Genomic DNA, 230,686 nt, shown 5'->3' with positions numbered 1-230,686 from the left:
GAGCCCGAAGGCCGACAAACGCGAGCAGCATCGCCAGGTGATACTTTTTTAACGCAGGGCGCTGCGGGTTAAAAAAGTATCGGTGAACGGTCAAGCCGCGGCTGGCAGGGCGCCGGTCATCCGGCGTAAGGTGCCGTCATGAGGCCAGACGAGATGCGACATGCCTGATCACCGAGCCCCCCTGTTCGAGCAGCGCCCGGCCGAGCTGGAGGTCATCCTGCCCGAGCCCGAGCACAGTTTTCGTTGGTACGAGCACGATTACCCGTACCCCCTGGCGCGCTGGAACCACCACCCCGAGTTCGAAATCCACCTGATTCGCCAGGGCAGCGGGAAGTTGTTGGCGGGCGACTACATCGGGCCTTTCGGTCCCGGCCATGTGGCGATGATCGGTCCCGGCTTGCCCCACGACTGGATGGCGGACCTGGCCCCCGACGAATACCTGGCGGGGCGCGATGTGGTCCTGCAGTTCGACGGTGCGGCGTGGCTGGCCTTGCGTCCGACCTTGCCCGAGCTGGCGCAGGTGCAGGGGCTGTTCGAGCGCGCCCGTCGCGGCCTGGCCTTCAGCGGCGACACCGCACGGCGTGCCGCGCAGTTGCTCGAAGCCATCGGCCCGGCCCGGGGGCTCAAGCGCCTGGCGCTGTTCCTCGAGTTGCTCGAAGCCCTGGGCCAGGCCCCTGACACCGACGTGCTGAGCCTGGCAAGCCCTTGCTATGCGCCGACCCTCGATGCCCGCAGCAGCGAGCGCATCCATCAGGCTTTCGAATACCTGCACGCCGAACTCACCGGTGACCTGCGCCTGTCAGAGATCGCCCGGCGGCTGAACATGAGCGAGCCCGGTTTCTCGCGCTTCTTCAAGCGCATCACCGGGCATGGTTTTGTCGACCTGATGCGCAAGCTGCGGGTCCAGCGTGCCTGCCGCTTGCTGCTGAACAGCGAATTGCCGGTGACCGAGATCTGTTTCGAGGTGGGGTACAACAACCTGTCCAATTTCAACCGGCACTTTCGCATCGAGATGAACCAGACACCCAGCGAATATCGCCGGCTGTTGGCTCAACGGGCCACGTGCGCCTGACCCACCGGCACGGCACGGGCCATCACACTGATCGCGGCCACGGCGGCAATCAGCAGCCCGGGTGATGTCGCCAGCAGCACGCCGGTGGTTCCCGCGCCGGCCGCCAGGATCTGCCCGGCGGCCAGGGGGCCCGCGACCGAACCCAGGCGCCCGATGGCAACCGCTGCACCGACGCCCGTGGCGCGCACGGCCGTGGGGTAGGCGGGCGGCGCCAGTGCGTAGAGCACCAATTGCGCGGCCATGACAAACAGCCCGGCGGCGAACCCGGCGATGGCCATCGGCACGATGCCCACCGATAACCCGACCCCGGCCAGGGCGCTGAGAAGCCCGGCGTAGACGAACAGCACCACCTTCAAACCATTGCAGCGGTCCAGCAACAGGCCGCCAATCAACGAACCCAGGGTGCCACCGATGTTGAACAGCATCTGGACCAGGCCCGCCTGGGGCTTGCTGAAGCCTTGTTCCAGCAGCAGCGACGGCAGCCAGTTGAGCAGCATGTACATGACCGTCAGCGTGAAGAAATAGCTCAGCCAGAGGGCCAGGGTGGTCCGGCCTCGACTTTCGCCGAACAGTGCCTGGCCGGTTGAAACATGCGCGTCGCCACCGACCTCCCGGGCCTGGCGAAAGGCGCTGGACTCGGGAAGCCACAGCAGCATCAACGGCACCACCAGCAGCGGTGCCAGCCCGCCGATGAAAAACGTCATCTGCCAGTGCTCGCCAAACAACATGGCGACCACCGCCGCCAGCGCGCCGCCCAGCGGAACCCCGGCGTACATCACGCTGATTGCCGTGCCGCGACGCTGCTCACCCACGGCTTCGGCGCACAGGGCAATGAGGTTGGGCAGGGCGGCACCCAGGCCCAGGCCCGTCATGAAACGCACCAGCAGCAGGCTGGAGAACTGCTCGACGTAGGCCGTGCTGAGGGAGAACACGCCGAACAGCAGGACGGCGGCGATGAGGATTTTCTTGCGGCCAATGCGGTCGGCGATCCAGCCACCGAAGAACGCCCCGGGCAGCAGGCCGATGATTCCGGCACTGAAGACCCAGCCCATCATTTTCGGGTCGAGGGTGAACGTCTGCCGCAAGCCCGCGGCGGCGGTGCCGGCCGACTGCAAGTCAAACCCCTCGATCAGCGCAACGATGAAACACAAGGCAATGGTCAGCGTCGCACGACGTGTCGGCTGGTTCATGGCAAATCCTCTTATTGTTTTTGTCCTGGGGCACTGACCGAGAGCGACCAGCGCAATTTAGATTAACAAAGCTAACTAAAAAATGAATGGATGAGAGGAAATCGGTGGAGCGGTAAAAATAAACAGTGAAATCATGAGGTTGAAAGGAATTTTTAGAGATTTTGCTGAATTGATTAATGATATTAACGTTCGATTATCGGACGGTTGAGTTGACGAAACCTTCACGGCCTTTCCATTCTGCTTGCCCAGAGCCCCGACCCGAAGACGTCGAGGGCGATCAAAAACAACAACAATAAGTGGACATAGGACATGCCGAATCTTGCGCGGGCCGCCCTGGCGGCGGCCCCTGTTTCACCCTTCGTTCAACTGCTGGCCTGCCTGGGATTGAGCCTGGGTTCCAGCGCGGCGCTGGCAGAAGGATTCATCGATGACAGCCACGGCACCCTGACCCTGCGCAATTACTACATGGACCGCGACTACAAGGACGACGGCGCCAAGACCGCGGCCCGGGAGTGGGCCCAGGCGGCGATCGTAAACATGGAGTCGGGGTTTACGCCCGGCACGGTAGGGTTCGGCCTGGATGCCCGCGGCTTGCTCGGGATCAAGCTGGATTCGTCGCCGGACCGCAGCGGCACCGAGTTATTGCCGGTGTCCAGCAGTGACAAGCGTGCCGCCGATGAATATTCGCGCCTGGCCATCACCGGCAAGTTGCGCGTTGGCCAGACGACGGTGAAGACCGGCGATGTCTCGATCTTCCTGCCGTTCGCCTTTGCCAGTCCGTCACGCCTGTTGCCGCAGACCTTTCGCGGTACGACTCTCAGTAGCAAGGACATCGACGGCCTGACCTTGAACACCGGCTACATCGACCGCATCAACCGACGCGATTCCACCGATTACCAACCCATGAGCATTGCCGCGCCCAACCGGCGCTTCAATGGCGCGGCGACGACGTCCCACATGGCCTATGTCGGCGGCGACTATCAAGTCGGCAAGGGCCTGAGCGTGCGCGCCTATCACGCCGAAGTGGCCGACCTATACCGTCAGGACACCCTGGCGCTGCTGCATGACCTGCCGTTGGGCGACGGGGTGTTGACCACCGACCTGCGCAGCTTCTTCAGCGGCGAGGACGGGGCCGCCAAGGCCGGCAAGGTCGATAACATCAATGTGTCGGCGCTGGTCGGCTATCGCCTGGGCGGGCATCGGTTGAGCCTGGGCTACATGCACGCCAGCGGCGACACGGCCACACCCTACGTGTCGGGCACCGAGTTGATGGGCTTGAGCGAGATGACCATGAGCTCGGATTTTCTCAATGCCAAGGAGCGCACCTGGCAGGCGATCCACGACTATGACTTCGCCGCCGTCGGTATGCCGGGCCTGAGGACAAGGCTGCGTTATGTCCGGGGAGACCACATCGAGCTGGCGGCCCTCGGTGCCGAGGATCGCAAGGAGCGAGAGTTCCAGATGGAGTTGGGCTACGTGATCCAGAGTGGTCCGCTGAAGAACGTCGGGCTGCTGGCGCGCAAATCGATCTACCGCAATGACTTTCCGGGCACCGCGGCGTTTCGCGATGAGAACCAGACCCGCTTTTTGGTGACCTACAACGTGCCGATCTGGTGAAGCGTCGCCAGCCCCGTGGCGAGGATGATCCTCTCGCCACAGGGCTGGGTGCGGGCCTTACTGCTGGTACACCTTCTTCAGCAACCGCAGCAATTGCTCCCGCTCATCGTCCGACAGCGCTGTCGTGGAGTCCAGGTCGCTCTGGGCGGCGATCTGCTGGAGTTCCTTGAGCAGGGTTTCCCCGCTCTTGCTCAGGAAAATCCCATAGGAACGCTTGTCCGGCTTGCAGCGCACGCGTACGGCCAGGGCCCGGCTTTCCAGTTTGTTCAGCAGCGGCACCACTTGCGGCGGTTCGATAGCCAGGGCCCTGGCCAGGTCAGCCTGCATCAGGCCGGGGTTCTGGTCGATGATCGCCAGGGCCGAGAACTGGGCGGGCCGCAGGTCGTGGACGGCCAGCCGACCGATCAGGTTCTGGAACAGTTTCAACTGGGCGCGACGCAGGGCGTAACCGATCAGGTCGTCCAGCGCAGTGTCCAGCGGCGCCTCGGCACCGGCGGCCACGGGCTCGGCGGTTTCGGCAAGCTTGGAAGACTTGGCCATCGAAATGAGCATCCTTGGGATGAGTAATTAATAAGGCTATGCATTTTGCCGAGGTTGCGACGCCCTGGCTATGGGCGAGCGCGAATTCCTGATTTGCAGCTGCCTTCGCATCGCTGAAAAAACACAGGTAAATCGATTAATAGTTAATTGACATAACTAAATTTCAGGTTTAGTTTTTGCTCATCTTCAGCCAAAGAACAAGAGAGCCCGCATCATGAGCAACTACGAAGGTCGCTGGAAAACGGTCAAGGTCGAGATCGAAGAGGGCATCGCCTGGGTCACGCTCAACCGCCCGGAAAAACGCAACGCCATGAGCCCGACCCTCAATCGCGAGATGATCGACGTGCTCGAGACCCTGGAGCAGGACCCGGCCGCCGGCGTCCTGGTGTTGACCGGGGCAGGGGATGCCTGGACCGCCGGGATGGACCTCAAGGAATATTTCCGCGAAGTGGATGCCGGGCCGGAAATCCTCCAGGAAAAAATCCGCCGCGAGGCCTCCCAATGGCAGTGGAAACTGCTGCGCATGTACGCCAAGCCGACCATCGCCATGGTCAACGGCTGGTGCTTCGGCGGCGGTTTCAGCCCGCTGGTGGCGTGCGACCTGGCGATCTGTGCCAACGAAGCGACCTTCGGGCTTTCGGAAATCAACTGGGGCATCCCGCCCGGCAACCTGGTCAGCAAGGCCATGGCCGACACCGTGGGTCATCGCCAGTCGCTGTACTACATCATGACCGGCAAGACGTTCGGCGGGCAGAAAGCCGCTGAAATGGGCCTGGTCAACGAGAGCGTGCCCCTGGCGCAACTGCGCGAAGTTACCGTGGAGCTGGCGCGCAACCTGCTGGAGAAAAACCCGGTGGTGCTGCGGGCAGCCAAGCATGGCTTCAAACGCTGCCGCGAGCTGACCTGGGAGCAGAACGAGGATTACCTGTACGCCAAGCTCGACCAGTCGCGCCTGCTGGACACCGAAGGCGGTCGCGAACAGGGCATGAAGCAGTTCCTGGACGACAAGACCATCAAGCCTGGCTTGCAAACCTATAAGCGCTGAGGCGACAGGCGATAGCGGGCCGCATCCCGCTGTTCGCCGCGTCGCCCCGGCGCTACTGTTACACCGCTGCGCTGCATTCCCGATAAAGACAATAAAGAGGAATCACCATGCTGGACGTGCCCCTGTTGATCGGCGGCCAGTCGTGCCCGGCCCGTGACGGTCGGACCTTCGAGCGCTGCAACCCGGTGACCGGTGACGTGGTCTCGCGCGTCGCCGCCGCCACCCTGGAAGATGCCGACGCCGCCGTGGCCGCGGCCCAAGCCGCGTTCCCCGCCTGGGCCGCGCTGGCGCCCAACGAGCGCCGCACGCGTTTGCTGCGCGCCGCCGAACAGTTGCAAGCCCGCAGCGGCGAGTTCATCGCCGCCGCCGGCGAAACCGGCGCCATGGCCAACTGGTACGGATTCAACGTACACCTGGCGGCCAACATGCTGCGCGAAGCGGCGTCGATGACCACCCAGATCAACGGCGAAATCATCCCTTCGGACGTGCCCGGCAGTTTTGCCATGGCCCTGCGCCAGCCCTGCGGCGTGGTGCTCGGCATTGCGCCGTGGAACGCCCCGGTGATTCTCGCCACCCGCGCCATCGCCATGCCCCTGGCCTGTGGCAACACCGTGGTGCTCAAGGCGTCCGAAATCAGCCCGGCGGTGCACCGGCTGATCGGCCAGGTCCTTCAGGACGCCGGCCTGGGCGACGGGGTGGTCAACGTGATCTGCAACGCGCCAGCCGATGCGCCGGCGATTGTCGAGCGGCTGATCGCCAATCCGGCCGTGCGCCGCGTCAATTTCACCGGATCGACCCACGTCGGGCGGATTGTCGGTGAACTGTCGGCGCGGCACCTCAAGCCGGCCTTGCTCGAACTGGGCGGCAAGGCACCGTTGCTGGTGCTGGACGACGCCGACCTGGATGCCGCGGTAGAGGCGGCCGCCTTCGGGGCGTACTTCAACCAGGGACAGATCTGCATGTCCACCGAGCGGCTGATTGTCGACGCCAGTGTCGCCGATGCCTTTGTCGAGCGCTTGAGCGCGAAGATCGCCACGTTGCGCGCCGGTGACCCGGCAAACGGTGATTCGGTGCTGGGCTCGCTGGTGGATGCCAGTGCCGGCCAGCGCATCAAGGGGCTGATCGACGATGCCTTGGGCAAGGGCGCGAAGCTGGTGGCGGGCGGGCAGTTGGACGGCAGCATCCTGCAGCCGACCTTGCTCGACAACGTCACCGCCGACATGCGCCTGTACCGCGAGGAGTCTTTCGGGCCAGTGGCCGTGCTGCTGCGCGGTGACGGCGACGAAGCCCTGCTGCGCCTGGCCAATGACTCCGAGTTCGGCTTGTCGGCGGCGATCTTCAGCCGTGATACCACCCGTGCCCTGGCCCTGGCCCAGCGTGTCGAATCGGGCATCTGCCACATCAACGGCCCGACCGTGCACGACGAAGCGCAGATGCCTTTCGGCGGGGTCAAGTCCAGTGGCTATGGCAGCTTTGGCGGCAAGGCGTCCATCGAGCATTTCACCCAGTTGCGCTGGGTGACCTTGCAGAATGGCGCCCGGCATTACCCGATCTGAAACCCGTCGCATCGTCGGCGGCCCAGCGCCGCCGCGATGCAGGCCAATAATAATGACAAGGCCGCAGCCAGACGCTGCCACGCTCCGCTCGTTTCATGCGAGCCGACCGTGCCTTGGTGGAGGAAATGTACGTGAGTTCCGAGTTCAGATCGTCCTCCCGGACCCCGGCCGGGCGTTATCGCCAGGTGTCGATCGGTCATCCCGCCGTAGAAGTCAGGGAAGAGCGCGGCATCCTGCACATGCGTTCCCTGGAACCCTTGGCGCCTTTGCCGGCGCGCTTGCTCGATCGCCTGGTGCACTGGGCCGAAGTCCGCCCGCAGCACACCTTCATCGCCGCCCGCGACGGGGGAGGTGACTGGCACCGGGTCAGCTACGCGCAGATGCTCGACAGTGTCCGCGCCATCGCCGAAAGCCTGCTGGGCTTTGGTTTGTCGGCGGAAAAACCCTTGGCGCTGCTGTCGGGCAACGACATCGAACACCTGCAAATGGCCCTGGGCGCGATGTACGCCGGGATCCCGTATTGCCCGGTGTCGCCGGCCTATTCGCTGCTGTCCCAGGACTTCGCCAAGCTGCGTCACGTCTGCGACCTGCTGCAGCCCGGGCTGGTGTTTGTCAGCGACACGGCGCCTTTCGAGCGAGCGATCAATGCCGTGCTGCCGGCCAACGTACCCTTGATCAGCGTGCGTGGCGAGCTGCCGGGCCGCGCTATGACGCGCTTCTCCAGCCTGCTGGCCCAGCCTGGCGGCGAGGCGGCGGAGCGGGCGTTCGCCGCCACGGGGCCGGACAGCATCGCCAAGTTCCTGTTCACGTCGGGCTCGACCAAGCTGCCCAAAGCCGTGATCACCACCCAGCGCATGCTCTGTGCCAACCAGCAGATGCTGCTACAGACCTTCCCGGTGTTTGGCGAGGCGCCGCCGGTGCTGGTGGACTGGTTGCCGTGGAACCACACGTTCGGTGGCAGCCACAACGTCGGCATCGTGCTCTACAACGGTGGCACGTTTTACCTGGATGACGGCAAACCCACGGCCCAGGGCTTCGCCGAGACCTTGCGCAACCTCAAGGAGATTTCGCCCACGGCCTACCTGACCGTCCCCAAGGGCTGGGAAGAATTGGTCAGCGCCCTGGAGCAGGACGGCGAACTGCGCGAGCGTTTCTTCAAGCGCATCAGCTTGTTTTTCTTTGCCGCCGCCGGCCTGTCCCAAAGCACCTGGGACCGCCTCGACAAGGTCGCCGAGGCCCATTGCGGCGAACGCATCCGCATGATGGCAGGGCTGGGCATGACCGAGGCGGCGCCGTCCTGCACCTTCACTACCGGGCCGCTGTCGATGGCCGGCTACATCGGCCTGCCGGCCCCGGGCTGCGAGGTGCGGCTGGTACCGGTGGACGGCAAGTTTGAAGGCCGGTTTCGCGGACCGCACATCATGCCGGGCTACTGGCGCTCACCGCAGCAGACCGCGGAAGTCTTCGACGAGCAAGGGTTCTATTGCTCCGGTGACGCGATCAAGCTGGCCGACCCGAGCAATCCGCAATTGGGGCTGATGTTCGACGGGCGGATCGCCGAGGACTTCAAGTTGTCGTCCGGGGTGTTCGTCAGCGTCGGGCCACTGCGCAATCGCGCCGTGCTGGAAGGCACGCCTTATGTCCTGGACCTGGTGGTCACCGCGCCTGATCGCGAATGCCTGGGCGCGTTGGTGTTTCCACGACTCCCCGAGTGCCGTCGCCTGTCGGGGCTGGGCGCCGATGCCACTGATGCCCAGGTGCTGGCCAGCTCGGCGGTGCGCCAATGGTTCACTGAATGGTTGCAGCGCCTGAATCATCAGGCCAGCGGGAATGCCAGCCGTGTGGAATGGATTGCCCTGCTCGATGAGCCGGCTTCCATCGACCGTGGTGAAATCACCGACAAGGGTTCGCTCAACCAGCGTGCGGTGTTGCAGTGGCGGGCGGAGAAAGTCGAGGCGCTGTATCGGGGCGAGGATGCGTCGATCCTGCGGGCGGGCTAGCGGGTGCAAGTTGTACCGCGAGCCCGCTCCCACAAAGTTTAGCGTCGAGTCTCAATCCCAAGCAGCCCGCCATCCTCACTGTGGGAGCGAGCTTGCTCGCGAAAGCGGCGCGTCAGTCAGCGATGAACTTGACCGTGCTACCGCCTTCGCGGGCAAGCCCGCTCCCACAAGGGGTGGCTTACCGCCGTCCCAGCAGCAAGCCCACCACCAGCCCGAACCCGGCGGAGATCGCCACGGTCTGCCACGGGTGGCCGCCGATGTAGGTTTCAGTGGCGTCGACCATCGGGCGGGTTCGCTCCCGCGCGCTGGCGAGGGAATCCAGGGCTTGTTGCAGTTTCTGGGAGATCTGGCCGCGCAGGTTCTCCGCGTCTTCGCCGACCAGTGCGGCGCTGTTCTTGAGCAACTTCTCCGACTCTTCGATCAACGCCTTCAGCTCGCTGAAGGCCTGGTCCTTGATTTGCTCCCCGTTTGCTTGCACGGTGCTTCTACGCGCCATGGTGTATCTCCTTGTAAATGATGGCAGTGAACTATGGAGTGCTGCGCGAGCTTAAAAGTTGCGACGAGGCTGCTCGCAACCGGTCATTCCCAAAAGCGGGTTAAGGCTGTTCGCCGCAAGGTGTAAGATGTCGCCTATTTACGCAACAGGTAATTCCCATGAGCTTCAATCTGGCTGACAAGCCCCTGGCCGAGCGCGCCGCCCTGGAAGACGAAAAATCCCGACTCTTTGAACTGTGGCAAAACAACCTGGGCAAGGCCAAGGGTGATGCGGCGCGGCTGTTCGGCGAGCGTTCCAAGCGCAAGGGCAAGTGGGCCGAGTGGGTGCGCGCCGAACTGGACGGCATGTCGCCGCCGGAATACGCCAACATGGTGCGCAGTGAAGTCAACCGGCTGATGGCGGCCAACAAGTAAGCCCTACGCGAAGGCGGCGACAATTGCCTCGCGAACCTTGATCACGGCCGGGTCCATCTGCAATTGGGTTCGCCAGCCGAGTTCGATGGGGTAGCGAGGCAGCGCCAGAGGGCAGGGCAGCAACGCCAGGCCGCCGAGGGCCGCGATGGCCTGGGCGGCATGGGTCGGAATGGTCGCCACGGCCTGGCTGCCCTTGAGCAGGAAAGGCAGCGCGGCGAAATGGGTGGTCGAGGCAGACACCCGTCGACTCAGGCCGAGCCCGGCCAACCCTTCATCGGTGATGCCGATAAAACCACCGGAAGACACCAACAAATGCTCGCGGGCCACGAACGCCTCCAGGCTGAGGGTCGGCGAGGCTTGCGCCAGGCTGGCCGGGTCGACCAGGCAAGCGTAGTCGCCTTCCCCCAGCACCTGGCGGCTGAGCAGCCGCTGGGCGAAACCGCCGGCCGTGATCGCCAGGTCGAGGTGACGCTCCATCAGCGCCAGGCCAACGATCTGGCTGTGGGTCTGGCGAAAAATCAGGCGCAGGCCCGGTGCACGCTGCGCCACTTCTTCTACCAGGCGCCGTCCGTAGGCGATCTCGAAGTCGTCGGACAGCCCGACGATGACCGAGCGCCCCTGATAATGGTTGGCGTGCGGGTCCACCATCGCCAGGCTCTGGCGGCATTTGTTCAAGGCTTCGCTGATCACCGGCTTCAACTGGTTGGCTCGCAACGTCGGCGCCAGGCCCCGACCGGTGCGCACGAACAGTTGATCGTCATACAGGCTGCGCAGCCTGCGCAATGCGGCGCTGATGGCCGACTGGGTCACACCCAGGCGCAGGGCGGCACGGCTGGCGCTGGACTCGTCATGCAGCGCTTCGAAAGTCTTGAGCAGATTGAGGTCGATGTCGGCGATATTCATAACGCTCATATCATTTAGCAGCGGTTGGGGCTTTATTCATGATCGGTCGACGCCGGAAAATCAGCAACACTTGTTAATGACGGAGTTGAACACCATGCCCAAATCCATTGTGGCGGCCCTGCAAATCGGTTCGTTGCCCGGCGGCAAGGGCGACACCCTGGCCCAGATCCTTTCTTATGAAGACGCCATCCGCGAGGCGGGGGCGCGCCTGGTGGTGATGCCCGAAGCCCTGCTGGGTGGCTACCCCAAGGGCGAAGGTTTCGGCACTCAACTGGGGTATCGCCTGCCGGAAGGACGCGAAGCGTTTGCCCGCTATTTCGCCAATGCCATCGACGTGCCCGGGGTCGAAACCGAAGCCCTGGCCGGATTGTCGGCACGCACGGGCGCCAGCCTGGTGCTGGGCGTGATCGAGCGCTGCGCCAGTACCTTGTACTGCACCGCGCTGTACTTCGAACCCGAGGCGGGCCTGGTGGCCCGGCATCGCAAGCTGATGCCGACGGGCACCGAACGGTTGATCTGGGGCAAGGGCGACGGCTCGACCCTGCCGGTGATCGACAGCCAGGTCGGTCGCGTGGGCGCGGCGGTGTGCTGGGAAAACATGATGCCGCTGCTGCGCACCGCGATGTATGCCAAAGGCGTGGACGTCTGGTGTGCGCCAACGGTGGATGAGCGCGAGATGTGGCAAGTGACCTTGCGCCACATTGCCCACGAGGGGCGCTGTTTCGTGGTCAGTGCCTGCCAGGTTCAGGCCTCGCCGCAAGCGTTGGGCATCGAGGTTGCGAACTGGCCTGCCGAACGCCCGTTGATCGCGGGCGGTAGCATGATCGTTGGGCCCATGGGCGATGTGCTGGCCGGGCCTTTGAAGGACTGCGCCGGGTTGCTCACCGCTGAAATCGATACCGATGAGCTGGTGCGCGCGCGGTACGACTACGACGTGGTCGGCCATTACGCCCGGCCCGACATCTTCGAACTGGTGGTGGATGAACGGGCCAAGCCGGGTGTGCGTTTCATCCAATGATTCACCAGGTGGCCGTGGAACCGCGTAAGTCGAGGGTGCCACGGTCGACGAAGCGCCGGGTGCCGAACACTCCGCCGGCGAGTTTGCCCCTGAGCACGTAAGGCAGGTTATCCAGGCTTTGGGTCTGGCTCAGGCCGAGGGTCTGGCGCAGTACGGAAAACGCCGAGATGCTCACCGGGATGCTCAGTATTGTTTCGGAAAACCGGGGGAGGGAGCCGGTCTGGTCGCTGACCCCCGAGGCCAGGGGCCGACCGTTGACTTCCAGGTCCAGCGCCACGCCGTTGTAGTCCAGGGTGGTGTCGTTGGGGTTCTGCACGCGCAGCTTCACGGCAAAACGCATTTCCAGATCCTGGCTGGGCAGCGGCTCAATGCCGACCACGTTGATCGTCAGTGGGTCGCGCTGCGGGAACAGGGCGCAGGCGCTCAGGCTGAGCAACATCAGTAGCAGGGACAGGCCGAACAATCTGCGCATGGTCAACTCTCGCAATGGACATCAGGGGGGCTGGCAGTCATCAGGCTACCGCAATTATCGGCAACCGGCGCCTGGCCATGAAAAGGCTGGCTCCTGACATTTTCTGACACCCGTCTCTGCTAATCTGCGGCAATTATTTCCCTGCGGATCGCCCATCGTGTCGCGTACTACCCGGCTGCTCACTTTGCTGCAAGTCTTGCGGGGCAAGCGTTGCCCGGTTACCGCCGCGACATTGGCTGTCGAGCTGAACGTGTCCGAGCGTACCTTGTACCGTGACATCGCTGAGCTGACGGCCCTCGGTGCGCCGATCCAGGGTGAGGCGGGCATTGGCTATGTCTTGCGCAGTGGGCTGTTCCTGCCGCCACTGATGTTCACCGCCGATGAGATCGAAGCCATCGTGCTGGGCTTGCGCTACGTGGACCAGCGTGGCGACGACGTGCTGGGCAAGGCTGCCGCCGACGCGTTGGCGAAGGTGGAGGCGGTGCTTGCCCCGGACGTTCGTGACGCCTTGCGCAATCCCACGGTGCTGCCCGGGCCGCCGGGTTATGGCTACCCGCAGAACACCGTGCAGTTGAATGTCTATCGCCAGGCCATTCGCACCCAGGCCAAGCTGCACATCGATTACGCCGACGTGAACAAGACCCCCAGCCAGCGGTTGATCTGGCCGCTGGCCCTGGGCTTTTTCAACGAGGCGCGGGTAGTGGTGGCCTGGTGCGAATTGCGAGGGGCCTACCGTACCTTCCGCACCGACCGGATTGCCTCGGCCGCCGAGCAGGGCGAGCGCTACCCCGGGCGGCGCAGCGACCTGTTGCGCGCCTGGTTCGCACTGATGCAACTGGACGAAAACGGGCGCTTCACTCCTGACAAAAACTGACACAGCAGTGTTCTAGCATGGCGCCAGATCGATAAAACAAGGAGCCCTGCCATGTCCAACCCCGTCTCTTCCCTGGCCCCGGCCATCGCCGGCTATATTGCCGCCGCCAACGCTCGTGACAGCTCGGCGGTGACGCGTTTCTTCGCCGAAAACGCCAGCGTGTTCGATGAAGGCCACCACCGCCTCGGTGCCCAGGCCATCGCCCAATGGATGGAAGACACCGCCCAGCGCTACCAGCCACGGGTGCAAGTGCTCAATGTGCAGCAACGAACCGGCAAGGTGCTGGTGCAGAACCTGATCTCCGGCACCTTTCCCGGCAGCCCGCTGGAGTTGCGCTACACCTTCCGCCTCGACGAACAGGGCAAGATCAGCCGGCTGGATATCTCGGTCTAGTGTTTCTGTCGCTCTGAAGTGAACGCTGTTGTGGCGAGGGGATTTATCCCCGATCGGTTGCGCAGCAACCGCAAAAAGACAGGGCCGCTACGCGCCCCAACGGGGATAAATCCCCTCGCCACAGGTTTTTCGATGCCTTCACATGGCATACTCCCGGTCCTTCTTCCCCCGGACCTGGGCCGCATGACTGACTCCCCCCTGAGTGCCTGGCAGCACGCCATCGAACACCACGGCTTCGTCCAGGACGAGGCTCAGGAACTGGCGATCATGGCTCTGGAACAATGCCACAAGGCATTGGGCGAGGGCCGCAAGTCGATCAAGGGCGTTTACCTGTGGGGGCCGGTGGGTCGTGGCAAGACCTGGCTGATGGACCGCTTCTACGAGAGCCTCAAGGTGCCGGCGCGCCGCCAGCACTTCCATCACTTCATGGCCTGGGTGCACCAGCGCTCCTTCCAACTGACCGGCACACCGGACCCTTTGCAGGCCTTGGCCCGGGAGCTGAGTGCCGAGGTGCGGGTGCTGTGCTTCGACGAATTGTTCGTCACCGACATCGGCGACGCCATCATCCTCGGACGGCTGTTCCAGGTGATGTTCGAACAAGGCATGGTGATCGTCAGTACGTCCAACCTGCCGCCCGAAGAACTCTATGCCAACGGCCACAACCGTGAACGCTTCCTGCCGACCATCAGCGCGATCAAGCAATACATGCAAGTGGTGCCGGTGAACGGGTGGCAGGACCACCGCCAACACCCGGGCGCGGTGCAGCAACGCTACTGGGTACGCGGCTGCGGGCAACCCGACCCGTTGGCCGCGGTCTTTGACCAGTTGGCGGGTGGGCAAACGCTCGCCAGCGGGCCGATCGAAGTCGGCCATCGCCTGCTCGAGCCCGTCCGGGCTGGCGATACGGTGCTCTGGAGCCGCTACGCCGATCTTTGTGAGCAACCGTTCTCGGCGCTGGATTTCATGGCCTTGTGTGACCGTTTCAGCGTGATTCTGCTCGGCGATGTGCCTTGCCTGAGCGCCGAACAGCGCGAAGGGCGCATTGCCCGTGGTACCGAGGACGGGGTCGAACGGGTGGAGGCCGGCGACCGTGAACTGCCGCAATTGTCCGTCCATGACGATGGCGTGCGGCGTTTCATTGCCCTGGTCGACGAGTGCTACGACCGCAAGGTGCCGCTGTACCTGTGCGCCGAAGTGCCGATGGAAGACTTGTACACCGAAGGCTATCTGCAATTCCCGTTTCGCCGCACGCTCAGTCGGCTCCAGGAAATGCAGATGCAACGTTTTGGTCAACCCGCCTGACCGGGCCCCCGCCGTCGGCCCCACGCCGTCAGCACTACCGATGTGAAATGGAAATGGTCATGGCAGAAGCCAGGGGCATTCTGCCGTTTTCGATCATTTCTGGACGATTTCAGCCACAGGCGCCTTGGGTTTGATCAGGCTGAAATCGATCAGGCCCTTGTGCTGGCTTTCATACGGGTTGCCGATCATCAGTGGTCGCGCTTTGAACTGGTCGCTGACCAGGCTCTTGCTGTGATCCAGCTCGTCGAAGCTCAGGCCCGCCAGGTCTGCCCAGGTGTGGATCAGGTGCGAGCTGCTGTAGGGCCGCGACAGGTCGCCGGCAAAGCTCCAGTCATGGCTTTCGCGCCACTTGGGCGAAGCCCAGGCCATGAACGGGATGGTGTACATCGGCGCGGTCGGCTTGGCTTCGTTGCGGCCCAGGGTGTCATGGCCCTGAGAGTCGAAGACGTCTTCACCGTGGTCCGAGAGGTACAGCAGGAAGCCGTTGGGATCGCTCTTGGCGTAGTCCTTGATGAGGCTGGAAACCACGAAGTCGTTGTACAGCACCGCGTTGTCGTAGCTGTTGTAGGTGGGCAGTTGGTCGTCACGCACACCTGCCGGCACGCCCTGGCGGTCGGTGAACTTATCGAACGTCGGCGGATAGCGGTACTGGTAGCTCATGTGGGTGCCCAGCAGATGCACCACGATCAACTTGCGCGGGGCACTGTCGGCCAGGGCCTTGTTGAAGGGCTCGATCACGTCGCCGTCGTACTGGGCGGCGTTCTGGTTGCGGTTGTTGTTGAGGTACACCTGCTCATCGGCCTGCTGTGAGAAGGTCGTGAGCATGGTGTTGCGCTTGGTCATGGTCTGCTGGTTGGTGATCCAGAAGGTCTTGTAGCCGGCCTGCTTCATCATGCTCACCAGCGAAGGCGTGCTCAGGTACAGCTCCGGGTTTTCCTCGTCGGCGAAGGTCAACACCTGCTGCAGCGCTTCGATGGTGTAGGGGCGCGGGGTGATCACGTTGTCGAACACCGCGAGCTGGTCCTTGAGCTTGTCCAGTTCCGGCGTGGTTTCGCGCGGGTAGCCATAGAGGCTCATGCGTTGACGGTTGGTCGACTCACCGATCACCAGCACCAGGGTCGCCGGCTGGTCGGCCATGGCGTCCTTGAGGTGATTCAGCGGCGCGATCTTGCTGGCGCTGTGCAACATGCCTTGCATGTTTTCCAGTTGTTCGCCGTAGCGTCGGTAGGCCACGACCATCTGCCAAGGCACGGCGGGCTCGATGCGGTCTTCGAATTTTTCCAGGCCACCGGCGAAGCTGCCGGTGCGCTGGGTCTGCTTGATCAATGGATAGCCGACCACGGCCACCACGATGGCCGCCGCCGCGACAATGGCCTGCCCACGCGGCAGGTAGACCGGGCGCAGGCGGGTCCAGAGCAGATAGCCCACGACGGTGTGGGCGAGGAACGCCGGCACCATCCACCAGGCAAAATACTGCGTCATGTATTCGCCGGCTTCCGCCACGTTCGACTCGAACATGATGAAGATGACGCTCTGGGAAAATTCCTGCTGGTAAATGAAGAAATACCCCAGGCTCGCCATGGAACAGGCCCACAGCACGATCCCGATCAGGGCCGCGAGCAGGCGGGTGCGGGCGGGGAAGAGCAGCATGGGCGCCAGCCACAGGGCACTCATCACGAATGCCTGGCGAAACCCGGTGAAGCCGGACGTGTCGCTGAGCAGAATGAGCAGTTGGGTAATGCCCGAAAAATACCAGAAGAACAGAAACAGCCAGCCAAGCCCGGCCCAGTCAAAACCTTTCGCAGTCGTTGTGCTGCGTTTGAACAAACTCATCAAGCGCTCCAGCCTGTTATCGACGCGCCTGGCGGTACCGGATTGGTGACCGCAGGCACACGCCGAGCAACCCTAAAGGTCGGCAGTATCGCGAGCCGCTTGTGAAAACTTCGTGAGTTTTTTGGTTACAAAATGCTGACTTAGGTGCGCAAGGGGACGCCTTCCTTTGAAGACGGGCCTGCTCGCGAAGGTGTTGGTTCAGCCGCCATTGAGTTTCACGCAAACGCGGTTTCCGCAGGCTGGCTCGCTCCCACGGTGGCGGGTATCGGGAAAGGGGATGAGGATCAGGCTTGTGGGAGCAGGCTCCCACAAGGTGGCTTCACAAAGCCCTGCCACACGAGGGAGGGCTGTTTTTCATGGGAAGGACACCGGGTTGCCCAATGTCCCTTCCTGATGCCGTGCCTCTGGGACGCTTACCGCGCCACAGCCTGGTTCTGGTGGGACAGCTGTGCGTGCTGCAACTGCATGCGCAACTGCGTCACTTCATCTAGCAGCAGATCACGCTCTTCCTTGAGAAGGCGCAATTCATCGCGACGAATGGTCACATAAAGGGTTTGGGGAGGACGTGCGGTAACGACTGGGCCCATTGCTCACCTCGCAAATGGCGTACATCAACTATAGAGACGTCGCCAGCATTTTGGTCGACACCTCTACTATCGGCGCCGATTCTGATTTCTTTTGCTTGTGATTGGAACTTTTTTATTTTTCATGGTCGCTGTGTCTTTGGCCGGGATTGGAGCGTTATCCCTTGTGATCGCTCAAATTACCCGGAAACTATGCAGCAATGCTCTGGACTAACCCCCAACTGTCTTTTGAGCTAAACCTTTGACTTACCTTTATTTGTAGTAGGGAGCATCAGCACATGCAACTCGGGATTATTGGACTGGGCCGCATGGGCGGCAATATTGCGCGGCGCCTGATGCTCAATGGGCACACCACCGTGGTCTACGACCGCAACGCTGCGTTCGTCGAAAATCTCAGCCAGGAAGGCGCCACTGGCGTCGCGGACCTGCCAGCGCTGGTGGCCGCCCTTGAGGCGCCAAGGGCGGTCTGGGTCATGCTGCCGGCCGGTGCGCCGACCGAAGACACCATCACCGTGCTCAGCGGCCTGCTGGAGCCGGGCGACGTGATCATCGACGGCGGTAACACGTACTACAAGGACGACATCCGCCGGGCCCACGCCCTGCTGGAGAAGGGCCTGAACTACATCGACGTCGGCACCTCCGGCGGCGTGTGGGGCCTGGAGCGCGGCTACTGCATGATGATCGGCGGTGACGCCGAAGTGGTGAAGCGCCTGGACCCGCTGTTCGACAGCCTGGCGCCGGGCATGGGCAATATCCCACGGACTCGCGACCGCAAGTCCGACGACGACCGTGCCGAACGCGGCTACATCCACGCGGGCCCCGCGGGCGCCGGGCATTTCGTCAAGATGATCCACAACGGCATCGAGTACGGCATGATGCAGGCCTTCGCCGAAGGGTTTGACATCCTCAAGACCAAATCCAGCGAAAGCCTGCCACCAGAGCAGCGTTTCGACTTGAACGTCGCCGATATCGCCGAGGTCTGGCGTCGCGGCAGCGTGGTGTCGTCCTGGTTGCTGGACCTGACCGCCGACGCCCTGGCCAGCGATCCGAAACTCGATGGCTTCTCCGGCGAGGTCGCCGACAGCGGCGAAGGGCGCTGGACCATCGAGGCCGCCATCGAGCAGGCGGTGCCGGTGCCGGTGCTCTCCAGCTCGTTGTTCGCCCGTTTCCGCTCGCGCCAGCAGAGCACCTATGGCGACAAGATGCTCTCGGCCATGCGCTTCGGCTTTGGCGGCCACGTGGAGACACCGAAAAAATGACCGCGATCGGCAGCAAATCCAAGGCAGAACCTGCACCGCCGACCACGTTGTTCCTGTTCGGCGCCCATGGCGATCTGGTCAAGCGCCTGCTGATGCCGGCGCTGTACCACTTGAGTCGTGACGGCCTGCTGGGAGATGGGCTGCGGATCGTTGGAGTTGACCATAACGCCATCAGCGATGCGGACTTCGCCAGCAAGCTGGAGGCGTTCATTCGCAGCGAAGCGGCGAGCAAAGGCGGCGACGCCGAACACGCGCTCGACCCGCAGCGCTGGGCCAGCCTGGCGCAAGGCATCAGCTACGTGCAGGGTGACTTTCTCGATGACAGCACCTATGACGCGCTGGCGGCGAAAATCGCCGCCAGCGGCACCGGCAACGCGGTCTTCTACCTGGCGACCGCGCCGCGCTTCTTCAGCGAGGTGGTCAGCCGCCTCGGTGCGGCCGGGCTGCTTCAGGAGCAGCCGGATGCGTTCCGGCGCGTGGTGATCGAAAAGCCGTTCGGCTCCGACCTGCGCACCGCTGAATCGCTGAATGCCTGCCTGCTCAAGGTCATGAGCGAAAAACAGATCTACCGGATCGACCATTACCTGGGCAAGGAAACGGTGCAGAACATTCTGGTCAGCCGTTTCTCCAACAGCCTGTTCGAGGCGTTCTGGAACAACCACTACATCGACCACGTCCAGATCACCGCGGCCGAAACCGTCGGCGTGGAAACCCGTGGCAGTTTCTATGAACGCACCGGCGCCCTGCGGGACATGGTGCCCAACCACCTGTTCCAACTGCTGGCGATGGTGGCCATGGAGCCGCCGGCGGCCTTCGGCGCGGATGCGGTGCGGGGCGAGAAGGCCAAGGTCGTGGGTGCGATCCGGCCGTGGTCGGTGGAGCAGGCCCGCGCCAACTCGGTGCGCGGCCAGTACACCGCCGGTGAACTGGGCGGTAAGGCGGTCAACGGTTATCGCGAAGAATCCAACGTGGCGGCCGACAGCACCACCGAAACCTACGTCGCCCTCAAGGTGATGATCGATAACTGGCGTTGGGTGGGCGTGCCGTTCTACCTGCGCACCGGCAAGCGCATGAGCGTGCGTGACACGGAAATCGTCATTTGCTTCAAGCCGGCGCCTTATGCGCAGTTTCGCGACACCGACGTCGACGAATTGCAACCTACGTACCTGAGAATCCAGATTCAGCCCAACGAAGGCATGTGGTTCGACCTGTTGGCCAAGCGGCCAGGCCCGGCCCTCGACATGGCAAACATAGAATTGGGCTTTGCCTACAAGGACTTCTTCGAAATGCAGCCGTCCACGGGTTACGAAACCCTGATCTACGATTGCCTGACGGGCGATCAAACGCTGTTCCAGCGTGCCGACAATATTGAAAATGGTTGGCGCGCGGTGCAGCCGTTCCTCGACGCCTGGCAGCAGGACGCGACGTTCCAGCCGTACAAGGCCGGGGAAGACGGGCCGGCCGCGGCCGATGACCTGCTGACACGCGATGGTCGCGTCTGGCACGGCCTCGGATGAGCGAGCCGTTGAAACGCCCCATCCGCTTCCTGCTCAGTGACATGGACGGCACTCTGTTGCTGCCCGACCACAGCCTCAACCAACGTACCATCGAAGCCGTGCGTTCTTTGCGCGAGGCCGGCGTGTTGTTCAGCCTCGCCACCGGTCGGCCGCCCCGGGCGATGCTGCAATACATCGAGGCCCTGGGTGTCGACCTGCCCACCGCGGCGTTCAATGGCGGCACGCTGGTGCATCCGGACGGCAGTTTCCTCGCGGTGCACTACCTGCCGCCCGAGGTAGCGCGGACCACCCTGGCGTTGTACGCCGATCAGCCTGGCATTGAGGCCTGGGTATTTGCCGACGGCGATTGGCTGGTGCGCGATGCCCACGGGCCGATGGTCCCGGTGGAAACCCGCGGCCTGGGCTATCCGCCGGTGCAGGTCGAGAGCTTCGAGCCTTACCTGGAACGCATCGACAAGATCGTCGCCACCAGCGCCAACACTGATTTGCTGGTGGAGCTGGAGGCGCGCCTGCACCCGCTGCTCAACGGCCAGGCCCAGGTGTCGCGTTCGCAGCCGATCTACCTGGACGTCACGGCGCTCAAGGCCAACAAGGGTGAAGCGTTGGCGACACTGGCCGATTTCCTCGACGTGCCGCTGGAGCAGACCGCCGCCATGGGCGATGGAGGCAACGACCCGGCGATGTTCCATCGTGCAGGCTTGTCGATTGCCATGGGGCAAGCGGAAGAAGCGATCCGGCGCCAGGCCGATGTCGTCACCGCCGCCAACACCGAAGACGGTGCGGCCTTGGCAATCGAACGCTACATCCTGCCCCGATAACCCCAAGCACGCCGGTGCGAGCCTGCTCGCGAAAAGGGTGGGTCAGTCGATGAAGAGGTTGACTGACCTACCGCCTTCGCGGGCAAGCCCGCTCCCACAGTCTTTCTTCAGTTACAGCCAGTAGGTCACTGCATACCAACCCAGCCCGCCCATTACCACGGTATAGGGCAGTGCCATCCAGACCATGCGGCCATAGGACAGGCGAATCAGCGGGGCAATTGCCGAGGTCAGCAGGAACAGGAACGCGGCCTGGCCGTTGGGGGTGGCGACGCTGGGCAGGTTGGTGCCAGTGTTGATGGCCACCGCCAGGGTTTCGAACTGTTCGCGGCTCATGTGGCCAGATATGAAGGCCTGCTTCACTTCGGTGATGTAGATGGTTGCGACGAACACGTTGTCGCTGATGGCCGATAGCAGGCCGTTGGCGATGAACAGCATGCCCGGTTGCTGGTCGGCGGGCAGGGCCAGCACCCATTGGATCAAGGGCGTGAACAGTTGCTGGTCATGAATGACCGCCACCACCGCAAAAAACACCACCAGCAGTGCAGTGAACGGCATGGCGTCCTTGAATGCATTGCCAAGGCGGTGCTCGTCGGTGATGCCGGTGAACGCAGTGATCAGCACGATCACCATCAGGCCGATCAGGCCGACTTCAGCGATGTGCAGCGCCAGTCCTACGATCAGGATCAGCGCGGCGATGCCCTGGACGATCAGCGCCGCCCTTTGGCGTGAGGTGCGCTCGCGGTTGTCCTGCTCGGCGTAGTCGGCCAGCACCGCCCGCACGTTATCCGGCAGCAATGTGCCGTAGCCGAACCGGCGCAGCTTTTCCAGCGCCACGCAGGTCACCAGCCCGGCAACCAGCACCGGCAGCGAGACCGGCGCGACCTTCACGAAAAACTCGACAAAATGCCAACCCATCTCATGGCCGATCAACAGGTTCTGCGGCTCGCCCACCAGGGTGCAGACGCCGCCCAGCGCGGTGCCGACGGCGCCATGCATCAGCAGGCTGCGCAAGAAGGCCCGGAACTGCTCGAGGTCTTCGTGGTGCAAGGTAGGCAGGGCGTGGTCTTCATCGACGCTGCTGTCCTGGCGCGGATCGTTGCCCGAGGCCACGCGGTGATACACCGAATAAAAGCCCACCGCGGCGCTGATGATCACCGCGGTGACGGTCAGGGCATCGAGAAAGGCCGACAGGAACGCCGAGAGAAAGCAGAACATCAGCGCCAGCAGCGCCTTGGAACGCACGCCCAGGAGCAGGCGTGAGAACAGGAACAGCAGCAGGTCTTTCATAAAGTAGATGCCGGCCACCATGAACATCAGTAGCAGGATGACCGGAAAGTTGTGCAGCAGTTCGTCGTACAGCGCCTTGGGCGTGGTCATGCCCAGCAGCAGAGCCTCGACCAGCAGCAGGCCACCGGGCATCAGCGGGTAGCACTTGAGGGCCATGGCGAGGGTGAAGATGAATTCCACCACCAACATCCAGCCGGCAACGATCGGACCCAGCGTCCACAGCACCACGGCGTTGAGAATCAGGAAGGTGATGATGCACGCCTTGTACCAGCGTGGGGAATGCCCCAGAAAGTTGTGCGCGAAAGCCTGAGCCATTGGACCGGACATCGGCTGCTCCTTTTAATTAGAAGCGCGCAACTTGCCGTAACACATGCGCAATATCAAGCGCAGAAGCAAATGTCCTTCAAATGCGACGGGGCTCAGGCCCAATACCGGGCCACCACCGCACGGTAGCTGCCGTTGAGTGAGTAGCCGCCCACCAGGATTCTTCCGTCGGGTTGCACCGCCAACCCGGTAGCGGTGTCCAGGCTGTAGCCCAAGCGCGTGCGAACCCAGCCGTTGCCTTCGCCGAAATCCGGGTCGAGGCTGGCGTCCGGCAAATGCCGGGCCAGTACGAAGTCGGCCTCGATACCGCCGAGGGTGGCGCCGGCGGTCAGCAGTTTTCCATCTGCCTGGACCTGGGCGGCCGTCCATTGGCTGGCGCCGCGACCGATTTCCAACAGTCGGCATTGGCCCTGGTTGCTGTGGTGATCCGGTACGCCATCGCGGCACACTTTCAAGGACAGGCTGTGCATCGGGTCGCGACTGCTGCCAAACGCCTGCAGGTCGCCGTTTGCATGTTCGACGATCTGGCTGACCATCACGCTGTGGTCCTGGGCCAGGATGGACAGGAAGCCTGCGTCGCCAAAGCCGCTGTCGAGGTTGCCGTGGGGGTCGTAGCGCGCGATCAGGCCATGCTGGGGCAGGTCGATGGCCCCGCCGACGAGGATGTGGCCATCGGCCTGGAGCGTCAGGCAGCCCAGCCAGGTGTTTTTCAGCAGGCGGCGGACCATCACAAAGCCGCGTCCGTTGAAGGTATTGTCCAGTTCGCCATCCGGTAGGAGTCGGATCAGCACGCCGACATGGTCGGACAGTTGGAAGTGATGATTGGCCAGCAGGAGTATCCGGCCATCGGCCTGCACTTGCATGTCACAGGCTTCAAGGCCGGGCACACCCGGCGGAAGCCAAGGGTCGCGCAGGCCTTGGGAAAGGTTGCCGCACAGCCGGACGATCTGTCGGCCGGCGTTGCCGAATCCAGGCACGGCGCGGCCTTGCCGATCGAACAACGCCAGGGCGGGGAGGGTGTGGTCGTTACTTTCGTAGTGCAGGCCGCAGAGCAGGATCTGTCCGTCGGGCAACTCGATCACTTTGCCTGCGGTGGCGTCGAAGCCGTTCTCGAACGAGCCGATCACGCTGCCGCCCGTCCCGAAGCCCGGATCGGTGGAGCCGTCCTGGTTGAGGCGGGCGAGCCCGAACCGGGTGCCCTGGGCGGTCTCGACCCGGGCGGCTACCAAGGCCCGACCGGCGCGGTCCAGGGTCAGCCCGGTGAGCAGGCTCGACGTACTGCCCTCGAAATGAACCCAGGCTTTGCCGTTGTCGGCAAAGCCTGGGTCAAGTTGCCCTGCGTGAGCCGCAGCCTTGGAAAACGCCAATGCGGATTGATCGGGCATGCATGCCTCTCCTTGTGCGTCGAACGCCCCGAAAGGGCGACGACGGCATGAAGGCAACATTCAAACCCTGAATGTGAAAGTGCACAACTGTCAGGTCCAGCAGATGCAGGGGCGTTTCGTGCCATAACGATGGCTTTCTGATCCAGTGCCAAGCCTGCAACCATAAATAACGCTGACTGCGAGTTATTCCGGCATGGACCAGGACTGCAACTTATAGCCTTCCTGGCTCAATTCGGCGCGGGCTTGTTTCAACAAGTTGGCCAGTTGGGCCGGGTCGGTATAGGCACTGCTTGGAATCTGGGTGCGACCGATGTGGGTATTGGTGCGGTCGATGACGGTCAGGCTGAGTTCGCCGTTACCGTCTTGTGGGGCCCAGGCCACGCACTGGAAGGGACGGAATGCGCGGTCGGCAATCAAAAGAGCTTCGTTGATACGGAGCGGGGCGTTCATGGCGTCTTCTCTTAAAAGGTGCCCAATCAAATGATGTGCCGGCGGTTGGGCGTACCGTGCGGCTGGTTACTTGTACTGATGTTCCGAACCCGGGGGCGGGTCACACAATTGTTGAATAAATTTCGATTTTCTTTCAGACCCGGCGTTGTGGCTTTTGTTTGAAAGCGTGGTGAAAGAATTAATGACGGATTCGTTAATTAGAATCGCGCTTATAACCAGTTTTGTGCCGTCTCGATAATCAATTGATACAAGGGTGTGTCAACTTCTTGCTACTGTTACATGCAGGTTTGCCAAACGACTGTTTCTAATCACATTTCCTTATTTTGGCGCCAAGGATCAGTCATGCTCGAAGCCAGTACGTCGCGTCGTCTGCTCGTGGTTGATCCCTGCGACGATTGTCATCGTCTATTGCCCGGCCTTCGGTCCATCGGCTGGGACGTGGACAGCTGTGCCCTCGAACACGCCGGCGATCGCACCTGTGATGTCGGCCTGTTGCGGTTGCAGCCGTTTCACTTGGAGCGCCCGGAAGCGGTCAAGGAATTGATCAGCCGCAGCGGCGCCGAATGGATCGCCGTGCTCAACCAGGAAGTGTTGCGCCTGCAGAACGTCGGTGACTTTGTCTGCGAATGGTTTTTTGACTTCCACACCTTGCCCTTCGACGTCTCCCGCGTGCAGGTCACCCTGGGGCGGGCGTTCGGCATGGCGCGGTTGCGTGGGCAAGGTTCGATACACATCGACCAGCCTGAACATGAATTGCTGGGTGACAGCAAACCGATCCGGGAACTGCGCAAGTTGTTGGGCAAGCTGGCGCCCACCGAGTCTCCAGTGCTGATTCGCGGCGAGAGCGGCACCGGCAAGGAGTTGGTCGCGCGCACCCTGCATTTCCAATCCCACCGACGCAACAAGCCCTTCATTGCGATCAACTGCGGGGCCATTGCGGAACACCTGATCCAGTCCGAGTTGTTCGGCCATGAGAAGGGCGCTTTCACCGGTGCGCACCAGCGCAAGATTGGGCGAATCGAGGCGGCCCATGGCGGCACCTTGTTTCTCGATGAAATTGGCGACCTGCCGCTGGAGTTGCAGGCCAACTTGCTGCGCTTCTTGCAGGAGCGGCACATCGAGCGGGTCGGTGGCAGCCAGCCCATCGCGGTGGACGTGCGGATCCTGGCGGCCACCCATGTGGACCTTGAAGCGGCCATCGGGCTCAAGCGGTTTCGCGAGGACTTGTACTATCGCTTGAACGTGTTGCAGGTGGTCATGGCACCGCTACGCGAGCGCCATGGCGACCTGGCGATGCTGGCCAGTCATTTTTCCCATTTCTATAGCCAGGAAACCGGGCGCCGGCCCCGCAGCTTCAGCGAGGATGCGTTGGTGGCGATGGGCATGCATGACTGGCCCGGCAACGTGCGGGAGTTGGCCAACCGGGTCCGGCGCGGGCTGGTGCTGGCCGAAGGGCGACAGATCGAGGCCCATGACCTCGGCCTGGCCAGCCCCCAGGGGGTGGTCGCCCCCATGGGCACCCTCGAAGACTACAAGACCCGTGCCGAGCGCCAGGCATTGAGTGACGTGCTCAATCGCCACAGCGACAACCTCAGCGTCGCGGCCAGGGTACTGGGCGTGTCCCGGCCGACGTTCTATCGGTTGCTGCACAAGCATCAGATCCGATGAATCCTCCCGGAACCTATAGGCGATAGGCAGTGGGAGCGCGCCTGCTCGCTTCCACTGGGGACACTACCTAGAAGTAATACGGAAATTTCAGGCTGAAGGTGAAGTCCGGCGCGTCGTCGGTGAGCCCGATGGACAGGTTCGGCACGATGGTCAGGTTGTCGGTGGCGGCGACGGTCATGCCGATGTTGAAGTAGCCGGCGTTGGCGTCACTGGAGACTACCGATTGCCAGTCCCCGCCGTCCTCCTTGAGCTTGCTTTTCTTCTGGATCAGGTCCGAGACCGAGAACGACATGCTCATCTTCTCGTTCAGAGCAAAGGCGATGCCGGCGCCGATCTGGAAGCTGTCGCCGATGCGCACCTTGCCCGGGGTCTTCTGGTTGACGGTGGAGCTGATGTCGTCGAACGATTCTTCAAGGTTGTGCGTATAGGACAGGCTGCCGAACAGCACCGCCGGATCGTAGGTCTTGACCAGCGAGAGGCCCGGGGTGATCGACCAGACGCCGTTGCCGGTGGGCAGGTCTTCAGGCACGAACAGGTTGGTGTTGGCCTGGGACTGGCGCAGCTTGATGCCGAACGGATCCTTGCCGGTGGGCGCCTTGACCCGCAGGGTGACCACGGCGTCGGGGCTGTTGACCGACTCGTCCATGAACTTGTAGGCGATGCCGAAGTTGACGTCACCAATAGTGGGGTCGCGGGTCACGGTTTCTTCGCTGGTTACACCGGCCGCGCCTTGATTGGCCCCACCCGACTGGTAGGTGGACTCGCGGTAGATCACCGGTACGTTGAGGTCGAACTGCCAGCGATTGTCGAAGTTGTAGCGTCCGGTGAGGTCCAGCGTCCAGGTGTCGGCCTTGATCCGGTCGAGGTTGATGTTGCCCAGGAATATCGAGTCCAGTGCCAGGAAACCATTGAGGATCAATTGCCGGGTGTCGTAGCGCGAGTAAGTCACGCCGGTCTCGAAACTGAACTTGCCGCCGCCGAAGAAGCCGCTGGCCTCGTCATAGAGGTTGGAGACGCTTTGCGCCGGTTGCGAGTCATCGGCCAGGGATTGACCGTAGCCACTGCCGCCGGCGGTCGTCGCACCGTTGCCGGCCACGCTCTGGTTGCCCTTCATGTCGGCCGGCGACTTGGCCAGGCGCTTGGGTTGTGGGGCGGCGGGCTGGTCCTCCACCTGGCGCACCCGCTGTTCGAGCACCGCCAGGGCCTTTTGCTGGACCTCGTACCGTTGCTTGAGCTCGAGAAGTTCCTGTTTCAGGGCCTCGATGTCCGCATCCGGCGCCGCGTGTAGCAAGGTTGCCGGGAACAACGTGCTCAAACACATCACAGCGCGCAACGATACGGATCGATACATGAAAATGTCGTCCCTATTTGCCCAGTGGTTGAAAGGCAGCGTAGTTCAATAACCGAGGTTACGCAGGCCACGCAATTGGGTCAGGTTGCAGTCCAGCGCTCCGGCGCTGGGGCCGTTGTTGTTCAGCACCACGTTGAGCTGGGTCATGTTGCTGACCAGGTTGCTGTTGCCCAGCAGGCGGGTGTTCTGCAACAGCCCGCCCTGGGCGACTTGTTGCAGGCTGCTGCCCTGGTTGCGACTGGCCTGGATCGCCATCTGCACGCCACTGCTGGTGGCCGTGACCGCGACGCTGCCGGCGGCGTTGCTGCCGCTGATGGTCTGGCCGCGCGTCAGCAACTGGCCCTGGGCGGGTGCCAGGGCAGGTGCCTGGCTGCTCTCCTTCACATTGATGTCGACGTTGTTGTACGCGGTGTTGCCGTCGCCGGCAGCGCGTACGCTCTGGGTCACGCCCTGGCCCGTGCCAAGGCCTGCGCCACCGGTGATGTTGCCGCTGCCCTGGTCCGGGACGCTGCCGTTGCCGGTCTGCTTGATGGTGGAGACGTAGAATTCGGGCTTGATGGTGGCGGCCTGGATCTGCATCGAACTGCTGGCGCCGATCAGGTCACCACTGGCGTTGCGCCAGGTGCTGCTCATGACGATGCCAAAGCTGATGATCCGGCCGGGCATGACATACCGGCCGCGCAGTTCGGCAAGCTCCTGATCCTTGACTTCGATGGGTTTGAATCCGGCATAGGCATGGGCCGGGACTGACGCGGCCAGGCAGGCCAGCGTCAGCCAATGTGACGTTTTCATGTACTGCTCCCGGAGCGTCCTGCTCCTTATTGTCGTTATGTTGGCGTTGGTCGGCGATTAAAAGAAGTCGCTCTGTATGAAGCCGAAATCCATCAGTTCTGCATCCCTGACCGGGTTGAACCCGTCCAGCTTGTTACGTGCCGTCAGCGGTTGCGGAGGGCTGCGCAACGCATTGGTCTTGTCGTAGCCTGGCCCGACGATGGCAAAGACGATGCCGTTCCAGCCCTTGACGAAATCTTCCTGGGCGTAGCGTTTATGGCCCAGCACCGGGTCGGCGATATAGACCCATTGCTTGTCGGCGCGCTGCAATACCACGAAGTGCTTGTAGCCGCGTATTTCCATCAGCACCACCACCGGAATGGTCACCGCTTCGAGTTTTTCGGGCGGTATCCGGTAGCCTCGGGCGCGCATCCCGATGGTTTCCACGTAGCGTTTCATGTCGAGCATGGAAAACCCCTGGGTGCGGACCAGGTTCTGGTCGGCATTGACCAGCATGCCCTTGATGACGTGTTCTTCATCGACATCCAGCCAATAGGCCTGGCGCAGTACCGTGGCCAGCGCGGCGGCACCGCAGCTGAAATCGGTTTTCTGCTCGACGATGTCGCTGAATTTGCGCTCGCGCACGCTTTGCACCGGCTTGAAGACCAACATGCCGCCAGGCAGGGCGGCCACCGGCATCTGCGCGGCCTCAGCCACGCAAGCCATGCAAAGCAGCAGGGAAAGGGCCATTGCACGCATGATCGATACGCCTGGGGAGTCGTGGAAAAAAAGCCCCGTTCGTGGACAACGCTATTGGCTCAAGGTCTTTGTGAACCCTGTGGCCAGGGAGCAAGCTCCCTCGCCACGGGCCCATTTCAAATCCCGTGAATGGCTAGCACGACCGGTTCCGGGGGCTTCATTTCATGCGCATCTACATGCAAGCCTTGCAGCCGGCGGCAATGGACAGCGAGTTGCTCTGCTGGTTACCCACGCCGGCCGACACGTTGGCGCCACCGTTACCGGAGAAGCCGTTCATGGAGTTGCTCATGGTGGCGTTGTTGATCACAGGGTTTTTCCAGCCATCGCGGGTCAACACCTGCTGGGTGTTGCTGCCGGCCAGGTCGAAGGTGCCCACGGCGCTGAACTTGAACTTGTCGTCGTCGTGGCCGCCGCCATAACCGCCGCCCTTGTTGTCCCAGCCGCCATGATTGTCGTCTTCGGCGGTGCCGCTGCCTTTTGCCTTGAACGTACCGGAGGCGCTGTAGGTGCTGGTGAGGGTGTCGGTCTTGTAGGTCCGCACGCCTTTGTTGTCCACTTCCAGGCCGGTGGAGGTCTGGTCGGCCGACGCCGAGGCTTGGGCGACGCGACCGCCGGAAACGGCGATGGCCAGGTTGTTTTTCTGTTGGTTGAAGTTGCCGGCGGTTACGTTGATGCCGATGTTGCCGGAGCCGTTGTTGCCCGCGTTGGTGAGCGAGGCATTGTTTTGGGTGGAGTTGTTCTTGACGTAGTTGTTGTTATTGACCTGGGTAGCACTGGACATGGCGACGGCCGAGCCAAAGATGAAGCTTTCGTCAGCGGTGGCCAGGGCGGCGGCATTGTCCTGCTGGTTACCGTCGCCACCTGCGACGTTGGCGCCCATGTTGCCGTTGCTGCCATTGAGCGAGTCCTTGGCGTCAGCGGTGTTGCGGGTGGCCTGGTTGGTCACCACGTTGCCGTCGCTGTTCTGCTCGTCCAGCACCGTAGCCCCAGCGCCGGCACTGATGGAGAGCATTTGATCCAGCGTCGGACCTTGTTGGCCATGGTTGCCATGGCCGTGCCCATTGCCATGTCCATTGCCGTGATTGTTATCGTTACCGCCAGCCTGCGCGGCCATGGCCATGACAGCGGCGAGAGCGAAAACCAATGGTTTGAGTGCCATTGTAGGTTTCATAGTGTTTCTCCTTGCGTGTCGTTGGTTAAGTGTCGGTACTTTCTTATGCACACTGCGCCGGGTCAGTCAGCGACCCGGATGCTCAGGGTGTTGGCCATGTGGTTCCCCACCCCGGCACTCTGGTTCACCTGAATCACCCCTCGGCTGCCGGTGAAGGCCTGGTCGCTGGTTACGACCTGGCGACTGCCGGTTGGGGCGCCAGTTGCTCCTGAGTTCGGTAGCAACGCCACGTTCTGTTGGGAAAGGGCGCTGTCATCAATGCTCTGCGGGTGGGCACTGATGCCCACTCGCATGACATTGGCCATCTGGTTGTTGGCCCCGGCGGACTGGTTGACGCCCAGCACGCCGTCGCCATGGGTGAATGCGTTGCCGCCGATACGGGCGGTGGCGTTCATGTTCGGGTTGGCCGGCGTGTCGAGACGCTGGCGTACGGTGGTGGTGGCCTGGGCGTCGGTGCCAATGGCAATGGCCCGGGTATTGGTCTGCTGGGTCTGGTCGCCGGCCGCCTGGTTGATGTTGAGGTTGCCGGTGTAGCGACTGCCGGAGTCCTGCAGATTGGCGCTGTTGACCACCGCCACGCCTGGGTCGGCAAGGGCGATGGAGGAGCCGAGCAAGGCCAGCAGGCAAAGGACGGGCTTCATCTCATTGGCCTCCCGCCAGCCGACCCAATGGGGCCAGGCCGGAGCTGAGCGAGCGGTTGATGGTGCCGGAGATCGCGCCGCCGCTGCCGCCGCCGTGACCGGCACTCATGCCGGGCATGCCGTTGGGGTTGGTCACCACGTTCAGGCCCTGCATGCCGGTGTTCGGGGTGACGGTGCCGCGGATCGACGAGCCGCTGGCGACGCTGGCGAACTCGCCATCGCTCAGCTCGGTGCTGGTGGTCACCTGATGGATTCGTTCGGATGGGTTGGCATTGACGGTGGTCGGGTAGGGGTCTTTGCCGCCATTGCGACCGATGGGAATGGGTTGCACGTCACGGCTGAGCACAATGACGCCGTTGCCTTCGGCCTGCACCGGCGGGCTGAGGGTTGCGCTGGTGGCGCAGCCGATCAACAGCAGACAGGTCAAACTTCTTTCGAAAGTCCCCACGACGGCGATTCCTTCTTCGGTGGGCTGGCCCTGGTCCAGCGTTGCGAAGTGGTGCAGAGCAGGTGTTGTGCCGTGTTTTGAAACGGCTTTGGATTCAATGGGTTGTCGTCAGCGAAGCGGCACGGCGGAGGGCAGCTGTTTCAGCGCTGAGACAATGCCCGTGTCCATCAGGCTGCGTCCCGCTGTCCCAGGGCTCTGGATCCAGCCTTTCAGCGGGGTGTTTCAGCGGCTTTACAACCCTGATGACCGTTGGATGAAGCGGCTTTGCAGGCGGGGTTGGCGTGGGGGAGGTGTTTCAGGGATGCAACACATCCGGGTGGAGCAACTGGGTTACGACGGCGAAAACCCGTTCCTGGCGTTGCGCCCAGTTGCCTTCGATCAACTGGTAGGGCTGCCCATGGCGAACCAGCCAATGCTCGATCGCCTCGAAAAAGGCCATGCGTTCGGCGAGTTCCGGCTGGCAGCGCAAGCCGTCGCCGGTCCATTCGACCTGCTCGGGGCTCAGCAGCAGGTGCAGGTCGTAATGGCGGCTCAGCAACGCCGGTTCGAGCCAGGTCGGGCAATCTCCGAACAGGGTCTGGCTCCAGAGGATGTTGCTCAGCAGGTGCGTGTCGAGGATCAGCAGCGCCGGCTGGCGGGCTCGGGCGGCGTCCTCCCAGGCCAGTTGCCCGGTGGCGATCTCGGGGATGTCGGCCAGGCAGGTGTCGCGTGGGTTCTGCTCCATGAAATGGCGGACATACTCGTCCACCCGCAGGCCGCCGAAGTGCGTCTGCAACTGCTCGGCCAGCCAGCTCTTGCCGCTGGATTCCGGGCCCGTCAGCACGACCACTTTCATGCGCGCAGCGCCGGGTCGGCACGCCATTCCCGCCAGCCTTGCACGGCCAGGAGGGTGAACAGCGCGTACAAGGCGGCGGTCAGGTACAGGCCCTTGTAGATGAACAGGGCGACGAAAATGCAGTCCAGGGCGATCCACAGCGGCCAGCATTGCACGCGTTTCTGCGCCATCCACCACTGGGCCACCAGGCTGAAACCGGTCAATGCGGCGTCGAGCCAGGGCTGCGCGGCGTCGGTCCAGTGGGCCATGGCCGCGCCCAATACCAGGCTTCCCGCCGCACCGATGCCCAGGCCTAGCCACACCGACGGCGCTTGCAGGCGCGTGACCTGACGGCCTTCATGGGCCTGCCCGGCGCGGGTCCATTGCCACCAGCCGTAGAGCTGCAGCACGGCGTAGATCACCTGCAGCAACATGTCGGAATACAACTTCACGTCGTAGAAAATCCAGCTGTACAGCAACACCATGACCAGGCCGATCGGCCAGCACCAGGGGTTCTGCTTGACGGTCAACCAGACAGCGATCACACCGAGGGCCGCGGCAAACAGTTCGAGCCCGGACATGGTGGTTCCTTGGGGAAGTGGAAGAGGGCGGCGATTGTAAACGGTATGGCGGGGGCAGCTCCAACTTCAATGCTGGAGCGTTCGCGAGCAAGCCCGCTCCCACAGGTTGATCCTTGGCGGACACAGGATTTGTGCTCACCGTAGATCCCTTGTGGGAGCGAGCTTGCTCGCGAAGACGGTCTACCGGTTAAACGCGGAACTGCGTGAGCAATCCGTTCAATTGCTCACTCAACGCCTTGAGCCGGGTGCTCGCCAGGCTCGACTGTTCGGCGGCCACGGCGGTGCTGTGGGACAGGCCGGCAGCCTGGGTGACGTTCTGGTTGATGTCTTCCACCACATGGGCCTGTTGCAAGGTCGCGCTGGCGATGGAGGCGTTCAGGCTGTTGAGGTTGCGCAGGGCCTGGCCGATCGCGTTGAGGCTGGCGCCCGCCAGGCCGGCCTGTTCGATGGTCAGTTGCGAGGCCCGGCTGCTGTCGCTGATGACCTTGACCGCGGCTTCGGAATGGTTCTGCAAGCGCTCGATCATCGCCTGGATCTCGGCCGTGGATTTCTGCGTGCGTTGCGCCAGCAGCCGCACTTCATCGGCCACCACCGCAAAACCGCGGCCCTGTTCGCCGGCGCGGGCGGCCTCGATCGCGGCGTTGAGGGCCAGCAGGTTGGTTTGCTCGGCAATCGAACGGATCACCTCCAGGACGCTGCCAATCTGGGTGCTTTCGCTGGCCAGGGTGCGGATCACCTCCACCGCCTGGTCGATGGTCTGGGACAGTCGATCGATCTGCTGCAAGCTGCCGTCGATGTTCACCTGGCCCTGCTGCGCCTGGGATTCGGCGTCGCGCATTTCGCTGGCGGCATGTTCGGCGTTCTTCGCCACGTCCTGCACGCCATAGGTGACCTGGTTGATCGCCGTGGCCACCAGTTCCATTTGCTGCGACTGCTGCTGGCTGCGTTCCTGGGCCTGTGCGGCGTCGCTGCCCAACTCGTTGGAGGATTGCCCCAGGGCACTGGCCGAGGCCTGCAACTGGCTCACCACCTGGCGCAGCTTGGCGGTAAAGGCGTTGAAGTGCCGGGCCAGTTGCGTGACTTCGTCCTGGCCGTGGGTGTCGAGGGTGCGGGTCAGGTCGCTTTCGCCGCTGGCGATGTTCGCCATGGCGTTCACCGTCTCCTGCAAGGGCCGCACGATGCTGCGCACGATCAGCGTCAACAGCACGGCCATGATCAGGGTGATCCCCAGGCCGACCAGCGACGCCTTGATCAACTGGGCGCGGAATTCCGCGGCCACGTCGTCCACGTATACCCCCGAGCCGATCACCCAGCCCCAAGGCTCGAACAGTTTGACGTAGGAAGTCTTGCCCACCGGGGCATCGGCGCCCGGCTTCGGCCAGAGGTAATCCACCATGCCCGCGCCCTTGGACTTGGCGATGGCGACCATTTCGTTGAACAGGGCAAAACCGTTCGGGTCGCGGATCGCCGAGAGGTTCTGGCCTTCGAGTTTCGGGTTGGTCGGGTGCATGACCATGACCGGCGTCAGGTCATTGATCCAGAAATAATCGGTGTCGTTGTAGCGCAGGCCGCGCACGGCGCTGAGCGCCTGTTTCTGTGCCGCTTCGCGGGTCAGCGTGCCGGCGGTTTCCAGGCCATGGTAATAGCTCAGCACGCCACTGGCGGTCTGCACCACGTGCTGGGTCTTCTGTACCTTGGCCTGGTACAGATCGTAATGGATCTGTTTGAGCATCAAGGCGCCCAACGTGAACAGCATCACGATGGCCACGACCAGGATGAGCCATAAGCGTCGGCTGATCGACACATTGCGCAAGCTATTCATACGCTGTCACTCCAGTTTTCTTATTCTTGTCAGCAACGACCGGCGGGGCTCGAGCATCCGTCGGTATCGCCTGACTTTTCTAACCCCATAACGCGGCAGCGTTATTCGGGCTTGTCTGATAGGATTTCGGCCCCGCGGCGCAAAACCTGAGCCTGAGTTGATGTTTCATTGGTTTTTTTTGAGCGGTCGCAGTTATCGTGCACCCGCTGCGGGCACCTGCCTGACACTTTAATTTTGATGAGACCCTGGCAGACAGGGCTTTTTTGGGGGATGAATGGATTTGTGGACCGCCTTTTCGGCACTGATTCTTGGCGTGGTAGAAGGCTTGACGGAGTTCCTGCCGATTTCCAGCACCGGGCACCAGATCGTGGTCGCCGACTTGCTGGTCTTTGGTGGCGAGCGCTCCATGGCGTTCAACATCATCATCCAGCTCGGCGCGATCCTGGCGGTGGTCTGGGAATTCCGGCAAAAAATCTTTGACGTCGTGCTGGGCTTGCCGACCCAGCCGAGTGCGCGTCGGTTTACCGCCAACCTGCTGATCGCCTTCTTGCCGGCGGTGGTGCTGGGCGTGTTGCTGGCCGACTGGATTCACCATTACCTGTTCAACCCGATCACGGTCGCCGCGGCGTTGGTGGTGGGCGGCCTGGTGATGCTCTGGGCCGAGAAGCGTCAGCATCGGGTGCACGCCGAAACGGTAGACGACATCACCTGGAAGGACGCCTTGAAGGTTGGCCTGGCCCAGTGCATCGCGATGATTCCCGGCACCTCCCGTTCCGGCGCCACCATCATTGGCGGGTTGCTGTTCGGCCTCTCGCGCAAGACCGCGACCGAGTTCTCGTTCTTCCTGGCAATGCCCACCATGGTCGGCGCCGCCGTCTATTCGGGCTACAAGTACCGTGAATTGTTCGTCCCGGCGGATTTTCCGGTGTTTGCCATCGGCTTCGTCACCGCGTTCATCTTCGCCATGATCGCCGTCAAGGCCTTGCTGTGTTTCATCGCCAGCCACAGCTACGCGGTGTTCGCCTGGTACCGGATTGCCTTCGGCCTGTTGATCCTGGCCACCTGGCAGTTCGGTTGGGTGGACTGGTCTGCCGCCCAGCCATGAACGATTCAGGCACCCGCAAGCGCACCGCCAATGGCGCGGTGCAGCACTGGCGGCTCAAACTGGTGGTGTTCGCGTTGCTGTGTGCCTTGCCGCTGTTCGGCTCGCTAACGCTGGCGCTGCGGGCGGAGTCGTGGGTGCCCCTGGTGGCCTATGGCGTCGTCAGCGCAGTGGCGTTCGTGCTGTATTGGCGCGACAAGCGCAAGGCTCGCGCCGATGCCTGGCGTACCCCGGAAAACGTGCTGCACGCCGTGGAACTGGCGGGCGGTTGGCCCGGTGCCCTGTTGGCCCAGCAGGTGTTCCGCCACAAGACCCGTAAGGTCTCGTTCCAGTTGGTGTTCTGGTGCATCGTGCTGTTGCACCAGGTGTTCTGGGTCGACCAGTTGTTCCTGGGCGGCCTGTTGCGGCGGTTCTGAGCGTCAGTCCATCAGCAGGCCAACCTGGACGCGCTTGGGCAATTTACTCACCACCAGTTGATGGGAGCGCCGGATCAGGCTGCGCAGTTCGTCGTCGCCCAGAGGGTAGGGCACCCCCATGATGATCCACTGGGCCCGCGCCAGGTACGGAGCGGGGTGGATGCCCGGCCGATCGCAATGGCCGAGGAACAAATCCTTGTCGACCTTGAACGCCAGAGAATCGCTGCGCAGGCCTTGCAGGGCGAACATTTTGTTGCCGGCGATGGAAAACACCCGCACGCCGCCCCATTTGTAATCTTCTCGCGCACCGGGCAAGCCCAGGCAGAACGCCGCGACATCCTCTTCGCTCAAACTCATATCATTCGTTCCCCACAAAGCTCGAAGGCTTCCACCAGATGATCGATCCACGCGCGCACTGCCGGTAGCATGCCGCGCCGATGAGGGTAGACCGCCTGGAGCCAGCCGTCCGGCGACGACCAGCCAGGCAACAGTTCGACCAGTCTGCCGTCCAGCAACTCCTGCTCGCAATACATGCTGGGCAATAAAGTGAAGCCCAGGCCGGCGAGGGTGCAGGCGCGCCGCACGATGAAATCGTCGATGCCCAGGCGCGCCTCCAGGGTCAGCTCGGCGCTTTGGCCATCGGCCTTGAGCAGGCGCATGTGCACCAGGCGATCGGCTTCCAGTGCCCCAAGCACCGGCAGCTGCTTGAGGTCCTCCGGGGTGTTGACCTGGCGTCCTTCGATCAGCGCAGGGCTGGCGACCATCAGCAGCCGCGCCTGGCGCAGTCGGCGGGTCATCAGCAGCGGGTCTTCGTCGCCGATGTCGCGCACCCGCAGCGCCACATCGATGCCCTCGCTGACCAGGTCGACCCGGCGGTTGACCAGGATCATTTCCAACTGGACCTGGGGGAATTTCGCCAGGAAGGCGCTGATCACCCCCGGCAGGATCTGGTGGGCCAGGCCGACCGGGCTCGACACCCGCAAGCGTCCACGGGGTTCGCTCGACATGCTCGCCACCGCCTCGTCGGCCATTTCAGCTTCCAGCAACATGGCCTGGCAATGGCGCAGGTAGCGTTCGCCGACCGCCGTCAGCTTTAGCTGTCGGGTGGTGCGCTGCAGCAGGCGGGCGTCGAGGCGTTCTTCCAGCTCGGCAATGCGCCGCGACAGGCGTGACTTGGGGATACCCAGGGTGCGGCCGGCGGCAGCAAAGCCGCCAGCTTCGACAACTTTGGCGAAATAGTACAAATCATTGAGGTCTTGCATGTTCGGCGCTCTATTGTCCTGCCAGTAGGACGAACTATCGCATCAATGCAGTCTTATCGACTATTGGTTTCGTCGATAGGATTGTCCTCAATTGATCGCCTGGTTGCGATCCTCACTTGGAGAGCATTCACATGAAACTGCTGCACATCGATTCGAGCATCCTGGGCGACAACTCCGCTTCCCGCCAATTGAGCCGCGAAGTGGTGCAGGCCTGGCAGGCCGCCGAGCCCGGCATTGTGGTGACCTATCGTGACCTGGCCGCCGACGCCATCAGCCATTTCTCGGCCCAGACTTTGGTTGCCGCCGGCACCAGCGCTGAACTGCGCGACGCCGCCTTGCAGCACGAAGCCGAGCTCAGTGCCACCACGCTGGCCGAATTCCAGGCCGCTGACGCGGTCGTCATCGCGGCACCGATGTACAACTTCACCATTCCGACCCAGCTCAAGGCCTGGATCGACCGCATTGCCGTGGCCGGCCAGACCTTTCGCTACACCGAAGCCGGTTTCGAAGGCCTGTGTGGTGGCAAGAAGCTGGTGATCGTTTCCACCGCGGGTGGCTTGCATGCCGGCCAGCCAAGCAGTGTGGGCCACGAGGAATACCTGAAGGTGATGTTCGGTTTCCTTGGCATCACCGACATCGATTTCGTCCGTGCCGAAGGTCTGGCCAAGGGCGATGACATGCGTAACAAGGGCATTAATGCAGCCAAGGCCCAGATCGGCGAGCAGTTCGCCGCTGCGTAAAGCTTGGGTAAAAAAGCCAAGCGTCTCGGGCAACTTCGGTAAAACTCTGTACTCTGATCGTCATGGACGGCCAGGGTGCAGAGTTTTCCTGCATCTGGCGAAGGCTTTTGGCGCAGGTTATGCACGCCAAGCTGCGAGCTACCGGGTATCTGGCCGGGTGGTGAAAGTGGAAGATGCGATGATACGTCTTGGTGCGCAATTACTGTTTTGCCTGCTCGGCAGCCTGGGTTCAGTGCAGGCCGCCCCGGCGCCGCATCCGCATTGGAGCGCCGGATTCCATGAGTTGAGCTTTCTCGATCCGCTGGACCGCCAGCCGATGCACGCCATTGCCTTCTACCCGTCTACCGCCAGGGACCAGTCCAGCCAACTGGGTGGCTACCAGATCGATGCCGCCCCGGAAGCCCAGATCGCCATTGGCCGTTTCCCACTGCTGATGCTGTCCCACGGCAATACCGGTACGCCGTTGGCCCTGCACGACTTGGCTACCTCATTGGCGCGCAAGGGCTTCGTGGTGGTGGCGGTGATTCATCCAGGGGATAACGCCCAGGACCATAGCCGGCTCGGCACTTTGAGCAACCTGTACGGGCGGCCGATCCAGATTTCCGCCGCCATTACCGCGACGCTGAACGATTCGATGCTCTCGCCGTTCGTCAATGCCGGGCAAGTGGGGGTCATCGGTTACTCGGCCGGGGGCGAGACCGCATTGATCCTGTCCGGTGCCACGCCCGACCTTAATCGCCTGCGCCGCTATTGCCAGGAGCGGCCTGACGACCGTGACGCCTGCAACACCCAGGGCGAGTTGATCGCCGACCGAGATGACCTGCAACCCGAGGCCGACCCCAGGGTTCGGGCGCTGTTGCTCATGGCGCCGTTGAGCCTGAAGTTTGGCCGGCACACCCTGGCGGACGTCCATGTGCCGGTGCTGCTCTACAGCGGTGACGGCGACAAGCTCGTGGCCTTCGACAAGAATGCCGCCGCGCTGGCGCGCAAGCTGCCTATCGCACCGGACTTCAAGACACTGGCGGGCGCTGGGCATTTCGTCTTTTTGGCGCCGTGCACCGAAGAGCAGATTGCCGCAATGCCGGCCCTGTGCACCGATGCCGATGGCGTTGACCGTAAAGACATCCACCGGACGATGATTTCCGAGGCCGGGCGCTTTTTCAGCGATGCCCTGGGCAAGCCGAGCCGAGCGGGCTTGAATACTGCCGATCAATAGCCTTTCTGTTCGGCCCGCCGACGTAGCAGCAGAGTCAGGCCGAGGCCGGTGATGGACAGCAGCGCCGCGCAGAAAAAGATCGACGAATAGCCCAGGTTCAGCGCCACCGCCCCCATCAGCGGGCCGGCAATCGCCAGCGCCAGGTCAAAGAACACCGCGTAGGCGCTCAACCCCGCGCCGCGACTGGTGTTGGGCACTTGTTTGATCGCTTCCACGCCCAGCGCCGGGTACACCAACGACAGTCCGAACCCCGCCAGCCCGGCACCCACCAGGGCGAATGCGGTGGACGGCGCCAGCCAAAGCAGCGCCAGCCCCACGGTTTCGATGCTCATGCAGGCGATGGCCGAGCTGAAGCCGCCGAAGCGGGCAATGCTGGAAATGAACAGTAACCGGGCCAGGATGAAGCAGATGCCGAAGACCGTCAGGCACCAGGCAGCGCCGGTCCAGCCGCGGCTGACATAGAACAGCGTGATGAACGTGGTGAGGGTGCCATAGCCGATCGAGGCCAGGCTCAGGCTCGCGCCGTATGGCGCAATGCGCCCGAACACCGCCCAGAAGGGCAGGCGTTCGCCGCGGATGACCGGCACAGAAGGTTTGTGGCGAATCATCAGCAGCGCCAAGCCGGCCAGCAACGACAACGCGAGCCCCAGGCTGGTGAACCCCAGCGCATCGACCATCACCACCCCCAGCGGAGCACCGATGGCGATGGCCCCGTACGAGGCGATGCCGTTCCAGGAAATCGAGCGGGCGGTATGCTCCACGCCCACCTGGCCCATGCACCAACTGATAGTGCCCACGCCAATCAGGCCCTGGGCGATGCCGAGCAGCAAGCGGGCAACAATCAGGATCACCAGGCTCACCAGCGGCAGGCTTTGCAGCAGCGTCGAGAGCAAGGTCAGCACGCCACTGAGCACAATCCCCGACAAGCCGTAGACGATCGCACGCTTGGTGCCGACGCTGTCCGACACCCGCCCGGCCATGGGCCGGCTGAGCAGGGTGGCCAGGTACTGGGAGCCGATGGTCAACCCCGCCACCACCGCGCTGAAGCCCAGCTGTTCGTGCACATACCCCGGCAACACGGCAATCGGCAGGCCGATGCAGAGGAAGGCAATGAAGGTATAGAAAACGATCGAGACGATCTGCAGGGTGATCGACAGGGAACTGGGCGAAGAAGAGGGTGTGGACATGGGGCTCGTTCGCGGGCGGCGGTAAGAGTGCTTCATCATGGCTCGGGGAACGGATAAAAGAAAGCAGGCTAACTAAATGTGCACATTGAAGGTCACCACAGATCCCTTGTGGGAGCGGGCTTGCTCGCGAAGACGGTGTGTCATTGATAAGAGTGTTGGCAGGCAGGCCGCTTTCGCGAGCAAGCCCGCTCCCACAGGGGATGTGCGGCTGAAATGAAAAAGCCCTGTCACATCGGACAGGGCTTTTCACGTGTAGCTTGCAGTTCGAGGCTGACTTAGAACATCACACCCTGGCTGCGCAGGTAGTCGTCGTAGGTGCCGCTGAAGTCGACCACGCCGTCCGCGCTCAGCTCGATGATGCGAGTGGCCAGGGACGAGACGAACTCACGGTCGTGGCTGACGAAGATCAGCGTGCCCGGGTAGTTTTCCAGCGCCAGGTTCAACGCCTCGATGGATTCCATGTCCAGGTGGTTGGTCGGTTCGTCCATCACCAGCACGTTGGGCTTTTGCAGGATCAGCTTGCCGAACAGCATGCGACCCTGTTCACCACCGGAGATGACCTTGACCGACTTGAGGATCTCGTCGTTGGAAAACAGCATGCGGCCCAGGGTGCCACGGATCATCTGCTCGCCTTGGGTCCATTGGCCCATCCAGTCGAACAGGCTGACATCGTCGGCGAAGTCATGGGCATGGTCCTGGGCGTAGTAGCCCAGTTCCGCGCTTTCGGTCCACTTCACCGAGCCGGCGTCCGGCGCCAGCTCGCCCATCAGGGTGCGCAGCAGGGTGGTCTTGCCGATGCCGTTGGGGCCGATGATCGCCACGCGCTCGCCGGCTTCGACGGTGAAGCTGAAGTTCTTGAACAGGGTCTTGCCGTCGAAGCCCTTGGACATGCGTTCGATGGTCACCGCCTGGCGGTGCAGTTTCTTGGTCTGTTCGAAGCGGATGAACGGGCTCACGCGGCTCGATGGCTTGACCTCGGCGAGCTGGATCTTGTCGATCTGCTTGGCGCGGGAGGTGGCCTGCTTGGCTTTCGAGGCGTTGGCCGAGAAGCGGCTGACGAAGGTCTGCAGCTCGGCGATCTGGGCTTTCTTCTTGGCGTTGTCCGACAGCAGCTGCTCGCGGGACTGGGTGGCCGCGATCATGTACTCGTCGTAGTTGCCCGGGAACAGGCGCAGCTCGCCGTAGTCCAGGTCGGCCATGTGGGTGCAGACGCTGTTGAGGAAGTGCCGGTCGTGGGAAATGATGATCATGGTGCTGTTACGCGCCGTGAGAATGTTTTCCAGCCAGCGAATGGTGTTGATGTCCAGGTGGTTGGTCGGTTCGTCGAGCAACAGCACTTCCGGATCGGAGAACAGCGCCTGGGCGAGCAGCACGCGCAGCTTCCAGCCCGGCGCGACTTCGGTCATCGGGCCGAAGTGTTGCTCTAATGGAATGCCCAGGCCCAGCAGCAGTTCGCCGGCACGGGATTCGGCGGTGTAGCCGTCCATTTCGGCGAACTCGGTTTCCAGCTCGGCCACGGCCATGCCGTCTTCTTCGGTCATTTCCGGCAGGGAATAGATGCGATCGCGCTCGGCCTTGACCTTCCACAGCTCTTCGTGACCCATGATCACGGTATCGATCACGGTGAATTGTTCGTAGGCGAACTGGTCCTGGCGCAGTTTACCCAGGCGCACGTTCGGCTCGAGCATGACCTGGCCGCCGGACGGCTCGAGGTCGCCACCGAGGATTTTCATGAAAGTCGACTTGCCGCAACCGTTGGCACCGATCAGGCCGTAGCGGTTGCCCGCGCCGAATTTGACAGAGACGTTTTCGAACAGCGGCTTGGCGCCGAACTGCATCGTGATGTTAGCTGTAGAGATCAAAGGTTTATCCTGCGGAACATTCAGAGTAGCTAAGGGTGCGGCAGTACCTGTTCAGTACCTGTTTGCGCCGATCGGGAGCGCACTAAAGGCGTCGCGGCGAGCGCAAGGGTCCATCCGGCATAAGAGGACAGCAGCATACGGAGCGCCTGGCCCGGTCGACGTGCGCCGAAGCCGGGGTCGCGGTATCGGCCAAAAAAGGGGGCGCTGAAGTTTGGCGGCGATTGTACTGGTCTGGCCGCATTAACGATAGGGTATTGCTCGGGCAAGACAGTTTTTCACAAATGAGGATAACTTTCAGTTACAAACTCTGGCTAGAATGCCATCTCACTCATGCCACCTCCCGTGTCGTCTGATCGAGCGGGATAAGCAGCCTGTTCACTCCAGTATTGCGACGGACTTCGTGAAACTCATTCTCGCTGCGATCTACATCCTGTCCATCGGCTACGTACACCTGCGGGGGCGCGTGCGGCACAAGTTCGGGCGGCAACTGAGCGACCATTCGTCTTTCCTCGCGCCTATCAATTGCCTGCTTTATCTGTGCTCGAAGCTGCCCAACCGGCCGTACCTGAGCCCCGCCGACTTTCCAGACCTGAGCCCGTTGCAGACCCATTGGCAAGAGATCCGCGCCGAAGGCCTGAGCCTGCTGCAGGCCGGGGAGATCAAACGTTCCAATCAGTACGATGACGTAGGCTTCAACTCGTTCTTCAAGACCGGTTGGAAGCGCTTCTACCTCAAGTGGTACGGCGACAGCCACCCGTCGGCCATGAAGCTGTGCCCGCGCACCACCGAACTGGTGCAAGGCATCGGCTCGATCAAGGCGGCGATGTTCGCCGAGCTGCCGCCGGGCTCCAAGCTGGTTCGCCACCGCGACCCGTATGCCGGCTCCTATCGGTATCACCTGGGCCTGGAAACGCCGAACGATGCCGGTTGCTACATCAATGTCGATGGCGAGTCCTACCATTGGCGCGATGGCGAGGCGGTGGTGTTCGACGAGACGTTCATCCATTACGCCGAAAACACCACGCCCCATAACCGCATCATCCTGTTCTGCGACGTGGAACGGCCGATGAGGTTTCGCTGGGCCACGGCGTTCAACCGCTGGTTCAGCCGCACCGTGATGGCCGCCGCCGGTGCCCCCAACGACGCCGGTGACAAGACCGGCGGCTTGAACCGGGCGTTTTCCAGGCTGTACAAGATCCGACTGCAAGGCAAGGCGCTGAAGAAGCGCAACCGCAAGCTGTATTACTTGCAGAAATGGGCCTTCTTCGGCGCTCTGCTGGCGATTTTCGTCTGGATCTGAAGGCGCGCCTGGCCTAGGTGATCATTGCACGGGCTTCTTCGCGCCCAATTGCTCCCACATCCTGGCGCCGATCCGTTGGCGATGGGCATAGCCTTCCCACGGATCGGCCCCCAGGCCCCGGGCCCGTTCCAGTGCGGTGTTGATGTCCCATTGCTGGGCGTTGCGCAGGCCATCCAGCTCGGCGCGGGCAATCGGCACCGAGACCGGCAACCCCGGCCGCGCCCGAACCGAGTAGGCGCTCACCGTGCTGGCGCCGCGGGCGTTGCGTAGGTAATCGACGAATACCTTGCCGACCCGATTCTTCGGGCCCAGGGTGGCGGTGATCTTTTGCGGCACCTCCCGCGCCAGGAACTGGGAGATTGCCTTGGCGAATGCCTTGGTGGTGTCCCACCCTTCGCTGCGCGCCAACGGCACGATGACGTGCATGCCCTTGCCGCCACTGGTCTTGAGGAACGCCTGCAAGCCCAGCTCATCGAGCACCGACAAGGTCAGGCGGGTGGTTTCCAGCATGGCGCTCCAGGGCAACGACGGATCGGGGTCCAGGTCCAGGACAAACAGGTCAGGCGTTTCGATCCGCTCGTGGGTGGCGGTCCAGGTGTGCAATTCCACGGTGCCCATCTGTGCGGCGCTGACCAGCGACTGGACGCTGTCGATTTCCATCAGGGCCGCGTGGCCCGGGTCCAGCGCCTGGTCCAGTTGCCTGATGTGGGGGATCTCCAGGCGATCGGCATGCTTCTGGAAGAACTGTTCCTCGCCGATCCCGTCGGGCGCGCGCAGCAACGCGACGGGCCGTTGTTTCAAGTGCGGCAGGATCCACGGGGCGATGTCGGCGTAGTACTGGGCCAGCTCGGCTTTCTGCACGCCGCTGAGGCTGTCGATGACCCGGTCCGGGTGGGTGATGCTCACACCCGCCACCTCCACCGTACGCTGCTTGCGGCCGCGTTGCGGGGGGGAGGCTTGGTGCTTGAGCGGCAACGGGTGCTCGCGGACGATCTTGCCCGCCGGCATGTCGGCCAGCAGTTCGACGAAGGCCGGGCGGTGCACCAGGCCATTGGCGGTCCACTCGGTGAATTCGACTTCACCCACCGAATCGGGTTCGACCCACTGCACACCACGCGCCTGCACGGGGCTGACCGGTTTGGCCAAGGGCGAAGTGTCGCGTTCCCGCGCGGACAAGGCCGCTTGCAGTTGCTCCCTCTGCGCCCGGGTAAACCCCGTGGCAACTCGCCCGGCATACACCAGTCCGGCACCGTCGTTGACCGCAAGCAGCAGCGCGCCGAAGCCGTCGGGCCGGTCTTGGGGGCGGGTGAAGCCGACAATCACGAAGGCCTGGCGCAATCGGCATTTGAGGTTGACCCAATCGCTGCTGCGCCGCGACACATAGGGGCTGCCCAGGCGTTTGCCGACCACCCGGTCCAGTGACAGGGCACTCGCGCTTTCGAGTATTTCGTCCTCGCTGGCGGAAAAAGCCTCGGAAAACCGCAAGCGCTTGCCGGCGTGGCCCCGCAGGACCTGCTTCAGCGCGGCGCGGCGCTCTTCCACCGGCGTTTGCCGCAGATCCTCGCCATTGAGGAAGGGCGCGTCGAACAGCACGTACACCAGGTCCACGGTGCGGCCAATATCGAGGGCGTTGCGCAGGGCGGCGAGGTCCGATTGACCGTCGTCGTCCAGCAGGATCAGGTCACCGTCCAGCCAGCTGTCCCCCAGGTTTAATTCGGCCAGGGCGTCGACGTGCAACTTGAGCCGCGCGGTCCAGTCCTCATGATTGCCGCTGAGCAGGCGAATGTTGCCGTTCTCGATGCGGGTCATCAGCCGGTAGCCATCGAATTTGACTTCATAGCGCCATTCGCCCGAGGGCGGCTGTTCCACGGGTGTTGCCAATTGTGGTAACAGCCGTTCGGGCAGCGGGTGGCGGTTGGGGCGGGTGGTTTTGTCCCGATGGGTAGCGGACACACGGGCAGATTCGCGCTTGGCCTTGGCCATGACAGGTTCCCTTGTATAGCTGGCAGCCGGGGCTTAGCCCCGGGAGGCCTTGGTGGCTTTTTTTGCGGGGGCGGACTTGCTGGTTTTCGCTGTTTTTGCAGAGGGTTTTGCCGCGGTTTTTGTCGGTTTGTCCGGCGCCTTGCCTTTGCTGCCCAGGCTGCGCTTGAGCAGTTCGGTAAGGTCGATGACGTCGGCGCTCTTGCGTTGTTCTTCGCCCGGGTCGGTCTCCACCGCTTCGAGCCGGCCCTCGTTGGCTTTCTTCTCGACCAGTTCCATGATCCTGTCCTGGAAGCTGTCGCGGTATTCTTCCGGCGTCCAGTCGGCACTCATGTCTTCCACCAGGCGCCTGGCCATGTCCAGTTCGCCCTTGACCAGATGGGGCTTGGTGACCTCGTCACCCAGTTCGAGAATGTCCAGCTCGCGCACCTCCGCCGGCCAACGCAGCATCACCAGCACCAGCGCCGACTCCAGCGGCATCAGCGCGGCCAAGTGCTGGCGTGTGTGCAGCACGACATGGGCCAGGGCCACTTTGTGGGTCTTGACCAGGGTTTCGCGCAGCAGCGCATAGACTTTGCCGCCGCGCTTGTCGGGTGCCAGGAAGTACGGCGTGTCGATGTTTTGCAGCGGGATCTTCTCGCTGTCGACAAAGGAAAAAATGTCGATGGTCTGGGTGGATTTGGGGTGCGCCGAGCGGATTTCCTCTTCGTCGAGCAGGACATACTGGCCTTTCTGGTATTGGACGCCTTTGACGATGTTCTCCTTGGTCACTTCCTTGCCCGTGACCTTGTTGACCCGTTTGTAGCCCACCGGGTCCATGCTGCGCTTGTCCAGCCAATCGAAATCGACGCCTTGGGACGAGGTCGCCGACACCAGCGCGACAGGAATGTGGACCAGTCCGAAACTGATTGCGCCTTTCCAGATTGCCCTGACCATGGTGGTGATGTCCTTGTCGATGGATGTCTCTCTGGTGACCGTCGGGCCTTTGGAAAAGTTTCCACCGTGCGCTGGCTGGCAAGCGTCGTCTGTGCGACGCAAGGGCCGTCTTAGAGATGCCTGGTTACATCTTCGCGGGGATATTTCGCTTAACAACGGCGAACCTGCGGCGTAGCGTGCTTTCGATATGGCTGAATCCAGGAGGTGTCCGAAATGAACCGGCTGATGCTCGCCCTCATGGCGCTACTCATGGCCCCGCTGGCCCAGGCCGCCGCGCCATCGCCCAGCCCGGCGTTCGTCGTCGCCCAGAACCTGCCGGGCAACAGCAACCCCTATAACAGCCCGACACGGCGGGCCAATCCCAATAGCATGCAGGGCACCCGGTCGAATGTGCCGACGATCCAGAACAACCCGACGGTGCCGGTGCCTCGGCCACCCACCCTGGACAATGGCGGGATCGGCAACGGCTACCCACGCTCCGGCCCGCCAACGGGCTCGCCACGGCCCACCATCGAATCCCCGACACCCCCCAGAGGAACCCAGGACAGCCATCGCTAGGCGTGGAGCCTGGCTGACTTATTTCCATTACAGAAGGACGTGTGCATGTTGCCTAAAACACTCCTGGCGATCTTTTGCGCCAGCGCGGTTCTCACCCTGGTCACGCCGGTTTCAGCCGCGCAGACCCAACAGTTCAAGAGCGAGGAAGGCACCCTGGAGGTGACCACGTTGACCAAGGGGCTGCAACATCCCTGGTCTGTGGCGTTCCTGCCCGGCCAGCAGGGCATGCTGGTCACCGAGCGCACGGGCAATCTGCGCGTGGTAAGCCCTGATGGCCAGCTCTCTGCGCCATTGAGCGGCGTGCCCGAGGTGTGGGCCGAGGGGCAGGGCGGCTTGCTCGACGTCGTACTGTCACCGGACTTCCTGCAGGATCGCACCGTCTACCTGTCTTATGCCGAAGCGGGAGCCGATGGCAAGGCGGGCACTGCCGTGGGCCGGGGACAACTGTCCGAAGACCGCAAGCGCCTGGAAAATTTCAATGTGATCTTCCGCCAGCAACCCAAGCTGTCGACGGGCAATCACTTCGGCTCACGGCTGGTGTTCGACCGGGACGGCTACCTGTTCATTACCTTGGGGGAGAACAATGACCGGCCTACCGCCCAGGACCTGGACAAGCTGCAGGGCAAGGTCGTACGTATCTACCCGGACGGCAAGGTCCCGGACGACAACCCTTTTGTCGGGCAGAAAAACGTCCGTCCCGAGATCTGGTCCTATGGCATGCGCAATCCCCAGGGCGCAGCCCTGAACCCCTGGAATGGCACCTTGTGGGAGAACGAACATGGGCCCAAGGGCGGCGATGAGCTGAACGTCATCGAGCGAGGCCAGAATTATGGCTGGCCGCTGGCGACCCACGGCATCAACTATTCGGGTGCCCCGATTCCCGAAGCCCAGGGCAAGACCGTCGAAGGCACCCTTGGCCCGCTGCATGTCTGGCAAGTGTCGCCAGGGCTCAGCGGCATGGCGTTCTACGACAATGACCGCTTCAAGGCCTGGCAGCGCAACGTGTTCATCGGGGCGTTGGCGTCCAAGGAGCTGATCCGCCTGGAATTCGAAGGCGACAAGGTGGTTCATGAGGAACGCCTGCTGGGTGAACTCGGCGAGCGCGTGCGCGACGTGCGCCAGGGGCCGGATGGCTACCTGTATGTGCTGACGGATGAGGCCAGCGGGGCGTTGTATAAAGTCGGTCTGAAATAGATAAGGTCGCGCCCACGAGGCTGTTGGGAGTCGGGTTGCCGTGGCCAGGCTCCCACAAGCAGACCTCATGGGTGCAAATTGCAATTGACTTGCCTTCAACGCCCGGCTAGTTTCCAGGCATGACTTTCACCGTACTGCGCAGCCAGCCAAGCATTATTACCGCCATTCCTTATTTGGCGGGTTAGCTGTCGGCTGCACCCAACCCGCCCTGGAGGCGGGTTTTTTCTTTCTGTCTCCCGGGTTCTGTCCAAACCAGGAGACCGCCATGACCGCTACCCCCGCCGAGCAAACCCTGCTGGAGCACTACGTCAAGAAGATCCTCGCCGCGCCGGTGTACGAGCTGGCAGTGCGCACGCCGCTGCAAGCGGCCCCGGCATTGTCTGAAACCTTGGGCAACCGGATCCTGCTCAAGCGCGAGGACTTGCAACCGACGTTTTCTTTCAAGATCCGCGGTGCCTACAACAAACTCGTGCAACTGACCCCGGAGCAGCGCGCCCGGGGTGTCATCACCGCCTCGGCGGGCAACCATGCCCAGGGCGTGGCACTGGCGGCCCGGGAGCTGGGGATTTCGGCCAGCATCGTGATGCCCCTCACGACCCCGGAGCTGAAAGTGCTGGGCGTGCGCAACCGCGGCGCCGAGGCGTTGTTGCACGGCGAGAGCTTTCCATTCGCCCTGGCCTATGCGCTGGAACTGGCCCGGCAGACGGGGCGCGAGTTCGTGTCGCCGTTCGATGACCCGCAAGTGATTGCCGGGCAGGGCACCGTCGCCATGGAAATCCTGCGCCAGCACCCTGGCCAACTGGATGCGATCTTTGTTCCGGTGGGCGGTGGCGGATTGATCGCCGGGATCGCTGCCTACATCAAGTACCTGCGGCCAGACGTGCGGATCATCGGGGTCGAGTCTGAGCATTCTGCGTGCCTTGCCGCCGCGTTGAGCGCAGCAGAGCGAGTCATCCTGGCCGAAGTGGGCACTTTCGCCGACGGCGTCGCCGTGGCGCAGATAGGCGTCCACAGCTTCGAGGTTTGCCGGTTCTGCGTCGATGAAGTGATCACCGTGAGTAACGACCAACTGTGCGCGGCGATCAAGGACATCTATGACGACACCCGTTCTATCACCGAGCCCTCGGGTGCGCTGGCGGTGGCGGGCATCAAGCAGTACGCCGCCCGCACCGGTCTGCGAGACCAGACCTGGGTGGCGATCAACTCGGGGGCCAACATCAATTTCGACAGCTTGCGCCATGTGGCGGAGCGCGCGGCGGTAGACGCCGTTTGAATTTTTACGCCACGTCACACTTTTTTTGAACGAGGCGACGGACGCCCACTTGCGCGAGCCAAATTGGGGCTACTCTGGCTTCGACAGGATGAATGCAATTGCAGTTTGCATGAAGAAAGCGCCGTTTCCTTGCATTCTGCACGGGCGGTGCGCCAGGCAACGTCGCTAAGTCATTGATTGATATCAATCTCTGTTTTCGGCATTGCAGGTATATTTTTTGCGAGAGTGTTCAGGAGCGAGAGTGTTCAGGAGTCCGCTGGTTGGACTCATTGAATCACAACGCCAAAAGACGAACGAACGGCTCGGCATTCGTAGTCCCAGTCCGCAGGGAAGAAACGGACGAAAATACCGCCGTCGTATACATAAGTTGGCCGCCTCAACAGGAGAGAGTCGCCATGTTTTTATCTGCCCTCGAAATGCGAAACATCATTGAAAGCAGCTTGTTGCCCAAGCGCTCCCAATGCAGCTTGTCACCCGATCTGACAATGACGGTCAAGATTTATGACGATCATGAGACCGATCGCGTGGCGTTGATCAAATCCGATATCGATGCCAAGAAGCTCACCGGTTGCCGGGCGATCAACGACCTGATTGCCGAGTTGCGTACTGAACTCGATCACGGCCACCACATGGGCAGCCATGTTCATCAGCAGCACCGAATGACCGGGCGCTAACGGCGGCCTTTTCCCGGTAAGCCTGACGCCTGGGTCCGGTCAACGTCCGAACCCGGCGTCCAGTTTTTCCAGGGCGTTGGCGTTCAGTCCGCGCTCGTGCAAGCCTGCGACAGCTTGTTGTACGAGATATCTCGGGTTTGCCCCGCTTTGTCGATGTACACCATCTGGGCAGTGACCACTTCGCAATAAGGTGTGGACGGTTCCGTCAACGACAGCACCTTCTTGATTTCCAACGGCATGCCATAGCGATAGGGCGTGGGCTGTAGGTCGTCGGCCTGGGCCAGACCGGCGAAGCCGGCCAGGCTGAGCAACGACACAGCGGCGATTAACGCACGAATATTCATGATCAGAACTCCGCAGCAGAGAGGACGACCGGGTGCCTGGGCACCGAGGTCTGCCGCGCAGGGCCTTGGGGTGAGGAGGGCGCGGTCCGGGTCAGTGTCGGATCGCGGGATTAAAAGGCGGTTAAGCGCTGCGCTTGGCTGCGGTGCACCCAGGCAACTGCCAGGCCCGAACGGGTGGCAGCCGCTGGGGGGATCAGTTCAACTGGTGCCGGTAGGGCAGGTCCGGCCCGGTCTTGCCGCAGGTCAGGGCGGCGGCACGCATGGCGAACTCGAGCATGGCGCCAATCTGTTCGCGGCTCAGGCTGTGCAGCCCTTCGATCGAATCCAGTCGCTGTTCCGTCAGCCAGGCAATCAACGCCGCCTGGAACGTGTCGCCGGCCCCGACGGTGTCTGCCATCTTCACCGGGCAGGCGGGCATCGACCAAGAGCCGTACTGACGGCTGAACACCGTGGCGCCCTGGCCGCCACGGGTCAGGAAGACCAACTGGCAACGGTGTTGCAGCCACCCTTCGATGACCGCCTGGGGATCGAGTTCGGGGTAGAGCAGGCTCAAGTCTTCGTCGCTGACCTTGATGAGGTCGGCGTACTCCACCAGCATCGCCATCCGTGAGCGCCACAGTTCGATGTCCGGTTGCGGGTTGAGTCGTACGTTGGGGTCCAGGGTGATCAGGCGCCGGCCGCTTTCGCGCAGCACCAGGGCCAGGAGCGTATCGCCCACCGGCTGGACCACCAGGGAAAACGAGCCCACGTGCAAACCACGTACTTCGGGGCCCAGCGCTGGCAGGTGCTCCAGGTGCAACTGGCGGTCGGCACAGCCTTCCCCTCGAAAGCTGTAATGGGGGGAGCCATTGGCGCCCACGGCGACCATCGCCAGGGTCGTCGGCGCATCGACCTCCCGCAGGTAATGGGTGCAGACGCCTTCATCCACCAGGACCTGGTGCAAGCGTCGACCGAGGTAGTCGGTGGACAGGCCGGTGAACAGCGCGGCCTCGATCCCCAGGCGGCGCAGCCCCACGGCCACGTTGAACGGCGAGCCACCGGTCAGGGCCTTGAAGTTCACCTGCGAGGCAGGGGTCTGCGCCTCGGTCCCGCTGAAAAAATCAAACAGTGCTTCACCACACACCAAATACATAGTTGCCCGCTCTCAAAGGGTTGCGACGTGTTGTCGGTATCGTTCATAAGCTTGTTGCGACGCCGCGACATGCGCGGCGACAGGCCGGGTTTCGCTGGCCGGGTCGAGCTTGACGCAACGCTCGCACAGCTCGGCCAGGCCATGTTGCGCGCCTGACTGGCACCAGGCAGCCTGGATGGCCGCACCGAGGGCGGCCGCTTCGCTCTGTTCGGTGCAGATGACCGTGGTGTCCATGATATCGGCGACGATCTGCCGCCACACCGGGCTCTTCGAGCCGCCGCCGATCAGCCGGATGCTCTGGGCCTGGAGCCCGTTGGCCCGCAGCAGGTCCAGGCCATAGCGCAAGCCGAAGGTGGTGCCTTCGACCACGGCGCGGCACAGGTTGGCCCGGGTCAGGTTGGTGGTGGTCAGGCCCAGCAGGCTGCCAGTGGCGTGGGGCAGGGCCGGGACCCGCTCGCCGTTGAGGAACGGCAGCATGCACACGCCCTCGGCGCCGATCGGGGCTTCGGTCACCAGGGTGTTGAAGGCGTCGATGTCCAGCGCCAAAAGCTCACGGACGGCCCCGGTGGCGTTGGTCAGGTTCATGGTGCAGATCAACGGCAGCCAGCCACCGCTGGAGGAACAGAACGTCGCCACCGACGGTTGCGGGCTGACCACTGGCTCAGCGGCATAGGCGTATACCGTGCCGGAGGAACCGAGGCTCATGGTGATCACGCCGGGCTGGATATTGCCGGTGCCGATGGCGCCCATCATGTTGTCGCCGCCACCGCTGGCCACCACGGCGTCAGGGTTGATGCCCAGGTGCGCGGCGATGGCCGGCAGGATGCGCCCGACCGGTTGGTGCGCCTCGATCAGTTCCGGCAGCGCCGATTGCAGGCGTCCGCTGGGGTCGATGTGGCTCAGCAATGATTCATCCCATTGACGGGTGCGGACATTGAAATAGCCGGTGCCCGAGGCGTCGCCATATTCGGTGCAATGGCGGCCGGTGAGCCAGTGGTTGAGAAAATCGTGGGGCAACAGGATGCGGGCGATACGGTTGAACACCTGCGGATGCTGCTCCCGGGTCCACAGCAGTTTCGACACGGTGTAGCCGGGGGCGATGACCACGCCGAGGCGCGCCAGGGAGCCGCTTTCGCCGCCCAGGTGGGCCAGCAACCGGTCGTTTTCCGGCGTGGTTTCGGTGTCGCACCAGAGCTTGGCCGGGCGCAGCACCTGGTCTTGCTCGTCGAGTAGCACCAGCCCGTGTTGCTGACCAGACACACCGATGCCGAGAATGGCCTGACCATCCACACCGGCGTTGGCCAGCGCTTGCCGGGTCGCTTGGGTGAAGGCTTCGAGCCATTCCCCGGTGTCTTGTTCACGGCAGCCGTTGGGGCCGCTGATCATGGAGTGGGCCGCCGCACCGAGGCCCAGGACCTGGCCACTGGTGGCGTCCAGAACCAGCGCCTTGGTGCCTTGGGTGCCGCAGTCGATGCCCAGGAACAGTTGTTGGTTTGCCATAGAAATCCTTGATATCAATGAACCGTCAGCACAGAACTGTTTGGACCGGGACATGGTGGAACCTGTGGCGGGGGAATTTATCCTCTCGCCACAAAAAGCCGCCGGATCCGCAGGCTTATTCCGTGTCAGCCAATACTCGCTCAAGTGTTCGCGTTACCCCGTGTTCGCGCAAGCTGTTGCAGCACCATTCGAAGGCTGCCACGAACTCCGGCGAGCGGGGGATGGCCGTGCCAAAGATTTCTTCCACCTCTAGCAATCGCTGGGTGACCAGCGCATCGTCGGCCACCAGCGCCTGGCAGAACGCTGCCCGTGGGTCTGGAATCGTATAGGCCAGGCCATTTTCGTCCACGCCCTTGAGGTACACGGCCCACGCTGCCACCACCAGGGCCGCACGACGTGTCTCGCGCCCGTCGGCAATCAGGCGATTGATCGTCGGTACGGTGAACTTGGGAAACTTCGACGAGCCGTCCGAACACACCCGCTCCAGCTGGTCGGCAATCGCCTGGTTGGAAAAGCGCTCCACCAGGGTGTCCTTGTAGTCGGCCAGGTCGATGCCCGGCACCGGCGCCAGTTGCGGCGTGACGTCCAGGTCCATGTAGGCGCGCATGTAGCGCACGAACAGCGGGTCGTTCATGGTCTCGTGGACAAAGCGATAGCCCTTGAGAAAGCCCAGGTAGGTCACCGCCAGGTGGCTGCCGTTGAGCAGCTTGATCTTCATTTCTTCATAGGGGGTGACGTCGTCGGTGAACTGCACGCCGACCTTTTCCCAGGCCGGACGACCGTTGACGAACTTGTCTTCCAATACCCATTGCACGAACGGCTCGCAGACCACCGGCCAGGCGTCGTCGATGCCGTGTTCGTCGTGCAGTTGCAGGCGGTGGGCGACGCTGGTCATGGGTGTGATGCGGTCGACCATGGCGTTGGGGAAGCTGACGTTCCGGTCGATCCACTGGCCCAGCTCGGCGTCCCGCAGCGCGGCGAAGGCCAGCAGCGCCTTGCGGGTCACGGCGCCGTTGTGGGGCAGGTTATCGCAGGACATCAGGGTAAACGCCGGGGTGCCGGCGGCGCGACGCTTGGCGAGCGCGGCGCAGAGGAAACCAAACACGGTCTTCGGCGCGTCGGGATGGGCCAGGTCGTGCTGGATCTGTGGCAGGTGGGCCATGAACTCGCCATTGCTGTCGTCGATGCAGTAGCCGCCTTCGGTGATGGTCAGCGAGACGATGCGGATCTGCGGGTCGGCGAGCTTGTCGATCAACGCCTGGGTGCCGTCCTCGGCCAGCAGCATGGCGTTGATGGCGCCGATCACCCGGACTTCGGTGTCGTCGGTGTCACCCAGCTCGTACAGGGTGAACAGGTAGTCCTGGCCGGCCAGGTCGTCCCGGGCGCGGCGATCCTCGGCCCGCAGGCCGACGCCACAGATGGCCCAGTCCAGGTCGGTGCCAGTGTTCATCAGGGCGTCGGTGTAGTACGCCTGGTGGGCCCGGTGAAAGCCGCCGACGCCGATGTGGGCGATGCCTTGGCGGACGTCGCTCAAAGAGTAGGCGGGCAGGGCGACCGCCGGGTTGAGGTTGTGCAGGTTCTGTCGGTTGAGTTTCATGGCGGTTCTCGGCAATCAGGCGGCGGCGCGCAGCGCACGGGGGACCGCTACGCCATCGGCATCGAATAGGTGGCAGTGTTCAGCGTCCAGGTGCAGGTTCAGTTGCTCGCCAAAGCGGCTGGCCAGGTCGCCGCGCACTCGCATGGTCAGGGCCTCGCCCGAGGCCGTGACGACGTGGCAGAACGTGTCGCTGCCCAGTCGCTCGCTGACGTCGGCGGTGACCGCCAGCGTGCAATCGCCCGCTTGGGCCAGGTTCAGATGTTCCGGGCGAATCCCCAGGGTGACCTCTGCGCCGACGCTCAGGCGGGCGCCGCTCAAGGGCAGGTGGATCCGGGTGCCGGCGTCCAGCAGCACTTCACAGCCCAGGCTGTCGAGCCCACTGACCTTGCCCTTGAGAAAACCCATCTTGGGCGTGCCGAGGAACCCGGCGACAAACAGGTTGGCCGGCTGGTGATACAGCTCCAGCGGCGAGCCGACCTGTTCGATGCGCCCGCCGTTGAGTACCACCACCTTGTCGGCCAGGGTCATGGCCTCGACCTGGTCGTGGGTCACGTAGATCATGGTCGCTTGCAGTTCCTTGTGCAGCCGCGCCAGCTCCAGGCGCATCTGCACCCGCAGTGCGGCGTCGAGGTTGGACAAGGGCTCGTCGAAGAGGAAAATCTTCGGGTTGCGCACGATGGCCCGGCCGATGGCCACGCGCTGGCGCTGGCCGCCGGACAGCTGCTTGGGCTTGCGTTCGAGCATTGGCCCCAGTTCGAGGATGCGCGCGGCTTCGTTGACCTTTTTCTCGACCTCGGCCTTGGGCACGCCGGCCAGGTCCAGGGCGAAGGACATGTTCTTGCGTACGCTCATGTGCGGGTACAGGGCATAGGTCTGGAAGACCATCGCCAGGTCGCGCTTGGCCGGGCTGACTTCGGTGATGTCCCGCCCGTCCAGTTCGATGGTGCCGTCGCTGACTTCCTCCAGTCCGGCAATCAGCCGCAGCAGCGTGGACTTGCCGCAGCCCGAGGGGCCGACGAACACCACGAACTCGCGGTCGTTCACTTCAAGGTCGATGCCCTTGATGATGGAAAAGCCTTCGAAGCCTTTTTGCAGATTCTTGATTTTCAGGTTGGCCATGAGGATGGGCCTCCACTTCTTATAAGGGTGTAGGGCGCGTTATTTCACGGCGCCGAAAGACAAACCGCGCACCAGCTGTTTCTGGCTGATCCAGCCGAAAATCAGGATCGGCGCGCAGGCGAGGGTCGAGACGGCGGACAATTTGGCCCAGAACAGCCCTTCGGGACTGGAGTACGAGGCGATCAGCGCCGTCAGCGGCGCGGCTTTGGACGATGTCAGGTTCAGTGACCAGAACGCCTCGTTCCAGCACAGGATCAGCGACAGCAGCACGGTGGACGCCAGGCCCCCCTTGGCGATCGGCAACAGCACGCGCACCATCTCCTGCCACAGCGTGGCCCCGTCCAGGCGGGCGGCTTCGAGGATGTCGCGGGGAATGTCCTTGAAGTAGGTGTAGATCATCCAGACCACGATTGGCAGGTTGATCAGCGTGTAGATGGCGATCAGCGCGATCCGCGTGTCCAGCAGGCCAAAGCTCTTGGCCAGCAGGTAGATGGGCATCAGCACGCCCACCGGTGGCAGCATCTTGGTGGAGAGCATCCACAGCAACGTGCCTTTGGTGCGTTGGGTTTCGTAGAAGGCCATGGAGTAGGCCGCCGGCACCGCAATCAGCAGGCACAGAGCGGTGGCGCTGAAGGAAATGACCACCGAGTTCCAGGCGAAGCTGATGTAGTTACTGCGTTCGTTGATGTGCAGGTAGTTTTCCAGCGTCGGCGTAAAGATGAACTGCGGCGGCGTGGCGAACGCATCGATTTCGGTCTTGAAGCTGGTCAGCACCATCCAGAAGATCGGAAAGAAGATCACGATGGCGATGGCCCACGCCAGCGTACCCAGCAGCAGGCTTTGCAGGCGACGCGATTGTTGAAGTGTCATGGCGGCGGCCTCAATGCTTGTCGGTGAGGTTTTTGCCAATCATCCGCACCAGGATGATGGCGGCGATGTTGGCGATGACCACGGCGATCAGGCCACCGGCCGACGCCATGCCGACGTCGAATTGCACCAGCGCCTGGTTGTAGATCAGGTAGGCGAGGTTGGTGGAGGCGTAGCCCGGGCCACCGTTGGTGGTGGTGAAGATCTCGGCGAACACCGACAGCAGGAAAATCGTCTCGATCATCAGCACCACGGCGATCGGCCGGGCCAGGTGCGGCAGGGTCAGGTGCCAGAAAATCGCGATCGGGCCGGCACCGTCCAGCCGTGCAGCTTCTTTCTGTTCCTGGTCGAGGGACTGCATGGCGGTCATCAGGATCAGGATCGCGAAGGGCAGCCATTGCCAGCTCACAATGATGATGATCGACAACAACGGGTAGTGGGCGAGCCAGTCCACCGGTTGTGCGCCGAACAGTTTCCACACGGCGGCGAGAATTCCCGAAACCGGGTGGAAAATCAGGTTCTTCCAGATCAGCGCGCCGACGGTGGGCATGATGAAGAATGGTGAGATCAGCAGCACGCGCACGATGCCGCGACCGAAAAACTCGCTGGCCTCCAGCAACGCGCTGATCAATACCCCGAGCACGATACTGATCAGCAGCACGCTGCCCACCAGCAACAGGGTATTGGTGGCGCCGGGCATGAACCCCGAGTCGGTCAGGAAGTAAGTGAAGTTCTCCAGCCCGACGAACTCGTTCTCGCCGGGATAGAGCAGGTTGTAGCGGATCATCGAGAAGTAGACGGTCATGCCCAGCGGCACGATCATCCACAGCAGCAACAGGCCCACCGATGGGCTGACCAGGAACCAGCCAGGGTTCGCCAGGCGGATCTTGCGCGCCGGCGGGGCAACCCCGATGGGCGCCTTGGTGGTTGTCGTCGAAGTATTCATGGCATTGGACCGATGTGTGCAGGCGAATGAATATCCCTGAATGTGGGGGCCGTCCCGTGTGGGAGCGAGCTTGCTCGCGATAGCGTCCTGACAGTCGATATCAAGGTGGCTGTCACACCGCCATCGCGAGCAAGCTCGCTCCCACACGGGAACTCCTACAAAACAATGAAAGCAGCGTGGTTACTTGGGATAACCGGCGCGTTTCATCTCGCGTTCGGTGGTCGATTGCGCGGCGGTCAGCGCCTGGTCCACGCTCTGCTGGCCGGTCAGCGCGCCAGAGAAGAATTTGCCCACCTGGGTGCCGATCGCCTGGAACTCAGGAATGGTCACCAACTGGATGCCGATGTAAGGCACCGGTTTGAGAGTTGGCGCTTTCGGGTCGGCGACTTTCAGCGATTCCAGCGTTACCTTGGCAAACGGCGCCGCCTTCATGTACTCGTCGCTGTAGGTCGAAGTACGAGTGCCTGGCGGAACGTTGGCGATGCCGTCGGTCTTGGCGACGAGTTGGCTGTATTGCTTGGAAGTTGCCCAGGTGGTGAAGACCTTGGCCGCGTCCTTGGCCTTGGAACTGGTGGGGATCGCCAGCGACCAGGAGTACATCCACGAGGTGCCCTTGTCGGTTTTTTCGTGGGGAGCGAAGGTGAAGCCGACGTGATCGGCGACCTTGCTCTGGGTCTTGTCGGTCACGAACGAGCCGGCGACGCTGGCGTCGACCCAGATCGCGCACTTGCCGCTGTTGAACAGCGCCAGGTTTTCGTTGAAACCGTTGCTGGACGCGCCCGGCGGGCCGGATTTCTTCATGTTGCTGACGTAGAAGTTCAGCGCATCCTTCCATTCGGGGCCATTGAATTCAGGTTGCCACTTTTCGTCGAACCAGCGCGCGCCGAAACCATTGGCCAGGGTGGTGATCAGGGCCATGTTCTCGCCCCAACCGGCTTTGCCCCGTAGGCACAGGCCGTACTGTTCCTTGGATTTGTCAGTGAGCTTTTCGGCGAATTCACCGATCTGGGTCCAGGTCGGGTGTTCGGGCATGGTCAGCCCGGCGTCCTTGAACAGGTCGGTGCGGTAATAGGTGATCGAGCTCTCGGCATAGAACGGCAGGGCGTACAGCGAGCCTTTGACGGACAAACCGTCACGCACGGAAGGGAAGACGTCGTCCAGATCGTAGGATGCCGGCAGGTCCTTCATCGGCTCCAGCCAGCCCTTGGCGCCCCAGAGTGCGGCTTCGTACATGCCGATGGTCAGCACGTCGAACTGGCCGCCCTGGGTGGCGATGTCGGTGGTCAGGCGCTGGCGCAGGACGTTTTCTTCGAGCACCACCCAATTCAACTGGATATCCGGGTGCTCGGCCTCGAAGGTCTTCGAGAGCTTCTGCATGCGGATCATGTCGCTGTTGTTGACGGTGGCAATGGTGAGGGTCTGTGCGCCGAAACTGACGCTGCTGAGGGTCATGCAGGTGGAGACAAGCAGAGCTTTTACCGAAGGTTTCATCGCGCACTCCTTTTCCGCGCCAGGGGCTGCAGAAGGACAGTTATTGTTTTTGTGTCTTCCGGATGAAGGGAAGAATGTGCGCTGATTACAGCCCGCCCTGCACGGCGTGACAAATCATCCGTCGCACTTGTGCTGATACTTTTTTGCACTGTAAAGAAAAAGCCAAGTGAGAAGGTTTACCTGTGGCGAGGGGATTTATCCCCGTTGGGTCGCGCAGCGGCCCCAGGGTGTTTGCCGTTGCGGCGTATCAGTTGGAATGAGAGAGGGCCGCTTCGCAGCCCAGCGGGGATAAATCCCCTCGCCACAGAAGGAAGGGGGCGATGCAAAAAAAGTCTCAGCCCAGGTTCTGCTCGGTCAAACGTTGCACCGCCAGGCGCCGGTAATGGGACGGGGTCATGCCCTTGAGCTGCTGGAAGCGCCGGTTGAAGTTGGAAATGTTGTTGAAGCCCGATTCAAAGCATACGTCTGTGACCGGTTTGTCGCCGTCGGCCAGTAGTTCACAGGATTTACTGATGCGCAGGCGATTGACGAATTCGATGAAACACCGGCCCGTAGCCTGCTTGAACACGCGACTGAAGTAAGTCGGCTTCATGCCCAGGTGCTCGGCGACTTCTTCCAGGGACAGTTCCCGGGCGTAGTGGGCAAAGATGTAGTCGACCGCGCGGTTGGTGCGGTCGATGCTGTGCTCGTCTGCCGGTTGCGAGGCGGTGGAGCCGGAAAGCAACTGGTAGTCGTCGGTGCCTGCCAGCAGCTCCATCAGGATGAAGAAATGCCCCAGGCGGCTCATGCCCTGGGCGTCGGCGATGCGCTGCATCAGGATCATGGCCTGGCGAATGGTGCGCTTGCAGCGGAACTCGATGCCGTACTGGGCTCGCTCCAACAGCGGCGCGACGGTCTTGAGCTCGGCAAAGACCTGGTGGCCGCTTTCGAACAGCTCGTCGGTGAAATTCACCAGCATGTCGCGCTTGGGCACCACTTCGTCCTCGGCCACCTGGCTGATCCAGTTGTGGGGCAGGTTAGGGCCGGTGAGAAACAGCGACTGCGGGTAGAAGTTGCCGATGTAGTCGCCGATGAACACCTTGCCGGAACTGGCGACGATCAGGTGCAGCTCGTATTCCTTGTGGAAATGCCAGCGCACCAGCGGGCACGGGAAACCGTGCTGGCGGTAGATGATGGACAGCCCGTTATGGTCATCCATCAACTCATAGGAAGGGTCGGTGACTCTCGCTGTTCGGGTCATGGGCCTGGCGCTTTTGTTGTTATCGCCGCTGGATAATGCCCCCTTCGTACGGCGGGTGCCAGCCCGGAGCCGATGTTGCGCCTCAGCCGTTGCGATTTTTTTCCTCGATCCACTGGGCCATGTACTGAGTGCTCTTGTGCTGGTGATGGCGCAGCATGCTGCCGGTAAAATTGTCCCGGCGTCGTTGCGCCAACTGCGCTCGGCAGGCCTCGATGCTTTCGATCAGCGCCGGGCCGTGCACCTGTTTGCGGTAGCGGTCCTGCAACAGGGCGAAGCCGGCGTCCCGGGCCTGGGTCCAGCGTGCCTGGTCGCGGTACAACTGCACCGCCGCATTGGCGATGGCCTCGGCGCTGTGGGCGATCACGCCGGGCCAGGGGTTCTCGCCCTGCATGGCCTCGGCGCCGATGGGGGTGGTGACATTCGGCGTGCCGCAGAGCATGGCGTCGATCAATTTGCCCTTGATGCCCGCGCCGAAGCGCAGGGGGGCTAGGCAGATGCGGGCGGCAGACATGACCTGCAAGGCATCTTCGGCCCAGTTCATGATGTGAAAGCCTTGCGCCGGGTTGTGCAGCGCGGCGGCCTTGGGCGGGGTGTAGGCACCGTACAAGTGCAGTTGCGCCGTCGGCAGTTGTTGGCGGATCAACGGCCAGATGGCGTTTTTCATCCACAGCACCGCATCCCAGTTCGGCGCATGGCGGAAGTTGCCGATGCTGAGAAAGTGCGCCCGGTCTTCGAACGGCACGGGCACCTCACTGGACAGGTCGAGCATCAGCGGGCACCAATGCAGCAGGCTGCGAGGCAGCTTGAAGTGTTCCACCAACAGTTCGATTTCGACCTCGGACACCATCAGGTTGAGGTCACAGCGGTACAGGGCGGCGATTTCTCGCTTGGCCAGGTCGGTGTCGGCCATCCGTTCGAACTCCTCACGCAGGGCCGGGGCGAACAGATCGCTGAAGTCCTGGGCGGTGTCGTCGACTTTCAGGCGATCCTTGAGGCGTTGATGACGGGCGTGGCGCAGGCTTTGCAGATCGGACGTCTCCAGCACGCGCACGGCAGTGGGGCAGTGCTTCTCCACCCGCCAGCCGAACTGTTCCTCCATCATGAACTGGTCGAACAGGACGATATCGGGCGCCAGTTCGCGGATGAAGGTATCGAAACTGCTGCTATTGAGTTCGATCGGCTCCTCGCGGATGCCCAGGGCGGCGAGGTCGGCGCGGTGTTCGCCAAAACCGGCGGGGCTGCTGAAGGTGATGTCCCAGCCCTGGCCGAGGAAGGTTTCCAGGATCTGCATGACGTGCCCGCTGGCAGCCGATGAGCGTGGCTCTGGCCAGACATAGCCGATAACCAGGACTTTGGTGGCGGTGGGGTGACGCATGGGCGGGCGCTTCCTTGGATCGAATCAGGCGCCGTCGGCGCGCGGGGCGCCGATAGTGACCAAGATTACGCCCGGGCTCAAGAAAGAATGCCTTGGACCTTGTCGCGCAACTGATCGATGGAAAACGGCTTGCCGATCACCGCCATGCCCTCGGGTACGTCGATGCTCTCGGCATAGCCGCTGGCAAACAGGATCGCCAGCCCGGGGCGCACCAGCCTGGCCTGCTTGGCCAGTTCCCGGCCGTCCATCACCGGCAGGCCCACGTCAGTCATCATCAGGGCGATGGGCTGGTGCTCGTTGCGCAAAAAATCCAGCGCCTGGTCACAGCCATCTGCCTCCAGCACCCGGTACTCCAGCTCTTCCAGCACATCGACGATCAGCATCCGCACAATGTCATCGTCCTCGACGACCAGAATGGTGGGTGGGGTGGCGGGAACAGGGGTGGACATATCGGCATTCTCGAAAAAAGGGACGGGTGGGGCATCAATATGATTCGCCTCATGCATCAGTAAGTGGCGAGGTGGCACAAGTTCCCGGAGTTGTACAAGAAAGGATCTATAGTACAAGAGCTGACAAGGATAGTCGCTTCTTCGCTGCAAGGCAGACTGACTGTGGGAATTGCGCCTTTGACTTGTCGGAAAATGTGGAACCAGCCGGTATTTTTCGGGCAAACTCCACGCTTTTCAACTGTCCACCAAGGCCTATTCCATGACCCTTCCGTCTTCGGTCGACGAGCAGAGTTTTCGTAAACTCCTGAGCCGCAACATCAGCCTGCCACTGGGCATCGGCGCCCTCAGCGCGGTGTTTTTCGTCGTGCTGATCACCTACCTGCTGTCGGTGATCCAGTGGGTCGGCCACACTGACCGGGTGATCAACAATGCCAACGAAGCCATCAAACTGAGCGTGGACCTGGAAACCGGCATGCGCGGTTACCTGTTGAGCGGCGACGAGCATTTCCTCGACCCCTATGAAGTGGCCAAGCCACAGATTTCAGCGGCACTCGATACATTGCTGGAATTGACAGCCGACAACCCGATCCAGACTGACCGCCTGCACCGGGTCCAGGCACTCCAGACGGAATGGGCCGGCTACGCCCAGAGCATGATCGACCTGCAACGCAGCAGCGGCGATTACCGCGGCGCAGTCAAGGCCGGGCGCGGCAAGCGCTTGACGGACGAAATCCGCAAGACCTTCGAGGACATCGTCGAGACCGAACAGCAGTTGCGCGCCGAACGCAACGAGCGGGTACGGGCCACCACCGTCTGGAGCATCGCCCTGTACCTGGTGTTCGTCGCGCTGGTCAGCGGCCTGCTGGCGTACATCGGCCGTCGGGACCTGCTGGGGCTGTCCAACAGCTACAGTGCCAGCCTGAAAGTCCAGCAACAAAGCGCCGCGCACCTGGAAAAACTCGCCTGGCTGCGCAACGGCCAGACTCAGTTGGCCGAGCAGGTCCTGGGACAACTGACGCTCAACCTGCTGGGGCGCAACATCCTGCAGTTCTTTGCCCAGTACCTGGACACGGCCGTGGCGGCGATCTACGTGCGCGAAGAAAGCGGCCTCCTGAGGCGCGTCTCGACCTATGGCATGTCCCAGGATGAAGAACAGCAGCGCCAGGTCATCGAGGCCGGTGAAGGCATCGCCGGCCAGGCGGTGCAGCAAGGACGCCTGATCCGCCTGGATGAAGTGCCCGATGACTACCTGAAGGTCAGCTCCGGCTTGGGCCAGGGGTTGCCCAACAGTGTGCTGGTGGTCCCGACCAGCGACGATGGCCGGATCAACGGCGTCATCGAGCTGGGCTTCCTGCGCCCGCTCGGCGAACGCGACATCGAGTTGCTGGAGCGAGTGGCCGGCAATGTCGGCACGTCCATCGAGGCCGCGCGTTATCGCCAGCGCTTGCAGGAAGTGCTGGCCGAAACCCAACAATTGAACGAAGAGTTGCAAGTCCAGCAGGAAGAACTCAAGACCGCCAACGAAGAACTGGAGGAGCAGTCGCGCATCCTCAAGGAATCCCAGGCGCATCTGGAGGCCCAGCAACAGGAGCTGGAGCAGACCAACGAGCAGTTGGCCGAGCAACGCGACGCCATGGACCAGAAGAACAACGAGCTGAACCAGGCCCAGGTCCAGTTGCAGGAGCGCGCCGAAGAGTTGCAACGTTCGAGCAAGTACAAGTCCGAGTTCCTTGCCAACATGTCCCACGAGCTGCGTACGCCGCTCAACAGCTCGCTGATTCTGTCCAAGCTGCTGGCGGAAAACCCGCAGCACAACCTCACCGAGGAACAGGTCAAGTTCGCCGAGTCGATCTATTCCGCCGGCAATGACCTGCTGAACCTGATCAACGACATTCTCGACATCTCCAAGGTCGAGGCCGGCAAGCTCGAAGTGCGTCCGGAAAACACCAGCGTGCCGCGCCTGGTCGAAGGGCTGCGGGAAATGTTCAAGCCCCTGGCGGCGGACAAGGGCCTGGCGTTCGAGGTGCAGTTGCTGCCGGACGCACCGCCGATGCTGTACACCGACCGCCAGCGCCTGGAGCAAGTGATCAAGAACCTGTTGTCCAACGCGGTGAAATTCACCGAGCACGGCGAAGTCTCGCTCACTGTGGCCGGTCAACCGGGCTCCGGCATTGCCTTCATCGTGCGCGATTCCGGCATCGGCATTGCGGCTGACCAGCAGCAGATCATCTTCGAGGCCTTCCGCCAGGCGGACGGCACCACCAATCGGCGCTATGGCGGCACCGGCCTGGGCTTGTCGATTTCCCGGGACCTGGCGGCCATGCTGGGCGGTTCGATTTCGGTTTCCAGCGAGCCGGGGCAGGGCAGCGTGTTTACCCTGGTGCTGCCGGAGCGCTATGTCGAGGCTGGCGAGCAACCGGTCGCGCCGCGCACATTCACCCCGACGACCACGGCACCCGTGGTGCCCAAGCCGACGCCGGCTGCGCTGATTGCCGACGTGGAGACGCCCATTGCCCAGTTCGCCGATGATCGGGACAATGCGCCGTTCGACAGCCGTTGCATCCTGGTGATCGAGGACGAGCCCAAGTTCGCCCGGATCCTGTTCGACCTCGCCCACGAACTCGGTTATCAGTGCCTGGTGGCCCACGGTGCCGACGAAGGGTTCGACCTGGCGTCACGGCTGAGCCCCGACGCGATCCTGCTGGACATGCGTCTGCCGGATCATTCCGGGTTGACGGTGTTGCAGCGCCTCAAGGAACAGGCCGGCACCCGGCACATCCCGGTGCACGTGATTTCCGTCGAGGACCGCGTCGAGGCCGCGATGCACATGGGCGCCATCGGCTATGCGGTCAAGCCGACCACGCGCGAAGAGCTCAAGGACGTGTTCGCCCGCCTGGAAGCCAAGCTCACGCAGAAGGTCAAGCGGGTCTTGCTGGTGGAAGACGACGACCTGCAACGCGACAGCATTACCCGCCTGATCGGCGACGATGACATTGAGATCACCGCCGTTGGCCTGGCCCAGCAAGCCCTGGACCTGCTGCGCGACAACGTCTATGACTGCATGATCATCGACCTCAAGTTGCCGGACATGCTTGGCAACGACCTGCTCAAGCGCATGTCCACCGAGGACATCTGTTCATTCCCGCCAGTGATCGTCTACACCGGTCGCAACCTGACCCGCGACGAAGAGGCCGAGCTGCGCAAGTATTCGCGCTCGATCATCATCAAGGGCGCCCGTTCGCCGGAGCGGCTGCTGGATGAGGTCACACTTTTTCTGCACAAAGTCGAATCCCGGTTGTCCCATGAACGGCAGCGGATGCTCCAGACCGCCCGCAGCCGTGACAAGGTATTCGAGGGCCGCAAGGTGCTGCTGGTGGACGACGATGTGCGCAACATTTTCGCCCTGACCAGCGCCCTGGAGGCCAAGGGAGCGATCGTGGTCATCGGCCGCAACGGTCTTGAGGCGATCGAGCGACTGAACGAAGTCGACGACATCGACCTGGTGTTGATGGACGTGATGATGCCGGAAATGGACGGATTCGAAGCCACCGCGCTGATCCGCAAGGACCCCCGCTGGCGCAAGTTGCCGATCATTGCCGTGACGGCCAAGGCCATGAAGGATGATCAGGAGCGCTGCCTGGCGGCGGGCTCCAACGATTACCTGGCCAAACCGATCGATCTGGATCGTCTGTTCTCGCTGATTCGCGTGTGGTTGCCGAATATGGAAAGAATTTAGTGGAACGAGACTCAGACATTGAATTGCGCTTGTTGATCGACGCGATCTACTTCAAGTACAGCTACGATTTCCGCGATTATTCCGGCGCTTCCATCAAGCGCCGGGTCCTCCACGCGCTGACCCAATTCGAATGCAAGACCATCTCGGCGTTGCAGGAGCGCGTGCTGCACGACCCGGGGGCGTTCATGCAGTTGCTGCAGCTGCTGACGATCCCTGTCAGCGAGATGTTTCGCGACCCGACGCATTTCCTGGCGATCCGCGAGGAAGTCGTGCCCCTGCTTCGGACGTACCCCTCGATCAAGATCTGGATCGCCGGGTGCAGCACGGGGGAGGAGGTCTATTCCATGGCGATCCTGCTGCGCGAGGAAGGCCTGCTGGATCGCACGCTCATCTACGCCACCGACATCAACCCGCGTTCGCTGGAAAAGGCCAAGCAGGGCATCTTTTCATTGGAAAACGTGCGCAGCTATACCCAGAATTACCAGCGGGCCGGGGGACGCTGCTCGTTTGCCGATTACTACACCGCGGCCTACGATTACGCGATGTTCGACAAGACCCTGTGCCAGAACGTGACCTTTGCCGATCACAGCCTGGCGACCGACAGTGTCTTTTCAGAAACTCAATTAATTTCTTGTCGTAACGTATTGATATATTTCAATAAAAAATTGCAAGATCGCGCATTTGGACTGTTTCACGAATCCCTGTGCCACCGTGGTTTCCTGGTCTTGGGCAGTAAGGAAACGCTGGATTTCTCGACCTACGGCAACGCATTCGAGCCGTTGGTCAAACCGGAACGGATCTATCGCAAGTTATGAACGAGACGATGGACAGACCCAAGTTTCCCATCGAGGCGATTGTCGTTGGCGCCTCCGCCGGTGGTGTCGAAGCGTTGCTCAAGGTGTTCGGACACCTGCGCAAGGGCTTCGGCTTGCCGATCCTGGTGGTGCTGCATTTGCCCGATGAGCGCGACAGCCAGTTGGCCCAGGTATTCGGCCACCGTCTCGCGGTTCCGGTCGAGGAGGCCCGGGACAAGCAGGACATCGTGCCCGGCACCCTCTATGTCGCCACGCCCGGTTATCACTTGTCGGTCGAGGCCGACCGCAGCCTGTCGTTGAGCCTCGAAGCGCCGGTGCACCATTCCCGACCATCCATTGACGTGTTGTTCGAGTCGGCCGCCGATGTCTACGGCCGGCATCTGCTGGCGGTGGTCCTGACCGGTGCCAACAGCGACGGCGCCAAAGGCCTGGCGAAGGTTCGCGAGCTGGGTGGCTACACGGTGGTGCAGGATCCCCGCGAAGCCCAGGTCGCGACCATGCCCGAAGCGGCGCTGGCCCTGCACGAGCCCGATCATATTCTTACTTTGCAAGCCATCGGCCAGTTGCTGGCCGGGCTGGAATGAACCACATGCCAAGAGATATTCAAGCCAAACTGCTGATCGTCGACGATCTGCCGGAGAATCTGTTGGCCCTGGAAGCGTTGATCAAGGGCGACGACCGCGAGGTCTTCAAGGCTCTCTCGGCGGACGGCGCGCTGTCCCTGCTGCTGCAGCATGACTTTGCCCTGGCCATCATCGACGTACAAATGCCGGACATGAACGGTTTCGAACTGGCCGAGCTGATGCGCGGCACGGAAAAGACCCGCAGCATCCCGATCATCTTCGTCAGCGCCGCCGGTCGTGAACGCAACTATGCGTTCACCGGCTACGAGAACGGTGCCGTCGACTTCCTGCACAAGCCGCTGGACACCCATGCCGTCAAAAGCAAGGTCAGTGTGTTCGTCGAGCTCTACCGCCAGCGCAAGGCCATGAAGGAGCAGGTGATCGCCCTTGAGCAGAGCCGCCGGGAGCAGGAGGCGTTGCTGCAGCAGCTGCAGGTCACCCGCGGCGAGCTGGAGCAGGCGGTGCGCATGCGTGACGATTTCATGTCCATCGTTGCCCACGAGGTTCGCACGCCCCTCAATGGGCTGATCCTGGAGACCCAACTGCGCAAGATGCACCTGGCCCGGGACAATGCCGCAGCCTTCACCCTGGACAAGGTGCGCGCCATGGTCGAGCGCGACGAGCGCCAGATCAAGAGCCTGATCCGGTTGATCGAAGACATGCTGGACGTGTCACGGATTCGCACCGGCAAGTTGTCGATCCGACCTTCGCGCATGAACCTCACGGCGCTGGTGGAAAACCTGGTGCGCAACTTCCAGCCGCAGATCGCGATTGCCGAGTGCTCGCTGATTTGCACGGCTGACCCGGCGGTGGAAGGGTTCTGGGATGAGTTCCGGATCGAGCAGGTGGTGTCGAACCTGCTGACCAATGCGCTGCGCTACGGCGGCAAGGGCCCGATCGAAGTGCGGGTCTACCAGACCCCCGAGCACGCGTGTGTCGAGGTCCAGGACCATGGCATTGGCATCAGCGAGGAAAACCAGCGGCGCATCTTCCAGCAATTCGAGCGGGTCTCTTCGAAGGCGGTCACCGCCGGCCTGGGACTGGGGCTGTTCATTTCCGAGCAGATTGTGACGGCCCATGGGGGTACCATTACGGTCAATAGTCGCCTCAATGAAGGGGCGTTGTTTCGTGTTTCCCTGCCTCTTCAGAAAGTTGTCGGACAAACGCAACCTCTGAGTGACCCCAGGGTCGTATCAGCAGCTATTGATCGAACAAAGGCTTCTCATGAGTGAAGATGCGCAAGATGTTGTACTGATCGTCGAAGACGACCCGTCGATCCTGATGGTGCTGTCGGCTTACCTGTCGGGCGAGGGATACCGCGTGCTGGAGGCCGAGGACGGTGCGCGGGCGTTCGAGATCCTGGCGAGCAAGCCGCACCTGGACATGATGATCACCGATTTCCGCCTGCCGGGCGGGATCTCCGGGGTGCAGATTGCCGAGCCGGCCGTCAAGCTGCGCCCGGAATTGAAGGTCATTTTTATCAGCGGCTACGCCCAGGAAGTACGCGACACCGACAGCCCCATCACCCGCAAGGCACCGATCCTGGAAAAACCCTTCGACCTGGACGTGTTGCAAGACATGATGCAGTCGATGCTGTCCTGAGAAACCGGGGGCAGGGCGGTTGACCGTAAGCCCATCCGGGAAGGATGGGCTGCCTTTGCGGTCTCGCAAGCGCAGCCCAGCGGGAGCAAGCTCCCTCGCCACGAGTCGCCACGAAGCCGTTAGGCTCAGCCTCCGATCATTTCCTGCACCTTTGCCGTCAACAGGTCGAATGTGAACGGCTTGGTGATCATCTGCATGCCGGGGTCGAGGAAGCCGCCCCGTACCGCTGCGTGTTCGGCGTAGCCGGTGATGAACAGCACGCGCAGGTCGGGGCGGATCTGCCGGCCGATTTCCGCAAGTTGCCGGCCGTTCATGCCGGGCAGGCCGACGTCGCTGATCAGCAGGTCGATGCGCTGGCCTGACTGCAGGATCGGCACCGCCTCATTGGCGTCTGCCGCTTCGACGAAGGCATAGCCCAGTTCGCTGAGCACGGTACTGACCAGCACCCGCACCGCGGAATCGTCCTCGACGATCAGTACGGTTTCGCCATCCTGTGCGTACGGCGGATGCTGGGCGGCGACCTGGGGTTCGTGGATTTCTTCGCCGACAAAACGCGGCAGGTACAGGGTCACGGTGGTGCCTTCGCCCACCGTGCTGTCGATGGCCACGTGACCGCGCGACTGCTTGCTGAAGCCATAGATCATCGACAGCCCGAGCCCGGTGCCCTGGCCGATCGGCTTGGTGGTGAAGAACGGATCGAACGCGCGGTTCATCACTGCTTCAGGCATGCCGCAGCCGGTGTCCTGCACACTCAGCACCACGTAGTCGCCAGGTTTGAGGTTGCTGTAGGCGTCGGTAAAGGTCGTGTCCAGGTGCTGATTGGAGGTCCGCACCACCAGGTTGCCGCCATCCGGCATTGCGTCCCGGGCGTTGAGCACGAGGTTGAGCAGGGCGCTTTCCAGTTGGTTGGGGTCCGCCTCGGCGACCCAGAGCTGGTCGTCCAGTTGCATGTCTAGGCGAATGCTCTCGTTGAGGCTACGTTGCAGCAGCTCCCCCATGGACAGCACCAGGGTGTTCATCTGCACGGCCTTGGAGTCCAGCGACTGGCGGCGTGAGAAGGCCAGCAGTCGGTGGGTCAGGCCGGCGGCGCGGTTGGCCGATGTCACCCCCAGGTCGATCAGGCTGTCCAGGTCTTCGGTGCGCCCCCGGGCCAGGCGTCGGCGCAACAGTTCCAGGCTGCCGATGATCCCGGTCAGCATGTTGTTGAAGTCGTGGGCGATGCCCCCCGTCAACTGGCCGACGGCCTCCATTTTCTGGGATTGGCGCAAGGCCTCTTCATTGTGGCGAAGCTGCGCGGTACGTTCTTCCACCTGTTGTTCGAGGGTTTCGAGGGTGGTCTGGAGCCGCTGTTCGCTGTTGCTCAGGTCGATCAGGCGGTCCCGGGCGTCATATTGCCTTCGGCGGCCGCGCAGGGCCGTGGTCACCAGGCTGACCAGGGTCACCGGATGGAACGGCCGTTCGAGGAAGGTCACGTTGCCCAGTTGCGCGCCAATGCGCGCCGCCGGGTTCTGTTCGGGGCCTCCGTGATGGGTCAGCAGGACGATGGGCAGGTCGGACCAGGCCGGTTGCTGCTCGATGTGCAGGAACAATGCCTCCAGGTCAGGCCCCATCAGGGCTTCCGAGGAAATCACCAGCAGCCCGGCGCCATGCGCCAGTTCTTCGCACAGGTGGCCCAGGTGCCGACAGATGAGGCCGCCAAAACCGGCTTCATTGAGAATCATCAGGGCGATCTGGCTGTCCCGTCCCAGCGGAGCGAGAATCAACGCCCGCTCCGACACGGGCTCGACTGACGTCACTGTGATTCATCCTTGAGCAACGGATTATCCGCTCCCATGTAGGTCGGTACCCCACGCAATACGCCCTGGAACGCTTCCAGCGGCTCGCCGATGGTCATGCCCCTGCTGCTGATGCGGTATTCGCGGATGGTCGATTCATGGGTGCCGGTGCGTTTCTTGATGATGGAAATGGCCCGGCGGACCTTGCCCAGGGCTTCGAAATAACGCAACAGAATCACCGTGTCGGCCAGGTAAGTGATGTCCACCGGGGCCTGCATGTCACCGACCAGGCCATGTTGGGCCACGGTCATGAATGTAGCGGCGCCCTTGCGGTTGAGGTAGAGCAACAGCTCGTGCATGTGCAGCACCAGGGCGTTCTCTTCCGGCATCGCGGCCTGGTAGCCGTTGATGCTGTCGATGACCACGGTCTTGATGTCGCCGGCATCGACGCAACGTCGTACCCGGTGGGAGAACTCGCCGGGAGACAGTTCGGCGGCGTCTACCTGCTCGATCAGCAGGTTGCCAGTGTCCTGAAGGGCCTGCAGATCAATGCCAAGGTTTCTCATGCGCTCGAACAACAGGCCGAGTTCTTCGTCGAAAATGAACAGCGCAGCCTTTTCCCCTCGTTGTACGGCCGCGGCGGCGAAGATCAGCGCGATCAACGACTTGCCCGTACCGGCAGGGCCCAGTATCAGCGTGCTCGAACCGGTTTCGATGCCTCCGCCCAGCAGTGCGTCCATTTCGGCGATGCCGCTGGACAACTGCAGGCGCTGGTAGGTACCCCGGTGCTCGGCGGCCACCAGGCGCGGGAACACATGCACGCCATCGCCCATGATGGTGAAGTCGTGGAACCCGCCGCGGTACTTCTGCCCACGATACTTCACGATCCGGATGCGTCGACGTTCGGCGCCGTAGGTGGGCGTCAGTTCTTCCAGGCGGATCACCCCATGGGCGACGCTGTGCACGGTCTTGTCCAGCGATTCGGTGGTGAGGTCGTCGAGCAATAGCACGGTGGCGTCGTAGCGCACGAAATAATGCTTGATGGCCAGGATCTGGCGGCGATAACGCAGCGAACTCTGCGCCAGCAAGCGGATCTCCGACAGGCTGTCGAGCACCACGCGGCTGGGTTTGACCCGCTCGACCACTTCGAAGATTTGCCGGGTCGCTTCCCCCAGTTCGAGGTCAGAGGAATACAGCAGGCTTTGCTGGTGCTCGGCGTTAAGCAGGCTTTCAGGGGGCGTCAGCTCGAAGATGTGCACGTTTTCATCGATCGTCCAGCCGTGGGACGCCGCGCCTTGGCGCAATTCACGCTCGGTTTCCGACAGCGTGATGTACAGCGAGCGCTCGCCGGCTTGGGCGCCAGCCAGCAAAAATTGCAACGCGACCGTGGTCTTGCCGGTTCCCGGTTCCCCCTCCAGCAGGAACACGTGACTGCGGGACAAGCCACCGGAAAGGATGTCGTCCAGCCCTTCGATACCGGTGGCGGCTTTGGCACTGATCAACTCGTTGGATGTAGACAAAAAATGCCCTCTCATGACTAGGGATGTGGCAGCAGGCCTCGCGGGGCCTGAAAATGAGCTGCCTGAATACTTGACCTTGGGGGGTGATGGCGGTTCCGCTTCCTTTGACAAAACGAGCGTTGCTGCACAACTTCGCAGGTAACGTCCGCACCGCCGTTGCGATGGCTAGAGCCCTTGCTGCAAGGCCGGGTCGTCCGGGTTGAGCTGTTCGAGTTTGGCCAGCAGGATCTGCACGTTCTGCAGTTGTCCGCTCTCCTTCCAGTAATTGATCAGCAATACCCGGGCCTTGCGATTGGCCGGGTGGCGCTGGACGATCTCCTGGAGCTGTTTCTGCGCGGCCTCCAGTTCCTGCTCGGCATGCAACGTGGTCGCCAGGTCATAACGGTAAGTGCTGTTGTCAGGCTCAAGCTCCACGGCTTTCGAGAGGCCGAGTACTGCGTATTCGCTTTGGCCATGATGCAACAGCCACAGGCCCAAGGCATGTTGCAGATAAGCCGAGTCCGGCTGGGTTTGCAACTGGCGAGCCAGCAGTTGTCGCGCCGCTTCGCCCTGGCCTTGCTTGTCCAGCACTTCGATCTGCATGACCAGCGCCGGCAAATTGTCCGGTTGCAGCTTTAACGCCTGTTCCAGCGCTTGCTGGGCCTTTTTCAACTCGGCGTTGTGCAGGTGCAGTCGGGCGAGCTGGTAGTGGGATTCGGCGCTTGGCGGGCCGTCTTCGAGCACCTGTTCCCAGGTGTCGATCGCCAGTTGCATGGCGCCGAAGTACAAGCCCAGCTCGTCGGGCGACAAGCCCAGGAGGGCGTTCACGGCGGCAAAGCGCACTTGCTGGTCGTTGTCATCGAGCAGGGGGCCCAGCAGCAGGCTGCGTTGGCCGGTCGGCACCAGGCCGACGATGCTGCCGATGGCGGCGCGGCGCACTGGCGGCGATTCGCTGTGCAGGTCTGCATCGGCGAGCTTCAGGGCTTGGGGGCTGGGGTAGTTCGGCAGCTCGGCGTGCAGCCAGACCCGACGCTTGGGCGAAAGGTCCGGGCGGCCCAGTTGCTGGTAAAGCATCCGCGCCGCCCCCGGTTGCCCGTTGCGCGCCTGTTCCAGGGCTTCGCTGTAACCGCGCTTGACGGCTTCGGGAATCTGGGGGGTGGTGCTACGGAGCCAGATCGCGACCAGACCGATCACGAGCAGGGCGGACAGGCTCAGAAGCCAATAGCGGCGAGACGGGGACATGCAGGTAATCCATAACCGTGAAACATGAAATGTCGCAAGCTTCGGTCAGGCCGGGCTTTGAGTCAAACCTTGTAATGGTTTCTGTAGGGAAGCCTGCTTGCGAAGGCGGCCTCTCCAATCCCCGGGCAAAAAAAGCCCCGCGTCCGAATGAGAGGCGGGGCAAGGCAATTGGTTGGTTGCGGCCAACCAAAGGAGCTCGGTTACAAAGGGGCTCAGTTGCTGGCGACGGTCTCCGGTTGCCAGCCACCACCGAGGGCCTTGTAGATCGCGACGATGCCGCGGTACAGGTCGACTTCGGCCTGGGCCTGGGTGTCTTCGGCGGCCAGGCGTTCGCGCTGGGCGTCGAGCAGCACGAGGAAGTCCACGGTGCCTTCGCGGTAGCGGATTTCGGCCAGGTCGGCGGCGGCACGGCTCGATTCACTCTGGCGGATCAGCGAGATCAGCCGTTGCTGGCGCTTGCCGTAGTCGCTGAAGGCGTTTTCCGATTCTTCCAGGGCCAGCAGCACTTGCTGCTCGTAGGTCGCCAGGGCGCCGTCAGCTTCGGCGTTGGCACCGCGCAGGCGTGCCCGCACGCTGCCCAGGTCGAAGGCTGCCCAGGTAATGCTCGGGCCCAGTGCCCAAGCGTTGGCGGCCGAGGAGCCGATCTGCGAGCCGCGCCCGGCGGTAAAGCCGAGGAAGCCGCTCAGGCTGACCCGTGGGAACAAGTCGGCCTTGGCCACCCCGATACGCGCCGTGGCGGCGGCCAACTGGCGTTCGGCACTGAGAATGTCCGGACGTCGTTGCAGCAGCTCACCCGGATCGCCGATCGGCAGTGCCTTGGCAATCGCCGGCAACTGCTTGGGACTCAGGTCCACGCTCAGCCTGTCCGGGCGCTCGCCCAGCAACGTGGCGATGCGGTTGCGCTGGCGCACCTGTTCGGCCTGCAGTTGGGGCACGCTGGCTTCCACCGAGGCCAGGCGCGCATCGGCGCGCACCACATCCAGTTGGTCGCCGACGCCGGCATCGCGCAGGCTTTCAGTGATCTTGCGCGAGTCCTGCTGGTTCTTCAGGTTCGCCAGGGCGATTTTTTCCCGCAGTTGCGCACCCCGCAGTTGACCGTAGGCGTCCACCAGCTCGGCGATCATCGTCACCTGCAATTGGTAGAGGTCAGCCTCGGCCGCCTGCTGGTCGGCGTCGGTGGCTTCCAGGTTGCGCTGGATGCGCCCGAACAGGTCCAGTTCCCAGGCCATGTCCAGGCCCAGGTCGTAGCGCTCGGTGTTGACCCGGTCGGTGGTCTGTCCGGGAATCTGGCCCTTGCCCAGGTCGCTGCTGGCGCGACTGGTGATGGTCGGCATGGCGTCATTGCTGGCGTCGTCGCGGATCGCCCGCGCGGCCCGCAGACGGGCGAAGGCCACGCGCAACTCGCGGTTGCCTTCCAGCGAACGAGTGACCAGCGCATTGAGCGTCGGGTCTTCGAACTGCTGCCACCAGACGCCTTCGAAACGGGCGCGGTCGAAGTTTTTCTGGCCGGCGGCACCGTCGGTGGCGGTGGTGATGTTCGCCGCCTCCGTGTGCGGGGCCTGGTAGTCCGGGCCCACGGCACAGGCACTGAGTGCCAGGACCAGCAAGCTCGGCACGAATGCTTTCAAACTCATTGTTGCGCCTCCAGTTTCAAGGCCCGGGCGGCCTTGCGGGCCTCGCTGCGCTCGACGAAGTTACGGATCAGTACATAGAACACTGGGGTCAGCAGCAGGCCGAAGAAGGTCACGCCGAGCATCCCCGAGAACACCGCGACACCCATGGCATGGCGCATTTCCGCACCGGCGCCGCTGGAGAACACCAGGGGCACCACGCCCATGACGAAGGCGAAGGAGGTCATCAGGATCGGCCGCAGACGCAGGCGGCACGCTTCCAGGACCGCTGCCAGCGGGTTCATGCCTTCGAGCTGTTTATCCTTGGCGAACTCGACGATCAGGATCGCGTTCTTGCAGGCAAGCCCCACCAGTACGATCAAGCCGATCTGGGTAAAGATGTTATTGTCGCCGCCGGAGACGATCACCCCGGTGATGGCCGACAGCAGGGTCATCGGTACGATCAGGATCACCGCCAGCGGCAGGCTCCAGCTTTCGTACTGCGCCGCGAGCACCAGGAACGCCAGCAGTACGCAGAGCGGGAACACGAACAGCGCGGTGTTGCCCGAGAGGATCTGCTGGTACGTCAGGTCGGTCCACTCGTAGGTCATGCCGTTGGGCAGTTCGTCCTTGAGCAGCTTCTCGATGGCTTTCTCGGCCTGGCCGGAGCTGTAGCCCGGGGCGGCGGCACCGTTGATTTCAGCGGTGATGAAGCCGTTGTAGTGCATCACGCGGTCAGGGCCCGAGGTGTCGCTGACCTTGATGAAGGTCGCCAGCGGGATCATCTCGCCACGGTTGTTGCGCACCTTGAGCTGGCCGATCTGGTCGGCTTCGAGGCGGAACTGCTGCTCGGCCTGGACGTTGACCTGGTAGGTGCGGCCGAAGCGGTTGAAGTCGTTGGCATACAGCGAACCCAGGTAGATCTGCAGGGTGTCGAAGATGTCGCTGACGGCCACGCCGTGGGTCTTGGCCTTTTCACGGTCGATGGCGGCATCGACCTGGGGCACGTTCACCGTGTAGCTGGTGAACAGACCGGCCAGTTCCGGCACGCTGCGGCTCTTGGTGATGATGTTCATGGTTTCTTTATAAAGCTCGTCGTAGCCCAGGTTGCCCCGGTCTTCGATTTGCAGGCGGAAACCACCGATCGTCCCCAGGCCTTGTACCGGTGGCGGCGGGAAGATCGCCATGTAGGCTTCCTGGATCCCGGCGAACTGGCCGTTCAAGGCCCCGGCAATGGCACCGGCCGATTGGCTCGGGTCCTTGCGCTCGTCGAAGGGCTTGAGGGTCACGAACACGATGCCGGCGTTCGGACTGTTGGTGAAGCCGTTGATCGACAGGCCAGGGAAGGCCACCGCGCTTTCCACGCCCGGTTGCTTGAGGGCCAGGTCGGACATGCGCTTGATCACGTCTTCGGTACGGTCCAGGCTCGCGGCGTCAGGCAATTGGGCAAAGGCCACCAGGTATTGCTTGTCCTGGCCGGGCACGAAGCCGGTCGGCGTGTTGGAGAAGCCGAAGAAGGTCAGCACCATCAGGCCGGCGTAGAGCAGAAGGGCGATGCCACTGCTGCGGATCACACGGGCGACGGTGCCCACGTAACCGTGGCTGGCACGCTCGAAGAAGCGGTTGAACGGTCGGAACAGCCAGCCACCGAAAAGCTTGTCCAGGAACCGCGAGAAACGGTCCTTGGGCGCGTCGTGGCCTTTGAGCAACACAGCGGCCAGGGCAGGGGACAGGGTCAGGGAGTTGATCGCCGAGATCACCGTGGAAATCGCGATGGTCAACGCAAACTGCTTATAGAACTGCCCGGTCAAGCCACTGATGAATGCCGCCGGTACGAATACCGCGCACAGCACCAGGGCAGTGGCGATGATTGGCCCGGTCACTTCGCCCATCGCCTTTTTGGTCGCTTCTACAGGGGCCAGGCCCAACTCGATGTTCCGCTCGACGTTCTCCACCACCACGATGGCGTCGTCCACCACGATACCGATGGCCAATACCAGACCGAACAGCGAGAGGGCGTTCAGCGAGAAGCCGAATAGATGCATCACGGCGAACGTACCGATCAGCGAGACCGGCACCGCCACCAACGGAATGATCGAGGCGCGCCAGGTTTGCAGGAACAGGATCACCACCAGCACTACAAGGATCAGTGCTTCGAACAGGGTGTGGACCACCGCTTCGATGGAGCCGCGAACGAAGATCGTCGGGTCATAGACGATGCTGTAGTCCATGCCGGCCGGGAAGCCCTTCTTCAGTTCGTCCATCTTGGCGCGAACGTCGTTGGAGATCTGGATGGCGTTGGAACCGGGACGTTGGAAGATCGGGATCGCCACCGCCGGCTGGTTGTCCAGCAGCGAACGCAGGGCGTATTGGCTGGAGCCCAACTCGACCCGGGCGATGTCCTTCAGGCGCGTGATCTCGCCGTTGGCGCCGGAACGAATGATGATGTTCTCGAACTCTTCCTCACTTACCAGGCGACCCTGGGTGTTGATCGAGAGCTGGAAGGCCTGGGCATTCGGCGCCGGTGGCGCACCCAGGGCACCGGCGGCCACTTGGCGGTTCTGTTCACGGATCGCGGTGACCACATCGGTGGCGGTCAGGTTGCGCGAGGCGGTCTTGTTCGGGTCCAGCCAGACTCGCAGGGAGTAGTCGCCCATGCCGAACAACTGCACATCACCCACGCCACCCAGGCGCGCCAGCTCGTCCTTGATGTTGAGCAGGGCGTAGTTGGACAGGTAGAGCATGTCGTAGCGTTTGTCCGGCGAGGTCAAGTGCACGACCATGGTCAAGTCGGGCGAGGCCTTGTCCACCGTGATGCCGATCCGGGTCACTTCTTCCGGCAGCTTGGGCTCGGTCCGGGTGACGCGGTTCTGCACCTGCACCTGGGCGTTGTCCAGGTCGGTGCCCAGGGCGAAGGTGATGGTCAGGGTGATCTTGCCGTCAGCGGTCGATTGCGAGGACATGTACAGCATGTTCTCGACACCGGTGATGGCTTGTTCCAGGGGCGCGGCCACGGTTTCGCCGATGACCTTGGGGTTGGCGCCGGGGAAGTTGGCGCGGACCACGACGGTCGGCGGCACCACTTCGGGGTATTCGCTGATCGGCAATTGGAACAGCGAGATGGCGCCGGCGATCAGGATCAGCAGCGAGAGCACCGCTGCGAAGATCGGCCGCGAAATGAAGAACTGGGAAAATTTCATCTGGATTCAGTCCCTTAACCGCGTGGGGTCGTCGCGGCCAGTTTGCCCGCCGCTCCGGACGCTGCCTTGGAAGGCGCGACTTGAGGCAGGTTGCTGGCTTCGAGCGCTTTACGTTGTTGTGCCAGGGCCGCGAGGGTGTCGTCGCTGGCCATCGGTACTGTTTCAGGCGTAACCGGTGAACCCGGACGTGCCCGTTGCAGCCCCTTGACGATGATGGTGTCGTTCTTGCTCAGGCCGTTGCGCACGATGCGCAGGCCTTCGATCTTCGGCCCCAGCTCGACGGCGCGGTAGGCCGGCTTGTTGTCGGCGTCCATCACCAGCACGAATTTCTTGCCCAGGTCGGTGCCGACGGCTTCGTCGTTGATCAGCACGGCGGAGTAGGTGCCGCTGCCCACCAGTTTCAGGCGGGCATACAGCCCTGGGGTGTACTCGCCGTCCTTGTTGTCGAACACGGCGCGACCGCGGATGGTGCCGGTCTGCGGGTTGACCTGGTTGTCGACGAAGTTCATCTGGCCCAGGTGCGGGTTGCCGTCCTCGTTGGACAGGCCCATGTAGACCGGCGTAGCCTGGCCGCGCTGGCCCTGGCGGGCGAGCTGGGTGTACTTGAGGAAGACCCGCTCGTCCGCGTCGAAGTAAGCGTAGACCTTGTCGGTGGACACCACGCTGGTGAGCGGCGTGACGTCGGCGGTCACCAGGTTGCCGGCGGTGATCTGCGCGCGGCTGACGCGTCCGCTGATGGGCGAGGTGACGCGGGTGAAGCTCAAGTTCAGCTTGGCCAGGTCCAGTTGTGCCTGGATGGCCGCGACGACGGCACGGGCTTCCTGGGCGGCGGTGGTTCGCGAGTCTGCCAGTTCGGCGGAGATGGCGTTGCTCTGGCGCAGGCGGTCGCCGCGCTGGGCTTCGTTCTCGCTACGGGTCGCCGTGGCGCGGGCCTGGGCCAGTTGGGCTTCGAGCCGACGGACCTCAGCCTGGAACGGGCGTGGGTCGATCTGGAACAGCAGGTCGCCCTTCTTGACCAGCGCACCTTCGGTGAAGGCTACGTCGTCGATCTGCCCCGAGACCCGTGGACGGATCTCGACGGTTTCCGGTGCTTCGAGGCGCCCGGTGAATTCATCCCATTCGTTGACGGGTTGTTCCAGGACCTTGGCGACGCTGACTTTGGCCGGTGGCATGGAGGCCGCCGTGTCCGGGGTCTTGCCGCAGGCGCTCATCACCAGCACCGCCAGCAGGGCGAGGGGAAAACGCAGTTTTGAAAGTGAATGTTCCATGGATAGCATCCGCCAATGTATTGAGAATGGGCGGATGATGCGTGGCGTGCGTCAAGGGAACGAATCGAATGAAATAAAGGTAACTATCATTCGGAATGATATAAGCCATCGATAACGCCTCTAGTCCGGGGCTTTCGTTAGGCTGCTATCAATAAAACTAATGATGGCTGGCTGACGAGGGGCGACCTCGCCAGCTGTCTACCTCGGCAGGTAGACGTCATGGATTCGCTTGATCGCGCCCTCCGCGCGAAGGGCGTCCACGGCTTTGCGCAGGTCGTCGACCATCTTCGGGGAACATTGCTTCGAGCAGGCCAGGTAGAGATCGGCATTGCTGCCCACCGGGCTCATGAGCAATTTGCGCTTGGACACCTTGGGCCAGATGTAGCGGCTCTCGGGCACGCCGTTGAACCAGGCATCGATGCGCCCCATCAGCAGGAGTTGAGCCGGGTTCTCGCCAATGGCCAAGGGGTAGATCTGGTCATCGCGAAAGCCCTCGGTGCGCAGGATCTCTTCTTGCGCACTGCCCAGGCCGACGCCGATCTTGTGGAAGGTGTCCCGCGCCTGGGCGAAGCTGTCGACCCGCTGTTCCAGGCTGAAGAATGCCCGCTCCATGGGCATGATCGACGCGATCCAGGTGAAGCGGTTCTCGCGGCCCGGTATGCGCGACAGCGGGGTGATCAGGTGATCGTGTTCCTCGCTCACGTGTTTCTGCGCCCTGGCCCAGGGCAGCACGTGGATTTTCACCGGATAGCCGGCCTTGGCCATGGCCGCCACGGCGACATCGCCGACGATTCCGTAGCCCCTGGGATCGTCGACGAACGTCAGCGGCGGTGCATCGAGGATGTGCAGTTCAATGACGGGAGGCTCAGCGCTCGCCGCGCGGGCAGCCAGCAGCGCCAGCAATAGGCAAACTCGGTACAGCGCTTTGCTGGGGGCATTCAAAACGCGTTGGGTCGGACTCATGGACGATACTTCAGGCATTGAAAGTGGTGCGCCAATCCAGGCGTGCGGGGCGCCGGTTACAACGTCTACAGGCCGGCTTCTTTATAGGAGGCAGAGATTCGGATACGCCACGATCGTTCCATCCGGTCACGTCCGTAGTGCCACCTTGGCCTGATTGCGTGTTTCTGAAGGTATAGATCATTTACTTGGCGCAAGCCTCGGATTTGGATGAGCAGCGGCTCGATGGATAGCCGGTACAAGATCACGTCGTAACAGCCCGCCGTCGATGAGTCTCGAACTCGCTCTCACAAGAGTTTTGGCAGATTGCATCGATTCAGGCTTCGTCTGGGGCCCACGTCGGTGTGCCTGCTCGTGGTGATGGACTTATTATCAGCTTCTCCTGACATGTCTGCTGCCGCCTGATACGTCAGCGCATCCCTCGCTTAGGTTCGGTCTGTAGGTCTTTTTAACCGTCTTTTGTGGGGCGATTCCCTTTATGCGAATCGAGGCGCGCTCACCCTATCCCATCCTGCATTTTGTCCCCTACATTGGGTCCGGTTATTCGCAGTTGCAGTAGGCAGAGCACTGTTAATGACCAGCGGTAAGAACGACCAGCGTAGACATTCGCTTTCACGCTCCCGACGGGCCAGTGGGCAACGTTTGAGGGCCACGCTAGGAGAGCACTACATCTCTTTCGCTAGTTCTTCGGAGCTGCTTAGCATCAGCCCGCAGTGTCTGACGAATTGGCTCGCTAAATGCGTATAGAGCAGTTGGCGCGTTTGCTCAGCGTGAGTGAAGAGTGGCTGGCAACGGGGGAGGGAAGGCGAGCCTTGTCACTCGATGATCATCTCTTCCTGAGCGACAGAGCTTCCCGAGACAGACAGGAGATACTCGGCTGCTCTTTGGCAGAGCCTTGGGTGCGATGAGCGGATTACCAACCTCAGTGGCATGAGTGAGACGGGATCAATGTCCAAGCGCTGTCCCGATGAACCGCGAAGCGACAAAGTCAGTTCTGTCCATTGATGATCATCTGGGCCAGCGCAATCACCGTCTGTATCGACATCACATCCTCGCCCCCATAGATGTTCAGCGATGCTATAGAAAGTCGGTAGGGAACCCTGCGGCGTGATTGAATGGAGTAATGAGTCTTCATGATTCGTTGTTTCGCCTATCACGACGGAAGGGGCTCGATATTTGATGTATAGCGAACAGAGTCAACACCATGGCCATGTCGCCAAGTATAACGGGTGTTCGTGGTCAGCTTCGGAGCTTTCGAATAGCTTGGAGCGCAGGCGCTGGAGTTATTTTTTTGCGTTTGTATCTACTGAACGAACGTCGCGAGCTGCTTGCGCTGGCTGTCGATATCGGTCGTACATGCGGGCGGTGCCCGGAATCGTTCACCCATCATCTTTCTTACGGCTTGCTGAGTAGTCATTAGGAGGAGCAGGCCAATAGCCCATTCCTCAGCATTCCGCCTGACTATCTAGGACATGCGAGTGATGGTAGTTCTGGCCACTCCTTGCGTGCCCATTTAACACTGTTCGGAATTTCATCGTTTAGACCCAAACCCTGCCGTTGGTCGAAAATCGATTAGCCTTACATGCCGTCTCATGGGAATAGAAGCAGGAAGCGAACTCAGCTTATCCTTACTAAAGATCATTACAATCAATGACTTATAAAAAAGATGTGAGTGCAACTGGCTGACCTGACCTGAAAGTCGATTTGCATTGGAAGCTCACAATTAGGAAGCACATGGATTGGGTGATGGCTTTTTGATATCTTTCAAGAAAAGCTGCCATACCAACCATAAACACATATTCGTAAATTCGGATAAGCGCTGTGCCGTGTTTGGTTATAAGGCGTGGTGCTATATATAGTTTTCGAGAATCCAATCAATCTGACGAATGGGCGTTGCGTTTTGGCGGGAGTTTGGTATGGCAGGTCGAAGGTATTTAGAATTATTTGTTATTTGGTATATAGCGAAAGTCGAGTGTGTGTGATTTTTATAGCATTTATAAGCGTTTAATGCTGCCGAAAAAAATTAGACTCTTTGGTATTGGGCACATCCTGGAACGAAAAATCTTTTCTACAGGTAGGAAGGAGTAAAGTTTTTAGGCGTTGAGCCGAGCTAATGGAATGGATTTTTAAGTGATCGCTTCCTGGATAAGCAGTAATGAATCTCATTGACTCGGTTTGCCGATGTGTACTTATTGCGGGCTGCGCATCGAGCCCTTTAGCTTTTTCTTTTGATCGTTCGTCTTCAGATCACGCCGATCTTATTGGTGTGTACCAGTCTGCATTTAAAAACGATGCACAACTGGCTGCGGCTCGCCACGCCTATCTGGCTCAGCGCGAAGCGGTACCCCAAGCTCGCTCCGGTCTGCTGCCCAATTTGACGGCTGGTGCAACCTCAGAAACAGTTCGTTTGGAGCGCGACGAACCCTCGCTCAGTCGAGAGCGCAGCGGGACCACGTTTCGAGCCAATCTCAGTCAGCCCCTTTTTCGCGTCGACCGATGGTTTCAATTGAAGGCGGCAGAGTCGAGTGTCGCTCAAGCGGAGTTGGAGCTTTCGGTTAAGGTGCAATCGTTGGCGTTGACTGCCGCTGAGGCATACTTTGAGACGTTGCGTCAGCTTGATGCTCTGGCAGCGGTCCAGGCTGAAGAAGCCGCTTTGCTCCATCAGCGCGATCAGGCGCAAGGCAGGTTGGAAGACGGAGCATCGAGCATCACTGACGTGTACGACGCTCAAGCGGCCTATGACAACGTGCAAGCGAATCGGCAAGTGGTGCAGCGAAAGGTTGACGATGCGTATGAAGCATTGGGTCGTTTGACCAACCGATCCTACAGCACCATTTCTGGAATCGGACATCAGCTCCCCGTCGAATCCCCGATCCCTAACGAGGCACAGTCCTGGGTCGACACAGCGGTTCGTCAGAACCTGCAGCTCCAAGCCAGTGAGCAAGCCGAGCAAGCTGCTGCCCAAACCCTCAAGCAGCATAAGGCTGGCCATTTACCCACGATCGATGCGGTAGCCTCTTACCGTAAGGGTGACAACGATAGTTTCGGTTACAGCAACCCTACCGACTTTGGCCGCAACGGCTATCGTGACGATGTTTCGCAGAGCAGCATCGGCATTGAGCTGAATATTCCAATCTATTCAGGCGGAATGACCCGCTCCAAAGTTAAAGAGTCAGCCGAGCGGCTTTTGGAAAGTCAGGACCAAAAGGAAGATCGACGTCGTGAGATTGTGCTGAACACTCGAAATGCGTTCAGAAGTGTCAATACTGATATCGCGCAAATTGCTTCCCGCCGCCAAGGCATTGTCTCTGCCAGAAAATCCGTCGAGGCCAATCAGGTCGGAGTTGATATCGGCTCGCGAAATATCGCGGATGTACTGACTGCGCAAAGGCAACTGTATGCAGTGGTTCGCGACTATAACAACGCACGCTATGACTACATTATCGACAACCTGAAGCTGAAGCAGGCCGCAGGGACTTTAAGTGTTGATGACCTCAAATCCTTATCTGTCTATTTGAAGCAGGATTACGTGCCGGAGCGAGATTTCCTTCCTCCGGGAGTTTGAATGGATTTTGTTTGATGCTTCCCCAGGCATCAAAGTTTTCTTAATCGTGATTTTTATCGTGCCAGAGGCTCGGGCTGTCGCCTGCGCAAGGAATCTGTAACCGCAATGATCGAAAGCGAAGCGGGCGAATCGACGCCTGAAAATGCGCCCCTATTTGACACCGGATTAGCTTCTCTTGTGATGCTCGCTCGGTTTCATCAAGTTGCGGCTTCCGCTGAGCAACTCGCTCATGAGTTCGGCAGTGTCGACCGCCCCTTTTGTCAGGCGGACATGCTGTTAGCGGCACGTAAGCTTGGTCTCAAAGCTAAGGCCGCGAGCACGACCATCGACCGACTTCATCGCACACCGTTGCCAGCCATCGCTACGGATGTGAATGGCGCATTCTTCATCATCGCGCGCCTGGACCAAGGCAAGGTGCTGATCCACAACCCAGCCGTGCAGCGGCCCGAAGTGATTACTTTTGAGGCGCTTGAGTCTCGCTGGACGGGCCAGGTGCTACTGATTCGCTCGGAGGCAAATACGTCTGGTGAATCATCTCGATTCGACTTCACCTGGTTTATTCCCGCCATCGTCAAATACAGAAAGCTGCTGGGCGAAATCATGCTGGTTTCGTTCGTGTTGCAGATATTCTCGCTGGTGACCCCGCTCTTCTTTCAAGTGGTGATGGACAAGGTGTTGGTGCACCACGGTCTGACTACCCTTGACGTCATTGCGGTGGGGTTGGCCGTGGTGATGCTGTTCGAATCGGGTCTGACGGGACTGCGCAGCTATGTATTTGCCCATACGGCCAGTCGCATTGATGTGGAGTTGGGCTCCAAGCTGTTCCGGCACTTGATCACGTTGCCGCTGGCCTATTTCCAGGCCCGGCGTGTTGGTGACTCCGTAGCGCGGGTCAGGGAGTTGGAAAACATCCGCAGCTTCCTCACCGGTAACGCGATCACCTTGGTCCTCGACGTACTGTTCTCGGTCGTGTTCCTGGCGGTGATGTTCTACTACAGCGGTTGGTTGACCCTCATCGTCCTGGCGTCGTTGCCGCTTTATATTCTGGTGTCGGTGCTGATTACACCCGTACTGCGCTCACGGTTGAACGACAGCTTCGCCAGAGGCGCTGAGAACCAGGCGTTTCTGGTCGAGACCGTTAATGGTATCGACACCCTCAAATCGATGGCCGTCGAGCCCCAGGCCATCCGTAAATGGGACAACCAACTGGCCGGTTACGTGGCGGCCGGTTTCAAAACCCAGACGCTGTCTACCATCGCTAACGAAAGCGTGTCACTGATTGGCAAATTGGTCACGGTGGCGACCCTATGGGTGGGGGCTCGTTTGGTCATCGATGGGCAGTTGTCTGTAGGTCAACTGATTGCCTTTAACATGCTGGCCGGTCGTGTAGCGCAACCGATCATGCGCCTTGCGCAGCTATGGACCAACTTCCAACAGACCGGCGTCTCCGTGCAGCGCCTGGGTGACATCCTCAATACGCGCACCGAGATGGCTCAGGCGACGCGCAGTTCGCTGCCGCCGATTCGCGGACATGTCGAGTTCGATCAGGTGCACTTCCGCTATCGCCCTGATGGGGCGGAGATCCTGCGGGGGGTAAGCCTTCGCATTGAAGCGGGACAGGTAATCGGCGTTGTCGGACGCTCAGGCTCTGGCAAGAGCACTTTGACCCGCTTGCTTCAGAGGTTGCACGTCCCGGAGCGAGGGCGGGTATTGGTGGACGGAATGGATCTTGCGCTGGCAGACGTCTCTTCGTTGCGCCGACAGATTGGTGTAGTGCTGCAGGACAACATGCTGTTCGCTCGCAGCATCCGCGAAAACATCGCGCTTGCCGATCCCGGCGTACCGCTGGAGAAGGTTATTCAGGTAGCCAAGCTCGCAGGCGCCCACGAGTTCATTCTGGAGCTTCCAGAAGGCTATGACACCGTAGTGGGTGAGCATGGTGCCTCGCTGTCCGGTGGTCAGCGGCAGCGGGTCGCTATTGCTCGCGCACTGATGGGTAACCCCAGGATCCTGATCTTTGATGAAGCTACCAGCGCACTCGACTATGAGTCGGAGCGCGTTGTGCAGCAGAACATGAAGGACATCTGCAAGGGGCGCACGGTCATCATCATTGCCCACCGGCTCTCAGCCGTGCGCGATGCCAATCGTATTGTGGTGGTAGACCGCGGCCAGATTGTGGAGCAGGGCAGTCATGCCGAACTCTTGAACCATCAGGCTGGGCATTACTCACGTTTGTATCGTTTGCAGCAAGGAGCCAGCAATGTCTAACGCTGAAACGACAGGCTTACTGCGACGGTACCGGCACGTCTTGCGCGAATCCTGGAGAGCCCGCCGAAGCATGGATGCGCCGAAGCGCCTGGCGCATGAAATACAGTTTTTGCCAGCTTCTCTTGAACTACAGGAGCGTCCGACACATCCGGCACCTCGGGTGTTCATGTGGGCGATCATGAGTTTCGCGGCATTAGCCTTGGCCTGGGCGTGTATTGGCAAGATCGATGTCGTGGCGACCGCCACCGGCAAGATCATCCCCAGTGGCAAGAGCAAGGTTATTCAATCCAGTGAAACGGCAGTGGTCAAAGCCATTCATGTCCACGATGGTCAGACTGTAAAAGCCGGTGAGTTGTTGTTGGAGCTGGACTCTACTGCCGCAGAGGCTGACGTGGGCCGCGTGCAAAGCGACCTGTTAGCCGCTCGAATCGACAGCGCTCGGGCAAGTGCCATGCTTGATGCCATTGATCAACAGCGAGCGCCCAAAACTCTGAATGGCGCGATTCCGGGCGCCGATCCCGAGCATGTGTTGGCTGCGGAGCGTTGGCTGCAAGGCCAGTACCAAGAGTACCGCAGCGGCTTGGAGACCGCTGAGGCCGAGATCGCTCAGCGCCAAGCCGACATACAGTCGGCCCGGGGCCAGGTCGCCAGTTTGCAGAAGACCCTACCTATCGTCGCGAAGCTCGCGGATGACTACCGGCATCTTTTGGAGAAGCAGTACATCGCTCGCCATGCCTACCTGGAAAAAGAACAGGCTCGGTTGGACATTGAACGGCAGTTGAGCGTGCAACAAGCCAGTTTGTTGCAGTCCTCAGCGGCGCGGCAGGAGGCTGAACGCAGAAGAGCTGGCGTGGTGGCCCAAACCCGACGGTCTATGCTGGATTTGTTACAGCAGGCAGATCAGAAGGTGGCGTCCTTGAAGCAGGATTTTGCCAAAGCTGAATATCAGGATGGGTTGACGACACTGGAGGCACCAGTGGATGGGACGGTGCAGCAGGTGAATGTACATACGGTGGGAGGGGTGGTGACGCCGGCACTGCCGCTGTTGACGATCGTACCCACCGGGCAGCCGGTTGAGGTTGAAGCTGTGTTTGAAAATAAAGATGTTGGGTTTGTGCATCCGGGGCAGGCCGTCACTGTAAAAGTCGAAACATTTACATTTACCAAATACGGAGCGGTTGGCGGTGAAGTTATAAGTATTTCTGATGACGCCGTTGAGGACGAGAAACGTGGTTTGATTTACAGCGGTAAGATACGGCTTGAGTCGGATCATTTAACGGTGAAAGGACAAAATATAAGGTTGTTGCCTGGCATGGCGGTCACCGCGGAAGTCAAAACGGATCAGCGTAGGATAATCGAGTACTTTCTAAGTCCGTTGCAAATTGCAGTTAATGAAAGTTTGCGAGAGCGATAGTGGGAGGAGCATGGTTGCTAAAAACTATGTGTTTATTCCGCAAATTAGGTTGGGGGGTGGTCGTCACGTCGTTCCAGGTGGGGTTGTTCTTATGAGTTCTAGTGATGTATGGATTAGGGGTGGGCAAAGATGCAAATAAGAAAAGATTACAAGCTGGTTGTCCTGTCGATTGTTTCAATTCTATTTCTTTTTGCCACGGTAAATATACGGGCGGAAGGGCAGCGCGTTGAACTCAGACTTGAGGGCTCTAGCAGTGTTTCGGAGAAGCTAGTCGATGTGCCGCGAGACAGTCGTTATTCAATTCGCGTGGATTATTATTATGATGCGCACAATCTGGCTAGTCGGGCAGATTTGTGGAGGGCGGTGGGGGGCTTGCATATGGAGGCGCCTGGTAAGGCCGTTGAGTCGGGAGCTCCTTTTGATGTGCAAGTTCAGCTTATAGAGGAATCATCTGGTCGCCAAGTATATAAAGCAACCAAAAAAAATCCAAAGTTATCCTCTTGGGGTGAGGGTGTTTTGCATGCTGAAGTTGCTGATTTATTTCTTAAGTCGGGACGTTATCGTTTGATTGTTCGGCGCGATGGCTCCGCGGAAAGCATAAGGCCAAATAGCGCCACAGTTACTTTTATCAAAGCGTTTTACGGTAAATAGAGGAATTTATGCCTAAGTTAATGGTCAACGTCGCTAGTCGTGGCACCCCTTTATCGGATGGAGGTGCGTCTCAAACTGGGCATCTATGGTTTGAGTTGGTTTCAGATGATGGAAGCGCTCTAAGCTTCGGTTTTGCTCCCATCGAAGACGGAAGTCCCTACGGGCCTGGCGAAGTTAAGCGTCATGACGATGAACATTACTTAGGAACTGAATATAGTCAACAGATAAATATAACTGACTATCAATATCAAACCCTGCTCGATTTTGCGCAGAGTCCAGAGGCATATAATTTCAGTCTACAGTATTCAGGGATCAATAATAGTTGCATTGATTTTGTGTGGAAAGCACTAAGTCTTGTGGATCTTAACTCTGAAGGGTACGAGGGTGCAATCTGGCCGACAAGTAATATTGAGGCATTAAGGGCGCATCTTATTATGCCGTGGACTCAAGAACTTAATAATAAGTTGATCTTGGATATGAAACGGGCATTCGGTACTGCAGAGATAACGAGAAGTCCGATCATTTTGGATCTAGATGGAGATGGTGTCGAAACACTTGGCCTATCTGCTGGCATCCATTTTGATCACGATGGTAATCAGTTTTCCGAAGCGTCAGGCTGGGTGGCTCCAGATGACGGGTTATTGGTTCTCGACAGAAACGGAAACGGTACGATTGATGCCGGCAGCGAGTTGTTTGGTAATAACTCGATGGGAGCAAAAGGAAATAAGGCTGCAAATGGTTTTCTATCATTAAGCGCGCTTGATGAAAATGGAGATGGCGTATTTGATGTGCGCGATTCCGCTTTTTCGCAAGTGCGGGTCTGGGTAGATGATAATTCTGATGGTGTCAGCCAGTCTGGTGAGCTTTATTCTCTTGAAAGTGTGGGAGTCGCCGCTATCAATACCGGGTACGAAGAACCTGGCGCTGTTGATGCTAATGGTGATGTTTCAGCGTCGGTTATAGATGCTAGTGGCAATCAACATCGTCAGGTGGGAACTTTTTTGCGCACGGACGGAAGTATTGGTATTGCGGAAGACGTCTGGTTCATAGCGGACGGTGCGGACACGATTGACCTAGCTGAAACGACTATACCTAGCGCTATCAGTATACTCCCTAATTTGGATGGATTTGGGAATGTACATAATTTGCATACCGCAATGGCGCTTGATGCTTCGGGGGAGTTGAAGTCGCTTCTTGAGCAGTTTGTCAATGCCAATGATTCAACTACGCGCCAAAACTTGGTCATTGACATCCTATATCATTGGGCCGGGGTCGAAGATATCGATCCTGAAAGCCGTGCAGCAACTCAGATCTATGGAAACGTAATCGGGGATGCGAGGAAACTTGCGGTATTAGAAGCGTTTCTGGGTGAGAATTACTTGGGGACTTGGTGTTGGGGAACTCGTGATCCCAATCCCCATGGCCCGGCGGCAGCAATCTTGCTCCAGTCTTTTGATAATCTTATGGCGGCCGTTTACGGCAAGCTAATGCTGCAAACTCATTTCTCATCAATGTTTGATGGTGTGGAAATTGAATTGACCGAAACTGGCAGCGTTTGGAATGTGTCCTCTATAATTTCTAAGCTGAAGGTGCAGTTCGACAATGATCATGAAGCTGGAGCTGTGTCTATAACTGAGTTTGGAAGGAGTCTTTCTGAGCTTGGAGATTTCGGGCGTGGTTTGATCGAACGGCTCCAGCTTGCCCCTGCGACCGAAGACGGACTTTTCGATAGCTTGTTAAAGAATATCGGAAAAGATAGTTCTTTTGGTGGGTTTGGGAACGATGTCCTCAATGGTACGGGCCTGGATGACTCTTTGTATGGATTCAGTGGCAATGATCGTATATACGGAGGTCTAGGCGATGATCTGTTGTCGGGCGGTGTGGGGGAAGATTATCTTGCCGGTGGAGATGGTGCTGATGTCTACGAATTCGGTAGGGGCGATGGAAAGGATACCATTTTTAATGCCGATCAAGACGTAAGTGGTTCTAAAATTGACAAGCTGCTATTTGGTCCAAGCATAACCGCAGCGGATATTATAGTTCGACGCAACTACTATGATCTGATTTTGGAAATAAAGGGTACGTCGGATTCAGTTACGATACAGAGTTATTTTGACGAGGATACTGTTGCTAATCATGGTTACGCGGTCGATCACGTCGTATTTGATGACGGCAGCTTTTGGACAATTGACCAAATAAAGATGGTCGTACAACGTCCAACCGACGGGAATGATGTCATTTGGGGTGATGCCTCTATCAATACCCTCAAGGGGGGCTTGGGCGATGATAGGTTATATGGTCTTGCTAATGATGACCTTCTTGATGGGGATGAGGGGAAAGATTTAGTCAACGGTGGTGATGGAAATGATGTGCTTGCAGGTGGCGAGGGTGATGATAGCCTCTACGGAAGCACTGGCAATGACGTCTTGATAGGCGGATTTGGGAACGATTTCCTAGAGGGTGGCGAAGGTTCAGATACTTATCAATTCGGCAAGGGTTGGGGGCAGGATACAATTAATAATCCTCAATTAGGCGTCGCCGAATTCGATGCCATTACATTTGCCGATGGTATTACTTCTGAGGATGTTATACTCAGCCAATCTGGCACAGACTTAGTCATTTCCTTGAGGGGCACAACAGATCGTCTGACGATAAAATATTATTTTGAACCGTCGGGTGGTCTCTCTTACCGAGTTCAGCAAGTTAACTTCGCTGATGGAACTGTGTGGACGTCAGATTTCATTAGCACCATGGCCCAGAATGGATTTGAGGGGGACGACCTTCTGCCAGGAACCGATGCTGCTGACTCGTTGGTAGGGGGATTGGGTAATGACACTTTGCACGGCCAAGGTAGTAACGATAGCTTGAGAGGGGACGACGGCAGCGACACTCTCTATGGTGGCGGCGGTGACGACATCATCCATGGTGGTAGTGGAAACGATATTCTTGATGGTGGAACTGGTAAGAATCAGCTTTTTGGTGAGGCGGGCGAAGATGTAATCCAGGTCGCCTACAACTCAACGGACAATACTTTAGCCGGAGGAACCGGTAACGATACGTTGACCGGCAGCTACTTTTCAGACACTTATTTGTTTAATTTAGGTGACGGTCAGGACACAATCTCGGAATATGATCCCGGTTATAGCGCTACGGATGTTCTTCGTTTCGGCGAAGACATACTCGCCAGCGATATCTTGATGCGTAGGACTGGTTCCGATTTGGTGTTCATGCATCGTAATGGTATCGATCAGGTAACCCTAAAAGCAGTGTTCGATCGAAATACTTCTGATAGTAGCGCTCTTGCTTCGGCCCTTATTGAGCGTATTGAGTTTGCAGATGGCACAACCTGGACATGGTCGGATATGGTTGCAGCGGGTCTGAGCCAGACGGGGACCGCGGGGGCGGACAACTTGGTTGGTTTCAATGGCAACGACATCATCCATGGAGGAAGTGGAAACGATACCTTGGATGGTGGAGCCGGTACCAACCAACTGTTCGGGGATGCCGGCGATGATGTAATCCAAGTCGCCTATAACTCGAGGGATAACACATTGGTCGGTGGGACCGGTAACGACACATTGACCGGTGGCTACTTTTCGGACACTTACGTATTCAACCTGGGTGATGGCCAGGACACTATCACGGAGTACGACGCCGGCCACTCGGCGATGGACACCCTGCGTTTTGGCAGCGGTATTCTCGCCAGCGACATTGTGATGCGTCGGACTGGTTCTGACTTAATGTTCCTGCACCGTAATGGCTCGGACCAAGTGACGGTTAAGGGGGTGTTTGACCGCAATGGTAGCGATGCGAGCGCTATCACCTCGACCCTCATTGAGCGTGTTGAGTTCGCCGACGGCACGTTCTGGACATGGTCGGACATGGTTGCGGCGGGTCTGAACCAGACGGGCACGGCGGGCGCCGATGCCTTGGTCGGTTTCAATGGCAACGACAACATTCACGCTGGCGCTGGAAACGATACCTTGGATGCCGGGACCGGTACCAACCAGCTGTTTGGAGATGCCGGAGATGATGTAATCCAGGTCGCCTATAACTCAAGGGACAACATATTGGCCGGTGGGACCGGTAACGATACGTTGACCGGAGGTTACTTCTCAGACACCTATCTGTTCAACTTGGGAGATGGGCAGGACACGATCTCGGAATACGACGCTGGTTTTAGTGGCATCGATACCTTGCGGTTCGGGGCGGGGATTCTGGCTAGCGACATTCAAGCCTACAAGTCAGGCGCTGACGTCGTTTTCATGCACAACAATGGCACCGACCAAGTCAGAATCAAAGGCTGGTTTGATGGAACGAGCTCCAGTGCGGCTGCCGTGACTCAGAGTGTACTCGAACGTGTAGAGTTCGCTGATGGAACCTCATGGTCTCTGGCTGATATCGCAACTAAGGGCTTTCGCCAAGTCGGTACAGCCGGGAACGATAGCCTATCGGGGTCGAGCGGTAACGACAGCATCAATGGTGGAGACGGTGATGACCTACTGGATGGCGGATCCGGTACGAATCAGCTATTCGGTGATGCAGGCAATGATGTTATTCAAGTCGCTTACAATTCAAGGAACAACACACTGGCCGGCGGCTCGGGTAACGATGTCTTGACTGGTGGTTATTTCTCGGACACATACGTGTTCAACCTAGGTGATGGTCAGGACACTATCAGCGAGTATGACGGCGGTAACGTAGCGACGGATACTCTACGTTTTGGCAGCGATATTGTCGCCAGCGACATTGTGATACGTCGGACTGGTGCTGACTTAATGTTTCTGCACCGTAACGGCTCGGACCAGCTAATGGTTAAGGGGGTGTTCGACCGCAATGGTAGCGATGCGAGCGCCGTCACCTCGACCCTCATTGAGCGCGTTGAATTCGCAGACGGCACATTCTGGACATGGTCGGATATGGTTGCAGCGGGTCTGAGCCAGACGGGGAACGCGGGGGCGGACAACCTGGTTGGTTTTAATGGCAACGACATCATCCATGGAGGAAGTGGAAACGATACCTTGGATGGCGGAGCCGGTACCAACCAACTGTTCGGGGATGCCGGCGATGATGTAATCCAAGTCGCCTATAACTCGAGGGATAACACCTTGGCCGGTGGGACCGGTAACGATACGTTGTCCGGTGGTTATTTCTCAGACACCTATCTGTTCAACTTGGGTGATGGCCAGGACACGATCTCCGAATACGATCCGGGTTACGGCGGCCTCGACACCTTGCGGTTTGGTTCCGGAGTCCAAGCCAGCGATATCCTCATGCGCAGAACCGGTTTCGACTTGACCTTTCTTCATCGAAACGGGACTGATCAGATAACAGTCAAAGGCTTGTTCGATGGCGTGACCTCGAATACAAGCTCTGTAAGTCAAAGCGTCATCGAACGTGTCGAGTTTGCCGATGGCACGTATTGGACTTGGTCCGACATGGTTGCAACAGGATTGAATCAAACGGGCACGGACAATGCCGACACCATGCTCGGTTGGAATGGTAACGATATTATCCACGGCGGAAGTGGAGACGACACACTAGACGCGGCAGGCGGAACTAACCAACTGTTCGGTGATGCTGGCAACGATTTGATCCAGGTTGCTACGAACTCAAGGGACAACCTCCTGGTTGGCGGCACTGGTAACGATACTCTGACGGGCGGCTACTTCTCAGACACTTATGTGTTCAACCTGGGAGACGGTCAGGACACGATCTCCGAGTACGACCCTGGTTATGGTGGCATCGATACCTTGAGGTTTGGGACAGGGATCCTGGCTAGCGACATCCAAGCTTACAAGTCAGGGGCGGACGTCGTGTTCATGCACAGCAACGGTATAGACCAGGTCAAAGTTAAAGGCTGGTTTGACGGGGCGACGTCGAGTGCTTCTGTGGTGACACAGAGCGTGCTTGAGCGTGTCGAGTTCGCCGACGGTACGTCATGGGCTCTGGCGGATATCGCAGCTAAGGGCCTGCGGCAGGTAGGCACAGCAGGAGCCGATAGCCTGTCGGGCTCCAACGGCAATGACAATATCTATGGCGGTGCTGGTAACGACGTGCTTGACGGCGGAGCCGGTACTAACCGGTTATTCGGTGAGGCTGGGAACGACGTGATTCAGGTGTCTAGCAACTCAAGAGACAATACGTTGTCGGGAGGGGCAGGGGACGACACATTGACCGGCGGATACTTCGCGGATACCTATCTGTTTAACCGCGGCGATGGCCAGGACACTGTCAATGAGTATGATCCAGGCTATGGAATGAGCGATACCTTAGCGCTTGGGACGGATCTTAGCCCTCAAGACCTTTGGTTCCGCAGGAGTGGGTCTGATTTGGAAATAAGCGTCGTTGGCGGAGACGAGAAGCTGACAGTCAGTAACTGGTATCAAGGGGGTGTTTATCACATTGAGGCCATGAAATTGTCTGACGGAAAGACGTTGCTTGATAGTCAAGTTCAGAGTCTGGTCGACACGATGGCTTCGTTTGGTGTGGCTCCAGGTGCTGAAACGACCATTACCACGGATCAGCGAGCTCAGCTTGACTCGGTACTGGCAGCAAACTGGAAGTAAGTTGCCGTAAACGTTCCTTTCACATTGAGCGGTATCTAAATAAGCTGCCCCCGCGCAGGCACGTTGGCGGGGGCAGTTTTTTTGTCCATCGCAAACGTAGCGAGCAGGGTTTCTTCGCTTATGCCAGGACGATGACCGTGGAAAGCGACTAGGGCGTCGATCACTGACGTCAGCGACTCGAAGGATGAGTATCGATTCCCTGATGGCGTCTGCCCCAATATCAGCGTCAACATACCTGCGATGATGTTGAGGTGGGCCGTTTGGGTTCGGCCTCTTAACGTTTCCTCCCGGAAGCTGGGATTCAGGGCACGTTGGGGCGATACGGAAAATCGTAGAGAACCATGAGCTATTCCATAGAGTGCAATGTCCTTATATGGAACTGCACTGTCATAGGCTAGTGAAACAATAAATGCGTTACAGCCGCTACCCCTTTACTCGACCGCTTTCCAGCATGAATTGGGCGACTGATTGAGATCGATAAAATGGCGACATCTGTTTGATCAGTCCGATCGGTAAGCCAGCCCATACGCCTTTCATATGGATATGAGGCGCTCTACCGTGAAATCTGCTGCGCAGCAGCTGACCTCAAAAAAAGTGAGAAACAAAATTTCAAATTGATGCCGTGGCTTAATCGGAAAGCTTCAGATTTTTGTAGTAAAAATCGTAGAGGAGGCCTAAAGCAGGGCGGGCTGGAGGAGCCGCGAAGGCTAGGTGTTACAGGCTCTTTCCCTGAGAGGAAGTCGTCATTGACTTCAAGTATTTGGTATTCCTTACCATATATTGCCGTAGCGCGCGAAGTGGTGTCCCAGCGGCGTCTAATGTGTTGCGTGTGTAATATTTAGTCAATTGTCTGGAAAGAATCAATTGCGAGCTACGCTTTAAATTGATGCGGCTTATTGCGAATTAATTTTTATTTGCGCCAATCTCGATCCGATCGACGGCCGCAGACTTAGTTGGGTCGCTAGGTGGCCGGGCAGACTTAACAGCAGGGTGTGCGGTCGAGCGCAGGGCAACCACTCACCGCATCCCTTATGCAACTGACGAATGGTTACCTTGTGACGGTATTCGTAAGTGGTCACAAGTTGTCATCGCTCGCTGGGATGCGTAAGCTGCTTTCTATGAACCAGTCTCCAGCACCTTCGCCCAGCACTCGCGGCCCTGCCGATCATGACATTCGCGACCAGATTGTCGCGGCGGCCAACGAGCATTTCAGTCAATACGGTTACGCCAAGACCACTGTGTCCGACTTGGCCAAGGCCATCGGCTTTTCCAAGGCGTACATCTATAAGTTCTTCGATTCTAAGCAGGCGATTGGCGAGGCCATTTGCTCCAGTTGTCTTGCGAAGATCGTCGAGGCCGTGGAGGAGGCCATCAACGAGCAAGGGCTCTCTTCGACAGAGCGCTTTCGCCGTCTGGTCAAGACCTTGATCACCACCGGAATCGACCTGTTCTTCAATGATCGCAAGCTCTACGACATTGCCGCATTCTCCGCGTCGGAGCGCTGGCCCAGCTCCCAGGTGTATGACGCACGGATCAAGCAATTCGTGGTGCAGGTGGTGCGCGAAGGGCGTGAAAGCGGTGAGTTCGAGCGCAAGACTCCCCTGGACGAAACCGTTGAAGCGATCCACCTGACCCTCCGACCTTTCGTCAATCCTCTGTTGCTGCAGTACAGCCTCGACCACGTCGAGGTTGCGCCGACGCTGACCGCGAACCTCATCCTGCGCAGCCTGATGCCCTGAACGGAGGGCTGCCGCGCGCAGCCGTCCCAAACCACACCACGTTCCTCGCTTTCGGTAGGTGCCTGACCGAGAAGTCGCTTTTTGTCTGCATGGTGACTATTGACACAATTAGTCACTTGAATAAGTATGGCTTCAACGATCCAGAGATCCCCTCGATACAGCTTCGGCATGTGTTTGCGACGCTCGTGCGGGTTCTCGTTCAGCTCCGTAGGAGAACGTCGATATGACCCGCTTCGCTGAGGTTTTGGCGCAATTTGATCCGGGCGTGCCATTTGTGGCTCCGGCCAATTGGCAGCAAGGTCGAACGATCTTCGGTGGCTTGTCGGCGGCATTGTCGTTGGAGACGGTTTTGCGCGAGCGGCCTGAAGGCTTCCCGCCGTTCAAGTCTGCGCAGGTGTCATTCATTGGGCCCGTCACGCAACCCCAGACATTCCACACAAGCGTGTTGCGCGAAGGGCGATCCGTGACTTCAGTGTCGGTCGACTGCACGTCCGGTGATGAGCTGGCGTTGCGCACGACCTTGCTGTTTGCGCAGCCACGGGCCAGCCGGATTACCCATGAGGCGTGGGGTTGCCCGCCGGTGGAAGGCCCGTCGCGATACCCCACGCTGGAGCTGGACCGCGCCATTGCGCCGGCCTGCGCCTTCAACTTCGAGATGCGTCCCGCAGGCGGCTCGTTGCCGGTGTCCGGTGCGCAAAATCCCGAGCTATTGATGTGGGTCCGTCACCTGGATGCCCAAGGGGTGGACCCGGCGGTGGCCCTGATCGCCCTCGCGGACAGTCTGCCGCCAGCCGCCATGACCTGCTTCACGGAGCCGGCCGCCATCAGCTCGGCGTCCTGGACAATCGATCTGCCGCAGCCCGCCGTGGCCGGCGAATGGTTTCTTATCGGTTCCTTCAGTCGCCAGGCCTTCGAAGGCTATTCGTTACAGGACATGGAGGTCTGGGACGAGAGCGGGCGGCGAGTGCTTTGGGCACGTCAGACCGTGGCCATTTTCACCTGATAGAAAAGCAAACCGTTACACCCCTCAGCCAGTGTTCCTAGAGTTCTAATAATGAAAAAAATCTTGCTCAAGGCCCCCTTGGGGCTCGCCGTCACCCTTGCCACTTCCCAGGTGTTTGCAAGCGGCTTCGCCCTTAACGAACAGAGCATCAGCGGGATGGGGACGGGATTCGCCGGGCGTTCTTCTTCAGCGGAAGATGCCAGCACGGTCTTCGGTAACCCGGCGGGCATGTCGCGCTTGAAGCACGAGCAGGTCAGCCTCGGCGCAGCGACGCTGTTTGCCAAGAGCGATATCAGCCAGACCCGCAGCACATTCGGCGGCCAGCAAGACGGTGACATGGTGCCAACCACCACGGTGCCGATGGGTTACTACGTCAAGCCGCTGGACGAGCACTGGGCCGTCGGCGTGGGTTTCTACGTGCCGTTTGGCTTGATCACCGATTACGGCAGCGACTTTGCCGGGCGTTACTACGCCAACAAAAGCGAAGTGACGACGCTGACCTTCCAGCCCACTGTCAGCTATGCCTTCAACGACAAGGTGTCGATCGGGTTCGGGCCGACCATCAACCGGATCAGCGGTGAGATCTCCGGAATGGTCCCCAATCCTCTGAGCCCCGGCAGCAACGATGGGAAGCTGAAAAGCAACGGCGACGACACCGCACTCGGCTTCAATGCCGGTCTCCTGGTGCAGGCCACCGACCGGACCCGCCTGGGGCTGACGTATCACTCCAAGGTCAGTTATCACCTGGACGCGAAGTCCAAGCTCACCGGCGGGATTTTCAGCGTCGTCGGGGTCAGCGGGCGTAGTTATGACGCGTCACTGGATGTGGACCTCCCTGAGTCAGTCGATCTCTCGCTCACCCACCAGCTCAATGATGACTGGACCCTTTATCTGGGCAGTACCTGGACACGCTGGAGTCGCTTCAAGGAACTGACCATCGAGAACTCAGGCTTGCCTGCACTGTTGAGCGGCGCGCTGGGCACTGTCAGCGAAGAACAGAACTGGCATGACACCTGGGCCCATGCAATCGGCGCGGCATACCGGTTGAACGACCAGTGGGTGCTGCGCGCCGGCATGTCGGTGGATCAGTCGCCGGCCAACAACACCAACCGCGGGCCGCGGATTCCAACCGGTGATCGCACCGTGCTCAGCTTCGGTGCCGGCTGGACGCCGGTGCAGGATGTGACGATCGACCTGGCGTATTCCTATCTCCAGGAAGAGAGCGTGCGGGTCAACGAAACCTCTGCGACCCGTGGCGCGTACAGTGCCAAATATCGCAACAGCGCCAGCGGTTTCGGTACTTCGATCAGCTATCGCTTCTGACGCGACATGCCGTGTGCCGGGCGCCTGCGCGGCGCCCGGCACACGGCGACCTTCATACACCCATGACATTGGCCATCAGACGCTGGTGGAGCCAGCGCGGCGTGGCCCAGGTCAACACCGTGAGCGCCTTGTTGCCGAAACCGGGTACGACACTCATGCGCCCGGCTTGCAGCGCGCGGATGCCGGCGCGAACCACCGGTTGAGGTTGCATCATCACCTTCCTCAGCACCGGCGTGAGTTTCTGGCTGGCGCTTTGGGCAAACCCGGTATCGGACATGCCCGGGCACAGTGCGGTCACGACCACGCCATCGGCCTTGAGCTCCTGGTGCAGCGCCTCGCAGAAGCGGAGTACGTAGGCCTTGGCGGCTGAATAGACCGCAAAATGCTTCACGCCTTGATAGGACAGCAAGCTGGCGACTTGCAAAATGTGGCCCCGACGGCGGATGCGCATGTCCTGCGCGAAGAGGCGAGTCATGACCGTGAGGCTGGCGATGTCCAGATTGATCATTGCCAGGGACTGGTCAACGGCGTGGTCAATGAACGGGCCCTGCAATCCATGGCCGGCGTTGTTGATGAGTACATCGACCACAATACCCTGTTGACCCAGCCGCTTGTGCAGCTCGATGATCGCCGGGACCGAAGACAGGTCGACCTGCTCGACGAGGATCTCGATGCCGAAGCGCTCGCGCAACTGGGCCGACAGCGCTTCAAGCTTGTCCAGCCTGCGGGCTACCAGAACCAGGGATTTTCCCTGGGCTGCGTATTGCCGGGCGAACTCCTCGCCGAAGCCGCTGGAAGCACCCGTGATGAGCACCCAGGAATTGTCGTTGCTTTTCATGTGGCTGGACTCCGGTGGTAAAGAAAGATTGAAAACAACATGTCAGATCATCGATTCGCCACGGGCTGCGGCTGAGGCGCTTGCCAGCCGCCACCGAGGGCCTTGAACGCCGCGACTGCCGCGCGCGCCGCCTCGGTTCGTGCCTGTGCCCGTGCATCGGATGCCTGGAGCAGCGTCTGGTCGGCGTTGAGGACGTCGATCAGGCTGGCCGCACCTTTCTGATAGGCAATAAAGGACGACTGGCGAGCCTCGCTCAGTGACGCTTCGCCTGAAATGAGGGTGGTTGCCTGGGACTCTCGGTTCACCAGGGCGGAGAGCGCGTTCTCGACATCCTCGGTGGCCCGAAGCGCGGATTGGCGGTAGGCCGCCAGTTCTTCAGCTTCCTGCCCCTTGGCCTGGTCGATCTGCGCGTTGATCCGGCCAAAGTCGAACAGCCGCCAGCGCAGACCCAGTGCGCCAGAAGCCTGGCTGGCGCCGCCGGAGAACAGGTGCCCGGCCGACACGCTGGTGGCACTGCCGAGCAACGCACTGAGGGAAAATTTCGGGTAGTACTCGGCGATGGCTTCCCCGATGCGGGCATTGGAAGCGGCGAGCCGGCGCTCGGCGACGATGAGGTCCGGCCGCCGGCGCAGCAGATCAGCCGGCGTCCCCATTTCGTTGATTTGAGGGGGCAGGGGAATGCTGCCTGTTTCGGCCAGTTGCTGGCGATGGGTGCCTGGCGGTGTGCCGAGCATGACATCCAGTGCATTCAGCGTGGCATCCAGGCCAGTCTGCAGCACAGGCACCGTGGCCTGCACTTGAGCGAGCGCGCCCTCGGTCTGGCGGATCTGATAGTGGGCGGCGAGGCCTTTGCTGTAGAGCAGTTGGACTTTCTCGAGCAAGTCCTGCTGGGTCTTGACCTGGCGGTTCGCGATGTCGAGTCGCGCTTGCAGGCCGCGCAGGGTGATGTAGATGTCAGCGGTCTGCGCGGCGACGGCAAGTCTTGTGGCGGCGACACCGGCCTCGGAGGCCTGGTAGTCGGCCAATGCGGCTTCGCGTCCGCGTCGCAGGCCACCAAAGAGATCCAGCTCCCAGCTCGCGCTCAGGTCCAGCTCATAGGCATTGCCGTACCGGTCAAAGCCAGGCGTCGAATCGAGCACCCGGCCCAACGGGGTCTCGACCGATTGATAGGCGCGTGCGGCCTGGCCGCTGATGTTTCCCGAGGGCAGCAGGGCGGCATTGGCGGCGCCAAGGCCGGCACGCGCCTGGGCAACGCGCGCCGATGCCTGGGCAAGGTCAAGGTTCTGCTCCAGCGCTTTGGCGATGAAATCACTCAGTACCGGGTCGCCAAATCCCTCCCACCAGGTGGTGAGGCTGGTGGGCGCTGCACCGCGCCTTTGTTCGACAGAGGACTGGCCCAGGAAGCGATCCGAGAGCGCAGTGTCCGGACGCTGGTAATCCGGACCGACCGCGCAGCCGGCCATCAGGCTGGCGCCTACCAACAGAGCAAGGGGGCGGAAGGGAGGCATTGAAGTATCCTTAGGATCAATATTTGTGACCATATTATAGAGTGGTCACAGGCTGTCAATGGATGAGCAACGCGCTCGAACGGATCCAAGACTCCCTGTTTACTTAGGATTACCTAGATGTGAGGTGAATTGAAAATAAAACCTGAAATGGTGACCATTGACAGAATTGGTCACGAGAGCAAGAATGAGCTCCCCGTCCTCTGCTCAATAAAGGGAACCTATGCTCCGGCTCCGACCTGTCACCCTGGCCGCTTGCGTATTGCCTCTCGTCCTCACGGCGTGTGGCGATTCATCCACTGCCACCGATCCCCGCACGCTTGCTCCTCTGGTGAGGGTGGTGCAAGTGCAGGGGGCCTCTACCAGTGCGCGTTCTTTCACCGGCGTCGTGGCCGCCCGGGTTCAGAGTGACCTGGGCTTTCGTGTTTCCGGTAAGGTGCTGGAGCGATTGGTGGATGCGGGCCAGACCGTTAAAAAGGGTCAACCTTTGATGCGCCTGGACCCGATCGACTTGGGCTTGCAGGCGCGGGCCCAGCAAGAAGCGGTCACGGCCGCACGCGCTCGGGCCAAGCAAACCGCGGATGATGAAGCGCGGTATCGTGAGTTGGTGGCCGCCGGCGCGATTTCGGCGTCGGGCTACGACCAGATCAAAGCCGCCGCCGACACCGCCAAGGCCCAGCTCAGCGCTGCCGAGGCGCAGGCCGACGTGGCCCGCAATGCTTCCGGCTACGCGGTGCTCGTCGCCGACGCCGACGGTGTGGTGATGGAAACGCTGGCCGAGCCGGGGCAGGTCGTCAGCCCTGGGCAACCGGTGGTCCGGCTGGCGCGAGCCGGGCAACGCGAAGCCGTCGTGCAGTTGCCGGAAACCCTGCGGCCCGCCGTCGGCTCGAGTGCGCAAGCGACGCTTTATGGCCGCTCCAGCGCAGCTGTCACCGCGAAACTCAGGTTGCTGTCCGATTCGGCAGACCGAGTGACCCGCACCTTCGAAGCGCGCTATGTGCTCGAAGGCGCACTGGCCAACGCACCGCTGGGTTCGACGGTGACGCTGCGCATCGCCGAAGGCGCGGCCCAGGGGCCGGTGATGCAAGTGCCGATCGCGGCGTTGTACGACCCGGGCAATGGCGTAGGCGTGTGGGCCATCGACGGTGAGTCGGCCAAAGTCACCTGGCGAGCGGTGCAGGTCCTGGGCTTGAGCGATGACGCGGCACGCGTCACCGGCCGTCTCAACGTCGGCGAACAGATCATCGGCCTGGGCGCCCATCTGTTGCGTGAGGGTGAGTCCGTCAGGCTGCTGCCACAAAACGATGTGAAGGTCGCCGGGAGCCACCAATGAGCCTCAACCTTTCGGCTCTCGCGGTGCGCGAGCGCTCCATCACGGTCTTTCTGATTTTTCTGATTGCTGTCGCCGGAACCCTGGCCTTCTTCACGCTGGGCCGCGCGGAGGATCCGCCCTTTACCGTCAAGCAACTGACCGTGATCACGGCCTGGCCGGGCGCGACGGCGCAGGAGATGCAGGACCAGGTGGCCGAGCCCCTGGAAAAACGCCTGCAGGAATTGAAATGGTACGACCGCTCGGAAACGTACACCCGTCCCGGCCTGGCGTTCACCATGGTGTCGCTGCTGGACCGCACGCCGCCTTCACAGGTGCAGGAGGAGTTTTATCAGGCGCGCAAGAAACTCGACGACGAAGCCACCAGGTTGCCGGCGGGGGTGATCGGGCCGTTGGTCAACGACGAGTATTCGGACGTGACGTTTGCGTTGTTCGCCCTCAAGGCCAAGGGCGAGCCGCAGCGCCTGCTGGCGCGTGATGCCGAGGTTCTGCGCCAGCGTCTGTTGCACGTGGCAGGGGTGAAGAAGGTCAACATTATCGGCGAGCAGGCCGAGCGTATTTTCGTTTCCTTTTCTCACGATCGGCTGGCGACCCTGGGGGTGTCTCCCCAGGATATCTTCGCCGCCCTGAACAGCCAGAACGTGCTGACCCCCGCCGGTTCCATCGAAACCCATGGGCCACAGGTCTTTTTGCGGGTGGATGGCGCCTTCGACAAGTTGGAAAAAATCCGCGACACGCCGTTGGCTATCCAAGGCCGGACCTTGAAACTCTCGGACGTGGCGACGGTGGAACGCGGTTATGAAGATCCGGCGACCTTCCTGGTGCGCAACAATGGCGAAGAAGCGCTGTTGCTGGGCGTGATCATGCGCGAAGGCTGGAACGGCCTGGACCTGGGCAAGGCGCTCGACGCCGAGACCAGCAAGATCAATGAAGGTATGCCGCTGGGCATGACGCTGACCAAGGTCACCGACCAGGCGGTCAACATCAGCTCGGCGGTCGACGAGTTCATGGTCAAGTTCTTCGTCGCCTTGCTGGTGGTGATGGTCGTGTGCTTTATCAGCATGGGTTGGCACGTCGGGATCGTGGTCGCGGCGGCTGTGCCCCTGACCCTGGCCATCGTGTTTGTGGTGATGGCGGCCACCGGCAAGAACTTCGACCGGATCACCCTGGGCTCGCTGATCCTGGCCCTAGGGTTGCTGGTGGACGACGCCATCATCGCCATCGAAATGATGGTGGTGAAAATGGAGGAGGGCTACGACCGGATCAAGGCCTCCGCGTATGCCTGGAGCCACACGGCCGCGCCAATGCTCTCCGGTACGCTGGTGACGGCGATCGGCTTCATGCCCAACGGCTTTGCCCAGTCCACTGCCGGCGAATACACCAGCAACATGTTCTGGATCGTCGGCATCGCGCTGATCGCCTCCTGGGTCGTCGCGGTGGCGTTCACTCCTTACCTGGGGGTGAAAATGTTGCCGGACATCAAAAAGGTCGAAGGCGGGCACGCAGCCATCTACGACACGCCACGCTACAACCGCTTCCGTCGCATCCTGGCGCGGGTGATCGCGCGTAAATGGCTGGTGGCCGGCACGGTCATCACCCTGTTTGCCGTGTCCATCCTGGGCATGGGCCAGGTGAAGAAACAGTTCTTCCCGACCTCGGACCGCCCCGAGGTGATGATCGAAGTGCAGATGCCCTATGGCACTTCCATCGAGCAGACCAGCGCCACCACCGCCAAGGTCGAGGCGTGGCTGCAGAAGCAGGCGGAAGCCAAGATCATCACCGCCTACGTCGGGCAGGGGGCGCCGCGTTTCTTCCTGGCGATCGCGCCGGAGCTGCCGGATCCATCGTTCGCCAAGATCGTGGTGCTGACAGACGATCAGCAAGCCCGGGAAACCCTCAAGTTCCGGCTGCGCGAAGCGGTGGCCGAAGGGCTCGCTCCAGAGGCGCGGGTCAGGGCCACGCAGATCGTCTTCGGTCCGTACTCACCGTTCCCGGTGGCGTACCGGGTGATGGGGCCTGACCCGTCGAAACTGCGGGAGATCGCCAGTCGCGTCCAGGACGTCATGCAAACCAGCCCGCTGATGAGGACCGTCAACACCGACTGGGGACCGCTGACGCCGACGCTGCACTTCAACCTGGACCAGGACCGTTTGCAGGCGGTCGGGCTGACCTCCAGCGCCGTTGCCCAGCAACTGCAATTCCTGCTGGCGGGCGTGCCGATCACGGCGGTGCGCGAGGACATCCGCTCGGTGCAGGTGGTCGGTCGGGCCGCGGGGGACATCCGCCTCGATCCGGCCAGGATCGAAGGCTTTACCCTGGTAGGGGCCACGGGCCAACGCATTCCCCTGTCCCAGGTCGGCGAGGTCGATGTACGCATGGAAGACCCGATCCTGCGACGGCGTGACCGCACGCCCACCATCACCGTGCGCGGCGACATCGCCGAAGGCTTGCAGCCGCCGGACGTGTCGAGCGCGATCATCAAGCAATTGCAGCCGATCATCGACACGCTGCCCCAGGGTTACCGGATCGAGCAGGCCGGGGCCATCGAGGAATCGGGCAAGGCCGGCAAGGCGATCGTGCCGCTGGTGCCGATCATGATTGCCCTGACGCTGCTGATCATCATCATCCAGGTGCGTTCGATCTCGGCGATGATCATGGTGTTTTTCACAGCGCCCCTGGGGTTGATTGGCGTGGTGCCGACCTTGCTGATTTTCCATCAGCCGTTCGGCATCAACGCGCTGGTCGGGCTGATCGCGCTGTCGGGCATCCTGATGCGCAACACGCTGATCCTGATCGGGCAGATCCACCACAACGCGCAGGAAGGGCTGGATCCGTTCAACGCCGTCATCGAGGCCACGGTCCAGCGTGCACGCCCGGTGTTGTTGACGGCCCTGGCGGCGATCCTGGCGTTCATTCCGCTGACGCACTCGGTCTTCTGGGGCACGTTGGCCTACACGCTGATCGGCGGTACGTTCGTCGGCACCATCATGACGCTGGTGTTCCTGCCGGCGATGTATTCCATCTGGTTCAAGATCCGTCCCGGTCATCCGGCGCAATGAAGCAGGCTGCGGCCAGTGTGCGTCAGGCTGGTGAAGGGCGGGTCGATTGAAAAACGAAGAGGTGCTTATGTTGAGTCCCACAGGTCAGAAGCGAATCGTCGTCACCGGTGTCGGCCTCGTCAGCCCATTGGGTTGTGGGGTGGAGGAGGCCTGGCGACGGTTGTTGGCCGGCCAGTCCGGCATCCGTCGGCTGGCTGACGCCATCACCGAAGGCACGGGAGTTGCCGTGGGCGGCCAAGTGCCGTCGCTGGAAGATGATGCCGTCGCCGGCTATGCCCCGGAACGAGTGATTTCGGCCAAGGATCGCAAGAAGATGGACCGCTTCATCGAGTTCGCCCTGGTGGCCGCCGATGAAGCGCTGGCGCAAGCGGGCTGGCACCCGACTAGCAGTGAGCAGCAGGAGCGCACCGCGACGATCATCGCGTCGGGTGTGGGTGGCTTCGGCGCCATTGCCGACGCCGTCCGCACCACGGATGCCCGCGGGCCGCGTCGCTTGTCACCGTTCACCGCGCCGGCGTTCCTGGCCAACATGGCCGCCGGGCACGTGTCCATCCGGCACGGTTTCAAAGGCCCGCTCGGCGCACCTGTCACGGCGTGTGCGGCCGGCGTGCAGGCAATCGGCGACGCGGCGCGGCTGATCCGCAGCGGTGAGGCGGACGTCGCCCTGTGCGGCGGCACCGAGGCGGCGATCGATCGTGTGACCCTGGGGTGCTTTGCGGCGGCCCGGGCGCTGTCCACCGGCTTCGCCGAGCATCCGCAGCAAGCGTCGCGGCCCTTTGATCGGGATCGGGATGGGTTCGTCATGGCCGAAGGGGCCGGGGTGCTGGTGATCGAATCCCTGGAGCATGCCCTGGCCCGTGGGGCCACGCCGTTGGCGGAACTGGTCGGCTATGGCACCAGCGCCGATGCCTACCACCTGACGGCCGGCCCGGAAGACGGCAACGGCGCCCGGCGCGCCATGGAACAGGCGCTGCGTCAGGCGGCTGTCAGCCCTGCGGACGTGCAGCACATCAACGCCCACGCCACGTCCACTCAAGTCGGCGACAGCGGCGAACTCGCGGCGATTAGCGCGGTGTTCGGGCGCGATCGCGGCGTGGCGATCACCTCCACCAAATCCGCGACCGGGCATTTGCTGGGCGCGGCCGGGGGGATCGAAGCGGTTTTCACGGTGCTGGCCCTGCGCGACCAGATCGTGCCGCCCACGCTGAACCTGCATCACCCCGACGAAGCGGCCGAGGGGCTGGACCTGGTCGGCCTGAGCGCGCGAAAAATGCCGATCACTCATGCGCTGTCCAACGGCTTCGGCTTTGGCGGCGTCAACGCCAGCTTGTTGCTGCGGCGCTGGGATGCTTGATGTTCCAGTGAGCTGTTAGCGTGGGAACGTTTGCCGGGGGGAAAGTGGACTTTCCCCCCCCGGCAGCCCGCATTCGCGCCCTTAAGCAATCGGCCTAAGGTAGACGCCGTTGCTCAGGTTCTGCTTGAGTTGGTTGCTCGTCTCATCGGCCAACACCTCTGGCTGATCATTGATGACGCCCTCCAGCACACGCTGGACGACATCGTGGGGCGAGGCCTTTGGCACGCCTTCGAGGCCTCGTGTCATGTCGGTGTCGACGAAGGCGACATGCACGCCGACCACCAGGGTGCCCTGGCTCGCCAGTTGCAAACGCAAGCCGTTGGTCAATGACCACACGGCGGCCTTGCTCGCCGAATACGTGACCGTGTTGGGCAGGTTGACCCAGCTCAGGGCCGAATGCATGTTGACGATCGCACCGCCACCGTTCGCGGCCAGGATCGGTGCGAAGGCCAGGCTGGTGGCCAGCGGCGCGACGGCGTTGGTCTCGAACTCCTGGCGAAGGTTCTCCAGGCTGATGTTAGCTTTCGATTGGTTGCCGTGGATGCCAGCGTTGTTGATCAGCAGCGTCAGGTCTTGCACGCTCTCGACCGCCGCGGCGATGTCTTCAGGGCGCGTGACGTCGAGTTTCAGTGGCACCACGTTCGGTTGGGCTTCGACGGTGGCGGGGTCGCGGACCGCGGCATACACCTTGGTGGCGCCTGCTGCGAGAAGGGCCTGCACGAACGCCTTGCCCAAGCCACGATTGGCGCCGGTGACCAGGGCCACACTGCCTTTGATTTGCATGTTGAATCTCCAGGTGTTGACGAAAGAGAAAGCGAGGCATCAGCCCCGCAGGGGTTGTTTGACGAGGCTGCCTCGCAGGACGAACAGGACCAGGGCAATCAGGCACGCCGTGACCTGAATGCCTCCCAGTGCCGTGACCGGCGCAAAAGGCAGGACCGAGGCCAGCCAGGTGGTCAGTGCGGCGGCGGCCATGGAGACAAAGCCCAGCAGTGCCGACGCCATTCCGGCCTCCTTGCCGAAAGGCCCCATGGCGATGGCCGTGCCCAGCGGATTGGCCAGCCCCATGCCCCAAAGAAAGGTGATCATGGACAGGGCGTAGCCACCCAGGCTTGGATTGGCCGGGCCCACCAGCAGCAAGGCCCCGCCAGCCATGGCGCAGATGATTCCCAGCAATGCGATGATCGCCGCGCCATGGCGGTGAGCCAGGCGCGGCGCTGCCATGCCCGCCGCGAACACCACGAACACCGTGGAGGCGAAGTACAGGCCGGTCTGCAGCGACGTCAGGCCCAGGCCTTTCATCAGGATGGCCGGGGCCGCGGCGAACGAGGCGAACAGGCCGCTCATCAAAAGGCTCATGGAAACGGCCGGCAGGATGAAGCGCTTGTCCAGGGCCAGGCGCCGATAGGCGAGCAGCACGCTCCTGGCCGAATGCGGTGCCCGGCGGTCAGCGGGGTGGGTTTCGCCAAGGCCGCGGACATAGAAGAGGGCGAGGGCGATGCCTGCCAGCCCCACCAGGATGAAAATGGCGCGCCAGCCGAGGGTGTCGGTCAGCACACTGCCCGCCAGCGGCGAAAACCCCGGTGCGGCAGCCGTGGCGACCATGGTCAACGACAGCGCGCGGGCGAGGGTCTCGCCCTCGAACAGGTCGCGTGCAATCGCCCTGGACAGGACCGAGGTGGCGCACACGCCCAGCGCCTGGACCACGCGCCCGGCGATCATGACCTCCAGGGTCGGCGCGAAACCTGCGATGACGGTGCCGACGACAAAGACGCACAGCCCGCCCAACACCAGCTTCTGGCGCCCGTAACGGTCGGCGAGCGGGCCGACGATCAACTGGCCGAGCGCGAACGTGATGAAGAAGCTGGAGAGGGTCAGCCCCAGCTCGCGGGTGGTCACCCCGAGTTCGTCGCCGATGGCTGGAAATGCCGGCAGAATGATGTTGGTGGAGAGCATGCCGATGGCGGCCAGGCCTGCCAGCAGCGCCACGGTCCGCCCGGTCAGGGGTTGAAGTGCCTGGGTGGAGTCGCTTACGGAAGCCGTCATCCCTTTAAGCCTGTTGATCGAAGCGGTTGTGGTGAGCGACCAGGAGACAAAAATCAGCCAACAAGGTCGTTGTTATGTATGATGATCATCATATTTAGCGGCAAGCATGATGATCATCATGTAATCCGTCAAGCACAAAAACGGAGGTTTCCATGAGGTATTCCTCGGACCAGACAGCAGAGCGCTACGAGAGCATTGTTGAAGAAGCGTCTCGGCTGTTTCGTGCCAAGGGTGTTGCCGGGGCGAGCATTGCCGAGGTGATGAAGGCGTCAGGGCTGACCCATGGTGCGTTTTATGCGCACTTCGACTCGAAGGAAGTGTTGGCGTGCGCCAGCCTCGAACGGGCGATGGATCAGTTGGCGCAAAAGCTGCGCGAGACCTTGTCGAACAGTGACGTGCCCAAGCAAGCGTTCCTGGCCATGTACCTTGCCGAGTCGCACCGGGACCACCCGGAAACCGGCTGCGCCATGCCCGCGCTGGCGATTGACGTGGCGCGTGAGCCCGGCATGCGCCGCTCCTTTACTCAGCGGGTGGCGCGCATGGTCGAGACGTTGAAGTCCGGCCTGCCATGGCGGCCTGGTCGCTCGAGGGAAGACCAGGCCACCAGCTTTGTCGCCTCGATAGTGGGGGCGATGGTGCTGGCCCGAGCGGTCGACGATCAGGCATTTTCCGCACGCATCCTGCGGGCGACCCATGAAGAACTGCTCGCCGCTGATCGGCAGGCGCAGGAGCCCACAACATCGGCGCCAGTCGAGGAAAGCAGTGATGCTTACAAGCAACCTGTCGCAACAATATCTAGCAAGCTAGATAATGTTGAGCGACAGGCGTCAGCAACCGGACTCGACGCCCATCTGTCGTTCGCCTTGTACAGCGCTTCGAATCGGATGATGCGCCTTCACAAGCCCTTGCTGGATCCCTTGGGCCTGACGTTCCCGCAGTACCTGGCGATGCTGGAGCTGTTCAATGACGCCCCCAGGACCGTGGGCGACCTCGGCGCCAGGCTCGGCATGGACACCGGAACCATCACCCCCTTGCTCAAGCGCTTGGAGACGTCGGGCAGGGTGACACGCACGCGGGACAAGGACGATGAGCGTCGAGTGCTGATTGCGCTGACCGATGCCGGCGAGGCCTTGCGCGAAGAGCTCCTGGCGGTCGGCCAGGCGATCGAGGCGGCTTGCCCGCTCAACCGGGAGGCGCGGCAGGCGCTGGCGGCGTTTGCGCGAGGGGCGGGCGAATAGCATCCCTGGCTATAGGGCCGGGCGCCGTGAAGGGCGCCCGGCCCGTGATTACATCGCCTCGGCCTCGGTCAGCCCCTGGTCTTCACCGAGGAACCCGCCACTCTGGTGCTGCCACAGCCGGGCGTAGGTGCCGTTCCTGGCGAGCAGTTCGGCATGGGTGCCTTGCTCGATGATGCGTCCGTCATCCATGACGATGAGGCGGTCCATGGCCGCGATTGTCGAGAGGCGGTGAGCGATGGCGATGACGGTCTTGCCTTCCATCATTTCATCGAGACTTTCCTGGATGGCGACTTCGACTTCCGAGTCGAGGGCGCTGGTGGCTTCGTCCAGCAACAGGATCGGCGCGTTCTTGAGCATCACCCGGGCGATGGCAATGCGTTGGCGCTGGCCACCGGAAAGCTTGATGCCACGTTCGCCCACCAAGGTGTCGTAGCCGGTGTGGCCCTGGCGGTCGCTCAGTTGTTGGATGAACCCGTCGGCCTGGGCGTTCACCGCGGCCTGGTGGATCTGTTCGTCGGTCGCGTCCGGGCGGCCATAGGCGATGTTGTCACGGATGGAGCGGTGCAGCAGGGACGTGTCCTGGGTGACCATGCCGATGGCGCTGCGCAGGCTGTCCTGGGTCACCTTGGCGATGTTTTGCTCGTCGATGCGAATCTCGCCGCTGTCCACGTCGTAGAAGCGCAGCAGCAGGTTGATCAGCGTCGACTTGCCGGCACCGGAGCGGCCCACCAGACCGATCTTCTCGCCCGGGCGGATACTCAGACTCAAGCCATCGAGCACCTGACGCTCGCCGCTGTAGTTGAAGCTCACGTTGTCGAACGTGACCGCGCCGCCAGCAGGGACCAGCACGCTGGCGTCAGGCGCGTCCTGGACCTTGGGCCCCCGGGTGAGGGTTTCCATGCCGTCCTGCACGGTGCCGATGCTTTCGAACAGAGAGGTCATCTGCCACATGATCCAATGCGACATGCCATTGATCCGCAGTGCCATGGCCGTGATCGCCGCCACCGCGCCGGTGCCGACTTCACCTTGGTGCCACAGCCACAAGGCATAGCCGCCCGCGCCGATGATCAGCGCCACCACCAGGGCCTGGTTGACGATCTCGAACTGGCTGACCAGGCGCATCTGGCGAAAGCCCGTCTGCTTGAAATCTTCCATCGCCGCCCGCGCGAAGTGCGCCTCACGCTTGGAGTGGGAGAACAGCTTCACGGTGGTGATGTTGGTGTAGGCGTCCGAGATGCGCCCGGTCATCGACGAACGTGCGTGAGCCTGTTCCTGGCCGACCTGTCCCAGGCGCGGCACGAAATACAGCATGGCGAGCCCGAACAGCACGATCCAGGCAATGAACGGCAGCATCAGTTTCAGGGCGAAACCGCCGGCCAGGGCAATGATCGCAATGAAGTACACGCCAATCCCGGGGGCGATCTCGATGACGGTGAACAACACTTCGCGCACCGCCAGCGCTGTCTGCATCACCTTGGTCGTGACCCGGCCGGAGAACTCATCGGAAAAGAACGAAAGGCTTTGCCGCAGCATCAGCCGGTGAAAGTCCCAGCGCAACCGCAGCGGCAGATTGATCGCCAGCACCTGGTGCTGGACCATGGTCCGCAACGCCACCAGCCCGATGCTGGTGACCAGTACGATGCCGATCCCCCATAGCACACGGCTCTCCTGGCCCTGTGCATCGCCGCCGGCCTGCCAGGTCGAAAGCAGGTCCACGACCTGCCCGAGAAACGAGAACAGCCAGGCTTCGTAAATCGACACGCCGGCGCTCAACAGCGCGAACACAAGGATGTAACCGCGGGCACCCCGCGTGCAGGCCCACAGGAAACGGGTCAGGCCGACCGGGGGCGGGGGCGCTTCATCAGGTGGGAAAGGGTCGAGTCTTCGTTCGAACACACGAAGCATTGTGGCCTCCGAAAGGATCAAGTCGGGGGTGATTGTCCCATGTTACGTCTGCCTTGAGGGGCGTACGGCCCGATGTTCTGTGAGCCGGGCAGGCCGCGCCCATGTCCAGCCGCTTGAACGCCCCCTGCAAGTCATCTCTGACAACAGCATCGCGAGGAAGTCAGGCGCGCTTGCACGATTATTCTCTGACAGGGATCGACAACGTAGCCCGAAGGCCGCCCTCTGGCCGGTTGAGCAGTTCGATCCGTCCGCCCAAACGCGTTGCGATGGTGGCGACGATGGTCAGGCCAAGGCCCGCGCCTTGTGGACTGCCGCGGCTGTAGAACCGCTCGAACAATCGTGCTCGATCCGCCTCGTCGATGCCCGGTCCCTGGTCGTCGACGTTCAGTTGGTAGAAGTTGTCGACCCGGGTCAGTTGTACGGTGATCACGCCGTGTTCCGGGGAGAAATTGGCGGCGTTGGTGATCAGGTTGTTGAGGGCGATGTCGACAGTGGCCGCGTCGGCCAGGACATGGAACGGTTGGTCGCTGACGTCGAAGGCCAGTTCCAGGTGCTTGCTCAACAGCCACGGGGTGAGCTGCACCAGGCTGTTGCGCACGGTCTCGCTGAGGTCGATGTGCTCCAGCACGGGTGCGCCGGCCTTGGGTTCGAGGCGGGCCATGGTCAACAACTGGCTGACCAGGCGACTGGTGCGATCGACCCCGGCGATGAGGAACGCCAGGGACTCCCGTCGCTCCTGTTCGGTGCCGGCCTCCTGCAGGTTTTGCGCGTGCACCCGGAGCACCGCCAGCGGGGTGCGCATCTCGTGGGCGGCGTCGGCGATAAAGCGCCGCTCGCGCCCGAGCACTTCCTGTATCTGCGCGAGCATGCGGTTGAGCGCCGCCTGCATGGGTTCGAGCTCGCTGGGCAGCGGCGTCAGTTGCAGGGGTTCGAGGGAGCCGCTGTGGCGTGCGCGCAGGGTCGCCGCCATGTTCGCCAGCGGCTTGAGGCCCCAGCCGATGGCGAGCCAGACCATCGCTGCGAGCAGCAGGCTACCGATCGCGTTCGGCCACAGCGTGTGACGCACGATCCGGTCGACCAGATCCGCGCGCACGTCACCCCGTTCGCCGACCCAGATGCGCAGGCCGTTCTGTGGGTCTTCGAGGATGAAGGCGCGCCAGTGACGGCTGTTCAGGTCCACCACGTCGCTGAACCCAGGCTGGGTCGGCGGCGAGCGGAAGGAGGGCGCGCTGGCGGTGTGCACCAGGACGTCGCCTGCACGGTTCCATACCTGGAAGGCGATCTTGCGCTCGTAGGGATGGCCGTCGCCGCGCAACGGCGCGTCGGCCAATGCGTCGTTGAACGCCCGGTACAGGTCGGCATGCTGCTGCGCCGCCAACGGCATGCGCATCACCCCTTGCAGCAGCCGCGCGTTTTGCGCCAACTGCGCGTCATAGACTTCCGCGATTTCGTGGTTGCTGTCGTGCAGGTTGAACGCGCTGAGTACCGCGAGCCCTGCGAGCAGCAGGCCGATGATCAAGGTGAGGGTGCGGCGGCGGATCGACGTCATCGGCGTTCTTCCACCAGGTAGCCCACGCCACGGATGGTGCGGATCAGATCGGCCGAGAATTTCTTGCGCAGGTGATGGATGTGCACCTCCAGCGTGTTGCTTTCGGCTTCTTCACTCCAGCCGTAGAGCAGTTGCATCAGTTGGTCCCGGGTGATGACCCGGCCCGGCGGTGACAGCAATTCGTGCAGGAGCTGGTATTCCTTGGGCGTCAGGGCGACGGGCTGGCCGTGGTAGCTGGCTTGCTGCGTACTGGGGTTGAGGCTGATGCCGGCGTGCTCGATCAACGCCTGGGCCCGCCCGGCACTGCGTCGCAACAAGGCCCGCAAGCGGGCCTTGAGTTCGTTGAGGTCGAAAGGTTTGACCAGGTAATCGTCCGCGCCGGCATCCAGCCCGGCGATGCGATCCTCGGTGGCGTCGCGAGCGGTGAGGATCAACACCGGCAGGTTCGAGCCGGTATTGCGCAAGCGGCGCAACACGTCGAGGCCGTCCATGCGCGGCAACCCGAGGTCGAGCACGGCCAGGTCGAAGGTTTCGCTGAGCAATGAGTGCAGGGCGCTACCGCCATCCTTGAGCCAGTCCACGGTGTAGCCCTCGCGCCCCAGTGCCTGCTGAATGCCCTCGCCGAGGGCCACGTCATCCTCTATCAGTAATAAACGCACCTGGACTCCCATCAGTCGAGTTTTTTGTCCACGTCCACCATCAGCGCGGCAATCTCTTTGCGCCGCCCGGCATCGGCGCTTTCCCGGCCCGGACGGGGCGCGGCTTGCAGGGCTTTTTGCAGCGCCGCCCTGGCTTCAGCGTAGTGCTTTTGACGGTAAAGGTGATCGCCCCAGAAGTACAGGCTGTCGATTCCATCGGGGTTCAGTTGCAGCGATTGCTTGAGCAGTTGCTCGGCCTTGTCGCTGTCGCCAAAGCCGATCGGCCAGCCTGGGACCCGGTCATACAGCGCGGCGAGGCTGGTGTAGGCTGAGCCTTGCAGGGCCTTGGGGTCCAGGCTCAGGGATTTTTCCAGGTCGGCTCTGGCGTCCTTGGCCTTGCCCAACGCTCCGAGGCCGCCCTCGGCGCCGGCCCAACTGCTGGTGACGATGCCTTTCCAGATCCAGGCCTCAGCGACCGCCGGACGTTCGGCAGTGAAGCGTGTGGCTTGCGCCACCAACTGCTCGAATGCGGCGGCGCGCTGTTTTTCCGGCATTTCGTATTGGATGTGCGCCCAGCTCTGCTGGATGCCATCGAGGCGTTGCTGATCGGCGGTGTCCATTGCCCAGGCACCTTGGCTGAGGGCGCCTAGCAACAGGCATGCGAGGATGTTTTTCATGGTTTTGGTGGCTCGTTCTCGGTTTTTTCACTGAGGCGGCGGATCAGCGGCAGTTGCTTGCGCAGGCCGCGGTCCACCAGGTTTGGCAGCAGACTGTTGAGGCGCACGAAGAAGCGCTCCGGCCAGCCCAGGTACACATCGCGGCGCTCCCCGGCGATGGCATGGGCCACCGCCGACGCCACGGCTTGTGGGTCGTCGACGCTGGCCTTGAGCGCATCGTTCAAGGCTTGCGCGGCGGCGCTGTTCATCGAGGTGCGGGTGGCGCGGGGCGCGACGTACAGGACACTGACCCGGGTATCCGCCAGTTCCCGGCGCAAGGCTTCGGAAAAACCGCGCAGGGCAAACTTGGTCGCGCAGTAGCTGGCATAACCGGGGTAGCCGATCGAGCCGTAAGTGGAGCCGACATTGACCACCATTGCGCTGTCCGCCTGCTTGAGCATGGGCAGCAGCCGTTTGGTCAGGCAGATCGGCGCACCGACGTTCACCGCCAGCATCCCCTGGATGTCACTGTCGTCGAGCTGTTCGAGCATGGCGAAGTGGTTGACCCCGGCCGCATTGATCAGCAGGTTGATGCCGCCCACGCTCTCGGCGGCAGCCAGCACCTTGCCCTGGTCGGCCGCCAACGTCAGGTCGGCGGCCACCCAACTGAGGTTCTGCGGATAGCGCTTGAGCAAGGCCAGCAGCGCGTCTTGGTGCCGCGCCACCGCCAGTACCCGCGCACCGGCCGCGCACAAGGTCTCGGTGATCGCCAGGCCGATGCCGCCGCTGGCGCCGGTCAGCACGACTCGCGCCTCATGCAGCTGCATGGTGTGCCTGCGCTTCACGGGGCAGGCCCCGGAACATGTCGGTGTAGAGTCGATAGACAACCTTCGAGGCATGCATCACCGCGGCCTGATCTTCCGGGTCTTCAAGCTTGTTCATCAGTCGGCGGTAGGTCTGCATGTGCTCGATGTCGAGCGAGCCGTGGGAGCTGAGGTAGCTGAAAGCGGTTTCCGGCAAGGCCAGGCGTTCGCGGATGCTGCCGGCGGCGTGGGTGGCCAGGGCGATGCTGGTGCCTTCGAGCACATTGACCATGCCGAACAATCCTACCGGGTTGCCTCGGGCGATGGTGTCATAGAGGAAGCTGGTCATCAGTTCGATCGACAGCGAAGGCTGGCCGTCTCGAACGGCGTCACGGTCCCCGCCACATGCGGCGATATCGTTGAGCACCCACTGTTCGTGGCCATATTCATCCTCGATGTACTCGCACACCGCCTTGCGCAGCCATTCCAGGCGTGTTGGCAGGCGCGCGCCGCACGCCATCATCAGCGGCACCGTGTGGCGCACGTGGTAGTAGGCCTGGGCCAGGAACGCGCGATAACTGTCCAGGCTGACCCGGCCTTGCAACGCATCGACGATGATCGGCAGGTTGAACAACTCGTGGCGTTCCTGTTGCGTGGCTTCTTGCAGGGTGTCGAAAAAACTCATGATGCAGGCTCCTCGGAAAGGGCGGATTCAGTCAGTTGGTTGCGATACAAAGCGACGATGGCGTCACGACGGGGACGCCCATTGGCGGTGAGCAAACCGTTGGCGGCGCTGAAGGGCTGGGGCAGGCGGGTCCAGCGGTGCACCTGGGCATAGCCGGGAAGTGCCTGGTTGGCTTCGGCGACGGCGGCGGCCAGTTGCTCGTCGCTGCAATCAGGGCGATGGGGCCAGAGCAAGGCATGGTTGAGTGGTTGGGCCTCGCCGTACACGAAGGCTTGGGCGATGTGGCGGCGCTGGGTCAGTTCGGACTCGATCCACTCTGGATTGACGTTGCGCCCGAAGCTGGTGACGAACTGATGCTTTTTGCGACCCTTGAGGTAAAGAAACCCTTCGGCGTCGAATTCACCCAGGTCGCCGCTCGGCCACCATTGTTCGGTGTGCAGCGGTTCGCCCAGGTAACCCAATAGGGTCGAGCCCTTGATCAGCACTTCACCGTCCTCGGCCAGGCGTACTTCAACATGGGGCAGGGGTTTGCCAACGCTGCCAGGCCGGTGAGCGCCGGGGCGGTTGAGGCACACCACCGAAGCGCATTCGGACAAGCCGTAGCCTTCGTAGACCGGCAGGCCGAGCCGCTGCGCGCGGTGCAGCAGGTCTTGCGCCACCCGAGCCCCGCCCACCGCGACAAAGCGCAGGTGACGCGGGTCGAACGCCTGTTGTTCGGCGGCGCTGACCAGCATCAACAGCAACTGGGGCACCAGGATCAGGCTCTGCGCCTTGCGGTCGGCGAGGTTGCTCAGCAGGCGCGGCACGTCCACGCCGCTGGCGCCCTGGATGCCCAGGGTTTTCTGGCTTGGCAGGCTCAACGTGGCTCCGGCGTAGAGGGCGGCGTAGCAGCCGAGATTCTCCAGCAGGATCGCCAGCGGCAGCAGTGCCACATGGTGCTGCGGCGCGCTGGGCAGGCTGGCCTGCTCCAGTTCCCTGGCCACCCGTAGCAGGCTGTCGGCGCTCAGGCAGACGCCTTTGGGCGTGCCGGTGGTGCCGGATGTAAAGGTCAACTTGGCGGTGCCGGCCGGCAGGCGCTGCCCACCCTCGAAGGTGCGACACCAGAATTCACCGCGCCGGGTGTAGCCAGCGGCGATTAATTCGTCCGCAAGCTCCGGCTCGGCAACGACCCGTGTCGCCTGGCTCTGCATCAAGCAATGGGCCCGCTGGGCCGGGCTGAAAAACGGCGGTAGCGTCACGCAGGCCACGCCTTCCCACAGCGCGGCCAGGTCCCACAGCATCGCCTCGATGCCATTGTCCAGCGCCAGGGCGATGACGTGCGCCTGTTCTTCGCGCAAGCGCTCCTGGCGATACAGCACCTGGGCGTACAGGGTCACGTAGTCGATCTTCTGGGTGTCGCCCCACAGCGCCACGGTGCCGTCGTTTCGTCCGGCATGGCTGCGCAAGGTTTCCTGGAAACGCTGCAGTTCAAGCGACATGGCAGGCACCTTCAATCGACGTGGGCAAACCGAGGCGAGTGAACAAGCCGATGTTGCGTAAATGAATGAACCCGGCACGGATGTTCCCCACGTGCACCCAGGGCTTGCTTTCGTAATAGCTGCCCCAGTGATGGCGCTCCTCGCCCAGGCGTTCGGGGTCGGCGGCGCACAGCGTCACCGGCTTGAGGCCCAGGCGGTGGAAGCTGTTGACCAGGCCGATGTTGCCGGTGAAAGTCACCCACTCCAGCCCACCCATGGCCAGCAGGTAGGTAATGGCGATGATGCACAGACGGGCGCTGCCGGTGTCACTGGCCGCGAGATTGCCGACCTCGACGATCACGCGACGGTCCACCGTACGGTCGGCGGCTGCGCTGACCAGCAGCTCGATCGGCGCTTGCAGGTAACGTTCGAGAAACAGCGGCTCAAGGTGCGCGCGGCGCAGGCCGGCCACCGCGCAGAGCTCGCCAGTGCCGTTGTGCACGCCCAACAACTGGGGCATGAACTGACGAATGTCGGCACCGTGGGCCTTGCGAAAACGCTGTTGGATAAACGCTTCGAATACGGCTCGCTGAGCGTCACCGTGCTCTGCACCGGACAGGCTCATCAGGGGTGTTTCAGCCTGGCCAAAGTGCAGGGGCAGGGGGATGTTCCAATCGGACTCGGGCATGGGCAGAACGCCTCCCTCAATGGATTTGAGCGAAGTATCCGTGCCGTTTCTTAACGAAGTCTGAAGGTGAAGAAGGGTTAATGACGGGTGGGGTCGTGGACGCCCAGGAAGAAGGGATGTGCTGGCCAGTCGTATCGGTGGTTTCCGATACGACCGTGAACACAGGGCTCTATTGCGCGGGCAAGAGGATCACGAAGTTCTTTTTCATGTCTTCCAGCACGGTCCATGTCCCCTTGGCGCCCGGTTCGATAATGAACGTGTCGCCAGCGGCCAGTGTGAGCGGGGCGCAACCTTCAAGCTCGATGACGCAGCGTCCACTCAGGACATGGCAGAACTCCCAAACCTTGTAGTCGATGCGCCACGCTCCGGTGCTGGCTTCCCATTCTCCGGAAATGCGACCTTGCTGTTCATCGTGATAGTACTTGGACGTCAGCGTGTGAGGGGTGCCTTCAAGGACTTCTTCAAAAAAGGGAAGGTCGCGCACCGGTTGGATATCCAGTTCGCGGAATACGGTCAGTTTCTTGTTCATGGTTTTTTCTCGAGCACGTTTTGGGTAGGGCGATACATCAAGTAGGCTTCACCGGTTACGCCCAGCATCGGGTGCGGAACGATCTGGCAGGTTTTAACAATTTGAAAACCATGCCGTTCGTAGAATCGGCGGGCACCGTGGTTTTCTGCATAATCGATCAGGCATAGCCCCTCCAGCCCAGAGTCTTCGGCGCGCTGCTGGGCGTGGCGAAGAAACTTGACGCCCAGCCCCTGGTTGCGCCAGGCCTCGTCCAGAGCCAGGCTGGATATGTACAAGGTATCGGGTATTTCCATGTCGGAATAAGGCGCGAGGACCGGGTCGGTCTCGACAGGCCCGTCAGGGGCCGCGCGCAAGGCATAGCTATGCATCATGCCGATGACACGCCCTTCGAAAGTGGCCATCAGGCAGTTCTTGTAGGAAAAGTCGCCGTGTTCCCTGGAATAGCGAGACGCACCGACACTCAGCAACGCTTCTCCCGGTGCGGCAAGCTTGCTCCATATGTAATCGGCCATGCCCTCCGATGTCAGTTGAAAGAAGCGCGCAATATCGTGCGCGTCCGAGGCTTGAGCGGGTCTGAAGTCGATAGGCATGTAGGGTGCTTCCATGGGATCGGGTGGTTAGTTTTTAAGGATTACGCCTTTAACAGGGGTGGCAGGGTAGGCGGTTTGAGCGGTTCCCATCATGCTCTGGGCGAACACCATCAGCACGGCGTGCGACGCCGCCCCATGCTCAAATACACGTGGCCGTAAAATGGATGCTTCAATCGCCAATCTTGGAGGGGGATTTGCCGACCTTGCTCGATGCCCTGACTTCCACGCAGAGATCAGGGACTTCGCCGTCAGCGTGTTTGCTGGGTTCGGTTGGTGACGCTCGATTACAGGCTGTCGGGGTCGCCGAAGAACATTTTGACTCGGCTCTAGGACGACTTCTCAGCGATTCAAATAGAGGGCTGTCTCTTTGTTACAGCCCTCCAGCGCAGAGGGTTCGTTAGAGCAGCTCAACCGAATTGGTTTGCCGATTCAACTGCGGTTTCAGGCTTCCACCTACGTGTTAACTGATAAGCAATTGCCAGCCATATGAACCACCCCGGCATGACCAACAGGGCAACGCGGGTGTCAGGTCTTAATGCCAGCAGGCAGAGAACGAAGCCCAGAAAAGCCATTGAGAACCATGCCATTGGAACGCCGCCGGGCATCTTGTAAGCAGATTTGGCATGAAGCTCGGGACGCTTTTTGCGGTAGGCAATGTAAGATGCGAGAATGGTTGACCAAGTGAAGATCACCAGGATCGCAGACACGGTGGAAACGATGGTGAATGCCGTCATGACTTCCGGAACGATGAACAGCACGAGCACACCCAGCAGCATCAATAGTGTTGTGAAGGCCAGGCTCAGCAAAGGCACGCTGTTGCCTGATAGACGCCGAAAAATACCCGGAGCGTTGTCTTGATTCGCCAACCCGAACAGCATGCGGCTCGATGAAAATACACCGCTGTTGGCCGATGAGGCCGCCGAGGTCAGGACCACGAAGTTGACGATACCGGCCGCTGCGGGGAACCCGGCGACGAGGAACAGTTCGACAAAAGGGCTTTTGACGGGGGAAACCTGTTGCCACGATGTCACGGCAATAATGCAGCTCAGCGCGAGGACGTAGAACAGGATGATCCGCAGCGGAATAGAGTTGATGGCTTTGGGCAGGGTCTTCTCCGGCGAGCGGGTTTCAGCGGCGGCGGTGCCGATCAGCTCGGTGCCGGCGAAGGAGAAGATCGCCATTTGAAATCCGGCGAAGAAGCCAAGCAATCCGTTAGGGAAAGCCGCCTGTTTGTCCACCAGGTGGCTCAGGGATGCGGTGACACCACTGGGGGAGACGAAGGAGCTGGCAATCAACACGGTGCTGACGCCGATCAGGGTCACGACGGCAATGATCTTGATGATCGCGAACCAGAACTCCACCTCACCGAACAGTCTGACCGTGAGCACATTCAACGCGAACAGTGTCGCCAGCATGCCGACGGCGGGTATCCACGCCGGCATATCCGGAAACCAGTACTGGAAGAATCCGCCGACCACGACGGCGTCGCCGATCACCGCTACGCTCCAGCTCAGCCAGTACGACCAGCCGAGAAAGAACGCTGCGCGCGGGCCGAGGTAGGCGCCGGCGAAGTCAGCAAAGGTTTTGAAGTTGAGGTTGGACAGGAGCATTTCGCCCATGGCGCGCATGACGAAAAACACGAACAGACCGATGATCATGTAGATGAGGATGATCGACGTCCCGGAGAGGGCGATAATTTTCCCGGAGCCCATGAACAGGCCGGTCCCGATGGCACCGCCCATGGCCATCAACTGGATGTGACGATTGCTGAGCGTGCGCTGCAACGCGGGCTGTTCAAGCAGCCCGGAAGGGTTCGATTTCATTGCAAAACCTCTTGATTTTATGTTTTTGAGTTTTGGCAGAAAGTGGATGTCGAGCGTTTTTGTTAGAGAAGCAGCGGCTAATCAAGACGATGCTTGGAGGGTGAATGGCCCCTCGCCAAGCGGCGAAGGGCGGTCATCACCGATCAACTGACGGTGCGTAGACGCGAGGCTTTGGCCGGTGGTGGATCCAGCAGTTGGAATAGATTTTTGATGTTGGCCGGCGTCGGGACCAGGTGGACACGCTGGCCGATTTGCTGTGCCTGAGCCAGGTCGTTGAGATAGCGCAGTGACGAAAAGTCTTCCAAGGCAAAGCCCACCGAATCAAACACTGTCACTTGCATATCGTTTTCGCGTCCGGCCACTTCGCCCTGCACAATCTGGAAAAACTCTATCACCGGGGAGTCGGCTTCCAGTTGCTGGATGTCGCCCTCAATGCGAGTTTGCGGTTCGAACTCGACGATGACCCGGGCGTTGCGCAGGATGTCGGCGTGCAGTTCGGTTTTACCAGGGCAGTCACCACCGACCGCATTGATGTGCATGCCGGGCTCGATCATCTCGGGCGTCAGAATGGTTGCGTAGGCTTTGTCGGCGGTGACTGTGGTGACGATGTCCGCGCCCTTGACCGCGTCCTTCACCGAGCTGGCCAGAATCACTTCGATGTCCGGGAACGCCGCGAGGTTGTGCTTCAGTTTGAGGGACGCTTCTTGATCGATATCGAAAATACGGATTTCGTTGACGCCCAACATTTCATGAAAGGCCAGCGCCTGAAATTCACTTTGGGCACCGTTGCCGATCAGGGCCATCGAGGTCGCACCGGGGCGAGCCAGCGATTGCGCGACCAACGCGGAGGTGGCTGCTGTGCGCACGGCGGTGGTCAGGGTGAGTTCGCTGAGCAGGGTAGGATAGCCACTCTGCACATCCGCCAAAAGTCCGAAGGCCATGACCGTCAGTAAATTCTGCTGGCCGTTGTTGGGGTGGCCGTTGACGTATTTGAACGAGTACTGCTGGCCATCGTCGGTCGGCATCAACTCGATCACGCCGTCTGTTGAGTGGTTGGCCGTGCGCGGTGATTTATCAAACTGCGCCCAGCGTGCGTAGTCGGCTTCGATGTAGCCCGCCATTTCGCGGATGGCGCGGCGGATACCGACTTGGGTGAACAAGCGTGCAGCATCATCGACATCTATAAAAAGCGTCATGTTCTTATTCTCCGATCCAGGCATTGAAAGGTTGTAGAGCGTGGGGGGCTCAGCTGCGTTTGCTCTCGAAACCGTGCAGTACGTTGACGGCATTGATGCCGATCTCATCGACCATGTAGCCGCCCTCCATCACGAACAGGGTCGGGCAGCCGACGCTCGCGATCAGTTCACCGATGCCAATGAAGTCTTCACTTTCCAGTAGGAAGTGACTGATGGGATCGTCCTTGAACGTGTCGACTCCCAAGGAAATCACCAGCACTTGCGGCGAGAACTGCTGGAGTTTTTTGCAGGCATGGAGCAGGGCGTTGCGATAGCTCTCCCAGGTGGTGTTTTTCGGCAGGGGATAGTTGACGTTGTAACCCTCGCCGGCACCTGCGCCGACTTCGTGGCCGTAACCCGAGAAATACGGGTAGGACACCGCCGGTTCGCCGTGCAGCGACACGAACATGACGTCGCTGCGCTGATAAAAAATGTTCTGCGTGCCGTTGCCGTGATGGAAGTCGACGTCCAGCACCGCGACACGTTTGGCGCCTTGGGTGATGGCCTGCTGCGCGGCAATGGCGGCGTTGTTGAGGTAGCAATAACCGCCCATGTATTCGCGTGCGGCGTGATGACCAGGTGGACGGCATAGGGCGAAGGTACTGTCGTGGCCTTCATCGAGCAGGGCCAGGCCGGTGAGGGCGATATCGGCGCTGGTTTTCACGGCTTGCCAGGTCGTTGCGGTAATGGGTGAGCCAGCGTCCATGGCATAAAAGCCAAGCTTGCCATCGATGAACGTTGGCACCTCTTCGCCGGCCAGATCGCGCACCGGCCATACCAGCGGCAAGGCATCGTGAGTGCGACCGGTTGCGCACCATTCGCTCCAGGCATTTTCCAGAAAACTGACGTAGCGCTCGCTGTGCGCGTTGACGTAGCACGAGCGATCAAAAGCGCGCGGTTCGATGATCTGACCAAGTCCAACCTGTTTGACGCGGTTGTGCACCGTGTCGGCCCGACTCGGCTGTTCGAAAGACGGTTTGAGCGCGCCGTCTTTCAATTCGGTGCCGTGGTGCAACCGGTGGGAATCACTGAAAACTGTAAACATTCTGCGCATCCGTTAATGTGAGCCAGTGCAAATATTCTGTTCCGGCATGGCTGCGCTTTCTTTGCTTTCTTTCCACGATTTGGCGGATTATTCGGAAGTTTTTACTCAGGAGTGGTTTCATGCAGAAAAAAATATCCAAACGCATCAGTCTCGATGAAACCGATCTGGCTATTCTTGAGTTGTTGCAGGAGGACGCGAACATTTCCAATGCCGAACTCAGTGAACGGCTGTCGTTGAGCCTTACTCCGTGCTGGCGGCGGCGCAAGCGAATGGAAGAGGCGGGTGTCATCAAGGGCTATCAAGCCAACCTTGATCGGCGAATGCTCGGGCTGGATATCATGGCATTCGTGCACATTCGCTTTTCCACCCATGCCGATCACGCTCCGGACGCCTTCGAGGCAGTGATTGCGCAATTGCCAGAGGTATTGGCTTGCCACAAGATCACCGGAGATGCCGACTATGTACTTCAAGTGTTGGCCGAGGATCTTGATAGCTATAGCGACTTTATCGAGCAAGTGCTGAGGCGCCAGGTCGGCATCGCGTCTATTCAGTCGAGTCTGGCTTTGCGCGAAATCAAAGCGGGTAGCCGTATGGCCATACCCAAATTGAGCAAGGATTGAAGATCGGACGTTCTGGGCTGAACAAGGCTCTAAAACCTTACCGCCACGTCCGTCGTCATAAGCATCTGCTGAAAGCGCTTCCATATGCGCGAGTTAGCTGAGACGAAGCGCAAGCTGAGCGTCAGATAAAAGCTCCACATTACGTGATCCCTGGCTTAATACACTTGCTCCCGCGAATGGCAGCTTTCGGCCCAGGCTGCGTGAAAACGCACTCAATACGTCGAGAGTTGAGAACTACGGGCGCTCCTCGCGAAGGGTATCAACCCCAAGTTGACCGCAAATAAAAGCGACACGCTGCGGCTGTGAACAACATCACTGGACAAGTGGGCACGCAAGTAAGCTAGGCTGTTCGCGCGACAGGTCATCGGTATTCGATGGCCTGAAAAATAAGGCGCTATCAATGTCGAAGCATTTGCTGTTGGGCTGGACCCTTTCCTTGTGCGTGCTTACTGCCTTGAGCGGCTCGGCCACCATGGCAGTTGCTGCCTCGCCTAACGCTACGGCGGTATCGGACACGCAATCGGTGTCCCTGGCAGGCGGCAAGCTGAACTTCGTGCTGGAAGGCGTCGAGGCCCGTATCTTGAACAGCGAGAACGGCGGCACGATGTACTTCGATCCGAAAAGCGAGCGGGCCATCATCGTTACCGAAGGTCCGGCGCCGACTGCGGGTACCACCCCGGACGCTGCGTTTCGCATTGCCGTGGATACCTTGAAGGATAAGCAGCAGGCCGCCTCACCCAACTTTCGCATGACTGGCGAGAAGACCATCCAGGTGAACGGCTTGAGGATGTACCGCCTGGACGGCACCGACGATTTCAACGGCCTGAAACTGCTGATGGCCTCGCTGATGACGATGAGCGATCAGAAGATCACCATCATCGAAGTGATGTCCAGCGAAAACGACCCGGCCGGCCATACCGCTGCGCTGGAGAACATTCTGGGCAAGTAAACCGCAGGTTTCCGGATAGTAGGCTGTCGGCTCCCGACGGTCTGTCTATCACCAGGAACCCACATGATCTCGTGCGCAAAGCTTGCCCAAATCGGTGTCGCGCTCCCCGAACCGCTCGCGCCGCGCGGCGACTCTGTACCCGACGTGGTGCACCGCGGGGTGGTCTATGTCAGTGGCCAGCTCTGCTTTTATGGAATTCACTGGAGCTCCATTTACAAGCTATCGGGATCGCCAAAAAACATCTGAATCCGCGACCGCAACCAACGCTCCCCTGGGTCGTTGTCCTGGGAGCCGCGCCAGGCCATGTGCAGTTCGAAGCTGCGCACCGGTATTGGTGGGTCTTCGGCGCGCACGCCGCCGGCGGCGGTGAGGGCGTCGGCGGTGTAGTCGGGTACGGTGGCGATGATGTCGGTGCCTGCCAGCAAGGTACTCAAGCCGTTGAACTGCGGTACGGCCAATACCACGTGGCGCTTGCGCTCGAGCTTTTCCAGTTCTTCGTCGATAAAGCCGCTGAGGTCGCCGGCGAAGGACACCAGCGCATGGGGGCGGGCGCAGAACTCGTCCAGGGTCAGGCGTCCCGGCGCGGTGTCGGCCCGCAGGACCTTGGGCATGCTGCGCCGCAAGACCTTGCGCTTGGCGTTGGCCGGCAGGTCGTCGGTGTAGCTGACGCCGATGGAGATTTCCCCAGAGGCCAGCAGGCCGGGCATCAGGATGTAGTTGACGCGGCGCACCACCAGCACGATGCCGGGGGCTTCGGCCCGCAGGCGCTTGAGCAGCATCGGCAGCAGGGCGAATTCGGCGTCGTCCGACAGGCCGATCCGAAACACCGAGGTGCTGGTGGCCGGGTCGAATTCCGCGGCGCGGCTGACCGCCGTGGAAATCGAATCCAGGGCTGGGGAGAGCAGGGCGAATATCTCCACCGCCCGGGCCGAAGGCTCCATGCTGCGGCCGGTGCGCACGAACAGGGGGTCATCGAACAGGCTGCGCAGGCGTGACAGCGCGGCGCTGATGGCCGGCTGGCCGAGGAACAATTTCTCGGCCGCACGGGTCACACTGCGCTCATGCATCAGTGTTTCGAACACGATCAACAGGTTCAAGTCGACACGCCGCAGGTCATTACGATTCATCTGGGGTCCTGGCTGATTCGGTAAGCTTGACGTGGGCGGCCATATGGCAACAATGGCCGGCATGAATCTTACGGGGAAAGGCTGGTACTCTGCACTGGCTAATTCGGGTTTCCCAGGGATAAAGCCGACAGGAACGGTTCATTTTCTTGCTGCGGAATCAATGACAGGCATGTCGACTATTAATAGCCACTGATGGTCTTGGGTACAAAGCCCGGATAGAGTTCATGGCATTAGAGGTTACTTTGACGAGGTTTGCGATGTCCCGCACGATCCGTTTTCACAAGTTTGGTGGTGCCGAGGTGCTCAAATGCGAAGAGCATGCGGCGGCTCTTCCTGCGCCAGGAGAAGTGCAGGTCCGTGTCGAAGCGATCGGCATCAGTTGGTACGACACCTTGTGGCGCCAGAACCTGGCTTCGTCCCAGGCCCGCCTGCCTTCCGGACTGGGCCATGAGATGGCCGGTGTGGTCACGGCCGTGGGCGAGGGTGTCGACGACCTGGTCGTGGGTGACAAGGTCGCCAGCTTCCCGGCCGAGAGCCCTAACGATTATCCGGTGTACGGTGAAGTCATCGTGCTGCCGCGCACCGCGCTGACCCGTTACCCTGATGTGCTCAGCCCGATCGAGGCGGCCGTGCACTACACGCCGTTGCTGATCGCCTATTTCGCTTACGTCGACCTGGCGCGGGTCAAGCCGGGGCAGTTCGCCCTGGTCACCGATGCCAGCCACTGCGCCGGCCCGTCCTTCGTGCAACTGGGCAAGGCCCTGGGCGTGCGGGTGATCGCGGCGACCAAGACGGCCGACGAGCGTGAATACCTGTTGTCCCTGGGGGCCGAGAAGGTCATCGTCACCGAGGAGCAGGACTTGCTGATGCAAATCAACAAGCTGACCGACAACCGTGGCGTCGACGTGGTCTTCGACGGCCTCGGCGGGCCGCAGATGTCGCTGCTCGGCGATGTGCTGGCACCGCGTGGCAGCCTGGTGCTGTATGGCCTGCAGGGCGGCAACCAGACGCCGTTCCCGGCGTGTGCGGCGTTCCAGAAGAACATCCAGTTCTTCGTGCATTGCATCGGCAACTTTACCGGCAAGCCGGAACTGGGCATCGTCCAGGACCAAGTGGCTTTGCAACGGGCCCTGCGCGACATCAACCAACTGACAGCAGACCGCGTGGTGGTGCCCCTCAAGACCCGGATCTTCCCATTCACCGAGTTTGTCGAAGCCCATCGCTACATGGACGAATGTCCTTGCCGCGAACGTGTTGCCCTCCAAGTCGTCGATCCTGCCTGATCGACGCCTCGCGCAAGAGTCAGTGTCCCGGCTCTTGCGCTGCCTACGGCCTGAGCGCCTGCCTTTCCTTCCTGTGCTGCCGGTCTCGTTGCCGGGTACCTGCCTGCCCAAGTGCCCTGGCTGGGGCCGTCTCTTTCTGATCTGTTTGCCCGCCCGCATCTGAACTGGTTTTTGTCCTTAATCTGTATCTTCCAATCATTGTTTAAGTCCTGATAATTGAACGCTTGTTTTCGTCTCAAGGAAGAAGTCGTGGCGTGGTATAACTTTTCCGAAGGGGGTTGCCCTTCAAATTATAATCAAGGTGCATTGAGCCTTACTTGGTGTAAGCCTATCTACCGATCGTCAATCGTGCCGGTTGTAGTGGGGCGTCGATTCAAGTTCGGCAAGTTCCTTATTTCATGTGCTCATTGTCTGTGGGACGTTGTCGGAAATCTCCTAGGACGTGCTAGGGGATCAACCACGTCCAGTGCCCATGCGGCTTTCAGGGGCGGGTTGAAGGCGGCGAGCGAATCCGCAAACGTATGTATCAAATAATGACATCAAGCAAGGCTTGAATGTACTGCTAATACTCTTTGCAGCACTAGAACAATCTATCCAGATCAATACGTCGCTCGGCCCGTGGGTGCGAAGGCGACGCCGACCGTTGAATTTCCAGGTAAATGGCTATGAGTGCAATCCATGAGCAAGCAATGACTCACGTGTATCAACAAGTATTGCAGCGACTGTTGGGTTTTTATTCCCGGGCAGAACGAACCGCGTTGCAGTTGTTGATCCAGCGTTTAATTGTCGCCGCCGGAGGCATCGATCGGATGGGTGATTATCGCGTGTTGACAGTGCAAAACGGCAGCCGGGATGGCTTCTATGTGCTGACGGCACTGCGAGCCGCACAGTTGAGCATCGCAGGCCGGCATCCAGCGACCTTCGCCTTGCGCGTGGCCACGCCTCGCCTGAGCCAGACCACCCAGGCCACCCTGGAAAACATCCATCGCTGCTACAGCGCGCTGTTCGTCTATGACGACCCTCGGGTCGAGCTGCTGATGGCCGATAATCGCGAGGTGGTGCCGTTCAATCACACGCAGCCGCTGTCGGTGGCGGGACACGAAGCCAATCGCATGGACATGCTGGTGCTGGGGCACCTGCGTGCGGTGGACAGCCCCCTGGAGGTCGGGGACGAGGGTTACCTGGCCATGGCGGAGTTCTATCGGCACATGGCGCGCTGGGAAGCGGGGGTGGATTCACTGGTCAGCAGTGATACGCCGCGCCAGCAGAAAAACTTCATGTCGGGGCTTCGGCGCGCGGCCGGCAAGATCGGCCTGGTGGCCGACAGCGGCAACGGTTTCGACAGCCTCTTTGCCCAGTTGGATACCCTTGGCAGCGAGCTCTATGGGCAGGTCTACGGTCCCGAGCACTTGGTCCCGTGGCAGCCGGAAGGTCACTTCGAGGCCTGTCGGCGGGTGGGGCACATCGGTATCGATGACTTGACCGTCGATCGTCTGGAAGGCACCAATTGGCCTTTGTTCAATGAATTCCTGCGGGTGCAGACCGAGAACCTCATTCCGTCGACGTCCGAGAACGAATACCTCAGCCCGCTGCTGTCGGCGCACTTGCATGGCTTGCAGGCCTGCTATCTGCATGGGCGCAGCTATGAAGCCGGGTATGGGGACTACGCGCAGCGCGCGGTGATGATCATGCACCGCAAGCAACTGCCGGAATACGCCTGCGAGCAGGCGCAGGCGATGTTCGGCTCGCCCCTGCAAATCCCGCAGCGCCGTGTCCAGGCCGCCCAGGAGGCGCAGAAAATCATGGGGCTCAGCGAAACGCAGTTGGTGTGCATGCTGTTTGCGCCATTCGTGGAAGAGGGGGCGGGCCTGGAGCATTTCCTGCGCTGCTGCCACCCGGGCATGCTGGTGGCGATGCCGGACCTGCACAAGGCGATGCAGGGCGCGGCCATTGCCGACCAGGTGGCACATTGGATGGTCGATGTCAGCGGTTTGCCCATGGACGTGCTCGGTACGTTGTATCGGTCGAGCGTCACGCGCTCGGAACGGCTGGAAAACCAGCCCGAACATGACCTGCAACAGGCCTTGGACGGTGCCGACGCGGCACAAGCCGAGCAGGGCGATGATGACCTGTGCGAACGCTCGGCCCGGCATTGAGGAGCGAGGCTTGATGGTTTCCTGCACCCTGCTTCCCGTCATGCCGCCGGGCGCTGCGGCACGGCCGGGCAGGGCTCGCCGCCTGGGCCTGATGCCATGAAGGGCTGCCGGGAGACAGACTTCGCCTACCAGGCGGTTTATCGGTACCTGACCACGCTGATCAACGAGATGGGGGTCGATGCCCGGGTGCGCCTGCCGTCATTGCGGCAATTGTCCGAGCGCCTGAACGTGTCGATTTCCACCATCCAGTACGCGTATTCATTGCTGGAGAAGGAGGGCCGGGTCTACTCGATCGCCAAATCCGGCTATTACGCGTTGCCGGTGCCTTGCGTCGCAAGCCTCGAGGGCGGTGACGACCTGCTGGAGCGCCTGTACGTCAATGTGCGACGGCCGGGCATGCGGGTGCTCAGTGCCGATGAGCCGGCGTCCATGCAACCGCTGGACAGTCCGCTGTTGCTGCTCGAACGCGAGTTGCTGCGCCAGTACCCGCGTTCCCCGCAAATGCCCTCGCAGCCCTGGGGTGAGCTGGAGTTACGCACGGCGCTGGCGGCCCGCTACACCTCTTCGCCGGCCCGATGCTGGAATGCCGACGACGTCTATCTGGGCGCTGACCTGCGGGGCGTCCTGGAGATCCTGATCGCTGCGCTGGCGCTCCGGGACGCCACTGTATTGATCGAATCACCCTGCGACTGGACGGTCCTGCGCCTGCTGCAGGCGGCCGGGGTCAACGTCATCGAACTGCCGCTTCAGGCCACCGGGGGGTTCGATCTTGAACAGCTCGAACACTTGCTGGTGAACGAAACGGTGTGCCTGGTGATGCTGTCTTCGATCCTGAACATGCCCAGGGGGACCCTCGTGCCTGACGAGAACCGCCGTGCCGTCGCCCGGCTGCTGGAGCGGCACGGGACCTGGGTGCTGGAGAACGACAGCTATACCGACCTGGCGTTCGAAGCCGGCACCGTGCCGTTTCGCGACTTGCTCGACCCCGATCGGCTGATCGTCTATTCCACTTTCGAGAAAACCATCGGCCCGGAAGCACCGTATGGCTACGTGCTGTCGCGCCAGCTGACCCTGCATCTGCAGCGCCATTTCCTGTTACGGGCTTTTCGCCTGTCACCCATTCGCCAGAAAGCCATCGCCCGTTTGTACAGTAATGGCAGGGTCGACCAGCACTTGCTGGTGTTGCGGCGCCTGTTGCGCGACAGCGCCGTGTCGGCAAACCAGCTGTTGCGCGAGCGGCTTGGGGACAGCCTGCATTGGCCTGAGCCCCAGGGCGGGGCGACGATCTGGTTGCAGTCGACACGGCAGGTCGACTTGCGGCGGGTGTTCCAGCGGCTGCTGGCCCAGCGCATCGTCATCGCGCCTGGCGAACTGTTCAGCCTCCAGGGGCTGTATGGACAACATCTGCGCCTGACGCATGCCCTCAATGGCACGCAGGACCTGGACGCGGCACTCTGCGCACTGGCCGATGCCCTGCGGCTCGAACCCGCGTAATGGCGGGTGATGGATCGAACCCATCGCGCCATGGTCGAACTGTCAGTAAACTGCATCCCATTTCCCGAGCCACTCTATCCAGAGGTTTTGCATGACAGTCAGTCCATTTGCGGGCAAGCCGGCACCGGCAGAGTTGTTGATCGATATCCCGCGACTGGTGACGGCCTATTACACCGGCCGCCCCGACGCATCGGTTGCCACCCAGCGCGTGGCGTTCGGCACCTCCGGCCACCGTGGCAGTTCCTTCGACCTGGGGTTCAACGAGTGGCACGTGCTGGCCATCAGTCAGGCGATCTGCCTGTACCGCGAAGCCCAGGGCATCACTGGGCCGCTGTTCATTGGCATCGATACCCACGCGCTGTCGACACCGGCAGGCGCAAGCGCGCTGGAAGTGTTCGCCGCCAACGGCGTGACCGTGATGATCGCCGAGGGCGACGAATACACCCCGACACCGGCGGTTTCCCACGCCATTCTTTGCTACAACCGTGGCCGCACCACGGGGCTGGCGGACGGTATTGTCATCACGCCGTCCCACAACCCGCCTCAAAGCGGTGGCTATAAATACAACCCCACCAACGGCGGCCCGGCCGACACCCACATCACCAAATGGATCGAGGCCAAGGCCAACGAGCTGCTGGCCAATGAGTTGGCCGGGGTCAAGCGCATCAGCTATGAACAAGCCCTGAAGGCGGACACGACCCACCGTCACGACTACGTCAACAGTTACGTGGCTGACCTGGTCAACGTCATCGATTTCGATGCCATCCGCGCGGAGGGTCTGCGCCTGGGCGTCGACCCGCTGGGTGGTGCCGGGGTGCGCTACTGGCCGGCGATTGCCGAACACTATCGCCTGGACCTGGACGTGGTGAACACCCAGGTCGACTCGACTTTCCGCTTCATGACCGTCGACTGGGACGGGCAAATCCGCATGGATCCATCCTCCAGCCACGCCATGCAAGGGTTGATCGGCTTGAAGGAACGTTTCGACGTGGCCTTCGCCTGCGACCCGGACCATGACCGCCATGGCATCGTCACGCCATCCGGTGGCCTGCTGGCTCCCAACAACTACCTGGCGGTGTCCATCGACTACCTGTTCCAGAACCGGCCGCAATGGCGCGCCGATGCGGCCGTGGGCAAGACCGTGGTCAGCAGCGGCCTGATCGATCGCGTGGCCAAGCGCCTGGGGCGGCGCCTCTATGAAGTGCCGGTGGGTTTCAAGTGGTTTGCCGATGGCCTGTTTGACGGCTCCCTGGGCTTCGGCGGTGAAGAAAGCGCCGGCGCATCGTTCCTGCGCAAGGACGGTGGCGTCTGGAGTACCGACAAGGACGGCCTGATCCCGGCGCTGCTGGCGGCCGAAATGACCGCTCGCACCGGTCGTGACCCCAGCCAGGCTTACCGCGCCCTGACCGAAGAGTTGGGCGAACCGTTCTCGGTGCGCGTCGACGCCAAGGCCAGCCCGCAGCAGAAGGCATTGTTGAGCAAATTGTCGCCGGAGCAGGTGGCGTCCACCGAACTGGCCGGCGAGAAGATCCAGAACATCCTCAGCCACGCGCCGGGCAACGACCAGGCCATCGGTGGGTTGAAGGTCATGACCGAAAACGGCTGGTTTGCGGCTCGTCCGTCGGGCACCGAGGATATCTACAAGATCTACGCCGAGAGCTTCATTGGTGAAGATCACCTCAAACAACTGGTGGCCGAAGCGCAAACCCTGGTGGACGGGGCGATCTCCGGGCAGTGAGTGGGGCGTTCATGCCTGTGGAAGATGACTTCCCCGGGCATGACGCCAATCCGCCTCCTGTGGGAGTGAGCTTGCTCGCGAAGGTGGTAGTACATCAACAGAGATGTCGACTGAAGCACCGCCTTCGCAAGCAGGCTCGTCCCTACACAAGCCTTTAAAGCTCCAGATACCTTTCACTTCATCGCCTAACCCCATGACAAATAAGATTTCTGGTGGAACCTGACGGCAAATGCAGACACCATGTCTGCCATGTTTCAGAACACCGGAGTTCCTACGCGTGTCTCAACACACTCCCGATCTTCCTCCCGATCTCTTGCCTCTTGCGCAGATGCCGTGGCTTAAACGCCTGGCGGCGCGGTTTTTTGGTCATGGCCTGACACGGCTTCGAGCCCAGCACCGCAGTTCCTGGCTGCACGGCCAGGCCGACGGGTTTCGCAGCGGCCATACCGCCGGTTTTGACTATGGCTATAAAGAAGGGCTGGAAGATGGACGCCAGGTCCTGTTGATCCGTGATTCCCGCAGCACGGAGCACCCGGCCCCGCAGGTCGATGACTCGCTGTTCGATGACTGGCGCCTGCCGTTGAACGCCGAATTGAAGAAGCGTATCAAGGCCGATGTCGCCCGGTTGCTGCCGGCCCATGGGCAACCCAGCGCCGCGCAATGGAAAATGATTTTCAGTGACACCCCCTCGACCTCGGTGGTCGCCGGGGCGGGCGCGGGCAAATCCACGACGCTGGTGCTGCGCATCCTGTTGCTGGTGCATTACCTGAGTTTCGAATTGGACTCGATGACCGTGGTGACGTTTACCCGGGAGTCGCGCAAGGACTTCATCCAGAAGCTGATCGACGTATTTGGCCTCTGGGGGCGTGCGATCAGCCTCAAGCAGGCGCGTGACCTCGTGCGCACCTTCCACTCGCGGATCTTGCCGATGGTCCGCAGCCTGCCCGGGTTCGAGCGCCTTCAAGCGTTCGAGGCCCTCAGTCACCGCGAGGTGAATGACGACGATGGGCAGGGCAACCCCTTTGATTTGCGCATCAATGATGTCCAGCGCCAGCATCTCAATGCCTGCTACCACCGGCTTTACCAACGGGACGAGCGATTTCGTGAGCTGATCAAGCCGCTGTCCCGGCATGCGCTGCAACTCAAGGAACTGGAGCGCGATCACCCGGACGTGCAAAAACGTGTGGCCGTGACCGAGTTGGCGGCCCAGCGCGATGAGGCGTTGTGTGACGCGATCGAAGACTTGTGGGTGCGCGCCGGCGCCTGGCCTATCAAAGGCGTCGAGTCGAAGCGGCAAGCCTTTGAAATCAACGGCTCGACCTTTCGCTGCCACGGCTACATCCCGTCCTTGGATGCTTGGGTCGTGCTGGGTTTCGATCCGCGGGAAGATGCTCGCCTGAGCCGTCCGGGGGCCAAGCTGAGTGTGCGCGCCGAGTGGGCGGTAAAGCGCACCTTATTTCAAGCTTTCTGTCGTAAGCCTTTGATTTGGATTGAAAGCTATGAGTCATCCAAGCGTGTTCTGGCTTCGCTGGCGGGGGATGCCAGCGCCGGTCCCGGCTTCGATTACAAGGTCAAGGGCGAACTGGCCTCGGCGCCGTTGCTGGACTGTTTTGTCGCCGCCGCAGGTTTTATCGAGAACCTTGGCCTGGATGTACCGGATGCCGTGGGGCGGATGTCGTTTGCCCAGGATGACCCTGACCGTTACTTCTTCGAGGCATTGAGCCGCTACTGGCGGGCTTTCGAGGATCACCTGCTGGACCAGTCGCCACCGATCATGACCTACAACCGGATGTTCGCGTTGTTCAGCGAGCAGACGCCGGAAAACTTCAAGCTATTGAGCGACAGCATGCTCAGGCCCCTGTCGCACTTGATGATCGACGAGTTCCAGGACGTTTCGCCGCAAATCGTCTCCTGGTTGCGCGCCAGCCTTCGCGAAGTGCGCAGCCGAGGCCCGGCGATGCACGTGGGGCGCGGCGCCCAGCGTTCTTCGTTGCTGTGCGTCGGTGATGATTGGCAATCGATTTATGGCTGGCGCGGCAGTTCGCCAAGCTTTTTCATGGCGTTCAACAAGCAGTTCCCGTCGCCGGCGACCACGCGGGTGATGCTGACCGATAACTACCGCAGTCATCAGCACATCATCGATGCCGCTGAGCACATCGTGCGAGCGGCCGCCGCGATCCCCGGGAAAAAGGCCAAGGCGAGCGGCCAGCCTCGATCGTTGAGCCCGGTCAACGTGTTGGATCGGGATGACGAAGGCCTGGCTCGGCGGCTTGAAGAACACTATCAAAAGGGCGATTCAATCTTGATGTTGTATCGAAAAAGTAGCGATAAATCATTGATTGAAAAGTATATTTCGCCAACTGTTAATGTGGATTCTAGCTTGCCGTACGAAACACGACGGCTCAGGCAAATGACCTATCACAGCGCCAAGGGGTTACAGGCTGATGCGGTGTTCCTGCTAGGCGATTGCCAGCACCTGACCCGGTCGCCCTACAAGAACCAAGTCTACCGAATGGCCGGGCTGGGCCACGACGGCGATACCGAACCCTACGACACTGCGCAAAAGGACGAGATCCTGCGCCTGGCGTATGTGGGCATCACCCGCGCGGTGCAGCACTGCTACTGGTATGTCGATGCCCCGGATGGCCAGGCGGCGAACGCCCCCAAGGCTTCGGATCGTATCGGCACGGGCAAACCGTTCTTTGCGGACCATCGGCGGGCCCGCAATGGTTGAGGCAGGCCAAGTGGGCGGTGAGGAGCAACTGCAATCGGCTCGGCCCCTGTGGGAGCGGGCTTGCTCGCGAAAGCGGTAGATCAGACAGTAAGAGGGCGGCCAAGCTGACCCCTTCGCGAGCAAGCTCGCTCCCACAGGGGGGTTAGGGGAACGCGATGGCTGTGACGCGACCCGCTCCAACTGGTGGAGCGGGTGAGTTGATCGGTCAGGAAGCAAACCTGCGCAAGCCAACCGGTGGCACGAAGGCTTCCAGCTCGGCTTCCACTGCTTCAATGATGCGCTCCACATCCGGGGCGTTCATCACGGTTGCGCAGGGGATGCCGGCGATGGCGATCATGGTCTCGCCACTGGCACGGTCAAACAATCGGGCGACCATGCTGCCGGGTGCGTCCATGCTGGCTTCAAAGCCCATTGGATGAAAGTGCCAGCGCATCAGCTGGCAGGCGTTGGGGAAGGTAACCTTGCTGAAAGATCCTTTATTCATGTGTTGCCCACCTTCTTCAATCGAGCGCTTCCTTTTGCTCATGTCAGGAAGGAAGAGCCATCTTGGCCCTACCAGTGAGAACTAAAAATAGCACCTGAAAATGAATGTCATGTGGCTTTTTTCAGTCCGTTTAGCGATTGGTTCAATTCTTTTGATCTGCATCAAGGCCTAAACGGTAGATTCTGTTTTGCCATCATGCTTCGGGCAGGCCATCCTGAACCTCGCGCAAGGGCTCTGGCGCGCGGTATTTGAAGGCGATGAGCAGGGCCAGGACGACCAGGGCCAGCGCGACGGCGAAGGTGGTGTGCAGGCCGCTTGCGATCGCCTCGGGGCTGGCATTGCCGATATCAGGCGTCGCCGACGCATGGGCGAATACCGCTCCCAGCACCGATGCCCCCGTGAAAAAGCCCAGGTTACGCGACAGGTTGAGCAGGCCGGCAATCACGCCTCGCCGGTGGGCGGCCACATTGGCCATCACGGCGGTGGTGTTGGCCGTCTGGAAGAAAGCGTAGCCGAGGGTCGTCACCACGATGGCGCCAAGGTAGCCGCCGATGCCGAGCGCCGGTGAAACCAGCGACAGCATCAGGCTGCCAAGGACCATGGTGGCCAATCCCGCCAGGCGCATGGGGCGCACACCAATGCGGTCGGTCAGGCGCCCGGCCGGGACGCCGGCCAGCGCGGCCACGCAGGGACCCACCGCCAGCACCAGGCCGACGAGTGCCGCCGGCAAGCCAAGGGCGATCGACAAGTAGAAGGGGCCGACCAGCAACGTCGCCATCATCACCGTGGCGACCACGGCACTCGTTGCCAACCCGGACACCAACAGGCGGTCCCGGAATGCGGTCAACGGGATCAGCGGCGAGACGGCCCGGGATTGGACCCACACAAACAGCCCGACGCCCAGGGCCGCAATCAGCAACAGCACCACGTTCCGCCCGCCAAAGTCGCCACGCCCGGAGGTCATGGCCAGGGCGTAGGCGCCGAGGGTGGCTGCCAGCACCAACGTGCCGTAGACATCGAAGCGCGCGCCAGTCGCCTGGGGTGGTCGCACCGGCAGCGAGCGCCAGGCCAGTACCAGGGTAAGCACGCCGAGGGGCACATTGATCAGAAATAGGGCCTGCCAGCCAAAGCCGCTGATCAGTGCTCCCCCCAGGCTCGGCCCGAGGGCGGTGCCCACCGCCGACAACGTCGCCAGCAAGCCCATGGCGCTGCCGGTCTTGCCCTGGCTGACGGTGTCACTGGCCAGGGCCAGGGTCAGCGTCATCATGATGGCGGCACCCAGGCCTTGCAGGGCCCGACCGGTGAGCAGCCAGCCGAGCGAAGACGCCGCGCCGCAGCCTGCCGAGGCGGCCGTGAACAGCGCGATGCCGATCAATAACAGTCTGCGCCGCCCCATCAGGTCCCCCAGGCGCCCGACGCTGACAATCAGCGTGGTTATCACCAGTAGGTACGCCAGCACCACCCACTGGACTTGCTGGAAGGATGCCTCGAATGCCTGGGCCAGGGTCGGCAAGCCCACCGTGGCGACACTCGCGCCCAGGGACGCCAGCAGCGTCGAAAGCGCCAAGCTGGCCAAGGCCCCGCGCGAGGCAGAGGGAAGGGGGTGGGTGGTTGTCGGCGGAACATGGGTTTTCATTGGGTCACCTGTGTCTGCGGCCTTGAACGTGGCGCTGTCAGAACGTTACGCCTGGGCATAACATGGCGGAAGACGCAGCGTTTGCACGTTATAGCTGCACCCAACGCCATCTATTTACGCTAGGGCCCCGCCATGTCCGTTCCCGACCTCAATTTGCTCGTCACCCTGGATGTGCTGCTGTCCGAAGGTAGCGTGGCCCGTGCGGCGCGAAGACTGCGGTTGAGCCCGTCGGCGATGAGTCGGGCGCTGGCCCGGTTGCGCGAAACCACGGGGGATCCGCTTCTGGTCAGGGCCGGGCGAGGGCTGGTGCCAACGCCCCGTGCCCTGGCGCTGCGCGAACAGGTCAGCCATCTGGTTCAAGAGGCCCAGGCGGTGCTGCGGCCGGTCGCGACGCCGGACTTGGGCCAGTTGAACAGAACCTTCACCTTGCGCACCCGCGAGGGCTTCGTCGAGAACTTCGCCATCGACCTGATTGCTCGCATCAACGAGCAGGCGCCCGGCGTACGCCTGCGTTTCGTGGAGAAGGCCAACCGCGACAGCACGGCGTTGCGCGAGGGTACCGTGGACCTGGAAACCGCGGTCGTCGACAAGGACACCAGCCCGGAACTGCGGACCCAGGCACTGTTTGGTGATCGCTTGATCGGGGTGGTGCGCGCCGGACACCCGCTGAGCCAGGCCGCCATCACCGCCGAGGGCTATGCGGCGTGTCGGCATATCGGGGTTTCGATGCGTTTTCTCGATCAAGGGCCCATCGACCGGATCCTGGAACCATTGGGCCTGTCGCGGGACATTGTCACCACCGTGCCAGGCTTTTCGTCGGCGTTGGGGCTGGCCCGCTCCAGCGACCTGGTTGCCAGTGTGCCGGCGCGCTACACCGCCAGCCTGCGCATGGGCATGCACAGCTTCGCGCTGCCGTTTCCGGTGCCGGAGTTCACCATTGCCATGCTGTGGCACCCGCGCATGGATGCCGACCCGGTGCATCGCTGGCTTCGGGGCTGCCTGCGAGAAGTGTGCGCGCGCAAACCCATGGCGATTTAGTAGATATTGATTAATAGCACTTCGCTGGCACTTAGTTGGCGTAAGTGCGGCCTTTAGGCAAATGGTTAGTTGTCGCTATTTAATATTTAAATAGAGTTTTGTCCGACAATCGGCATTCGAATTTTTAACTAGTGAGTACGTAACGGACGAAACCTGTTGTTTGTGGGCATGAAGGCTGGGAACAGAAATTGACCTCGAAAAAACTGCTAGACGTTTGATTTCCAATTGTGTCAGGTTTCTTACGTCCCTCATTGGGCGAGTGATAGGACGATCTCGCCAGAGATCGCCTGTCGTCTGAAAAATGTTCCATTTGCAAACAAGGAAGTGTGTTTATGTCGAAAGTCAAAAACAGCGCTATTGATTCCGCCGAACAACTGCTCTGGGCCCCGCAATCACTGGCGGCCGCCAGCAGTGCGTTCAACCAGATCAATAGTTTCAGCCACCAATACGATCGTGGCGGCAACCTGTCCGTCAACGGCAAGCCGTCCTATTCCGTCGACCAGGCGGCCACGCAGTTGCTGCGTGACGGCGCGGCTTACCAGGACCGCGATGGCAGCGGCAAGATCGAGCTGACCTACACGTTCCTGACGTCCGCTTCTTCGAGCACCATGAACAAGCATGGCATCAGCGGCTTCAGCCAGTTCAGCGCCCAGCAGAAAGCCCAGGCAGCCCTGGCGATGCAGTCCTGGGCAGACGTGGCCAACGTCACGTTCACCGAGAAGGCCAGCGGCGGCGACGGCCACATGACCTTCGGCAACTACAGCAGCGGCCAGGATGGCGCGGCGGCATTCGCCTACCTGCCGGGCACCGGTGCCGGCTACGACGGCACCTCGTGGTACCTGATCAACAGCGGCTACACCCAGAACAAGAACCCTGACCTGAACAACTACGGTCGCCAGACCCTGACCCACGAGATCGGTCACACCCTGGGCCTGGCGCACCCCGGTGACTACAACGCCGGCGAAGGCGCACCGACCTACGATGACGCCACCTATGGCCAGGACACCCGTGGCTACAGCGTCATGAGTTACTGGAGTGAGAGCAACACCAGCCAGAACTTCAGCAAGGGCGGCGTCGAAGCCTATTCCTCCGGCCCGCTGATGGATGACATTGCGGCCATCCAAAAACTCTACGGCGCCAACACCAGCATCCGCACGGGCGATACCACCTACGGTTTCAACTCCAACGCCGGCCGGGATTTCCTCAGTGCCACGTCCTCCTCGGACAAAGTCGTGTTCTCGGTCTGGGACGCGGGCGGTCGCGACACCCTGGACTTCTCCGGCTTCACCCAGAACCAGAAGATCAACCTCAACGATGCCTCGTTCTCTGACGTGGGTGGCCTGGTGGGCAACGTGTCCATCGCCAAGGGCGCGATCGTCGAGAACGCCATCGGCGGTTCGGGCAGCGATCTGCTGATCGGCAACGCGGTCGCCAACGAACTCAAGGGCGGTGCTGGCAACGACATCCTCTGGGGGGCGGGGGGAGCCGACAAGCTGTGGGGCGGCTCGGGGTCGGACACTTTCGTGTTCGCGGCCAGCAGCGACTCGCGGCCCGGTGCGGCGGACCAGATCCTCGACTTTGTCAGCGGCCTGGACAAGATCGACCTGACCGGCATCACCAAGGGCGCGGGCCTGCACTTCGTGAACGCGTTCACCGGTGCCGCGGGCGACGCCGTGCTGTCGACATCGGGTGGCAACAGCCTGCTGTCGGTGGACTTCTCCGGGCATGGCGTGGCGGACTTCTTGGTCAGCACCGTCGGCCAGGCGGCGGTCACGGATATCGTGGCGTGATGTCAGCTTGAGTGACGTGGCGAGGGGTAACGCCCCTCGCCACACAATCCAGACCTTTTGAACGCGAGAACACACCATGCCTTGCAGGCTTTCGGCAACCGCCTGGACACTCGCTACGCTGATGCTGCTTTTCGGAGACGCCACCATGGCCCGCAGCCTGTTGTTGATAGAACCCTCGCAGTTGGCCGGTCAATGGCTGGCCGTGCTGTCGGGCCCACAGGATGACGCCCAGAGCCAGGCATTGCAGGACAAACCTTCCAACACCTGCCTGGTGGAACTCAAGGCGGACCAGACCCTGGGCGGGCAAACCGAATGCCTGGGGCATTGGTTGGGAGAGGAACCGGTGCAGTGGTTTACCGAACCCGACGGTCTTTCGTTGATCGGCCAGCACAACACCCGGGTTCATCTGGGGCTGCGCCAGCAAGACCGTTATCAAGTGACGTTGAAGTCCGGTTTGGTAGTTAGGCTTGAACGTAATAAGTCGCAAGTCACGCACTAACCACAGTGGCGCTAAGAATCAGTAAGTTGATTAACGGCCAGGCGGCCTGATACAGCCAACACGCAAGGAAGATGCATGAATAAGGCAAGGAGTGCCGGGGCGGTGCCGCTGTTTAAAGCCCTGGGCGAATATAAAAGTATTTTGATCAGCGTCGGATGTTTTACCGCATTGATCAATGTGCTGATGCTTGCGCCGTCGATCTACATGCTCCAGGTCTATGACCGTGGGCTGTCCTCGCAAAACGAAACGACCTTGTTGATGTTGTCGCTGATGGTCGTCGGCTTCTTTGTGTTCATCGGGTTGCTGGAGATGGTGCGCAGTTTCGTCGTCATCCGCATCGGCAGCCAGTTGGAGCGACGTTTCAACCTCCAGGTATACAAAGCTGCGTTCGAGCGCAACCTGCGCCAGGGCGAGGGCAACGCCGGGCAGTCCCTGGGCGACCTGACCCAACTGCGCCAATTCGTCACCGGGCCGGCGCTGTTCGCGTTCTTCGATGCGCCGTGGTTTCCCGTCTACCTGCTGGTGATCTACCTGTTCAATGTCTGGCTCGGGGTGTTCGCCAGTGTCGGCACAGCGTTGTTGATCGGCCTGGCCTGCCTGAACGAGGTCATGACCCGCAAGCCGCTGGGGCAGGCCAGTGTCTATTCGCAGCAGTCCAGCCAATTGGCGACCAGCCATTTGCACAACGCCGAGACCATCCAGGCCATGGGCATGCTCGACGCGCTGCGCAGCCGCTGGTTCGCCGTGCATTCGCGGTTCCTCGGCCTGCAGAACCGGGCCAGCGACACCGGCGCGGTGATCAGTTCCGTGAGCAAGACCTTGCGCCTGTGCCTGCAATCCCTGGTCTTGGGTTTAGGCGCGCTGCTGGTGATCAAGGGCCAGATGACCGCCGGGATGATGATCGCCGGCTCGATCCTGATGGGGCGGGTGCTGAGCCCCATCGACCAGTTGATCGCCGTGTGGAAGCAGTGGAGCGGCGCCAAGTTGGCCTATCGCCGCCTCGATGCGCTGTTGCAGGCGTTTGCTCCCCGGGACGAAGGCATGGCGCTGCCGGCGCCCAAGGGCCAGGTCAGCTTTGAACAGGTCAGTGCCGGCCCGCCGGGGCAACGCAACGCGACGCTGCAACAGGTCAGTTTCAGCCTGGCGGCGGGGGAAGTGCTCGGCGTATTGGGCGCATCGGGGTCCGGCAAGTCGACCCTGGCCCGGGTGCTGGTGGGCGTCTGGCCAACCCTGGGTGGCACCGTGCGCCTCGATGGGGCCGACATCCATCGTTGGAACCGCGACCAACTGGGTCCCTACATCGGCTATCTGCCCCAGGACATCGAGCTGTTCAGCGGCAGTATTGCCGAGAACATCGCTCGCTTTCGCGAGGCCGACCCGCAGAAGGTCGTTGCCGCGGCGCAACAGGCCGGCGTTCATGAACTGATCCTGCGCATGCCCCAGGGCTACGACACGGTGCTGGGGGAAGACGGCAGCGGTCTTTCGGGCGGGCAGAAGCAACGGGTGGCGCTGGCCCGGGCGATGTATGACCGGCCGAGCCTGGTGGTGCTCGATGAGCCCAATTCCAACCTGGACACGGTGGGCGAAGCGGCATTGGCCAGTGCCATCGCGCAGATGAAAGCCCAGGGCACTAGCGTTGTGCTGGTGACGCATCGTTCCTCGGCATTGGCCCAGGCCGACAAGCTGCTGGTGCTCAACGAAGGCCGCTTGCAGGCCTTCGGCCCCAGCCAGGACGTGCTGCGGGCGTTGTCTGGCCAGGCGGAGTCGGCCCGGGACAAACCCCAGGCCGCCCCCACCGGCCTGAGCATGAGCCGCCACTACCCGACAGTCAACAAGCCGAGCGGCGCATGAGCCAGGATCGCGACATGAACCTCGAACATACCCGGATCTTCGAAAGCCCCGAGCGCGACGCGCGGTTTTTCACCCGCATCGGCTGGGCACTGGCGCTCATTGGCGCCGGCAGTTTCTTCACTTGGGCCAGCCTGGCGCCGTTGGACCAGGGCATCCCGGTCCAGGGCACCGTGGTGGTGTCTGGCAAGCGCAAGGCGGTGCAGTCGATGAGCAGCGGCGTGGTCAGCCGGATCCTGGTGCGCGAAGGCGAGGCGGTGAGGCAGGGCCAACCGCTGTTTCGCCTGGACCAGACCCAGGCCGACGCCGACGTCCAATCGCTGCAAGCCCAGTACCGCATGGCCTGGGCCAGCCTGGCACGCTGGCAGAGCGAGCGCGATAACCTGGCCCGTGTGAGCTTCCCGGCCGAGTTGAGCCACGACCCGGACCCGCGCCTGGCCCTGGTGCTCGAAGGCCAGCGGCAACTGTTCAGCAGCCGCCGCGAAGCCTTCGCCCGCGAGCAGGCGGCATTGCGCGCCAGTATCGACGGCGCCACCGCGCAACTGGCGGGCATGCGCCGGGCCCGCAGTGACCTGACGGCCCAGGCTGAATCACTGCGATTGCAATTGGGCAACCTGCAACCCTTGGCGGACAACGGCTACATCCCGCGTAACCGACTGCTGGACTATCAGCGGCAATTGTCGCAGGTGCAGCAGGAACTGGCGCAGAACAGCGGCGAAAGCGGCCGGGTGGAGCAGGGGATTGTCGAGTCGCGGCTCAAACTGCAGCAGCACGGCGAGGAATACCAGAAAGAAGTCCGTAGCCAACTGGCCGACGCCCAGCTCAAGAGCGAAACCTTGCAGCAGCAGTTGAAGTCCGCCGGGTTCGAGCTGCAACACAGTGAGATCCTCGCCACCGCCGACGGCATCGCCGTCAACCTCGGTGTGCACACCGAAGGCGCGGTGGTGCGCCAAGGCGACACCTTGCTGGAGATCGTGCCCCAAGGCACGCGCCTGGAGGTGGAAGGGCACTTGCCGGTGAACCTGGTCGACAAGGTCGGTACGCACTTGCCGGTGGACATCCTGTTCACCGCCTTCAACCAGAACCGCACGCCGAGGGTGCCGGGGGAAGTCAGCCTGGTGTCCGCCGACCAGATGATCGATGAGAAGACTGGTGCGCCTTACTACGTCCTGCGCAGCAGCGTCAGCGACCGTGCGCTGGAGAAGCTCAATGGCCTGGTGATCAAGCCCGGCATGCCGGCGGAGATGTTCGTGCGCACCGGCGAGCGCTCGCTCCTGAATTACCTGTTCAAACCGCTGCTCGACCGAGCCGGCTCTGCGTTGACCGAAGAATAAGGTGTGCTGTGGTATGAAGCGTTTTTTCCGGTTGGCCCTGTTGGCCATTTGCGCGTGCGACCACGCCTGGGCCATGGGCCCGTTTGAACTCTATGAGCAGGCCCTGCGCAACGACCCGGTCTACCTGGGGGCGATCAAGGAACGCGATGCGGGCCTGGAGAACCGCGCCATTGGTCGCGCCGGGCTGCTGCCGCACCTGGGCTACAGCTACAACAAGGGCCGCAACCAATCGAAAGTCACCTACCTCAATGACCGTGGCGCCAGCCAGCATGATGATCGCAACTACAGCAGCTATGGCTCCAGCCTGACCCTGCAACAACCCTTGCTGGACTACGAGGCTTACGCGGCTTACCGCAAGGGCGTCGCCCAGGCGCTGTTCGCCGACGAGAACTTTCGCGGCAAGAGCCAGGAATTGTTGGTGCGGGTGCTCAGTTATTACACCCAGGCGTTGTTCGCCCAGGACCAGATCGACATTGCCCTGGCGAAGAAAAAGGCCTTCGAGCAGCAGTTCCACCAGAACGAGGAGCTGTTTCGCCAGGGCGAAGGCACGCGTACGGACATCCTTGAAGCCGAATCACGCTACGAACTGGCCACGGCGGAAGAGATCGAGGCTCGCAACGAGCAGGATGCGTCCCTGCGCGAACTGGGGGCGTTGATCGGCGTGCCGGCCCTGGACATCGGCGATCTGGCACCGCTGAACGACACGTTCCAGACCTTCAGCCTGCACCCGGCGAACTTCGACAGTTGGCATGAGCTGGCGGTGAGCAACAACCCGAACCTGGCCTCCCAGCGCCAGGCCGTGGATGTCGCGCGTTTCGAGGTCGAGCGCAACCGCGCCGGGCATCTGCCGAAAGTCAGTGCCTACGCGACCATGCGCCAGAACGAATCGGAAAGCGGCAACACCTACAACCAGCGCTACGACACCAACACCATTGGCGTCGAGATCAGCGTGCCGCTGTACGCCGGCGGCGGGGTCTCGGCGTCCACCCGCCAGGCCAGCCGCAACATGGAGCAGGCCGAATACGAGTTGGACGCCAAGACCCGCGAGACGCTGATCGAATTGCGCCGCCAGTTCAGCGCCTGCGTCTCGGGGGTGAACAAACTGCGTGCCTACCAGAAAGCCCTGGGTTCGGCCGAAGCGCTGGTGGTCTCGACCCGGCAAAGCATCCTCGGCGGCGAGCGGGTCAACCTCGACGCGCTCAATGCCGAGCAACAGCTCTACACCACTCGCCGCGACCTGGCCCAGGCCCGCTACGACTACCTCATGGCCTGGACCAAATTGCATTACTACGCCGGCACGCTGGGGGCGCAGGACCTGGCGAAGGTGGATGAGGCGTTCGTCAGCCACTGACTAGGGATGGCTGTCCGGCCTTTGTGGCGAGGGAGCTTGCTCCCGCTTGAGTGCGAAGCGCTCACAAGCAGGGGCTGTTGCACAACCCAGCGGGAGCAAGCTCCCTCGCCACGGGGACCGGCGTAGGTCAGCACAGGATTTTTGCAGCCACTAAGGAAGGTTCGTTGATGAAGACTGATAACAAAAAACAACCCGCAAGAACCCGTCGCGTGTTTGTGCCCAAAGCCCTCAACCACGCCATGCTCTGTGCACTGGCAAGCCTGGGCACGGCGCAGGCGGCGCCGTATGTCGAGGCGGGCAAGGCAGGCGATCCGGACAGTTGGCGCAGCAGCGAATTCAACGCCGAATGGGGCCTGGGCGCGATCAACGCCCAGAAGGCCTATGCCGCCGGCTACACCGGCAAGGGCGTGAAACTGGGGATCTTCGACCAGCCGGTGTATGCCGCCCACCCGGAGTTCTCCGGCAGCGATAAAGTCGTGACCCTGGTCACCAGCGGCATCCGCGAGTACACCGACCCGTACATTCCGGTGAAGGCCGGTGATCCGTTTCGCTACGACGGTTCGCCCACGGTCGGTTCCGACGGCAAGCTGGGCTCCCACGGCACCCACGTCGGCGGGATCGCCGCCGGCAGCCGCGACGGTGGGCCAATGCACGGCGTGGCGTTCAACGCACAGATCATCAGCGCCGACAACGGCGACCCCGGCCCCGAGGACGGCATCATCCTGGGCAACGACGGCGCGGTGTACAAGGCCGGTTGGGACGCGCTGATCGCCAGCGGCGCACGGATCATCAACAACAGCTGGGGCATCGGCATCACCGACCGCTTCGACCAGGGCGGGCGCGACCCGGCGTTCCCGCACTTCACCGTGCAGGACGCGCAGTTGCAATTCGACCAGATCCGCCCGCTGCTGGGGACCAAGCCGGGCGGCGCCTACGAGGGCGCCATCGCGGCGGCCCGCAGCGGCATCGTGACGATTTTCGCCGCCGGCAACGACTACAACCTCAACAACCCCGACGCCATCGCCGGCCTGGCGTATTTCGTGCCGGACATCGCCCCCAACTGGCTGACCGTCGCGGCGCTGCAAGTCAACCCGGATACCGCCAGCCCCGATCCCTACACCATCAGTACCTTCTCCTCGCGCTGCGGCTACACCGCCAGTTTCTGCGTCTCGGCGCCGGGCACGCGGGTCTACAGTGCGGTGATCGGCGGTACCAGCGCCGATGACCTGACCGTGGGCTACGGCAACAAGAGCGGCACCTCCATGGCCGCCCCCCATGTGGCCGGCAGCGTCGCCGTGTTGATGGAGCGCTTCCCGTACATGACCGGTGCTCAGGTTGCCAGCGTGCTGCGCACCACGGCCACCGACATGGGCGCGCCGGGCGTCGATGCGCTGTACGGCTGGGGCATGATCAACCTGGGCAAGGCCATCGACGGTCCGTCGATGTTGGTGACCGAGGCCGACATTCCCGAAGCGTTCCGGATCGACGGGGCCTACGGCGATGGCCAGTTCGTGGTCGACCTGCCGGGCATTGGCGCGACCATAGACGCCGGCAAGCCCACGGAGCGCGTGTGCAGCGGGATCCAGTGTGGCCTGGACGTCTGGCGCAACAACATCGCCGGCCACGGCGGGCTGACCAAGGAAGGCCTCGGCACCCTGGTGCTGACCGGCGACAACCGCTACAGCGGGCCGACCCTGGTCAATGAAGGCCGACTGGCCGTCAACGGTTCACTGGCCTCGACGGTGACCGTCAATGACGGCGGCGTCCTCGGCGGCAACGGGCGCGTTGCCGGCCTGACCGCCAATCGCGGCGGCAGCGTGGCACCGGGCAACTCCATCGGCACACTGCAGGTGGCAGGAGACGTGACCTTCGAGCCGGGTTCGACCTACGCAGTGGAGGTCTCGCCGACCTCCAGCGATTTGATCGTGGCGGGCGGCAAGGCTTCCATCGACGGCGCTACGGTGTCGCTGTCATTGGAAAACAGCCCGACGCTGCTCACGGCCCGTGAGGTGAAGAGCCTGCTGGGCACGCAGTTCAACATCCTGCAGGCCGCCGGCGGTATCGACGGGCGTTTTGGCCAGGTCTTGCCCAATTACGCGTTTCTCGGCGGCGACCTGGCCTACAGCGCCAGTGGCATTCAACTGGCGGTCGAGCGCAACGCCGTGTCGTTCGCCAGCCTTGGCCTGACGCCCAACCAGCGCTCCGTAGCGACCGCCGCGGAGCAACTGGGCGCCGGCAACGGCCTTTACGAAGCCTTGTTGTTATCGCCCAGTGCCGCCGCGGCGCAGCAAGCCTTCCAGCCACTCTCTGGCGAAATCCACCCGGCCGTCGGCACGTTGCTGATCAACGACAGCCGCCACTTGCGTGAAGCCGTCGGTGATCGCTTGCGCCAGGACGCCTTGTATGACGCGAATACCCCGAGCACTGCCGACAGCAACGTCTGGGTCAAGGTGCTCGGGGCCTGGGGCAAGAGCGATGGCGGCAATGACAATGCCAGCGCCAACAGCTCCATTGGCGGGCTGCTGGTGGGGGCCGATGGGTTGATCGGCGAGCAGACTCGCCTGGGTGTCGTCACCGGCTACAGCGACAGTTCATTGAGCATGGGCGATGGCACGCACTCGTCGGCCAAGGCCGACAGCTATCACCTGGGCGCCTACCTGGGGCATGAAATCGACGCCGTGCGCCTTACCGTCGGCGGTGCCTACAGCTGGCATCGCATCGACGTCAAACGGGACGTGCAATGGGGTGATGTCAGCGGCCGGGAGAAAACCAAGCGCGACGCCCAGACCGCCCAGTTCTTCACCGAAGCCGCCTACCGCCTCGACGTGCAGCCGCTGGCCCTGGAGCCGTTTGCCAACCTGGCCTATGTGCATCTGGACAGCGACAGCTTCCATGAAAAAGGCGACAACGCCGCGCTGCGAGGTAACGACGACCGTCGCGATGCGCTGCTTTCGACCCTGGGTGTGCGAGCGAGCCGCAGCCTGGCGCTCTCGGAGAAACAGCAGCTGGAACTCTCCGGCTCCCTCGGCTGGCAGCACAACTTGAGCAATACCCGTTCGGAACAGGACCTGGCCTTCGCCGGCAGCAGCAACACCTTTGCGGTGCAGAGCGTGTCCATGGACCGCAACGCCGCCGTGATCGGTGCCCGTGCCGGGCTGGCGGTGGCCAAGGATGTGCAGGTCAACCTGGACTACAACGGCCTGCTCGGATCCCGGGACAAAAGCCATGGCATGGGGCTGACGCTGGATTGGCAGTTCTAGCCGCAAAGACACCAGTTTGCGTGGCGAGGGAGCTTGCTCCCGCTTGAGTGCGAAGCGCTCACCCTGAAGGGCCGCTACGCTGCCCGACGGGAGCAAGCTCCCTCGCCACGAAGGTCTTTGGCCATTCGTTTTTCCGCATTCCAACAACAAAAAAGAGGCAGCAGGACATGGGTATCTATGACTACAAGACCTTCGGCACCGAGGCGTCCAAAGCCCTGGTCGGCGATGCGATGGCGATCATGTTGTACTCCTACCACAACCTCGACAACGGGTTCGCCGTCGGCTACCAGCAATACGGCTTCGGCACCGGCCTGCCGGCGACCCTGGTGACCGCGCTGCTCGGTGGCACCGATTCGCAAGGGGTGATTCCCGGCGTGCCATGGAACCCCGATTCGGAAAAACTGGCCCTGGAGGCGTTGCACAAGGCCGGCTGGACGCCCATCAGCGCGTCGCAACTGGGCTACACCGGCAAGGTCGACGGGCGCGGTACGTTCTTCGGCGAAAAGGCCGGCTACACCACCGCCCAGGTAGAGATCCTGGGTAAGTACGACGCCGCCGGGCAGTTGAGCGAGATCGGCGTGTCGTTTCGCGGGACCAGCGGCCCACGGGAGAACCTGATCGGCGACTCCATTGGCGACGTGATCAATGACGTGATGGCCGCGCTGGGGCCCAAGGACTATGCCAAAAACTACGCCGGCGAAGCCTTCGGCACGCTGCTCGGCGACGTCGCCCGGTTTGCCCAGGCCCATGGCCTTGGCGGGGAAAACGTCCTGGTCAGCGGGCATAGCCTCGGCGGGTTGGCGGTCAACAGCCTGGCCGACCTGAGCACCAGCCAGTGGTCCGGGTTCTACAACAACGCCAACTACATCGCCTACGCGTCGCCGACCCAGAGCAGCACCGACAAGGTGCTGAACATCGGTTACGAAAACGACCCGGTGTTCCGGGCGCTGGACGGCTCGACGTTCAACCTGGCGTCGGTGGGCGTGCACGACGTGCAGCAGGCCTCGGCGACCAACAACATCGTCAGCTTCAATGATCACTACGCTTCGACCGCGTGGAACGTGCTGCCGTTTTCCATCCTCAACATCCCCACCTGGATCTCCCACCTGCCCACCGGTTACGCCGATGGCATGGGCCGGATCATCAGCTCGGCGTTCTACGACCTTACGCAAAAAGACTCGACCATCGTCGTCGCCAACCTGTCGGACCCGGCCCGCAGCAACACCTGGGTGCAAGACCTCAACCGCAACGCCGAGGCCCACACCGGCAGCACGTTCATCCTCGGCACCGACAAGGACGACCTGATCCAGGGCGGCCAGGGCAACGACTACCTGGAAGGCCGTGCCGGCAATGACACCTTCCGCGACGGCGGAGGCTACAACGTGATACTGGGCGGGCAGGGCCACAACAGCCTGCATCTGCAGCAGTCGGTGCACGACTTCACCTTTGCCAGCGATGGTGCCGGAACGTTGTACATGCGCGATGCCCACGGCGGGATCAGCATCACCCGCGACATCGGCACGCTGGTGAGCCAGGAACCTGGATCGTTGTGGGGCATGCTCAAGGACGAGGTCAGCCACAGCGTCACCGCCAATGGCCTGTTGGCCGGCGGCAACCTGACGGCGTACGCGTCAGCGGTCAAGAGCACCGCGGGCGATGACAGTCTCGTGGCCCACGCGACGGGCGACTGGCTGTTCGGTCACGCCGACAACGACCGGCTGCTGGGCGGCGCGGGCGACGACACGTTGGTGGGGGGCACCGGGAACGACGTCATGCAATCGGGCGGTGGACGTGACACGTTCATTTTCAACGGTGCATTCGGTCAGGATCGCATCAGCGGTTTCGACGCGGGCGACAAACTGGTGTTCATCGGTGTGCAGGGGGCCGGGGAAGGGTATGACTATCGACAGCACCTGTCCCAGGTCGGCAGCGACACGCTGCTGCAAGTGGGGGACAGCTCGGTGACCCTGGTGGGTGTCGGGGTTGGGCAGGTGGGCGGTGAGGGTATCGTGTTCGCCTGATGACCAGGCATGGACGGTGACTGAGTAACCTGCGACGAGGCGCTTGCTCACACTCAAGCGCGAGCAAGCGCCTTCGCCACGGTGTCAATCTTCCTTGCGGATCGTTGCCACGTCGTCGGCGCGCACGCGGATTTTCTTGCCGGCGATGTCTTCGAACTCGTAGAACCCATCGGAGGTACGGGTATTGGGGGTGTCCTTGGTCAGGTACTGGGTACCGTTCTGCAAGGTCACCACGGTGGGCGACGCGCAACCGGCCAATGTCAGGAAGGCCACGGCGGCCAGGGGCAGGCTCAGAAACCTGATGCTCATATCCAAACCTCTCGATCAAAAGAACCACGGCCCAGCTGATTCGACTGCGCCATCACGTAGCTAACCGCCATTGGTCCTGCTCTCTGTAGGAAAGTTCATCACTTAGCGAAGGATTTCATCTCTAAATATAGGGGACCGTTCATCTTTTGCAGTTGCCTGGGGTGTTAGTAGCTGCTATCTGTATGCATAACCAGTATTCCAGCATCCGTGGCGCTTCTTCCCGTGACAGCCAGTTCCCTCGACGATCCCTTTTATTACCTGAACAACTTTCAGCAAGTGCTGGGCTGGCTGACGCAGCGGTATGCCGACGTGCTCAGCTTCGAAGAGCAGCGCTTCGTCGACGATTTTGCCGCAATGCCCCGGGCGTCCCAAGGCTTGCTGGTGCGGATGGTCATGCGCAAGGGGGTGCGGTTTCGCCACAGCAAGCTCAACTACCCGGAAATCGGTGAGATTGGCCTGGCGGTGCAACCGTTGCTGGCCTTGGGTTGGGTCGAGGACCAGGCCGAGTTGGAGGTTGCCGAGTTGTTCGACGTGCTGCTGAAGGCAGAGATCCTGCAGTGCCTCGGGCACCTGATCGAACAACCCAAGGCGAAGAAGGCTGAATGGCTCCTGGCCGTCGCCGAGCGAGCCGACCCGCCGCAGGCGTTCCACGCCTGGTGTCCGCAGCTTGACGATCGGCTCTACAGCCTGACGATCATGCCGCTGTGTGACCGCTTGCGGCTGATGTTCTTCGGCAACCTCTACCAGGACTGGTCGGAGTTCGTCCTGGCGGACCTGGGCATCTTCACCTATGAAAGCGTCGAATTCAGCACCGAGTCCCGCGGACTGCGCAACCGCCAGGACGTCGACGCCTGTGTGTTCCTCCATGAATGCCAGCAACGCTTCGAAGCCGGCGAGCCGCTGGAAGCGATCGTCGCCCAGGTCAATGCCCTGACCTTGGACAATCCGTGGCTGGAGCGCCGGCGCGGTAAGTTGCTGTACCAGCTCGGCGAGCAGGGCGAACGCATGGGCGATTTTACCTTGGCCTTGTGTATCTACCGTGAATGTACCTACCCCGGCGCACGGTTGCGGATGATCCGGGTGCTGGAGCGCATCGGCGAATATGCCCTGGCCCTGCAACTGGGCGAGTCGGCGGCACAGGCGCCGCAAAGCGCCGCCGAAACCCAGGCCCTGCTCAGGATCGTGCCGCGGCTGCGCCGCAAGCTTGGCGGGCCGCCGGTGCCGCGCGCCCTGGCCCGTGAAGTGCAGCGGCTGGAGTTGCAACTGCCCAGGGTCGATCCGACCCTGTCGGTGGAGTATCACGTCCAGGCTCACCTGCACGATGACGCCGCCCCGGTGCATTACGTCGAGAACAGCCTGATCAACTCGCTGTTCGGCCTGCTGTGCTGGCCGGCGATTTTCGCGCCGCTGCCGGGGGCATTTTTCCACCCGTTCCAGCGTGGGCCGGTGGACCTGCTCAATGAAGACTTCCATGCCCGTCGGGCCGACTTGTTCGCGGCGTGTTTTGCCGAGCTGGACGATGGCCGCTATCGGCACACCATCCTGCGTCGTTTTGCCGAGAAGTGGGGCGTGCAGTCGCCGTTCGTGTTCTGGGGCGCATTGTCCGAGACATTGCTGGAACAGGCCCTCGACTGCTTGCCGGCCGAGCACCTCAAGCACTGGTTCAGCCGGTTGCTGCTGGACATCAAGGCCAACCGCGCCGGCATGCCGGACCTGATCCAGTTCTGGCTGCAGCACAAGACCTACCGCATGATCGAGGTCAAAGGGCCGGGCGATCGGCTGCAAGACAATCAATTGCGCTGGCTGGAGTTCTGCCATGAGCACCGCATGCCCGTCGCAGTGTGCTACGTGCAGTGGCTGCCAGAAGGTGCGGAGCAGGGCGCATGAACCCCGCGCCAAGCTACAGCATTGCGGTGCGGGCCTTGTGTGAGTTCACCGCCAAGGTGGGTGATCTCGACCTGCGCTTCACGCCGTCGCCCACGGCCCTGGAAGGCATCGCCGGCCATCGCACCGTGGCGTCGCGGCGCAGCGAGGTCTATCAGGCCGAGGTTAGCCTGGAAGGGCGCTACCAGACGCTGAACGTCAAAGGCCGCGCCGATGGCTACGATCCGGCGCGCAACTGCCTTGAAGAAGTGAAGACCTATCGCGGCGACCTGGCCAGGCAACCGGCCAACCACCGGCAGTTGCACTGGGCCCAGGCGAAGATCTACGGCTGGTTGATGTGCCAGAGGTTGCAGCTTTCGCGCATCGACGTGGCACTGGTGTACTTCGACGTCGTCAGCGAAAAGGAAACCTGCCTGACGCAAGGGTTCGAGGCCGGCGAGCTTCTGGCGTTCTTCGAAGCGCAATGTGCGCTGTTCCTGGCCTGGGCCGAGCAGGAAATGGCCCATCGGCACGCCCGCAACCTGGGGGCGCAGTCCCTGGCCTTTCCCCATGCCGGCTTTCGGCCCGGGCAACGGCACCTGGCCGAGTCGGTGTTCAAGGCCGTGAGCACCGGGCGTTGCCTGATGGCCCAGGCGCCCACCGGCATCGGCAAGACCGTCGGCACGCTGTTCCCGATGCTCAAGGCCCTGGCGCCGCAGCAGTTGGACAAGGTGTTCTTCCTCACGGCGAAAACCCCCGGGCGCAGGCTGGCGCTGGACGCTGCCCAGGTCATCACCCGAAGTGCCCCGTCAATGCCGCTGCGGGTGCTGGAGATGGTTGCCCGGGACAAGGCCTGCGAGCATCCGGACAAAGCCTGTCATGGTGAATCCTGCCCGTTGGCCCAGGGCTTCTACGACCGTCTGCCGGCGGCGCGGGTGGCCGCGAGCCAGGTGAGCCTGCTTGATCAGGCGGCGTTGCGCGAAGTCGCGCTGGCCCACGGGATCTGCCCGTACTACCTCAGCCAGGAGATGGCCCGCTGGGCCGACGTGGTGGTGGCCGACTACAACTACTATTTCGACTTCAGTGCCTTGCTTTTCGGCTTGGCCCAGGCCAATGGCTGGACGGTCGCGACCTTGGTGGACGAAGCCCACAACCTGGTCGAGCGCGGCCGGCAGATGTACAGCGCGATCCTGGATCAAGCGACCTTGGCCACGGTGCGCAAAACCGCGCCCGAGGCCCTGAAGAAGCCGCTGGAACGGGTCAATCGCCAGTGGAACGCCTTGCATGCACCACAAGTGGCGGCGTACCAGGCGTATGAACGACTGCCGGAGAAATTCCTGCAAGCCCTGGCCACCTGCACCACGGCCATTGGCGATTACCTCAACGAGCACCCCCAAGGGCTGGACGGTGACTTGCAGGCGTTCTATTTCGATGCCCTGCAGTTTGGCCGGGTGGCCGAGTCGTTCGACGAGCAGTTTCTGTTCGACATCCATAAGCGCGAGTTCGGCCGCCAGCGCAGCGGCTCGACCCTGTGCCTGCGCAACGTGGTGCCGGCCGGGTTCCTGCGGCCAAGGCTCACCGCGGCCCGCAGCAGCGTGCTGTTTTCCGCGACCTTGAGTCCGCGGCACTATTACGCCGACCTGTTGGGCACACCGGCCGAGACGGTGTGGATCGACGTTGAATCACCGTTCCAGGCCGATCAGTTGGACGTTCAGGTCGTCAGCCGGATTTCCACGCGCTTCGCCCACCGCCAGGCGTCTCTGGAGCCGATTGTCGCGTTGATGGCTCGCCAATTCAGCGCGCGTCCGGGCAATTACCTGGCGTTTTTCAGCAGTTTCGATTACCTCCAGCAAGTCGCCGGGCTGTTTGCCGAGCGGCACCCGGAGATCGTCACGTGGGCACAATCGCGCGGCATGGGTGAAGCCCCGCGGCAGGCCTTCCTCGACCGGTTCATGGAGCACAGCCAGGGCATCGGTTTCGCGGTGCTTGGCGGGGCGTTCGGCGAGGGCATCGACTTGCCCGGCTCGCGCCTGATCGGTGCATTCATCGCCACCCTGGGGCTGGCGCAGCTCAACCCGGTCAATGAGCAGATCAAGCAGCGCATGGCGGCGATCTTCGGCGATGGCTATGACTACACTTACCTGTACCCTGGCCTGCAAAAAGTCGTGCAGGCCGCCGGGCGCGTCATCCGCACCCAGCAGGACCGCGGCGTGGTGATGCTCATCGACGACCGGTTCGGCGAGGCGCGCGTGCAGCAGTTGCTGCCACGTTGGTGGTCGGTGAACCCGGAGCAATCCGGCACCCGGCGGATAGGTGCAGGAAACTGAAGCCTGCCGGCCAGCGGGAATCCTGTGTGGGAGGCAATAGTTTTTCATGGCGCGCGACTTGCCCCATACTTCGAAAAAATCCACACGGATGCCTCGGCCCACATGCTTGAGAATACCCCCCAGTCGCCGCGCATAAACCAGGAGCAGCGCTTTCGCCTGCTCATCGACGCCGTGGTCGACTACGCGATCTACATGACCGACCCCTCGGGCATCATCACCAGCTGGAACTCCGGTGCCCGGCGTTTCAAGGGGTATGAGGAAGCGGAGATCCTGGGTGAGCATTTTTCGCGTTTCTACACGGATCAGGATCGCGCCGCCGGCCTGCCGCAGCGGGCGCTGGAGACGGCCGTGCGCGAGGGGCGTTTCGAGGGTGAGGGCTGGCGAGTGCGTAAGGACGGCACGCTGTTCTGGTCCCATGTGGTCATCGACCCGATCATCGACAGCCAGAGCGGTGAACTGCTCGGGTTCGCCAAGATCACCCGCGACCTCACCGATCGCAAGATGGCCGAGGAAACCCTCAAGCAGAGCGAGCAGCAGTTCCGCCTGCTGGTGCAAAGCGTCACCGACTACGCCATCTACATGCTCGGTCCTGATGGCCAGGTCACCAACTGGAACCAGGGCGCGCAACGCATCAAGGGCTATCTGCCGGCCGAAGCCATCGGCCAGCATTTTTCGATGTTCTATACCCCCGAGGACCGCGCCGCCGGTGAACCGCAGCGGGCGCTGAGCATCGCCGCCAGCGAGGGGCGTTTCGAAAAGAAGGGCTGGCGCGTGCGCAAGGACGGTACGCGTTTCCTTGCCCACGTGGTCATCGATGCGATCCGCAGCGACACCGGGACCCTGCTGGGGTTTGCCAAGATCACCCGCGACATCACCGATGCCACCCAGGCGCAGCAGGCCCTCGAACAGGCCCGCGAGGCGCTGTTCCAGTCGCAGAAACTGCAAGCCATCGGCCAGCTTACCGGCGGCATCGCCCACGACTTCAACAACCTGCTGACGGTCATCCTCGGCAACCTGGAAATCGTGCGCAAGCGCATGCCGGACGATCCGAAACTGGCCCAACTGCTCGACAACGCGACCCAGGGCGCGTTGCGCGGCGTATCGCTGACCCAGCGGATGCTGGCGTTCGCCCGGCGGCAGAAGCTGAGTGCCGAGTCGGTCGAGTTGCCGGTGCTGGTGCAGGGCATCAGCGGCTTGCTGCAAAGCTCCATGGGCCCTTCGATCCACATCCAGACTCGCTTCACCGAGGCGCTGTCGCCGGTGCTGGCCGATGTCAACCAGTTGGAGTTGGCGATCCTCAATCTGGCGACCAATGCCCGGGACGCGATGCCCCATGGCGGTAGCATCCTGATCGCCGCCGACGAGCGCCTGGCCACCGAGGCCGGGGCGCAGGCGTCGTTGAAGCCGGGGCGCTACGTCTGCCTGTCGATTACCGATGAAGGCGAGGGCATGGATGAGGCCACGCTGGCCTCGGCCGTGGAGCCATTCTTCACCACCAAAGGGGTCGGCAAGGGCACGGGCCTGGGATTGTCCATGGTGCACGGCCTGGCCGAGCAGTTGGGTGGCCGCCTGATCCTCGAAAGCCAGAAGGGCGTGGGCACCAGCGCGCAGTTGTGGTTGCCACTGGCCGATAGCGCAGCGTCGGAGAAGGCCGTGGTCGAGGCGCAGGCAGCGCCTACCCCTCCTGAGTTGCTGGTGCTGGTGGTCGATGACGACAGCCTGGTGCTGACCAGTACCCGCCTGTTGATCGAAGACCTCGGGCACCGGGTCTTGTGCGCGCATTCAGGGTCGCAGGCGCTGGAACTGCATGAGCGCAACCCGGACATCGACCTGGTGATCACCGACATGGCCATGCCGCAGATGGACGGCGCCCAACTGGCGAAGTTACTGCGCGACCGGCAGCCGGACCTGCCCATCATCCTCGCCACCGGCTACGCCGAACGCCTGGAAGGCTTCGCCAGCCAATTGCCGCGCCTGACCAAGCCGTTCAAGCAGATCGACCTGGTGCAGGTCATCGGGCAGGCAATGAATTAGGCGGAGGCTTGGCCAGGCCCTTTTGGCAAGCGTGCACTGCCTCTGGTCCATTGCCTTGAACTTGCCCGGCGGCGCGGGTTTCCAACGAACCTCATTTGCCACCAGCGACCCTTCACGCAATGCCCAGAATATTGACCGGCCAGACGCCGGAAGAAGAATTGAGCGAACACAATGCCAAGCTGTTCGGCTCGCCCAAGGAACGACTGGATTTCTATCGGCGTGAAATCCAGTACGAAACCAGCATCCTCGCCAATCGGACCGATGCCTACCTGGCCGCCCAATCCTTCCTGGTGATTGCCTTTGCCTCGTGCATGGCCAACCTGAACCCGGAGTGGGGCAAGTTGTTCACCCTGATCGTGCCGCCGTTCCTGGCGCTGCTGGGGTTCCTGAGTTCACTCAATGCCTGGCCGGGGATTCGAGCGGCCTACGAGATCATCGACCACTGGCACTTCAAGCAGAGCGAACTGCTGCGCGCCGAGCCGGTCATGGGTTTGGTCTACGACGAGTCGCCGTTGTTCAGCGAGCGGGAATCGACCCACAAGGGGTATCGCAAGTCGCTGCTGTTTTCTGTGCGCACACCGTGGATCTTCGCCACGTTCTGGGTGCTGCTGGGGGTGTATGCGGTGCTGATCCAGGTGACGGATCCGATCGGCTGAGGGTCAGCCGGTTTTCTGCCGTTCGTACCACGCCAGGGTGGGCTGGGTACTGACCCCATGAACCAGGATGCTCAAGGCCACCACCGACAACGTGAGGTTGATGCACAGCTGCGCCGCTTGTGGCGCCAGGTCATGGTTCAAGGCGAAGAACAGGTAGAACAGGCTACCGATGCCGCGAATGCCGAACCAGCCGATCAACAGCCGTTGCGGTGCGTCCAGCAAGCGGCCCCAAGGCATGAGTAACACGCTCAACGGGCGAATGACGGCGAAGAGCAGGGCGCCGATGGCCAGGGCGCGCCAGTCCCAATGGGTGGCGAGCACCACCCCGAGCAGCGTCACCAGGAACACCTCCATCGCCCGCTCCACCAGGCTGCCGAAAGCCAGCATGTCACTCATCATCACCCCGGCAGCCACCTGGCCGTCGCCCAGGGACTGGGTATCGCCGAGCACCGCCTCGCGCGGATCGACGGCCTCATGGCCCACCACCGGTTGCACCAGGTGCTCCGCTGGCGGGGCATCTTCTTCATCGGTGGATTGCACCTCGGCCTGGCGCAGCCCGAGACCGGCGGCAAACACCGAGAGAAAGCCATAGGCATGCACGGACTCGGCGGCGACATAGGCCAGGGCAATCAGCGCCAAGGCCAGGTAATCGTTGGGTGACAGCGTGCTGTCGGCGTTCTTGATGCGCATCGACAGGGTCAGCTTGCCGATCCCGCGTCCCATCCAATAGCCGATCAGCAGGCCCGCCGGCACCGCCCACAGGACATTGCGCAAGGCCCACTCGCCGACAAAGCCGCCGTCTTCACGCAGCATCAACAGCCCAAGGATCACGAAAGGGAAGGCCGAGCCGTCGTTCAGGCCGGCTTCACCGGAGAGGCCGAAACGCACTCGGTCGTCATCCCGCGCATCGTTGACCTGCACCAGGGCCGCCAGCACCGGGTCAGTGGGCGCCAGCATCGCGCCGATCAACATCGACACACCCCAGCCAAGGCCGAACAGGTAGTGCAGGGCCAGGCACAGGCCCGCAATGGAAAGGATCATCACCGGGCCCGCCAACCCATAGGCAACGCGCCAGGTCCGGTTCTTGAGGGGCAGGCGCAGCTTGAGGCCGCTGACGAACAGCGAGAACACCACCGCGATCTCCGTGAGGTGCTCCATCCAGACGGACGAGTCGGTGATGTCCAGCTTCAGCAAACCCAACCCCGCCGGCCCGATGGCAACGCCCAGCACCAGGCACATGGCTGACGTGGTGACCGGCATCCAGCGCAGGTAGGACGACGTGAGGGCCAAGGTCAACAACACGGCACCGAGCACCGCTACCCACACTGTGAAGATCATGGTTGCTCCTTGGGTGTCGGACAGGTCAGCCGCGATGTTCATTCAAGCTGACAGAAATTGTGGCGAGGGGATTTATCCCCGTTGGGTTGCGAAGCGACCCTAAGATCTTGCAGCTCTGTATGCCCGGATGCCTTGGGGCCGCTTCGCAGCCCAGCGGGGATAAATCCCCTCGCCACAGGTTCCGTTATTCTTTCGAGGCCTGGAGCGAAGCGAGGGTTCCCACCAAAACGACACCGCCCCGTTTATCCGGCGGCCTGTTCATCGGAGGGAATTTTTCGTCGCACGCGGGGCTCTGCACCTTAAGAGACGTGCTGAATCAGCGTCCTGCCGTGAACCAATGAGGCCCTTATGACTGCGCTGACACCCCTCCAATCCCGGCCAGCCACCCTCCATCCCGTCAGGGATGCCGGGCAGGTGCGCCAATGCTATGAACGGCTGCTCCAGGGCCCCGACGATGCGGACAAACACGCCGTCGCACAGGCCTTCATCCAGTCGTGCCTCGAACAGGCCCGGGCCTTGCCCCAGGAAACCCCCGACGAGCCGCAGGCCCTGCAAGCCTGGGTCGAAGCCCACAGTGCCGGTGTAGCCCGGCAATACGCCGATTACCTGGAGCGGCGCAAAAGCGGCGGCCCGCGGGAGTACTTCAGCGGCAAGGCCCACGCGCTGTATTTCCTGCAAGCCGTGGCGCCGACCAAGTTGGTGGACGGTGCCTGGCTGTACGGCGTATTGAAACATTGGCAAGACCACCGGTTCGACGGCCTGCTGTGCACGTACCTGGAGGAGCTGGGCGACGGCCATCCGGCGCAGAACCATGTGGTGATCTACCGCAAGCTGCTCGCCGAACACGGCTTGGTCGATGCCCCGGACATCGACGATGAGCGCTACCTGCAAGGGGCTGTGCAACTGGCGCTGGGCTACGCCAGCGATGAGTACCTGCCGGAAGTGATTGGCTACAACCTGGGCTACGAGCAGTTGCCCCTGCACCTGTTGATCAGCGCCTACGAGCTGAGCGAACTGGACATCGACCCGTACTATTTCACCCTCCACGTGACCATCGACAACGCCAGCACCGGCCATGCCCAGAAGGCCGTGCAGGCATTGATGCAATTGATGCCGATGGCGGCGGATCGCGAGGCGTTCTGGCAGCGGGTGACCCTGGGGTATCGGCTCAATGACCTGGGCCAAGGCAGCCGGGCGATCATCGAATCGTTCGACCTCGACCGTGAAGTGCTGGACATGCTCGAACGCAAGCGCCCGTTCGGCCAGCACATGCATTCCGATTACTGCAAGTTCGAAGGCAAGACCGTCAACCAGTGGCTGGCGGCCCCCGGCCAATTGGAAGGCTTCCTTGAGGCGATGCAGAACAAGGGCTGGATCAAGCGCCACCAGGATCCGCAGGACAGCCGCTTCTGGATGCTGATCGAAGGCGCCGGGGCGGCGATGTTCGGTGTGTTCAGCCCCTATGAGAAGCAATTGCTGCACGACTGGATCGCCGGTGACTGGTTGCACAAGAGCGAGCGCAACCGTCCGCGCCGCAGCTTCGGCACCACCAGCGAACCGCAGACGCCAGTCGACGACCCCGATGTGCAAAGCCTGCAACAGACGCTGCGCAGCCAGTCCGCCGATGAGCAGATGCGGACCTTGATGCCCTGGCTCTCGGCACGCTGTCACAGCCATCCGGCCGGGCTGCTGGCCACGCGTCGTTTCATCGAACTCAAGTCCGCCATTCGCTAGGGAGCCCTGCATGAATCAGGAAGATCGCCTGTCCACCTCCGACCTGGCGCTGTTGCAACTGGGGCGGCGCCTGCAAGCCGACGGTTACCGCTTCATCACCCCGACGCCGTTGACCCATGAACGGGTCAACCAACGGCCCGGCAACGAGCACTCCAAGACCCTTCGGGATGTGTTCGGCTGGTCGCGGCCGTTTGCTCCCGGGCTGATCTCGGCCGATGAGCAGCGCCAATTGCAAGAAGCCGAGGTGCTGGAGGAGCGCGATGGTTTGCTGCGCAGCCGAGTGCGCTGGTCGAGCCTGGACGGCTTGTTGTTCGCCCATTCGCAATTTCCCACGCAAGCCAGCGACGCGGTGTTCTTCGGGCCGGACAGCTACCGGTTCGCCCAACTGATCCATGCCCACCTGCAACAGAGTTTCACGGCGGTGCATCGGGCCGTGGACATCGGCTGTGGCGCCGGTGTCGGCGCCATCGTGATCGCCCGGGCCCGGCGCGAGGCCCAGGTGTTGGCGCTGGACATCAACCCCCTGGCCTTGCGCCTGACAGCGGTGAATGCCGCCCTGGGCGAGGTGGCCAATGTCGAGATTGCCCGCAGCGACGTCCTCCAGGATGTCGAGGGCGATTTTGACCTGATCGTCGCCAATCCACCGTATATGGCTGACCCGTCGGAACGCGCCTATCGCCATGGCGGCGGTGTGCTGGGCGCCGGGCTGTCGCTGCGCATCGTCGAGCAGGCCTTGCCCCGGCTGACCCCCGGCGGCTCGCTGGTGCTCTACACCGGCGTGGCGATGGTCGATGGCCGTGACCCGTTCCTGGAAGCGCTGGAGCCTTGGCGCGACTCGGCGGAATTTGGCTGGACCTACAAGGAACTGGACCCGGACGTGTTTGGCGAGGAACTGCTGACGCCGGGTTACCAGGAGGTGGAAAGGATCGCCGTGGTGGCGTTGGTCGTGACCCGCATTGGCGCGGGTATCGGAGGGATTATCGATGAACAGGCGTCTGAAGTTCGGCATTGAAGAGGAGTACTTCGTCACCGACCTGCAAACCCGGTGCATGCCCACCCAGCCGCCTGCCGAGGCAGTGGCGGCATGCCGGGCCGAGCTGGGCGAGCATTTCGCCCATGAGATGTTCCTCAGTCAGGTCGAGATGGCGTCGCCCATCTTCCTCAGCCTGGACGCGGCCGCCGACTACCTGACCCAGGTGCGCAGCGGCCTGACCCAGCGCCTGGCGCCGTTCGGCCTGGGCCTGCTCAGCGCCGGCTCCCATCCGATGGTCACTCAGGGCTTGCAGCCCACGGATGAGCTGCATTTCCAGCAACTGTTCGATGATTACCAACGGGTGGCACGGCGCAGCGTGCTGTCGGGCCTGCATGTGCATGTCGAGGTGCCGGTGGACCGTGACCGGGTGCGGGTGATGAACGAGATCCTGCCGTGGTTGCCGATGTTTCTCGCGTTGAGCGCTTCCTCACCGTTCTGGAACGGCGCCTACACAGGCTTCAGCAGTTACCGCCAGGTGGCCTGCGATGAATGGCCACGCATGGGCGTGCCGGAATATTTCCAGGACGAATTGGCGTTTGCCGGGTACGTCAACCTGCTCATGCGCACCGGCTCGATTCATCAGCCCAGCGATTGCTGGTGGATCCTGCGACCGTCATCGCGCTACCCCACGCTGGAGTTGCGCATCTGCGATGCCTGCCCGCGGGTCGAGGACGTGTTGTGCCTGGTCTCGTTGTTCCGGGTGATGGTGGCCCACGCCATCGACCAGCCCCAGCCGGGCGCCGGGTACAGCCTGACGTCACACTGGACCCTCAAGGAAAACCGCTGGAGGGCCAAGCGTCACGGCATCCTCGCCGAGTTCATTGCCGAAGGGCAGGAGCAGCCCATGCTCATTGGCGAATGGCTGACCGTGGCCGAGCAGACCTTCGGTGAAACCGCCGCCGAGCTGGGCTGCCAGGAGGTATTCAAGCAGGCACGGCGCATCGTCCAGGAAGGCACCAGCGCCGACCGTCAGATCGTGCTCTACGAACAAGGCCTGTTGCTGGGCGACTCCGTGGAGCAGGCCTTGAGCCGGGTGGTCGATCAATTGGTGTCGGAGAGCGCCGGGCTGCCGGTGGCCGACCCGACGCTGCAACACGTCGCAGGTGGACCATGAGCGCCAAGACCCTTGACGACTACAACCGCATGCGAGATTTCGGCGCCACCTCGGAACCGGCGGCGAAGCGGCGTCCGCGCAAGTCAGCGAAAACCACCCACGCCTTGCAGTTCTGCATTCAGAAGCACGACGCCTCGCGACTGCATTACGACTTCCGCCTGGAACTGGATGGCGCGCTCAAGAGCTGGGCCGTGCCCAAGGGGCCGTCGCTGGACCCCAAGTCCAAGCGCCTGGCGGTTCACGTCGAAGACCACCCGCTGGACTACGCGACTTTCGAAGGCAACATTCCCGAAGGACATTACGGCGCGGGGGATGTCATCGTCTGGGACCGGGGCGTATGGATTCCCCAGGGCGATCCCCATGAAGCGTATGAGAAGGGCCGGCTCAAGTTCGAACTGCAAGGCGAAAAGCTCGCCGGCCTGTGGAACCTGGTGCGCACCCACATGCCCGGCAAGCAGGAGCAGTGGTTCCTGATCAAGCACCAGGACGACGCCGCGCGCCCCGAAACTGAATACGACGTGGTCCAGGCCGAACCGGACAGCGTGCTCAGCGAGCGCACCCTGGTGCCCAGGCGGCGGGGCAAGGCCGCCGCGGCGAAAGCGGTCAAACAACCGGAAAAAGCCGCCAAGATCAAGCCGACGAAAAAAGGCGCCAGAACCACCCTTGACGGTGCAGTGGCCGGGCCTCTGCCGGAAACCCTCAAGCCGGAACTGGCGACGCTGGTCGAAAGCGCCCCCGACGGCGAGTGGCTCTACGAAATCAAGTTCGACGGTTATCGGATCATGGCGCGGATCGACCACGGTGAAGTGCGCCTGATCACTCGCAACGGCCATGACTGGACCCACAAATTGCCCAGGCAGGCCGAGGCCCTGGCGGCGCTGGGGCTGGAGTCGGCCTGGCTCGACGGCGAGATGGTGGTCGCCAATGAGCACGGTGTGCCGGATTTCCAGGCCCTGCAGAATGCCTTCGACGCAGGCAGCAGCGGCCAGATCGCCTACTACCTGTTCGACCTGCCTTATCTCAACGGCATGGATTTGCGCAACGTCCCGGTGCAAGACCGCCGCATGGCGCTGCAAGCCGTGCTACAGGCCAATGACAGCCCCTTGCTGCGTTTTTCCGATGCGTTTGAGCAAACCCCTGAAGCGCTGCTCAACAGCGCCTGTCAGATGCAGATGGAAGGGCTGATCGGTAAGCGCATCGGCAGCGTCTATACCTCCCGTCGCAGCAGTGACTGGATCAAGCTCAAATGCAAGAATCGCCAGGAGTTCGTGGTGATCGGTTTCAGCGAGCCGAAGGGCGCCCGCAGTGCCTTCGGCGCTTTGCTGTTGGGGCTGCACGACGCCGACAGCGGCCAGTTGCGCTACGCCGGCAAGGTTGGCACCGGGTTCAACGAAGCGACCCTCAAGAGCATCCACCAGCAACTGCTGCCCCTGGAGCGTAAGAAGCCCGCTGTCATCAACCCGCCGACCGGTTACGAAGCCAAGGGCGTGCATTGGTTGGAGCCGACCTTGCTGGCGGAAGTCGCGTTCGCCGAGATGACGAAGGAAGGCTCGGTACGCCACGCGGTGTTCCATGGCTTGCGCGACGATAAACCGGCCAAGGCCATCACCCAGGAGCTAGCGAAACCCGTGAACAAGACCTCCGCCCAAAAAACTACCGCCAAGCGCCCATCCAAGGGCGACGCGAAGCCTGCCGCAGCCAAACCCAAGGCAAAAGCCAAGGACAAGGCCGGCGACACGTCGGCCTTGGACGGCAAGGTACGGATCACCCACCCCGATCGCGTCATCGATGCGACCACCGGCACCACCAAGCGGCAGTTGGCCGAGTATTACGCCAGTGTCGCCGAGTTCATATTGCCCGAACTGGCCGAGCGCCCGGTCGCATTGGTGCGCGCACCGGACGGCATTGCCGGCGAGCTGTTCTTCCAGAAGAACGCCGAGCGCCTGGCGATTCCCGGCATCACCACCCTGGACAAGGACGTCACCGGGCAGCCGGTGATGATCATCAACAATGCGCAAGCGCTGATCGGCGCGGTGCAGATGAGCACCGTGGAACTGCACACCTGGAACGCGACGACGGTGGACCTGGACAAGCCCGACCGCTTTGTCCTCGACCTCGACCCGGACCCGGCGCTGCCATGGAAGCGCATGGTGGAAGCGACGCAACTGACCCTGTCGGTGCTCGATGAGCTGGGTCTCAAAGTGTTTCTCAAGACCAGTGGTGGCAAGGGCATTCACATTGTCGTCCCGCTGACTCGAAAAGCCGGATGGGACGAGGTCAAGGATTTCAGCCACGCCATTGTCAGCCACATCGCCAAGCTGCTGCCAGACAGGTTCTCGGCCGTCTCGGGTCCGAAGAACCGGGTCGGGCGGATCTTCATCGATTACCTGCGCAACGGCCTCGGCGCCACGACGATCTGCGCCTACGCCGTGCGTACCCGCGAAGGGCTGCCGGTGTCGGTGCCGATCTACCGCGACGAGGTGGCGCAACTCAAAGGGGCGAACCTGTGGAACGTGCACAATGTCCATGAGCGACTGGCGGAGGTCGGGCATGAGCCCTGGGCCGACCTGAAGAAAACCCGCCAGAGCATCACGGCGGACATGCGCCGACGGATAGGCATGAAGAAAACGGCCAAGTAGAGGCCAGGCTTCCTGCGGGGAGGGCTTATGTGGCGAGGGAGCTTGCTCCCTCGCCACATAAGCCAGATAAGCCCCTCTGTGATCAACCCACCGGCACCCGCAGGTACTCCGGCTGCAACACGTTGAACCAGAGCAGAATCATTTCCACCAGGATGGTCACCAGCACCAGCAAGCCGACGCCCCACACACAGGCCGAGTAGAGCAGCCCTTGTTCCTTCCTGAGGTTCATGAACCGCGGCAGGCCGACGAAGAGTAGGAACGTCGAGTAGGCCGACGCGGCCAGCAACACGGCCACCGCCAGCCAACGGCTCGGATAAAGCCCGGAAATGCCGGCGAGGAAATACGGCGTGGCGGTGTAGGCGGCAAAACCAATGCACTGGTTGAGAGACGGGCGCGCCTCAAAGGTACGGGACATCCAGCGAATGAACACCCCCATCAGCGCCACGCCGGCGACGATGGTTAGGTACAGCAATACGCACAGTTGCAGGGCGCTGGCCTGGGTCAGCCGTACGGTTTCGTTTTCCGCCAGGCTCCAGCCGGTCCAGGTGATACCGATGAACAGGCAGGCTGCCGGAATCAAGGCCAGCAACAGCAAGTGCGCCAGGTAATGACGCGGGTGAGCTTGCTCTTCTTGGCGAATGTCCTTCCAGGCGAACTCAGGGTGGGTGAACAGTTTGACGAAAAGTGCAGACATGACGACCTCCTGATCGTGACAGCCTCAGCGTGAGGCCCTGGAATTTTGAGGTGCACCGCGTGCCTGAGGTTTCATTTATTTGGCCCGCGCAGGCGACCTCCGATCAGACGGAATGAATTGGTGGCCATGGGGTCAACCCATCAGCCCCCTTGGAGGATCGTGTGCCATGACAGTTGCCCGGGAGATGGTTGATTACTTGCGTGAGCACGACTTGCGCCTGACCACGGCCGAGTCCTGCACCGCTGGCCTGATCGTCACGATATTGGCTGAGATACCGGGCAGTGGGTCGCTGATCGAGAGCGGCTATGTGGTGTATTCCCCCGAGGCGAAGCAGCGACTGCTGGGCGTCAGCCCGCGGACCATCGACACCTTCAATCTCACCAGTTGTGAAGTGGCCGAGGAAATGGCCCTCGGCGCGCTGCACGATGCCGACGCCAACGTGGCCGTGGCCACCACCGGCATCCTTGGGCCGGACGACATGGACGGCATTCCGGCCGGCACCGTCTGTTTCGCCTGGGCCTTCGAAGTGCACGGCAGGCGCGCATTGTTCAGCCGCCGGGAACGCTTCTTCGGCAGTCGCAACCAGGTGCAGTTGTGTGCCGCCGAGCACGCGCTGCTACAGCTGCGGCACTTCCATCAGCGCGCCCTGGTGGGTGAATCGAGATAGGTGGACGCCATGCCCCGGCACAGCGAGCCAGAGGATTTTCACAGCCGCACGTTTCCGGTGCGCGAAGACATGGCCTATCAACTCAAAGTCTGGCGGTTCGAGCGGGTCGGTTGGTATGGACTGGTGCTGCTGGTGATCCTGACGTTGCTCGGCCTGTTTTCCCGTGGGCCGTTGAGCTCTCGCGAGGTGCGAAGCGACGATGGCGGGCTCACCGTCGAGTATGAAAGGTTCCACCGTAACGGTTCCACCAACCCGCTGACTGCTCACCTCAAGGGCGCGCCCAACGCAGTGCTCGAAGTGGAGTTGGGTGGCGATTGGCTAGAAGGCTTTGACGTCGAGGCCTTGCAGCCCCAACCCTTGCGTTCGGCGGCCGCGGGTAAAGGTATGAAGTTCTGGGTGCAGGCCGACGCCCAGGGCCAGGCTACCCTTTATCTGTCCGTCCTCAGCGATGGCCTGGGAACCTACCACAGCCGCATCGCCATCCCCGGTGGCCGCTCAGTCAGTTTCGAACAGTTCGTTTTCCCTTAGGTGACCTATGGATTCCGTGTTGCGCGCCGCCGCGATCTATGTGGCATTGCTGGTCCTGTTCAAGATTGCCGGCCGCCGCTCGCTGGCGGAAATCACCACCTTCGATTTCGTGCTGCTGATGATCATTGGCGAGGCGACGCAGCAAGCGCTGTTGGGCGACGATTTCTCGCTGACCAACTCGCTGATGGTGATCGTCACGTTGATTGCCATCGATGTCGGCTTGTCGCTGCTCAAGCTGCGCTCCAAGTGGGTATCGCAATTGATCGACGGCGGGCCGACCATAATTGTCGAGGACGGTCGGATACTGCATGGTCGCCTGCGCCATGCACGGTTGGTGGAGGAAGACATCATGGAGGCGGCGCGCGCGAGCCAGGGCATCGAGACCCTGGAGCAGATCAAGTTTGCGATTATCGAGCGCAACGGGAAGATCTCGGTGATTGCCAGGGAGTCAGCCTGAGCGCGACCCCTAGCCTGGCGAGCGAGCTGTGTGGCGAGGGAGTCCCCCTCGCCACGGGTTACCGATCAGAGCATCGGCTTGCCGCCCGTAATGCCATAGCGCGAACCGGAAATGTAGCTGGACTCATCCGAGGCCAGCAGTACATAGATCGGCGCCACTTCCACCGGTTGCCCCGGCCGGCCCAGCGGGGTTTGGGAGCCGAAGTTCTGCACCTCTTCCTCGGGCATGGTCGCCACGATCAGCGGCGTCCAGATCGGCCCCGGCGCCACGCTGTTCACCCGTATGCCCTTGGGCCCCAGCATCTGGGCCAGGCCGCCGGTGAAGTTGGCGATGGCGCCCTTGGTGGTGGCGTAGGCTAGCAGCGTCGGCTTGGGCATGTCGGAGTTGACTGAGCTGGTGTTGATGATCGACGCCCCGGCCTTCAGGTGGGGCAGGGCCGCCTGGCAGATCCTGAACATCGAAGTGATGTTGATATCGAAGGTGCGCACCCATTCCTCGTCGGGGATGTCCTCAAGGTTTTCGTGGGTCATCTGGAACGCCGCGTTGTTGACCAGGACGTCGATGCGGCCGAACCGCGCGACGGTCTCGTCGACCACGCGGCGGCATTGAGCCTTGTCTGCCAGGTCGCCGGGCAGCAGCAGGCATTGGCGGCCGGCCTTTTCGACCCAGCGCGCCGTTTCCTGGGCGTCCTCGTGTTCATCCAGGTAGGAAATCGCCACGTCGGCACCTTCCCGGGCAAACGCAATCGCCACGGCACGACCGATACCGCTGTCGGCCCCGGTGATCAGGGCTATCTTGTTCGACAGACGTCCGGAACCGCGGTAGCTCTGCTCGCCACAGTCGGGGTAAGGGTCCATTTTTCGTTGGGAGCCGGGCACAGGCTGGCTTTGTTTCGGAAAAGGTGGGGTAGGGTAGTCGACCATGATCGTTCTCCATGCGGGATGTGGTTGCAATGGAGGGTGGACGTTGGGGCCTCGGGCAGAGTTCGGTTGGATTGTCAGACGGGTCGATGAGCTGCACGGTGGATGAAATCGAAGAGGAGGTAGGCATGTTCAGTCATGTGATGATCGGCGCACGCGACTTGGCGAAAATGGTCGCCTTTTACGATGCGGTGCTCGGTACCCTGGGCCTGGTGCGCATGCCCAGTGAAAACGACACGGGCCCGCCCGGCGAGGGCTGGCAGCAACCTGGCAGGCCATGGCCGCTGGTGTTCGTGCAGGAGCCGTTCAACGGGCTGCCCGCCACCTGGGGCAATGGCATGCAGGTCAGTTTCGCCGCCGACTCACCGCAAACCGTGCGCGCCGCGTGGGAACAGGCGCTCGCCATGGGCGGCTGCGACGAAGGCGCGCCAGGCCTGCGCGCGCATTATTCGCCCGGATACTTTGGGGCGTATTGTCGGGATCCGGAAGGCAACAAGCTGTGCTTCGTGCATGCGCCGGACCTACGGGTGTGAGCGCAATTTTCAGCCCCTTGGATGGCGAGGGAGCAGCCCCTCGCCACCGCCTTCAGCCCCTAGGCTATGTACGAAATAGCTTGAAACTTGGTTATGCGGCGTTAAAAACCGGCTCGGAATGCTCATTGACAACCAGTCAACTGCGCTTCCAAGCCGGTTTTTGCCTTGCCTAACCTGCGTTTCAAACTATTTCGTACACACCCTGGCCTTGAGGCTGCGCTCCATTCGCGCAATGCCTTCCTCCAGCAGTGCCCGCGGGCAGCCGAAGTTCAGGCGCACGAACTGGCCGGCGTCATCGCCGAAATCCAGGCCGGCGCTCAGGCCGACCTTGGCGTTCTGGAGGAAGAACCCCTGCGGATCCTCCAGCCCCAGCGCCGAGCAATCCAACCAGGCGAGGTAGGTGCCCTGGGGGACCGTCATGGTGACACCGGGCAGACGCGTCTTGACCGCTTCCACCAGGTAGTCGCGGTTGGCTTGCAAGTAGGCCTTCAAGGCTTCGAGCCACGGGCCTGCTTCGCTGTAGGCCGCGCAGGTCGCTTCCAGCCCCAGGGCATTGACGCTGTCGACCATGCCGGCGCGGGCAGCGTTGACCCGCTCGCGCAACCTGGCGTCCTGGATGATGGCGAACGAGGTCTTCAACCCGGCGATGTTATAGGCCTTGCTGGCGGACATCAGGGTGATGGTGCGTGCGGCAATTTCCGGGCTGAGGGAGGCGGTCGGAATGTGCACGCGCCCGTCGAAGCACAGGTCGGCATGGATCTCGTCGGAGATGATCCAGGCACCCTGCGCCAGGCAGATATCAGCCACCGCCTGCAACTCTTCGCGCCCGAACACCTTGCCCAGCGGGTTGTGGGGGTTACTCAACAACAACGCACCGCCCCCTTGCAGGGCGTCACGCAGCGGGCCGAGGGGCGTATGGAACTCGCCATTGAGCGCATTGAAACCCAGTTCGACCTTGTTCAGTTGCCAATGCCCCGGGGCGTTGCGCAGCGGCGGGTAGTTGGGCACCTGCACCACGACATTCTGGTCGGGCGCGACCAGGGCGTGCAGGGCCATGTTGAAGCCCGGCTCGACCCCCGGCAAAAACACGATCTGCTGCGGCTCGACCCGCCAGGCGTACTTGTTCCACAGGTCGGCCACGACCGCTGCGCGAAGGTTGTCCTGGGCCACGCTGTAGCCCAGCATCGGGTGTTCGAGGCGCTTGTGCAGCGCCTCGATGACCACGGGCGGGGCAGGGAAGTCCATGTCCGCCACCCACATCGGCAGCACGTCGGCCGGGTAGCGACTCCATTTGGTGCTGCCGGTGCCGTGGCGCTCGAACACCGTGTCGAAATCGAAAGTCATGGTCGTTCCATCAGTCCGGGAATTGGGATGGGGGCCATGATAAAGCAAAGATTCGTTGAAAAAAGGGGCCTTTGTGGGTGAGGGCGGCAGGGTTTCAGCGTTGCACCATCAGGTAGAACCCGCAAATCAGTGCCACGCCGCCCGCCGGGATGGCCAGCATGGAAATCAGGTCGATCAACCTGGACTGCCGGATGACGGCGGCGAGGTCATCCCTTTGCGCCGTGGCATGGCGCCTCAAAACCGGTATGACGCAAAGCACGTTACCCAGCACGGCGACAGTACCGGCGACGACTTTCAAGGCGTAGAGGCCGTCGAGGCGGGACGGCTCGATCAGCAGCAAGCCACTGATCAGGACCACGCCGAACGCCGGTGTCTCGAAGAGGAGATCTATCCGGCGATGCAGCGCGGCCACGGTGAAGCCCTGGCTTCGGCTTTGCGCCCGACCTCGTTCGATCAGGTACTCGACCGCGACGACGCCTAGCCAGAAGGCCACGGCGAACAGGTGCAATTGCAGCAGGAGGTCGACTCTCATGATGAACACCTCGGCAGGCTCTTAATGCCAGGAAACGCTTTGTTCGAGCGGGAAGCGCAAGCGCGGGTTGTAGACCGCGCGTTCTCCCGGCATCCCGACGGCCAGCAGCATGATCGCGTTGGCATCGCGAGGGATGGGCAATACGCGCTTGAGGCGTTTCTCGTCGAAACCCTCCATCGGGCAGGTGCTGTAGCCGTGGCTCTGGAAGGCGAGCATCAGGTTCTGGGCCGCCAGCGCCGTCGATTTCACGGCCCACAGACGCATCTGCTCCTGGCTGTTGGGCGTGCGCATGACCGCCCGTCCCAGGCCCGCCAGCCTGACCCATTGGCGCTTGAAAAAACCACGCCACCCCATCCACCCCTGGTTGTATTGGAAGGGGGCGGTATTTGTATAGAACCGCTCGATGGCTTCAGGCACCGAGGGGGCGGGCCAGAACCTGAGTACATCACGGCACGCCTGGTCCCAGGTGCCGGTGCGCGCCAATACGGTGATGATCAGGGGCGCCTTGGCTGCGCTCTGGCCGAGGCACACCCGGTGCAGGCGCTGGAGGACCGCAGGGTCGCGTACGACCTGGAAGCTCCACGGCTGCAGGTTGCAGGAACTGGGCGCCAGCATCGCGAGTTCCAGGCACTGGCGAATGACGTCATCCGGCACCACCTCGGCCGTGAAGCGACGAACCGCGCGCCGGCTGTTCACCAATTCACGAAAACCTTCGGCATGGCCTGTTCGGGGCGCCGGAGCGTTCATCGGTAATCCCCCGTGCCGTTGCGATGCCGTGGCGCCGCCGATTCAAGTGAAGCGCTGAACCAATCGAGCATCTCATCCCAGGCCCGAGTGGCCGACGCGCGGAAGTAGCCCATGTGCCCGATGGCCTGCTGGGGTGAGTCGGGCGCAAGGTCGCGGGTCAGCACCGGCGCATTTCGATACCCCTTGATGAAGGCATCCCGTGACACGGGTGGCGCCCAGGGATCGTCGATCGCGTTGGCGAACACCACCGGCAGGCGTACCTCGGCGTACAGATCGGCGACGTGCGCCATGGCCGGGTCGTCGAAAAAATAATGGGGATGGGCGCACCAGCGTTTCCAATCCTTGTAGACGCCCAGCGGTAAGTCATCGCCCATGCCTAGGATGCTCCACGCCATGTAGCCCTTGCAGGCGACAATCAACGGCAGCACCCATGTCCACAGCAGGCGAACCTTGAGGGCCTCTAGCCGGGGCATCCATCCGGCCCAGCCGGCGCCGGTCCCAAAGCAATAGGCCGCGGTGATCCGATCGTGGTTGGGTAGCAGGCCCAGTGCGTGCCCGCCAAAGGAGTGGCCCACCCAAAATAGCGGGGTGTGACCGTCGTCCATGAACTCGACGGCTACGGCCAGGTCTTGGTACCCCCAGTCCAGATAAGACATCTCGAAGCCTTTGAGCGTCTTTGGGCGAGACTCACCGACGCCCCGGTAATCGATGGTCAACACGTTGAAGCCACGCGCGCTGGCGTGTTGGGCAAAGCGCCGATAGAAGCGTTGTTGCACGCCCGTCGCGCCCGCCATGATCAGGTTACCCTTCGGCGTGCCCTGGGCGCAGTAGCGGGTGGCGGCGAGACGAAAACCATCGCTTGTTGTCAGGTTCACCTGATCGATGACTGAGAAGGCCTTGGACGTTACAGGTTTGCTCATGAGGGGTGTTCCGTTCGTGCGGCGGCGATCAGCTCTTTGCGAAGAATCTTGCCGACGTTGCTCTTGGGTAATTCATCCCGGAAGACGATGCGACGGGGGCGTTTGTAGCTGGCCAGGTGCTCCTGGCAGTGGGCAAGTACGTGGGCTTCATCCAGGGTCGAATGCCGTCGTACGACGTAGGCGATCGGGACTTCGCCGGTCTTGTCATCGGCGGCCGGCACGACCGCCGACTCAATCACGCCGGGGTGAGCGTTGAGCACCCGTTCGATTTCCGAGGGGAACACTTTGAATCCCGAGCAGATGATCATCTCTTTCTTGCGGTCGATCAGGCGTAGGTAGCCATCGGGGTCGAACACTCCAATGTCTCCGGTACGGAAGAAACCGTCGTGGGTGAAGGCCGAAGCGTTCTCCTCGGGGCGCCGCCAGTACCCGGTCATGACGGCTCGGCTGCGGACGCAGATTTCTCCTTCGCCGAAAGCGACCGCCTGGTCGGCGTCATCGCGCAGGGAAATTTCAATCCCGGCAACCGGCAGTCCCACGGAGCCTGGATGTGATGTGCCGGCGGGGTTGCAGGCGATCAGGCCGGTCTCGGTCATGCCGTAGGCCTCGGTGATCGGGCAACCCGTCACCTGTCGCCAACGTTTTGCCGTGGTTTCGCTCACCGGCATGCCCGCGCCAAGGCAGAGTTTCAACGTGCTGAAATCAAGCGTCCGAAAGGCCGCGCTGTCCCCGAGCGAGTTGTACAGCGTGTTGACGCCGGGGAAGCTGCTGATCCGGTGCCGGGCCCACTCCTTGACAAGCGCCTTCGTGTCGCGCGGGTTCATCACCAGGACCGCTTTGCCCCCCTTGGCCAATGTGAACAGCAGGTTACCCAGGCCGAGGATGTGGTAGAGCGGCACCGCGAGCATCAGGGTGTAGTCGCTTCCAGCGGTGTGCTCCAGGTGCGTTCGCAGGGCGGCGTACTGTTGGGCAACGTTGAAGAGCAGGGCATCGTGGGTGATAGGCACGCCCTTGGGGTGGCCAGTGGTGCCGCCGCTGTAGATCATGAACGCCGCCTGGTCGGCTGCAGTGGGGCGCCGCTGGCCGAGGCTGGCCGGCCTCGTCGCGACCACTTTTCGCCAGGGAACTGCGCCGTCGACCTTGTCGGACTGAACCGCAAGACGTCGCCGGGCCACCCAATTGACCAGCGGACGCCGCCAGCCCAATTGGTCGCCGGGGGCAATGTGCACCGCGATGCCCGTACCGGCCTCGGCCATGGCGTGCCTCACGCTCGCGGCCATGGGGCCGAAGAAAAACACCGCCTTGATCTCCGCATCCTTGAACACTTGCGCCAGTTCCTGCGCGGTATACAAAGAGTTCACGCAAACGGGTATGAGCCCTGCGCGAATCGCGCCGAGGCAGGCGATCGGATGGGCCAGCATGTTCGGCAGCGCGACAGCCACCCGGGCACCGGGCTGCAATCGCTGATTGATGAGCCAGGTCGCGACCGATGCGCTCAGCGCTTGCAGGCGTGCATAGCTGATGTCCTGCCCCCATGCAGACAACGCCGTTGACTGCGGGTTGAGGGATGCGCGCTGATGCAGCAGCTCGTCGACAGTGGTCGCTTCGAGGTCGAGGTTCACGCTTGCATTGCCTGTTACGTTGACCAGCTTCAGCCTTGCGCAGTCGTTGTTCGAGCCGTTCATGCTTGCTCCATCCCGCAGGGACCGTTTGAAGTTATCCGGGCGCCCCGATCAGTGGCTCGGCCAGTGCTGCCGAACCCGTTGCGATCGGGACGTCCGGGCGGCGTCCGAGGGTCAGCGACCTTTGAACACCGGCTCACGTTTTTGCATCATCGCCATCACGCCTTCGCGCACGTCTTCGCTCTTGATCAGCGAGAACAGCAGGGCATTGAGGTTCGAGAGCGCGGCGGCGTCGCCTTCATCCCGAGCCTGGAAAGCCGATTGCAAGGTGGCCTTGATGGCCAAGGGGGCAGCCTTGGCGATGCGCTCGGCGTATTCGAGGGCTCGGGCCAACTCCTGGCCGGGCTCGACCACTTCGGTCAGCAGGCGCATGGCCAATGCCTGGTCGGCGTCGAAGGCTTCACCGGTCAGCATGTAGCGCATGGCGTTGGTCCAGCCGGCGGCCTGAGTGAAGCGAACGGTCGAGCCGCCGGAGGGTGGAATGCCCCGCAGCACTTCCAGGTGGGCGAAGCGTGTGTTGCTGGCGGCGATGGCAATGTCGGCGTTGAGCACCAGTTCGATGCCGGCGGTCCAGCAGGTGCCTTGGACGGCGACGACCACGGGCTTGGTCCGACGCGGTTTCGACACGCCCCAGGGGTCAATGCCTTCGTCCGGGTACTGGAAACCACCCGAGGCCAGCTTCGGCGCCAGTTCCATCAGGTCGAGGCCGGCGGTGAAGTGTTCGCCGTGGGCGAACAGCACCGCACAACGCGATTGCTCGTCGCGCTCGAACTCACCGAAGGCCAGGGCCAGGTCGGTGAGCATGGCACTGTCGAAGGCGTTGCGTTTGCCCGCCCGATCAAGGCCGATCAGGAAAAGATGGCCACGTTGCTCGCGGGTGACGCGACCCGCACCGCTGTTTACTTCGCTCATGTAGGGCTCCTGGACATTGTTCAGTTACTTAACGTACGTTTGGTTTGCAGAAACTAAACAAACATTCGGTAACCGTCAAATTGAGACGCCCAGGCTTATGTCATAGAATCAATCCCACTGATCGAGAGCAGGACTGACCGTGCGACCGTTGAAAATTCCCCGTGATGAGCTGCTCCAGCGCTGCGCAAACACGTTCAAGCGCCTTGGTTACCATGGCACGACCATGGACGCGCTGTCGTCGGCGTGCGGGTTGACCAAGGCTTCGTTCTATCACCATTACTCCAACAAGGAGTCGTTGCTGCGCGATGTGCTGGAGTGGACCCATGCCGGCCTCAAGCAAACCTTGTTCGCCATTGCCTACGATGAAAGCCGCTCGCCCCAGGAACGGTTCGTGGCGATGGGGCGCAAGGCCAGGAAGTTGTTCCAGCAGGATTCGATCGGCTGCCTGATGGGGGTGGTTGCCATCGACGCCACGTATGGCAAGACCGAACTGATGGAACCGATCCGCGCCTTCCTGGACGACTGGACCGCCGCGTTTTCCAGGCTCTTCATCGGGCGCTACGACCAGGAGCAGGCCACCGCGCTCGCCCGGCAACTGGTGGCTGATTTCGAGGGTGCGATCCTGTTGACGCGCATCTACGGCGACGCGGGCTACCTGGACGGCGTGATCGCGCGCGGTGTGCATCAGTTGGAAGCGGCCGAGATCGCCGGTTAGACCGCCAGCGCCTGCTCCAGGGTTTGCTTGAGTTCCTGCCAGATGACGTCCAGCGGTGCCGTGCTGCGGGCGGCCCGGCATAGCGCGACCGAGCCTTCGATGGCGGCGATCGTCAACAGTGCCAGGCTGTGGGCCCGCGTGGGCGTTACACCTGCGTCCGTCAAGGCCCGGACGATGATCGCCTGCCATTGAGTGAATATCCCGTGGGCTTGATCCAGCAACTGCCGCTGGACTTGCCTTTCCAGCTCACTCTCGGACTCGCCGCGCTGGTCGGACACGTAATGTTCGACCGCCACGGCCAACACCGCGCAGCCGGCTTGGAACGCTGTGTCTTCGAGGGCCTGGCGCCAGCTGTCGACAAACCGCTCCAGGCCTTCGACCGGGCCTTTGCTGCTCAGCAGTAGGGCCAGCGGCTCGCTCACTTCCCGCCCCGCATGGTCCACGGCCGCTTCGAGCAGTTGACGTTTGCCGCCGGGGAAATGGTGGGCGATGGAACCGCGTGGCGTGTTCGAGTGACGCACGATTTCCCGCATGCTGGTGGCGGTCATGCCTTTTCGCCGCAGCAGGTCCGCCGCGCCGGCGATCATCCGGTCCCGAGTCGAAATTTTCATAAAGTTATGCCAATCGTCATATTTGGGTGTAGGCTCGGCTCCGACTATGCCATTTGTCATAAGTCGCATCCATACATTCCTGCACGAGGTATTGAAGACATGACTGCGCGTCCCCGACTGCCCAACCCCATCGACTCCGTAGCGCTTGCTTCATTGAACACGCCAGATGGCTGGCTGGCCTATCCGTTGGGTGACGATGTCATCGAGGGCCAGCCGGACACCCGCATGAAACTGCTGCGAACCGTCGGCGTGAAAACCCCGCACAAGTCCGTCGCGTTCTTTACCTCGCAACCGGCGAAGTTTCACTGGCGTTTCGACAACGATGAGGCCTTCGTGCTGATTGAAGGGCGTATCGCGATCACGATGGACACCGGTGAACGCTTTGAAATGGGGGCGGGCGACGGCGTGTCGATTCCGGCCGGGCACACGGGAATCTGCGAGGTGTTCGAGTTCAGCCGCAAATTCACCGTGGTCACCAGCGGCACCGCCGACTGACGGTGCAAAGCAGTTGCACGGCTGCCCGGTGGCGAAGGGACTGGCTTGCGCCGCCGGGCATTGGACTGTTCATCAACGCAGGTTTCGGCGCTCCAGGGCGCTGAACAACAGCATGCCCACCAGCATCGCCACGCTGAACAGGATGACTTGCCAATGCCCTGTCAGCAGCAGGGCAACCGCGGGGCCGGGGCAAATGCCGGCGATGCCCCAGCCGATGCCAAACACCAGGCTGCCACCGATCAGGCGCCGGTCCAGCTCGCGCTTGGCCGGCCATTGCATAGGGTTGCCCAGTAATGAGCGTGAACGGCGGCGGGCCCAGGTCAGCGGGCCAATCGCCGCGCCTATCGCACCGGCCATCACCAGGCCCAGGGAAGGGTCCCAGGCGCCGCCCAAGTCCAGGAACGCCAGTACTTTTGCCGGGTTGGTCATGCCCGATAGCAGCAGCCCGAAGCCAAACAGTACACCCGCGATAAAAGCCGTCAACTTGACCATGTCAGGCCCCCAGCACGTGGCGCAGGATGAACACGGTGGCGAAACCGCTGAACATGAAGCAGGCCGTGGCCACCATCGAACGCGGTGACAGGCGGGAAAGGCCACACACGCCATGGCCGCTCGTGCAGCCCGAGCCGTAGCGGGTGCCGAGGCCCACCAACAGGCCGGCGACCGCAAGGCCAAGCCAGCCGCCCTGGAATTCGATTCGCGGCGCCACGGCAAACACACCCCATAACAGCGGCGCGACCAGCAAGCCCAGCAGAAACAACGCCTTCTCATCGACGCCTTCGCTGCCACGTTGCAAAAGGCTGCCGATCAGCCCGCTGATGCCGGCGATGCGACCGTTGGCGATGACAAACAGGGCGGCGGCGAGGCCGATCAATACGCCGCCGGCGAGGGAGGACCACGGAGTGAAGTTGAGCCAGTCGATTGTCATGATGGGGTCACTGTTGCAGGGTTGGCCGTCGCACCGAGCCTGGCGCGGCGAAAATCCAAGTGTCGTCCTGTGATGCAGTTCTTACAACTGCATTGAAAGGTCCGGCCCGCTGTCGCGATGGGGGCGAGCTTGTCGTTACACTGCGCCTCCCCGATTTTCAGCAAGGAAGCGATGGATGCGTTCGCTTGTCAGTGGTGTGCTTCTTTCCGCGGCCCTGGTGGCGCCGGCGATGGCTGAACCGCGCTCTTTTTCGGTCAATGACCGCGACGGCCAATATCGGGTCGACGTCCTGTTCCCGAACCCGCCCGAAGACCCCGAGCAACTGGCGCAAGCGTTCATCACCGTGCGCGACAACAACACGCAGGCAGTCTTGCAGCAGTTGCAGACGCCGGCCGGCAATGTGCCGGTCGATCGCGACGGCAAGGTGAACCCCTGGCTGCTAGGTCCCTTCAGCCTGTTGTATTTCGCCGACTTCAACTTCGACGGTCGCCAGGACCTGGCGATTCGCAACGGCACGGACCCTGAGTCGCGCTACAAGCCGATGTTCGACGTCTACCTGCAAGACCCGAACAAACCCCAATGGGTACTCAACGCCGCCCTGACGGACCTGGCGAAGCAAGCCAGCAGCGGGATGTTCTCGGTGATTGCCCTGGACCATATCCTGTTCACCCAGACCGACCACGGCTGCTGCTCGACCCGTACCACCCAGTGGCAAATGCAGGGTGACGCGTTGGTCCGGCTTCGCTCTTCCAGCGAGGATGAGGTCGAGCCGAGCGAGCTTGGCGACAGCTCCAGCATGCCCAGCGGCTATAAACGCCAGACCTACGGTGAGTTGAAGGACGGCCAGTGGCACGAGCAGACCAGCTTGAGCGGGCCGGACTACGAGGACCCGATCATGCTCAAGGGCACCGTCGGCGGCAAAGTCCCGGTGGACCTCTGGTACCAGCAACAGGGCGCGCTGATGATCGGTGAAGTGCGCTATACCAAGGGCGGCAACGGTAAACCGATCAAGCTGGCCGGCTTTATGAACAACGACGGCGATGACAGCTACGCGGTCCTCCAGGAATTTGCCGACGATGGCCGCCAGACAGGTATCTGGCGGATCACTCAGGGACAGGCCGAGCCCTACGACTTCACCGGCACCTGGATTAGTGGCGTCAAGGGCAATGACCGGCAAATGGCGGTCATGCTGCACGGCGATGCGGGCGAACCGGATGTCGAAGCGAGCGGTAAAGTCGGTTCCGCCCAGCGCAGCGGACATTACCAGATGCGTAAGGACGCCCAGGGGCACGACGCCGACCTGGACTTGAAGATCCTGCCCGAGCGGGATGCCGAGGGCAGGGAAGTCGCAGAGTTCACCGTGACCGTGAGGGACGCCGCGACGGCCCGGGAAGTCTTGCGGGAGCACCAAGTGGTGCCAATGGACGCCGACAACCTGATCATCGTGCGCGGGCCGCAGGCGTTGGGCGACGGCGGGCCTTATCACATACAGCTGTTACCCCACTTCGCGGTCATCAGCCACAACGAAGCGTTCGAGTCCCCGGAGGATCTGCCGGGGATGTACCTGAGGCGGCAGCCTTGATTTCAGGGCGGCTGAGCCATTGCCTTGGCGGGCAGGCTTGCTCCTTTAGGTTATCGGGGTGGAGCTTGCCTGCCCGAAATTCGATAGCAAATTCCCATCCACGCGCTAACATCCGCGATCATCTCCAACACCTTGGATCGCTCATCATGAAAGGATCTCTCACCATGACATTGCGTCTGCTTGCCGCCAGCCTGTTCCTGTTTTCTTCCCTGACCCACGCCGCCGAGCCGGCCAGTGTGCCCAAAGCCCTGCAAGAGCAGGTCGGACACCTGGTGGCACTGCTCCAGGACAGCTACGCCACCGGCTACCCCGAGGCGACCACGGCCCAGACCTTGAACACCGGCGAGGAAAGCCAGGTGACGCTCGCCGTGTTCACCATCGAAGGCTTCGGCGGCGGCAACAACTACAGCCAATACCTGGCCGCCTTCACGCCTGAAGAAAACGAAGAAGGCATGCTGCATTACAGCCTGCTGGACGTCATCCGCATTGGCGGTGACAGCTGGCGTTCGATCGACAAGCTCAATGCCAAGCTGGTCAGCGACCCGGCGGGCGAGCAAACCCTGATCGACATCCCCGTGATGGAAAACACCGACGACGACGCGCCGAACTTCCCCAGCAAGACCGGCGTCATCCACCTGTCCCTGGAAGGCTCGAACGCCCAGCGACTGGTCGAGGTCAAGTAACGCGTCGCGCCGCTACTGCAGCGGCACATACACATCCGTCTGCCATTGGCTCTTCGGCGTTTCGGGATAGACACTCAGGTATTCGAAGAACAGCGGCTCATTGCGCAGTTCTTCGCCACTGTTGGGAAGCCAGTCGCGATAGATCGGATAGATCGTTTCGCCGATGTGATCCGGCGACCCCGAATGGCGCACCACCACGTAGCGTCCCCCGGCAATGACGTGTTCGCGAATGCCGAATTCATTGGGCACCACGGCCTCGTGAATTTCACCGCAAATGGCGAAGCGGAACGCGTGCGCCGGGGTCGTGTCGGGGTTGCTGTAGGGAATGCCGAACGTCCGACTGGACGCCACCGGCGATTGCCCGCTCTGCCTGCGCCACTCGACGAATGTGCGCACACTCTCGTCGACGCGTTCGGAAGGGCCGCAGTGTTCAAGCGCGGCGACTCTGACTTCGGCACGTTGCACGATTTTGACTTGCATGATGATGGTCCTGGAAAAGTGAGGGATGGCGAATACCGCATTCCAGACCTGCCAGTTTGGCGCCTTGCGGAAAACGCTCGGCGACCGGCCGAATGCTCGTCTGAACGCTCTGCTGAAGGCTTCGGGACTTTCGAAGCCAGCACTGAGGGCGGCATCCAGCACCGAACAGTCTGCCTGGGCGGTGAGCCGGTGTGCCGCCTGTCGCAGCCTCATCAGTTGCACATAGCGTGAAACGGACACCCCGACGAACGCCGTGAACTGTCGATGGAAATGAAACGCCGAAAAGTTCGCCACCTGGCTCAGCGCATTCACCGATAAGTCTGCTTCGAGATTGGCCTCGATGTAGGCGAGTACCGCGTTGAAGCGTTTCAGGTACGCGTGGTGGTTCGGCATGTCAGGCACTGGAATAACCTTCCTGGAAGTACGGTCGGCAATAGCATCAACGATAGCCGGTAGAGATACCTAGCCGTGCTTGCTCAAGGCGTCGATTCCCGCTCAGCCCACCATCGCGCGTGGCGAAGGGCATTAACCGGCGGAAACTATCTCGCTCGGCGCGTTGCCGAAAAGACGTCAAGCCAGCGTCCGCCAAGGAAACCTGATGAACAACCCGAAAGTCATTCACCACGGTGCGCACGAAGGTGTGACCGGCTCGTGTCATCAGGTCTGGATGGACGAGACCTACAGTCTGCTGATCGACTGCGGCCAGTTCCAGGGAGAGGACGAGGGGCAGGGCGGGAACGATGCGCTGGGCCTGGATTTTTCCATCGAAGGCATCAAGGCCCTGATCGTCACGCACGTGCACATCGACCATGTCGGGCGGATTCCCAACCTGCTGGCGGCGGGCTTCGAGGGTCCGATCCTGTGCAGCGAGCCCTCGGCGCGGCTGTTGCCGATCGTGCTCGAGGATGCGTTTCGCCTGTCGATCAGTCGCGATCAGGAGCAACTGGAGCGCTACCTCAAGGTCGTCGAGCAACGGATCATTGCCTTGCCCTATGGCAACTGGTTCACCCTGCACGAAACCGATCAGACCCGTTGCAAGGTGCGCCTGCAACCGGCCGGGCATGTACTGGGTTCGGCGTATGTCGAATTGCAACTGGACGAGGAACCGGCGGGCAGGCGCGTGGTGTTCAGCGGTGACCTGGGAGCGCCACATTCGCCGATCCTGCCTGACCTGGTGCCACCTGAGCGCGCCGACCTGCTGATCATGGAAAGCACCTACGGTGACCGCCGCCACGAAGACCGGGCCCATCGCCGCGAGCGCCTGTTGGCCGCCATCGAGCGGGCGTTGGCGGACCAGGGCACGGTGCTGATCCCCTCATTCAGCATCGGCCGGACCCAGGACCTGCTGTATGAACTGGAAGAGATCCTTCACGAAAAAGGCCTGTCCAGCCCGGCCTGTGAGCCCCAGGCCAACGCCAGGAACGGCGCTGCAGATATCGACTGGCCGCAGATTCCGATCATTCTCGACTCACCGCTCGCCAGCCAATTCACCCGCACCTACAAGGAGCTGCAGGGCTTCTGGGATGACGACGCCCGGCAACGCCTGGAACAAGGCCGCAAGCCGCTGTCCTTCAAGCAACTGATCACGGTCGATAGCCATGATGAACACCGACGCATCGTCGAGCACCTTACCGACACCGCTCGCCCGGCGATCGTCATCGCCGGCAATGGCATGTGTTCCGGCGGGCGAATCGTCAACTACCTCAAAGCCATGTTGGGCGATCCGAGGCATAACGTGGTGTTCGTCGGCTATCAGGGCAAGGGCACGCCTGGGCGGGACATTTTGACCCACGGGCCGGAGGGCGGATTCGTGATGCTGGAGGGCGCTCGCGTCGACATCCGTGCCGGTGTCGACAGCGTCAGCGGCTACTCGGCCCATGCGGACCAGGCTGACCTGGTGGGCTTTGTCACCGGAATGAAGGCCTGGCCCGGGGAAATCCGCCTGATCCACGGCGAGGACCAGGCCAAGCAGCGCCTGGCCGAGGTGCTGCGGGCGAGGTACCGGGAGGCGGGCCAGGAGGGCCAGATCTCCATTCCCCCGTCGTGATCGGCCGGCGCTGGAGGGAGACTTGTCGCATAAATTTGAATTACACGACGTGGCTCGCCAGAATCGCGCCCCGATCCGGGCAAAAGGTGCCGGACGTTGAGGGTCAAAGGGGCGGCAGTTGAACGAACAGACATTGTCCATGCGTCTGGAACGCGTGGCGGCGCACGTGCCGTTGGGCGCGCGATTGGCCGACATCGGTTCGGATCACGCTTATCTGCCGGTGGCGTTGGTTCGCCGTGGCGCTATTACAGCCGCAGTGGCCGGTGAGGTGGCATTGACGCCGTTCGCGGCCGCCGAGCGAACCGTGCGTGAAAGCGAGTTGGAGAGCCAGGTCACGGTGCGCCTGGCCAACGGGCTGGAAGCGATCGAGCCAAGTGATGGGATCACGGCGATCAGCCTTTGCGGCATGGGCGGGGAGACAATCCGCGACATCCTCGACAGCGCAAAAGCGCGCCTGAGCGGACAAGAACGCCTGATCCTGCAACCCAACGGCGGTGAGCAGCCGTTGCGCCAGTGGTTGATGGAGAACGACTATCGGATTCTCTGCGAAGAGGTGCTGCGGGAGAACCGCTTTGACTATGAAATCATCGTTGCCGAGCGCACGGGCCCGGTGCTGTATACCGCCCAGGAGCTGTACTTCGGCCCCTTGCAGTTGCAGTCACGCAGCCCGGCCTTCCTGGCCAAGTGGCAGCGCCTGCTGCGCCAGAAGCACAAGACACTGGCCAGCTTCGCCCAGGCGCGGCAGGCCGTGCCCGAGGCGAAGGTGCAGGCCGTTGCCCGCGAGGTGAAGTGGATTACCGCGCTGCTGGCATGACCATCAAGCCGTCCTTGTCATCAGAAGATGAACTTGAACAGCGCAATGACCACGATCAGGCCGATCAGGAAAATGATGCCAACGGTGCCGCCAAGGAATTTCAACATAAGAACACTCTCATCAGATGGGCTTAATTTTCTAGACCGCCCGTGATGCCGCTCGTTTCGTTAATTTTCCTGCCGGCAGCAAGAAGGCGTCATTGCCGTCCGAGTTCTTCCCTCAGCGCGTCGATCAGGGCCAAGCAATGGATCATCGCTGGCGACGCGTCGTTGGCCCGTCGGCTCTGGATGATCGGCGAGGTCGCGTCGTCCTCCAGCAGCGTGCAGAAACCGATGTCGTCGCGGTGCAACACCTGCACCGAGGCCGGCACGAGGGTGATGCCCATGCCGGCGCCCACCAGGCCGATGGCGGTCTGCAGTTCGTTGGTCCACTGGGCAACATTGATGCTCAGGCCTCGCGCCTTGAAGAGGCCCATGACATGGTCGGCATAGCTCGGGCGTGGGTTGCCGGGGTAGAGCACGAAAAGTTCGGTGACCAGTTGATCCAGCGTCACCGGCTGACCGATCAGCGGATGCCCGGCGGGCAGGGCGACCACCAGGCGATCCTCCGTCAGCACTCGCTGGACAATCGCCGGGTCGTCGATGTGGATGCGCCCGAAGCCAATGTCGATACGCCCGGCCTTGAGCGCCTCGACCTGTTGCAGCGTGGTCATTTCCGAGAGCCCGAGTTCCAGCGCCATCGCCTCGTGGCTACGCAGGCGGCGAATCAGTTCCGGCAGCACGCCGTACAAGGTTGACGGCGCGAAACCGATCCCCAACCAACGCCTTGCGCCCTCACCGATGCGCCGGGTATTGCCGCAGACCTTCTCCAACTGTTCCAGCAGGGTGGTGGTCTGCTCGAAGAAAAAACGCCCGGCGTCGGTGAGTTTCAGTGGACGCCCACGCTCCAGCAGCATGACCCCCAATTCGTCTTCCAACTGCTGGATCTGCCGGCTCAGGGGTGGCTGGGCGATGTGCAGGCGTTCAGCGGCGCGGGTGAAATTGAGGGTTTGCCCCAGGACCTGAAAATACCGGAGGTGGCGCAGTTCCATGGGGCCTCCCATGAGTGAATGGTTAATACCTTCAAGGTATCGATTCAGACCAATTCTATATTGGCTTCCCGAAAAAAGCCGTACCAGAATCGGTTCCAGAATTTTAAGAACCTGATGGGTATCGAGATGCTGGAAACCGCCATTGAGTCGATCGAGACGATCATCGTCGATCTGCCAACCATCCGCCCGCACAAGCTGGCCATGCACACCCTGCAGCACCAGACCCTGGTGATCATCCGCGTGCGCTGCGCCGATGGCATCGAGGGCATTGGTGAATCCACCACCATCGGTGGCCTGGCGTATGGCAACGAAAGCCCCGAAAGCATCAAGACCAACCTCGACCGGCACTTCGCACCGCTGCTGCTCGGCCAGGACAGCCGTAACGTCAACGCCGCGATGCTGCGCCTGGAGCGTTGCATCCGTGGCAACACCTTTGCCAAGTCCGGCGTCGAAACCGCTTTGCTCGATGCCCAGGGCAAACGCCTCGGCCTGCCGGTCAGTGAACTGCTGGGCGGACGGGTCCGTGATTCACTGCCGGTGGCCTGGACCCTCGCCAGTGGTGATACCGACAGGGACATCGCCGAAGCGGAAAAAATGCTCGATCTGCGCCGTCACCGGATCTTCAAGCTGAAAATCGGCGCCGGTGAAGTCAACCGTGACCTGGCGCACGCCATTGCGATCAAGAAAGCGTTGGGCGAACGTGCCAGCGTGCGGGTCGACGTCAATCAGGCCTGGGACGAGGCGGTGGCGCTGCGGGCTTGCCGGGTTTTGGGCAGCAACGGCATCGACTTGATCGAACAACCGATTTCGCGCAACAACCGCGCCGGCATGGCACGCCTGAACGCCATCAGCCCGGCACCGATCATGGCCGACGAATCCATCGAAAGCGTAGAGGATGCATTCAATCTCGCCCGCGAAGGCGCGGCTTCGGTGTTCGCCCTGAAAATCGCCAAGAACGGCGGCCCGCGCGCTGTATTGCGCACCGCGGCCATTGCCGAAGCGGCCGGTATCGCGCTGTACGGCGGGACAATGCTGGAAGGCGGCCTGGGCACCCTGGCGTCGGCCCACGCGTTCGTGACCCTGGACCGACTCGCCTGGGACACCGAATTGTTCGGCCCGCTGTTGCTGACCGAAGACATTCTCAATGCCCCCCTGGTCTACCGCGATTTCGAACTGCACGTGCCGAAGGCCCCCGGCTTGGGGGTGAGCCTGGATGAAGAGCGCCTGGCGTTCTTGCGCCGTGACAAGACCGCCACCCACGTCCAAAGCGCCTGAGGAGAGCCCCATGCTGTTCCACGTAAAGATGACCGTGAACCTGCCGGTCGACATGAACCCCGAACGGGCCGCGCGGCTCAAGGCCGACGAGAAAGCCCTGGCCCAGCGCCTGCAAGCGCAGGGCACGTGGCGTCATTTGTGGCGCATCGCCGGGCTCTACGCCAACTACAGCGTGTTCGACGTCGACAGCGTTCAGCGACTGCATGACCTGCTGATGCAACTGCCGCTGTACCCGTACATGGCGATCGAAGTCACTGCGATGTGCCGCCACCCGTCCTCGATTCACGAGGATGATCGCTGAGCCCGTTGGGGCCGCCTCGCTACACTCATAATTACAAGATGAGGAACTACCGAAATGAACATCAAGATTTCCCACACGGCCGGCGTCCAGCAGTTTCTCGAGCAAGCCAGCGGCCTGTTCAACGACGAAGGGAACCCGCGCACCAAGGCTCTGGTTTACCGGATCCTGCGTGATTCGGTGAACATCATCGAAGACCTTGGCGTGACCCCGGAGGAATTCTGGAAGGCCGTCAATTACCTCAACGTCCTTGGCGCGCGCCAGGAAGCCGGGCTGCTGGTGGCCGGCCTGGGCCTTGAGCATTACCTCGACCTGCTGATGGATGCCGAAGACGAGCAGGCCGGCAAGTACGGCGGGACGCCACGTACCATCGAAGGCCCGTTGTATGTGGCCGGCGCGCCGTTGTGCCAAGGCGAGGCGCGCCTGGATGACGGCGCCGACCCGGGCGTGACCCTGTTCATGCAGGGCCGAGTCCTGAACACCGCTGGCGAGCCTTTGGCCGGCGCTGTCGTGGACGTCTGGCACGCCAACACTGGCGGCACCTACTCGTACTTCGACACCACGCAATCGGCGTTCAACCTGCGCCGGCGCATCGTCACCGACGCCGAGGGCCGCTATCGCTTTCGCAGCATCGTGCCGTCGGGTTATGGCTGCCCGCCGGACGGTCCGACCCAGCAATTGCTCGATCAATTGGGTCGCCATGGCCAGCGTCCGGCGCACATCCACTTCTTTATCTCGGCACCGGACCATCGGCACCTCACCACCCAGATCAACCTGGATGGCGACCAGTACCTGCATGACGATTTCGCTTACGCGACCCGCGACGAACTGATCGCCAGGATCACCTTCAGCGACGATCCGGCGCGCGCCAGCGCCCGGGGTGTCAGTGGCCGGTTTGCCGAGATCGATTTTGACTTTACCTTGCAGCCGTCCGCCCAGCCCGAAGAGCAGCAGCGCCACGAGCGTGTTCGCGCACTCGAAGCCTGAACCCTACGACGGTGACCTGCGGCACGGGACTTTTCCCGTGCCGTCGGCGTTTGGGCCGCAGCGCCGCTTAGGGCCTGGGCCCCATAACAAGAACGGGAGTGACCCGATGATGCACGCGCAACTCTTGAGTCAGCGCAGTACCGTGTTCGATCACGCCGACCCTCATGCAGTCTCTGGCTACATCAACCAGCATGTCGGTACCCATCGCATCGGCATGCCCCGTTCCGGGCGGCCGCTGGCCAGCCTCAACCACCGCAAGTTCGCCAGCCTCGACCTGTGTCGCATCAGCTACGGCGGCAGCGTGCGCGTCACGTCCGGGGCGCTGGAGAACGTCTATCACCTGCAAGTGTTGTTGCACGGCCATTGCCTGTGGCGCGGTCGTGGGCTGGAACACGCCTTCACGCCGGGCGAACTGTTGCTGATCAACCCCGACGAACCGGTGGACCTGACCTATTCGGCCGACTGCGAGAAATTCATCATCAAGCTGCCGGTCCAGCTGCTTGAGTCGCTTTGTGACGAGCAACGCTGGCGGTATCCGGGGCAGGGCGTGCGGTTCCTGGAGAACCGTTATCGGCTCGATGAACTGGAAGGGTTTGTCGGCCTGCTGGCCATGATCTGCCAGGAAGCCGAAGCCAGCGAGCCGGTGCCCAGGGTGCAGGAACACTACGCACAGATCATCGCCAGCAAGATGCTTGGCCTGATGAAAACCAATGTCAGCCGTACCTGCCTCGGCTCGCAGGCGGCCACGTTCGAGGGGCTCGCCGATTACATCGCCCGCCACCTCAAACAGGACATCGACAGCGAGGCGCTGGCCCGCCAGGCGCGGATGAGCCTGCGGTCGCTGTACGGGTTGTTCGAGCGCCATGCCGGCACCACACCGAAGAACTACATCCGGCAGCAACGCCTGGAGCGTATCAAGGCTTGCCTGAGCGACCCTGCGTGCAACGTTCGCAACGTCACCGAAGTGGCCCTGGACTATGGCTTCCTGCACCTTGGGCGCTTCTCCGACAGCTACCGCAAGCAATTCGGCGAACTGCCTTCCGAGACCTTGAAACGCCGCCACTGATGCGCTGGGCTTGCCCGCGAATGCGGTGGGTCAGTCGACCTCTTCATCAACTGACCCACCGCCTTCGCGAGCAAGCTCGCTCCCACAAGGGCGTCTGGGGCGGACACACATCTTGAGCCACCCAATAACGCTGTGGGAGCGGGCTTGCCCGCGAAGACGGCAACGCATCCAACTCAATTCGCCAGTCGATTCTCCCTGCGCAAAACGGATAAAGGTCTGCAACCTTCGGATAGTGCACCCCATCCCCCCGTCCTAGCATGGCCCTGCCTGAACAAAAACAATGGAGGCGGCGGCCATGTCCCTGCGACCCGAATACCTTCACTCCCTGCTTGAAGACGACAAGGAACACGGCATCTATCGCTGCAAGCGCGAGATGTTCACTGACCCTGACCCGGGTCGCGCGTTTCGAGTCGTATCGGCCTGGAAGTGCTGCGGGGCTCGTCGAGCTACATCTACGAAGGCAACTGGAAACTCACGGCGGAAAACGGCGCGGACGGCTACCACGTCAGTTCCGTGCACTGGAACTACGCGGCCACCCAGAACCAGCGCAAGCAGCGCGAGGCCGGCGATTGCAACCCGACCATGAGCGCCGGCAGTTGGGCCCGGCAAGGCGGCGGTTTCTATTCCTTCGACCGCGGCCACATGCTGCTCTGGACCCGATGGGCGAACCCCGAGGACCGGCCGCTGTACGAGCGCCGCGATGAGCTCGCCCAGGGCTTCGGCAAGGCCCGCGCCGACTGGATGATCGAGCACTCGCGCAACCTGTGCCTGTACCCCAACGTCTACCTGATGGACCAGTTCAGCTCGCAGATCCGCATCGCCCGGCCGATCTCGGTCAACCGCACGGAAATCACCATTTACTGCATCGCGCCCAAGGGCGAGAGCGACCAGGCCCGTTCGAGCCGGATCCGGCAATACGAGGATTTCTTCAACGTCAGTGGCATGGCCACGCCCGATGACCTGGAAGAGTTCCGTTCTTGCCAGACCGGCTACCAGGGCAGTGCGACCGCCTGGAACGACATGTCTCGGGGCGCCGAGCACTGGGTCGAGGGCGCCGATGAGGCCGCGAGGGAGATCGACCTGCAGCCGTTGCTCAGCGGTGTGCGCACCGAGGACGAAGGCTTGTTCGTGTTGCAGCACAAGTATTGGCAGCAAACCCTGCTCAAGGCCCTGGCGGCCGAGCAGTCGGAACGGATCGCCGTGGAGGCCGTGCAATGACCATTACCCATGACGCCGTGCGCGACTTTCTCTACCGCGAAGCCCGCTACCTCGACGACCGCCAATGGGACGCCTGGCTGGAGCTGTACGCCCCGGATGCGACGTTCTGGATGCCCGCCTGGGACGACAACGACGAGTTGACCGGAGACCCGCAGCGGGAAATCTCCCTGATCTGGTACGGCAACCGCACCGGCCTGGAAGACCGGGTCTTTCGGATCAAGACCGAGCGTTCCAGCGCCACCGTGCCGGACACCCGCACGTCCCACAACCTCAGCAACATCGAGCTGCTCGAACAACGCGACGGCCTGTGCCAGGTGCGCTTTAACTGGCACACCCTGAGCTTTCGCTACAAGACCGTCGACAGCTATTTCGGCAGCAGCTTCTACACCCTGGACATGCGCGGTGAAAACCCGCTGATCAAGGCCAAGAAAGTGGTCCTGAAGAACGATTACGTTCGCCAGGTCATCGATGTCTATCACCTGTGAGGCAGCCGTCATGACTCATTCCATTGCATTGAACTTCGAAGACGGCGTCACCCGGTTCATCGAGGCCACCGCCTGCGAAACCGTGGCCGATGCCGCTTACCGCCAGGGCATCAACATTCCCCTGGACTGCCGCGACGGCGCGTGCGGCACCTGCAAGTGCTTTGCCGAGGCCGGGCGCTATGACTTGGGCGAGGAGTACATCGACGATGCGCTCACCGCCGACGAAGCGCAGCAGGGCTTTGTGTTGACCTGCCAGATGCGCGCCCAGAGCGATTGCGTGGTGAAGGTGCCCGTATCCTCGGACGTCTGCCGCACGCAACAGGCCCACTTCGAGGCGAACATCAGTGCGGTGCGCCAGTTGTCGCAGAGCACCATCGCCTTGTCGATCAGAGGCGAGGCCCTGAGCTCGCTGGCGTTTCTGCCGGGCCAGTACGTGAACCTCGGCGTGCCCGGCAGCGACCAGACCCGCGCCTACTCGTTCAGCTCACTGCCGCGCGACGGCGAAGTCAGCTTCCTGATTCGCAACGTGCCGGGCGGCCTGATGAGCAGCTTCCTCACCGGCCAGGCCAAGGCCGGTGACACGCTGCGGCTGGCCGGGCCGCTGGGCAGTTTCTACCTGCGTGACATACGGCGGCCGCTGTTGCTGCTGGCCGGTGGCACCGGCCTGGCCCCGTTTACCGCGATGCTGGAAAAAATCGCCGAACTGGGCAGTGAGCACCCGGTCCACCTGATCTATGGCGTGAGCAACGATGTCGATCTGGTGGAGCTGGAACGGCTGCAAGCCTTCGCCGCCCGAATCCCCCGCTTCAGCTTCGCTGCCTGCGTGGCCAACCCGGCCAGCCAGCATCCGCTCAAGGGTTATGTGACCGAGCACATCGAGCCTGGGTATCTGAACGAGGGTGACGTCGACGTTTACCTGTGCGGTCCGCCGCCCATGGTCGAGGCGGTCAGCCAGTTCATGGGCGAGCAGGGCATTGCCCCGGCGAACTTCTACTACGAAAAATTTGCCGCCAGCGCGGCTTGAGGTGTTCATGAGTCGATTCAACGAAAAAGTCGCGTTGATCACCGGCGCCGCCCAGGGCATCGGGCTGCGGGTGGCGCAACGCATGGCGGCCGAAGGTGCGCGGTTGATCCTGGTGGACCGTTCTGAGCGAGTGCTGGCGTTGCAGGAGGAACTGGCATCGGCTCACCCGGTGCTTGCCTTGACGGCGGACCTGGAACAGTACGACGAGTGCCGCCGCGTGATGACCCTCGCCGTGGCGCATTTCGGCCGCCTGGACGTGCTGGTCAACAACGTCGGCGGCACGATCTGGGCCAAGCCTTTTGAACATTACGAAGCCCCGCAGATCGAGGCCGAAGTGCGCCGTTCGCTGTTCCCGACACTGTGGTGCTGCCACGCGGCGTTGCCATTGATGCTTGAGCAGGGCAGCGGCGCGATCGTCAACGTGTCCTCCATCGCCACGCGCAGCATCAATCGGGTGCCCTACGGCGCCGCGAAGGGTGGGGTCAACGCATTGACCGCGTGCCTGGCTTTCGAAACCGCCGGTCGCGGGGTGCGGGTCAACGCGACGGCACCCGGCGGCACCGAGGCACCGCCCCGGTTGATCCCGCGAAACAGCGCCGAGCAAAGCCCGCAGGAAAAAACCTGGTACCAGCAAATCGTCGACCAGACCCTGGACAGCAGCCTGATGAAACGCTACGGCACCTTGGACGAACAAGCCGCCGCGATCCTGTTCCTGGCGTCCGACGACGCGTCATACATCACCGGTGTGACCTTGCCGGTGGGTGGGGGCGACCTGGGCTGAGCCTGTGCTCACAACTGCTGCTTGAGGAACGTTGCAAACGCGCGCGCCAGTTGCGACGGTTCTTCCTGGGTGGGCAGCAGAAGGGCAATTTCATACTGGATCGGGGGCGAAAACGGCTTGAGCAGCAGGTGTTCGGTGAAGGGCCGACTGACCACCGGGTCGACGAGGCCCACCCCCAGGCCGCAGCGCACCAGTTCGCAAGCGCTGGAAAAGAACTCTGTTTCCGCCACCACGTTCCAGGCGGCGCCATAGGCTGAGAAGGCCGTGGCCAGTTGCTGATAGATGGGGTCGCCCTTGAACAGCGAAACGAACGGCACGCCGTCCAGGTCCGCCGGGGTGATCACGTCCCTATCGGCCAAGGGATGGCCCGGCGGCAGCATGCATTGGCATTCATAGCGGATGACGTCCATGTGGGCGGCGGGGTAGTCGAGGGGCAACTCGGCGACGGCCAGGTCGAACTGCTGGGTGGTCATCAGCTCACGGACCGATTGTGAGTTGCGGGTAATGAGCTTGAGTTCGAGCCCTGGCCGTTCCCTGGCGAACTCGGCCATCAACCGAGGCAACAGCGCGATCGACAGGCTGGCGTAGGCCGCAATGGCCAGATGTCCGCGCTTGCCGGTGCGAATTTCCCTGGCGATGCGCTGTGTTTTCTCCACGGCCTCCAGCGCCCGTTGCGCTTCGACGAAAAACAGCCGCGCCTCGGGCGTCGGTTGCAGGCGCCCGCCCTTGCGCACGAAAAGGGTCAGGCCGGTGTCGTGCTCCAGGTTGGCAATGGTGCTGCTGATGGCGGGCTGGGAAATGTTCAGCAACTCTGCCGCCCGGGTCATGGTGCCGTGGATCATCAACGTCCTGAAGCATTCGAGCTGACGGATTCGCATGGTTTTTCCTATAAATCCAACTTATACCGAGGCCACTTTATATTATTGGTTTGTACACGGGTCGTATGTTTTGCTTTGGGCAGGGGTCCAGTACACGGGCCAATCCATCTGTCCAGAAGGGGCAAACACATGAACGCAGTGACTTCGATCCATCCCGGTGAACACCTCCGCCTCCCGGCCCGGCACGGCGTGGCGATCCGCCTGAGCAAGGGGCAGACCCTGAAGGTGGTCAACACCCACGGCAAGCAAGTCGTGGACACCTGGGCGTTCAACCCGGATGACCTGACGGAGTCGATGTCAATGGAGCACAGCCGTCCTTTCTGGCTGAAGCTCAACCCGTGCAAGGGAGACGGCTTGTTGACCAACCAGCGCCGCATCATCCTGACGCTCATCGAAGACACCTCGCCTGGTGTCCATGACTCCCTGGTGGCCGCCTGCGATCCGACCCGCTACGTGCAACTGGGGGTGGTCGGCCATCATGCCAGTTGCAACGAGAACCTGTTCCTGGCCTTGCAGACCCTGGGCCTGACGGCGCCAGATACTCCGAGCCCGTTGAATCTGTTCATGAACGTGCCGGTTCATCGGGACGGGCGCATCGAGTTCGCGGCGCCGGTCAGCGAACCAGGGCACTACGTCTGCCTGCAAGCGGCGATGGACGCCGTGGTCGTGCTCTCGGCCTGCCCCCAGGACATCACGGCCGTCAATGGGATGCAGCCCCAGGATATTCACTACTGCGTGATCTGAGCGTCCGGTAAAGCCTGCTGGCGGCCGCGACCGGTCAGCAGGATACTGGGTCCGTGGTAAGCCACACCGATAAGAGGCTGCACAACCATGCGCAAAATACCTCCCCTGAACTCCGTTCGGGCGTTTGAAGCCGTCGCACGACACCAGAGTTTTTCAGCGGCGGCGAACGAGCTTTCCGTCACGGTCGCTGCGGTCAGCCATCAGGTCCGACAACTGGAAGACGGCTTGGGGCAAAAACTCCTGGAGCGGGGCCGGACGGTCACGCTCACCGCGGCCGGCCAGGCGATCTATCCGTTGTTGCGCGACGGCTTCGACCAGATCGCCCAGGCGTTCGCCCTGATCGACGCACCAAAGGCCGCGGATGCCATCCAGGTGTCCACCACGCGGGCGTTCGCCGAACGGTGGCTGATGCCGCGGCTGGCGGCCTTCAACGCCATTTACCCGGACATTGTGGTCTCGATTCATGCCTCGGAGAAAGTCGTGGACCTGCGCACCGAAACTGTCGACCTGGCGATTCGTTATGGCCCGCTCACCGCCAATGCCCGCGCGCCGGTGCTGTTCGAGGACCGTTACATGGCGGTGGCGGACGCCCGCATCTGTCCTGACGGACGGGCGCCCACCATTGATGATTTTCACCAGCGCGCATTGCTGGCATTCAAGTGGAAAAACCAGGCCCTCGAAGCGCCTTCCTGGTCAGCCTGGCTCGCCAGGGTCGCGCATGATCCGTCGCGGGAATTGCGCATCTCCTGGTACAGCGAGGAAACCCTGGCGCTGCACGCGGTGGAGCGCGGGCTCGGGCCGTTGTTGTGCAGCACGGTGCTGATGGACGAAGCGTTGCGCTCTGGCCGGATGCGCCGGGTCGAAGGCCCGACCTTGCCAGGTTTCACGTACCACCTGATAGAGAACAACCCGGGTGCCTCGCGCCGTAGCCTGGGCGTGTTTCGCGACTGGTTGCTCGGCGAAGCCAGGTCATTCCGGGAAAACACCTTGGATGACCTGGCCGGCCAGCCGTTGCCTACCCCCTGACTTTCGCCGCGTGAAGGGTGCTTTCCATCGCCAGGCACGCGCCGAGCAGTGCGTCATCGTGGCCTTGCGGGGCCGAGAACAATACCGAGGTCGGTAGCCCGGCGGGGTCCGTGCCAGACGGCACGGCCACCCCCGGCATATCCAGCAGGCTGCCGATCATGGTCAGCGACAGGGTTTGCAGATTGACCGCGGCGAACAGCGCGTCGTCCTGTTCCAGGGGCGCCATCGCCGGCGCGACATGCTTGACCGTCGGCATGACCAGCAGAGCACCGTCGAGCTCACGTTCGATGGCCGCCATCAACTCGTCGCGGGCCTGGCGAATCCTGGCTTCGACCCCAGGGCCGATGGCCTTGGCCGAACGCAGGCGCGCCCGGACCCGTCGGTCCATACGCGCGCCGTCCGGCCCCTCGACGATCGCCTCCAACAGCCGCCAGGCTTCTATCGCCCCCAGCCAGCCATCCCGGGCGATCAGCTCCCGGGTGCTGGCCACGGCGCGCACAGCACGGTGTTCAACCTGTGCGCCAGCGCCACGAAGACATTCCATCATGGCCAACAGGTTGTGGCGGACGGCTGGCTGCAACGCGTCATCGGCCAGCACCGCATCGTCGACCACCAGGCGCAGGCGGAAAAGCGCGCCGGGCTCGATGGCCGGGCAGGCAGCACCGCGCATGGCCGCATCCAGGGCGACGCAATCGGCGACGGTCCGGGCGAACGGCCCCAGGCTGTCCAGGGTGACGGCGAGCGGGTGGACGCCGTGCATACTGTAGCGACCGGTGCTGGCCTTGTACCCGACCACGCCATTGAACGCCGCCGGGACGCGAATCGATCCGGCGGTGTCGGTGCCTAGGGCGCAGCTGACGATGCCTCGTTGCACCGCGATGGCTGAGCCGGACGACGAACCACCGGGTACGCGGCGTTCGCCCACGGCCATGTCGCCCTTCGGCGTACCGAAATGTGGATTCAGGCCAAGGCCCGAGTAGGCGAACTCCGAGAGATTGGTTTTGCCCAGGGCGATCATCCCCCGCGCCTTGAGCGCAGCGATGACCTGGGCGTCGGCGTCCGCCATCGGCGCGTCCAGGCGAGTGATGGAGCCCGCGGTGGTCCGGGTGCCGGCGACGTCCAGCAGGTCCTTGACCGCATAGGGTATGCCGTCGAACGGGCTCAACGGGGTTCCGTCCCGCCAGCGCTCGGTCGAGGCCCGCGCCGCCTCGATGGCCCGTTGTTCAAACAGTTCAATGAACACATGAGCGCCATGGCGGGCGGCGACCAAGGCCGCCGCGACCAGTTCGTCAGGTGTCGTCAGGCCTTGCTTCAGTCGCTCGGCGGTGTGCAACAGGGTGGTCATGTCGTCTCCCTTCGTCGGGTTAAGCCGGCTGCTCAAGCCGGCGCACGCAGGTTGTGTCGTTCTCCGATCAGTTGCCCGACCAGTACCGGCACCGCATCGAAGGCGTCGGCGATGGAGGCTTCGTGGCGAGCGTCGCCGAACTCCTGGTAATCGATGGCGATGACGTGGGTTTCGTTCACGCCCAGGTAATGCGCGCAGGTCTGGATATGGGTTTCGAGGTGGTTCATGGTTTCGCGTACACCACCGGGGCCAAAGCCGAATTCCCCTCGGCAAGACAGGATGATCAGTTTCTTGCCGCTCATGATCGGTTCCAGCGGGTAGTCGCCCCGGCCCAGGTCGAAGGTGAAGGTCTTGCCGATGCGGATCACCTTGTCGAACCAGGATTTCAGCGCGGCGGGCATCCCATAGTTGTACATCGGCGTACCGATGACGATGACGTCGGCACGGTCGATTTCATCGATCAACTCATCCGAAAGGCGGATTTGCTCGCGCTTTTCAGCGGTCATCTGTGCCTCGGGCGTGAATACCGCCGCAATCCAGGCCTCGGTCACGAACGGAGGCGGGTTGTGCCCGACGTCACGGGTAATGACCCGCGCCAGTTTGTCGCGTTCAAGCCAGGTGTCGACGAACGCCTTGGACAGTTTACGGCTCAAGGAGCGATCGGAGCGTGCACTGGCATCAATATGAAGTAACGTGGTCATGAATAACTCCCTCAAATGCCGAGGCGAAATGTCTCGGCAGCGGATCCAGTGGGCCACGACGGTCGTCGGCTCGGCTATTGATATTTATTGTGCGCTTGGCCAATAAAACTCAACCCGCTAATTTTATTTAACCTGGTCATCTTCTTTTGAGCGGTTGTGGCGCGTTGAAGTGCCAATTGCACTTCTGGTTGTCGCGCGCAATTGAATAAAACTAAAGCCGCGAATATTTCTAAACGGCCTTTTAGGTTTAATCAATTACTTAAATCTTCGCACCTCGATTTAATGATTCGCAGCGATTCACGTGGTCGCCGATCAGCGAGGAAAATAATAATGTCAACGCGTCGAAACTCCGAAGTCAGTCAAGTCAATCACGATGTGCTGGGCATTGAACCCATGCCCGACAGCCATCGTACGTCCACACCCCTGGACCAGTTCTGGATCTGGGCCGGCGCCAACGTGGCACCGATCAACTGGGTGCTCGGTGCCATCGGCATCCAGTTGGGGCTTAGCCTTATGGAAACGCTCCTGGTGATTGTCATCGGCAACCTGCTGGGTGCGGCCCTGTTCGGCGGCATCTGCATCATGGGCCACCGGACCGGGGTGCCGCAGATGGTGCTGTCGCGGCTCGCCTTCGGTCGGCGCGGCGCCTACCTGCCCACCCTCATGCAAGTGCTGATGCCCATGGGGTGGGTGGCGACCAACACCTGGATCGTCCTCGACCTGTCGGTGGCGGCCTTGGAGAAAGTCGGTGTCAGTGGCGGCATGGAACTCAAGTACCTGATCGCCGTGGCGGTCATGGTCCTGCAGGTGGTCATCGCGGCCTGGGGGTTCAACGCGATCAAGTGCTTCGAGCGCTACACCATGCCGGTGATTCTGGTGATCATGATGGTGATGACCGTGCTGGCGTTCACGCACGTGGACATCCAGTGGCAAACGACCACCATCCAGGGAATCGGCAAGCTCTCGGCCATGAGCAGCCTGATGACGGCCATCGGGATCGGCTGGGGCATCTCATGGCTGGTCTACGCCTCGGACTACACCCGGTTCACCCAGACCAAACTGTCCGACGGCCAGGTGTTTCGCTCGACGTTCCTGGGCATGTTCCTGCCCACCGTCTGGCTCGCCTTCCTCGGCGCCGCGATTGCTTCGGCGGGTGGCGGTTCGGACCCGGCGCAACTGATCATCGCAGTGTTCGGCACGATGGCGCTGCCGGTGCTGCTGGTGCTGTTGCACGGCCCGGTGGCCACCAACATCGTGGTCATCTACTCGGCGGCGTTGGCGACCCTGTCGCTGGACCTGCGCATTGCGCGCTGGGCGGTGTCGCTGGTCTCGGGGGTGGTGGCACTGTTCATTCTTTATCTGTTCCTGCAATCGGGTGAGTTCGTCCATGCCTTTGAAAACCTGATGGTGTTCTTTGTGGTGTGGATCAGCCCTTGGGCGGGTATCACCCTGGTGGACTTTTTCCTGATCCGCCGCGGCCGGGTGGATCTCGATTCGTTGTACTGCCACCACTCGCAAAGTGCCTGCACCGACGTGAACTGGAAAGGCGTATTGGCCCTTGCCGTGGGTGTACTGGCGGCCTGGTTATTTCAAGTTGGCACCGTCGCGTCATTACAAGGGCCGATTGCAATGGCCTTGGGCGGAATCGATTTGTCTTGGTTGGCAGGATTAAGCGTGGGCGGCGGCAGTTATTACTTACTGCATCTTTCCCGGCGAGTGGCAACGGTTCACACCCCGGCAGTCGCTGAATAAGAAGTTGTCTGTAAAACACCTATTAACGATGAAAGAGGTCAATGCATATGTCTCATCTTGAACAAACTAACGTGCTGTCGGCATTGAGTGCCGGGGCCGAGGTCGACGCCTTCCTGGGCAACGTCGTGGAAATCGCGATCGTGACCCGGGACCACCAGCGCACCATGGATGGCTTGCTCAAGCTGGGGATTGGCCCATGGCGGGTGTACACCTTCAGCCCGGACAACACCGAGAACCAGACCTACCACGGAGAGCCGGCCGAATTCGTCCTGAAGGTCTGTTTCGCCCAGTCTGGGAACATGGTCTGGGAACTGATGGAGCCGGTGTCCGGCCCGACGATCTTCGCCGACTTCCTGGAGAAGCACGGCGAAGGCATCCAGCACGTGGCCTATGACTGCAACAACATTCCCTTCGAAGAACGCATCGCCGAGTTGCAACGCCGTGGCTTCAAGTGCGTGCAGTCGGGCTCCTGGATGGGGGTGAACCATTTTGCGTTCTTCGGCACCGAGGCCGACACCACCACCGTGTTTGAGACCTATGCGTTCCCTGGGGACTGGGATTATCCGGAACCCGAATCCTGGTACCCGGCGCGCCCGTAGGCACGACGCGGCTCCCGGCGCCCCTGGCGTCGGGACTTTTGCCTCACAACCGACGATGGGAAGACAGCCATGAACAACGTCCGGATGGACAACCTCAGTTGGGTCGAATACGAGCGCCGCGTGCAATCCGGTGCCGTGGTGTTTCTGCCGATCGGTGCGACCGAACAGCATGGACCGCACTTGCCCCTGGGCACCGACGCCTTGCTGGCCAGCGCCATCAGCGAAGACGTCGCCCGGGAAATCCACGGCATCGTCGCGCCGGCGCTGGCCTATGGGTACAAATCCCAGCCCAAGTGCGGAGGAGGGCAGCACTTTTGCGGCACCACCAGCGTGGACGGCGCGACGCTGATCGCGATGGTCCGCGATGCCGTGCGCGAGTTTCATCGCCATGGGGTCAAGCGCCTGGTCCTGGTGATTGGGCATTACGAGAACCAATGGTTCGTGACCGAGGGCATCGACCTGGCCCTGCGCGACATCGGCCCGGACGCTGGCCTGCAGGTCATGCGCCTGGAACATTGGGAGTTCTTGCAGCCCCAGACGATCGAGCGGATTTTCCCCGACGGTTTCCCCGGTATCGCCCTGGAACATGCGGCGGTCATCGAAACCTCGATGATGCTGCACTATCACCCGCAATTAGTGGCGCTTGACCGGATTCCCGCCCATGGCCCGGCCGAATTCCCGGTCTACGACCTGTACCCCACGCGCACCGAATGGGTGCCCGCCAGTGGCGTGCTCTCATCGGCGTTGGGTGCCAGTGCGCAAAAGGGCCAATGGCTGGTGGGCGATGTCATCGGCGGGATCGTGCAAGCGGTGCGGTTCGAGTTCGCCCTGGGTGAAGTCTGAAACCTGATAAGGCCACAAAGGCCCAGTTCAGTTGAGGTATCTCGCAATCAACTGAGCTGGGCTGACGTGCTATTTACCCATACACCGTCACCCGATTACGCCCAGACTCCTTGGAGGTGTACAGGGCGTGGTCCGACCAGGCGATCAGGTCCGCATGGCTGTTGGCGGGCTGGCTCAGGTCGGCGACGCCCAGGCTGATGGTGAAGCGGATGCGCTGGTCGCCATGCATCACTTCCAGGCCTTCGATGGCCTTGCGCAGGCGTTCGGCAAATACTTGGGCGCCTTCCTTGTCGGTGTCGGAGAGCACTACACCGAACTCTTCGCCGCCGTAGCGCCCGGCGGCATCGGAGTCGCGCACATGCTCGCGCAGGACCCGCGCCACCTGCTCGATCACCTTGTCGCCGGCCTGGTGCCCGTAGGTGTCGTTGACCCGCTTGAAGTGATCGATGTCAAACATCACCAGGCTCAGCTCATTGCCATAGCGCAGGTGCCGGGCGTAGGCGGCCTTGAGGTTTTCTTCCCAGTGACCGCGGTTGTACAGGCCGGTCAGCCGGTCGATGCTCGACAACTGTTGCAACTGCGCATTGGCGGCCTGCAACTGATGACGGTTGGTGGCGACGTCGGTGACGTCGTAGATCACCAGGCAGATATGGTTGATCTTGCTGTCGGGGGAGTGCAGCGGCAGCAGCGTGGTGTTCTGGTACATGAACTCTTCTTCGCCGGTGATCGGCTGGTAGTTCATGAACCGCACCAGGTACGGACGCTGCTCCCAGATGGTGAACGCCGGCGTGCCCAAGGTGGCAACGCTCTCCACCTTGCGGCTGAACCATTGGCGGTCGATTTCCGGAAACAGGCTGAAGAAGTGCTGGTTCTGGGCGTCCTTGGGCTGTATGCCGGAGCGGTTCTCCATAAAGGTGTTCCAGACTTGCACGCGGTAGTCGCGGTCGAGCACTACCACCCCGACGTCGATGCTCTGAACCACGGCCAGCAACCAGTGGAATTCGTTCAGGTCGATAGAATCGTTCATGGCTCAGTTCATCAAGTAGGCGAGTTTGTGGGTCAGGCGGGGAATGGAGTCCTCGGTGAACAGCAACAACAGGTCGAAACTGATGTCCTGGCCCTCCAGGCTGTAGCTGATTTCCACGGCCAGGGTCTTTTTCCAGCGCTTGCGGTTGACCCGGATCAGCTCGTCGATGGCCGCATGCTGGCCCAGAATCTGCGGATGGCCCTGGGAAAACCCCACGTCGACCTGCTCGGCGATGCTGCTCAGGCAGGCGCCGATCAGCACGCTGGAGAGGTCCAGCAACATTTCGAGGTCGGAATAATCGGCGCTTTCCCGCTGCATCAGGAGGGCGATGTCGGTGATTTCCGAATCGTGGAACATCAGCAGCGCTTCGCCGGCAATGCCCCCGCCGATGAAACCCTGGCAGATCGCGGTCAGTTGCTGGGAATTGCTGGCATCGGCCAGGGCCATGTGCAGTTCGCCGACTTCAAGGATGTTCACGTTCGGCACGGGCAACTGCACGAACACCCCAAGCACCTTGGCGATCAAGGCAGCGGCGCGGCCGATGGCGACATTGACGGTCTCGCGGAAAGCGTCGTGGAAACTGATCGCGGTGTTTTGTACCGCGCGTGGTTGTGGGGTTTGTCCGGGGTGTGCCAGCAATCCCAGCTTGCCGAGGGTCTGGCGCAACTCGGCTTCGTCGAACGGTTTTTTCAGGAAGGCCAGCGCGCCCAGTTCGTGCACACGGCGCACCGCTTCTTCCTGAACGTCGCCGGAGATCACAATGACCTGGGCCTTCAGTCCTTCGGCGCGCAAGGCGCTCAAGACCTGGTAACCGTCCATTTCCGGCATGGTCAGGTCCAGCAGCACCACCTGTCCCAGGCCCTGGCGTATGGCATCCATGGCCTGGCGGCCATTGGTGGCTTCGGTGATCGAAACCGGCCAGTCCGCCGGCAGCGCCCGTAATACCTGTTTACGGGCCATGTTGGAGTCATCGCATACCACTAGGGGAATCACTGACACAGAAGACGCTCGCCGAGGGTTGGATATCAGGGAAAATCCGATGGGCATCATGCCACAGGCTTATTTGTTCCGACCGCGCCGATGTTCACGAATTCAGCAAAATTCAAATGCCAGGCGCGAACACCGCGAACACAGGGCTCGCGTGGTGAGAGAGTCCGCTCCCGCCGCAGGCGCTCGGGTCGGGCAAAAAGGGGCCGCTTCGCGCCCCAGCGGGAGCAAGCTCCCTCGCCACAGAGGCCACAGAGGCTACAGAAGCTACAGAAGCTACAGAAGCTACAGAAGCTACAGAAGCTACAGAAGCTACAGAAGCCATAGAGACTACATGGCCCGGCCTTGGTCAATCCGCAACCCCGCCAGCGGCCTTCAGTACCAACAGGTGATAGACGCCGTCCTCGACCTCGATTCCATGGGTGTCATGGGTGAAGCCTGGGAAGGATCTGTCGAAGGCTTCCAGCGCCCTCAGGTAAGCCAGTAGCGGGCCATCCGCGGGGCCGGCATTTTCGCCGGGCATGAGTAGGGGAATCCCTGGTGGGTAGGGCACGATGCCGGTGGCCGCGATGCGTCCGGCGGCGTTGTCCAGCGTGACCTTCTCGATGTGGTTGCGCACCAGTTTTTCGTAGGCTTCCACCGGGCTGCACACCGCTTGCGGCAGCATGCCGAACGCCTGGGCCATGGACGCGGTGGTCTTGTGCTGTTTCATGGCGGCGAAGATGTCATCGGCCAGGTCCTTGAGGCCCATGCCGGCGTAGCGCTGCTGGTTGGCGGTCAGCAGGTCCGGCAGGCACAACTCCAGTTCGAGGTTTTCGTCATAGTCACGCTTGAAGTCGAGCAGGGCGTTGACCAGCGTGCCCCATTTGCCTTTGGTGATGCCGATGGAGAACAGGAACAGGATCGTGAAGTCGGTGGTTTTCTCCACCACGATGCCCTGGTGCTCCAGGTAAGCGGTGACAACACAGGCAGGGATGCCGAAGTCCTGCAGGTGGCCATCGTCACCCATGCCCGGGCTCAGCACCGAGACCTTGATCGGGTCGAGCATGCAGTAGCCGTCTTCGATGTCACCGAAGCCGTGCCATGTTTCGTTCGGATGCAGCACCCAACAGTCCGGCTCCGTGCGCAACATCACCGGGTCGGCGGCGTGGAAGGGCATCGGGGCGCCGTCAACCTGCACCGACGGCGGCTGCCAACAGGTGAAGAACCACTCGTCCTTGCCTTGCATCTCGTTGTGCATGCGCGAGAGGACCTGGCGGAAGGCGACGGCTTCCTCGATGGATTCACTGGTCAGGATCTGCCCGTTCGGCGCCTCCATCATGGCCGAGCTGACATCGCAGGACGCCATGATCGCGTAGTTGGGCGAGGTGGAGGCATGCATCATGAACGACTCGTTGAAGCGCCCATGCTCGATCGGGTTGCGGCCATTACGCACATGAATCATCGAAGCCTGGGACAGCGCGGCCAGCAACTTGTGGGTCGATTGGGTGGCGAACACGGTGGGCTTGGAATCATCGTGATCGTCAGGGCTGCCGTGCATGGCGAAGCGTTCGCGATACAGCGGGTTGAACCGTGCATAGCCGTACCAGGCTTCGTCGAAGTGCAGGCGATCGACGCTTTGCCCCAACAGTTCCTCGACGCGGGTGACGTTGTAGGTCAGGCCGTCGTAGGTGGAGTTGGTGATGATCGCGTGCACCGGTGTCGGGTCGATGCCGGCCTTGACCATCGGGTTATTCGCGATGGCTGCTTTCACCCCTTCGGCGCTCAGCGTCTGCGGCAGGATCGGTCCGATGATGCCGTAGCGGTTGCGGGTCGGCACCAGGTAGGTGGGCAGGGCGCCGGAGAGGGTCATCGCATGCTCGGCGGATTTGTGACAGTTGCGGTCGCACAGGGCAATCTGGTTGCGCGTGACGCTGGCCATCAGGATCACGCGGTTGGACATCGACGAGCCGTTGGTGACGTAGTAGGTGCGATGGGCACCGAATACCTTGGCCGCGTAGCGTTCACCCTGGCCAATGGGCCCGCTGTGGTCCAGCAGCGAGCCCAGCTCGCCGACGGAAATGGACAGGTCCGAGCGCAAGAGGTTTTCCCCGAAAAACTCGTAGAACGCCCGACCAGCAGTGCTTTTCAGGAAGGCCGTACCGCCGGCATGGCCAGGTGTGTGCCAGGAATATTCATAAGAGCGGGCAAATTTGACCAGCGCACCGAACATCGGTGGCAGGGCGGCCTTGCGATAGCGCTCGATGGCCGCCAGGATTCGGCCGCTGAGGAACCGGCTGGTGTCTTCCGGTAACCAGATGAAGTCGTCGGCGTGTTGCATCACCACCAGCGGGATGCTGGAGGCGGTGCTGCGATCACTGATCAGGAACACCGGCACCCGGGTGTTGCGCTCGCGCAGGTTGGCCAGCAGCTTGATGCATTCTTCGTGGCCTTCGCTGGCGTCCATTTCCCAACTGAGCAGGACGCATTGGATGGCCGGGTCGGAATTGAGGATCGACGTTGCGTCGCCGAGGGATTCGGACACCAGCACGCTGATGGCGCGTTGCTCGACGTCGCTGATCAGTTGATTCAGAGCGCGGCCAAACACCGTGCGCTTGTCGGGCGGGCTGCTGACCAGCAGAGTGAGCATCCCGAGCGTCTGGGTATTTTCCGTCATGATTGAGCCTCCAGGCTGCCTTTGTTCAAGTGGTTCACCGGTACGGGGTCACCCGTCAGGTGCTGCGCGCTGACGGTTTGCGTCGGTACGCTGTTGTTCAGCGCTTCAAGGCGAATCAGCCGGTTGTTGACGAAGCCGAACAAGGTGTAGCCGAAGATCGTCGCCACGCCGCCGAGCATCAGCGCCTGCTCGCCGGAGCTGTACAGCGCCAGGTAGCTGTAGGCGGCCGCCACCCAGGCGATGATGTTGGTGACCAGGGCCTTGCTGGCGGGCACGTTGGAGACTTTCTGCAGGGTCATCAGGGCGGCCATCGAGAGAATGTAGGGCACCAGGTTGGTGACCACTGCCAGGTTGACGAGGGTATCGAATTGCTTGCTCAGGTCCGGGCTGATGGTGAGCAGGCCCAATGCCGTCTGTGCCGCCAGCAATACCAGCATGCCGATGATTGGCGTGCCAGCCTTGTTGGCCTTGGCGAAGATCGCCAGGAAGTAGCCGGTGTCCGCCGAACTCTTGTAGACCTGGGCAATGGTGAACTGCCAACCGAGCAGCGAGCCGATGCACGCCAGCACCATCAGCCCCATCACCAGGTCGCCCACCGCCGGGCTGAACATCTTGGCGAATGCCAACCCGAACGGCGCCGTGGAGGCTGCCAGCTCGGCGTTGTCGACGATGCCAGCGATGACGTTCGTTGACACGATGTAGAGCACGGCCGCACCGAGGGTTCCGCCCAGTACGGCGATCGGTACATTCTTCTCGGGATTTTCCACCGCATCGGTGTTGGCGCAAGCGGACTCCAGCCCCAGGAACGCCCACAAGGTGATTGCCACCGAAGCACCGGCCGCTTCATACCAGCTCTTGTCGTGGGGGTTCCAACCCGCCGCGTAGACACTGCTGTCGAACCAGAACCAACCCAGGGTCGACACCAGCACCACTGGCGCAATGACACCCCACACAGTGACCGCACCGATCCGGCCGGTGATCCGCGCACCGCCGAAGTTGGCGAAGGTGGTGATCCATAACAAAGCGATGGTTGCCAGCCCCACTTGCAATGAATCGAGCTTGAGCTGGAACAGTTCCTGGATGTAGCCGACGGCGGTGATGCTGATCGCTACGTTGGCAATCAACAGCGACAGGCCGTAGGTGTAGTTGGTGATGTAGTTGCCGGCCTTGCCAAAGGTGTATTCGGCATAGCCACCCATGCCGCCGGTCTTGCGACTGAGCATTCCGCAGCGGGCGAACGCATAGGCCAGTGCCAGGGAGCCGGTGGCAGTGACCAGCCATGACAGGATGGAAATAGCGCCCACCTCGGCCAGTTTGCTCGGCAATAAAACGATGCCTGAGCCCAGCATGTTGACGGCAGTCAACATGGTCAACTGCACTACCGTCATTTTCTTCGCGGCGGTCATTCCGTGCCTCACTTCATGCGGGGGAAGGAAAACTAGCTATAGCTAAGTATTGGAAAGCTGCAAGAAAGTTCACGCTAATGCGCCGTTGATTTTTTATAATTCGACAGGCTTATATTTCCCCTGGTGGGCGCTCGCTCCACCTTTGACAGGCGGCCGATGATCTTCGGCGATTGGCGTTATAACGCGGTTCGTAATCGCGTCTATACCAAATCAATATGAAGCCCATGGCCGTTGCAAGCCTGAACAGACAGCCCGCTCAGCGAGCAAGAAGTGGCGCCTTGATCTGAAAGTTCAAGTATTGGCGGCGAATCCCACAGCGCATTCGACCTTCCAAACTCCATTGAACGTGTGACAGAGGCTGTAGTTTCTGATGTTGGCGATTAACCTCTATGCTCGTGCCAATAACAAAGTGACGAATCCCTTCAGCCAGCCACTTATCCCGGTAGCTATCTTGAAACCCCGTTAAGTTCGGCGCTTACTCACCCCAATTGTTTACGCTCGCTTCCCAGCAGTCATACGGATCAAAACACGTCATGAATTGCAGATGTGCACGCCATTGTCCACCTCGGGCCATGGGTTTGCAGTGCACAGACGACACCTCATTGCTGGTCTTGGTCCTGGGAGGGAAGGCTATCAGTTGCGCGCGCCGGCAGCCGGCGTGCCAGGCCCAGCATCAACAGCGGTACCAGAGCCATCGATAGCGCGATGGCCAACACCAGCAGATCGTGCAGGCGCTGATCGACCAGGTGCTGCTCAAGTGCCAGCTTGAACACCACGAAGGCGAACTCGCCACCTGAGGCCAGGACCACCCCAAGCCCTATCGCCCCGGCCCGATCGAGGCCACCGGCCCAGCGCCCAAGGCCCATCAGGATCGGTAGCTTCAGGCCAACCAGCAGTAGCGTCAGCCCGAGCACCACCCAAGGTTCGGCACTCAACAAGCGCAAGTCCATGGACATGCCCACGCCGACGAAAAACAAACCGAGCAACAAACCTTTGAACGGCTCGATCTGGGTCTCCATTTCGTGCCGGTACTCGGATTCGGCCATCAACATGCCGGCCAGGAAGGCCCCCAATGCCATCGATACCCCGACGTGCTCCATGATCCAGGCGGTGCCCAGCACCAGCAGCAACGCGGTGGCAGTGGAGACTTCCCGCAGTCTCGAACCCACTGCCCAGGCAAAAGCCGGTCGCAGCAGCAAGCGCCCGCCAACGATGATCACGCCGATCCCAACGATCACCGCCAGCACTGGCCTGAGCCCGGTTTCGGCGGCTGCGCCGCTGTCCAGGGTACCGAGCAAAGGCACCAAGGCAATCAGTGGGATGGCGGCAATGTCCTGGAACAACAGGATGGCTACCGCCAGGCGGCCATGGGGGCTCCCCAGTTCCTTGCGTTCGGCCAGCATCTGCAGGCCAAAGGCGGTGGAGGACAGTGCCAGGCCCAACCCGATCACCACCGACACCTGATGGCCCTGCCCAAGCAGCAGCGCCGCCCCGCCGATGGCCACGCCGCTGAGCAATACCTGCAGCAACCCGACGCCGAACAGCGCTCGGCGCATCATCCAGAGGCGTCGCGGCGACAACTCCAGGCCGATGATGAACAGCAGCATGACCACGCCGATTTCCGAGAGCCGGCTGACGTTCTGGGCATTGTTCACCAGGCCCAGTACCGAAGGTCCGATGAGTACTCCGGCCAATAGATAGCCAGGCACAGCGCCGAGCCGCAGACGCTGGGCAAGTGGCACCAGCAGGACCACCGCCAGCAGGAACATCACCGTGGCTTTGAGCAGGCTTCCGTCATGAGGCATTGGATGTTCTCCTATCAGCGGCGCCGTTCCTGTGGAGCAAACCTGCTCGCGTTGCTACGCGTTTTACCCCGGGGCAGGCAGGTTTGATCGATGACGGTCAAGCCAGTGAACGATCAGCCACGCGTACAGCGTGACGGCAATGAATAGGCTCATGCGTACGGCGAACGCGGTGTAGACATCCTTGCCCGCTGCGCTGTCCTGGACTGACTGGCCGAGCAGAATGATCATCGTCATCAGTGTGTTGAGCCAGAAACCGGGGCTTAGCCGCGTGTGGTCCAGGCCATACAACTTACGGCCCAGCAACAAGGCAACCAGCAGTGTCCACAGGAAAAACATCCAGAGGTGCACGAACAGGCTCAGGACGCACCAGAACGCGACCGCCAGCCATCCGCCCAGCAACGTCGAGCCTAGCAGCTCGCGTCCGGCCTGGCTGGCGGCAGTGCTGGAGCTTTGCTGGCCCAGGCCGACGGCCTTGAGGATGATGGGCAGGTACTTGGTGGGTTCGATCAAGGCGAGCAGGAACGTGGGGAGCACGATCAAGGTGGCCCGCAGCGCCAGTCGGCCCGTGTCGCTGGGGGATGGGCTTGTCGGCATGGGCGGCGTCGGCGCCTGGCTGGGCTCGGGAAACAGACAATGACTGAAGAACAGCGCGACGACCGCCAGGAGCAATCCCTGGACCAGCGCCGCTATGACCATGACCGAAGCGCCGAAGTCAGCGGTACCGGCAGCCGGGATCATGGTCAGGCCGATGACCAGGAACGTCATCACCAGGACATTGCCACCCGACAAGCCGTAGCGGAATGCCACGAACAGACCGAGCCCCACCAGCAGGACGCCGCACAACGGGTAATAGCGCAGGACAGGGATCAGTAACAGTCCGCAACCTGTGGTCAGTATTGCCGCCAGCATCAGCTTCAGGCAGTCCTCGGCGGACAATGGCCGGTGAGTCATTGCCAGGATCATGGCAAGAACAGGGGCAAGGAATGGAATCGGCAGGTCCAGGCCGAAACCGATCGCCAGACTCGACGCCGTGCCGCTCGCCAGTCGCAACGCTCGTTGGGCACGCACGCTTCGCTCAATAGGCATAGGACAGCCAACTCATCAACCACAGAAACACACGGCCCAGCGGGTTCAACAGGTTGTCCTCCGAGGGAAACGCCATTATCTCGGCTTGCCCACCGGCCCGCACCGCGCCCAGGGTGCGCAGGCGCTCCCGGGCGTCGGCAGAAAATTCGATCGTCACCGGGAAGCGTTGCGCGGGACGCAGCCAGTCACGGCTGTTGCGCACCGTGGGCAGGGTGCCGGGCGCGGTGCCCTGGCTCACTTCAACGCCGTAGCCGATACTGCGCACGCGCCCTTGCAATACCTCGCCGGGCAACGCATCGAGCACAATGGCGACCGGTGTACCGACGGTTATCAACCCAAGGTTGTTCTCGGTCATGTCCGCGCTGATCCAGACATCGTGGATGGCGATCAGGGTCATCACCGGCGTGCCCGCCGCCGCAAAGTGGCCGACATCTGTGCGCAGGTCGGTGACCAGGCCGGCTGAGCGCGCGCGTACCTGGCTGTTGGCCAAGTCCAGTTCAGCCTTCTGCACGGCACTGGTGGCACTGCGCAGCAAAGCGTTGGCTTCGTCGCTGCCGCCTTCCTGCTCGCGCGCCCGTTGCACCTCGGCGCGCGCGGCGGCGACCTGGCTGGTTGCCTGCTCGCGAGTCGCGCGGGAGATCTCAAGCACGCGCACGGAAATGGTTCCCGGATCGGCCCGGTACAACCCCTCCAGGCGCTGATTGTCCTGGCGTGCCTTGAGCTCGTTGGCTTGTGCTGCACGCAACGAAGCCTGCGCCGAAGCGATGCCGGCGGTGTTGGCGCCGATCTGGCGACGGGTGGCTTCCAATTCGGCGCGGGCCCGGTCGACAGCAATCCGGTACGGCAATGGGTCCACCTCGAAGAGCAGCTCACCGGCGTCGATGTCCTGGTTGTTGCGCACGTTGACCCGGGTTACCCGACCGGCGACCTCGGACGCCACCGGAATGACGAAGGCCCCGACACGCGCCTGCTGCGTATAGGGTGTAAAGCGGTCTGACAATAAATACCAGACCAGGCTCAGCACGATCAGCAGCAGTACCCACTTGATGCCTCTGTTCACCGGGTCGGCCTCGGGCACTGGAGCCGGAGCGGGGGACGGCGCTTCAGTCATGGTCGGTCACCTTGAGCGCTGCCGCGGCGGATGGCGGCGCGGCGGTCGGAGGGGTGAGCAGGTTGCCCCAGTCAGAGCGTTGCTCCATAGATTGCCGGGTCTGCGGGTCCACGAGAGGCTGGTCACTCTGCCAGCCTCCGCCCAGCGCCTTGTACAGTGCGACCAGGTTGTTTACGGCGTCGCTGCGGCTGATCAGGTAGTTGTCCTGCTGTTGCAACAGCGCGCTCTGGGCGTCCAGGACCCGCTGGAAATCCGAGTAGCCCTCGCGATACCAGGTGTTGGCCAACACCAGCGAACGTTGGGCCGCCTGCGCGGCTTGGCGCAGAATGCGCTCGCGTTCGAGCGCCTTGATCAGTCCAGTGGCGGCGTCGTCGGCTTCGCGCGCCGCCTGACGGACCTGTTCGCGATAGGCCTCGATCAGTTGTTGCAGGCGGGCGTCCTGGACGCGCACGTTATTGCGGATCCGGCCATGGTCGAACAGGTTCCAGCGCAAGCTGGGGCCGCCCACCAGGTCCAGGTTGTTGGAGGTGCCACTCAGCGAGTCGGTGGACCAGACGATGCTGCCCAGCAGCGTCAGCGATGGATAAAGCTCGGACTCGGCCACGCCAATCAAGGCCGATTGTGCGGCGACATTGAGCTCAGCGGCTCGCACATCCGGGCGTCGCAGCAACAGCTCGGCCGGCACGTCCTGCAACACGGCCCGGTCCACCAGTGGGATCAAGCCAGTGCTTTCATCCCGCAGCGACAGGGCCCCTGGCGGTTGACCGATCAGCCCTGCCAATGCGTTGCGCGTGCGAGCGGCCTGGTCTTCCAGGCTCGGAATGCTGCTGGAGGTGCCCAGGTACTGAGTCTTGGCCTGTTGCACGTCGAGTTCGGCGATCTGGCCGCTGGCGTAGAGCTTTTCCGTGATCTCAAGGTTGCGCAGTTGTTGAGCCGCGTTTTCCCGGGCCACCCGCAGTCTAGCTTCAGTAGTGCGCAAGGCGAAGTAAGTCATGGCGACCTGGGCGCGCAGCAGCACCAATGCGTCTTCATAGTTGGCCTGGGCCGCAAAGTAAGCGGCGTCCGCGGACTCGATGGCGCGGGCAAAACGGCCCCAGAAATCCAGCTCCCAGCCGATGTCGTAACCGGCGCTGTACTGCCAGAATCGACTGTCCCGAGGGTTACTGCCCCCGGACTGATACCGCTTGGCGTACAGCGTGTCGGCGCTGGCTTGTTGCAGTTGCGGATAGCGTTGGCTTTGCGCGATGCCCAACTGTGCTCGCGCTTCCATCACCCTTAGACCGGCAATCTTCAGGCTTGAGTTATGGACGTCGGATTCAGCGATCAGGCGTTCGAGCGTCGGGTCGCTGAACACCTGCCACCACTGGCGCAGGTCCGGGCTGTGCTGGCGATGGCTGGCGTGCTCGATGGCTGGGCTGTTCCAGGTCTTTGTCCAGGGTTCGCCGGGCGATTGGAAGTCCGGGCCCAGGCGGGTGCAGGCGACGAGGAACAAGACAGCCAGCCAAAGCGCGACGCCATGCAGAGAGGCGCGCATGGCCGGGCTACTGCGCGCCGGGCGGAAGCTCATCCTCGACGGCGACTTCCGGCGGCCGGGCGGCAACCCATTGCCAGAACAACTGATAGCCGACGGCAAGCACCACCGGGCCGACGAACAGGCCGATTACGCCACCGGTGACCATGCCGCCCAGGGCGCCGATCAGGATCACCGGCATCGGCACGTTGACCCCACGGCCGAGCAACAGCGGCTTGAGCACGTTGTCCACCAGACCGGCGACAAACACATACACGGCGAAGACGATGGTCGTGGTGCTCGCGCCCTCGGTGGAAAACACGAAGATGATGACTGGGAGGGTAATCAGCGTCGCCGGCAATTGCATAATGCCGATCAGCAGGACGGCGAGCGCCAGTAGACCAGCGCCGGGCACTCCCATGAACACGAAGCCCAGGCCTACCAGCAGCATCTGGATAAAGGCGATGCCAATCACCCCCAGCGCTACCGCGCGAATGGTCGAGGTGCACAGTTGGGTGATCCTGTGGGCTTTGGTCGCGCCGCAGATACGCGAGACAATCTGGATGGCGCTGGCGTGCCCACGTTCACCATAGGCCATGAAGCAACCCGCAACAATCAGCGAACCGACGAAGATGAGGAAGCCCAAGCCAAAACCGGCGACTTTACTCAACAGGGAAAGACTGAAGTGCTTGATCTGGGGAATGTAGCTCTGCACCAGAGCCGGGAGGTCGGTGGCGGCGCGCATCCACAGCTGTTGCAGTGGCTTGCCCACCAGCGGCCAGTTAGCGACGGTATCGGGCGGTAGCGGAACCTGGAGATTGTCGCCCTTGATGTCGGTCATCACGCCCTGGATCGAGGTCACCAGCGAGTTGCCCAGCAACAGGGTCGGAATCGCCAGGATACCCAATGTGATCAATACCAGCAGCGTCGCGGTGTACCCGTCGCTCAAACCCAGCCTGTCTTTCAGCTTTATTTGCACGGGATAGAGGGTGATCGCCAGGATCACCGCCCACAGCATCAAATCGAGAAAGGGGCTGAAGATCCGGTAACAGAAGAACACCATGACGGCAAGTAGGCCGGCGCGAATCAAAACATCGAGCATGCTGCGGGACCACGGGGTTTGGGAAACTGGCACAGAGGGCATCTGAGTATCCTCAGGGGGTGAGCAGCTCGAATTCACCCAGTGTAGTGGAGAATGGACAGTGCGCCGTCGTGCTGCCGACGCCAGATACGACGCCGGTGTTACCGGGCTACCGTCTTGCACATTCAAGGGGCGCCGGTGAGCCGTTCGGTAGCACACTTACTGACCACCATCACCGTACGAAATGGCTCCTACCGAAGATATTTTTCAATAAATCAGTTACTTGTCCGGTCATGCTCGAAGCTGGCATGCATCCTGCTCTTTTGAATCTATGGATAATTGGATACAAAAATGCAGAAGGTGCTGCCATGCAATTCGCTCCTACGTTTGCTGAACGCCCTCCGATGACGGCCGAGGAAGAGGCCTACAACTTCCTGCTGGAGGCTATTTGTGGCGGACGATTTCACAAGGGCGACCGGCTGATCGCCGAGGACATCGCCAGTGAGATCGGCATGAGCCGGATGCCGGTGCGCGAGGCGTTTCGCCGCCTGGACGCCCAGGGTCTGGTGACGTTGCGGCCCAATCGCGGGGCGGTGGTCAGTGGCCTGGACATCGATGAATTGCAGGAAGTCTTCGAAATGCGCAGCGCCCTCGAAGGCCTGGCGATGCGCGTCGCGGTGGGGCGCATCGGCGCCCGGCAACTGGCCGCGCTTGAACGCCTGCTGGATGAGATGGACGACTACCGCGACGAGAGCGCCGAGTGGGTCAGCCGGCATCGGGCCTTTCATGAATACCTGTGCAGCCTCAGCGGTCGCCCGCGATTGCTCAAGCAGATCAGCGCCCTCTACGCGCTGGTGGAAGCGCCTATGCGCCTGTGGTTGCAGCATGTCGACAAGCCGTTGAGCGCACGCCAGGAGCATGCGGTGATCCTCGAGGCCATACGGGCCGGCGATGCCGAGAAGGCCGAGGCAGTCATACGCACCCATATCGAAGGCACCGTCCCTGAACTGATCCGTTTCCTGCAATCGAAAAAATAGCCAGAGCAGGCACGAGCCTGCCTTGTTTTGACGCTGAGTACTGCCCGTTACCCACCGAACTGGAGTGTCTGGTCATGCATAAGCCTCGCTTGTTGATCGCTGCAATAACCTTGGGATTGTGTACTCAGTGGGCGCAGGCCGCCCCCGTCGTACCGGAGCGTTTGCTCAAGGTCGACACACTGGTCTACTGCTCCGGCATGGACTCGCCGCCGCTGGTGGCCTTCGATGAGGCGCAGAAGCCCAAGGGGCTGACGGTCGACCTGGGCCTGGAGATCGCCAAGCGCCTGGGGGACAAGAAGGTGCAATGGCGGGTCATTCCGTTCTCCGGTCTGGTCCCGGCGCTGTTGGCCAAGCAGTGCGACATGATCGTCGACCAACTGTTCGACAAGCCCGAGCGCCGGGAAGTCATCGACATCGTCAACTACATGTATTCCAGCCAGGCGGTGGTGGTGCCCAAGGGCAATCCGAAGGGCATCAAGACACTGACAGACTTGTCCACCCGCAAGGTCGCGGTGCTCAACGGTTCCACCATCAAGACCCTGCTCGACGCCGAGAATGACACGCTGGCCAAGGCCGGCAAGCCGCCGATGAAACTGGTGGTCTACAACACCGACACCGATGCGTTCCAGGCACTGCGCATCAGCCAGGTCGATGCTTACGGCACCACCGTGGAAACCGCCGGCTACTACGCCGCCATGGCCCCCGATCTGTTCGAGGAAGGCGTACCGGCCTTCAGCCGAATCCTCACCGGCATCGGCATTCGCAAGGACGATCCGCAACTCAGCGCTGCGGTGCAGCAAATCATCAACGACATGCGCAGCGACGGCAGCTACCGCCAATTGCTCAGCAACTGGCACGTCGCCAGCGATACGCTCGATTGAGGGAAGGCGTCGATGAATTTCAATTGGGATGTGTTTTGGCAGTACCTGCTACAGCCCAGTGGGGTCTACCTCACCGGCCTGTGGCTGACCTGCGTGATCAGCGTGCTGGCGATGCTGCTGGGCTGTGTGCTCGGGTTGGCCGCAGCCTTGCTACGGTTGTCGAAGAACCCATTGCTGCACATGCCCGTGCGCTTTTACGTGTGGTTGATGCGCGGCACGCCATTGCTGGTGCAGATTGTCTTCCTCTACACCGCGCTGGCGGCCGGAGGGGTGTTCCGCTTCGAGGACATTGAGCTATTCGGCCTGGTGATCCCCGGCAATATCCAGGCGGCGATCATTGCCCTGGGTCTCAACGAAGGCGCCTACATGGCCGAGATCATCCGGGCCGGCATCGGCGCGGTCGACAAGGGCCAGTATGAAGCCGGGCGCTCCCTGGGCATGACCTTCGCCAAGCTGATGCGCCGGATCATCCTGCCCCAGGCCTTTCGGTTCATCGTGCCGCCGCTGGGCAACGAGTTCAACGTCATGCTCAAGAACACCACGCTGGTCAGTGTGATCGGTGTGCAGGAGCTGCTGCTCAGCACGCAAATGGTTACGTCCGCGACGTTCCGGGTGTTCGAGTTGTACCTGGTGGTGGCGATCTATTTCCTGTTGCTGACCACCCTCTGGGGCTTTTTCCAGCGCTGGCTGGAAGCCCGTTTCGGGCAATCGGACCGACCATCGTCGCCGCCGCCGGCCGCTACCCGGATGTTCGGGCGCAGCAGCCTTAAACTGTTGAGGGAGCGTTGACCATGGCGCACAAGAGCGAAGAACTGATCATCGAGGCGCTGGACGTGCACAAGTCCTTTGGCGACTTGCAGATCCTCAAGGGCATTTCCCTACAGGTGCGCCGTGGCGAGGTGGTGGTGCTGATCGGCGCGTCCGGCTCCGGCAAGACCACGTTCATCCGCTGCATCAACTTGCTGGAGGACATCCAGGCCGGGCGCATTCGTGTCAACGGCCGGGCCATGGGTTACCGCGAGCGCGCCGATGGCAGCCTGGTGCGTGATTCGGAGCGCAACATCGCCCGCCAGCGCCGGGACATCGGCATGGTGTTCCAACGCTTCAACCTGTTCCCCCACATGACGGCCCTGGAAAACATCATCGAAGCGCCGATCCAGGTGCTTGGGACGCCGCGCGGCGCTGCTCTGGAGCAGGCCCGCAGTCTGCTGGAACGGGTTGGCCTGGCGGACAAGGCCGACCATTACCCCTCGATGCTTTCCGGCGGCCAGCAGCAGCGCGTGGCGATTGCCCGCGCCTTGGCGATGAAGCCCCAGGCGATGCTGTTCGACGAACCCACCAGCGCCCTCGATCCGGAAACCGTCGGGGAGGTCTTGCAGGTGATGAAGGAATTGGCGGAGGACGGCATGACCATGGTGGTGGTCACCCACGAAATGGGCTTCGCCCGCGAAGTGGCGGACCGCGTGGTGGTGCTGGACCAGGGCGAGCTCATCGAGCAAGGTCCGCCGGAGCAGATCTTCAGTCATCCCAGCCATCCGCGTACCCGGGCTTTTCTCAGTCGCGTGCTTTGATTCATTTCGTCGGTGAAGAGACTTTGTCATGTTGAAATTTTCGGCTCACGAGCACCCGTATCCCTCGCAACGCCAGAGTGTCTTTGCCCGTCGCGGCATGGTGGCGGCTTCCCAGCCCCTGGCCGCACAAGCGGGTATCGAGATCATGCAAAAAGGCGGCAATGCCATCGATGCCGCCATCGCCACGGCGGCGGCGCTGACGGTGGTCGAACCCACCGGCTGCGGAATCGGCGGCGACGCCTTCGCCCTGGTCTGGAGCCAGGGCCAACTGCACGGCCTCAATGGCAACGGCCACGCGCCGGCGGCCCTGAGCATCGAAGCGGTCAAGGCCGCCGGCCATGGGCAGATGCCGCTCTATGGCTGGACGCCCGTGACCGTGCCGGGATGCCCATCGGCCTGGGCCGAGCTGTCGCAGCGTTTCGGCAAATTGCCTTTTGCCGAGTTGCTACAACCGGCGATCAGCTTGGCGCGAGGCGGCTTTGCGCTGTCGCCGGTGGTTGCCCATCAATGGCAGGCGGCTCTGGACGAGTTCACGCCCCATCGCGACCCGGTGCTGCAGGCATGGTTCGAAACGTTCCTGATCGACGGCCGCGCGCCGCGGGCCGGGGAGGTGTTCTGCAACCCGGCCCAGGCCCGGACCCTTGAAGAACTCGCCGCCACCCGCTGCGAAAGCCTCTATCGCGGTGCCCTGGCCGAGCGCCTGGATGCCCATTCCCGTGCCAGCGGTGGCTACTTGCGCAGCGCGGACCTCAAGGACTATCGCGCCCAGTGGGTCGAGCCGATCCACGTCAATTATCGAGGCGTCGATGTCTGGGAAATCCCACCGAGCGGGCAGGGCCTGGTGGCCTTGATGGCGCTGAAGTTGCTCGAAGGGTTCCGTTTCGATCACCGTGACAGCCAACAGACCTGGCACCGCCAGCTCGAAGCGATGAAGTTGGCCTACAGCGATGGTTTGCACTACATCACTGACCCTGCGCACATGCGCGTGGCCGTGGCAGACTTGCTCAGCGATGACTACAGCGCCCGACGCCGCGCGCAGATCGGCGAACAGGCGCAGCCACCCGCGCCGGGCGATCCCCACGCCAGCGGCACGGTGTACCTGGCAACCGCCGATGCCGAAGGCAACATGGTCTCGTTCATCCAGAGCAACTACCACGGCTTCGGCTCCGGGGTGGTGCTGCCCGACAGTGGCATTGCCCTGCAGAATCGCGGGCAGGAATTCAGCCTCGATCCGGCGCATGCCAACTGCCTGGTCCCAGGCAAGAAAACCTTCCATACCATCATCCCCGGCTTCCTCACCCACAATGGCCAGGCCCTTGGCCCCTTTGGCGTCATGGGCGGCTACATGCAACCCCAGGGGCATGTGCAGATGGTCATGAACCTGGTGGATTTCGGCTTGAACCCGCAGGCGGCCCTGGACGCGCCACGCTGGCAATGGCTGGGCGGGATGAACGTGGGCATCGAGCACGGCGCGTCAGCGGATCTGGTCAACGCCCTGGCCCGGCGGGGTCATCAGGTGCAGGTCAGCAGCGACCTGACCCACTATGGGCGCGGCCAGATCATCCTTCGCGACCCGGTCAGTGGCGTGTTGTGTGGCGGGACCGAGCCTCGGGCGGATTCGCATATTGCGGTCTGGTGATGACGGCCGCTTCAGCGCACCCGCTCGCGGCTTTGCACCGCCAGGTCCAGCGCCTTCTGCATGTCCAGCCGCGCTGAACGGCCGACGTCCCGGTCGTTGAGCTGGTAGCGGCGCTCCGATGGCAGGATGGGGGCGGTGAGGTCTTCCGCGTCCATCCTTTCGAAGTCGTGATTGTCACCGATGGTCATGGCGCTGCGGCGCAGCAGCATGCGCAATTGCTCGGGCTGCAACTGCGGATTGATGGACAGCATCGCCGCCAGCAGGCTGGCGACCATCGGCGTGGCGTAGGAGGTGCCGCAATGCACGGCGCCTTCCTCGCCAGCGCGGGCGGTCGAGGCGTGGGCGCAGGCGGCCGCGGTGATGTCGACGCGCATGTCGATGTTCGAAGAGCTGCGCTTGACCGCGTAGCCGGGGTCGTCCACGGCCACGTCCTCGCGCTCGCTGCGTTGATGCCCGCCGACCACCAGCAGTTGTTCGGTGATGAAGGAGGAGGGCAGGCGATATTCATCGGTGCCCGAGAACGACGAGCCGTTGCCGGCGGAGTTCACCACCACCACGTCGGGGTGTTCCTTGCGCAGCCACAGGAAGAACTCTTCCAACAGTTCCTCGTAGCCGCCCATGGCAATGCCCGAGCGCAGCAGGGAATCCACGTCATCGCCCTTGACGTCCTTGGCGCCGACGCGGTGGATGCCCCAGCTCCAGTTGAGCACGCGCACGCCGTCTTCCACCAGGTTGACCGAGGCGGCGATGTTGGCGGTGATCCCGGCATCGGAGTTGCGCTCGACGATGACCTCGAAGCCCCCACTGGCCTTGTCCAGGCCGCGCAGGAAACCGCTGTTGCCGCCGTCGTTCCAGCGCGCCGCGAGGATGCCGGCGACGGTGGTGCCATGGTTGTCCGGCTTGTCTGCGTCACGCGCGTAGACGCAGGTGCGCGGCAGCGTGCACGGCCCGACGTAGTCGGCGAAATCGGCGGTGTCGAAGTCGACGTCGCGCTCGATCAGGCCGATGCGCACCGGTTGCGCCGGGATCGGCGCCTGGCGCCCGGGGATGCGGCGCTGATAGTAATTCACCGCGTCGAGGAAGCGATTGGCGGCCCATTCATCGGAGTCCGGCGAGGGCTTGCCGGGTTCCTCGGGGCGAGCCGGTGCCTGCTCGGCCTCTTCGGCGGCGGACTCCTCGACGACCACCGCATCGACACTGGTCTCGCTGCCCAAGCGCAGCACCAGGGCATCACGCTGGACCAGGTCCTTGGCCGGCAGGCGAAGCTGGTACAGGTTCAGTGGGGCGATGCGCCCGACCACCGTCGCCCCGTACTTGCGGGCCAGGCGCTCGGCTTCCTGGCGGCCATCGTGATCTTCTTCGATCAGCACGCTGACCAGGTCGACGTAGGTGGTCAAGCCATCCATATTCTTCGCCACTTCACCCGGTCCGGCGGCCAGCACATGGCTGTCGCGCAGGCTCAGCCAGGCGGCGTTGCTGTGGCGCGAACCGTCTTCCAGCCACAGCGGGCCGCTCTGGTATCCGCGGCTGGCCAAGCTTAACCGCAGGGCGTTGCCCTCACGCCGGACCACGTCCGTAGGGAGTGCCTTTGCCCCCAGATGCAGTGTCGGAACGGCTTCGCCCAGCCCTCGCACGGTCAGGCACCAATCCTGGCGCTGATCGTCCAGCAGGTCGCCGCAGCGCTTGAGGCCCTCCAGGCGCAGCGGCTCCTGTGCCGCGCTCGCGCAGTGGCTCGCCAGGACAAACAAGGCCGCGAGGGCGGCGGAACGCAGGGGCATGGGGTGATTTTCCTTGAGAAGGGGCCTGATTGCTCCGACTGCCGGATTCACCGTAACGTTCCTTGGCGCCGTCAGCGGCAGAACTTCTCGATTGCCCACGCAACATCCCTGTGGCACCGCTCGCTGAGCGCACCGGGGTGTTGATCGAACATATGCGGCACGCCGGGGTACACATGGAGTTCCACGGCTACGCCGTCGCGCGACAGCTTCAGCGCGAACGCTACGTCTTCCTCCAGGAACAGGTCCAGCGCGCCGACGCAGATGAACGTCGGTGGCAACCCCGTCAGGTCCTGCGCCAGGGCGGGAGAGAACAGCGGCACGCGTTCATCGTCCAGGGCATAGGCGCCGCGCAGGCATTGCCAGCAGAACTGGTTGGCCTCCGGCCGCCAGCTCAATTGCCTGGTGGTGGGGTTGGCGACAGGGGCGCAGGGTGAGCCTGTTCGGTGGTCGAGCATCGGGTAGACGAGCACCAGGCCGGCAATGGCGATCAGGCCGCTGTCCCGCGCGGAGATGGCCAGGGCAGCGGCCAGGCCGCCGCCGGCACTGTGGCCCATGATGAGCACTCTATTGATGTCCAGGCCCAGGGTTTCACTGTTGCGAGCCATCCAGTCGAGGGCTGTGTGTCCGTCCTGCAGAGCGGCCGGGAACGGATGCTCCGGCGCGAGCCGATAATCCACCGCCACGATCACTACCTGCTGTGCGTTGGCGAGGTCGGCCAGGTAATCGTCCGCCATCTCGGGGCAGCCCAGTACGAAGCCGCCGCCATGCAAGTAAAGAAGGCTTGCCAGCGGCTGACCTTCAGGCGCTGCGTCGGGCCGGTACAGGCGCAAGCGGACGCCTGGCGTCGCTGGCGTGTCCATTGTCCACCGGACTTCACCGCGGGCATCGTGGGGCGATTTGTAACCGCTGCCAACCCGGCGCCGGATGTCGGGCAGGGTGGCGAGCGTCCAGTCACTGGGCGTTTCTTCGAGAAACACTCGATACGCTGGGTCAAGCAATGCTGCCGCATCCATTCGTGTCTCCTGGCGGAGCAGGGGCCGTAGCCCCTGCGATTTGAGTATCTACAGCCAGCTTTTGATCTGCGCGCAGACTGCCTGGGTCGAGATGCCGTAGCGGTCGTGGAGTGTTGGAAGTGCGCCGGCATCAAGGAACGCATCGGGCAGCGCGATCTGTCTGAACGTTGGCGTGACACCGTTGCGCAGCAGCACGGTCGCCACCGCCTCGCCCAGGCCGCCGATCACCGAGTGGTTCTCGGCCGTGACCACCAGGCGCCCCGGCTTACGAGCCTCGGCGAGCAGGGTCTGCTCGTCCAGCGGCTTGATGGTCGGGACGTGAAGCACGGCGACGTCGACACCGTCGGCCTGGAGCTTCTGCGCCGCTTCCAGCGAGCGCATGGTCATCAGGCCGGTGGAAATGATCAGCACGTCCTTGCCGGTGCGCAGGGTCTTGGCCTTGCCGATCTCGAAGGTGTAGCCGTACTCGTCGAGCACCAGTGGCACGTTTCCGCGCAACAGGCGCATGTACACCGGCCCGTTGTGCGCGGCGATGGCCGGCACCGCCTGTTCGATTTCGAGCGCGTCGCAAGGGTCGATGACCATCAGGTTCGGCATGGCGCGAAAGATCGCCAGGTCATCGGTGGCCTGGTGGCTTGGCCCGTAGCCGGTGGTCAGCCCGGGCAAGCCGCAGACGATCTTGACGTTGAGGTTTTCTTCGGCGATGGCCATGCAAATGAAGTCATAGGCACGGCGTGAGGCGAACACGGCGTAGGTGGTGGCGAACGGCACGCAACCTTCGCGGGCCATGCCGGCGGCGGCGCTCATCAGCAGCTGTTCGGCCATGCCCATCTGGTAGAACCGCTCCGGATGGGCCTTGGCGAAGATGTGCAGGTCGGTGTACTTCGACAGGTCGGCCGACAGCCCGACGATGTCCGAACGCTGCTCGGCCAGTGCGGCCAGGGCATGGCCGAAGGGGGCGGAGCGGGTCGCCTGGCCTTCGGCGGCGATCGAGGCGATCATGGCCGATGTCGTCAGGCGCTTCTTGCCGTTCGCGGGGGTGTTCACACTGCTCATACGGTTCTCCCGACCTTCAGATTGTTCAATGCCAGATCCCATTCGTTTTCGTCGACACGGATGAAGTGGGTCTTTTCACGTGTTTCGAGGAAGTCCACGCCCTTGCCCATCTTGGTGTCACAGATGATCACCCGGGGTTGGGCCCCTGGATGTCGGCGGGCGGCGTCGAAAGCAGTGACCAGCGCGGCGATGTCGTTGCCATCCACCCGTTGGGTGAACCAGCCAAATGCCTGCCAGCGGTCGACGATCGGTTCGAACGCCAGCACTTCGCTGGAATGACCGTCAGCCTGCTGGTTGTTGACATCGATGATCGCGATCAGGTTGTCGAGCTTCCAGTGCGAGGCCGACATCGCGGCTTCCCAGGTCGAGCCTTCATTGAGTTCGCCGTCGGACAGCAAGTTGTAGACGAACGCGTCGGATACCTTGCGCTTGAGCCCAAGACAGGCGCCCACGGCGATGCCCAGGCCATGGCCGAGGGAGCCGCCGGTGATTTCCATGCCCGGGGTGTACGCCGCCATGCCCGACATCGGCAGGCGGCTGTCGTCCGAGCCGTAGGTTTCCAGCTCGTCGAGGGGGATCACGCCAGCCTCGATCAGGGCCGCGTACAACGCAATCGCGTAGTGCCCGATCGACAGGTAGAAACGGTCGCGCTGCTCCCATTCAGGGTTCTGCGGCTGGTAACGCAGGGCATGGAAGTAGGACACGGCCAGCAGGTCGGCCGCCCCCAGCGCCTGGCCGACATAGCCCTGGCCTTGGACCTGGCCCATGCGCAGCGCATGACGGCGGATGTTGTGGGCGCGATCAGCCAGGGCCGATAACGATGTGGACGGTGCGGTTACAGTCATGATGACGACTCCGATAACTTAACGATTGACCGAGGCGGCGGGGATGCGCAGGACCAGGCAGGCGCCGAGGCACAACACCCCGGTGATCAGGTACATGCCGATGGCGCTGGAGCCCGTTGTGGTGGTGATCCAGCCGATCAGGTACGGCGAGCAGAAACCCGCCAGGTTGGCGAAGCTGTTGATGCCGGCGATGCCGGCCGCGGCGGACACCCCGCCGAGCAGCGTGGTCGGCAGCATCCAGAACAGTGACGAGGCCGATAGCACGCCGGCTGCCGCGAGGCACAGGCTCAGGATCGAGAGCACTAGGTTGGTGCCGAGCAGGGCGGCCAGCGCCAGGCCTATGGCGCCGGCGATCATGGGGGCCACCAGGTGCCAGCGACGCTCGCGGTGCTTGTCGCCGCTGCGGCCCATCAGCAGCATGGCGACGATTGCGCACAGGTAGGGCAGGCTGGTCAGCAGGCCGATGTGCAAGGGATCGGAGACCCCGGCGTTGCGGACCAGCGTCGGTAGCCAGAAGGTGATCGCGTACTGCCCCATGACGACGCAGAAGTAGATCCCGGCGAGCAACCACAGGCGCCGATCGCGGATGAATTCCCGTGGCGAGGCATGGGTGACCTTGCAGCGGTTGTCCTCGGCGAGCTCCTGAGTGACCAGCGCTTTTTCATCATCGGTCAGCCAGGTGGCCTGATGCACCCCATCTTTCAGGTAGGACAGCACCAGCAAGCCGACGACGACGGTCGGAATGGCTTCGATGACAAACATCCATTGCCAGCCGCTCCAGCCATGGAAACCGGCGAACTGGTTCATGATCCAGCCGGACAGCGGGCCGCCGATCATGCCTGACAGCGGAATGGCGATGAACCACAGGACCGTCATCCTGGCGCGCCGATAGGACGGAAACCAATAGGTCAGGTACAGCAACAGACCCGGCGCCAGGCCTGCTTCGGCCACCCCCAGCAGAAAGCGCAAGGCATAGAACTGCCAGGCGGTCTCGACGAAGGCGAAGAGGGCGGAGATGATCCCCCAGGAGATCATGATCCGGGCGATCCAGCGGCGGGCGCCGACCTTGTGGAGAATCAGGTTGCTGGGCACTTCGCAGAGAAAATAGCCCAGGAAGAACATGCCGGCGCCCAGGCCATACACGGTTTCACTGAGGGCCAGGTCATTCATCATCTGGAGTTTGGCGAACCCCACATTGACCCGGTCCAGGTAGGCGCACAGATAGCACAGCATCAGGAACGGCATCAGGCGCCAGGCCGTCTTGCGGTAGGCAGTGGAGCGCACGGTCGAGACCGCGTCGAGCGTCAGGGTGGTGATCATGATGGTCCGATCTCTTGTTTTTATAGACCGCCGGGCGTGATCGCCGGCGTGTCATCGATCCAGAACAGCGCAGGCCGTTGCCGACCTGCTCACGTGTCATCAGTGAATCAGCATGCCGCCGTTGACATCCAGCGTAATGCCTGTGAGGTAGGAGGAGAGGTCGCTGGCGAGGAACAGCGCGGCGTTGGCCACATCCTGGGCGGCACCCAGGCGTCCCAGCGGGATACCTTCGATGATCGCGTGACGCCGCTCATCCTGCATCAGGCCACCGGTGATGTCGGTGTGGATCAGGCCGGGGGCAATCGAGTTCACCCGGATCCCGTCCGGCCCGAATTCCCGGGCCATGGCTTTGCCCAGGCCCAATACGCCGGCCTTGGCGGCGCTGTAATGAGGGCCGCCGAAAATGCCGCCCCCGCGCTGCGCCGATACCGAGGACATGCACACGATGCTGCCCGACGATCGCGCCCGCATGCCTGGAATGACTGCCTGGGACATCAACAGCGTGCCACGCAGGCTGACGTCGAGCACTTTGTCGTAGTCGCCGGGGCGAATGTCCAGTGTCTTGATGGGTTGGGTGATGCCTGCGTTGTTGACCAGCACGTCGATGCGGCCGAAATGTTCGAGAACCTGGGCGACGGCCTGCTTGACCTGGGTTTCGTCGGCGACGTTGGCAGCCAGGCCCAGATGACCTTCGCCCAGGGACGCCGCGGCGTCACGTGCGGCGGACTCATCCAGGTCCAGGATCACCACGCGCGCCCCTTGTCGGGCGAAGGTCACGGCGGTGGCCCGACCGATGCCACGTTCCGATGCGGCGCCGGTGATGATTGCGATTTTGCCTTGAAGCAGCATGAGCGGTTCCTCTGATTGTTTTTATGGTTCGATAGGTGATCGATGATTCAGAGTGTTCCGACCCAGGGCCACGAGCAATAACGCAAACTTCACTGGTAGGTGAAGAAAATTCACCTCTCGTCAAACCGCGCCGTGGATGTTTGAATGCAGGTGGCCCCTGAAACCACAATAAATATGCGCGGAGCCTCTATGCGCGATGACGATAATGCGCCAGCGAACCTGCCACCGTTGAGAGCTATTCAGGCCTTCGAGCAAACTGCTCGCTTTGGCAACCTGGCCAGGGCGGCCGAAGTGCTGGACCTGACGCCCTCGGCCATCAGTCACCAGTTGGCGAAACTGGAGGCGATGATAGGCCGCCAGCTCTTCGTTCGCGCCGCCCGTGGCGTCACGCTGACCCCGGTGGGCGAGCAGTACCTCAAAGACATCTCTGGGCTGTTGCACAGCCTGGAAGTTGCGACAGAACGGGCCTCCAGCGACATCAGCCTCGACTGCCTCAGGCTGCATTCCGCACCCAGTTTCGGCTTGCTCTGGCTGATGCCGCGCCTGGAGGCGTTTCGCCTGAGCCATCCGGATATCCAGATCAACCTGTCCTGCTCGTACGAGTCGCTGCACTTCAGCCGGGACAAGATCGACGTCGATATCCGCCATGGCCAGCCCAATTGGCCGAGCTACGAAGTTCGCACCGTGCGCAACGAGACTTTTGCGGTCCTGGCGTCTCCCGCGTTGCTCGCCCGGCACCGCATCGTCAGCGCGACGGACCTGCTGGAAAAAGACTTGATCCTTTCCGAGGCCACACTGCTCAAGTGGCCGGAGTGGTTCGCCCAGCACGGTCTGTCACGCCCGGAAAAGCCCTACGCGTTGAGCTTCGACCGGTCGTACATGACGTTGGAAGCCGCGAGCCATGGCCTGGGCTTTGCCCTGGAAAGCACGCTGCTGGCCCAGAAGTACCTGGCCAGCGGGTCACTGGTCGAGGTCGCGCCGCAGACCCTGAGCGCGCCGGTGGCGGCGCATCACCTGGTGTTTCCCAAGGCGCACTCGGGGTTTCCCAGGGTCAGGCGCTTCCTGGAGTGGATGGAGAGTGAGCTGGGGCATGGCTTTGTGTTCTGAGCGGGGGTGAGGATTCACTCGCTGTCGGATGTGTGCGTGGCCTCGATGGCGCCTTCGCGAGCAAGCTCGCTCCCACAGGACACCACTCCTCTTTGTGGGAGCGAGCTTGCTCGCGAAAGCGGCCCCTGATCCAACCCCTTTGCACCTGCCCGCCACCACAAGCCCGTCGTTGCGCGCGGCGCATCACTGTGTTGCCCGAAGCACGGATTCTCCTGATGCACGCCGATCTTTAGCCTGGATGACACTTCCTTATCTTGACGAGGTGTCATCATGCTCACGGGCAATCCAGCGGCTACGGCCCCTGCCAAAACGAGTGCTTCGCTGTCCGGCCTGATGGTCGCGTTCCTGGCATTCTGCTGCGGCGCGGTCGTGGCCAATCTTTACTATGCGCAGCCGATCGTCGAGCTGATCGCGCCGCAGATCGGCCTGTCCAGTGCCAAGGCGAGCCTGATCGTGTCGCTCACGCAGTTCGGCTACGCCCTGGGACTGTTGTTCCTGGTGCCGCTGGCCGACCTTCTGGAAAACCGGCGTCTGGTGGTGGGGCTTACACTGGCGGCGGGTGTCAGCCTGTTGTTGGCCGGGCTGTCCCAGACGCCCTCGATGTTCCTGGTTTTTTCGCTGTTGATCGGCCTGACCTCGGTGGCCGTGCAGATCCTCGTGCCATTGGCGGCGCATCTGGCGCCGGAGGCCAGCCGTGGTCGCGTGGTGGGCAACATCATGAGCGGCCTGCTGCTGGGGATCCTCCTGTCGCGGCCGCTGTCGAGCCTGCTGGTCGAAGCGTTCGGCTGGCGTGGGGTATTTTTCAGCGCGGCGGCCTTGATGGCGCTTATCGCATCGGTCACGGCCGTGGCTTTGCCACGCCGGGAACCCACTCATCGGGCCAGTTATGCGGCGTTGATCGGTTCGGTACTGGCTTTGGCGCGGCGGCATGCGGTCTTGCGTGAGCGCTCGCTGTACCAAGGGTTGTTGTTCGCCAGCTTCAGCCTGTTCTGGACCATCGCCCCCATCGAATTGATGCGCAACCACGGCTTCGACCAGACCCAGGTCGCGCTGTTTGCCTTGGTGGGCGCAGTGGGCGCGATCGCAGCGCCCATCGCCGGGCGCCTGGCCGATGCCGGCCACGGTCGCAAGGGCACGCGGGTGGCGCTGTTACTGGCACCGATTTCCTTGCTGATCGCGGCATTGCCCGGCCACGGCTATGTTGGCTTGGTGGCGTGCGCCGTGCTGCTGGATTTCGCCGTGCAACTGAGCATGGTACTGGGGCAACGCGAGGTATACGCCCTCGACCCCCACAGCCGGGCGCGGCTCAATGCGGTGTACATGACCAGCATCTTCGTGGGGGGTGCCTTGGGCTCGCTGGTCGCCAGTCCACTCTACGAGCAATTTGGCTGGACCGTCTCGGCCCTCGCGGTGGCCGTGATTCCAGCTCTGGCGCTGGTGCTGTTCTTGGCGCGCGGGGTCCACGCGGCGCCAGTGGCCCACGGCCAATAGTGTGGTGACGCACCGTGCGGCAAGACGGCGGGCCAACGGTGATGCACAATCGGCACCGTTCGTTCTTGATCGGAAGCCATTCATGGACAAGTTGCTGGCCCTGAAGATGTTTGTCGAGACCGTGCGCTGCGGCGGTTACTCCTCGGCGGCGCGCAAACTTGGCATCGCCACTTCGTCGGTCACCCGCCAGGTCGCGGGGTTGGAACAGGCGCTGGGGGCCAGCCTGCTCAACCGGACGACCCGCCACATCAGCGTCACGACTGCCGGGCAGGCCTATTTCGAAAAAGCCGTGGCGATTCTGGAAGCCATGGATGAAGCCGATGCCTTCGTCGCCGACCGGGGAAACGAGGCCAAGGGGGCGCTGCGAGTCAGCGTGCCGGTGGAATTCGGTCGTCGCATCATCGCACCGCACTTGAGCCGTTTGCTGGAGCGCCATCCAGGCCTGGAGATCAGCCTGTCGCTGAACGACCAGGTGGGCGATCTGTTGAGCGAGCAGATCGACGTGTCGGTGCGCTTGGGGTCGACGGTTGTCAGCGAAGAGATCGTCAGCAAACGGCTCGGCGGCTTCCAACGCTGGGTGCTGGCAAGCCCCAGTTACCTGCAGCGCCATGGCGTACCCGCTCATCCCCACGACTTGCTTGAACATCAATGCCTGCGCTTCGATTATGGCGGCACCCACCCGCAATGGACGTTCCGGGCCAGCGGTGAAACCCTCTCGCTGAATGTGCGGGGACGCTTGCACAGCAACAACGCCGATATCCTGCGCGAGGCCGCTATTGCCGGCGGCGGCGTGACGCTGCTGGCCGACTGGCTGGTGCGCGAGGATGTCGCCCAAGGCCGATTGATCCGGCTGCTGGAGCAATACGAGGTCAATCCGGGCAGTGCCAGCACCTGCATCAACGCGTTGTACCTGCCCAATCATCGTGGTTCGAGCCGCATCAACGTGTTCATCGGGTTTCTCCAGGAGATTCTGGCCGCGGCGTGAAAGCGGCCCGCGCAGCCATGCCTTGGGCGTTAGCGCAATAACTGCCGTTGTCGTCGCGCCGGTGCACTGGTGGGGAACAGCACCTCGGTCGGTCGATAGCGGGCGATGCCACAGGCCGCCGCCAGGCGCTGGCGTTGCTGGCCGTGGACAAGGGCTTTGCGGTAACTGTTTTCGCTCTGGGGCAAGCCCAGCGTGTAGCCGATGCCCGGTTGGAACTCGCTTTCATGGGCCTGCCACCAGGCGGCGACTGACGGCGGATCGGGCCACGGCAAGTCTTCGTCGGGGTCCATGGCGACCTGTGGGTCTGCCGGGTCGTCGTTGGGGCCTGCATCGAAATCCGGCGGGTCCCGCCGCTCCAGATCGAGCAGCCCCAGATCAGCGCCGGTGATCAGGCTGAAAGCCTCGCCAGCCAGGCGGGCGCAGGGCGGCTCGCTCATTTGCTGGATCAGCCACGGCACGCTGACCGGGTCACCCAGCAAGCCCAGGGCCTGGAGGCCGATGCGCTGTTGTGCAGGGTTCTGCAGCACCTGGCGGATCCAGGCAATGCTGAGGTCGCGCGGCTGCCAGACCAACAACACACACAGCGCGCGGTACTGGTACTCCCCCGGTTGCTCGGCGAACGGGCGCAGGCTTTCCAAGGCTTGTTCATCGCCCATCTGCGCGCAGGCCCACTGGCTCCAGAAACGCACGCCTGCATCCGGATGCCGGCGATGGGCCTGAAGCATTGGCAGCAGGTCACGCCGACGCAACTCGCCGGCCGTTCGAGCGGCGCGCGCCAGGACACTGGGTTCAGCCTGGGCCAGCTCGCTTGGCAGGGCCTGGCCAGGGTCGCGACGATGCATTCCGCAGGCAGCCAGGCCGAGGCGTCGGAACAACGGTTCGGAGGAGGCGAGCATGCGGTCGATCCAGGGCGAGACACACGCCCAGTCCAGCCAGCCCAAAGCCATCAGGTAGCCACGCTCCGTTTCCGCGGCGCCTCGCACCTGCTCGCTGAGTCGTGACAACACCTTCGCATTGGCCGACTGGAAGGCCAGCACCACACAGGCGAACAGTTCACCGACCGAGTGTGGACCCAACTGGGCCAGCAACACCTCCAGTCCCTCCGGACCGGCGATGCGCAGCCCATCGAGATGGGCGTCGATCCGTTCGTCCAGGTTGCCGAGGTCATCGAGATCGTAGTGGGGCGCACGCACGGCGTAGTCGTGCAGGAGAATGAGAAAGCAGGCCTCTTCGGCGTGTTGTTCGATCATTGTTGAGATGGAGGCCATGACGTCTCTGTCTTGCGCGTGTCTGCTTCCAGCGTAGACGTCAGCCAGCCGCTTGGGAGCCTGCTAGGGCAGCGGGTGGCCAAAGAAATAGCGCTTACCCACCTCAAAGGGCTGGGGCGATGCAAGGTAGCGATCCAGGATGGCCGCGGCATTGAGCGGCTGAAAGTCGCCGTTCCTGGCGTAGAAGCTGGAACAGTCGACACCGCTGTACACTTCGAACTTGCGTCTCCAGACGAGGAAGTTGCTCCAGTCGATCCACGTCTCGGTGTCACCAGGCATCAGCGCCTTTCGCATCAGCCAGGCTTGTTTGTTCAGGTCGATGGGCTCGCCGCCGGAAATCGAACACCGGTCGCTGCCATAAGCGTTCTGCAGTTCGCGCAGGCGTGCGTCGACCGC

General features: G+C 62.1%; 187 protein-coding genes and 4 pseudogenes (1 of these 191 running past the window's edge). 94 read left to right on the top strand and 97 right to left on the bottom strand.

Going from position 1 to position 230,686, the window contains the following annotated elements; all coding sequences use genetic code 11:
- Positions 1-160: 160 nt before the first annotated feature.
- Entirely contained in the window at positions 161-1,072 is a 912-nt protein-coding gene (locus VM99_22610) for an AraC family transcriptional regulator (protein ID AKK00723.1), read from the top strand.
- On the opposite strand, the gene VM99_22605 is transcribed toward VM99_22610, so the two are convergent.
- Positions 1,051-2,262 carry a 3-phenylpropionic acid transporter gene (locus tag VM99_22605; GenBank protein AKK00722.1) on the bottom strand — a complete coding sequence of 404 codons (1,212 nt, stop codon included), beginning with the start codon at positions 2,260-2,262 and terminating at the stop codon, positions 1,051-1,053. The two genes, VM99_22610 and VM99_22605, sit on opposite strands and share 22 nt — an antisense overlap.
- A gap of 309 nt (positions 2,263-2,571) precedes the next feature.
- Here VM99_22605 and VM99_22600 point away from each other — a divergent pair, with 309 nt between their 5' ends.
- Positions 2,572-3,879, top strand: a complete 1,308-nt coding sequence (locus VM99_22600) for a porin (protein ID AKK00721.1) — start codon at positions 2,572-2,574, stop codon at positions 3,877-3,879.
- A 57-nt stretch (positions 3,880-3,936) separates the two neighbouring features.
- On the opposite strand, the gene VM99_22595 is transcribed toward VM99_22600, so the two are convergent.
- Positions 3,937-4,419, bottom strand: coding sequence for a MarR family transcriptional regulator (locus VM99_22595; protein ID AKK00720.1), 483 nt, complete (start codon positions 4,417-4,419; stop codon positions 3,937-3,939).
- Positions 4,420-4,633: 214 nt separating this feature from the next.
- Between VM99_22595 and VM99_22590 the strand changes: the two genes are divergently transcribed.
- The 3 genes from VM99_22590 (at position 4,634) to VM99_22580 (ending at position 9,020) form a co-directional block, all read left to right on the top strand.
- A complete protein-coding gene (locus tag VM99_22590) occupies positions 4,634-5,464 on the top strand; it encodes a p-hydroxycinnamoyl CoA hydratase/lyase (protein ID AKK00719.1) in 831 nt (276 codons plus the stop codon).
- A gap of 107 nt (positions 5,465-5,571) precedes the next feature.
- A complete protein-coding gene (locus VM99_22585) occupies positions 5,572-7,020 on the top strand; it encodes a salicylaldehyde dehydrogenase (GenBank protein AKK00718.1) in 1,449 nt (482 codons plus the stop codon).
- A 131-nt stretch (positions 7,021-7,151) separates the two neighbouring features.
- Positions 7,152-9,020 (top strand): feruloyl-CoA synthase, encoded by a 1,869-nt coding sequence (locus VM99_22580; protein ID AKK01835.1) that lies wholly within the window; start codon positions 7,152-7,154, stop codon positions 9,018-9,020.
- A 178-nt stretch (positions 9,021-9,198) separates the two neighbouring features.
- On the opposite strand, the gene VM99_22575 is transcribed toward VM99_22580, so the two are convergent.
- Complete coding sequence (locus tag VM99_22575; protein AKK00717.1) at positions 9,199-9,516, bottom strand: hypothetical protein; 318 nt, start codon at positions 9,514-9,516, stop codon at positions 9,199-9,201.
- A gap of 158 nt (positions 9,517-9,674) precedes the next feature.
- Between VM99_22575 and VM99_22570 the strand changes: the two genes are divergently transcribed.
- On the top strand, positions 9,675-9,929 hold the full coding sequence (locus VM99_22570) for a hypothetical protein (GenBank protein ID AKK00716.1): 255 nt from the start codon (positions 9,675-9,677) through the stop codon (positions 9,927-9,929).
- A gap of 3 nt (positions 9,930-9,932) precedes the next feature.
- Here VM99_22570 and VM99_22565 read toward each other — a convergent pair whose 3' ends face one another.
- The gene (locus tag VM99_22565; protein AKK00715.1) at positions 9,933-10,841 is read right to left on the bottom strand and encodes a LysR family transcriptional regulator; all 909 of its coding nucleotides are present in this window, start codon (positions 10,839-10,841) and stop codon (positions 9,933-9,935) included.
- An 85-nt stretch (positions 10,842-10,926) separates the two neighbouring features.
- On the opposite strand from VM99_22565, the gene VM99_22560 reads away from it, so the two are divergent.
- Positions 10,927-11,850 (top strand): nitrilase, encoded by a 924-nt coding sequence (locus VM99_22560; GenBank protein ID AKK01834.1) that lies wholly within the window; start codon positions 10,927-10,929, stop codon positions 11,848-11,850.
- A 1-nt stretch (position 11,851) separates the two neighbouring features.
- Here the strand turns inward: VM99_22560 and VM99_22555 are convergent, their stop codons facing one another.
- Positions 11,852-12,322, bottom strand: coding sequence for a lipoprotein (locus tag VM99_22555; protein ID AKK00714.1), 471 nt, complete (start codon positions 12,320-12,322; stop codon positions 11,852-11,854).
- A 157-nt stretch (positions 12,323-12,479) separates the two neighbouring features.
- Here VM99_22555 and VM99_22550 point away from each other — a divergent pair, with 157 nt between their 5' ends.
- From VM99_22550 to VM99_22540, 3 genes are all read left to right on the top strand, one after another.
- The gene (locus VM99_22550) at positions 12,480-13,196 is read left to right on the top strand and encodes a DNA-binding protein (GenBank protein ID AKK00713.1); all 717 of its coding nucleotides are present in this window, start codon (positions 12,480-12,482) and stop codon (positions 13,194-13,196) included.
- A gap of 51 nt (positions 13,197-13,247) precedes the next feature.
- Positions 13,248-13,589 (top strand): ketosteroid isomerase, encoded by a 342-nt coding sequence (locus VM99_22545; protein ID AKK00712.1) that lies wholly within the window; start codon positions 13,248-13,250, stop codon positions 13,587-13,589.
- Between the two features lie 183 nt (positions 13,590-13,772).
- Positions 13,773-14,891, top strand: a complete 1,119-nt coding sequence (locus tag VM99_22540) for an ATPase (GenBank protein AKK00711.1) — start codon at positions 13,773-13,775, stop codon at positions 14,889-14,891.
- A 93-nt stretch (positions 14,892-14,984) separates the two neighbouring features.
- Here VM99_22540 and VM99_22535 read toward each other — a convergent pair whose 3' ends face one another.
- Positions 14,985-16,724 carry a hypothetical protein gene (locus VM99_22535; GenBank protein AKK00710.1) on the bottom strand — a complete coding sequence of 580 codons (1,740 nt, stop codon included), beginning with the start codon at positions 16,722-16,724 and terminating at the stop codon, positions 14,985-14,987.
- A gap of 862 nt (positions 16,725-17,586) precedes the next feature.
- Between VM99_22535 and VM99_22530 the strand changes: the two genes are divergently transcribed.
- Genes VM99_22530 through VM99_22520 form a run of 3 tightly spaced genes read left to right on the top strand, consistent with a single transcriptional unit; the run spans position 17,587 to position 20,902 of the window.
- Complete coding sequence (locus VM99_22530) at positions 17,587-18,567, top strand: 6-phosphogluconate dehydrogenase (GenBank protein AKK00709.1); 981 nt, start codon at positions 17,587-17,589, stop codon at positions 18,565-18,567.
- Entirely contained in the window at positions 18,564-20,084 is a 1,521-nt protein-coding gene (locus tag VM99_22525; GenBank protein AKK00708.1) for a glucose-6-phosphate dehydrogenase, read from the top strand. The genes VM99_22530 and VM99_22525 overlap by 4 nt, the downstream gene beginning before the upstream one ends.
- Positions 20,081-20,902 (top strand): hydrolase, encoded by an 822-nt coding sequence (locus VM99_22520; GenBank protein ID AKK00707.1) that lies wholly within the window; start codon positions 20,081-20,083, stop codon positions 20,900-20,902. Before VM99_22525 ends, VM99_22520 begins: the two co-directional genes overlap by 4 nt.
- Positions 20,903-21,013: 111 nt before the next feature.
- Here VM99_22520 and nhaB read toward each other — a convergent pair whose 3' ends face one another.
- The 3 genes from nhaB to VM99_22505 all read right to left on the bottom strand — a co-directional run bounded on the left by nhaB (position 21,014) and on the right by VM99_22505 (position 24,348).
- Positions 21,014-22,516, bottom strand: coding sequence for a sodium/proton antiporter (gene nhaB, locus VM99_22515; protein ID AKK00706.1), 1,503 nt, complete (start codon positions 22,514-22,516; stop codon positions 21,014-21,016).
- A gap of 92 nt (positions 22,517-22,608) precedes the next feature.
- Positions 22,609-23,898, bottom strand: coding sequence for a hypothetical protein (locus VM99_22510; protein ID AKK00705.1), 1,290 nt, complete (start codon positions 23,896-23,898; stop codon positions 22,609-22,611).
- A gap of 183 nt (positions 23,899-24,081) precedes the next feature.
- Positions 24,082-24,348: a hypothetical protein gene (locus VM99_22505; GenBank protein AKK00704.1), complete on the bottom strand. Its 267-nt coding sequence runs from the start codon at positions 24,346-24,348 to the stop codon at positions 24,082-24,084.
- A gap of 342 nt (positions 24,349-24,690) precedes the next feature.
- Here VM99_22505 and VM99_22500 point away from each other — a divergent pair, with 342 nt between their 5' ends.
- A complete protein-coding gene (locus tag VM99_22500; protein AKK00703.1) occupies positions 24,691-26,016 on the top strand; it encodes a Fis family transcriptional regulator in 1,326 nt (441 codons plus the stop codon).
- 67 nt (positions 26,017-26,083) lie between these two features.
- On the opposite strand, the gene VM99_22495 is transcribed toward VM99_22500, so the two are convergent.
- The 9 genes from VM99_22495 to VM99_22455 all read right to left on the bottom strand — a co-directional run bounded on the left by VM99_22495 (position 26,084) and on the right by VM99_22455 (position 34,374).
- A complete protein-coding gene (locus VM99_22495) occupies positions 26,084-27,367 on the bottom strand; it encodes a hypothetical protein (GenBank protein ID AKK00702.1) in 1,284 nt (427 codons plus the stop codon).
- A gap of 45 nt (positions 27,368-27,412) precedes the next feature.
- Positions 27,413-28,159 carry a hypothetical protein gene (locus VM99_22490; GenBank protein AKK00701.1) on the bottom strand — a complete coding sequence of 249 codons (747 nt, stop codon included), beginning with the start codon at positions 28,157-28,159 and terminating at the stop codon, positions 27,413-27,415.
- A gap of 57 nt (positions 28,160-28,216) precedes the next feature.
- Positions 28,217-28,897 carry a peptidase C39 gene (locus VM99_22485; protein ID AKK00700.1) on the bottom strand — a complete coding sequence of 227 codons (681 nt, stop codon included), beginning with the start codon at positions 28,895-28,897 and terminating at the stop codon, positions 28,217-28,219.
- Positions 28,898-29,069: 172 nt separating this feature from the next.
- Positions 29,070-30,068, bottom strand: a complete 999-nt coding sequence (locus VM99_22480) for a heme utilization protein (protein AKK00699.1) — start codon at positions 30,066-30,068, stop codon at positions 29,070-29,072.
- Positions 30,069-30,130: 62 nt separating this feature from the next.
- Positions 30,131-30,709, bottom strand: coding sequence for an autotransporter adhesin (locus VM99_22475; protein AKK00698.1), 579 nt, complete (start codon positions 30,707-30,709; stop codon positions 30,131-30,133).
- Between the two features lies 1 nt (position 30,710).
- On the bottom strand, positions 30,711-31,157 hold the full coding sequence (locus VM99_22470) for a hypothetical protein (protein AKK00697.1): 447 nt from the start codon (positions 31,155-31,157) through the stop codon (positions 30,711-30,713).
- Between the two features lie 295 nt (positions 31,158-31,452).
- Entirely contained in the window at positions 31,453-31,992 is a 540-nt protein-coding gene (locus VM99_22465; GenBank protein AKK00696.1) for an N-acetylglucosamine-6-sulfatase, read from the bottom strand.
- Positions 31,989-32,552: an aminotransferase gene (locus VM99_22460; protein AKK00695.1), complete on the bottom strand. Its 564-nt coding sequence runs from the start codon at positions 32,550-32,552 to the stop codon at positions 31,989-31,991. The genes VM99_22465 and VM99_22460 overlap by 4 nt, the downstream gene beginning before the upstream one ends.
- A gap of 187 nt (positions 32,553-32,739) precedes the next feature.
- Entirely contained in the window at positions 32,740-34,374 is a 1,635-nt protein-coding gene (locus VM99_22455) for a chemotaxis protein (GenBank protein ID AKK00694.1), read from the bottom strand.
- Between the two features lie 274 nt (positions 34,375-34,648).
- On the opposite strand from VM99_22455, the gene VM99_22450 reads away from it, so the two are divergent.
- Positions 34,649-35,479: a UDP pyrophosphate phosphatase gene (locus tag VM99_22450; protein ID AKK00693.1), complete on the top strand. Its 831-nt coding sequence runs from the start codon at positions 34,649-34,651 to the stop codon at positions 35,477-35,479.
- On the top strand, positions 35,476-35,892 hold the full coding sequence (locus tag VM99_22445; GenBank protein ID AKK00692.1) for a membrane protein: 417 nt from the start codon (positions 35,476-35,478) through the stop codon (positions 35,890-35,892). Before VM99_22450 ends, VM99_22445 begins: the two co-directional genes overlap by 4 nt.
- A 3-nt stretch (positions 35,893-35,895) precedes the next feature.
- Here VM99_22445 and VM99_22440 read toward each other — a convergent pair whose 3' ends face one another.
- Together VM99_22440 and VM99_22435 are read right to left on the bottom strand one after the other, a co-directional pair.
- Positions 35,896-36,249 (bottom strand): hypothetical protein, encoded by a 354-nt coding sequence (locus tag VM99_22440; GenBank protein ID AKK00691.1) that lies wholly within the window; start codon positions 36,247-36,249, stop codon positions 35,896-35,898.
- Positions 36,246-37,154: a LysR family transcriptional regulator gene (locus VM99_22435; GenBank protein ID AKK00690.1), complete on the bottom strand. Its 909-nt coding sequence runs from the start codon at positions 37,152-37,154 to the stop codon at positions 36,246-36,248. Before VM99_22435 ends, VM99_22440 begins: the two co-directional genes overlap by 4 nt.
- 131 nt (positions 37,155-37,285) lie before the next feature.
- Between VM99_22435 and VM99_22430 the strand changes: the two genes are divergently transcribed.
- Entirely contained in the window at positions 37,286-37,894 is a 609-nt protein-coding gene (locus VM99_22430; GenBank protein AKK00689.1) for an FMN-dependent NADH-azoreductase, read from the top strand.
- Between the two features lie 178 nt (positions 37,895-38,072).
- Positions 38,073-39,110 (top strand): dienelactone hydrolase, encoded by a 1,038-nt coding sequence (locus VM99_22425; GenBank protein ID AKK00688.1) that lies wholly within the window; start codon positions 38,073-38,075, stop codon positions 39,108-39,110.
- Here the strand turns inward: VM99_22425 and VM99_22420 are convergent.
- Both VM99_22420 and VM99_22415 read right to left on the bottom strand, forming a co-directional pair.
- Positions 39,104-40,297, bottom strand: coding sequence for an MFS transporter (locus VM99_22420; GenBank protein AKK00687.1), 1,194 nt, complete (start codon positions 40,295-40,297; stop codon positions 39,104-39,106). The genes VM99_22425 and VM99_22420 overlap by 7 nt on opposite strands.
- 275 nt (positions 40,298-40,572) lie before the next feature.
- Positions 40,573-42,135 carry an ABC transporter ATP-binding protein gene (locus VM99_22415; protein ID AKK00686.1) on the bottom strand — a complete coding sequence of 521 codons (1,563 nt, stop codon included), beginning with the start codon at positions 42,133-42,135 and terminating at the stop codon, positions 40,573-40,575.
- A gap of 424 nt (positions 42,136-42,559) precedes the next feature.
- Here VM99_22415 and VM99_22410 point away from each other — a divergent pair, with 424 nt between their 5' ends.
- Entirely contained in the window at positions 42,560-43,459 is a 900-nt protein-coding gene (locus VM99_22410; GenBank protein AKK00685.1) for an aspartyl beta-hydroxylase, read from the top strand.
- A 21-nt stretch (positions 43,460-43,480) separates the two neighbouring features.
- Here the strand turns inward: VM99_22410 and ligD (VM99_22405) are convergent.
- Both ligD (VM99_22405) and VM99_22400 read right to left on the bottom strand, forming a co-directional pair.
- Positions 43,481-45,466, bottom strand: a pseudogene (ligD, locus tag VM99_22405) (ATP-dependent DNA ligase).
- Positions 45,467-45,475: 9 nt separating this feature from the next.
- Positions 45,476-46,375, bottom strand: coding sequence for a DNA repair protein (locus VM99_22400; protein AKK00684.1), 900 nt, complete (start codon positions 46,373-46,375; stop codon positions 45,476-45,478).
- Positions 46,376-46,588: 213 nt separating this feature from the next.
- Here VM99_22400 and VM99_22395 point away from each other — a divergent pair, with 213 nt between their 5' ends.
- The 4 genes and pseudogenes from VM99_22395 (at position 46,589) to VM99_22380 (ending at position 50,074) form a co-directional block, all read left to right on the top strand.
- Positions 46,589-46,933, top strand: a complete 345-nt coding sequence (locus VM99_22395; GenBank protein AKK00683.1) for a hypothetical protein — start codon at positions 46,589-46,591, stop codon at positions 46,931-46,933.
- A gap of 45 nt (positions 46,934-46,978) precedes the next feature.
- Positions 46,979-48,127 carry an oxidoreductase gene (locus VM99_22390; protein AKK00682.1) on the top strand — a complete coding sequence of 383 codons (1,149 nt, stop codon included), beginning with the start codon at positions 46,979-46,981 and terminating at the stop codon, positions 48,125-48,127.
- Positions 48,128-48,392: 265 nt separating this feature from the next.
- A pseudogene (locus tag VM99_22385) lies at positions 48,393-49,397 on the top strand (threonine dehydratase).
- Positions 49,398-49,795: 398 nt separating this feature from the next.
- Positions 49,796-50,074: a hypothetical protein gene (locus VM99_22380; protein AKK00681.1), complete on the top strand. Its 279-nt coding sequence runs from the start codon at positions 49,796-49,798 to the stop codon at positions 50,072-50,074.
- Positions 50,075-50,157: 83 nt separating this feature from the next.
- Here VM99_22380 and VM99_22375 read toward each other — a convergent pair whose 3' ends face one another.
- The 11 genes from VM99_22375 to VM99_22325 all read right to left on the bottom strand — a co-directional run bounded on the left by VM99_22375 (position 50,158) and on the right by VM99_22325 (position 62,134).
- On the bottom strand, positions 50,158-50,418 hold the full coding sequence (locus VM99_22375) for a hypothetical protein (protein ID AKK00680.1): 261 nt from the start codon (positions 50,416-50,418) through the stop codon (positions 50,158-50,160).
- Positions 50,419-50,611: 193 nt separating this feature from the next.
- Positions 50,612-51,550 carry a fructokinase gene (locus VM99_22370; GenBank protein AKK00679.1) on the bottom strand — a complete coding sequence of 313 codons (939 nt, stop codon included), beginning with the start codon at positions 51,548-51,550 and terminating at the stop codon, positions 50,612-50,614.
- Between the two features lie 12 nt (positions 51,551-51,562).
- Positions 51,563-53,050 (bottom strand): xylulose kinase, encoded by a 1,488-nt coding sequence (locus VM99_22365; GenBank protein ID AKK00678.1) that lies wholly within the window; start codon positions 53,048-53,050, stop codon positions 51,563-51,565.
- Positions 53,051-53,165: 115 nt separating this feature from the next.
- Complete coding sequence (locus tag VM99_22360; GenBank protein ID AKK00677.1) at positions 53,166-54,647, bottom strand: mannitol dehydrogenase; 1,482 nt, start codon at positions 54,645-54,647, stop codon at positions 53,166-53,168.
- Between the two features lie 15 nt (positions 54,648-54,662).
- Positions 54,663-55,766 (bottom strand): ABC transporter ATP-binding protein, encoded by a 1,104-nt coding sequence (locus tag VM99_22355; GenBank protein AKK00676.1) that lies wholly within the window; start codon positions 55,764-55,766, stop codon positions 54,663-54,665.
- Between the two features lie 39 nt (positions 55,767-55,805).
- Complete coding sequence (locus VM99_22350; GenBank protein ID AKK00675.1) at positions 55,806-56,636, bottom strand: mannitol ABC transporter permease; 831 nt, start codon at positions 56,634-56,636, stop codon at positions 55,806-55,808.
- Positions 56,637-56,646: 10 nt separating this feature from the next.
- A complete protein-coding gene (locus VM99_22345; GenBank protein ID AKK00674.1) occupies positions 56,647-57,579 on the bottom strand; it encodes a sugar ABC transporter permease in 933 nt (310 codons plus the stop codon).
- Between the two features lie 180 nt (positions 57,580-57,759).
- Positions 57,760-59,070: a sugar ABC transporter substrate-binding protein gene (locus VM99_22340; protein ID AKK00673.1), complete on the bottom strand. Its 1,311-nt coding sequence runs from the start codon at positions 59,068-59,070 to the stop codon at positions 57,760-57,762.
- A 334-nt stretch (positions 59,071-59,404) separates the two neighbouring features.
- Positions 59,405-60,310 (bottom strand): AraC family transcriptional regulator, encoded by a 906-nt coding sequence (locus tag VM99_22335; GenBank protein ID AKK00672.1) that lies wholly within the window; start codon positions 60,308-60,310, stop codon positions 59,405-59,407.
- An 82-nt stretch (positions 60,311-60,392) separates the two neighbouring features.
- Positions 60,393-61,685 (bottom strand): glycosyltransferase, encoded by a 1,293-nt coding sequence (locus tag VM99_22330; protein ID AKK00671.1) that lies wholly within the window; start codon positions 61,683-61,685, stop codon positions 60,393-60,395.
- Positions 61,686-61,762: 77 nt separating this feature from the next.
- On the bottom strand, positions 61,763-62,134 hold the full coding sequence (locus tag VM99_22325) for a response regulator (GenBank protein ID AKK00670.1): 372 nt from the start codon (positions 62,132-62,134) through the stop codon (positions 61,763-61,765).
- A 259-nt stretch (positions 62,135-62,393) separates the two neighbouring features.
- Between VM99_22325 and VM99_22320 the strand changes: the two genes are divergently transcribed.
- From VM99_22320 to VM99_22300, 5 genes are read left to right on the top strand one after another with little or no spacing between them, the layout of a single operon-like run.
- Entirely contained in the window at positions 62,394-65,870 is a 3,477-nt protein-coding gene (locus tag VM99_22320; protein AKK00669.1) for a chemotaxis protein CheY, read from the top strand.
- Positions 65,870-66,685 carry a chemotaxis protein CheR gene (locus tag VM99_22315; protein ID AKK00668.1) on the top strand — a complete coding sequence of 272 codons (816 nt, stop codon included), beginning with the start codon at positions 65,870-65,872 and terminating at the stop codon, positions 66,683-66,685. The genes VM99_22320 and VM99_22315 overlap by 1 nt, the downstream gene beginning before the upstream one ends.
- Positions 66,682-67,269, top strand: a complete 588-nt coding sequence (locus VM99_22310; GenBank protein ID AKK00667.1) for a chemotaxis protein CheB — start codon at positions 66,682-66,684, stop codon at positions 67,267-67,269. The genes VM99_22315 and VM99_22310 overlap by 4 nt, the downstream gene beginning before the upstream one ends.
- A gap of 5 nt (positions 67,270-67,274) precedes the next feature.
- Positions 67,275-68,540, top strand: coding sequence for a histidine kinase (locus VM99_22305; protein ID AKK00666.1), 1,266 nt, complete (start codon positions 67,275-67,277; stop codon positions 68,538-68,540).
- Positions 68,533-68,910 (top strand): chemotaxis protein CheY, encoded by a 378-nt coding sequence (locus tag VM99_22300; protein AKK00665.1) that lies wholly within the window; start codon positions 68,533-68,535, stop codon positions 68,908-68,910. Before VM99_22305 ends, VM99_22300 begins: the two co-directional genes overlap by 8 nt.
- 125 nt (positions 68,911-69,035) lie before the next feature.
- On the opposite strand, the gene VM99_22295 is transcribed toward VM99_22300, so the two are convergent.
- The 7 genes from VM99_22295 to VM99_22265 all read right to left on the bottom strand — a co-directional run bounded on the left by VM99_22295 (position 69,036) and on the right by VM99_22265 (position 80,467).
- Entirely contained in the window at positions 69,036-70,706 is a 1,671-nt protein-coding gene (locus VM99_22295) for a histidine kinase (GenBank protein ID AKK00664.1), read from the bottom strand.
- Entirely contained in the window at positions 70,703-72,205 is a 1,503-nt protein-coding gene (locus VM99_22290; protein ID AKK00663.1) for a circadian clock protein KaiC, read from the bottom strand. Before VM99_22290 ends, VM99_22295 begins: the two co-directional genes overlap by 4 nt.
- A 165-nt stretch (positions 72,206-72,370) precedes the next feature.
- Complete coding sequence (locus tag VM99_22285; GenBank protein AKK00662.1) at positions 72,371-73,426, bottom strand: hypothetical protein; 1,056 nt, start codon at positions 73,424-73,426, stop codon at positions 72,371-72,373.
- Between the two features lie 212 nt (positions 73,427-73,638).
- Positions 73,639-75,060 carry an RND transporter gene (locus tag VM99_22280; protein AKK00661.1) on the bottom strand — a complete coding sequence of 474 codons (1,422 nt, stop codon included), beginning with the start codon at positions 75,058-75,060 and terminating at the stop codon, positions 73,639-73,641.
- Positions 75,057-78,236, bottom strand: coding sequence for a transporter (locus tag VM99_22275; protein AKK00660.1), 3,180 nt, complete (start codon positions 78,234-78,236; stop codon positions 75,057-75,059). The genes VM99_22280 and VM99_22275 overlap by 4 nt, the downstream gene beginning before the upstream one ends.
- 14 nt (positions 78,237-78,250) lie before the next feature.
- The gene (locus tag VM99_22270) at positions 78,251-79,504 is read right to left on the bottom strand and encodes an RND transporter MFP subunit (protein ID AKK00659.1); all 1,254 of its coding nucleotides are present in this window, start codon (positions 79,502-79,504) and stop codon (positions 78,251-78,253) included.
- A 198-nt stretch (positions 79,505-79,702) separates the two neighbouring features.
- Positions 79,703-80,467, bottom strand: coding sequence for an amino acid ABC transporter substrate-binding protein (locus VM99_22265; protein AKK00658.1), 765 nt, complete (start codon positions 80,465-80,467; stop codon positions 79,703-79,705).
- A gap of 2,152 nt (positions 80,468-82,619) precedes the next feature.
- Between VM99_22265 and VM99_22260 the strand changes: the two genes are divergently transcribed.
- The 8 genes and pseudogenes from VM99_22260 to VM99_22225 all read left to right on the top strand — a co-directional run bounded on the left by VM99_22260 (position 82,620) and on the right by VM99_22225 (position 98,996).
- Complete coding sequence (locus tag VM99_22260; protein ID AKK00657.1) at positions 82,620-84,029, top strand: channel protein TolC; 1,410 nt, start codon at positions 82,620-82,622, stop codon at positions 84,027-84,029.
- A gap of 105 nt (positions 84,030-84,134) precedes the next feature.
- Positions 84,135-86,297, top strand: a complete 2,163-nt coding sequence (locus tag VM99_22255) for a peptidase C39 (GenBank protein AKK00656.1) — start codon at positions 84,135-84,137, stop codon at positions 86,295-86,297.
- Positions 86,290-87,711: a hemolysin secretion protein D gene (locus tag VM99_22250; protein AKK00655.1), complete on the top strand. Its 1,422-nt coding sequence runs from the start codon at positions 86,290-86,292 to the stop codon at positions 87,709-87,711. Before VM99_22255 ends, VM99_22250 begins: the two co-directional genes overlap by 8 nt.
- A 1,185-nt stretch (positions 87,712-88,896) precedes the next feature.
- Positions 88,897-89,115 carry a hypothetical protein gene (locus VM99_22245; protein ID AKK00654.1) on the top strand — a complete coding sequence of 73 codons (219 nt, stop codon included), beginning with the start codon at positions 88,897-88,899 and terminating at the stop codon, positions 89,113-89,115.
- 1,013 nt (positions 89,116-90,128) lie between these two features.
- Positions 90,129-94,931, top strand: a pseudogene (locus VM99_22240) (hypothetical protein).
- Between the two features lie 1,118 nt (positions 94,932-96,049).
- Positions 96,050-96,670: an AcrR family transcriptional regulator gene (locus tag VM99_22235; protein AKK00653.1), complete on the top strand. Its 621-nt coding sequence runs from the start codon at positions 96,050-96,052 to the stop codon at positions 96,668-96,670.
- A gap of 223 nt (positions 96,671-96,893) precedes the next feature.
- Positions 96,894-97,673, top strand: a complete 780-nt coding sequence (locus VM99_22230) for an acyl-CoA thioesterase (protein ID AKK00652.1) — start codon at positions 96,894-96,896, stop codon at positions 97,671-97,673.
- 51 nt (positions 97,674-97,724) lie between these two features.
- Complete coding sequence (locus VM99_22225) at positions 97,725-98,996, top strand: Long-chain fatty acid transport protein (protein AKK00651.1); 1,272 nt, start codon at positions 97,725-97,727, stop codon at positions 98,994-98,996.
- A gap of 52 nt (positions 98,997-99,048) precedes the next feature.
- Here the strand turns inward: VM99_22225 and VM99_22220 are convergent, their stop codons facing one another.
- Positions 99,049-99,834 (bottom strand): short-chain dehydrogenase, encoded by a 786-nt coding sequence (locus VM99_22220; GenBank protein AKK00650.1) that lies wholly within the window; start codon positions 99,832-99,834, stop codon positions 99,049-99,051.
- Positions 99,835-99,881: 47 nt separating this feature from the next.
- Positions 99,882-101,342: an RND transporter gene (locus VM99_22215; protein ID AKK00649.1), complete on the bottom strand. Its 1,461-nt coding sequence runs from the start codon at positions 101,340-101,342 to the stop codon at positions 99,882-99,884.
- Between the two features lie 220 nt (positions 101,343-101,562).
- Here VM99_22215 and VM99_22210 point away from each other — a divergent pair, with 220 nt between their 5' ends.
- The 3 genes from VM99_22210 (at position 101,563) to VM99_22200 (ending at position 107,082) form a co-directional block, all read left to right on the top strand.
- Positions 101,563-102,672: a hypothetical protein gene (locus tag VM99_22210; GenBank protein AKK00648.1), complete on the top strand. Its 1,110-nt coding sequence runs from the start codon at positions 101,563-101,565 to the stop codon at positions 102,670-102,672.
- A complete protein-coding gene (locus VM99_22205) occupies positions 102,669-105,728 on the top strand; it encodes a multidrug transporter (protein AKK00647.1) in 3,060 nt (1,019 codons plus the stop codon). Before VM99_22210 ends, VM99_22205 begins: the two co-directional genes overlap by 4 nt.
- A gap of 67 nt (positions 105,729-105,795) precedes the next feature.
- Positions 105,796-107,082 carry a 3-oxoacyl-ACP synthase gene (locus VM99_22200; protein ID AKK00646.1) on the top strand — a complete coding sequence of 429 codons (1,287 nt, stop codon included), beginning with the start codon at positions 105,796-105,798 and terminating at the stop codon, positions 107,080-107,082.
- Between the two features lie 81 nt (positions 107,083-107,163).
- Here the strand turns inward: VM99_22200 and VM99_22195 are convergent, their stop codons facing one another.
- The gene (locus VM99_22195) at positions 107,164-107,865 is read right to left on the bottom strand and encodes a short-chain dehydrogenase (protein AKK00645.1); all 702 of its coding nucleotides are present in this window, start codon (positions 107,863-107,865) and stop codon (positions 107,164-107,166) included.
- 39 nt (positions 107,866-107,904) lie between these two features.
- Complete coding sequence (locus tag VM99_22190; protein ID AKK00644.1) at positions 107,905-109,128, bottom strand: multidrug transporter CflA; 1,224 nt, start codon at positions 109,126-109,128, stop codon at positions 107,905-107,907.
- Between the two features lie 851 nt (positions 109,129-109,979).
- On the opposite strand from VM99_22190, the gene VM99_22185 reads away from it, so the two are divergent.
- Entirely contained in the window at positions 109,980-110,366 is a 387-nt protein-coding gene (locus VM99_22185) for a MarR family transcriptional regulator (protein ID AKK01833.1), read from the top strand.
- A 48-nt stretch (positions 110,367-110,414) separates the two neighbouring features.
- Here VM99_22185 and VM99_22180 read toward each other — a convergent pair whose 3' ends face one another.
- The 13 genes from VM99_22180 to VM99_22120 form a co-directional block, all read right to left on the bottom strand.
- Positions 110,415-112,271: a multidrug ABC transporter ATP-binding protein gene (locus tag VM99_22180; protein ID AKK00643.1), complete on the bottom strand. Its 1,857-nt coding sequence runs from the start codon at positions 112,269-112,271 to the stop codon at positions 110,415-110,417.
- 178 nt (positions 112,272-112,449) lie between these two features.
- A complete protein-coding gene (locus tag VM99_22175) occupies positions 112,450-113,820 on the bottom strand; it encodes a histidine kinase (GenBank protein AKK00642.1) in 1,371 nt (456 codons plus the stop codon).
- Positions 113,817-114,479 (bottom strand): XRE family transcriptional regulator, encoded by a 663-nt coding sequence (locus tag VM99_22170; protein AKK01832.1) that lies wholly within the window; start codon positions 114,477-114,479, stop codon positions 113,817-113,819. Before VM99_22170 ends, VM99_22175 begins: the two co-directional genes overlap by 4 nt.
- 11 nt (positions 114,480-114,490) lie before the next feature.
- Positions 114,491-115,135 (bottom strand): tetratricopeptide repeat protein, encoded by a 645-nt coding sequence (locus VM99_22165; GenBank protein ID AKK00641.1) that lies wholly within the window; start codon positions 115,133-115,135, stop codon positions 114,491-114,493.
- Positions 115,132-115,941 carry a short-chain dehydrogenase gene (locus VM99_22160; GenBank protein AKK00640.1) on the bottom strand — a complete coding sequence of 270 codons (810 nt, stop codon included), beginning with the start codon at positions 115,939-115,941 and terminating at the stop codon, positions 115,132-115,134. The genes VM99_22165 and VM99_22160 overlap by 4 nt, the downstream gene beginning before the upstream one ends.
- Positions 115,928-116,602: a long-chain fatty acid--CoA ligase gene (locus VM99_22155; protein ID AKK00639.1), complete on the bottom strand. Its 675-nt coding sequence runs from the start codon at positions 116,600-116,602 to the stop codon at positions 115,928-115,930. The genes VM99_22160 and VM99_22155 overlap by 14 nt, the downstream gene beginning before the upstream one ends.
- Positions 116,599-118,080, bottom strand: a complete 1,482-nt coding sequence (locus tag VM99_22150; GenBank protein AKK00638.1) for a long-chain acyl-CoA synthetase — start codon at positions 118,078-118,080, stop codon at positions 116,599-116,601. Before VM99_22150 ends, VM99_22155 begins: the two co-directional genes overlap by 4 nt.
- On the bottom strand, positions 118,070-118,747 hold the full coding sequence (locus VM99_22145) for a thermostable hemolysin (protein AKK00637.1): 678 nt from the start codon (positions 118,745-118,747) through the stop codon (positions 118,070-118,072). The genes VM99_22150 and VM99_22145 overlap by 11 nt, the downstream gene beginning before the upstream one ends.
- 169 nt (positions 118,748-118,916) lie before the next feature.
- A complete protein-coding gene (locus tag VM99_22140; protein AKK00636.1) occupies positions 118,917-119,276 on the bottom strand; it encodes a cupin in 360 nt (119 codons plus the stop codon).
- A complete protein-coding gene (locus tag VM99_22135) occupies positions 119,273-119,881 on the bottom strand; it encodes an acetyltransferase (protein ID AKK00635.1) in 609 nt (202 codons plus the stop codon). The genes VM99_22140 and VM99_22135 overlap by 4 nt, the downstream gene beginning before the upstream one ends.
- Positions 119,882-120,273: 392 nt before the next feature.
- A complete protein-coding gene (locus tag VM99_22130; protein ID AKK00634.1) occupies positions 120,274-121,689 on the bottom strand; it encodes an amino acid transporter in 1,416 nt (471 codons plus the stop codon).
- Positions 121,690-121,832: 143 nt separating this feature from the next.
- A complete protein-coding gene (locus tag VM99_22125) occupies positions 121,833-122,885 on the bottom strand; it encodes an ornithine cyclodeaminase (protein ID AKK00633.1) in 1,053 nt (350 codons plus the stop codon).
- Between the two features lie 49 nt (positions 122,886-122,934).
- Entirely contained in the window at positions 122,935-123,969 is a 1,035-nt protein-coding gene (locus VM99_22120; GenBank protein ID AKK00632.1) for an acetylpolyamine aminohydrolase, read from the bottom strand.
- A gap of 119 nt (positions 123,970-124,088) precedes the next feature.
- Between VM99_22120 and VM99_22115 the strand changes: the two genes are divergently transcribed.
- Together VM99_22115 and VM99_22110 are read left to right on the top strand one after the other, a co-directional pair.
- Positions 124,089-124,589, top strand: coding sequence for an AsnC family transcriptional regulator (locus tag VM99_22115; GenBank protein AKK00631.1), 501 nt, complete (start codon positions 124,089-124,091; stop codon positions 124,587-124,589).
- A gap of 400 nt (positions 124,590-124,989) precedes the next feature.
- The gene (locus tag VM99_22110) at positions 124,990-125,538 is read left to right on the top strand and encodes a hypothetical protein (protein ID AKK00630.1); all 549 of its coding nucleotides are present in this window, start codon (positions 124,990-124,992) and stop codon (positions 125,536-125,538) included.
- A gap of 212 nt (positions 125,539-125,750) precedes the next feature.
- On the opposite strand, the gene VM99_22105 is transcribed toward VM99_22110, so the two are convergent.
- Positions 125,751-126,665, bottom strand: coding sequence for a LysR family transcriptional regulator (locus VM99_22105; GenBank protein ID AKK00629.1), 915 nt, complete (start codon positions 126,663-126,665; stop codon positions 125,751-125,753).
- 257 nt (positions 126,666-126,922) lie between these two features.
- On the opposite strand from VM99_22105, the gene VM99_22100 reads away from it, so the two are divergent.
- The 5 genes from VM99_22100 (at position 126,923) to VM99_22080 (ending at position 136,070) form a co-directional block, all read left to right on the top strand.
- Complete coding sequence (locus VM99_22100; GenBank protein ID AKK00628.1) at positions 126,923-127,948, top strand: alcohol dehydrogenase; 1,026 nt, start codon at positions 126,923-126,925, stop codon at positions 127,946-127,948.
- A gap of 665 nt (positions 127,949-128,613) precedes the next feature.
- Positions 128,614-130,104, top strand: coding sequence for a hypothetical protein (locus tag VM99_22095; GenBank protein ID AKK00627.1), 1,491 nt, complete (start codon positions 128,614-128,616; stop codon positions 130,102-130,104).
- Positions 130,105-130,200: 96 nt separating this feature from the next.
- Positions 130,201-131,598, top strand: a complete 1,398-nt coding sequence (locus VM99_22090) for a GntR family transcriptional regulator (GenBank protein ID AKK00626.1) — start codon at positions 130,201-130,203, stop codon at positions 131,596-131,598.
- Between the two features lie 91 nt (positions 131,599-131,689).
- Positions 131,690-133,336, top strand: coding sequence for a phosphoglucomutase (locus VM99_22085; GenBank protein ID AKK00625.1), 1,647 nt, complete (start codon positions 131,690-131,692; stop codon positions 133,334-133,336).
- Positions 133,337-133,613: 277 nt separating this feature from the next.
- Positions 133,614-136,070 carry a helicase UvrD gene (locus VM99_22080; protein AKK00624.1) on the top strand — a complete coding sequence of 819 codons (2,457 nt, stop codon included), beginning with the start codon at positions 133,614-133,616 and terminating at the stop codon, positions 136,068-136,070.
- Between the two features lie 205 nt (positions 136,071-136,275).
- Here VM99_22080 and VM99_22075 read toward each other — a convergent pair whose 3' ends face one another.
- Positions 136,276-136,554: a hypothetical protein gene (locus tag VM99_22075; protein ID AKK00623.1), complete on the bottom strand. Its 279-nt coding sequence runs from the start codon at positions 136,552-136,554 to the stop codon at positions 136,276-136,278.
- Between the two features lie 193 nt (positions 136,555-136,747).
- On the bottom strand, positions 136,748-138,190 hold the full coding sequence (locus VM99_22070) for an MFS transporter (protein AKK00622.1): 1,443 nt from the start codon (positions 138,188-138,190) through the stop codon (positions 136,748-136,750).
- A 132-nt stretch (positions 138,191-138,322) separates the two neighbouring features.
- On the opposite strand from VM99_22070, the gene VM99_22065 reads away from it, so the two are divergent.
- The 8 genes from VM99_22065 to VM99_22030 all read left to right on the top strand — a co-directional run bounded on the left by VM99_22065 (position 138,323) and on the right by VM99_22030 (position 151,331).
- Positions 138,323-139,228, top strand: a complete 906-nt coding sequence (locus tag VM99_22065) for a LysR family transcriptional regulator (protein ID AKK00621.1) — start codon at positions 138,323-138,325, stop codon at positions 139,226-139,228.
- Between the two features lie 332 nt (positions 139,229-139,560).
- Positions 139,561-141,018, top strand: a complete 1,458-nt coding sequence (locus VM99_22060; protein ID AKK00620.1) for a serine 3-dehydrogenase — start codon at positions 139,561-139,563, stop codon at positions 141,016-141,018.
- A 145-nt stretch (positions 141,019-141,163) separates the two neighbouring features.
- Positions 141,164-141,517: an alkaline proteinase inhibitor gene (locus VM99_22055; protein ID AKK01831.1), complete on the top strand. Its 354-nt coding sequence runs from the start codon at positions 141,164-141,166 to the stop codon at positions 141,515-141,517.
- Between the two features lie 75 nt (positions 141,518-141,592).
- Positions 141,593-143,368: a peptidase gene (locus VM99_22050; GenBank protein ID AKK00619.1), complete on the top strand. Its 1,776-nt coding sequence runs from the start codon at positions 141,593-141,595 to the stop codon at positions 143,366-143,368.
- A complete protein-coding gene (locus VM99_22045) occupies positions 143,365-144,699 on the top strand; it encodes a hemolysin D (protein ID AKK00618.1) in 1,335 nt (444 codons plus the stop codon). Before VM99_22050 ends, VM99_22045 begins: the two co-directional genes overlap by 4 nt.
- A 13-nt stretch (positions 144,700-144,712) precedes the next feature.
- Positions 144,713-146,050: a peptidase gene (locus VM99_22040; protein ID AKK00617.1), complete on the top strand. Its 1,338-nt coding sequence runs from the start codon at positions 144,713-144,715 to the stop codon at positions 146,048-146,050.
- A gap of 167 nt (positions 146,051-146,217) precedes the next feature.
- A complete protein-coding gene (locus VM99_22035) occupies positions 146,218-149,310 on the top strand; it encodes a serine protease (protein AKK00616.1) in 3,093 nt (1,030 codons plus the stop codon).
- Positions 149,311-149,477: 167 nt separating this feature from the next.
- Positions 149,478-151,331, top strand: coding sequence for a polyurethanase (locus VM99_22030; GenBank protein AKK00615.1), 1,854 nt, complete (start codon positions 149,478-149,480; stop codon positions 151,329-151,331).
- Between the two features lie 84 nt (positions 151,332-151,415).
- Here the strand turns inward: VM99_22030 and VM99_22025 are convergent, their stop codons facing one another.
- Positions 151,416-151,640, bottom strand: a complete 225-nt coding sequence (locus VM99_22025) for a lipoprotein (GenBank protein AKK00614.1) — start codon at positions 151,638-151,640, stop codon at positions 151,416-151,418.
- A 222-nt stretch (positions 151,641-151,862) separates the two neighbouring features.
- Between VM99_22025 and VM99_22020 the strand changes: the two genes are divergently transcribed.
- The 4 genes from VM99_22020 to VM99_22005 all read left to right on the top strand — a co-directional run bounded on the left by VM99_22020 (position 151,863) and on the right by VM99_22005 (position 158,520).
- A complete protein-coding gene (locus VM99_22020) occupies positions 151,863-153,527 on the top strand; it encodes a nuclease (protein ID AKK00613.1) in 1,665 nt (554 codons plus the stop codon).
- Positions 153,524-155,830 carry an ATP-dependent DNA helicase gene (locus VM99_22015; GenBank protein ID AKK00612.1) on the top strand — a complete coding sequence of 769 codons (2,307 nt, stop codon included), beginning with the start codon at positions 153,524-153,526 and terminating at the stop codon, positions 155,828-155,830. The genes VM99_22020 and VM99_22015 overlap by 4 nt, the downstream gene beginning before the upstream one ends.
- A gap of 102 nt (positions 155,831-155,932) precedes the next feature.
- Positions 155,933-157,864 carry a histidine kinase gene (locus VM99_22010; protein AKK00611.1) on the top strand — a complete coding sequence of 644 codons (1,932 nt, stop codon included), beginning with the start codon at positions 155,933-155,935 and terminating at the stop codon, positions 157,862-157,864.
- A 119-nt stretch (positions 157,865-157,983) separates the two neighbouring features.
- On the top strand, positions 157,984-158,520 hold the full coding sequence (locus VM99_22005; GenBank protein AKK00610.1) for a membrane protein: 537 nt from the start codon (positions 157,984-157,986) through the stop codon (positions 158,518-158,520).
- 3 nt (positions 158,521-158,523) lie between these two features.
- Here VM99_22005 and VM99_22000 read toward each other — a convergent pair whose 3' ends face one another.
- Positions 158,524-159,858, bottom strand: a complete 1,335-nt coding sequence (locus tag VM99_22000; GenBank protein ID AKK00609.1) for a sodium:proton antiporter — start codon at positions 159,856-159,858, stop codon at positions 158,524-158,526.
- A gap of 348 nt (positions 159,859-160,206) precedes the next feature.
- Here VM99_22000 and VM99_21995 point away from each other — a divergent pair, with 348 nt between their 5' ends.
- The 4 genes from VM99_21995 to ligD (VM99_21980) are packed head-to-tail and all read left to right on the top strand — an operon-like array spanning position 160,207 to position 166,378.
- On the top strand, positions 160,207-161,592 hold the full coding sequence (locus VM99_21995) for a hypothetical protein (protein AKK00608.1): 1,386 nt from the start codon (positions 160,207-160,209) through the stop codon (positions 161,590-161,592).
- Positions 161,593-161,602: 10 nt separating this feature from the next.
- Entirely contained in the window at positions 161,603-162,604 is a 1,002-nt protein-coding gene (locus VM99_21990) for an SAM-dependent methyltransferase (GenBank protein ID AKK00607.1), read from the top strand.
- Positions 162,576-163,739 (top strand): carboxylate--amine ligase, encoded by a 1,164-nt coding sequence (locus VM99_21985; GenBank protein AKK00606.1) that lies wholly within the window; start codon positions 162,576-162,578, stop codon positions 163,737-163,739. The genes VM99_21990 and VM99_21985 overlap by 29 nt, the downstream gene beginning before the upstream one ends.
- Positions 163,736-166,378 carry an ATP-dependent DNA ligase gene (gene ligD / locus VM99_21980; GenBank protein ID AKK00605.1) on the top strand — a complete coding sequence of 881 codons (2,643 nt, stop codon included), beginning with the start codon at positions 163,736-163,738 and terminating at the stop codon, positions 166,376-166,378. Before VM99_21985 ends, ligD (VM99_21980) begins: the two co-directional genes overlap by 4 nt.
- 82 nt (positions 166,379-166,460) lie before the next feature.
- Here the strand turns inward: ligD (VM99_21980) and VM99_21975 are convergent, their stop codons facing one another.
- On the bottom strand, positions 166,461-167,072 hold the full coding sequence (locus VM99_21975) for a membrane protein (protein ID AKK00604.1): 612 nt from the start codon (positions 167,070-167,072) through the stop codon (positions 166,461-166,463).
- Between the two features lie 166 nt (positions 167,073-167,238).
- Between VM99_21975 and VM99_21970 the strand changes: the two genes are divergently transcribed.
- The 3 genes from VM99_21970 to VM99_21960 are packed head-to-tail and all read left to right on the top strand — an operon-like array spanning position 167,239 to position 168,724.
- Positions 167,239-167,739 (top strand): ompetence-damaged protein, encoded by a 501-nt coding sequence (locus VM99_21970; GenBank protein AKK00603.1) that lies wholly within the window; start codon positions 167,239-167,241, stop codon positions 167,737-167,739.
- Positions 167,740-167,748: 9 nt separating this feature from the next.
- Positions 167,749-168,267 carry a hypothetical protein gene (locus VM99_21965; GenBank protein AKK01830.1) on the top strand — a complete coding sequence of 173 codons (519 nt, stop codon included), beginning with the start codon at positions 167,749-167,751 and terminating at the stop codon, positions 168,265-168,267.
- 7 nt (positions 168,268-168,274) lie between these two features.
- Complete coding sequence (locus VM99_21960; protein ID AKK00602.1) at positions 168,275-168,724, top strand: membrane protein; 450 nt, start codon at positions 168,275-168,277, stop codon at positions 168,722-168,724.
- Between the two features lie 65 nt (positions 168,725-168,789).
- On the opposite strand, the gene VM99_21955 is transcribed toward VM99_21960, so the two are convergent.
- Positions 168,790-169,647 carry a dehydrogenase gene (locus VM99_21955; GenBank protein AKK00601.1) on the bottom strand — a complete coding sequence of 286 codons (858 nt, stop codon included), beginning with the start codon at positions 169,645-169,647 and terminating at the stop codon, positions 168,790-168,792.
- 125 nt (positions 169,648-169,772) lie between these two features.
- On the opposite strand from VM99_21955, the gene VM99_21950 reads away from it, so the two are divergent.
- Positions 169,773-170,177, top strand: coding sequence for a lactoylglutathione lyase (locus VM99_21950; protein ID AKK01829.1), 405 nt, complete (start codon positions 169,773-169,775; stop codon positions 170,175-170,177).
- A 186-nt stretch (positions 170,178-170,363) separates the two neighbouring features.
- Here VM99_21950 and VM99_21945 read toward each other — a convergent pair whose 3' ends face one another.
- The 6 genes from VM99_21945 to VM99_21920 form a co-directional block, all read right to left on the bottom strand.
- Entirely contained in the window at positions 170,364-171,521 is a 1,158-nt protein-coding gene (locus tag VM99_21945; protein ID AKK00600.1) for an aminotransferase, read from the bottom strand.
- Between the two features lie 94 nt (positions 171,522-171,615).
- Positions 171,616-172,062, bottom strand: coding sequence for a hypothetical protein (locus tag VM99_21940; GenBank protein ID AKK00599.1), 447 nt, complete (start codon positions 172,060-172,062; stop codon positions 171,616-171,618).
- A gap of 12 nt (positions 172,063-172,074) precedes the next feature.
- A complete protein-coding gene (locus tag VM99_21935) occupies positions 172,075-172,800 on the bottom strand; it encodes a nitroreductase (protein ID AKK00598.1) in 726 nt (241 codons plus the stop codon).
- Entirely contained in the window at positions 172,797-173,684 is an 888-nt protein-coding gene (locus tag VM99_21930; protein ID AKK01828.1) for an alpha/beta hydrolase, read from the bottom strand. The genes VM99_21935 and VM99_21930 overlap by 4 nt, the downstream gene beginning before the upstream one ends.
- Positions 173,685-173,716: 32 nt before the next feature.
- Positions 173,717-175,405, bottom strand: coding sequence for a lipoprotein (locus VM99_21925; protein ID AKK00597.1), 1,689 nt, complete (start codon positions 175,403-175,405; stop codon positions 173,717-173,719).
- Positions 175,406-175,516: 111 nt separating this feature from the next.
- The gene (locus VM99_21920) at positions 175,517-176,314 is read right to left on the bottom strand and encodes an enoyl-CoA hydratase (GenBank protein AKK00596.1); all 798 of its coding nucleotides are present in this window, start codon (positions 176,312-176,314) and stop codon (positions 175,517-175,519) included.
- Between the two features lie 139 nt (positions 176,315-176,453).
- Here VM99_21920 and VM99_21915 point away from each other — a divergent pair, with 139 nt between their 5' ends.
- Positions 176,454-177,029, top strand: a complete 576-nt coding sequence (locus tag VM99_21915) for a TetR family transcriptional regulator (GenBank protein ID AKK00595.1) — start codon at positions 176,454-176,456, stop codon at positions 177,027-177,029.
- Here VM99_21915 and VM99_21910 read toward each other — a convergent pair.
- Entirely contained in the window at positions 177,026-177,640 is a 615-nt protein-coding gene (locus tag VM99_21910) for a TetR family transcriptional regulator (GenBank protein AKK00594.1), read from the bottom strand. The two genes, VM99_21915 and VM99_21910, sit on opposite strands and share 4 nt — an antisense overlap.
- Positions 177,641-177,739: 99 nt before the next feature.
- Here VM99_21910 and VM99_21905 point away from each other — a divergent pair, with 99 nt between their 5' ends.
- The gene (locus tag VM99_21905; protein ID AKK00593.1) at positions 177,740-178,135 is read left to right on the top strand and encodes a hypothetical protein; all 396 of its coding nucleotides are present in this window, start codon (positions 177,740-177,742) and stop codon (positions 178,133-178,135) included.
- A 72-nt stretch (positions 178,136-178,207) separates the two neighbouring features.
- On the opposite strand, the gene VM99_21900 is transcribed toward VM99_21905, so the two are convergent.
- The gene (locus tag VM99_21900; GenBank protein AKK00592.1) at positions 178,208-178,627 is read right to left on the bottom strand and encodes a membrane protein; all 420 of its coding nucleotides are present in this window, start codon (positions 178,625-178,627) and stop codon (positions 178,208-178,210) included.
- Position 178,628: 1 nt separating this feature from the next.
- Positions 178,629-179,063 (bottom strand): YeeE/YedE, encoded by a 435-nt coding sequence (locus VM99_21895; GenBank protein ID AKK00591.1) that lies wholly within the window; start codon positions 179,061-179,063, stop codon positions 178,629-178,631.
- A gap of 175 nt (positions 179,064-179,238) precedes the next feature.
- On the opposite strand from VM99_21895, the gene VM99_21890 reads away from it, so the two are divergent.
- Together VM99_21890 and VM99_21885 are read left to right on the top strand one after the other, a co-directional pair.
- A complete protein-coding gene (locus tag VM99_21890; GenBank protein AKK00590.1) occupies positions 179,239-180,645 on the top strand; it encodes a hypothetical protein in 1,407 nt (468 codons plus the stop codon).
- Between the two features lie 164 nt (positions 180,646-180,809).
- Positions 180,810-181,328: a hypothetical protein gene (locus VM99_21885; protein AKK00589.1), complete on the top strand. Its 519-nt coding sequence runs from the start codon at positions 180,810-180,812 to the stop codon at positions 181,326-181,328.
- Between the two features lie 12 nt (positions 181,329-181,340).
- On the opposite strand, the gene VM99_21880 is transcribed toward VM99_21885, so the two are convergent.
- Positions 181,341-182,210 (bottom strand): AraC family transcriptional regulator, encoded by an 870-nt coding sequence (locus VM99_21880; GenBank protein ID AKK00588.1) that lies wholly within the window; start codon positions 182,208-182,210, stop codon positions 181,341-181,343.
- Positions 182,211-182,475: 265 nt separating this feature from the next.
- On the opposite strand from VM99_21880, the gene VM99_21875 reads away from it, so the two are divergent.
- Positions 182,476-183,855, top strand: a complete 1,380-nt coding sequence (locus VM99_21875; GenBank protein ID AKK01827.1) for a metallo-beta-lactamase — start codon at positions 182,476-182,478, stop codon at positions 183,853-183,855.
- Between the two features lie 118 nt (positions 183,856-183,973).
- Positions 183,974-184,669, top strand: coding sequence for an SAM-dependent methyltransferase (locus tag VM99_21870; GenBank protein ID AKK00587.1), 696 nt, complete (start codon positions 183,974-183,976; stop codon positions 184,667-184,669).
- A gap of 196 nt (positions 184,670-184,865) precedes the next feature.
- On the opposite strand, the gene VM99_21865 is transcribed toward VM99_21870, so the two are convergent.
- On the bottom strand, positions 184,866-185,759 hold the full coding sequence (locus VM99_21865) for a transcriptional regulator (GenBank protein ID AKK00586.1): 894 nt from the start codon (positions 185,757-185,759) through the stop codon (positions 184,866-184,868).
- Between the two features lie 18 nt (positions 185,760-185,777).
- Here VM99_21865 and VM99_21860 point away from each other — a divergent pair, with 18 nt between their 5' ends.
- The 8 genes and pseudogenes from VM99_21860 to benD all read left to right on the top strand — a co-directional run bounded on the left by VM99_21860 (position 185,778) and on the right by benD (position 192,893).
- On the top strand, positions 185,778-187,034 hold the full coding sequence (locus tag VM99_21860) for a muconate cycloisomerase (GenBank protein ID AKK00585.1): 1,257 nt from the start codon (positions 185,778-185,780) through the stop codon (positions 187,032-187,034).
- Positions 187,035-187,044: 10 nt separating this feature from the next.
- Positions 187,045-187,335 carry a muconolactone delta-isomerase gene (locus tag VM99_21855; protein AKK00584.1) on the top strand — a complete coding sequence of 97 codons (291 nt, stop codon included), beginning with the start codon at positions 187,045-187,047 and terminating at the stop codon, positions 187,333-187,335.
- Positions 187,336-187,389: 54 nt separating this feature from the next.
- On the top strand, positions 187,390-188,319 hold the full coding sequence (locus VM99_21850; protein AKK00583.1) for a catechol 1,2-dioxygenase: 930 nt from the start codon (positions 187,390-187,392) through the stop codon (positions 188,317-188,319).
- A gap of 106 nt (positions 188,320-188,425) precedes the next feature.
- Positions 188,426-189,385 carry an AraC family transcriptional regulator gene (locus tag VM99_21845; protein ID AKK00582.1) on the top strand — a complete coding sequence of 320 codons (960 nt, stop codon included), beginning with the start codon at positions 188,426-188,428 and terminating at the stop codon, positions 189,383-189,385.
- 295 nt (positions 189,386-189,680) lie between these two features.
- A pseudogene (locus VM99_21840) lies at positions 189,681-190,603 on the top strand (hypothetical protein).
- Positions 190,600-191,088 (top strand): benzene 1,2-dioxygenase, encoded by a 489-nt coding sequence (locus VM99_21835; GenBank protein ID AKK00581.1) that lies wholly within the window; start codon positions 190,600-190,602, stop codon positions 191,086-191,088. The pseudogene VM99_21840 and the gene VM99_21835 overlap by 4 nt, the downstream one beginning before the upstream one ends.
- A gap of 10 nt (positions 191,089-191,098) precedes the next feature.
- Positions 191,099-192,112, top strand: a complete 1,014-nt coding sequence (locus VM99_21830; GenBank protein AKK00580.1) for an NADH oxidase — start codon at positions 191,099-191,101, stop codon at positions 192,110-192,112.
- Positions 192,113-192,119: 7 nt separating this feature from the next.
- Complete coding sequence (benD, locus tag VM99_21825; protein AKK00579.1) at positions 192,120-192,893, top strand: 1,6-dihydroxycyclohexa-2,4-diene-1-carboxylate dehydrogenase; 774 nt, start codon at positions 192,120-192,122, stop codon at positions 192,891-192,893.
- 8 nt (positions 192,894-192,901) lie between these two features.
- Here the strand turns inward: benD and VM99_21820 are convergent, their stop codons facing one another.
- Positions 192,902-193,771, bottom strand: a complete 870-nt coding sequence (locus VM99_21820; GenBank protein ID AKK00578.1) for a LysR family transcriptional regulator — start codon at positions 193,769-193,771, stop codon at positions 192,902-192,904.
- A 129-nt stretch (positions 193,772-193,900) separates the two neighbouring features.
- Between VM99_21820 and VM99_21815 the strand changes: the two genes are divergently transcribed.
- Positions 193,901-194,515, top strand: a complete 615-nt coding sequence (locus VM99_21815; GenBank protein AKK00577.1) for an aminomethyltransferase — start codon at positions 193,901-193,903, stop codon at positions 194,513-194,515.
- Between the two features lie 87 nt (positions 194,516-194,602).
- Positions 194,603-195,541, top strand: a complete 939-nt coding sequence (locus VM99_21810; GenBank protein ID AKK00576.1) for a LysR family transcriptional regulator — start codon at positions 194,603-194,605, stop codon at positions 195,539-195,541.
- Here the strand turns inward: VM99_21810 and VM99_21805 are convergent.
- Together VM99_21805 and VM99_21800 are read right to left on the bottom strand one after the other, a co-directional pair.
- On the bottom strand, positions 195,531-196,886 hold the full coding sequence (locus VM99_21805; GenBank protein ID AKK00575.1) for a glutamyl-tRNA amidotransferase: 1,356 nt from the start codon (positions 196,884-196,886) through the stop codon (positions 195,531-195,533). The two genes, VM99_21810 and VM99_21805, sit on opposite strands and share 11 nt — an antisense overlap.
- A 32-nt stretch (positions 196,887-196,918) precedes the next feature.
- A complete protein-coding gene (locus tag VM99_21800; protein ID AKK00574.1) occupies positions 196,919-197,587 on the bottom strand; it encodes an FMN-dependent NADH-azoreductase in 669 nt (222 codons plus the stop codon).
- 330 nt (positions 197,588-197,917) lie between these two features.
- Between VM99_21800 and VM99_21795 the strand changes: the two genes are divergently transcribed.
- The 3 genes from VM99_21795 (at position 197,918) to VM99_21785 (ending at position 200,781) form a co-directional block, all read left to right on the top strand.
- Positions 197,918-199,339, top strand: coding sequence for a thiamine permease (locus tag VM99_21795; GenBank protein AKK00573.1), 1,422 nt, complete (start codon positions 197,918-197,920; stop codon positions 199,337-199,339).
- 47 nt (positions 199,340-199,386) lie between these two features.
- Positions 199,387-199,938, top strand: coding sequence for a methylmalonyl-CoA epimerase (locus tag VM99_21790; protein ID AKK00572.1), 552 nt, complete (start codon positions 199,387-199,389; stop codon positions 199,936-199,938).
- 69 nt (positions 199,939-200,007) lie between these two features.
- Positions 200,008-200,781: a creatininase gene (locus tag VM99_21785; GenBank protein AKK00571.1), complete on the top strand. Its 774-nt coding sequence runs from the start codon at positions 200,008-200,010 to the stop codon at positions 200,779-200,781.
- Between the two features lie 73 nt (positions 200,782-200,854).
- Here the strand turns inward: VM99_21785 and VM99_21780 are convergent, their stop codons facing one another.
- The 9 genes from VM99_21780 to VM99_21740 form a co-directional block, all read right to left on the bottom strand.
- Positions 200,855-201,808: a diguanylate cyclase gene (locus tag VM99_21780; protein ID AKK00570.1), complete on the bottom strand. Its 954-nt coding sequence runs from the start codon at positions 201,806-201,808 to the stop codon at positions 200,855-200,857.
- Between the two features lie 3 nt (positions 201,809-201,811).
- Positions 201,812-202,768 (bottom strand): chemotaxis protein CheC, encoded by a 957-nt coding sequence (locus tag VM99_21775; GenBank protein AKK00569.1) that lies wholly within the window; start codon positions 202,766-202,768, stop codon positions 201,812-201,814.
- A 376-nt stretch (positions 202,769-203,144) separates the two neighbouring features.
- The gene (locus tag VM99_21770; GenBank protein ID AKK00568.1) at positions 203,145-205,451 is read right to left on the bottom strand and encodes an arginine decarboxylase; all 2,307 of its coding nucleotides are present in this window, start codon (positions 205,449-205,451) and stop codon (positions 203,145-203,147) included.
- Positions 205,448-206,857, bottom strand: a complete 1,410-nt coding sequence (gene potE / locus VM99_21765; GenBank protein AKK00567.1) for a putrescine transporter — start codon at positions 206,855-206,857, stop codon at positions 205,448-205,450. Before potE ends, VM99_21770 begins: the two co-directional genes overlap by 4 nt.
- A gap of 599 nt (positions 206,858-207,456) precedes the next feature.
- Positions 207,457-208,662 (bottom strand): portal protein, encoded by a 1,206-nt coding sequence (locus tag VM99_21760; GenBank protein ID AKK00566.1) that lies wholly within the window; start codon positions 208,660-208,662, stop codon positions 207,457-207,459.
- 63 nt (positions 208,663-208,725) lie between these two features.
- Positions 208,726-209,748, bottom strand: a complete 1,023-nt coding sequence (locus VM99_21755; protein ID AKK00565.1) for a membrane protein — start codon at positions 209,746-209,748, stop codon at positions 208,726-208,728.
- Positions 209,738-210,859, bottom strand: a complete 1,122-nt coding sequence (locus tag VM99_21750) for a hemolysin D (protein ID AKK00564.1) — start codon at positions 210,857-210,859, stop codon at positions 209,738-209,740. The genes VM99_21755 and VM99_21750 overlap by 11 nt, the downstream gene beginning before the upstream one ends.
- Positions 210,852-212,393, bottom strand: coding sequence for an RND transporter (locus VM99_21745; GenBank protein AKK01826.1), 1,542 nt, complete (start codon positions 212,391-212,393; stop codon positions 210,852-210,854). Before VM99_21745 ends, VM99_21750 begins: the two co-directional genes overlap by 8 nt.
- 7 nt (positions 212,394-212,400) lie before the next feature.
- A complete protein-coding gene (locus VM99_21740) occupies positions 212,401-213,513 on the bottom strand; it encodes a permease (GenBank protein ID AKK00563.1) in 1,113 nt (370 codons plus the stop codon).
- A 305-nt stretch (positions 213,514-213,818) separates the two neighbouring features.
- On the opposite strand from VM99_21740, the gene VM99_21735 reads away from it, so the two are divergent.
- The 5 genes from VM99_21735 (at position 213,819) to VM99_21715 (ending at position 218,578) form a co-directional block, all read left to right on the top strand.
- Positions 213,819-214,487, top strand: a complete 669-nt coding sequence (locus VM99_21735; protein AKK00562.1) for a GntR family transcriptional regulator — start codon at positions 213,819-213,821, stop codon at positions 214,485-214,487.
- Positions 214,488-214,561: 74 nt separating this feature from the next.
- Positions 214,562-215,368, top strand: a complete 807-nt coding sequence (locus VM99_21730; protein AKK00561.1) for an ABC transporter substrate-binding protein — start codon at positions 214,562-214,564, stop codon at positions 215,366-215,368.
- A 12-nt stretch (positions 215,369-215,380) separates the two neighbouring features.
- Positions 215,381-216,157, top strand: a complete 777-nt coding sequence (locus tag VM99_21725) for a polar amino acid ABC transporter permease (protein AKK00560.1) — start codon at positions 215,381-215,383, stop codon at positions 216,155-216,157.
- Positions 216,158-216,159: 2 nt separating this feature from the next.
- On the top strand, positions 216,160-216,939 hold the full coding sequence (locus VM99_21720; protein AKK00559.1) for an arginine ABC transporter ATP-binding protein: 780 nt from the start codon (positions 216,160-216,162) through the stop codon (positions 216,937-216,939).
- A gap of 28 nt (positions 216,940-216,967) precedes the next feature.
- Positions 216,968-218,578 (top strand): gamma-glutamyltransferase, encoded by a 1,611-nt coding sequence (locus VM99_21715; protein AKK00558.1) that lies wholly within the window; start codon positions 216,968-216,970, stop codon positions 218,576-218,578.
- An 11-nt stretch (positions 218,579-218,589) separates the two neighbouring features.
- Here the strand turns inward: VM99_21715 and VM99_21710 are convergent, their stop codons facing one another.
- The 6 genes from VM99_21710 to VM99_21685 form a co-directional block, all read right to left on the bottom strand.
- The gene (locus tag VM99_21710) at positions 218,590-220,356 is read right to left on the bottom strand and encodes a peptidase S8 and S53 subtilisin kexin sedolisin (GenBank protein ID AKK00557.1); all 1,767 of its coding nucleotides are present in this window, start codon (positions 220,354-220,356) and stop codon (positions 218,590-218,592) included.
- Positions 220,357-220,427: 71 nt separating this feature from the next.
- Positions 220,428-221,369, bottom strand: coding sequence for a lipase (locus VM99_21705; protein AKK00556.1), 942 nt, complete (start codon positions 221,367-221,369; stop codon positions 220,428-220,430).
- Positions 221,370-221,417: 48 nt separating this feature from the next.
- Positions 221,418-222,425: a transketolase gene (locus tag VM99_21700; GenBank protein ID AKK00555.1), complete on the bottom strand. Its 1,008-nt coding sequence runs from the start codon at positions 222,423-222,425 to the stop codon at positions 221,418-221,420.
- The gene (locus VM99_21695; GenBank protein ID AKK00554.1) at positions 222,422-223,270 is read right to left on the bottom strand and encodes a transketolase; all 849 of its coding nucleotides are present in this window, start codon (positions 223,268-223,270) and stop codon (positions 222,422-222,424) included. The genes VM99_21700 and VM99_21695 overlap by 4 nt, the downstream gene beginning before the upstream one ends.
- An 18-nt stretch (positions 223,271-223,288) precedes the next feature.
- Positions 223,289-224,590: an MFS transporter permease gene (locus tag VM99_21690; protein ID AKK00553.1), complete on the bottom strand. Its 1,302-nt coding sequence runs from the start codon at positions 224,588-224,590 to the stop codon at positions 223,289-223,291.
- Between the two features lie 99 nt (positions 224,591-224,689).
- Positions 224,690-225,439, bottom strand: coding sequence for a short-chain dehydrogenase (locus VM99_21685; GenBank protein ID AKK00552.1), 750 nt, complete (start codon positions 225,437-225,439; stop codon positions 224,690-224,692).
- Positions 225,440-225,628: 189 nt separating this feature from the next.
- Here VM99_21685 and VM99_21680 point away from each other — a divergent pair, with 189 nt between their 5' ends.
- The 3 genes from VM99_21680 (at position 225,629) to VM99_21670 (ending at position 229,022) form a co-directional block, all read left to right on the top strand.
- A complete protein-coding gene (locus VM99_21680; protein AKK00551.1) occupies positions 225,629-226,546 on the top strand; it encodes a LysR family transcriptional regulator in 918 nt (305 codons plus the stop codon).
- 270 nt (positions 226,547-226,816) lie between these two features.
- Entirely contained in the window at positions 226,817-228,037 is a 1,221-nt protein-coding gene (locus VM99_21675; protein ID AKK00550.1) for an MFS transporter, read from the top strand.
- A gap of 82 nt (positions 228,038-228,119) precedes the next feature.
- On the top strand, positions 228,120-229,022 hold the full coding sequence (locus VM99_21670; GenBank protein ID AKK00549.1) for a LysR family transcriptional regulator: 903 nt from the start codon (positions 228,120-228,122) through the stop codon (positions 229,020-229,022).
- A gap of 29 nt (positions 229,023-229,051) precedes the next feature.
- Here the strand turns inward: VM99_21670 and VM99_21665 are convergent, their stop codons facing one another.
- The gene (locus VM99_21665) at positions 229,052-230,290 is read right to left on the bottom strand and encodes a hypothetical protein (GenBank protein ID AKK00548.1); all 1,239 of its coding nucleotides are present in this window, start codon (positions 230,288-230,290) and stop codon (positions 229,052-229,054) included.
- Between the two features lie 63 nt (positions 230,291-230,353).
- Positions 230,354-230,686, bottom strand: the final stretch of a protein-coding gene (locus VM99_21660) for a hypothetical protein (protein AKK01825.1). The gene runs 426 nt beyond the window's last position; only the last 333 of its 759 coding nucleotides appear in the window; its start codon lies off the right edge, out of view; its stop codon occupies positions 230,354-230,356.

It is taken from the genome of Pseudomonas chlororaphis (assembly GCA_001023535.1).
GTDB classification, from domain to species: domain Bacteria; phylum Pseudomonadota; class Gammaproteobacteria; order Pseudomonadales; family Pseudomonadaceae; genus Aquipseudomonas; species Aquipseudomonas chlororaphis_E.
The sequence above is the reverse complement of the archived record's forward strand: the minus strand, read 5'-3'. Positions and strand labels throughout refer to the sequence as shown.

Bases quoted from the DNA above. Each gene is read 5' to 3' on its own strand.
- VM99_22610 (AKK00723.1), top strand. From the start codon at position 161: ATGCCTGATCACCGAGCCCCCCTGTTCGAGCAGCGCCCGGCCGAGCTG.
- VM99_22605 (AKK00722.1), bottom strand. From the start codon at position 2,262: ATGAACCAGCCGACACGTCGTGCGACGCTGACCATTGCCTTGTGTTTC.
- VM99_22600 (AKK00721.1), top strand. From the start codon at position 2,572: ATGCCGAATCTTGCGCGGGCCGCCCTGGCGGCGGCCCCTGTTTCACCC.
- VM99_22595 (AKK00720.1), bottom strand. From the start codon at position 4,419: ATGGCCAAGTCTTCCAAGCTTGCCGAAACCGCCGAGCCCGTGGCCGCC.
- VM99_22590 (AKK00719.1), top strand. From the start codon at position 4,634: ATGAGCAACTACGAAGGTCGCTGGAAAACGGTCAAGGTCGAGATCGAA.
- VM99_22585 (AKK00718.1), top strand. From the start codon at position 5,572: ATGCTGGACGTGCCCCTGTTGATCGGCGGCCAGTCGTGCCCGGCCCGT.
- VM99_22575 (AKK00717.1), bottom strand. From the start codon at position 9,516: ATGGCGCGTAGAAGCACCGTGCAAGCAAACGGGGAGCAAATCAAGGAC.
- VM99_22570 (AKK00716.1), top strand. From the start codon at position 9,675: ATGAGCTTCAATCTGGCTGACAAGCCCCTGGCCGAGCGCGCCGCCCTG.
- VM99_22565 (AKK00715.1), bottom strand. From the start codon at position 10,841: ATGAGCGTTATGAATATCGCCGACATCGACCTCAATCTGCTCAAGACT.
- VM99_22560 (AKK01834.1), top strand. From the start codon at position 10,927: ATGCCCAAATCCATTGTGGCGGCCCTGCAAATCGGTTCGTTGCCCGGC.
- VM99_22555 (AKK00714.1), bottom strand. From the start codon at position 12,322: ATGCGCAGATTGTTCGGCCTGTCCCTGCTACTGATGTTGCTCAGCCTG.
- VM99_22545 (AKK00712.1), top strand. From the start codon at position 13,248: ATGTCCAACCCCGTCTCTTCCCTGGCCCCGGCCATCGCCGGCTATATT.
- VM99_22540 (AKK00711.1), top strand. From the start codon at position 13,773: ATGACTGACTCCCCCCTGAGTGCCTGGCAGCACGCCATCGAACACCAC.
- VM99_22535 (AKK00710.1), bottom strand. From the start codon at position 16,724: ATGAGTTTGTTCAAACGCAGCACAACGACTGCGAAAGGTTTTGACTGG.
- VM99_22530 (AKK00709.1), top strand. From the start codon at position 17,587: ATGCAACTCGGGATTATTGGACTGGGCCGCATGGGCGGCAATATTGCG.
- VM99_22525 (AKK00708.1), top strand. From the start codon at position 18,564: ATGACCGCGATCGGCAGCAAATCCAAGGCAGAACCTGCACCGCCGACC.
- VM99_22520 (AKK00707.1), top strand. From the start codon at position 20,081: ATGAGCGAGCCGTTGAAACGCCCCATCCGCTTCCTGCTCAGTGACATG.
- nhaB (AKK00706.1), bottom strand. From the start codon at position 22,516: ATGTCCGGTCCAATGGCTCAGGCTTTCGCGCACAACTTTCTGGGGCAT.
- VM99_22510 (AKK00705.1), bottom strand. From the start codon at position 23,898: ATGCCCGATCAATCCGCATTGGCGTTTTCCAAGGCTGCGGCTCACGCA.
- VM99_22505 (AKK00704.1), bottom strand. From the start codon at position 24,348: ATGAACGCCCCGCTCCGTATCAACGAAGCTCTTTTGATTGCCGACCGC.
- VM99_22500 (AKK00703.1), top strand. From the start codon at position 24,691: ATGCTCGAAGCCAGTACGTCGCGTCGTCTGCTCGTGGTTGATCCCTGC.
- VM99_22495 (AKK00702.1), bottom strand. From the start codon at position 27,367: ATGTATCGATCCGTATCGTTGCGCGCTGTGATGTGTTTGAGCACGTTG.
- VM99_22490 (AKK00701.1), bottom strand. From the start codon at position 28,159: ATGAAAACGTCACATTGGCTGACGCTGGCCTGCCTGGCCGCGTCAGTC.
- VM99_22485 (AKK00700.1), bottom strand. From the start codon at position 28,897: ATGCGTGCAATGGCCCTTTCCCTGCTGCTTTGCATGGCTTGCGTGGCT.
- VM99_22480 (AKK00699.1), bottom strand. From the start codon at position 30,068: ATGAAACCTACAATGGCACTCAAACCATTGGTTTTCGCTCTCGCCGCT.
- VM99_22475 (AKK00698.1), bottom strand. From the start codon at position 30,709: ATGAAGCCCGTCCTTTGCCTGCTGGCCTTGCTCGGCTCCTCCATCGCC.
- VM99_22465 (AKK00696.1), bottom strand. From the start codon at position 31,992: ATGAAAGTGGTCGTGCTGACGGGCCCGGAATCCAGCGGCAAGAGCTGG.
- VM99_22460 (AKK00695.1), bottom strand. From the start codon at position 32,552: ATGTCCGGGCTCGAACTGTTTGCCGCGGCCCTCGGTGTGATCGCTGTC.
- VM99_22455 (AKK00694.1), bottom strand. From the start codon at position 34,374: ATGAATAGCTTGCGCAATGTGTCGATCAGCCGACGCTTATGGCTCATC.
- VM99_22450 (AKK00693.1), top strand. From the start codon at position 34,649: ATGGATTTGTGGACCGCCTTTTCGGCACTGATTCTTGGCGTGGTAGAA.
- VM99_22445 (AKK00692.1), top strand. From the start codon at position 35,476: ATGAACGATTCAGGCACCCGCAAGCGCACCGCCAATGGCGCGGTGCAG.
- VM99_22440 (AKK00691.1), bottom strand. From the start codon at position 36,249: ATGAGTTTGAGCGAAGAGGATGTCGCGGCGTTCTGCCTGGGCTTGCCC.
- VM99_22435 (AKK00690.1), bottom strand. From the start codon at position 37,154: ATGCAAGACCTCAATGATTTGTACTATTTCGCCAAAGTTGTCGAAGCT.
- VM99_22430 (AKK00689.1), top strand. From the start codon at position 37,286: ATGAAACTGCTGCACATCGATTCGAGCATCCTGGGCGACAACTCCGCT.
- VM99_22425 (AKK00688.1), top strand. From the start codon at position 38,073: ATGATACGTCTTGGTGCGCAATTACTGTTTTGCCTGCTCGGCAGCCTG.
- VM99_22420 (AKK00687.1), bottom strand. From the start codon at position 40,297: ATGTCCACACCCTCTTCTTCGCCCAGTTCCCTGTCGATCACCCTGCAG.
- VM99_22415 (AKK00686.1), bottom strand. From the start codon at position 42,135: ATGCAGTTCGGCGCCAAGCCGCTGTTCGAAAACGTCTCTGTCAAATTC.
- VM99_22400 (AKK00684.1), bottom strand. From the start codon at position 46,375: ATGGTCAGGGCAATCTGGAAAGGCGCAATCAGTTTCGGACTGGTCCAC.
- VM99_22395 (AKK00683.1), top strand. From the start codon at position 46,589: ATGAACCGGCTGATGCTCGCCCTCATGGCGCTACTCATGGCCCCGCTG.
- VM99_22390 (AKK00682.1), top strand. From the start codon at position 46,979: ATGTTGCCTAAAACACTCCTGGCGATCTTTTGCGCCAGCGCGGTTCTC.
- VM99_22380 (AKK00681.1), top strand. From the start codon at position 49,796: ATGTTTTTATCTGCCCTCGAAATGCGAAACATCATTGAAAGCAGCTTG.
- VM99_22375 (AKK00680.1), bottom strand. From the start codon at position 50,418: ATGAATATTCGTGCGTTAATCGCCGCTGTGTCGTTGCTCAGCCTGGCC.
- VM99_22370 (AKK00679.1), bottom strand. From the start codon at position 51,550: ATGTATTTGGTGTGTGGTGAAGCACTGTTTGATTTTTTCAGCGGGACC.
- VM99_22365 (AKK00678.1), bottom strand. From the start codon at position 53,050: ATGGCAAACCAACAACTGTTCCTGGGCATCGACTGCGGCACCCAAGGC.
- VM99_22360 (AKK00677.1), bottom strand. From the start codon at position 54,647: ATGAAACTCAACCGACAGAACCTGCACAACCTCAACCCGGCGGTCGCC.
- VM99_22355 (AKK00676.1), bottom strand. From the start codon at position 55,766: ATGGCCAACCTGAAAATCAAGAATCTGCAAAAAGGCTTCGAAGGCTTT.
- VM99_22350 (AKK00675.1), bottom strand. From the start codon at position 56,636: ATGACACTTCAACAATCGCGTCGCCTGCAAAGCCTGCTGCTGGGTACG.
- VM99_22345 (AKK00674.1), bottom strand. From the start codon at position 57,579: ATGAATACTTCGACGACAACCACCAAGGCGCCCATCGGGGTTGCCCCG.
- VM99_22340 (AKK00673.1), bottom strand. From the start codon at position 59,070: ATGAAACCTTCGGTAAAAGCTCTGCTTGTCTCCACCTGCATGACCCTC.
- VM99_22335 (AKK00672.1), bottom strand. From the start codon at position 60,310: ATGACCCGAACAGCGAGAGTCACCGACCCTTCCTATGAGTTGATGGAT.
- VM99_22330 (AKK00671.1), bottom strand. From the start codon at position 61,685: ATGCGTCACCCCACCGCCACCAAAGTCCTGGTTATCGGCTATGTCTGG.
- VM99_22325 (AKK00670.1), bottom strand. From the start codon at position 62,134: ATGTCCACCCCTGTTCCCGCCACCCCACCCACCATTCTGGTCGTCGAG.
- VM99_22320 (AKK00669.1), top strand. From the start codon at position 62,394: ATGACCCTTCCGTCTTCGGTCGACGAGCAGAGTTTTCGTAAACTCCTG.
- VM99_22310 (AKK00667.1), top strand. From the start codon at position 66,682: ATGAACGAGACGATGGACAGACCCAAGTTTCCCATCGAGGCGATTGTC.
- VM99_22305 (AKK00666.1), top strand. From the start codon at position 67,275: ATGCCAAGAGATATTCAAGCCAAACTGCTGATCGTCGACGATCTGCCG.
- VM99_22300 (AKK00665.1), top strand. From the start codon at position 68,533: ATGAGTGAAGATGCGCAAGATGTTGTACTGATCGTCGAAGACGACCCG.
- VM99_22285 (AKK00662.1), bottom strand. From the start codon at position 73,426: ATGTCCCCGTCTCGCCGCTATTGGCTTCTGAGCCTGTCCGCCCTGCTC.
- VM99_22280 (AKK00661.1), bottom strand. From the start codon at position 75,060: ATGAGTTTGAAAGCATTCGTGCCGAGCTTGCTGGTCCTGGCACTCAGT.
- VM99_22275 (AKK00660.1), bottom strand. From the start codon at position 78,236: ATGAAATTTTCCCAGTTCTTCATTTCGCGGCCGATCTTCGCAGCGGTG.
- VM99_22270 (AKK00659.1), bottom strand. From the start codon at position 79,504: ATGGAACATTCACTTTCAAAACTGCGTTTTCCCCTCGCCCTGCTGGCG.
- VM99_22265 (AKK00658.1), bottom strand. From the start codon at position 80,467: ATGAGTCCGACCCAACGCGTTTTGAATGCCCCCAGCAAAGCGCTGTAC.
- VM99_22260 (AKK00657.1), top strand. From the start codon at position 82,620: ATGAATCTCATTGACTCGGTTTGCCGATGTGTACTTATTGCGGGCTGC.
- VM99_22255 (AKK00656.1), top strand. From the start codon at position 84,135: ATGATCGAAAGCGAAGCGGGCGAATCGACGCCTGAAAATGCGCCCCTA.
- VM99_22250 (AKK00655.1), top strand. From the start codon at position 86,290: ATGTCTAACGCTGAAACGACAGGCTTACTGCGACGGTACCGGCACGTC.
- VM99_22245 (AKK00654.1), top strand. From the start codon at position 88,897: ATGGAGATGGTGTCGAAACACTTGGCCTATCTGCTGGCATCCATTTTG.
- VM99_22235 (AKK00653.1), top strand. From the start codon at position 96,050: ATGAACCAGTCTCCAGCACCTTCGCCCAGCACTCGCGGCCCTGCCGAT.
- VM99_22230 (AKK00652.1), top strand. From the start codon at position 96,894: ATGACCCGCTTCGCTGAGGTTTTGGCGCAATTTGATCCGGGCGTGCCA.
- VM99_22225 (AKK00651.1), top strand. From the start codon at position 97,725: ATGAAAAAAATCTTGCTCAAGGCCCCCTTGGGGCTCGCCGTCACCCTT.
- VM99_22220 (AKK00650.1), bottom strand. From the start codon at position 99,834: ATGAAAAGCAACGACAATTCCTGGGTGCTCATCACGGGTGCTTCCAGC.
- VM99_22215 (AKK00649.1), bottom strand. From the start codon at position 101,342: ATGCCTCCCTTCCGCCCCCTTGCTCTGTTGGTAGGCGCCAGCCTGATG.
- VM99_22210 (AKK00648.1), top strand. From the start codon at position 101,563: ATGCTCCGGCTCCGACCTGTCACCCTGGCCGCTTGCGTATTGCCTCTC.
- VM99_22205 (AKK00647.1), top strand. From the start codon at position 102,669: ATGAGCCTCAACCTTTCGGCTCTCGCGGTGCGCGAGCGCTCCATCACG.
- VM99_22200 (AKK00646.1), top strand. From the start codon at position 105,796: ATGTTGAGTCCCACAGGTCAGAAGCGAATCGTCGTCACCGGTGTCGGC.
- VM99_22195 (AKK00645.1), bottom strand. From the start codon at position 107,865: ATGCAAATCAAAGGCAGTGTGGCCCTGGTCACCGGCGCCAATCGTGGC.
- VM99_22190 (AKK00644.1), bottom strand. From the start codon at position 109,128: ATGACGGCTTCCGTAAGCGACTCCACCCAGGCACTTCAACCCCTGACC.
- VM99_22180 (AKK00643.1), bottom strand. From the start codon at position 112,271: ATGCTTCGTGTGTTCGAACGAAGACTCGACCCTTTCCCACCTGATGAA.
- VM99_22175 (AKK00642.1), bottom strand. From the start codon at position 113,820: ATGACGTCGATCCGCCGCCGCACCCTCACCTTGATCATCGGCCTGCTG.
- VM99_22165 (AKK00641.1), bottom strand. From the start codon at position 115,135: ATGAAAAACATCCTCGCATGCCTGTTGCTAGGCGCCCTCAGCCAAGGT.
- VM99_22160 (AKK00640.1), bottom strand. From the start codon at position 115,941: ATGCAGCTGCATGAGGCGCGAGTCGTGCTGACCGGCGCCAGCGGCGGC.
- VM99_22155 (AKK00639.1), bottom strand. From the start codon at position 116,602: ATGAGTTTTTTCGACACCCTGCAAGAAGCCACGCAACAGGAACGCCAC.
- VM99_22150 (AKK00638.1), bottom strand. From the start codon at position 118,080: ATGTCGCTTGAACTGCAGCGTTTCCAGGAAACCTTGCGCAGCCATGCC.
- VM99_22145 (AKK00637.1), bottom strand. From the start codon at position 118,747: ATGCCCGAGTCCGATTGGAACATCCCCCTGCCCCTGCACTTTGGCCAG.
- VM99_22140 (AKK00636.1), bottom strand. From the start codon at position 119,276: ATGAACAAGAAACTGACCGTATTCCGCGAACTGGATATCCAACCGGTG.
- VM99_22135 (AKK00635.1), bottom strand. From the start codon at position 119,881: ATGGAAGCACCCTACATGCCTATCGACTTCAGACCCGCTCAAGCCTCG.
- VM99_22130 (AKK00634.1), bottom strand. From the start codon at position 121,689: ATGAAATCGAACCCTTCCGGGCTGCTTGAACAGCCCGCGTTGCAGCGC.
- VM99_22125 (AKK00633.1), bottom strand. From the start codon at position 122,885: ATGACGCTTTTTATAGATGTCGATGATGCTGCACGCTTGTTCACCCAA.
- VM99_22120 (AKK00632.1), bottom strand. From the start codon at position 123,969: ATGTTTACAGTTTTCAGTGATTCCCACCGGTTGCACCACGGCACCGAA.
- VM99_22115 (AKK00631.1), top strand. From the start codon at position 124,089: ATGCAGAAAAAAATATCCAAACGCATCAGTCTCGATGAAACCGATCTG.
- VM99_22110 (AKK00630.1), top strand. From the start codon at position 124,990: ATGTCGAAGCATTTGCTGTTGGGCTGGACCCTTTCCTTGTGCGTGCTT.
- VM99_22105 (AKK00629.1), bottom strand. From the start codon at position 126,665: ATGAATCGTAATGACCTGCGGCGTGTCGACTTGAACCTGTTGATCGTG.
- VM99_22100 (AKK00628.1), top strand. From the start codon at position 126,923: ATGTCCCGCACGATCCGTTTTCACAAGTTTGGTGGTGCCGAGGTGCTC.
- VM99_22095 (AKK00627.1), top strand. From the start codon at position 128,614: ATGAGTGCAATCCATGAGCAAGCAATGACTCACGTGTATCAACAAGTA.
- VM99_22090 (AKK00626.1), top strand. From the start codon at position 130,201: ATGAAGGGCTGCCGGGAGACAGACTTCGCCTACCAGGCGGTTTATCGG.
- VM99_22085 (AKK00625.1), top strand. From the start codon at position 131,690: ATGACAGTCAGTCCATTTGCGGGCAAGCCGGCACCGGCAGAGTTGTTG.
- VM99_22075 (AKK00623.1), bottom strand. From the start codon at position 136,554: ATGAATAAAGGATCTTTCAGCAAGGTTACCTTCCCCAACGCCTGCCAG.
- VM99_22070 (AKK00622.1), bottom strand. From the start codon at position 138,190: ATGAAAACCCATGTTCCGCCGACAACCACCCACCCCCTTCCCTCTGCC.
- VM99_22065 (AKK00621.1), top strand. From the start codon at position 138,323: ATGTCCGTTCCCGACCTCAATTTGCTCGTCACCCTGGATGTGCTGCTG.
- VM99_22060 (AKK00620.1), top strand. From the start codon at position 139,561: ATGTCGAAAGTCAAAAACAGCGCTATTGATTCCGCCGAACAACTGCTC.
- VM99_22055 (AKK01831.1), top strand. From the start codon at position 141,164: ATGGCCCGCAGCCTGTTGTTGATAGAACCCTCGCAGTTGGCCGGTCAA.
- VM99_22050 (AKK00619.1), top strand. From the start codon at position 141,593: ATGAATAAGGCAAGGAGTGCCGGGGCGGTGCCGCTGTTTAAAGCCCTG.
- VM99_22045 (AKK00618.1), top strand. From the start codon at position 143,365: ATGAGCCAGGATCGCGACATGAACCTCGAACATACCCGGATCTTCGAA.
- VM99_22040 (AKK00617.1), top strand. From the start codon at position 144,713: ATGAAGCGTTTTTTCCGGTTGGCCCTGTTGGCCATTTGCGCGTGCGAC.
- VM99_22035 (AKK00616.1), top strand. From the start codon at position 146,218: ATGAAGACTGATAACAAAAAACAACCCGCAAGAACCCGTCGCGTGTTT.
- VM99_22030 (AKK00615.1), top strand. From the start codon at position 149,478: ATGGGTATCTATGACTACAAGACCTTCGGCACCGAGGCGTCCAAAGCC.
- VM99_22025 (AKK00614.1), bottom strand. From the start codon at position 151,640: ATGAGCATCAGGTTTCTGAGCCTGCCCCTGGCCGCCGTGGCCTTCCTG.
- VM99_22015 (AKK00612.1), top strand. From the start codon at position 153,524: ATGAACCCCGCGCCAAGCTACAGCATTGCGGTGCGGGCCTTGTGTGAG.
- VM99_22010 (AKK00611.1), top strand. From the start codon at position 155,933: ATGCTTGAGAATACCCCCCAGTCGCCGCGCATAAACCAGGAGCAGCGC.
- VM99_22005 (AKK00610.1), top strand. From the start codon at position 157,984: ATGCCCAGAATATTGACCGGCCAGACGCCGGAAGAAGAATTGAGCGAA.
- VM99_22000 (AKK00609.1), bottom strand. From the start codon at position 159,858: ATGATCTTCACAGTGTGGGTAGCGGTGCTCGGTGCCGTGTTGTTGACC.
- VM99_21995 (AKK00608.1), top strand. From the start codon at position 160,207: ATGACTGCGCTGACACCCCTCCAATCCCGGCCAGCCACCCTCCATCCC.
- VM99_21990 (AKK00607.1), top strand. From the start codon at position 161,603: ATGAATCAGGAAGATCGCCTGTCCACCTCCGACCTGGCGCTGTTGCAA.
- VM99_21985 (AKK00606.1), top strand. From the start codon at position 162,576: ATGAACAGGCGTCTGAAGTTCGGCATTGAAGAGGAGTACTTCGTCACC.
- ligD (AKK00605.1), top strand. From the start codon at position 163,736: ATGAGCGCCAAGACCCTTGACGACTACAACCGCATGCGAGATTTCGGC.
- VM99_21975 (AKK00604.1), bottom strand. From the start codon at position 167,072: ATGTCTGCACTTTTCGTCAAACTGTTCACCCACCCTGAGTTCGCCTGG.
- VM99_21970 (AKK00603.1), top strand. From the start codon at position 167,239: ATGACAGTTGCCCGGGAGATGGTTGATTACTTGCGTGAGCACGACTTG.
- VM99_21965 (AKK01830.1), top strand. From the start codon at position 167,749: ATGCCCCGGCACAGCGAGCCAGAGGATTTTCACAGCCGCACGTTTCCG.
- VM99_21960 (AKK00602.1), top strand. From the start codon at position 168,275: ATGGATTCCGTGTTGCGCGCCGCCGCGATCTATGTGGCATTGCTGGTC.
- VM99_21955 (AKK00601.1), bottom strand. From the start codon at position 169,647: ATGGTCGACTACCCTACCCCACCTTTTCCGAAACAAAGCCAGCCTGTG.
- VM99_21950 (AKK01829.1), top strand. From the start codon at position 169,773: ATGTTCAGTCATGTGATGATCGGCGCACGCGACTTGGCGAAAATGGTC.
- VM99_21945 (AKK00600.1), bottom strand. From the start codon at position 171,521: ATGACTTTCGATTTCGACACGGTGTTCGAGCGCCACGGCACCGGCAGC.
- VM99_21935 (AKK00598.1), bottom strand. From the start codon at position 172,800: ATGAACGCTCCGGCGCCCCGAACAGGCCATGCCGAAGGTTTTCGTGAA.
- VM99_21925 (AKK00597.1), bottom strand. From the start codon at position 175,405: ATGAACGGCTCGAACAACGACTGCGCAAGGCTGAAGCTGGTCAACGTA.
- VM99_21920 (AKK00596.1), bottom strand. From the start codon at position 176,314: ATGAGCGAAGTAAACAGCGGTGCGGGTCGCGTCACCCGCGAGCAACGT.
- VM99_21910 (AKK00594.1), bottom strand. From the start codon at position 177,640: ATGAAAATTTCGACTCGGGACCGGATGATCGCCGGCGCGGCGGACCTG.
- VM99_21905 (AKK00593.1), top strand. From the start codon at position 177,740: ATGACTGCGCGTCCCCGACTGCCCAACCCCATCGACTCCGTAGCGCTT.
- VM99_21900 (AKK00592.1), bottom strand. From the start codon at position 178,627: ATGGTCAAGTTGACGGCTTTTATCGCGGGTGTACTGTTTGGCTTCGGG.
- VM99_21895 (AKK00591.1), bottom strand. From the start codon at position 179,063: ATGACAATCGACTGGCTCAACTTCACTCCGTGGTCCTCCCTCGCCGGC.
- VM99_21890 (AKK00590.1), top strand. From the start codon at position 179,239: ATGCGTTCGCTTGTCAGTGGTGTGCTTCTTTCCGCGGCCCTGGTGGCG.
- VM99_21885 (AKK00589.1), top strand. From the start codon at position 180,810: ATGACATTGCGTCTGCTTGCCGCCAGCCTGTTCCTGTTTTCTTCCCTG.
- VM99_21875 (AKK01827.1), top strand. From the start codon at position 182,476: ATGGACGAGACCTACAGTCTGCTGATCGACTGCGGCCAGTTCCAGGGA.
- VM99_21865 (AKK00586.1), bottom strand. From the start codon at position 185,759: ATGGAACTGCGCCACCTCCGGTATTTTCAGGTCCTGGGGCAAACCCTC.
- VM99_21860 (AKK00585.1), top strand. From the start codon at position 185,778: ATGGTTAATACCTTCAAGGTATCGATTCAGACCAATTCTATATTGGCT.
- VM99_21855 (AKK00584.1), top strand. From the start codon at position 187,045: ATGCTGTTCCACGTAAAGATGACCGTGAACCTGCCGGTCGACATGAAC.
- VM99_21850 (AKK00583.1), top strand. From the start codon at position 187,390: ATGAACATCAAGATTTCCCACACGGCCGGCGTCCAGCAGTTTCTCGAG.
- VM99_21845 (AKK00582.1), top strand. From the start codon at position 188,426: ATGATGCACGCGCAACTCTTGAGTCAGCGCAGTACCGTGTTCGATCAC.
- VM99_21835 (AKK00581.1), top strand. From the start codon at position 190,600: ATGACCATTACCCATGACGCCGTGCGCGACTTTCTCTACCGCGAAGCC.
- VM99_21830 (AKK00580.1), top strand. From the start codon at position 191,099: ATGACTCATTCCATTGCATTGAACTTCGAAGACGGCGTCACCCGGTTC.
- benD (AKK00579.1), top strand. From the start codon at position 192,120: ATGAGTCGATTCAACGAAAAAGTCGCGTTGATCACCGGCGCCGCCCAG.
- VM99_21820 (AKK00578.1), bottom strand. From the start codon at position 193,771: ATGCGAATCCGTCAGCTCGAATGCTTCAGGACGTTGATGATCCACGGC.
- VM99_21815 (AKK00577.1), top strand. From the start codon at position 193,901: ATGAACGCAGTGACTTCGATCCATCCCGGTGAACACCTCCGCCTCCCG.
- VM99_21810 (AKK00576.1), top strand. From the start codon at position 194,603: ATGCGCAAAATACCTCCCCTGAACTCCGTTCGGGCGTTTGAAGCCGTC.
- VM99_21805 (AKK00575.1), bottom strand. From the start codon at position 196,886: ATGACCACCCTGTTGCACACCGCCGAGCGACTGAAGCAAGGCCTGACG.
- VM99_21800 (AKK00574.1), bottom strand. From the start codon at position 197,587: ATGACCACGTTACTTCATATTGATGCCAGTGCACGCTCCGATCGCTCC.
- VM99_21795 (AKK00573.1), top strand. From the start codon at position 197,918: ATGTCAACGCGTCGAAACTCCGAAGTCAGTCAAGTCAATCACGATGTG.
- VM99_21790 (AKK00572.1), top strand. From the start codon at position 199,387: ATGTCTCATCTTGAACAAACTAACGTGCTGTCGGCATTGAGTGCCGGG.
- VM99_21785 (AKK00571.1), top strand. From the start codon at position 200,008: ATGAACAACGTCCGGATGGACAACCTCAGTTGGGTCGAATACGAGCGC.
- VM99_21780 (AKK00570.1), bottom strand. From the start codon at position 201,808: ATGAACGATTCTATCGACCTGAACGAATTCCACTGGTTGCTGGCCGTG.
- VM99_21775 (AKK00569.1), bottom strand. From the start codon at position 202,768: ATGGCCCGTAAACAGGTATTACGGGCGCTGCCGGCGGACTGGCCGGTT.
- VM99_21770 (AKK00568.1), bottom strand. From the start codon at position 205,451: ATGACGGAAAATACCCAGACGCTCGGGATGCTCACTCTGCTGGTCAGC.
- potE (AKK00567.1), bottom strand. From the start codon at position 206,857: ATGACCGCCGCGAAGAAAATGACGGTAGTGCAGTTGACCATGTTGACT.
- VM99_21760 (AKK00566.1), bottom strand. From the start codon at position 208,662: ATGCCTCATGACGGAAGCCTGCTCAAAGCCACGGTGATGTTCCTGCTG.
- VM99_21755 (AKK00565.1), bottom strand. From the start codon at position 209,748: ATGCCTATTGAGCGAAGCGTGCGTGCCCAACGAGCGTTGCGACTGGCG.
- VM99_21750 (AKK00564.1), bottom strand. From the start codon at position 210,859: ATGACTGAAGCGCCGTCCCCCGCTCCGGCTCCAGTGCCCGAGGCCGAC.
- VM99_21745 (AKK01826.1), bottom strand. From the start codon at position 212,393: ATGCGCGCCTCTCTGCATGGCGTCGCGCTTTGGCTGGCTGTCTTGTTC.
- VM99_21740 (AKK00563.1), bottom strand. From the start codon at position 213,513: ATGCCCTCTGTGCCAGTTTCCCAAACCCCGTGGTCCCGCAGCATGCTC.
- VM99_21735 (AKK00562.1), top strand. From the start codon at position 213,819: ATGCAATTCGCTCCTACGTTTGCTGAACGCCCTCCGATGACGGCCGAG.
- VM99_21730 (AKK00561.1), top strand. From the start codon at position 214,562: ATGCATAAGCCTCGCTTGTTGATCGCTGCAATAACCTTGGGATTGTGT.
- VM99_21725 (AKK00560.1), top strand. From the start codon at position 215,381: ATGAATTTCAATTGGGATGTGTTTTGGCAGTACCTGCTACAGCCCAGT.
- VM99_21720 (AKK00559.1), top strand. From the start codon at position 216,160: ATGGCGCACAAGAGCGAAGAACTGATCATCGAGGCGCTGGACGTGCAC.
- VM99_21715 (AKK00558.1), top strand. From the start codon at position 216,968: ATGTTGAAATTTTCGGCTCACGAGCACCCGTATCCCTCGCAACGCCAG.
- VM99_21710 (AKK00557.1), bottom strand. From the start codon at position 220,356: ATGCCCCTGCGTTCCGCCGCCCTCGCGGCCTTGTTTGTCCTGGCGAGC.
- VM99_21705 (AKK00556.1), bottom strand. From the start codon at position 221,369: ATGGATGCGGCAGCATTGCTTGACCCAGCGTATCGAGTGTTTCTCGAA.
- VM99_21700 (AKK00555.1), bottom strand. From the start codon at position 222,425: ATGAGCAGTGTGAACACCCCCGCGAACGGCAAGAAGCGCCTGACGACA.
- VM99_21695 (AKK00554.1), bottom strand. From the start codon at position 223,270: ATGACTGTAACCGCACCGTCCACATCGTTATCGGCCCTGGCTGATCGC.
- VM99_21690 (AKK00553.1), bottom strand. From the start codon at position 224,590: ATGATCACCACCCTGACGCTCGACGCGGTCTCGACCGTGCGCTCCACT.
- VM99_21685 (AKK00552.1), bottom strand. From the start codon at position 225,439: ATGCTGCTTCAAGGCAAAATCGCAATCATCACCGGCGCCGCATCGGAA.
- VM99_21680 (AKK00551.1), top strand. From the start codon at position 225,629: ATGCGCGATGACGATAATGCGCCAGCGAACCTGCCACCGTTGAGAGCT.
- VM99_21675 (AKK00550.1), top strand. From the start codon at position 226,817: ATGCTCACGGGCAATCCAGCGGCTACGGCCCCTGCCAAAACGAGTGCT.
- VM99_21670 (AKK00549.1), top strand. From the start codon at position 228,120: ATGGACAAGTTGCTGGCCCTGAAGATGTTTGTCGAGACCGTGCGCTGC.
- VM99_21665 (AKK00548.1), bottom strand. From the start codon at position 230,290: ATGGCCTCCATCTCAACAATGATCGAACAACACGCCGAAGAGGCCTGC.